Below are 225687 nucleotides of genomic sequence, written 5' to 3'. Positions count from 1 at the left end.
GGAAAAACGAAGCCCGGCGCGCCCGAGGGCGCCCTGCGCACAGCCACCATCAAGTGCGGGGATAGGGGAACCCGACTGGATGACGCTTGTGCACACCGTTTTTACCACCGGGCGACTAAACCCGATCGCTGGATATCAGCGACGCGAATCAAGTTACGGGGCAAGGCCAAGGCACACAAGCCGGCGGATTCTGGCGGATCTGTAGTCCGTTGCGCAAGGCACTGTAGTCAGCTGGAACTTTGCTGGCTCGCTGTAGGACCTAGGCGGTCCCGGCCTTTTTCCAGGCCAGGTATTGGGTCACCAGGTCCGCCCCCAACTCGCTGGGGCGCGAATCCAGGGTTGGCACACCATGGGCGGCCAACTGCTTATGCAGCTCGGCCCGGGCGTTCAAATAATCCACCGTCCCGCAATAGGCCAAGGCTTCAGGCAGGCTTTGCACCGGTGCCTGGCGCAAGCGGTCGAGGGCCTCTTCCCGCAGGCTGGCCACCAGCACCCGATGCTGTTGGCCCAGCCGTTTCACGGCCGCCAGCAGTTGCGCATCGTCTTCATCCCGCAGGTTGGTCACCAGCACCACCAGGGCCCGGCGTTTTTGCCGGGCCAACAGTTCGGTGACGGCGGCCTGGTAGTCGGCGGGGCGTTGGCTGCTGTCGAGGTCGTACACGGTGTTGAGCAACACGTTGAGCTGGCCGGTGCCTTTGACCGGGGCCAGGTAGCGGCTTTGTTCACTGGCGAACGTGCTCAGGCCCACGGCATCGCCCTGGCGCAGGGCGGTGTAGCTGAGCAGCAGGCACGCGTTGAGGGCGTGGTCGAAGTGCGCCAGCTCGCCGTCCTGGCTGCGCATGCGCCTGCCGCAGTCGAGCATGAAGATAATCTGCTGGTCGCGTTCGTCTTCGTATTCACGGGCAATCGGCGTGCGGTGGCGGGCGGTGGCTTTCCAGTCGATCTGGCGCAGGCTGTCGCCCTCGCGAAATTCCCGCAGTTGATGGAATTCCTGCCCCTGGCCACGACGTTGACGCTGGCGGATGCCGAGTTGGCTGAGCCAATTGTCCACCGCCAGCAGTTGCCCGTCGTAGAGCCGGGCGAAGTCCGGGTAGACACGGGTGTGGTCGACGGCCTCCAGCAGGCGTTTGTCGGTCCACAGGCCCAGCGGGCTTGGCAGGTTGGTTTCGCACTGGGCGAAGGTGAAGTGACCGCGCTTGAGCGGGCGCAGGCGGTAGCCGACCTGGCTGTGCTGGCCGGGTTGCAGCTCGACCGACAGGGGCAGGTTTTCGAAGTCCAGGCCGTCGGGTACATGATCGAAGAGCTGCACGTGCAGCGGCTGAGCAAAGTCATGGCTGATGTCCAACCGCACGTCACCCCAGCGACCCAGGGCCAGGCTCCCGGGCATTTGCCGTTGCAGCCGGGGCGAGGGCAGGCGTCGGACGCGCAGCGCGTCGAGCAGCGCCAGGGCCAGTACGGCCAACAGCAACCCCCAGTTGATCGACAGCAGCGTCGCCGGCACGGTCACGCCGAGTGCCCGCAGCGCGCCCAGCACAATGCCGAGGGCCAGCAGCAGCGCGAGCCAGATCAAGAGCAGGCGCGAGGGTTTCATGGGTGCATTCCCCTTGGAGACATGCAGAGCGCGCTTTTGTGGCGAGGGGATTTATCCCCGCTGGGGCGCGCAGCGGCCCCTTGCAGTGTGTCAGACAAAACCAGGGGGCCGCTTCGCAGCCCAGCGGGGATAAATCCCCTCGCCACAATGAGTCTCTCCATCACGAAATGCGCATTCACAACCGCGGCGCCGGCACTTGATCGAGCAACTGCCCCAGCACCTGGTCCACCGACAGCCCTTCGATGTCCAGTTCCGGCGCCAGTCGTACCCGATGGCGCAGTACGGCCAGGGCGCAGCCCTTGATGTCGTCCGGCACCACGAACTCGCCGCCGCGCAACAACGCCCGGGCCCGGGCGCACCGCACCAGCGCAATTGACGCACGGGGCCCGGCGCCGAGGGTCAAACCCGGCCAACTGCGGGTGGTGCGGGCCAGGCGCACGGCGTAGTCGAGCACCTGGTCGTCCATCGGCAGGTCGCTGGCGATGCGTTGCAACGCTTGCACGTCCTTGGCCTGCAGCACCATGCGCAGCGGTTGCACGTCGAGCATGTCGGCACGGGTCGAGCGGCTGACCTGGCGCACCATGTCCAGCTCCTGGTCGGCGTCCGGGTAGTCCATGCGCACCTTGAGCATGAAGCGGTCGAGCTCGGCTTCCGGCAGCGGGTAGGTGCCTTCCTGTTCGATGGGGTTCTGGGTGGCGAGTACCATGAACGGCTGGCTGATGGGCAGGGCGCGGCCTTCGAGGGTGACCTGGCGTTCCTGCATGGCTTCGAGCAGCGCGGCCTGGGTCTTGGCCGGTGCGCGGTTGATCTCGTCGGCCAGCAACAGGTTGGTGAACACCGGGCCCTTGCGCAGCTTGAACTGCTCGGTCTGCAAGTCATACACCGCGTGCCCGGTGACGTCGCTGGGCATCAGGTCGGGGGTGAACTGGATGCGCGCGAACTCGCCGTTGAAGCAGCGAGCCAAGGCGCGCACCAGCAACGTCTTGCCCAGCCCGGGAACGCCTTCGAGCAGCACGTGGCCGCCGGCGATCAGCGCCGTGAGCACATCGTCGATCACGCTGGCCTGGCCGACCACCGCCTTGCGCAGCTCGGTGCGGATCGCCTGGGCCAACTGAATGGCGCGCTGGCGCTGTTGGGCGGCGTGGGCCTGGCTGTCGATAGGTTCGTTCTGTTCAGTCATAAGGCATTCCTGAGGGTTTGCAAATGGGCGACCTGGCGGCAGAACTCTGCGCTGGACATACGCTGTTTCGGCCGTGGGCTCAAGGCCTGGCTGATGGCCCGCGTGGGCTGTCGGGTCAGGCGGGCGAGTACCTGCCATTGTTCGGCGACGGCCAGTTGTTCGAAGCCTGGGTGAAGATGGCGGGCCCGGCGCAGCACGTCTTGTTGCAAGGCATGCAACAGGTGCTGCTGGCCGTTGTGGCGCAGGTGGAAACCGGCGCTGGCCTGTACGTGTTCTTCCAGCTGGCGCCGGGCCTGGGAGGCCGGTGGTTGCAGCGGGCCGTGGCGCACCGCCGAATGCCAGAACCACAGGGCAACCAAGGCCAGCAGTGCCACCAGCGCCTGGGGGAAATAGCGCAGCAACAGGGTCAGCAAGGTGTCGTGATCGGTGTTGAACAGCAGGGTGACATCCGTGTCGGCGCTCAAATACCAGAGCAGCCAGGCGTTGTCGTACTGGTCGATGGCGTCGTTCTTCCACAGCTCGGCGTCGGTGATCACGGTGATCGAGCCGAGGCCGAGGTTCAATTGCATCATGTGGGTCGACACCGCGCTGTTGGCCCAGGCCTGGGCCAGGTTGTACGGGTCTTCGAGGTGGAAGTCGGTGTCGAAACCGGCATACGCCGGCGCCTCTTCGTCTTCCAGATAGAGCTTGGTCAGTTCCGGGTAACGGTCCTTGATCAGTTCGGGCGCGGGCTCCTTGAGGTCTTCGCTCAGCAGTTGACGCAGGCGCACGCGGTCGAGCAGCAGGTCGCCGCTGCTGCCGGTGCTCTTGTCCCACAAGGCTTCAGCCACAAAGACCAGGCGTCCGCCGGCCCGGGTCCAGTTCATCAACTGTTCGACTTCCCGTGGCGTCATGTGCGTGCGCTCGCCCAGCAACAGCAGGCTGTGCTGGCGTGGCTCCAGGGTGGGCAGCACCTCCAGGCTGTTGGCGTGCTCGACGTTGATCCCCCGCTGGCGCAGGAACAGTTCGGCGGCCAGGTAAGGGTTGGCCTGTACTTCCGGGGAGGGGCCGTGCTCGACGACCTCTTCATAGGGCACGGCCTGGGTGTAGAGATAAAAACCGAATGCGCACACCACGGCGGCCAGCACGGCGCCGATCAGCCACCCCGCGTGCCGGCTCATCGAGACGCTCCCGGCCCGAACAACCCGCGCCAGCCGTCACACAGTTCCTGTTGCAGGTGGGGCGGCGGCGGACGATGCCCATAGGCAATGTTCTGCCAATGCAGGGTCAGGCTTTTGCTGAAGCCCAGCAGGTTGTCCTGCTCGAGCTGTTCGACGCGTTGCAGCACCTGGCCTTCGGTGTCGGACGGTTTCAAGGGGATCTTGAAGTCATGATGCAACCGGCTGAGCAGTGCCCGGTACAGCAGGCCCAAGGCTTCACGGGGTTGCGTGGCCCACAGCTGTTCGACGCTGGCGGCGACGTCGGTCGGCAGGCTTTCTTCACGAATATCCAGGCCGAACATGTGTGCCGGTGCCGCTCGTTCCACGGGCAGACGTTGCGTTGGCCGCCGATTGACCAGGGCTTTGAGCCGTTTCCGGTAGTGCCAGGCCAGCCAGGCGATCGCACCTGCCAGGCAGGCCCACAGCGCGACCTGGATCAGCGCGGCGGCGATGTCGAAGCGTTGGCCGCCGAGCCATTTGAACAGGGCCTTGAGCCAGCTCGGTTTGGCCTCGGTCTCGTCAGTGGGTTCGGCGGTTTCTTCGCCGAAACGATAACGGGTGACGGTCTGCGGGTTCTTGAACGGCGGGGCCTCAAGGATCGCCTTGATGCCGGCCCGGGAGGCTTCGCTGGTCAGGGGCTGGTTGAGCAGCCGCGGGCTGTCGGGGGCATTGGGCTCCTCGTCGGCCCACACCGGGGGCGCCAGCGGCAGCATCACCAGGGCCAGCAGCAACAATGCCGGGGCCACGCCGCTCAGGCGCTGGCGCAGGCGCCGGAACACCAGTTCGATGTCCCATGCTTCGAGGATCGTGCGCCGGTTCAGGTAGAGGCTGAAGCCGCAGGCGACGTACACCGGCTCCCACAAGATCAGCAGCAGCGGGTAGAGGAAGTTGACCAGGTGTTCGAACCACAACCAGTCGTGCTCGGCTGCTGACACCAAGGTCTCCCAATCCCATTGCAGTTCGACTTGTTGCGGCACGAACAGATAGAACAGGGCCATCAGGCCGAACCACAGGGCGGTTTCCAGATGCATGCCGATGATGGTCAACCATTGCGCCGCGCCGCGGTTGCGTTGCAGCAATACCCGTTTGCGTTGCTCCCGTGCTTCACCGGTTAGTCCTTCGAGTTGCACCACCGGCAGCAGGAAGCTGCGGCTCAGGCTCAGTCGGCGCCAGGTCAGGCTGGCCAGCAACTGGGGCTTGAGCAGCGCCGGCCATTGGCGCAAGGCCTGTCGCAAGGTGGGGGTTTCGCCAAACAGCGCCTTGGACAGGATGTACAGCGGCAGACGGTCGAAGGCCGGTTTCAACCACCAGAACAGCATCACCACCAGGGACGGTGAGTCCCATAGCAGCAGGGTCAGCAACAGGTACACCGGCAGCGTGATGATCGCCCAGCTGGTCATCAGCAAGCGTCGATGCTGCTGGCTCATCAACACGCCAAGGTCCATGGCTTCCCAGGTGGTGCGTGGGCGGATGACGACGGTGGCATCACTCAGGCGCATGGCGGGCCCGTCCGGCAAGCGACAGATAGCTGATGACCAACAGCCACAACAAGCCGCCCACGGTGTATTTGGTGGCGGGCGTTACCGCGCTGGAAGACCAGTAGGCCTCGATGAACGCGGCGATGAGCAGGAACAGCATCACGCCGCCGACCATCAGCACGCTTTTACCCGCCGCGAGCCGCAAGGCCTCGCCACGGGTCAGGCGTCCCGGGGCGATCAACGCCCAGCCCAGTTGCAGGCCCGCGGCACCGGCCAGGGCGATGGCGGTGAGTTCGAAGGCGCCGTGGCCGATCACGAACGACCAGAACGTTCCACCGGAACCGATCTGGGTCAGGTGCCCGGCCACCGCGCCGATGGTCAGGCCATTGAAAAACAGGAAGAACGCGCTCCCCAGCCCAAAGATCAAGCCGCTGGCGAACGTCTGAAAGGCAATGCCGATGTTGTGCATGATGTAGTAGCCGAACATGACCCAGTCTTCGCTGGCGGCCCGTTCGACTGAGCGTCCCAGGTGCCCGGAGGCCGGGTCATACATGCTGCGGATCTGGCTGATTTCGTCGGCGCCCAGCACGCTGTAGACCAGTTCCGGAAACAGATAGACCAGCAGCCCGATGCCGACCAGGCTGCCCAGGAACATCAGGGCGGCGGCCAGCACGAAGCGCCATTGTTCACGCACCAGTCGAGGGAAACCGACCAGGATAAAGGCCGAAAGGCTGGCCGATGGTCGGCTGCGATCCCGGTAGAGTTGCTGGTGACCGCGCAGCGCCAGTTGCTGCAGGGTGTCGACCAGCAAGCTGCTGTAGCCCCGGGCCTGGGCCAATGCCAGGTGATGGCAAAGCCGTCGGTAGGCGGCAGGGAAGTCACCGCTCTGGGGCACGTTGCGGCTGCGCTCCAATTGATCGAGTAGCTGGGCCAGGTGCTCCCATTCTCCTTGGTGGCGGCTTTCGAACAGGCTCTGCTTCATGTCGGCCCCAGCAGGCCGCGAGCGATGCCATTGAGCTCGGCGGTGGCGTTCGGCACCTGGACGTTCAGTGGCGCGGCCAGGATCGCGGCCAGTTCGTTGACCCGCGCCTGGGACAGTTCGGCCTGGCGTTCGGCGAAGCCCAGCACGGCGCGTTGCTCATGCAGGTTCAGGGTGAAAGGCGCGCGTATCGGCGGGACCATGGGCAATGCGGGGCGTTTGACCGGTTGTTCGCGATAGACCACCAGCGTACCGGCCGCGAGATCGCCCAGGCGCTTGAACGCCGGATGCTGCAGGCAGCAGATGGCCCCGAAGGTGTAGCCGAAGGGCAGCATGTCGACGAAACGCAGCAGGTTACGGATCAACGACGCCGACCAGCCGATGGGCCGGCCATCGTCCTGCACCACGCGCAGCCCCATGATCTGCTTGCCGGGAGAACGCCCCTGGTTGAGTACTTCGAACAGCACCATGTACCACCAACTGACGACAAACAGCAGGATGGACCCCAGGCCGAGCCCCAGCTCGCCGAAAAACGCCAGGACCAGGAAAAAAACACCCAGGACCAAGCCGCGTATACCCAGATCGATGGTGAAGGCGATCGCACGCGGCATCAGCCCCGCCGGGCGCAGTGGCAGGTCGATGCCCTCCGGCGTTTCCACCTGATAACGCGTGTCCAGGGGCGCGGGCAGCGTCGCGTTCCTTTGCAGTGCTGGTGTCTCGAGCATGGGCAACCTGTGATGGGCCGATCCGAACATTCAATCTCGGCCCCGATGCTAGCAGTCTTCGTGCGGGCAAACGATAGAACTGTGCAGGTCATTTCATGGTTTGCAACAGGATTGAGAAGGCGAACACTGCCTGCATCATCCGGTGGGATTGAACATCGCAGCGATGAGCAGCGGAGTTCAACTGTGGGAGCGAGCTTGCTCGCGATGACGGCAGCCCATTCAACATTGATGCAAGCTGAACCACCGCGATCGCGAGCAAGCTCGCTCCCACACGGGGTGGAGGGAACCACACATTGGAATTCAAAAGTTACAGCACTGCTGGTCGCAGGCAGGCCCGAGCGCCTAGACTTCGCCAGTCTTCAGTTCAGGAACAGCCCGTGACTTCCATCTTCTGGTACGACTACGAAACCACCGGCATCAACCCGCGTTGCGACCGGCCCTTGCAGGTGGCGGGTATCCGTACCGATTTCGAGCTCAATGAAATCGACGAACCGGTGAATCTTTATTGCCGGCCCAGCGATGACATCCTGCCGCATCCGGCGGCCTGTGCGATTACCGGCATCACCCCGACATGCCTGGCCGAAAAAGGCTTGAGCGAAGCCGACTTCATGACCCGTATCCACGGGCAACTGGCCGCGCCCGGTACCTGTGGTGCCGGCTACAACACCCTGCGTTTCGACGATGAAATGACCCGCTACAGCCTCTATCGGAATTTCTTCGACCCGTACGCACGGGAATGGCAGGGCGGCAACAGTCGCTGGGACTTGATCGACCTGGTGCGCGCGGCCTATGCGCTACGCCCGCAAGGCATTGTCTGGCCGCAAGAGGACGGTCGCGTCAGCCTCAAGCTCGAACGCCTGACCGCCGCCAATGGCATCGATCATGGCCAGGCCCACGATGCGTTGTCGGACGTGCGCGCGACCATCGCCCTGGCCCGCCTGGTCCGTCAGCGGCAGCCGCGGCTCTACGACTGGCTGTTCCAGTTGCGCAGCAAGCAGAAAGTGATGGACCAGATCCGCCTGCTGCAGCCGATGGTGCATATTTCCGGTCGCTTCTCGGCGGCGCGCAACTACATCGGCGTGGTATTGCCGTTGGCCTGGCACCCGAAAAACCGCAATGCCCTGATTGTCTGCGACCTGCATCTGGACCCCCAGGGCCTGTTGGACCATGACGCCGAAAGCCTGCGCCAGCGTTTGTATACCCGCCGCGAAGAACTGCTCGAAGGCGAGTTGCCGGTGCCGCTCAAACTTATCCATATCAACAAATGCCCGGTGGTCGCGCCGTTGTCGGTGCTGCGCGTCGAGGACCAGCAGCGGCTGGAGCTGGACATGGAGGGCTATCGACAGCGCGCATTGCGGCTAACTGACGCACAGAAAGTTTGGCAGGATAAACTTCAGGCTATTTATGGCCGCGAGGACTTCACCGCCAGCGAGGATCCCGAGCAACAGTTATACGCGGGTTTCTTGGGCGATCGCGATCGGCGTTTATGTGAACAAGTGCGCATGGCGGACCCGGCGCAATTGGCGCAAGCGCAATGGCCTTTCGATGATGAGCGTCTACCGGAACTATTGTTCCGATATCGTGCACGCAACTTTCCAGACACCTTGAGTCCCGAAGAGCAGGAGCGCTGGACAATTTTCTGTCAACAACGTCTGTCCGCCCCGGAATGGGGAGCGCCTAATACCTTGCAAAGTTTTGACGAGGCGATGGGAGAGTGGCTGGCCCTGTCTACGCCGATGCAGCGAGAAGTACTCGTGGAGTGGCAGGGCTACAGCCAGCAATTGCGCAAACGTTTAAGCCTTGAATCGCAATGAAATGAAAAGATAACAGGCATAAAAAAACGCCAGTAATCACTGGCGTTTTTTTGTTCGCAAAGAAGCTTGCGCCGCGGTGAGGCTTAGCCCAGCAGGGTTGCCCAGCCTTCTACCACGTCACCGCCCCACTTGGCTTTCCACTCTTTCAGCGTCTTGTGGTTGCCACCTTTGGTTTCGATGACTTCACCGTTGTGCGGGTTCTTGTATTGCTTAACTTTGCGAGCGCGCTTGGTGCCGGTAGTTTTCACGGCGCCACGTGGGGCTTTGCTCGACTTGGCTTCTGGATCCAGCAGGGCAATGATGTCGCGCAGCGACTTGGAGTATTCGCCCATCAGCGTGCGCAGTTTGCCTTCGAATTCAAGCTCGGTTTGCAGTTTGTCGTCTTGCGACAGGTTTTTCAGGCGAGCTTGCAGTTCTTTGATGGCTTCTTCTGTGGCGCGGTATTCATTGATCAAGGACATGTGGACTACCTTATGTAGGACGCGGGTGACAAGGAGACAGTGCGACAATAGTAATCAGACAGTTTCATCAAGTAAACATTTAACCGGTGTTTTATTTAATTAATTAGTGCCACGCCACAAAAACGCCTGTTGCAGTTAAATACCGCGACAGTGTCTTCACATCCGTTCACATATAATCTGCCTTCCCGGGCCTCGCCGGCCATGGCCTGGGGCTGTCGCCCAGGATCCGGCGTGTCATCGATACTGCAGTTTTGCCGCGCAATGGCTAGAATGGCCGCCTTTGCGAAGTTCTGGAGTTTCCCTAATGCGCACTTTTCGTCTGGTGATTGCTTGCCCGGACCGCGTCGGCATCGTTGCTAAAGTCAGTAACTTTCTGGCGTCCCATAACGGCTGGATCACCGAAGCGAGCCATCACTCGGACAATCAAAGCGGTTGGTTTTTCATGCGTCACGAGATTCGTGCCGACTCGCTGCCCTTCGACATTGAAGCCTTTCGTGACGCGTTCGCCCCCATTGCCGAAGAGTTCTCGATGGACTGGCGTATCACCGACACCGCGCAGAAAAAACGCGTGGTGCTGATGGCCAGCCGCGAGTCTCATTGCCTGGCTGACCTGCTGCACCGCTGGCACAGCGATGAGCTCGATTGCGACATCGCCTGTGTGATTTCCAACCATGATGACTTGCGCAGCATGGTGGAATGGCACGGCATCCCGTACTACCACGTGCCGGTCGACCCGCAGGACAAGCATCCGGCGTTCGCCGAGGTCTCGCGACTGGTCAAGCAGCACGACGCCGAGGTGGTGGTGCTGGCTCGCTACATGCAGATCCTGCCGCCGGCCTTGTGCAGCGAATACGCCCACAAGGTCATCAACATCCACCACAGTTTCCTGCCGTCGTTCGTCGGGGCCAAGCCGTATCACCAGGCGTCGATGCGCGGTGTGAAGCTGATTGGCGCCACCTGTCACTACGTGACTGAAGAGCTGGATGCCGGCCCGATCATCGAGCAGGACGTGGTGCGCGTCAGCCACAGCGACAGCATCGAAGACATGGTGCGTTTCGGCCGTGACGTAGAGAAGATGGTATTGGCCCGGGGCCTGCGTTATCACCTGGAAGACCGGGTGCTGGTGCACGGCAACAAGACCGTGGTCTTCTGACTGGGTTTTGGGCGCTTGTAGGAGCTGCCGAAGGCTGCGATCCTTTGATTTTTCTCTTTCGCTTGAGACTCAAGCGGTAGGGGAAAGATCGCAGCCTCGCTTCGCTCGTCAGCTCCTACAGGCGCAGCCGAGCGGGAGCAATCTCTGGGCACAATGATTCGGGCAACCTTCTTACGAGAGCACGCGCCATGACCGATCCATTGGACAAAGCCACCTCCAAGGCGCCAGCCACCCTGGGCGAGGGCTGCCTCAGCCGCTATGACCCCGACGCGTTGAGCCCGGAGGATGGCACCGAGTTTCCCGACGCCGCGCAATTGTGGGAGCAATTGCATCCCCAGGACGAGCCCGAACAGACGCCGTGACCGGTCAGGCTTGCCTGAGCCTGATCAGCTTCTTGATCAACGGCCGCCCGACCATCAGGAAGAACACCGGCCCACCGGCCACCAGGTAAAAGTAATAGGTCACCGCCCGCCAGATCAGGATCGCCGCCGCTGCGGTGGACTTGCCCACCATGGGGGCCAGCAGCGCCGCCGACGTCAGCTCGGCCGCCCCGGCACCGCCCGGCAGCAGGCTGAACTGCCCCGCGCTCAAGGACAGCATCTGGATCAGGAAACTCCACGCCCACTGCAGGTCCGCGCCCAGCCCTTTCAATGCCAGGTACAACACGCTGTAGCGCAGCGCCCAATGCAGGCAGGTCAGGCCGAAGACCTGGAACAGCGTCTGTCGTGGCAATTTCAAGGTGTCGGTGAAGGCCGCGAGGAAGTTCAGGATCTTGCGGCCCCAGCGTCGGCGGGTGGCGGTTTTCACACGTAGGTGCCGCAGCACACGAGCGCCCAGCAGAATCAGCCGGCGGTGATAATGGGCCACCAGCACGCAGCCGAACAGCCCGCCAAACAATGAAATCGCGCTCAACGCCAGCATCCATTCCAGGCGCTGGCTGAGGTTTTGGAACAGCGCGTAGAACAGAATGCCCACCAGGGCGCAGAGGAAGAACAGCAAGTCGCTCAGTTGATCCATGGCGAACACCGCGCTGCCATGGGCCGGGCGCACACCGTTGCGCGCCAGCAGGGCCATCAGCGTCAGTGGGCCGCCGCTGCCTCCAGGCGTCGCGCACATGGCGAACTCGGTGGACATCACCACGCCCATGCTTTTCCACCCGCCGATGCGCCCACGGTATTCACCCAGCAACAGGCGCAGGCGCACGGAATTCAAGCCCCAGCACAGCACGATCATGCCGAGCATGGTCAGCAGCAGGGACAGGGGAAAGCGCTGCACCCGCGACCACATTTCCCCGCCGCCGACCAGCAGCGGCACCAACAGCGCCGTGAGTAGGGCGGCGCCCAGCCAGATCAGCCGTTTCATGCGGCGCTGCGGGCCCGCAGCCCCTGGGTTGCCAGCCAGCCGACCTTGGTCATCGGCACGCGACCGTCGTTGAGCAGGCGTTCGAGAGTGCGCAGCCAATAGTCCCGGGAAAACCCGTGGCGCATGTCCACCGGGTGCAGGCCCAGACGAATCACCGGAGCCTGGCGCCAGCGCTGTTCACGCTGGTCGCTGATGACTTTCGACAGGCCGCGGCGCCAGGCACTGCGGGCACTCCAGACCAGGCCCGGCGCGTCAATGGCGCTGAAGTCGGGCAGGCGATAGAGGTGTTGGGTGTCACTGGTGTAGCTCAGCGGTAACTGGCGCAGGGCCTGGCGCGTGCCTTCGCTCATCAGCCAGGCCGGGGCGACGAAACCTTCCAGCGGCCAATGGTAGCGCTCAAAGGTGTCGATCCCGGCGCGCAGGCGGGCCAGGGCGGCGGTCTCGGACAGGTTGTAGAACTCCCCCTCATGGGTATAGACCCGGCGCATGAACCACTCCTTGGGGTGGCGGGCGACAGGGCCGTCGTCGCAATGATAGTAGCCATGCAGCACCAACTCGTCGCCGCGCTCGACCCGGCGGTCGAGCAGGCGGCGAAAGTCGGGATGAGTCTCCAAGGCATTGGTACGGTGAAAGTCCGGCACCACCAGCCAGGTCATCGGCACTTGGCCGAGGGCATCCACGGCTTCGACGAAGGGCTGGTAGTCAGGCCAGGTCTGCGGTGCCACGTCGTGCAACACCAATAGCACGCTGGGCGAAGAGCTCATCGACACGCTCCTCGCCTCAACCATTGGCCAGCAACGGCATTTGTTCGCCGAGCACGGCGTAGTAGTGCCCCAGCAAGCTGTTGACCACGGTGTCCCAGGCGTAATGACGCTCCACATGCCGGCGCGCCAGCAGGCCACGGCGTTGGCAGCCTTCACTGAAAAGTTGCCGCACGGCATTGGCCATGGCCTGCGGATTGTTGGGCGTGCACAGCAGGCCGCAGTCCTCGTGGACGATTTCGGTGAAAGCCCCGGCCGCCACCGCCACCACGGGAATACCGCTGGCCATGGCTTCGAGGATCACCAGGCCGAAGGTCTCCTGGTCGCCGGCGTGCACCAGCGCATCGGCGCTGGCCATGAGCCGGGCGACTTGCGGCGCCGGGCAGAACTCGTCGACCACCGTGACGTTGTCCGGCACCACGGCGGGCATCGATGAGCCCACCAACAGCAGGTGATAGCGCTCGCCCAGGCGTTTCATGCACTTGAGCAGCACCGGCAGGTTTTTTTCCTTGGAGCCGCGACCGGCGAAAATCAGCAGGCGCGCGTCTTCGGCGATACCCAGCTCGGCCCGCAGTTCCGGGTCGCGGGCGGCAGGGGTGAAGGTTTGCAGGTCAACGCCCAAGGGTTGCACATAGACGTTCTTGACCCCCAGCCCGGTCAGCTTGTCGGCCATGACCTGGCTCGGCGCCAGGACCCGGTCGAAATTGCCATACAGCTTGCTGACATAGGCTTCGATATTGGGGGTGAACCAGTTGCCCATGCGGTTGCTCACCAACAGCGGCAGGTCGGAGTGATAGAAGCCGATGACGGGCACGTCGAGCTGACGGCGGGCATCCAGTGCGGCCCAGGCGGTGAGGTACGGATCGCCGACCTCGATCAGATCCGGTTGCAGATCGCGCAGGACATTGCGCCAGGGCGCCAGGCGAAGGGGGAAGCGATAGCCCTTGCCGAACGGCAGCGCAGGGGCTGGCACCTTGTAGATTCCGTCGTGCTCGCTCAAATGCGCGCCGGGGATCAACAGGCTGTGGCGAATACCGGGCCGATCGCCCAGGCGCCGGTGCTTGGCATCCAGATAAGTGCGCACGCCTCCACTGGCGGGGGCGTAGAACATGGTTATGTCCGCTATATGCACGATGAACGTCCCTCCGGTCTGTGTTCTCCTGTGTTGACCTTTATGAAGAATAGATGTTCGGTTGGGGTTGTGGGGCGGGTGCACCGCCAGTGGAGTATTGCTGGGTTTGACAGGGCCTCATCGCGAGCAGGCTCGCTCCCACATGAGATCTGTGCCCCGCCCCAAATCTCTGTGGGAGCGAGCTTGCTCGCGATAGGGCCGGCCCAGGTTCGCAGCTATTATTCCTGCTGCCAGGGCCTCAATGCGCCAGGCATGCTTTTATATAAGCGTGCAAAATGGCGTCATATCGCAAACACCACGGGTGACCACATGCCTGACTCATCGCAACTCGTTATCGGTGCCGACCTCAGCGGCCAGCCCATCGCCCAGGCCATGCGCCTGGCGAACCGTCATGGCCTGGTGGCCGGCGCCACCGGGACCGGCAAGACCGTCACCTTGCAGCGCCTGGCCGAAATGTTCAGCGATGCCGGCGTGGCGGTGTTCGCGGCGGATATCAAGGGTGACCTGTGCGGCCTGGGTGCTGCCGGCAACCCCCAGGGCAAGATCGCCGAGCGCATCGCCGGCATGCCCTGGCTCAACCACAAGCCCCAGGCTTATCCGGTGACCTTGTGGGATATCCACGGCCAGTCCGGGCATCCACTGCGCACCACCCTGAGTGAAATGGGCCCGTTGTTGATCGGCAGCCTGCTGGAACTCACGGACAGCCAGCAGTCGGCGCTCTACGCCGCGTTCAAGGTGGCCGACCGTGAAGGCCTGTTGTTGCTGGACCTCAAGGACCTGAAGGCGCTGCTCAATCATCTCAAGGACAACCCCGAGCTGCTGGGGGACGACGCGGCGCTGATGACCACCGGCTCCAGTCAGGCGCTGCTGCGGCGCCTGTCCACTTTGGAACAGCAGGGCGCGGACGCGTTGTTCGGCGAACCGGCGTTGCAGCTCGAAGACATCCTGCAACCGGCCAGCGATGGCCGTGGCCGCATCCACTTGCTCGACGCCAGCCGCCTGGTCCACGAAGCGCCGAAGGTCTACGCGACGTTCCTGCTGTGGCTTTTGGCCGAGCTGTTCGAACAGCTGCCCGAGCGCGGCGATGCGGACAAGCCGCTGCTGGCGCTGTTCTTCGATGAGGCGCACTTGCTCTTTGCCGGTACGCCCAAGGCTTTGCAGGAGCGCCTGGAGCAAGTGGTGCGCCTGATCCGATCCAAGGGCGTGGGGGTGTATTTCGTGACCCAGTCGCCGGGCGATTTGCCGGACGATGTGCTCGCCCAGTTAGGGTTGCGCATCCAGCACGGCTTGCGGGCCTTCACGGCCAAGGAGCAGAAATCCCTGCGGGCGGTGGCCGACGGTTTCCGGCCCAACCCGCAGTTCGATGCCCTGGCGGTGCTGACCGAGCTGGGCATCGGTGAAGCCCTGGTGGGCACCTTGCAGGAAAAGGGCACGCCGGAAATGGTCCAGCGCGTGCTGGTGGCACCTCCGCAATCGCGCATCGGGCCGCTGAGCGAGGCCGAGCGCGCCGGGTTGATCGCCAGTTCGTCACTGCAAGGGCGCTACGACAAGCCCATTGATCGCGAATCGGCCTACGAAGTGCTGATGGGACGCAAGGGGCTGGAGCCCCAGGCCGAAGTGACCCCGGGCAAACCGGCGGCGGAAGAACCGAGCTTCACCGAAAAGGCCGGCGAGTTCCTTGGCACGGCAGCCGGCCAGGCGCTCAAGTCGGCGATGCGCCAGGCGGCCAATCAACTGGGCCGGCAGCTGGTGCGCGGGTTGATGGGGTCGTTGCTGGGGGGCAGCAAGCGGCGCCGGTAGTCGAGACCGAGTTGCCCCCTTCGCGAGCAAGCTCGCTCCCACGCGGGATTGGTGTCGTACACAAAATAGGTGGTCGCTGCAGTTCCACTGTGGGAGCGAGCTTGCTCGCGAAGGCGTTTGGCAGGCGAAAAGTGTTCCGGCTGACCTGCCGCTATCGCGAGCAAGCTCGCTCCCACAAGGGGCTGGTGTTGTACACAAAAGAGGTGGTCGCTGCAGATCCACTGTGGGAGCGAGCTTGCTCGCGATCGCTATCTAGCCGGCGCCGAAAATCTCAATCCTTGGGCCGCGCATGTGCCGCCAACCGCTCCAGCGCCGCCCGCAGGTTGGGGTCGGTGATGCCGTCGGCGGTGGCCTGGATGGTCGCCGCGGCGTCGGTGGACAGGTCCAGTGTATGACCTTTGGCGCCGACCTGGACGGTGGGTGGCTGCACCTTGAACAGGATCCGCGTCAGGTTGGCGAATTCTTCGAACGCCTGGAGTTGGCGCAGCAGGCGTTTTTGCTGGTAGCGCAGGCGCGTGGCCCAGTGGCCGTCGGTGACGATCAACAGCAGGCTGCCTTCGCGCCAGGACGCCACGTGGCAATGCTCGCGGGCGGCCGGTTGCAACTGGCTGTCCAGCAGGCGCTGCAAGTGGCCCAGGCGTTTGGCGTGGCCGAAGATGGCTTTCAGCGGCTTGGCTTCGCGCAGCAGAACGGCGGGCGCCTTGGCTGGAAGAGGGCGAAAGGCCATGAATGAATACCGCAAGTGACAGAGGCGCCATGGTAGCAGAAAGCGCCGGACGCGCCTCGACCCTCTCGCCCAGCGGCTTTTGGCTACACAATCAGTGAGTAACTTCTGCGCTTTGTGGGTTGAAGTTCGCGCAAAAGCCCTTATTTTAGGGTGGCCCCGTCACAGCGCTGTGCCAGCATCGTGGAATAACGCCACTTTCCTCTCCATCGTTTCCGGGTAGAATGCTCGTTCGCATGCGGCCATGAGGGCTGCACGGGCGACTCATGGGGCCGCCCTCCATCCCTTTAGTGTGGAAGATCCTGCCGATATGTTTGCGCCTTTGTTAAAGAAACTTTTTGGAAGCAAGAACGAGCGTGAAGTCAAGCGCATGCTCAAGACGGTACAGACTGTCAATGCCTTCGAAGAGCAAATGGTGGCCCTTTCGGACGATCAGTTACGCGCCAAGACTGCCGAATTCAAGGACCGCATCGCCAAGGGGGAAACCCTTGACCAGCTCCTGCCCGAAGCCTTTGCGGTCGCCCGTGAAGCCGGCAAGCGGATCATGGGCATGCGCCACTTCGACGTTCAGTTGATCGGCGGCATGACCTTGCACGAAGGCAAGATCGCCGAAATGCGTACCGGTGAGGGCAAGACCCTCGTGGCGACCCTGGGCGTGTACCTCAACGCACTGTCCGGCAAGGGCGTGCACGTGGTGACGGTCAACGACTACCTGGCCCGCCGCGACGCCAACTGGATGCGCCCGCTCTACGAATTCCTCGGCCTGACCGTCGGCGTCGTCACGCCGTTCCAGCCACCGGAAGAGAAGCGTGCCGCCTACGCCGCCGACATCACCTACGGCACCAACAACGAATTCGGGTTCGACTACCTGCGCGACAACATGGCGTTCAGCATGGAAGAAAAATTCCAACGTGAACTCAACTTTGCCGTGATCGACGAAGTCGACTCCATCCTCATCGACGAAGCCCGTACCCCGCTGATCATTTCCGGCCAGGCCGAGGACAGCTCCAAGCTGTACATCGAGATCAACAAACTGATCCCGCAGCTCAAGTTGCATGTCGAGGAAGTCGAAGGCGAAGTGACCCAGCCCGGGCACTACACCATCGACGAGAAGACCCGCCAGGTCGAACTCAACGAAGCCGGTCACCAGTTCATCGAGGAAATGCTCACCCGCGTCGGCTTGCTGGCCGAAGGCGAGAGCCTCTACTCGGCCCATAACCTGGGCCTGCTGACCCACGTCTATGCCGGCCTGCGTGCCCACAAGCTGTTCCATCGCAACGTCGAATACATCGTCCAGGACGGCCAGGTCGTGCTGGTGGACGAACACACCGGCCGTACCATGCCGGGTCGTCGCCTGTCCGAAGGCCTGCACCAGGCCATCGAAGCCAAGGAAGGCCTGAACATCCAGGCCGAGAGCCAGACCCTGGCCTCGACTACCTTCCAGAACTACTTCCGCCTGTACAGCAAGTTGTCCGGCATGACCGGTACCGCCGACACCGAGGCGTTCGAATTCCACCAGATCTACGGCCTGCAAGTGGTGGTGATCCCGCCGAACAAACCACTGGCCCGCAAGGACTACAACGACCTGGTGTTCCTGACCGCCGAAGAGAAGTACGCGGCGATCATCAACGACATCAAGGAAGGCATGGCCCAGGGCCGTCCGATCCTGGTGGGTACCGCCACCATCGAGACCTCCGAGCACATGTCCGCCTTGCTCAACAAGGAAGGCATCGAGCACAAGGTCCTCAACGCCAAGTTCCACGAGAAGGAAGCCGAGATCATCGCCCAGGCCGGTCGCCCGGGTGCGTTGACCATCGCCACCAACATGGCCGGCCGTGGTACCGACATCCTGCTGGGCGGCAACTGGGAAGTGGAAGTCGCCAGCCTGGAAGACCCGACCCCCGAGCAGATCGCGCAGATCAAGGCCGACTGGCAGAAGCGTCACCAGCAGGTGCTGGAGTCCGGTGGTTTGCAGGTGATTGCCTCCGAGCGTCACGAATCCCGTCGTATCGACAACCAGTTGCGTGGCCGTGCCGGTCGCCAGGGCGATGCCGGCTCCAGCCGTTTCTACCTGTCCCTGGAAGACAGCCTGATGCGCATCTTCGCCTCCGACCGGGTGAAGAACTTCATGAAGGCCCTGGGCATGCAGCCCGGCGAGGCGATCGAGCACCGCATGGTGACCAACGCCATCGAGAAGGCCCAGCGCAAGGTCGAAGGCCGCAACTTCGATATCCGCAAGCAATTGCTCGAGTTCGACGACGTCAACAACGAACAGCGTAAAGTGATCTATCACATGCGTAACAGTTTGTTGGCCGCCGACAACATTGGCGAAACCATCGCCGATTTCCGCCAGGACGTGCTCAACGCCACTGTCAGCGCCCACATCCCGCCGCAGTCGCTGCCGGAACAGTGGGACGTCGCCGGCCTGGAAGCCGCCTTGCAGAGCGATTTCGGCGTGGCATTGCCGATCCAGCAATGGCTCGACGAAGACGATCACCTGTACGAAGAAACCCTGCGTGAAAAACTGCTGGCCGAACTGATCGCTGCCTACAACGAGAAGGAAGACCAGGCGGGCGCCGAGGCACTGCGTTCCTTCGAGAAGCAGATTGTGCTGCGGGTACTGGACGATTTGTGGAAAGACCACCTGTCGACCATGGACCACCTGCGCCACGGTATCCATTTGCGTGGTTACGCCCAGAAGAACCCGAAGCAGGAGTACAAGCGCGAGTCCTACACGCTGTTCTCCGAGTTGCTCGATTCGATCAAGCGCGACTCGATCCGCGTGCTGTCCCACGTACAGGTTCGCCGCGAAGACCCGGCCGAGGAAGAAGCCCGCCTGCGCCAGGAAGCCGAAGCCCTGGCTGCGCGCATGCAGTTCGAGCACGCCGAAGCCCCTGGCCTGGAAGTGGTCGCCGAAGAGGGCGTCGATGTGGATGTCGCCCTGGCGACCGCACCGGTGCGCAACGAGCAGAAGCTGGGCCGTAACGAACTGTGCTATTGCGGTTCGGGCAAGAAATACAAGCATTGCCACGGGCAGATCCAATAAACCCGTTTCAAGGCTGAACCACCCGCGCCGCGACCGGATGCTATCCGTCGCGGCGTTTTGCCATTTTGATTCGCCATCCCAATGAGGACGGCGTCGATAGACATCTAATTTAGGAGCGCATTCATGGCTGTTGGTCTTGGTCCGTTGCCCACGTTGCACCCGGTTGCCGGTTTTGAACTCGGTATTGCCTCGGCGGGCATCAAGCGCCCCGGGCGCAAGGACGTCGTGGTCATGCGTTGCGCCGAAGGCTCGACGGTGGCGGGTGTGTTCACCCTCAACGCCTTTTGCGCCGCCCCGGTCATCCTGGCCAAGCAACGCGTGCAGGGGCCGGTGCGTTACCTGTTGACCAACACCGGTAACGCCAACGCCGGCACCGGCGCGCCAGGCCTGGCCGCCGCCGAGCGCACCTGCGCCAAGCTGGCGGAATTGACCGGTGTCGACGCCAGCCAGGTGCTGCCGTACTCCACCGGCGTGATCGGCGAACCGCTGCCGGTCGAGAAGATCGAAGGCGCACTGCAAGCCGCCCTCGACGACCTGTCGGAAAACAACTGGGCCGCCGCCGCCACTGGCATCATGACCACCGATACCCTGCCCAAGGGGGCGAGCCGTCAGTTCCAGTATGACGGCGTGACCATCACCGTCACCGGCATCAGCAAAGGCGCTGGCATGATCCGGCCGAACATGGCGACTATGCTCGGCTACATCGCCACCGACGCCAAGGTCTCGCGCCAGGTGCTGCAAGACTTGATGCTCGACGGGGCCAACAAGTCATTCAATCGCATCACCATCGACGGCGACACCTCCACCAACGACTGCTGCATGCTGATCGCCACCGGCCAGGCCAACCTGCCGCAGATCACCGAGGCCAGCGGCCCGCTGTTCGCTGCCCTGAAGCAGGCGGTATTCGAAGTGTGCATGGACGTGGCCCAGGCCATCGTCCGTGACGGCGAAGGCGCGACCAAGTTCGTGACCGTGCAGGTCAATGGCGGAGGCAATCACCAGGAATGCCTGGATGTGGGCTATACCGTGGCGCACTCGCCGCTGATCAAGACCGCACTGTTCGCCTCCGACCCGAACTGGGGCCGCATCCTCGCCGCTGTCGGCCGGGCCGGCGTGCCTGAGCTGGACGTGAGCAAGATCGACGTGTTCCTCGGTGACGTCTGCATCGCTAGCCAAGGCGCTCGTGCTGCCACTTACACTGAAGCCCAGGGCGCGGCAGTGATGCAGCAGGAAGAAATCACCATCCGTATCGAGTTGGGACGGGGGGATTGCAGCGAAACCATCTGGACCACCGACCTGTCCCACGAGTACGTCAAGATCAACGCTGAGTATCGGACTTAACCGGTTCGGGACCGAGTTGCTGCCATCGCGAGCAAGCTCGCTCCCACAGGGATTTGCGGGCAATACCCTGTGGGAGCGAGCTTGCTCGCGATGGCGCCAGTACAGCCCCTAAAAAATCACAAGAAAGGAATCCAGACATGAGCCTGCACCTGATCATCGGCGACCAACGCATTTCTTCCTGGTCCCTGCGCGGCGCGCTCGCCCTGGCGCTGACCGGTGCGAAGTACACCGAAGAACTGGTCAGGCTCGACCGGCCCGACACCCGCGAAAAGCTGCTCAAGTACTCGGCCACGGCCAAGGTCCCGTTGCTCAAGACCGAATTCGGCGTGATCGCTGATTCCCTGGCGATTGCCGAATACCTGGCCGAACAGTTCCCGCAGGCCGGCCTCTGGCCCAAGGATGTGGCCGCCCGGGCCCAGGCACGCTCAGCCTGTGCGCAAATGCACAGCGGTTTTTTCGCCATCCGCAGCCATATGCCGTTTGACCTGCTGCGCGATGCACCGCTGTCGCCCATGCCGGCTGATGTCCAAGTGGAAATCGAGCGGATGCTGGCGCTGTGGGCTGAATGCCGTGCCGCGGCGACCGAGGCCGGTCCCTACCTGTTTGGCCGCGTCAGCCTGGCCGACGCGTTTTTTGCCCCTGTTGCCGTGCGCTTGCGCACTTATCAGGTGAAACTGTCCGAGGTCGATGAGGCCTACGTCGAAACCCTATATCAATGGCCAGCGTTCAAGGTGTGGCAACAGGCTGGCCTGGAGGACACTGCGCGGTGAAACGAGTCCATGTGGCGGCAGCGGTCATCCGCGATGCCGCCGGTAAAATCCTGATCGCCCGACGGGCCGACACCCAGCACCAGGGCGGCCTGTGGGAATTTCCTGGCGGCAAGGTCGAGGCCGATGAATCCGTCGAAACCGCCCTGGCCCGTGAACTTCACGAGGAGCTGGGCATTGTCGTCGACGCCGCCCGGCCGTTGATCAAGGTGCGTCACGATTACCCGGACAAGCAGGTGTTGCTGGATGTCTGGGAAGTCTCGGCGTTCACCGGCGAGCCCCATGGCGCCGAAGGGCAACCGTTGGCCTGGGTGACGGCCCGCGACCTGACGAATCATGAGTTCCCGGCGGCCAATCAGCCGATCGTCGCGGCGGCTCGTCTGCCGGGTGAGTACCTGATCACTCCCGAAGGCCTTGAGACGCCGGCCTTGCTGCGCGGCATGCAGAAGGCGATTGCCGGCGGGATCAAGTTGGTCCAGCTACGCGCCCCCAACGGCTACGATCCGCAATACCGCGACCTGGCGGTGGATGCGGCGGGGTTGTGTGCCGGCAAGGCCCAACTGATGCTCAAGGGGCCGTTCGAATGGCTGGGGGATTTTCCTTCCGCTGGCTGGCACATTACCGCCGCGCAACTGCGCAAGCATGCCGCGGCCGGTCGACCGTTCGGCAAGGACCGCTGGCTGGCGGCTTCCTGCCATAACGCCGAGGAGCTGTCCCTGGCGCAGCAAATGGACGTGGACTTCGTCACGCTTTCGCCGGTACAGCCGACCCAGACCCATCCCGATGCACAGCCGTTGGGGTGGGCAGAGGCGGCGCGGTTGATCGATGGCTTTGACCGGCCGGTCTATCTGTTGGGTGGGGTCGGGCCCGGTGAGCGGCAAAAAGCCTGGGAAGCCGGGGCCCAGGGTGTGGCGGGAATTCGGGCGTTTTGGCCAGCAGCTTGAGAATGTGGTGCAGCAGATGACGCTATCGCGAGCAAGCTCGCTCCCACAGGGATTCTGTGAACGACGAAGATCCCGTGTGGGAGCGAGCTTGCTCGCGATGGCGGCCTCAAGAACGATTCAGCCCCCAGGCTTGGCCGCCGCTTCCCACAGTACCTCCGCCACCCCTTGCCGCCGGGCAATGACCCGCGCCGCCACGAACAATAGGTCCGACAACCGATTGATATAGGCCAGCCCCGGCCCCGTCAGCGGCTCCACCGCGTTCAATTGCTGGCAACGCCGCTCGGCGCTGCGGGCCAGGCTGCGACAGACATGGGCCTGGGCGATCAGGGTCGAGCCACCGGGCAGGATGAAGTTTTCCAGCGGCCCCAATTCCTCGTTCCACACATCGATCGCCGCTTCCAGCCGCTCGATTTCCGCCACGTTCAAGGCTTGGTAGGCCGGCATCGCCAGCTCGCCGCCCAGGTCGAACAATCGATGCTGACAAGGTCCCAGCACCTCGCTGACTTCCTTCAGCGCCGGGCACCGGGCCGTTTCGGCGGCGAGCCCGGCCAGCAGCAAGCCCAACTGGCTGTTCAGTGTGTCCACTTCGCCGATGGCCTCGACGCGTGGGTGGTCCTTCGCCACGCGGCGACCATCGCCCAACCCGGTTTCACCTTTGTCGCCGGTGCGGGTGTAAATCTTCGACAAGCGGAAACCCATGCTCAACGCTCCAGTGGTTTGTCTTCCTGCGCCACCATCGAGGGGCCCGTCAGGGGCAGGCGCAAGGTGAAGCAGGTGCCTTGGCCCGGCGCCGACTGCACTTCCATCTGGCCCTTGTGGTTGTTGGTGATGATGAAATACGAGACCGACAGCCCAAGGCCGGTACCCTGGCCGATCTCCTTGGTGGTGAAGAAGGGTTCGAAGGTGCGCTTGCGCACGTTCTCGCTCATGCCGATGCCATTGTCCTCGACCTGGATTTCCGCCCATGGCGGATTCAACCGCGTACGCAGGATGATGCGCCCGGGTTCGCTGTCGTCCTGGCGTTGGTGGATGGCTTGGGCGGCGTTTTTCAGCAGGTTGAGCAGTACCTGTTCCAGTTCGTTGGCCGTGCCGGGCACCGGGCCCAGGTTCGGGTCGAACTGACGGATGATCGCCTGGCCCTTGAAGTCGAAGCCGATCGTCAGGTCGAAGTCATTACCGGCGATTTCCACCGCCTGGTCGATCAGCGCCGGCAGGTCGCAGGGCGCCATCTGCCGCGTGCTGCGCCGGCTGAAGCTGAGCATGTGGGTGACGATTTTCGCCGCCCGGGCGCCGGCCTGCTGGATGCCGTCGAGCAATTGTGGGATTTCCCGGCTTTCCAGGTAGCGGTTGACCACCGGCAATTCGATTCCCAGTTGCTCGGCCTGTTCGAGGTTCTTCGGCAATTCCGGCGACAAGCGTCGGCGGATGTTCTGCACATTGTGCAGGATGGCGCCCAGGGGGTTGTTGATCTCATGGGCCATGCCCGCCGCGAGGCCGCCGACCGAGAGCATTTTTTCCGATTGCACCATCATTTCCTCCAGCGACAGGCGCTGGGTGATGTCGTCGATGCGGATCACCACGCCCCGCCCGGCGCCGCCCATCAGCGGATAGAACGTCAGGGCGTAATGCCGGGCCTCGTCGTCCTTGGTCCAGGTGACGCGTTCGATCTTGGCCACCGTATGTTGCTCGACGGTCTGCTTGAGCTGGGGCAGGTACGGCTTGAGCGGTTCGAAGGCAAGGAAGATCGGTTGGTTCAGGGCCTCGTCCAGTCGCGTGCCGGAGAGGGCGCTGGCTTCCTGGTTCCATTGGGTGACGTAGAGTTGCTCGTCGAGGGCGATCAGGGCCGACGGCATGGAGTCGATGATGCTGTTGAGGTAATTCTGGAAGCCCGTGAGTTTTTTCTCGATCTTGCTGCGCACCTGGACTTCCAGCTCCAGCTTGCGATTGGTATGGCGGGTCTCTTCCGCCAGGCCCTGGGCCTGGTCGTAGGCGGCCTGGGAGTCGTCCCGCGCGCGCTTGAGTTGCTGCTCCCGGGCCTCGATCCGCGACAGCATGGTGTTGAACGCTTCGGCCAGGCTGCCGATCTCGTCGTGATTACCGCGGGCGGCGCGCAGGGAGTAGTTCTCTTCGCGGGTGACCTGGCGCGACAGTTCTTCGAGTTGATGGATCGGCTGGGTGATCAGGCGTTTGATTTGCTGGGCGATGACCAGCCAGAGCAATACGCTGAAAATCAGGATGCCGAGGCTGGCGGTCAGGGTGCCGGTGTAGAACGCCGTCGGCAATTCGCTGCTGGCCACCAGCAACAGGTGCCCCGGCGTCGTGCCGGGGCGGGGCAGGGTAATGACCTGGTTGCTGCGGAACTCGCTCGCTTGCCAGGCTTGTATGTTGCGGAAATGGTCCGGCAGCTTGAGCTTTTCGCCCTGTTGCAGCTGTGCCAGGCGGTCGCCCTGGCCGTCGTACAACGCCGCCGCCCGCAGCGGTGCGTAGCTGTTGAGCTCGTCGAGCAGGCGCTGGGCACTTTGTGGCGACTGCAGGGCGTCAGAGATCAGGCTCGGGTTGGCGACCAGTCGGCCAATGGTCTGCAGGGCCTGGGGCGCCATGCTTTCCTGGGAAATGTAGTAGGCGGCGCTGATAAAGGTCAGGTTGGCTACCAGCAGGACAGTGGTCAACAACACCAACAGGGCGGCCAGCAGTTTCTGGCCGACCGGAAGGTTTTCAAGGCGCTGGCGCAATGGCATCAGACTCGTCGCTAAGAAAGGAACACGAGGGCCAGCGTAGCCGCTGCTCAGTCGCTGGGCAATCCGAGGTTGTCCAAGTGGACAATCAGTCGCTGGCGCAGTTGTTCCAGGTGCGGCACGGTCAGCCCATGGCGCTGGGCAACCTTGCAGGCGTAGCCGAGCAAATAGCTGATTTCGGTACGACGCCGATTGGCCACATCCTGGTACATCGAGGAGTAATTGGCGGCCGTGGCCTGGATCACACGTTCGACTTCCGGCTGCAAATCCTCGGCCGCCGCGGGCTGGCCGCACCGTTCGAGCACCTCCGTGAGCTCCGCGCACAGGGTCGCCACTTCGCAGTGGTGTTCCAGCAGGCCGCCGTTCTTGCAGTGATGCAGCACGGTCAGTGGATTGATTGCACAGTTGAGTGCCAGCTTGCGCCAGAGACGGGTGAGGATGTCGGCGCTCCATTCGTGGGGAATGCCGGCGGCGGCCAGGTCGTCCAGCCAGAACGGCGCCACCGGGTGAGCCGGGTCGCCCAACCAGGTGTAGCCATGGCCGGCGAATACCACGCGCCAGTCACCGTCGCGGAACGCGCCTTCGGTGCTGGAGGCGCTGATGCAACGAGCCTGGGGCACGCAATTGGCCACTGCGTCCTGGCTGCCGAGGCCGTTCTGCAGCAAGATCAGTTCCGATTCTGCGTCCAGGCGATGGGCCACCGACGTCACCGCCGCTTGCGCGTCGTAAGCCTTGCAAGCCAGCAGCAGGCGCTTGATCGGCTCCGGGCTGTCCGCCGTTTCGCCCGGCACCGGGTAGCACTGCGCCTGGCCTTGTTCCACCAGCGTCAGGCCCGCGGCGCCGCGGTAGGCCTGCAAGCGCGCTTCGTTGCGCAGCACCAGCCGCACCGGTAATCCGGCCCGGGCCAGGCGCGTGGCCCACAACATGCCGAGACTGCCGGCCCCGAGGACATGCCAGGTGGTGGGCATCAGTTTTTTACTCGGATTGGCGCAGGCATCAGAGGGCTCGCAGTGTCGGCAGGAAAAGAGCCGTTATAATGAGCCCGATTTTAACCACAAGCCAAGCGCGCGCCGTTGATACTGGCGCGCCTTTTTATTTGGAGAACACTACATGCCGTCATTCGACGTGGTATCCGAACTGGACAAACACGAAGTCACCAACGCGGTTGAAAATGCCGTCAAGGAACTCGACCGTCGTTATGACCTCAAGGGCAAGGGCAGTTTCGAGTTCAAGGAAAAAGACCTGACCGTGAACCTGACCGCCGAGGCCGAGTTCCAGCTCGAGGCGATGATCGAGATCCTCAAGCTGTCGCTGGTCAAGCGCAAGATCGATGTGCAGTGCCTCGAGGTCAAGGACGCCTATGCCTCGGGCAAGCTGATGAAGCAGGAAGCCGTGCTCAAGGAAGGCATCGACAAGGAACTGGCGAAGAAAATCGTCGCTCATATCAAGGACGCCAAGCTCAAGGTGCAGGCCGCCATCCAGGGCGAGCAGGTGCGGGTTACCGGCAAGAAGCGTGACGACCTGCAGGAAGCCATTGCGGCATTGCGCGGCAAAGAATTCGGCATGCCCCTGCAATTCACTAACTTCCGCGACTGATACTTCAGTTGTATGAAGATCCTGTGACGAGGGAGCTTGCTCCCGCTTGGGTGCGAAGCGCCCACCTATAAGGGGCTGCTACGCAGCCAGCGGGAGCAAGCGGCCTCGCCACAATGCCGCGTGCAACAGGAATAAGGAGAGAGAGATGGACTTGAATGCTGAAGTGGACAACCTGGTCAAGGCTTCCCAGACCTGGATCCCCATGATCATGGAGTACGGCAGCCGCGTGCTGCTGGCGGTCATCACCCTGGCCATCGGCTGGTGGTTGATCAATAAAGTGACGCAGAAACTGGGTGCGCTGCTGGCCCTGCGTAACGCCGACCTGGCGCTGCAAGGGTTCATCAGTACCCTGGCCAACATCATTCTGAAGATATTGTTGATCGTCAGCGTCGCTTCGATGATTGGCGTGGAAACCACTTCGTTCGTCGCCGCCATCGGTGCCGCCGGCCTGGCGATCGGCCTGGCCCTGCAAGGCAGCTTGGCGAACTTCGCCGGTGGCGTGCTGATCCTGCTGTTCCGCCCGTTCCGCATCGGTGACTGGATCGAAGCCCAAGGTGTGGCCGGTACGGTCGATAGCATCCAGATCTTCCACACCGTGTTGCGCACCGGTGACAACAAGACCGTCATCGTGCCCAACGGCAACCTCTCCAACGGCATCATCACCAACACCAACCGTCAGCCGACCCGCAAGGTCGTGTTTGATGTCGGCGTGGATTACCAGGCTGACCTGCAAAAGGCCCGGGAAGTGTTGCTGGAGCTGGCCAAGGATGAGCGTGTGCTGGCGGATCCGGCGCCTGAAGCGGTGATTTCCACCTTGGGCGACAGTTCCATCACGGTGTCGCTGCGCATCTGGGTGAAGACCGCGGATTATTGGAGCGTGATGTTCATGCTCAATGAACAAGCGCGGGATCGCTTGAAGGACGCGGGCATTGATATTCCGTTTCCACAACGCGTGATTCGGGTCGTTCAGGAATCGACATCGGCGTAATGCCCGATCGATTATGGTCTGACCTTTAAGTCAGGCCTGCGTAATAAAGTTGATCCAATAAAAAAGGCCCATCCGAAGATGGGCCTTTTCTTGATTACCGCAAACAGACTTTCGGCAATTACAGGATCGAAATCGGGTAATCGGCGATCAGGCGGAACTCTTTGACATCGCCTTCACCTTCGTCAGCGTTAGCGTAGTGCCAGGCTTGACGAACGCGGAAGGAAAGATCTTTTGCCGGGCCAGACTGGACAACGTACTTGGCTTCGAAGTTGATTTCGTGGTGCTTGCCATCATCACCGTACAGACCAGCGTAAGGGCTGTCTGTTGCAGTGTTGGTGCCGTCGATGTCCCAACCTTTGACGTAACGGGTCATGAAGCTCAGGCCAGGAACGCCGTACTCAGCCATTTTCAGATCGTAACGGACCTGGGCAGATTTCTCGCCAGGAGCGTTGAAGTCAGAGTACTGGATGGAGTTGGCGAGGAAGATCGAGTCGCCACCGCGGTTGTTCGTGCCCACCCCGATGTAGTCGAAAGGTGTGTCGCCGTTGATTTTCTGGAACGCAACGGTGATGGTGTGCGCTTTCAGGAACGAGAAAGCGGCCGCCAGGGAGTACGCGGTGTTGCTGATATCGCCGGCCTTGGAGCTGCCGGTGTCGGTGGTGCGGTAGATGTTGCCGTCCAGGTTCAGCGACTGATCGCCACCCATTGGGATGGTGTAGTTCAGGTTGCCGTAGTACTGGTTCCAGATGTCTTCCAGCTGGGCGCCATAGACCGATGCGCTCAGGTTGTCGCTGAAGGCGTATTTGCCGCCAGCGTAGTCGATGGTGTTGGCTTCTACGCCAGCGTAGGTTGCAAACAGGCCGCCGTTACGGGCATTGCGGTCCTGGCTGGTGGCCGAGTAGAAGTGACCGGCTTCGAGGTCAAGGTCTTTGACTTCGCTGCTCTGCAGTTGGAAACCGCTGGCAGATTGAGGAAGGATACGGGAGCCACCAACCGCGAACACTGGAGCAGTGCTTGGTTGCATGTCACCGATTTTCAGCTCGGTCTTGGATACGCGGAACTTGATTGCCGCACCGGCTTTGCCTTGGCTGTCGTTGACGTGGCCATCGGTATCGTTATCACCGTCGAGGTCAGCATCGCGGCTCATGTTGCCGGTGCCGCCAGTGCCATCGCCGCCGTCCAGTTTGACCGCCAGGTAACCGAATGCATCGATACCGACGCCTACGGTGCCTTGGGTGTAACCGGAGTTGAAGTTACCCCAGATACCCTGGGTCCAGTCTTTCTGATCGTTGCGACGGTCTTTGTTGTCACGGTTGAAGTAGTAGTTGCGCAGCAGCAGTTTGGCGCTGGCATCTTCAACAAAGCCTTTGGCTTCAGACTGGTCACTTACGAAAGGTGCGGCCGAGGCCATTTGAGTACTGGCTGCTGCAGCAACGGCCAGTGCGATCATGCTCCACTTCATCACGCGCATCGTGATTTGCTCCTTTGGTTTTAAGAGTACTGCCGTCCCACCTGTTTTATTATCTGGGCGGCTCTTTCTTTTTGTGTCGGCGCAAACTTATATCACGCCGACATTCTTTGGCGATACTTGCCCATTCAACCTTTCAGCTTCTTTACGACCATGTCGCCAATGGCTCGATCCATGTCGTATTTGGGCTGATCCAATGCAATCGGATTCACAACTTAGGTGTTGTGTTTTTCTATTCCTGCATCGGTGTAAAGAGTCCGTCATTACTGCGCTTGAAGCTCCTTGGGGCAGCCTTGCCACTTTAATTTTGTAGTCCGCAGGTACTCGCTTCCGGCGTGGCCCTGTGGACGATGTGGGGATGAATGCAACAAGCATGCACAAACCCGGATTTCGTTTACATTTTTTTCACATCCTGGCGTCTGTCGCGGTGAAACCTCATGAAACCGGGCTCCAAAGGCCTTGTTTTAAATAGGGTTGACTGCGTACGGCCGCCGTGTTGGGCGATGATAAAAATGCCGCGACAACCAAAAACGTTACCGGTTCACCCTGCACAGTGAGTAAATCCCGGATGCTTTGTGCACTGAGCGTAGACGCACTGTGCTGTTTTGGTGCAAAAAATTTGTGCCTTGTACGAAAATCTTACAGCACCTAGGGAATCCCCTGACCTCTGGGGCGGCGATGTCAGGGCTTTGCCTAGTCGTTGCGCCGTGTTGGTGCGTGGGGTTGCACTTGTTCATGCCAGGTCGGGCCGTTGGGTCGAAAAAAATAGCCATCGAGGGTGAGCCGGGGGCGGTTCGCCGTGATCGATGCGACGTTCGCGGGTATGCTGCGGGTCTGTGCCCGATGCAGGCCTGCGGGCCGCTGCGCCGGGCAGAATTCATTAGCGAGGAGTACGCGCGGTGTTTGCCTTAGACCCACGACTGCAACAAGACACATTGCCCATCGGTGATTTCCCGCTGTGCCGGTTGCTCTTGTCCAACGATTCCAATTACCCGTGGTTCATCCTCGTACCGCGGCGGGAAAATATCAGTGAATTGTTTCAATTGGATGACATCGATCAATTGCAACTGTGGAAAGAAACCACCGCACTGGCCGAAACCCTCAAGGATTCGTTCGACGCCGATAAACTCAACGTTGCAACCTTGGGTAACGTCGTCAGTCAATTGCATATGCATGTCATCGTGCGCAAGCGTGATGATGCCGCCTGGCCGGCGCCGGTCTGGGGCAAGCATCCGGCCCAGCCTTATAATGAAGAACAGGTAACGGCCATTCGCGAACGCTTGCGCATGGCGCTGGCCGATGATTTCAAGTTTCTGGAGGGCTGAACCATGAACCTTGAAGAACGCGTAACCGACCTGGAAAGCCGCCTGGCTTTTCAGGATGACACCATCCAGGCGTTGAATGACGTACTGGTGGAGCAGCAACGAATCGTCGAACGTTTGCAGCTGCAAATGGCGGCGCTGCTCAAGCGCCAGGAAGAAATGGCCGGGCAGTTCGAATCCTTCGAAGAAGAAGCCCCGCCTCCTCATTACTGACCTGGCCGATTGGCAGGCAATAAAAAACCGCGAGCAGCCAGGGCTGCATCGCGGTTTTTTTACGCTTGGATCAGCGGCGCGGCAGCGCAGCGATCACGTCTTCGGCCTGCAGGCCCTTGTCGCGGTTCATCACGGAGAATTCCACGCGCTGGCCTTCCACCAGGACGCGATGGCCTTCGCCACGAATGGCCCGGAAATGCACGAAGATGTCATCGCCGGAGTCGCGGGAAATGAAGCCGAACCCTTTGGACGTGTTGAACCACTTCACCGTGCCGGTATCGCGGTTGGACATGTCGTAGTTCTGCGCAGCGGCGGTCGGCGACGACTTCTTGTAGAAGCTGACGGCCAGGTGCAGTGCTACGGCGAGCAGTGCCGCACCCAGGCTGAACAGAATGGCCGGTTGACCGCCAATTTCCGGCATGGGCGCCAGCAGGGCCAGGGTTTGCAGGGCAACGGCCAGCACCAGCAAGGCGCTGACAAGGTTTTGCAGTTGGTGGCGTGGACCTTTGTTCCAGTAAGGGATGACGGGGGCAAGGGTCAGGTTGAGCAGGCCGAAAAAGGCCAGGTACAGTGCATCGGGGTGTTGCAGGTAAGGTGTGGCTTCGGAACCCAGGCTAGGGATGAAGGACAGCAGCAGGGCAGCTGCGCCCATTAGCAAGTGGACGATTTTCAACATTTTGATTGGCTCACGGTTAAGACAGATCACAAGGAAGAGCGGGTCGGGCACGGTTCGCTTCGAAACAATGAGAGGCGTTGGACACGTACCCGAATCAGCCTATGCGTTACGCCCGGGAAAATTAGGCGTAGCGACACACTGCCTATTTAACAGCAAAGCTCGGGCCTTCTCAAACCCGTTACGGGCGCGCGCCGCGCTGTTCGTCGGCCAGAAAAGCCCCGCGGCTGCTTGAACGCGCCAGGCAAGCGGCGTTGAATTTCCCAGGTGTCGGAACCGTCGGCTGCCTTGGCTGGTCGGTTCTGGAGGGCTGGCAATCTGTCGCAGGCCGTAGGCGGCCAGAACCACTAGAGTGGTAGGGCCGTTGTCGAATTCATCACCCTAAGGAGATCTACCCCATGGCAATTGATATCGGTATCAGTGAAGAAGACCGCAAGTCCATCGTCGACGGGCTTTCGCGCCTGCTGTCGGATACCTACGTGCTGTATCTCAAGACCCACAATTTTCACTGGAACGTCACCGGGCCGATGTTTCGGACCCTGCACCTGATGTTCGAGGAGCAATACAACGAGCTGGCCCTGGCGGTGGACCTGATTGCCGAGCGAATCCGCGCCCTTGGCTTCCCGGCCCCGGGTGCCTACTCGGTGTATGCGCGCCTGTCCTCTATCAAGGAAGAGGAAGGCGTGCCGGCTGCCGAAGACATGATCCGGCAACTGGTCGAGGGCCAGGAAGCGGTGACGCGTACGGCCCGTGGCATCTTTCCTTTATTGGACAAGGTCAGCGACGAGCCCACGGCCGACCTGCTGACCCAGCGCATGCAGGTTCACGAAAAGACCGCGTGGATGCTGCGGGCGCTGTTGGAAAACTAATAAGGCGTCGTGGCGAGGGCGCTTGCTCCCGCTGGGTGTAGGACCGCGTAATTCGTCGCCGGCCTGCTGTTGGCTTGTCCTACGCCCATGGTCATAAAGTCGTCTGGAACTGGCGATGCCGTTGAGCTTCCATAGAGCCACAGATGGGTTGTTCCAACCCAGAGGCTCGTATGGCAAAGGAGTGTCAACGGTATGATTCAAGGAAAAGAACCCGGGGAAGGGCGGCTGGGGCGTTTTCAGCCCATCAGCGTCGACCCGTTCATCCGGGGGTTCGATATGCAACTGGCCCGGCCCTTGGCCCGATCCATTCGCCTGAACGGGTTCGCCACCTGTCTGCGGCTGGAACAGGTCTATTGGGATATCCTCGGTGACATGGCCGAGCTCAACCGCTGCTCCATCAGCACGTTGCTGTCCCATGTGGACAGGGAAGTGCACCTGCGCCATGGCGGGGTGCGCAATTTCAGCGGGTTGGTGCGGGTGGTCTGCGTGGTGCACAGTTTGAAGGAAGCCGGGATGGATCATGGTGCGGCGTAGGCGCTGCCGGGGGCTGCGATCTTTTGATCTTGATCTTGCGCTTGGGACTCAAGTGTCTGGGGCAAGATCGCAGCCTCGTTGCACTCGTCAGCTCCTGCATGGTGTTCACTCGGCAATGGCTGTGCGGTCTTACGGCTGCACAGGCCGCATTTAATGGATATAATCCCGCTCTTTGCCGCAAAGCCCCGCTTTTGCGCGTGTAACCTGATCGCCGAGACAACCCCATGCCGATGTACGACTATCAATGTGCTTCCTGTGGTCATCAGATGGAAGCCATTCAAAAGATCAGCGCGGCACCGCTGGTCGACTGCCCTGCCTGCCAGGCGCCGGAACTGAAAAAGATGCTCTCCATGCCTGGTTTCCGCCTCGGCGGCACGGGCTGGTATGAAACCGACTTCAAGACCGGCGCCAAGAAAAACCTGGCCGGTGGCGACAAAGCTGATTGAGTTGAATACGCGCGAGTTCTTGCACGGGCAGGGCCTCCAACCGAATGTCGAATTACGAGAAGTGAAACCACTACCATGATGCGCAGCCATTATTGCGGCCAACTGAACGAAAGCCTGGAAGGTCAGGAAGTTACTCTTTGCGGATGGGTCCATCGTCGCCGTGACCATGGCGGGGTGATTTTCCTCGATATCCGTGATCGTGAAGGCCTGGCCCAGGTGGTGTTCGATCCGGACCGCGCTGAAACCTTCGCCACCGCCGACCGCGTGCGCAGCGAATACGTCGTCAAGATCACCGGCAAGGTGCGCCTGCGCCCGGCCGGCGCCGGCAACGCCAACATGGCGTCGGGCATGATCGAAGTGCTGGGCTACGAGCTGGAAGTGCTCAACGAGTCGGAAACCCCGCCGTTCCCACTCAACGAATACTCCGACGTGGGCGAGGAAACCCGCCTGCGCTACCGCTTCATCGACCTGCGTCGTCCGGAAATGGCCGAGAAGCTGCGCCTGCGTTCGCGCATGACCACCAGCATCCGTCGTTACCTGGACGAAAACGGCTTCCTCGACGTCGAGACGCCGATCCTGACCCGTGCCACGCCGGAAGGCGCCCGCGACTACCTGGTGCCGAGCCGTACCCACCCCGGCAGCTTCTTCGCCCTGCCGCAGTCGCCACAGCTGTTCAAGCAACTGCTGATGGTGGCCGGGTTCGATCGCTACTACCAGATCGCCAAGTGCTTCCGCGACGAAGACCTGCGTGCCGACCGTCAGCCTGAGTTCACTCAGATCGACATCGAGACCAGCTTCCTCGACGAAAAAGACATCATGGGCCTGACCGAAGGCATGATCCGCAACCTGTTCAAGGAAGTGTTGGGTCTGGAGTTCGGCGAGTTCCCGCACATGACCTTCGAAGAGGCCATGCGCCGCTACGGTTCCGACAAGCCGGACCTGCGTAACCCGCTGGAGCTGGTGGATGTGGCCGATCAGCTCAAGGACGTCGAGTTCAAGGTGTTCAGCGGCCCGGCCAACGACCCGAAATGCCGTATCGCCGCCCTGCGTGTTCCAGGCGGCGCCAGCATGCCGCGCAAGCAGATCGACGACTACACCAAGTTCGTCGGTATCTACGGTGCCAAGGGCCTGGCGTACATCAAGGTCAACGAACGCGCCGCCGGTGTCGACGGCCTGCAATCGCCCATCGTGAAAAACATTCCGGAAGCCAACCTCAATGTGATCCTCGATCGCGTGGGTGCGGTTGACGGCGACATCGTGTTCTTCGGTGCCGACAAGGCCAAGATCGTCAGCGAAGCCCTGGGCGCGCTGCGTATCAAGCTGGGCCACGACCTGAATCTGCTGACCTGCGAGTGGGCACCGATGTGGGTCGTTGACTTCCCGATGTTCGAAGAAAACGACGACGGCAGCTTCTCCGCGCTGCACCACCCGTTCACCGCGCCGAAGTGCTCGCCGCAAGAGTTGGAGGCCAACCCGGCCACCGCCCTGTCCCGCGCCTACGACATGGTCCTGAACGGTACCGAGCTGGGTGGCGGTTCGATCCGTATCCATCGCAAGGAAATGCAACAGGCGGTGTTCCGCCTGCTGGGCATCGACGAAGCCGAGCAGGAAGAGAAGTTCGGCTTCCTGCTGGACGCGCTGAAATACGGTGCGCCGCCCCACGGTGGCCTGGCCTTCGGCCTGGACCGCCTGGTGATGCTGATGACCGGCGCCCAGTCGATCCGTGAAGTGATTGCGTTCCCGAAAACCCAGAGCGCGGCCGATGTCATGACCCAGGCGCCGGGCGTGGTGGACGCCAAGGCGTTGCGCGAGTTGCACATCCGTCTGCGTGAACAGCCAAAGGCTGAGTAAGGCTGGCACCTGAGAGGGCGCATCTTCGGATGCGCCTTTTCATTGGGGTCGATATTTCTGATTGCCGGCCGCTGCCCACGCGCAGGGCGGGCAATGTTCCAAAGAGAAACGGAGCGAGTTATGGCAGGTCATTCCAAGTGGGCGAACATCAAGCACCGCAAAGAACGTCAGGATGCCAAGAGAGGCAAGATCTTCACCAAGTGGATCCGTGAGCTGACGGTCGCGGCCCGCCAGGGCGGCGGCGATCCGGGCTCCAACCCGCGCCTGCGCCTGGCCCTGGACAAGGCCTTGGGTGCCAACATGAGCCGCGACATCATCGACCGGGCCATCGCCCGTGGCGCGGGTGCGACCGAGGCCGACAACGTCGAGGAACTGACCTACGAAGGGTATGGCCCGGGCGGCGTGGCCGTGATGGTCGAATGCATGACCGACAACCGCAACCGTACCGCTGCCGCCGTGCGTCACGCGTTCAGCAAGTGCGGTGGCAACCTGGGCACCGACGGCTCGGTGGCCTATCTGTTCGAGCGCAAGGGGCAAATCAGTTTCGCCCCGGGCCTCGATGAAGATGCCCTGACGGAAGCGGCCCTGGAGGCCGACGCCGATGACGTGGTCAGCCATGAAGACGGTTCGTTCGACGTGTTCACCTCGTTCGCCAGCTTCTATGCCGTGCGCAATGCCCTGGAGGCGGCCGGCTTCAAGCCCGCCGACGCGGAAATCGTCATGCAGCCGACCACCAGTGCCGAACTGGACCTGGAAGGCGCCGAGAAGGTGCTCAAGCTGATCGACATGCTGGAAGACCTGGATGACGTGCAGAACGTTTATTCCAACGCCGATATTCCGGAGTCGGTGGCTGAACAACTGGGCTGATGACGTCCACTTAACTGCACGAATGCCAATGTGGGAGCGAGCTTGCTCGCGATAGCGATACTTCAGTCAACACTGTGCTTGCTGACCCGACGCCATCGCGAGCAAGCTCGCTCCCACAGGTCTGGTCAAATCCTCTTCAAACCGCAGGCGTTATGACTTTAATCCTTGGTATCGACCCTGGTTCGCGCATCACCGGCTACGGTGTGGTTCGCGATACCGGGCGCGGCTGCGTGTACGTCGCCTCCGGTTGCATCCGCACCGGTGCGGGTGAGTTGCACGAGCGCTTGCAGATCGTTTATCGCGGCGTGCGCGAAGTCATCCAGACCTACGGCCCGGTGACCATGGGCATTGAACGGGTCTTCATGGCGCGCAACGCCGATTCGGCCCTGAAGCTGGGGCAGGCCCGGGGCGCGGCCATTGTGGCTGGTGCCGAGGAAAACCTGGAGATCGCCGAGTACACCGCGACCCAGGTCAAGCAGGCGGTCGTCGGCACAGGGGCGGCGAACAAGGAGCAGGTGCAAATGATGGTGATGCACCTGTTGAAACTGGTCAGCAAGCCGCAAATCGACGCCTCCGACGCCCTGGCCATCGCCATTTGCCATGCCCATACCCGTTCCAGCCTGTTGCCTCATGGCCTGGGGACTGCACGCAGTCGTGGCGGGCGCCTGCGTCTCTGATAGCATCAGCGCAATCTTCGTGAGCCCGAGCATCTTGCGCCTGTGTCGTCGGCCTTCCTGCCCGGGCTGTTATTCGCCAGCCCGCGGGCTGGCCAACACCCAAGGACCTGAAACGTGATTGGACGCTTGCGCGGCACCCTGGCTGAAAAACAGCCGCCGCACCTGATTCTGGATGTAAATGGCCTGGGTTATGAGCTGGAAGTGCCCATGACCACGCTGTATCGCTTGCCGTCGGTCGGCGAGCCGCTGACCCTGCACACCCATTTGGTTGTGCGCGAGGATGCGCAGTTACTCTATGGTTTCGTCGGCAAGCGCGAGCGGGATTTCTTCCGCGAGTTGATCCGTCTCAATGGCGTCGGCCCGAAACTGGCCCTGGCCTTGATGTCGAGCCTGGAAGTCGACGAACTGGTGCGCTGCGTGCAGTCCCAGGATACCTCGGCGCTGACCAAGGTGCCGGGGGTGGGCAAGAAAACCGCCGAGCGCCTGCTGGTCGAACTCAAGGACCGCTTCAAGGCCTGGGAGGCGGTGCCGGCGATGTTCGCCCTGGTGCCGAACCAGCCGGACGCGCCGGTGCCGGCGGTCAGCGCCGAAAACGATGCGGTCACCGCGTTGATCTCCCTGGGCTACAAGCCGCAGGAGGCCAGCAAGGCGATTTCCGCCATCAAGGAAAAAGGCCTGAGCACCGAAGACATGATTCGCCGTGCCCTGAAGGGAATGATTTAAGTGATTGAAGCTGACCGTCTGATCGCCGCCACGGGCGCACCCCGTGACCGCGAGGAAATCCAGGACCGCGCGATTCGTCCTGTCAGCCTGGCCGACTACATCGGCCAACCGACCGTGCGCGAGCAGATGGAGCTGTTCATCCAGGCGGCCCGTGGGCGCAGCGAGTCTTTGGACCACACCTTGATCTTCGGCCCGCCGGGCCTGGGCAAGACCACCCTGGCCAACATCATTGCCCAGGAAATGGGCGTCTCGATCAAGAGCACGTCGGGGCCGGTGCTTGAACGGCCGGGCGACCTGGCGGCGTTGCTGACTAACCTTGAGCCCCATGACGTACTCTTCATCGACGAAATCCATCGGTTGTCGCCGATCGTCGAGGAAGTGCTGTACCCGGCCATGGAAGATTTCCAGCTCGACATCATGATTGGCGAAGGGCCGGCGGCGCGCTCCATCAAGCTGGACCTGCCGCCCTTCACCCTGGTGGGCGCCACCACCCGCGCCGGCATGCTGACCAACCCGTTGCGGGACCGTTTCGGTATCGTCCAGCGCCTGGAGTTCTACAACAACGCCGACCTGGCGACGATTGTCAGCCGCTCGGCGGGCATTCTCGGCTTGCCACTGGACCCGGACGGTGCTTATGAGATCGCCCGGCGTGCCCGGGGGACGCCGCGGATCGCCAACCGCTTGCTGCGCCGGGTCCGGGATTTTGCCGAAGTCCGGGCCAAGGGCCACATCACCAAGCCGATTGCCGACCTGGCGCTGAACCTGCTGGACATCGACGAGCGTGGTTTCGACCACCAGGACCGGCGCCTGCTGTTGACCATGATCGAGAAGTTCGACGGTGGCCCGGTGGGCGTGGACAGCCTGGCGGCGGCCATCAGCGAAGAGCGCCACACCATTGAAGATGTGCTGGAACCGTACCTGATCCAGCAGGGCTATATCATGCGCACGCCTCGCGGGCGCGTGGTGACCCGCCATGCTTACCTGCACTTTGGCTTAAACATCCCGACACGAATGGGCGAGATGCCGGTGGTAGACGAATTCCTCGATGCCGTGGACGATTGAACGAGCTCTGTACGCCGACTTTTTTCCGGTTCGTGCTGTCCCAGACGAAGCCCGGAGCGTCAATGCGTTCGAGAATGAAAAAACAGTTGCCTGGCCGATTGGCAACCTGAGGAGTAAGCACTAGAGTATGCGCGCGCAAAACGGGCTGGAGTCGTTCGCACATCGCTGTCGCGTTTATTACGAGGACACCGATGCCGGCGGCATCGTCTACTACGTCAATTACCTCAAGTTTATGGAACGGGCTCGAACCGAACGGCTGCGGGAACTGGGTTTTGCCCAATCCGCGCTGGCAGGGGAGGACCTGTTATTCGTCGTGCATTCCAGCGAAGCGCGTTACCACGCGCCGGCGCGACTGGACGACGAACTGGTGGTAAGTGCCGATGTCATCGAATTGAACCGTGTCAGCCTGCGCTTCAAGCAGCAGGTCAGGCGGGCTACGGATAACGTGCTGCTCTGCGAAGGGCAGTTTTTGGTGGCCTGTGTGCGCACCCATAGTTTGAAACCCCGGGCCATTCCCGAAGCTCTACGTGCGGCCTTTGCCGGCGTGAGCGGCGCGGGTACACACTCAGAGCAGGAGATAAAGCGTGGAAGCTAACGTCGTCGACCATTCCTCCATGTGGAGCCTGGTCAGCAATGCCAGCGTCGTGGTGCAACTGGTAATGCTGACCCTGGTAGCCGCATCGGTGACCTCATGGATCATGATCTTTCAGCGCAGCAACATGCTGCGCGCCGGTCGTCGTGCCCTGGAGAGCTTCGAAGAGCGCTTCTGGTCCGGCATCGACCTGTCCAAGCTCTATCGCCAGGCCGGCAGCAACCCGGACCCGGACTCGGGCGTCGAGCAGATCTTCCGTGCCGGCTTCAAGGAGTTCTCTCGCCTGCGCCAGCAGCCGGGCGTCGACCCTGAGGCGGTGATGGAAGGTGTGGCCCGTGCCATGCGCGTCGCCATTTCCCGCGAGGAAGAAAAGCTCGAACAGGGCCTGTCGTTCCTGGCCACCGTTGGTTCGGTCAGCCCGTACATCGGTCTGTTCGGTACCGTGTGGGGGATCATGAACTCCTTCCGTGGCCTGGCTTCCGCCCAGCAAGCGACCCTCGCCACCGTGGCCCCGGGCATCGCCGAGGCACTGATCGCCACCGCCATCGGTCTGTTCGCGGCCATTCCGGCCGTGATCGCCTACAACCGCTTCGCTGCCCGCAGCGAAATGCTGACTGGCCGTTACTACACCTTCGCCGATGAATTCCAGGCGATCCTGCACCGTAAAGTGCACACCAGCGAAGAATAAGCAGGTATTTCCCAATGGCTTTAATCGCTCGAGCCCGAAAAAAGCGCAAGCCGGTCGCCGAGATGAACGTGGTGCCCTACATCGACGTGATGTTGGTGCTGCTGGTCATCTTCATGGTGACCGCGCCCATGCTCAATCAGGGCGTGAAGGTCGATCTGCCCAAGGTTTCCAGCGAAGCCTTGCCGCAGGACAACAACACCCAGGTACTGACCATTTCGATCAAGGCTGACAAGACCTACTACTGGAACCTTGGCAGTGAAGTGGACACCGAGAAACAGCAGGACCGGGCCATGACCTTGCCGCAGATGACCGATGCGGTGACCAAGATCATTCGTGTCGGCAACGATGCCGGCAAGCGCACGCAAGTCTTCATTCGCGGCGACAAGACCGTCGACTACGGTGCCGTGATGGGCGCCATGGGCGGCCTGCAGAAAGCCGGGGTCGGTAATGTTGGCTTGATCACCGAGGCCCCCTGATGCAGCAACAGCGAGAGCCGTCCGCCTCGGAAAGCTACTTCTGGCCCAGTGTCCTGGCCATCGGCCTGCATGTGCTGGTGTTCGGCATGCTGTTCGTCAGTTTTGCCATGACCCCGGAGTTGCCGCCGGCCAAGCCGATCGTGCAGGCGACGTTGTACCAGCTCAAGTCGAAAAGCCAGGCTACGACCCAGACGAACCAGAAGCTTGCCGGTGAGGCGAAGAAATCCGCCGCGCGCCAGACTGAAGTCGAGCAGATGGAACAGAAGAAGGTCGAGCAGGAAGCGATAAAGGCCGCGGAACAAAAGAAAGAGGAAGCGGCTCAAAAAGCCGAGGAAGCCAAGAAGGCCGATGAGGCGAAGAAAGCGGACGAGGCGAAAAAGGCTGACGAAGCCAAGAAAGCCGACGAAGCGAAGAAAACCGCCGAGGCCAAAAAGGCAGAAGAGAAACAATTGGCTGATATAGCCAAGAAGAAAGCCGAAGAAGAAGCCAAGAAAGCCGCTGAAGAAGAGGCCAAGAAAGCGGCCGCTGAAGAAGCGAAGAAAAAGATCGTCGAGGACGCCAAGAAGAAAGCGGCCGAAGACGCCAAGAAAAAAGCTGAAGCTGAAGAGGCGAAAAAGAAAGTCGCCGAAGACGCGAAGAAGAAAGCCGCCGCCGACGCCGCCAAGAAAAAGGCCCAGGACGCAGCGCGTAAGTCCGCCGAAGACAAGAAGGCCCAGGCCTTGGCAGATTTGCTTTCCGACACGCCGGAGCGCCAGCAGGCCTTGGCCGATGAGCAGGGTGATGAAGTTGCCGGTAGCTACGATGATCTGATTCGGGCCCGAGCGGCAGAAGGCTGGGCTCGTCCACCTTCGGCGCGCAAAGGCATGACGGTAGTATTGCAAATCGGCATGTTGCCCGACGGTACGGTTACCTCGGTCAGCGTCGCCAAGTCCAGTGGTGATGGCCCGTTCGACGCTTCGGCGGTCGCAGCGGTCAAGAACATTGGGCGTTTGACGGAAATGCAAGGAATGAAACCGAGCGACTTTGCTCCCTATCGTTCATTCAAGATGACATTCACACCTGAGGATCTAGCCTTGTGAGAAACCTTCTTCGAGGAATGCTTGTCGTTATCTGCTGCCTGGCAGGGATAGCGGTAGCAGAGGAAAAGAACATTCTGGTCACCAGCGGCAGCGACCGGGCCACCCCGATCGCCGTCGTACCGTTCGGCTGGCAGGGCGGTAACGTCCTGCCGGACGACATGGCGGAAATCATCGGCAACGACCTGCGCAACTCGGGTTACTACGCGCCGATTCCGAAACAGAACATGATCAGCCTGCCAACCCAGGCCAGCGAAGTCATCTACCGTGACTGGAAGGCCCTGGGCGCCCAGTACATCATGGTTGGCAGCATCGTTCCGGCCGGCGGTCGCCTGCAGGTGCAGTACGCTCTGTTCAATGTCGCCACCGAGCAGCAAGTGCTGACCGGCAGCGTGTCGGGCGGCGTCGATCAACTGCGCGACATGTCGCACTACATCGCCGACCAGTCGTTCGAGAAGCTCACCGGCATCAAGGGCGCGTTCTCCACTCGCATGCTCTACGTGACGGCCGAGCGTTTCTCCGAGAACAACACCCGCTACACCCTGCAGCGTTCCGACTATGACGGTGCGCGTGCGGTGACCCTGCTGCAATCGCGCGAGCCGATCCTGTCGCCGCGCTTCGCCCCCGATGGCAAGCGCATCGCCTATGTCTCGTTCGAGCAGAAGCGTCCGCGTATTTTCGTGCAGCACATCGACACCGGTCGTCGTGAGCAGATCACCAACTTCGAAGGCCTGAACGGCGCACCAGCCTGGTCGCCGGACGGTTCGCGCCTGGCGTTCGTGCTGTCCAAGGACGGTAACCCGGACATCTATGTGATGAACCTGGCTTCGCGCTCGATCTCCCGCGTCACCAACGGCCCGGGCATCAACACCGAACCGTTCTGGGGCAAGGATGGCTCGACCATCTACTTCACCTCCGACCGTGGCGGCAAGCCTCAGATCTACAAGACCAGCGCCGGTGGCGGTGGTGCCGAGCGCGTGACTTTCGTCGGTAACTACAACGCCAACCCTAAACTGTCGGCGGACGAAAAGACCCTGGTGATGATCCATCGCCAGGACGGTTTCACCAATTTCAAGGTGGCGGCCCAGGATTTGCAGCGCGGAAGTGTAAAAATCCTCACTGATAGCACTCTGGACGAGTCACCCACTGTTGCGCCCAACGGCACCATGGTAATCTACGCCACCCGCCAGCAGGGCCGGGGAGTCTTGATGCTCGTGTCCATTAATGGACGCGTGAGGCTCCCGCTTCCTACCGCACAAGGCGAAGTCAGAGAACCGTCCTGGTCCCCTTACCTGAACTGACGCGGCGCAATACGTTTTACTTAACACACTGGGGTTCATTAGGAGTTTCACGATGGAAATGCTGAAGTTTGGTAAATTTGCTGCGCTGGCTCTGGCCATGGCTGTAGCTGTAGGTTGCTCGTCCAAAGGCGGCGACAATGCCGGTGAAGGCGCTGTTGATCCAAACGCTGGTTACGGCGCTAACACTGGTGCCGTTGACGGCTCCCTGAGCGAAGAAGCTGCTCTGCGCGCAATCACCACCTTCTACTTCGAATACGACAGCTCGGACCTGAAGCCAGAAGCCATGCGCGCTCTGGACGTTCACGCCAAGGACCTGAAAGCGAACGGCGCTCGCGTTGTTCTGGAAGGCAACACCGACGAACGTGGTACTCGTGAGTACAACATGGCACTGGGCGAGCGTCGTGCGAAAGCCGTTCAGCGCTACCTGGTACTGCAAGGTGTTTCCCCAGCTCAGCTGGAACTGGTTTCCTACGGCGAAGAGCGTCCAGTTGCCACCGGCAACGACGAGCAGTCCTGGGCTCAAAACCGTCGCGTCGAACTGCGTAAGTAATTCGTCATGCGAACGTGCCGTCGTGCTGTAACTGTTCTGGCTCTCAGCCTCGCGCCGCTTGCGGCGTGGGCTGCGGTTCCTGTGGTCGATAACGATGCCGGCTATAACAATAGCGGGAGCAGTTATCCGCCTGCAGGTTACGGTACGAACGGCGCCTATGCCGGGGGAGGGGTTTCGGCCCCTGTCTCGGCACAGGGCCAGCTGTTCAACCAACTGCAGCAAATGCAGGATCAGATCTCGCGCCAACAGGGTGTGATCGAAGAACTGCAAAATGATATTTCGCGCATGAAGCAGGAAAACCTGGAGCGATACCAGGATCTTGATCGGCGCATAGGATCCGGCGTTGCACCTGCCGCGACTCCTGAGAATTCTCCAGCCGGTGGCGACTTGAATGCCCCCGGTGCAGCCGCAGGCGCGGGGGCAGCGGCTCCAGCAGCGCCTGCCGCCGGCGGCGAGCCGGCTGATCCGGCGAAGGAAAAGCTCTACTACGATGCTGCCTTCGACCTGATCAAGGCCAAGGATTTCGACAAGGCCAGCCAGGCCTTTGCCGCTTTCCTGCGCAAATACCCGAACAGCCAGTACGCGGGCAATGCCCAATACTGGCTGGGCGAAGTGAACCTGGCCAAGGGCGACCTGCAAGGTGCCGGCCAGGCGTTCGCCAAGGTTTCGCAACTGTATCCCAAGCACGCCAAGGTGCCGGATTCGCTGTACAAGCTGGCTGACGTGGAGCGCCGTCTCGGTCACGCCGACAAGGTGAAAGGCATTCTGCAGCAGGTGGTGGCCCAATATCCGGGTACATCCGCGGCTCAGTTGGCCCAGCGTGATCTGCAACGCATGTAAGCCGGTTTGACCTGTTTTGAAGAAACCCGCGCCTGTCGCGGGTTTTTTCGTTAGAATTCACGCCCTTTTTATGAAACACGCTTTTTGGGATCTGCGCGTTGGCGGGGTTCCTTGAAGTGCCTGACGGAGGCGGACAGCCTGTTTAGCTGTTACGCCCGTGGCGACTATGCAAGACACATTGAGAATCACCGAAGTTTTTTACTCGTTGCAGGGTGAAACGCGAACGGCTGGGCTGCCCACGGTATTCGTGCGCCTCACCGGTTGTCCGTTGCGTTGCCAATACTGTGACAGCGCCTACGCCTTCAGTGGCGGCACCGTGCGAACCCTCGACGATATCCTGGAGCAAGTGGCCAGTTATCGTCCGCGTTATGTCTGTGTCACGGGCGGCGAGCCCTTGGCGCAACCCAACGCCATCCCCTTGCTCAAGCAGTTGTGTGATGCCGGTTACGAGGTTTCGCTGGAAACCAGCGGCGCCCTGGATATCTCGGCCGTCGACCCGCGCGTCAGCCGCGTCGTGGACCTGAAAACCCCAGGCTCCAAGGAAGCGCACCGCAACCGCTATGAGAATATCGAACTGCTGACGCCCAACGATCAGGTCAAGTTCGTGATCTGTTCTCGGGAGGATTACGACTGGGCCGTGTCCAAGTTGATCCAGTACGGGCTCGAACAGCGGGCCGGCGAAGTGTTGTTGTCGCCGAGTCATCACGATTTGAGCGCGCGGGATCTGGCGGATTGGGTGGTGGCGGATAACTTGCCGGTGCGCCTGCAACTGCAGCTGCATAAATATCTTTGGAACGACGAGCCGGGGCGCTGAGATGACTGAACATTCGAACATGACTGAAAAACGTGCGGTCATCCTGTTGTCCGGGGGCCTGGATTCGGCCACGGTCGTGGCCATGGCCCGTGCCGAAGGCTACCGCTGCTACACCATGAGTTTCGACTATGGCCAGCGCCACCGCGCAGAGTTGCACGCCGCGGAACGGGTTGCCCGGGACTTGGGCGTGGTGGAACACAAGGTGATCGGCCTGAGCCTCAACGGCATCGGTGGCTCGGCCCTGACCGACAGTTCCATCGACGTGCCCGAGGCGCCCAGCGAGGGCATTCCGGTGACCTATGTGCCTGCGCGTAACACGGTGTTCCTGTCCCTGGCGTTGGGGTGGGCCGAAGTGCTGGGCGCCCGTGACATTTTCATTGGCGTCAATGCCGTGGATTATTCCGGCTACCCGGATTGCCGCCCGGAGTTCGTCGAAGCGTTCGAGCGCATGGCCAACCTGGCGACCAAGGCCGGCGTGGAAGGGCAGGGTTTTCGCATCCAGGCGCCGCTGCAGAATCTCAGCAAGGCCGACATCGTCAAGGCGGGCGTGAAGCTTGGCGTGGACTACGGGCTCACCGTTTCCTGCTATCAGGCCGACGATCAGGGTCGCGCTTGCGGCAAATGCGACAGTTGCCGCCTGCGTGCGGAAGGCTTCGCCGCAGCGGGTGTGAGCGATCCAACCCGTTATTTTTGATTTATTTCAAATTAAGTGTTGAATAGTCCTTAGAAATCAGTATTATACGCGCCACCACACAGCGGGTCGTTAGCTCAGTTGGTAGAGCAGTTGGCTTTTAACCAATTGGTCGTAGGTTCGAATCCCACACGACCCACCATTTTTAGCTGTTTTAAAAGTCTGGAAGGCCCACGAAAGTGAGGATTTCCGGATTTTTTTTGCCCGATGAAAAGTCAGAACCTGAACCGCTCGACGATTCGAGCGGTTCTCGGCGGATTAAAGCAGGCCGTCCTCGGCACAAACCTTGATGATCTGTTCGCGAAACCAGCTGTTGGCGCTGTCCTGGCTCGGTTTTTCGCTCCACATCATGTTCAGCGTGAAGTTCGGCAGACCTGCCGGCGGGCGACGATGGCTGAACGTGTTCTCGTCGCAGGTCAGCGCTTGAATGCGTCGAGGCAGGGTCAGGATGAAGTCGGTGCCGGCGATCATGTTCAATGCCGCTACGTAGCTGTTGGCTCGAGCGACAATCTGGCGGTTATAGCCTTGCCGGGCGAGCCATCCATCGATCATGTTGGTGTCGGATGTCCAAGGTGTCGGAAAAACATGCTGGCAGGCGACGAACGTTTCCAGGCTGAACGCCTCTTCCGGCAATGTGAAGTTCTTATCGACCACACAAACCAGTTCATCTTCCAGTAGTACTTGCGAGCGCAGTCCCTTGACGCCGCGATGGAAGTTCGGGCCGAAACAAATAACCAGATCGAAGCGCCCCTCCATCAACTCATCGGCCGGAATATCCCTGTGGAACTTGGTGATATTAATGATGACCGGGAAGCGGCTGCCAATAAAGCGCTTGACCAGTTTGGGCAGAATGAGGAGTTCAAAGTATTCCGGTGCGCAGACATTGAAGGTTATCTCTTTCTGGGTCGGATCGAATGCCGGAATACCAGAGTGACATGTATTTATTATCTTGAGGATACTAAGTATGTGAGGGTACATGGCTGTGGCTTTGCTTGTCGGCAACATGCCACTACGGGTATTAACAAAAAGTTCATCTTCGAAGCTCGTACGTAGCTTCTTCAGGCAATAGCTTACGGTTGACTGGCTGACACACAGGGCTTCGGACACCTCGGTGACGCTGCTCTGCTCGTACACCGCGACAAACACCATCAAGTCCTGCATATCCAGCTTTCTAAGCATATTACTATTGAGCATAAGATCCTTCTTTGGCGCATTCCGTTGGCTAGCATCCCCGGCTTTTATGACAGGAACGTTTATTTATATATTAGCGGAAGCAATTTATTTTTTAAATGGCCTGTAGGAAATTTCCCCAATATGCTCGCCTCGCTTTTTGTAGAAATCCTGTACATGGACGGAGGAGGACGATATGCAAATACGTGTCGCAGAAACTAAGACGCCTTTATGGGTGCAAGCCACAGAAGTTGTAAGGGATAAATTTCGCAGTTCTTATTCGGCCTCGGTTGAACCGAATCCGCAGTACTTTGCGGTTACTCAGGATCCGGCGGATCGTATTCTTGCCTGCGCCGGTATTACTTTTGCCGATCACCGGATACTGTTTTCCGAGCAATACCTGACGCAACCCATCGACGAGATTTTGTCTCAGCGTTTCGAGAAAACCATCGAGCGCTCGAACATTGTCGAAATCGGCAACCTGGTCTCCCATCACCTGACGGCCGGAATGATTCTGGTCAATATGATTCCGTTGTTGGCCTGGTGCATGGGCGGGCATTACCTGTTGTGCACCGTGACACCTCGCGTACGGCAAATGATGGAAAGTTGCCAGATCGATTTCGAGCCCCTGCTGACCGCAGACCCAACGCGCCTGGCCGACGACGGCGGCAAGAATTGGGGAAGCTATTACGCCAAGTTGCCCGTCACCGGTTTCATCCGGGTCGACCCGCAACGTTCACGTTTCGCCGCCATGACGCTCAATACTTCATTCACTCAACTGCCCGGCGATGTCATGGCGAGGGCGCAGCCATGAGCGGCGGGTTTATCACTCAGCTACAACAGGCGTTGCAAGACAATCGCCAGGCCATCTGTGCGGTGGACTGGTTGGAATCAGGCAAGGAATCGGTGACGCTGACCTACGGCGAGCTGGAGCACCGGGCCCTGAACCTGGCAGCCGAACTGCAGCGACGCTTCCCTGAGCCGGCCTATGGCGATCGCGTGGTGTTAGGGATCGCGACGCGCAACAGCAGCGATTGGCTGGTCGCCGACCTGGCCTGTCTGTTCGCCGGGATCACCGCGCTGCCGCTGCCGCTGGCGTTCAGCCAATCCCAGGCCGAACACCTGGCATCACGTTGCGATGGATTTCTGGTGGATGCGGCAGGGCAGCGAACGCTGGCGCAGCGCTGGAAGCTGAATTTTGCCGACAGTCGCCTGCGCCGCCTCAACGAGCCGGTGATCGAACAGCCTTTGCTGCGGATGCCGGACGGCGAGGGTGACTGGATCTGCAAGATCATTCACACCTCGGGCACCACCAGTCGGCCAAAGGGTGTGCGCCTGAGCAGCCAGGCGGTTGGCACGGTGCTCGCCTCGCTGCGCCAGAGCATGCCGGTCGGTGCTCATCGCCGTTACCTGTCGCTGGTGCCCCTGAGTCTGTTGCTTGAGCAAGTCACCGCCGCATACCTGCCACTGCTGGCGGGCGGTACCGTGCATTTCCTGCCGCCGGACGAACCGTTGCTCGGCGAGCCAGGGGCGTCGGCACAGCGGCTGGTCGACTGGATCCTGCGAGTCCAGCCAACGGCCCTGACGGTGCCGCCGGTCATGATCAACCGTTTCCTGGAGCAATTGAACGAAGGGGGCGAGCAGGGCGAGCGGTTGGCGCGTTACCTGCAATCGGGCGCGCATATCACCTGCGGCGGCGCGGCGGTGAGTATCGATGCCCTGCGCGGCCTGGCTGAGCAAGGCATCGAGGTGTATCAGGGCTACGGGCTTTCGGAGAACGCGTCGGTGGTCAGTGTGAACACCTTCGAACAGCAGCGTCTCGGCAGCGTTGGCAAGCCGTTGCCCCATGTCCAGGTGCGCATCGGCGCCGACCAGACCATCGAGGTCAAGAGCAGCTCGCTGTTCAGCGGTTACTCAGGCACGGACCCGAGTGCCTGCTCCATGTCGGACGACGGCTGGATGGACACCGGTGACCTGGGCGCGCTGGATGCCGATGGCTACCTCTATGTGCACGGGCGCAAGAAGAATGTGATCTGCCTGCCCAATGGCCGCAACGTCAGCCCCGAGCAGGTTGAACTGGAGTATCGCAAATACCCCGGCGTGAGCGACGCAGCGGTGTTCTTCGATGAGCAGCACGGTCTGGTGGCGTTGCTGTGCGTCGAGTCGACACCGGCGCGCGATGAACTGCTCGCCTGGTCGGCGGGGCGCTTTTCCGACATCGAGCGCCCGAACCGGCTCTGGTTGTTGACCCAGGACGATCCGTTGCTCGAGCAACTCTACACCGTTACGGGACGGCCGAAACGCGCCGATATCGCTACGACTTTTTCCACGCTGCAAAGGAATGCATCCAATGAGCACACCTGCCTTTCACTTTGAGAACCCGGACGTCTCCATCGTTGAGTCGCGCCACTTCGCCAGCCTGGGCAAGGCTGAGTTGTATGAGCTGCTGGGGCATTACGGTGTCGTACTGTTTCGCAACTGTATTCACAACGCCGAGGATTTCAGTGCCTACGTGAAGCAAAACAGTTCGCGGTTGAGCCTGGACCCAGCCCGGGTCATGGTCGGTGGCGCGGCGCAATTGGTGGACGCCGGGCGCCAGGCGGTTGGCCTGCACTGCGAAAATGGCAACTCGCCGTTCTGGCCGGACATGACCTGGTTCTATTGCCAGGAAGCGCCGCGCAAGGGCTCGCAAACCACCCTGTGTGACGGCGAACGGGTGCTGGAGAAACTGTCACCGGGCTGCCGCACGTTCTTTGAAGAAAACCCGATTCGCTACAGCCGCACCGTGGCGGGGGAGAAATGGCGCCGGCTGGTCTGTCATTACTCGCCGACGTTGTCGGATCCGGCGGCCGTCGCGATCGAGGATCTGTTGCAGATCATCGGTGACGACCCGCAAACCCTGATTTCCTTCAACCCGGCCGATGACTCGATCCATTACGCCTTCAGCACGTCGGCGATCCTGACGTCCCCCTTCAGCCGGCGTCCGGCCTTTGCCAACAGCATTCTGGGGCCTTCCTTCAATTACGAGGCGCCGGTCATCGACACGGTGGCCGGGCAGCCGATCCCTGCCGGGTTCCTGGCTGAAATCGCTGAGGTTTCCGCCCAATACACCTACCCGGTTGGCTGGCGTGACCACGACATGGTGATGATCGATAACCGTCGGGTCATGCACGGTCGGGAAACCATCGTCGACGAGCGTCGGCGCATTTTCAACGCCTTGAGCTATCGCTGAGAGCATTCATGAAAAACAACAAACAGATTATCGGCGGGCAGTACGAGACCTACCTCGACGGCGAGGGGCGGCAGATCATTGACCTGACCGGCGGGTTTGGCTTCCAGGTGCCGCCCGTGATCGAGGCGGTCACCCGCCAGGCAGAGATCATGGGCCTGTCCAATCGGGTGCTGATGTCCGAACCGCTGATTGCCTTGTGCCGACGCCTGGCCGAGCTGCTGCCCGCCCCGCTGGCCAGCTCCTATGTGTGCAGCTCCGGCGACGAAGCGTTCGAGGGCGCCCTGAAGTTGTGCAAAGGGCTCAAGCCCAAGGGCAACACCATCGTGTTCATCCAGGGCGGCGACTACGGCTCGCTGACGTACGGGCGCTGCCTCAATGCCGCGCAAGGTGACCTGGGTGTCCAGGCGTTCCTGGGGTTCAAGCGAGTGGCGATCCGTCACCTGGCTGACCTGGACACGGTGGACTGGAATGATTGTTTCGCGGTGTGCCACAGCAATACCCGCACGGATGCAAACGGCCGGTTGCAGTTGATCGATGCCGATTTGATCGAGCAATTGCATGCTCGCGCGGCAAAGGCGTCGGCCCCGGTCATCGCGGTCGATACCCACAGTTGCCTTGGCAGCCTGGGTTCGCTGTTCGGCTTCCAGCGTTATCGTCCGATTCCGGACATCGTTGTACTCGGCGGGCCCCTGGGCGGCAGTGCGATTCCCATCGGCACCTACACCTGCAGCGAACAGATGGCCTGGCAGGTCTATGGGCGCAGCAGCCCGGCCAAACACGGCAGCACCACTGCCGGTAATCCCATGGCCTGCGTGGCAGCCCTGGCCGCGCTGGATTACGTGCAGGCCCACGACTCGCCCCGGCATTGCCAGGAAAACGGCCAGTACCTGGCACAAGCCCTGGCGTCACTGGGGGCTGTGGCCGTCGGCGCCTGGGTCAGCTTGCCGCTGGCCGACGACCTGCAACCGGCCGTGCTGTGCGAGGCGCTTTATCAGCGGGGGGTCTATGTCAGTACGCCCCGTGGCCGCGAAGTGATTTTGCGCAGCCCGATCACTGCACGCCCCGAACAGATTCAACGTGCCGCACTCATCATCAAGGAGACGTTAAGCCATGTCCTTACTCAGGCCGCATGAACAATTGCTGGACGATTGCCAGCGCCACTGGAGTGCGTCGGCGGCCAAGCTGTATCGCCTTGGCAAGACCACTGTCGAACAGCGGACCGATGGCATCCACGTCACCGACCACACCGGCAAGCGCTTCATCGACTGCGCGTGCAGCTACGGGGTGTTTATCGTCGGGCATCGCAACCCGATGGTGCGTGAGCGGGTGCAGGCGCAACTGAATCAACTGGCCTGGGTGCCGGAAGGCCGGCGCCATCCGCTGCAGGACACCTTGTCCGAGCGACTGTGCCAGTTGGTGCCGGGGGAGTGGGGCGACGTGCAATTCATGGTCTCGGGCGCCGAGGCCGTCGAGCAGAGCCTGCGCTATGTGCTGCGGATCCAGCCTAAACGGCGTGGCATCGTGGTGATGAGCGGCTCCTACCATGGCAAGACCCTGGCGGCGATGAGCATCCTGGGCCAGCAGCAGAACCATGGCAGCTATGGTATCGATCCTCCCGAAGTGACCTGCGTGCCCTACGGTGATTTCGCCGCGTTGCAGAAGGCCGTGGGCGAAGGCGTGTGTGCGGTGTACGTCGAGCCGATTCTGGGCGGGGCTCATTTGCAGGTGCCGCCGGTGGGTTACATGGCCAACATCCGGGCCCTGTGCGACGCCACCGGCACCCTGTTGGTGGCCGACGAAATCCAGACCGGTTTCGGTCGCTGCGGCAAATGGTTCGCCGTGCAATACGATGACGTGGTACCCGACATCATGATCCTCTCCAAGGGCTTGACCGGCGGCTACACCTCGTTTGCCTGTGCCATGTACAGCCAGCGCCTGGCCACCCAGTACCCGCTCAGTGATATCGAGCCGGACACGCGCACCAACGGCGGACATCCGGTCGCATGCGCGTCGGCGCTCGCAGCCATCGATTACATCGAGCAAAACAACCTGGTGGAGCTGTCCCGGATCAACGGCGGCGTGTTGCGCCACGGCCTGCAACGGTTGGCCCTGCGCTATCCGCACATTGTCGAAGACGTGCCGGGCGTCGGCTTGATGACAGGCCTGCGCCTGCGTGGCTCGGTCTATGAAGCCTTGATGAGCATGGAGTTGGGCAAGCGTGGCGTGCATGCCGGGCATTCGATGAACGAGAAGGCCGAACGCCCGGTGCTGCGCTTCTATCCGCCGTTGAATATCGAACCCGAAGCGTTGCGGCATGTGCTGGCGATGATCGAAGAGGCCCTGGAGGCCATCGACCAACGTCCGGCCCTGGCGGTGAAAGCGTTTTCCCTGGTGGTGCGCAATATGTATCAGTTGCCCAACAAGTGGTTGCGCAGCAAGGAGGCGTCGTGAGTATGTTCAACCCCGACACGCTGACGTTGCGGGAAATGGCCGGCCTGCTGCGCCGTGGCGTGCTGACCAGCGTGACGTTGCTGGAGTTCTACTTGCAGCGCATCGCTGAGCGTAACCGGCAGATCAATGCATTGATCCAACTGGCGCCGGTCGAGGACCTGCGGCGCCAGGCCCGTGAGGCGGACGAGATGGCGCGCATCGGCCAGATCAGCGGTCCGCTGCATGGCATTCCCATCACTGTCAAAGACGTCCTCCATGTTCGCGGATTCAAGATGTCCCGCGGCGTGGGGGAGCTGATGGGGGATCTCAGCCAGGAGGACGCGACGGCTGTCGCCCGACTTCGGCAGGCCGGCGCGATCATTCTGGGCATCAGCAATGTGCCGGAACTGTGCATGGCCTTCGAGACCGAGAACCTGATCTACGGGCGCACCCTCAACCCCCACGATCTGCTCCGCTCGGCGGGCGGCAGCAGTGGCGGTGAAGCGGCCGCCATCGCCGCCGGGTGTTCACCCGCGGGGCTGGCGTCCGATGCCTGCGGCAGTGTGCGGATCCCGGCGCACTTCAATGGCATCTGCGGCCTGAAACTGACCCAGGGACGGGTGCCGTTGACCGGCCAGTTTCCCAATGACCGTTCCGGGCTGTTTCACCTGACCTCGGCCTTTGGCGTGATGGGGCGCTATGTCGATGACCTGGCGCTGCTCGGTCCGCTGATCAGCGGTGCCGACGGCCATGATCCAGACACCGTCGATGTGCCGTTCGCCGCCAGCGAGCCCCTGGCCGACCTGCGTATCGCGCTGTTCTCGGCGTCGAGCCGAACCCCCGTCAGCGCGGCGGTGAGCCAGGTGTTGCAGCAGGTCGAGCAGTGCTTGAGCCCCGTGGTGACGCAGGTCAGCGAGGTCGCGCCGCCGATGCTCGACGAAGCCTGCGATGTCCTGTGGCGGGTGTTCATCACGGGCGCCGATGCCGGACGCGGCTGGCGGCGTTTGTTCGAGTCCATGAACAAGCGCAGCTTTACCCCGGCGATCGCTCAGTTGCTGGACATGAGCGAGGCCGTGGAATTGAGCGTGGATGAAGTCAAGCGCGACTGGATCATGATCGATACCTTCCGCTATCAGTTGGCGAAGTTCTTCAAGCAGCATGATCTGTTCATCTGTCCGGTCTTCCCGGATGTCGCGTTCCGCCATGGTGCGTCCCTGGAGGACCGCGATCAGTATGCCTTCGTGTTCCCGTTCAGTCTCAGCGGCTCACCCGCGGTGGTGATCCGCGCCGGCGTCGACCCGTCCACCGGGATGCCCATCGGCATTCAGATTGTCGGGCCTCACTGGCAAGAGGAACGGTTGTTGGCGGTGGCTGCTTTCCTTGAGCGGGAACTGGAGCGCTGGAGCCCGGTTTCGCCTCGCCCGGTATCGACGTACTGAGGGGGCTCAAGCCGTAACGGTTCTGGCGTTACGGCTGCTGACCACCAGTGCCAGCATGCCGCCTCCCACCAGCGCGGCGCCGATGATCTCGATCATCATCGGTTGCTGCCTGAGCCAGAACCAATTCAGCAGGGTGACGAACAGGGTGTTGAGGTAAACGTAGGAAATCACCGTGGAGGGTGAGATCACCCCGATTGCCCGGTGCAGCAGCCAGAACGTGGCGAGGGTGCCGAACAAGGCCAGGTACACCAGCCAGCCGATGTCCAGCGTCGACAACTGCAGGCCGCTGCGCCACCCGCCGCTGGCCAGGCAGAACACCAGCAGGAACAGCGAACCGAACAGCATGTTCCAGAACGTCATCGCCACCGGATCGCGGCCCTGCAACGCTGTTGCCTTGAAGCGTTGGCTCAGCGGCGAATACAACGCCATCGCCAGGCAACCGGCACCGAACACCAGCACCGGATAGAGCGCCGGCATTTGCCCCGGGGCCGAGCCCTTGAGCGTCAGCAACACGGCGCCGACTGCCGCCACCAACATGGGCAGCAGACGGGTCTTGAGGCTGGGACTGGGCAGCAGGAATACCTCGAAAAACAAGGTCATCAAGGGTACCAGCGTGTACAGCGTCGCGGTGTTGACCGCCGAGGTGTAGCGCAGCGCTTCGAACAACGAACCAAAATAAGTCGCCAACAGCAGGCCGAGCACAGCGTGGGCCAGCAGGCCCCTGATGGAAATGGGCGAGGTGTTTTTCAGGAGCAGCGGCGGCAGGAACATCAGCGCGGAAAACAGCAGGCGCAGGCCCGTGAGCAGGATCGGGTCGATCGTCTGGCTGACCTGGGCCGCGGCAAAGAACGACGAGGCGATCAGCATTGCCCAAATGAGCATGCCCCAGTGAGCGGCGGCAAAACCGACGTTTTTCATCAAGGTCTTATTCCTGTGTTGCGGATCGGAACGTCATGATGGACAAAACGGTCTGCCGTCATGGGTGAACTGTCAAAACCGGGGCTGCATCGAATGCAGCCCCGGGCGCGAGCGGCCTGTCTTCGTTGACTAGCTGATATGCCGCGCGTACTGCTTGGGATTGAAGCGCAGCACCATCAGGAGCATCAACGCCATGACGGCGGTGAGCGACCACCAGGCCCATTCGAAGCTGCCCAACTGATCGCGGATCATCCCGGCAATCAATGGCGAGAGCCCCGCGATCAGGTAGCCGATGCCTTGCACGAACGCGGTCAGGCCGCCGGCCCGTCGCGGGTTGTCCAAGTGGTCTAGGGACACGATCAGGCTCATCGGGAACAGGCCGCCGATGCCCAGGCCCAGCAGGCAAGGCCACAACAGGCTGAAGCGTTCCGGGCTGAGGATCAGGCCGCAGAAGCCGCCCATGATCAGCACCAGTAACACGGCGAGGACCACGCGCTTGTCCTGGCTGCGGTTGGCGATCGCCGGAGTGACGAGGCCGGACAGCACTTCCATGGCCGTGAGGAACCCCAGCAGCAGGCCTGCGTGTTGTTCACTCCAGCCCTTTTCCACGTAGTACGGGGCCAGCCAGGCCAGTACACAGGTGTAGGAGGCGGTGCCCAGGCCGAAGAAAATCGCCAGCAGCCAAGCCCGGGAATTGCTGAAGAATGATTCTCGCTGCCGGACGGGGGCTTCGGGTAACGGGGTCACGGCTGAACGCTGGGCGTACCAGCAACCCAGGGCGACCAACGCCAACAGCGCCCAGATCGCCAGGCCGATGCGCCAGCTGCCGGTTTGCGCCAGGACAAACGGCGAAAACGACGCGGCAAGCGCCGCGCCGCCCATGATCGACGTGACATAAAGGCCCATGAACAGCGAGACGTTGTCGGCGTAGCGCGACTTGATCAGCGCTGGCATCACCGCCTGGATCAGCGCGATGCCGAGTCCGGCCAGCACCGCGCTGACGATCAGCTCGGCGGCGCTGTCCAGGTACAAACGCGATGCGGTGGCGATACCGATGATCAACAGCGACAGGACAATGGTGCGGTGCTCACCGATGCGCAGGGCGATGCGCATGCCCAGGAACATCGCCAGGCCCATGGCCATGACCGGCAACATGGTCAGCAGCGAGGCCGTGCTGAAGCTCAGGGGGACCTCGCCGCGAATGGCTGACAGCAACGGCCCGACCGCGGCCATCGAGGGCCGCAGGTTCAGCGCCACCAACACGATGCTGACCATCAGCCAGACGGCGTGGGTGCTTGAGGTTCGAACGTTTTCCATAACAGAGCCTTGGTTAAAACAAAGCATCATTTATGCGGCGGTACAGTGCTTTGGGCAAACTGAAAACTGGCGGGGCTTATTGAATAATTAAATGCCGAGCCCGGTGACCTTGTGGCGCGGAAGATACCGTTGGGCTGCGTGTAGGAGCTGTGTAGGAGCTGTCGAGTGCAACGAGGCTGCGATCTTTCCCCAGGCACTTGAGTCCCAAGCGAAAGGCAAAAGATCGCAGCCTTCGGCAGCTCCTACATGCTCCCTCGCCACGGATGAGTGAGGCGCTAGCCGATTATTCCATCGCCGGGCTCAGCGTGCCCAACCAGGCCACCAACCCCAGGATGACCACCGCCACGGCGAACTCCAGCACCATGCTGCGCCGCAGGGCCTTCACCGCAACTCCGTGCTCGCCGCTCTGTCGGGCTTGTTCCAGCAGCGGGCTCAGGTGAAAACGGTTCAATGCGGCGAACACCAGCATGGCCGCGAACAAGATGAGTTTGAGCGTCAGCAACTGACCATAGGTGCTGTCCAGCAGCCCTTCGACACTCGGGCCGACGATAAACAGATAGTTCACCACCCCCGTCACGCCGATGACCAGCACGATCACCGCACCGACGGTTTCGAACCCGGTCAATGTCCGGGCCAGTACCGCCAACGCAGGTTCGGCCTGGCGAAGCAGCAGGGCAAACGCGGCCAAGGCACCGACCCAGCCACCCGCCGCCCACAGGTGCAGGAAGTCGGTGATGAAGTGCCAGTTGCGACGGCTGCCTTCGTCCATGGCGCCGTGACCTGCCCAAGCCAGTGTCGCCAGCGCTACGGCCCCGGCCAGTGTGACCAGGCCGAGGCTGGCGCTCGGCCAACGGTGATTGAGCGGCACGGCGAAACCGGCCAGCAGCAGCGCCGCCATGCGCAGCGTCCAACTCAAGCCGACATCGGTTTGCACGACCATCATTTCAATGTGCGGCCACAGTTCGGCCCACGCCGAAACACCGCTCATGGCCCAGGCCATGCACGCCATGGCCGCCAGGGAAAGCAAGCCTCCCAGCACCGCCGTGATCAACAGCAGCGGCGCGAAAGGCAACTGCACCCCCGAGACCCGCTCTTGGCCTCGCAGGCTATAGAGGCCAAACGCGGCCAGGCCGAACAGCAACATCAAATCCAGGTACAAGGCAAAGCGCAGCGCGATGTTGATCGAGTCGCTCATCAACTCACTTCACCTTGAATGTGACGTTGCCGGTGATCGGGTGAGTGTCGGACGACACCGCGCGCCACTGGACTTGGTAAGTGCCGGTGGTAAGCGGGGCATTCGGGGTGATGACCATGGTTTTGGGATCATCGCTGCCGGACACCTTGGCCGGCATGGGCATCGGCGAATGCGCCGCCATGCCCGGCATCGCAGTCATCATCAGCTTGGCGCCGGAAAACTGGGTCATCAGGTTTTCGGAAAAGTGCAGCTCGATCTTCGCCGGCGCCGCTCCTTCGGCGCCTTCAGCCGGGGAGGAGGACAGCAGTTTCGGGTGGGCCTGGGCCAGGCCACTGAGCAACAGGCCGGCGGACAAGGCGACGGCGGTTTTGATGAATGACATGCAAGGACTCCTACAGCTCGGTTTTTAGTTTTAGTGAAACAGGTCAGAACCACAGGCGCAGGCCGAGCACCAGGCGCGCTTCGCTGCGGTCTTCGTCATCTTCCCGGGCGTAGTCGGCGGTGTTGCCGTAGACCCGATTCCAGGTGACGCCAATGTAGGGCGCGAATTCGCGGCGTATTTCGTAGCGCAGCCGCAGGCCGAGCTCGGTGTCCGACAGCCCCGAGCCGACGCCACGGGCGGGATCGTTCTTGCCATAGAAGTTGGCTTCGGCGGTGGGCTGCAGGATCAGGCGGTTGGTCAGCAAGATGTCATAGTCGCCCTCCAGGCGCGCCGCGCTCTGGCCACCTTCGCCGATGAACGCGGTGGCCTCGGCTTCGAAGTTGTAGAGCGCCATGCCTTGCACACCGAAGGCGGCCCAGGTTTGCGGATCGCCTGGCTTGAAGTCCTGGCGCACGCCGGCCACCAGGTCCCACCAGGGGCTGACGGCGTGACCCCATAGGGCCTGCAATTCGGCTTCTTCGGTCTTGCCGTTGAGGCGTTCACCTTCGGAGCGCAGCCACAAGCGGTCGATGTCGCCGCCGATCCAGCCCGATGCATCCCAGCTCAGGGCGCTGCCGTCATCGGCGTCCTGCCATTCCAGTTGGTCGATGAGGAAAAACGAATGGATGGCGCTGTCATGCACCGCGTGCCCGCCATGATCCTCGTAGACGGCGGCGCGGTCGGCGGCGGTCAGCGCCGGGATCGGCGTGCGGCTGCTGGTCGGCGCCGATTGCATGGGTTCCATGCCCTGCATTGAATCCATACCTTGCATCTGGCTGTGGTCCATTCCCGGCATCTGGCTGTGATCCATGCCGGGCATGTCGTTGCTGGCCGCCCAGGTCGGGGTGATGGTGCCGAGGGCCAGGCTGGCAATGAGTGCCGTGGAGTAGTGAAAAACAGTGGTCATGGTCGGCTCCTCATTCCTGCACCCGAACTTCACGGAACATGCCCATCTCCATGTGAAACAGCAGATGGCAGTGATACGCCCAGCGCCCGAGGGCATCGGCGGTGACCCGGTAGCTGCGCCTGGCACCCGGTGGCATGTCGATGGTGTGCTTGCGGACCATGAACTGGCCGTTCTCATCCTCCAGGTCGCTCCACATGCCGTGCAGGTGGATGGGGTGGGTCATCATGGTGTCGTTGATCAGCACGATGCGCAGTCGCTCGCCGTACTTGAGCAGCAGCGGCGCGGCGTCGGCGAACTTCACGCCGTTGAACGACCAGACGAATTTCTCCATGTGCCCGGTCAGGTGCAGCTCGATCGTGCGGCCCGGTTCGCGGCCGTCGGGGTCGGGAAAGGTGCTGCGCAGGTCGGAGTAGGTAAGCACTTTGCGGCCGTTGTCCCGCAGCCCCATGCCCGGGTCATCGAGCTTGGGCTTGACGCTCATGGCCTGCATGTCCACCAGGGGATTGTCTTTCTCGGTGTCGGGGTGCGCGAGCATGCTGTCCATGCCCTGCATGGCACCGTGATCCATACCGGCCATGTCGCCCATGCCCTGCATCTGGCTGTGATCCATGCCTTGCATCGAGCTGTCGTCCATTCCCGCCATGCCCTGCATCGAGCCGTGGTCCATGCCGTTCATTTGCCCCATGTCGCCGTGGTCCATGCCACCCATGCCCATGTCGTCCATGGTCACCAGGGGCCGAGGGTCCAGGGGCGGCACCGGTGCCGACAATCCGGCCCTGGTCGCGAGGGTGCCGCGGGCATAGCCGGTGCGGTCCATGGACTGGGCGAACAGGGTGTAGGCCTCTTGGGTGGGTTCGACGATGACGTCATAGGTTTCGGCCACGGCGATCCGGAACTCATCGACGCTCACCGGTTTGACGTATTGGCCGTCGGACGCCACCACTGTCATCTTCAAGCCGGGAATTCGCACGTCGAAATAGCTCATGGACGAGCCGTTGATAAAGCGCAGGCGAAGGCGCTCGCCGGGCTTGAACAGGCCGGTCCAGTTCATGTCCGGCGCCTGGCCGTTCATGAGGTAGGTGTAGGTGGCACCACTGACGTCGGCCAGGTCAGTGGGGTTCATCTTCATCTCGGCCCACATCTTGCGGTCGGCCACGGTATTGGCCCAGCCGTTCTTGCCCACGTCGTCGATGAAGTCGCCGACGGTGCGTTTGTTGTAGTTGTAGTAGTCCGATTGCTTCTTGAGCTTGCGCAGGACGTCGCCGGGATCCTCATCGGTCCAGTCGGTGAGCATCACCACATAGTCCCGTTCGTACTGGAAGGGCTCGGGCTCCCTGGCGTCAATCACCAGCGGACCATAGACCCCGGACTGTTCCTGGAAACCGGAGTGGCTGTGGTACCAGTAGGTGCCGTTCTGCCGGACCTTGAATTGATAAACGTACAGACCGCCAGGCTCGATGCCTTTGAAACTCAATCCCGGAACGCCGTCCATGTTGGCCGGCAGCAGGATCCCGTGCCAGTGGATGGAGGTGGTGTCCTGCAAGCGATTGCGCACCCGCAGGGTCACGGTGTCGCCTTCACGCCAGCGCAGCAGCGGGCCGGGGATGCCGCCATTGATGGTCTGGGCGGTGCGGGGGTTGCCGGTGAAATTGACCGGGCTTTCGCCGATGAACAGGTCGAACTCGGTGCCGCTCAGTACGTTGGGCTGGCCCGGGCCGGTGACTGCCCAGACGGGCGCGCGCCACAGACCCAGGCCGCCGAGGATGCCGCCGGCAGTCAGGCCCTTTACGAAGGTTCGCCGGGAAGTTTTTGTTTGCATGCGATGAGAGTCCGTCAGTCGATTCGCTGCGTGCATGGGAGGTGGTCTCCCTGTGCAGATTTGAGCGAAAGATGACACAGGCGGATCAGGCGAGTGATTACATTTCAGTCAGCTTGGCCGGGCGCGATGTCGCCTGGCGGGGCACAGGTCAGAATGATCTTTTGCATCGGCGGGATATTCTGTAGCCTTGCCGGCTTCACGCTGTCCCGTGCCTGATTGATACCCACTTTCCCGGCGGTACCCGAGTGGTCCGGAGCCGGGTGTATACTCGACTTTCGCGCTAAACGCGCTTGCAGGTCTTGCGAACATGACGCAAATTTCCGAACGCCTTCTGGTCCAGGCCCACCTCGACGCCAAGCAGCCCAAGCCGCTGACCGCCGAGCAAGAAGCCTGGTACCGCGCCGCCATCGCCGCCGAGCTCAAGGCTCAGGACGCGGTGCTGGTCGCGCATTTCTACTGCGACCCGATCATCCAGGCCCTGGCCGAAGAGACCGGTGGTTGCGTGTCCGATTCCTTGGAAATGGCCCGCTTCGGCAATGCCCACCCGGCCAAGACCGTGGTGGTGGCCGGGGTCAAGTTCATGGGCGAGACGGCCAAGATTCTCAACCCCGAAAAACGCGTGTTGATGCCCACCCTGGAAGCCACCTGCTCCCTGGACCTGGGTTGCCCGGTGGATGAGTTCTCGGCGTTCTGCGACCAGCATCCGGAGCGCACCGTGGTGGTTTATGCCAACACCTCGGCGGCGGTCAAGGCCCGGGCCGACTGGGTGGTGACATCCAGTTGCGCACTGGAAATCGTCGAGAGCCTGATGGACAACGGCGAGACGATCATCTGGGGGCCGGACAAGCACCTGGGCACTTACATCCAGCGCAAGACCGGCGCCGACATGTTGCTCTGGGACGGTGCCTGCATCGTCCACGAAGAGTTCAAGTCCAAGCAATTGGAGGACATGAAGGCGCTGTACCCGGACGCCGCGATCCTGGTGCACCCGGAGTCGCCGACATCGGTGATCGAGCTGGCGGACGCCGTGGGCTCCACCAGCCAGTTGATCGCCGCGGCCCAGACCCTGCCGAACAAGACGCTGATCGTCGCCACCGACCGGGGCATTTTCTACAAGATGCAGCAGCTGTGCCCGGACAAGGTCTTCATCGAGGCCCCTACCGCCGGTAACGGCGCGGCGTGCCGCAGTTGCGCACATTGCCCATGGATGGCCATGAACACCCTGGAGCGCACGCTCAAGAGCTTGCAGGAAGGTGCCAACGAGATCTTCGTCGACCCGGCGCTGATCCCCCAGGCGATTCGCCCGCTCAAGCGCATGCTGGACTTCACCCAGGCGGCGCGGATGAAGCTGGCGGGCAATGCCTGATCGTTGGGAGGCTGATGGTCTTTGAGCGTTAGGGGCTTGAGGCCTTAAAGCTTTTTGTGGCGAGGGAGCTTGCTTCCGCGGGACTGCGGTGTAGGAGCTGTCGAGTGCAACGAGGCTGCGATCTTGTCCCAGACACTTGAGTCTCAAGCGAAAGATCAAAAGATCGCAGCCTTCGACAGCTCCTACACCAGCCGAGCGGGAGCAAGCTCCCTCGCCACAAGGCTGTCTTGCAGTCGGGAATTACTTGCTCTTCTTGGGAATCCGCACCAGCTGCGTTTCCGAGTAGATGTCATGCCAGCTGCGCTGGCGCTTGTCGAACAGCGCCCAGATGAAACCCAACCCCACCAGCAGCAGTGACGCGATCGACACCACGAACCGCAGCAGCGCCTGCCACAGGCTGATGGCCGTGCCATCGGCGTTCTGTACGCGGATGCACCACACCTGCATGCCCAGGGTCTGGCCGTTGTGGGTCCAGAACTTGGCGAAGAAGCCGAACAGCGCGAACAGCAGCACGGTGGACAGCAATGGGTCGCCGTCCAGCGCACCGGCTTCGGTCAGGGCGCGCATCTTTTCTTCGCCGATGATCGCCATCTGGATCATCTTGTAGGCACCGCTGGTGACGATCAGCAGCGCGGTGCACAGCAAAAAGTCATAAAACATCGCCGCCAGGCGACGGCCCAGGCCGGCGGGGGGGAAGTCGCCCTGGGGCGTGAGCAGGTGTTTCGGCATGACGGCCTCGGCTGAAAAAAGAAGCCATTTTACGGATTTACGCCCATAAAAAAGCCCCTGATATCAATCAGGGGCTTTTTAGTGTGCGAAAGCCTCAGGCTTCGGCTTGAACCTCGTCAGCCTGCATGCCTTTCTGGCCTTGCACGGCAACGAAAGTGACTTTCTGGCCTTCTTTCAGGCTCTTGAAGCCGTTGCCCTGGATGGCGCGGAAATGCACGAACAGGTCCGGACCGCTTTCAGGCGTGATAAAACCAAAACCCTTTTCGTCGTTGAACCACTTGACGGTACCGCTCTGACGTTGAGACATTTTCTTATTTCCTTTGACGCTAAAATTGATGACAGCCTCTTTCGCATGAAAGAGTACTGGGCTGGGTTGCAGGAAAGTAAGAGACGTCGAACGGGATGTAGCGAACTTCATAAGCTACTGCCCAGGTCACGATTCCAAGCGACCCATGCAAACACAGTGACCAAACTCTACGCCAACTTCGAATAAAAAAACAACCCCCTCGGAAGGCCCCGTATTTGCTCAGCTTGCCCGCATTTACGCCGCTTGCGGAGCAGGGCTTATTCGATAGGCTAGTTCAATTGTTTACGATCGTTATAAGGTCGGTTGAATGTCTAAGATATGCACCTTTTTATGGCGGTTGCGTGACACATTAGTGCACGTATAACGCAACCGCGTTACTTATAGAAACAACCAATCAGCCGCGGTAGTAGCGCTGTGGAACGAATGGCATTTTGCTTACAAGCAAAGGCACCTTTTTCCCACGCACGATGGCCCAGACCGGCGTATCCAGCGCTACATAGGCGCTGTCCAGGTAACCCATCGCCAACGGCGCGCCCAAGGTCGGGCCGAAACCGCCGCTGCACACAGAGCCGATGGTCTCGCCGGCTTCGTTGACGATCTCCGCGCCTTCACGCACGGGTGTGCGTTCCTGGGGCAGCAGGCCGACGCGTTTGCGCTTCACGCCGCCCTGTTGTTGGGCGAACACGCTCTCGGCGCCGGGGAAACCACCGGCGCGGGCGCCATCGGCACGGCGCACTTTGGAAATGGCCCACAACAGGCTGGCTTCGATCGGCGTCGTCTCGGTGTTCATGTCGTGGCCATACAGGCACAGGCCGGCTTCCAGGCGCAGGGAGTCACGGGCGCCGAGGCCGATGGCCGCGACTTCCGGCTCGGCCAGCAAGGCACGGGCGAGTTTTTCCGCGTCGGCGGCGGGTACGGAGATTTCGAAACCGTCTTCACCGGTGTAGCCCGAACGGCTGACAAAGCAATCCACGCCCAGCAGCGTGACGCGCTGGAACTGCATGAAGGTCATCTTCGCCACGTCCGGCGCCAGGCGGGCGAGCACGGTGACGGCGGCCGGGCCTTGCAGGGCGAGCAGGGCGCGGGCCTCGAACAGCGGCTCGATCGTGCACTGATCGCCAATGTGCGCACGCAGGTGGGCCAGGTCCTGTTCCTTGCAGGCGGCGTTGACCACCAGGAACAGTTCGTCATTGCCCAGGTTGGCGACCATCAGGTCGTCGAGGATGCCGCCGTTGTCGTTGGTGAACATGGCGTAGCGCTGCATGCCTATCGGCAGGTCGATGATGTCCACCGGCACCAGGGTTTCCAGGGCCTTGGCGGCGCCTGCGCCGCTCAGGCGGATCTGGCCCATGTGGGACACGTCGAACAGCCCGGCCTGATCGCGGGTGTGCTGGTGTTCCTTCATCACGCCCAGTGGGTACTGCACCGGCATGTCGTAGCCGGCGAACGGCACCATGCGGGCGCCGAGTTCGAGGTGCAGGGCGTGCAGCGGGGTTTTCAACAGTTGTTCGGTGGACATATCAGCTCCTGGAAAATGAGAATGGCGCGCGTCAGCATTCGATGATGTTGACCGCCAGACCGCCGCGGGCGGTCTCCTTGTATTTGCTTTTCATGTCGGCGCCGGTCTGGCGCATGGTGCGGATGACTTTGTCGAGGGAGACGAAGTGATGCCCATCGCCGCGCATGGCCATGCGCACCGCGTTGATGGCCTTCACCGAGCCCATGGCGTTGCGTTCGATGCATGGCACCTGCACCAGCCCGCCGATCGGGTCGCAGGTCAGGCCGAGGTTGTGTTCCATGCCGATCTCGGCGGCGTTTTCCACTTGCTGCACGGTGCCGCCGAGTACTTCGCACAAGGCGCCGGCGGCCATGGAACAGGCCACGCCGACTTCACCCTGGCAACCGACTTCGGCGCCGGAAATGGAGGCGTTTTCCTTGTACAGGATGCCGATGGCGGCGGCGGTCAGCAGGAATCGCACCACGCCATCCTCGTTGGCTCCGGGGATGAAGCGCATGTAGTAATGCAGCACAGCCGGGACGATGCCCGCCGCCCCGTTGGTCGGGGCGGTGACGACGCGCCCGCCGTAGGCGTTTTCTTCGTTGACGGCCAAGGCGTACAGGTTGACCCAATCCAGCACCGACAGCGGGTCGCGCAGGGCGGCTTCGGGGTTCTTGCACAACTGGCGATGCAACGCCGCGGCCCGGCGCTTGACCTTCAGCCCGCCCGGCAGAATCCCTTCGTTGCGACAGCCGGCCGCCACGCAATCCTGCATCACCTGCCAGATTTTCAGCAGGCCGGCGCGGGTCTCGGCTTCGGGGCGCCAGGCGCTTTCGTTGGTCAGCATCACCTGGCTGATAGACAGGCCATAGGTGGTGCAATGACCCAGCAGGTCCTTGGCGCTCTTGAACGGGAAGGTCAGGGGCGTGGCGTCTTCGACGATGCGGTCGGCGCCGGCGGCGTCTTCATCCACGACAAAGCCGCCACCGACCGAGTAGTACTCGCGGCTGCGCACTTGCAGCCCGGCGGCATCAAAGGCGCGGAAGATCATGCCGTTGGGGTGAAAGGCCAGCGGCTTGCGGATCATCGCCAAGTGCAGTTTTTCGTTGAATTCGATGGCATGTTCGCCGAGCAGGTTCAGGCGACCGTTGCTGCGGATCTCCTGGAGCCGGGCGCTCACCGTTTCGGTGTCCACGGTGTCGGGATGCTCGCCCTCCAGGCCCAGCAGCACGGCCTTGTCACTGCCGTGGCCCTTGCCGGTGGCACCCAGGGAGCCGTAGAGCTCGACCTTGACGCTGGTAATGCTTTCAAGCAGGTCGTCACGGCGCAGCCCCTCGGCGAAACGGGCAGCGGCACGCATCGGGCCGACGGTATGGGAACTGGAAGGACCGATACCGATCTTGAACAGGTCGAACACGCTTAACGACATGGTGTTTCTCCGGTTTCTTTTTATGGGATCGACGGTTATGAAATGGGGCACAGGCTCCTTTGTGGGAGCGAGCTTGCTCGCGATAGCGGAGTGTCAGTCAACATTTCTGTCAGCTGTCACACCGCTATCGCGAGCAAGCTCGCTCCCACAGGGAGATGTGGTTTCCTTGAGAAAGTGACCTTCCACAAGGTTCGCGGTGTTGTTGAGAGGTGGCGAGCAAGCCCGCCCCTCCACAGGTCAAGCGTAGCTTTCGATCGACGGGCAGGCGCAGACCAGGTTGCGGTCGCCGAACACGTTGTCGACCCGGCCCACCGGCGGCCAGTACTTGCCATCGATCAACGACGCCACCGGGTACACCGCCTGTTCGCGGCTGTAGGGGTGGGTCCACTCGCCGACGAGCTCCGCCGCGGTGTGCGGGGCGTTCTTCAGCGGGTTGTCGTCTTTGTCCAGGCTGCCGTTTTCCACCGCACGAATTTCTTCGCGGATGCAGATCATGGCGTCGCAGAAGCGGTCCAGTTCTTCCTTGGATTCGCTTTCGGTCGGTTCGATCATCAACGTGCCGGCCACCGGGAACGACATGGTCGGCGCGTGGAAACCGAAGTCGATCAGGCGCTTGGCCACGTCATCGACACTGATGCCACTGCTGTCCTTGAGCGGACGCAAATCGAGAATGCACTCGTGGGCCACCAGGCCGTTGCTGCCGGAGTAGAGCACCGGGTAGTGCTCTTCCAGGCGACGGGCGATGTAGTTGGCATTGAGGATCGCCAGTTGCGAGGCGCGCTTGAGGCCCGCGCCGCCCATCATGCGGATGTACATCCAGGTGATCGGCAGGATGCTCGCGCTGCCGAACGGCGCCGCGCACACCGCGCCTTCCTTGCGCGCCATGTTGGCGTGGCCTGGGAGGAACGGCGCCAGGTGCGACTTGACGCCAATCGGGCCGACGCCCGGGCCGCCACCGCCGTGGGGGATGCAGAAGGTCTTGTGCAGGTTCAGGTGCGACACGTCGCCGCCGAACTTGCCCGGGGCGCAGAGGCCGACCATGGCGTTCATGTTGGCGCCGTCGATGTACACCTGGCCGCCGTTGTCATGAATGATGCCGCAGATTTCGCGGATGCCTTCTTCGAATACGCCGTGGGTGGACGGGTAGGTGATCATCAGCGCCGCGAGGTGTTCGCGGTGCTCGATGGCCTTGGCCCGCAGGTCTTCGATGTCGACGTTGCCACGGGCATCGCAGGCGGTCACGACCACGCGCATGCCGGCCATGTTGGCGGTGGCCGGGTTGGTGCCGTGGGCCGAGGACGGGATCAGGCAGATGTCGCGACGGTCTTCGCCACGGCTCTGGTGATAGGCGCGGATCGCCAGCAAGCCGGCGTATTCGCCCTGGGAACCGGCGTTGGGTTGCAGCGACACCGCGTCATAGCCGGTGGCGGCGCAGAGCATGGCTTCCAGTTCGTCGGTCAGTTGCTGGTAGCCAGCGCTTTGCTCGGCCGGGGCGAACGGGTGCAGGGCGCCGAATTCGGCCCAGGTCACCGGGATCATTTCGCTGGCGGCGTTGAGTTTCATGGTGCAGGAACCCAGCGGAATCATGGTGCGATCCAGGGCCAGGTCCTTGTCGGCGAGCTTGCGCAGGTAGCGCATCAGCTCGGTTTCGGAGTGGTAGCGGTTAAACACCGGGTGGCTGAGGATCGCCGATTGGCGCACCAGCTCGGCCGGGATGCGGCTTTGCACGGTGGCGGCCAGTGCCGCGAAGTCCGGCAGTGCCTTGCCGTCGGCCAGTAGGTTCCACAGGGCTTCGACGTCAGCTTGGCTGGTGGTCTCGTCCAGGGACAGGCCCAGGCGTTCCGTGTCCACCACGCGCAGGTTGATGCGTTGGGCGCGGGCCTTGTCGTGCAGGGCGGCGGTTTGCGCGCCGGTGTGCAGGGTCAGGGTGTCGAAGAAGCTCTCTTGCTCGACGCTCAGGCCCAGCTCGCCCAGGCCTTTGGCGAGGATCGCGGTCAGGTGATGGATGCGATTGGCAATTTGCACCAGGCCCTTGGGGCCGTGGTACACGGCGTACATGCTGGCGATGTTGGCCAGCAGCACCTGGGCGGTGCAGATGTTGCTCGTGGCTTTCTCGCGGCGGATGTGTTGCTCGCGGGTCTGCATCGCCAGGCGCAGGGCCGGCTTGCCGAAACGGTCCACGGAAACACCGACCAGGCGGCCCGGCATGTCACGCTTGAACGCGTCTTTGGTGGAGAAGTACGCCGCGTGTGGGCCGCCGAAACCCAGCGGCACGCCGAAGCGTTGGGCGCTGCCGATGGCGACGTCGGCACCGAATTCACCCGGTGGGGTCAACAGGGTCAGGGCCAGCAGGTCCGCGGCCACGGCCACCAGGGCGTTGGCGGCGTGGAAGCGTTCGGTCAGTTCGCGGTAGTCGAACAGGTCGCCGTTGCTGGCCGGGTACTGCAGCAGCGCGCCGAAGAAGCCGCTGACGTCGCTCAGTTCGCGCTCATCGCCCACCACCACGTCGATGCCCAGGGGCTCGGCACGGGTGCGCAGCACGTCGAGGGTTTGCGGGTGGCTGTGCACGGAGGCGAAGAAGGCCTTGCTGCCCTTGTTCTTGCTCAGGCGCTTGCAGAAGGTCATGGCTTCGGCGGCGGCGGTGGCTTCGTCGAGCAACGAGGCGTTGGCGATCGGCAGGCCGGTGAGGTCGCTGATCAGGGTCTGGAAGTTCAACAGCGCTTCGAGACGGCCCTGGGAAATTTCTGGCTGATACGGGGTGTAGGCGGTGTACCAGGCCGGGTTTTCCAGCAGGTTGCGCAGGATCGGTGCCGGCGTGTGGCAGTTGTAGTAGCCCTGGCCGATGTAGGTCTTGAACAGTTGGTTCTTGCTGGCGATGGCCTTGATCGAGGCCAGTGCGTCGGCTTCGCTCTGGCCGTCGCCCATGTCCAGCACGCTGGTGCCCTTGATGCTTTCCGGGATGACGCTGGCGCTCAACGCTTCCAGGGAGTCGTAGCCCAGGCGCTCGAGCATGGCTTGCTCGTCGCTGGAACGCGGGCCGATGTGGCGGGCGATGAATTCGTTGGCGGTGCCGAGATTAACGGTCATGGTGCGCTCCTCAGGCTTCGGCGTTAGCTTTGATCAGGCGATCGTAGGCGTCTTGATCCAACAGCTTAGCCACTGCGTCGGCGTCGGTCGGTTTAAAGCGGAAGAACCAGCCGTCGCCCATCGGATCTTCGTTGACCAGTTCCGGGCTGGCGTCGAGTTTGTCGTTCACTTCGAGCACTTCACCGTCCAGGGGCATGTACACACCGCTGGCGGCCTTGACCGATTCCACGGTAGAGGCCTCGGCGCCTTTGTCATAGGCCTGCAATTCAGGCAGTTGCACAAAAACCACGTCGCCCAATGCGTTCTGCGCGAAAGCGGTAATGCCTACGGTGACGCTGCCGTCGGCTTCGGTGCGCAGCCATTCGTGATCTTCAGTGAAACGCAACTCGCTCATGGAAACTCCTGGGGCCAGATTCGTCTGGTGGACGCGAAGAAAGGCGCGGGGCTTGGCCCGGCCGAATGGTTATATCCATAGCAAGAATACGGCCAATGTTTATAAGTGCTTATAAATCAACGGGTTGAATGCTTTTATCGAGACTCGAATCAATTCGACTGTAGCGAAATCGCTACAGTCGTACGCCTGGATAAAATCGTTGTGGGATCAAAGCCTTGTACAGTGCTGGTTAGCGGTAAGTGTATCGATATCGTTCCGCTGTAGCGCTTTCAGTACAGGTGGAGGTCGTTTTTGGCTTGATTCTGAACGCAACGCCGGCCCCATGTGGGAGCGAGCTTGCTCGCGATCGGGGACTGCCAGTCACCTCAGTGCAAACTGAACCACCGCTATCGCGAGCAAGCTCGCTCCCACAAGGGGCCTACGGCTTCCCGGAAATCCCGTATTTGCGCAACCGATGGGCAATCGCGGTATGGGAGGTCTGCAAGCGGCTGGCGAGCTGGCGGGTGGAGGGGTAGTTGACGTAGAGGCTTTCGAGCAGGTGCTTCTCGAAGGTTTCCACGGCCTGTTCCAGGCTTTCGACTTCCACATCGCTCTGGCGCGCTACGGAGGTGCCGGCGATGTCCAGGTCGCCGATGTCCACCAGGCTGCTTTCGCAGATGGCGGCGGCGCGGAAGATCACATTCTGCAATTGCCGCACGTTGCCCGGCCAGCGGTTGCCCAGTAGCGCCGGATACGTACCGGGAGCCAGGCGGCAGACCGGGCGCTGGATCTGCGCGCAGGCCTGCTGCATGAAGTAGCGCGCCAGCAGCAGGATGTCCTGGCCGCGTTCACGCAACGGCGGGACTTCGACGTTGAGCACGTTCAGGCGATAGAACAGGTCCTCGCGGAACGAGCCTTCGCTGACCATTTTCTCCAGGTTGCGGTGGGTGGCGCTGAGGATCCGCACGTTGACCTTGACTTCCCGGTCGCCGCCCACCCGGCGGAAGCTGCCATCGTTCAGGAAACGCAGGAGCTTGGCTTGCAGGTACGGTGACATCTCGCCGATTTCATCGAGGAATACCGTGCCCTGGTTCGCCAACTCCATCAGTCCTGGCTTGCCGCCCCGTTGCGCCCCGGTGAAGGCGCCGGGGGCGTAGCCGAACAGCTCGCTTTCCGCCAGGTTCTCCGGCAGCGCGGCGCAGTTCAGGGCCAGGAACGGCGCACTGTGACGGGCGCTGATGGCGTGACAGGCCCGGGCCACCAGTTCCTTGCCAGTGCCGGTTTCGCCCTGGATCAGCAGCGGTGCATCCAGGGCCGCGACCCGCTGGGCCCGGGCCTTGAGGGTGCGGATCGCCGGGGATTCGCCCAGCAGCGCGTCGAAACCTTCGGCGTGGTCGTGGTGCAGGGCGGACAGACGCTCGCCGATGCGATTGGGCTGATAGAGCGTCAGCAGCGCGCCGGCGTCGGTGATGGGCGTGGCGTCCAGCAGCAAGGTCTGGCCATTGAGGGTGACCTCCCGCAGCGGCAGGCGGAAACCGTTTTCCAGCAGGGCGCCGAGCAATGCCTCGTCACTGAACAGCTCGGCCACGCTTTCCCCGGCCGGTTCACGACCATACAGGGCGATCAACGCCGGGTTGGCCAGCAACACCTTGCCGACGCTGTCCAAGGCCAGCACGGGGTCGGTCATGGCGGCGAGCAAGGCATCGAGCTGCAAGTGCCGACGCTGGCCCGGCAAGATGTCCACCACGGTGACCGCCTGCACGCCGCGCACGCTGAACAGCGCCTCGCGCAGCTCGTCGAGCACTTGCGGGCTGAGGGTCGGGGCATCGATGTAGACGTTGGGCGGCACCATCTCCACCGCATCCAGATTGAGATTGCGCCCACCGAGCAAGGCCAGGACTTCCTGGGTGATGCCGACGCGGTCGATGAAACTGACGTGGATACGCATGGGGCGGTTTTGGGTTCTGGGTTGCGGAGGGTGGCCAGTATGCCTTGGGGCGGGCTGTTGGTGAAATCCTGGGACGGTACTTGAGAAAACTACCTTGGCCCTTGTGGGAGCGAGCTTGCTTGCGATAGCTGAATGTCAGTCAACATCTTTGCTGGCTGTCACACCGCTATCGCGAGCAAGCTCGCTCCCACAGGGGGACAGTGGTGAGGCGAATATTTCTACAGCCCCATATCCCACTCCGGCGTCTCGGGAAACTTCAGCACCAGAAAATCCAGCAGGCTGCGCAGCGCCGAGGGCATGTGCTTGCGTGAGGCATACACCGCGTACATGTTCATCCGGCGCGGTTCGGCATGGGGCAGCAGGCGGATCAGTTCGCCGTTCTTGAGGTGGGCACCGGCCTGGTAGCTGGGCAGCATCGCCACGCCTGCGCCGGCTATCGTGGCTTGAAGCAATGTGCTGGCTTCGTTGGCGCTGATGTTGCCTTGCACCGGCACCGAGACCTGCTCGCCGTCCTGCTCGAAATGCCACAGGCTCTTGCCGACGTAGGAGTGGGTGAGGCAGTTGTGCCGGCTCAGGTCTTCCACGCGCAGCGGTGTCGAATGCTCACGCAGATACCGCGGCGAAGCGCAGATCACCGAACGGCAGACCGTCAGGCGGCGGGCGATCAGGTTCGGGTCCAGGTCGTTGCTCATACGGATCGCCAGGTCGATGCGTTCGTCCACCAGGTTCACGGTGCGGTCGAGCATCTGCAGGTCGACGCTCACCCCTGGGTAGCGCTTGACGTAGTCGGCCATGGCGCTCGCCAGTTGGGCCTGGCCGAACGAGGTGCTGGCGCTGATGCGCAACAGGCCCCGTGGCGCGTCGTCCGGGGTGCCGACGGCGGCTTGCATGTCGCCGGACAGCTCCAGCATCTGCCGGCAGCGCGGCAGGATCTCGGAACCTGCGGCCGTCAGGCTCAGCTTGCGGGTGGTGCGGTGCATCAGCCGGGCGCCGACCCAATCTTCCAGCTCCGCCAGGTAGCGCGATACCACTGGCCGCGACAGGTCCAGATGCTCGGCCGCCGCCGACTGGCTGCCCAGGTCGACCACCGTGACGAACACCCGCATTGCTTGTAGACGATCCATGATTTGCCCGATTTCAGAAACAAACTATGTCCCAGCATCGCATTTTTTGTAACGAGTCAGGTAACTAAGCTCCGTCTCATTCCCCTGGCGGGTTTTTCGACAACGGAGCACACATGACCGGCTTTATCCCACTCAAGCGCCTGCTGCTGGCAACTGCCGCCCTGGCTTTCACTGCCCAGAGCTGGGCCGCCGACTTGACGCTGGAGGTCTACAACCCTGGCGCGGCGGCGGTTTTCCCGGTGACTTCGGTGTTGGTCAGCGGTGAAAAAGAGGCGATTCTGGTGGACGCCCAGTTTGGCAAATTCCAGGCCGCCGAGGTGGTGGAAAAAATCCGCGCCAGTGGCAAGCGATTGACCACGATCTACATCAGCCATGGCGATCCAGACTACTATTTTGGCCTGGAGACCCTCACCGCCGCGTTCCCTGAAGCCAAGGTGTTGGCGTCGGCGCCGACTGTCGAGCACATCAAGCAGACCATGGACGGCAAACTGAAATACTGGGGGCCGATCCTGAAGACCGATGCGCCGGCCAAAGCCATCGTGCCCCAGGTGCTCAAGGGCGACAGCCTGACCCTGGAAGGCCAGCGCTTGCAGGTTGTCGGCCTCGATGGTCCGCAGCCGGACCGCAGTTTCGTGTGGATTCCATCGATCAAGGCGGTGGTTGGCGGTGTCGTGGTGGCCGAGAACCTTCATGTGTGGATGGCCGATACCCAGACGCCGCGGTCTCACAAGGATTGGCTGGCGACGCTGGACGCTATCGAAAAGCTGCAACCGGCCACTGTGATTCCCGGCCATTACCTGGGCGAAAGCGCCCGTTCCCTGGCCCCGGTGCGCTTCACCGCCGGCTACATCAAGGCTTTCGACGAAGAAACCGCCAAGGCCAAGGATTCCGCCGCGCTGATCCGTGCCATGAAACTACGCTATCCGGACCTGGGTGAAGACAGCTCCCTGGAGCTCAGTGCCAAGGTGGCGAAGGGCGAGATGAAGTGGTGAATACCGATCTTTGATCAGAGCACCGTTGTGGCGAGGGGATTTATCCCCGCTGGGCCGCGAAGCGGTCCTAAGAAGGCTGGCCAAGTTATATCAGGCCTGTGGCATGTGATGCATTTAGGGGACTGCTTCGCAGTCCAGCGGGGATAAATCCCCTCGCCACAAGAGCATGTATTTCAATATCGCTAATCACTGGAGAACACCATGAGCAAAATCGCAATCATCGGCGCCACCGGGCGTGCGGGTAGCCAACTGTTGGAAGAGGCCCTGCGCCGTGGTCACAGCGTGACGGCCATTGCCCGCAACACCGCGAAAATCGGCGAAAGGGCCGGAGTGGTCAGCAAGCAGTTGGACGTATTGGACAGCGAGGCGCTGATCGCCGCCATCGCTGGGCATGACGTGGTGATCAGTGCCACGCACTTTGCCAGCGTGCCGGCCGACAAGGTCATCGCACCGGTGAAGGCCGCCGGGGTCAAGCGCTTGCTGGTGGTCGGCGGGGCCGGTTCGTTGCTGCTGCCGGATAACAGTCGGGTGATCGACAGCGACGGCTTCCCGGAGGAATACCTGGCCGAAGCCAGCGCCGGTGCATTGTTCCTGGATGTGCTGCGCAAGGAACAGGACCTGGACTGGACCTTCCTCTCGCCTTCGGCGGAGTTCGTGGAAACCGAGCGCACGGGCCAGTTCCGTGTCGGCAAGGATCATCTGCTGTTCGACGCCGATGGGCGTAGCTGGATCAGCTTCGCCGACTACGCCATTGCGATGATCGATGAAGTGGAAGCGCCGCAGTTTTCGCGGACGCGGTTTACCGTCGGTTATTGAGCCGTAGGTTTTGTAGGAGCTGTCGAGCAGCGCGAGGCTGCGATCTTTCCTTGGACACTTGAGTCTCTAGCGAACGATCAAGAGATCGCAGCCTCGCTTCGCTCGACAGCTCCTACAGGGATCAGCCGTGCACCCGCACCCAGACGGTGACCAGCACCGTCGCTGCCATCAGCCAGGCGACGGCTGCCACGGCCAATGAGGCTTCGAGGCGCAGGCGGTCGACCATGACGTACAGCGTTGCGAGATAGACGAAGTACGGAATGATCGACCACATGCCAAACACGATGGTGGTCTTCAGATCGTCCACCGAGCGGCCTTTGCCAACGATGTAGTGGGCGATCAGGGCGAAGGTGGGGAACAGCGGCACCAGCCCGGCGATGTAGTAATTCCGGGTCTTGGCCAGCATCGCCAGGATGACCACCACGGCTGCACCCAGCGCCGCCTTGAAAATCAGGTCCACACGTTCACCATTCGGTTAGTGGCTCAGGCCATATTTCTTGACTTTGTCGAACAGCGTGGTCTTGGCCATACCCAGTTCCTGACTGGCCTGGGTCAGGTTGCCGCCGCTGCGTTGCAGGGCGTCCACCAGCAGGTTGCGCTCGAACGCTTCCACCGCTTCGGCGAAGGCCAGGCCCTGGCCGCCGCTGCTGGCACCAGACCGCTTGAATGCCGGCAGGCCGAGGGCGTAGCGCTCGGCGACGTTGCGCAGTTCGCGCACATTGCCCGGCCAGTCGTGGCTCATCAGGTTCGACAGGGTCTGGTTGTCCAGCTCCGGCACCGTGCGGTCGAAGCGCAGGGACGACTGCTGAAGAAAGTGCTCGAACAATTGCAGGATGTCTTCGCGCCGCTCGCGCAGGGGCGGCAGTTCCAGGGTCACCACGTTGAGGCGGTAATACAGGTCGCTGCGAAATTGCCCGGACCGGCCCATTTCGTCCAGGTCGGACTTGGTGGCGGCGATCACCCGGCAATCCACCGCCACGCTCTGGTTCGAGCCCAGGCGTTCGAGGGTGCGTTCCTGCAACACGCGCAGCAACTTGATCTGCAAGGGCAGGGGCATGCTTTCCACTTCATCGAGAAACAGCGTGCCGCCATCGGCATGCTCGATCTTGCCGATCCGGCGTTTGCCGGCCCCGGTGAAGGCGTTGGCCTCGTGGCCGAAAATCTCGCTTTCGAACAGGTTCTCCGGCAGGCCGCCGCAGTTCAGCGCGACGAACTGCTTGTCGTGGCGTCGGCTGAAATCATGCAGGCAGCGGGCGACCAGTTCCTTGCCGGTGCCGGTTTCGCCTTCGATCAGGACGTTGGCCGAGGTGTCGGCGACGTTGGCGATCAGCGCGCGCAGATGCTGCATGGCCGGCGAGCGGCCAATGATCCGGCCTTCCAGGGAGTCGCGTTCGGCCAGTTGCCGACGCAGCGATGACACTTCCCGGGCCAGGCTGCGCTGTTCCAGGGCGCGGCGGGCGACGTCCACCAGGCGCTCAGGGGAGAAGGGTTTCTCCATGAAGTCATAGGCGCCTTTTTGCATGGCCCCGACGGCCATGGAAATGTCGCCGTGGCCGGTGATCAGCACCACCGGCAGGCTGCGGTCCCGCGCCTTGAGACGCGTCAGCAGTTCCAGGCCGTCGATGCCCGGCAGCCGAATATCGCTGATGACGATGCCGGCAAAGTCATCGTCGACTCGCTCCAGGGCCTCTTCGGCACTGCCCACGCCGATGCAGGGAATGTCTTCCAGGCTCAGGGCCTGCTGGCAGCCCAGCAGGACGTGGGGGTCGTCTTCGACGATCAGTACGCTCAGGTCGTGGTTCATAGCGGCTCGGCAGGTGAAAGGCTGACCAACGGTAGATTGAGGACAAACGTAGTGCCACGCTCGAGTGGGTACTCGACGCCCAGGTGCCCACCCGCGGCGGCGGCCAGGCTCGCCGAGAGCGTCAGGCCCAGGCCCAGGCCCTGTTCGCCAGGCTTGGTGGTGAAGAACGGTTCAAACAAATGCTTGCGGGCTTCAGGATCGATGCCGTGACCATTGTCCCGCACCCGAAGGCGATATTTGCCATCGGCGGCCTGGCCGTCGAGCCACAGTTTCGGCTCGGGTTGCGTTTGCATGGCGTCCAGGGCGTTGCCGATCAGGTTCACCAGGATCTGTTCGAGGCGGGTCTGGTCGATTTGCAATTGGACGTCATCGAAACCGCTGTGGATCTGGATGTCCAGGTTTTCCAGGCGCCCGCCCAGCAATTGCAATGCGGCCTCGACGGCCTTGCCCAGGCTCGCCCGGCCCTGGTCGTCGCCGCGCCGGGCGAAGGCACGCAGGCTGGCGGTGATCCGGCCCATGCGGTCGATCAATTCGTTGATGGTCTTGAGGTTGGTGCTGGCGATGTCCAGCTGGCCGCGCTCCAGGAAGCGCACGGTATTGCCGGACAAGGTGCGCAGTGCCGCCAGCGGCTGGTTGAGCTCATGAGCGATGCTGGTGGACATCTGGCCGATGGCCGCCAGTTTACCGGCCTGGACCAGTTCGTCCTGGGCCCGGCGCAAGGTCTCTTCGGCCTGGCGCCGCTCGCGGATCTGGCCCTTGAGTCGTTCGTTGCTGGCGCGCAGGTCGGTGGTGCGTTCGGTAATCCGACGCTCGAGCTGGTTGTTGGCTTCCTGCAAGGCTTCCCGGGCGGCAAGGCGGGTGGCGATGACCTTGCGTCGTTCATTCCAGGCGATCAGCAGGAACGCCACCAGGGCGAAGGCCACGGCCACCAGGATGCCTTGGTTGATCGCCTGGCGACGCAGGTCTTCAAGCGGCGTCAGCAGGGTGAAATTCCACGGGGTATCGCTCAAGGGCCGGGTCTGCGACAGGTAGCTGATGGCGCGTTCGTCGGATACCAGTTCGGTGTTGGCCGGGAAGGTCAGCTTCTCCATGCCTTCGGCCAGGCGTTCCCGGGCCAGGGGCACCAGTTCATTGAGCGGGAACCAATAATATTGCAGGCTGCGGGCCAGGCGCTCCTTGGTCTCGTCGCTCAGGGGGCGCACCGACTTGAGCCGTCGCGCCGGGTCGCTGGACAGGATGATGATGCCGTTCTCGTCACTGACGAACGCCTCCAGCCGCGCTCGCTGCCAGCGCTCTTCCATGGCTTCGAGGCGCACCTTGACCACCGCCACGCCAATGATCTTGCCCTGTTGCTCCAGGCCATGGGCCAGGTAGTAGCCGGGTTCGCCATTGGTGCTGCCGATGCCGTAGAACCGTCCTGGCTGGCCGCGCACGGCGTTCTGGAAATAGGCGCGGAAGGACAGGTCTTCGCCCAGGTAACTGTCGACATCGCGCCAGTTGCTGGTGGCCAGCACCCGACCGGTGGTGTCCATCACGTAGATGGCCCGGCTGCGGCTGCGGCGGTTCAGGCCTTCGAGGTATTCGTTGACGGTCTTGCGATGCTCGGGCGTGGGGTCGTCGAGCAGTTGCGAGACACTCGATTCAAGCTCCAGCAGGCTGGGCAGGTAGGTGTACTTGCTGATCTCGCTCTCGACCGCGCGGGCGTGCAGCTCCAACTGGCGCTCGCCATTCTCGGCGAGGCCACGTACGCCATAGTGCTCGCTGATCCAGAAGCCGAGGTAACCCAGGCCGATCATCAGCGCAATGACCAGCGGCGGCAGGAACAGATGGCGGATCAGGCGGGGTTTCACGGCGAGTGATGGCGGCGCGGCGCGATAAAGGGTGGGGTCGCATTTCATCACAGAAGCCTTGGGTCAACCACAACACAATCGACAAGCCAACACTGGATCCTTGTGGGAGCGAGCTTGCTCGCGATGACTGCTTATCGGCCGACAATAATGTTGACTGACAGTCTGTTATCGCGAGCAAGCTCGCTCCCACAGGATTGGAGCGGTGTTGTTTAGTGCTGCAGGATTTTCTCGAGGAAATGCTGCGCACGTTCGGAGCGGGCACTGATGTCGCCGAAGAACTCTTCTTTCTTGCAGTCTTCGATGATCTGGCCCTGGTCCATGAAAATCACCCGGTTCGCCACTTTGCGGGCGAAGCCCATTTCGTGGGTCACGCACATCATGGTCATGCCTTCATGGGCCAGTTGCACCATCACGTCGAGCACCTCGTTGACCATTTCCGGGTCAAGGGCCGAGGTCGGTTCGTCGAACAGCATCACCACCGGGTCCATCGCCAGGGCACGGGCAATCGCCACGCGTTGCTGCTGGCCGCCGGAGAGCTGGCCCGGGTGCTTGTGGGCGTGGGCCGAGAGGCCGACCCGCTCGAGCAGTTGCAGGCCTTTCTTGGTGGCTTCTTCCTTGCTGCGGCCCAGCACCTTGATCTGCGCGATGGTCAGGTTTTCGGTGATGGTCAGGTGCGGGAACAGTTCGAAATGCTGGAACACCATGCCCACCCGCGAACGCAGTTGCGGCAGGTTGGTCTTCGGGTCGGCGATGGAGGTGCCATCGACCACGATGTCGCCTTTCTGGAACGGCTCCAGGGCGTTCACGCATTTGATCAGCGTGGATTTGCCCGAACCCGATGGCCCGCACACCACCACAACCTCACCCTTGCTGACCTCGGTGCTGCAATTGGTCAGTACCTGGAAGTCCCCATACCACTTGTTGATGTTCTTGATAGAGATCATACGGCGAACCTTTTTTGCAGACGCTTGACCAGCAGCGAGGCGGCAAAGCTGATTGTGAAGTACACGAGACCTGCGATGATCAGGAACTCATTGGAGCGGCCGATGATGTCGCCATTGGCCCGCGAAGCATTGAGGAAGTCCACCAGGCCGACCGTGTAGACCAGCGAGGTGTCCTGAAACAGGATGATGCTCTGTTGCAGCAGCAGCGGGGTCATCTTGCGAAACGCCTGGGGCAGGATGATCAGGCGCATGGTCTGGCCATAGTTCATGCCCAGTGCCTGTGCCGCGCCCATCTGGCCCTTGGGGATCGACTGCACGCCGGCCCGCACGATTTCGCAGAAGTACGCCGCCTCGAACATCATGAACGCGACGACGCAGGAGCCGAACGCACCGATCGGCGTGTCTTCGCCGGTGATCCAGCGCAGCACGAACGGCACCGCCAGGTAGAACCAGGTGATGACCAGCAGCAGCGGAATCGAGCGGAAATAGTTGACGTAGGCGCCGGCGATATTGGACACCAGCTTGTTGTGGGACAGGCGCATCAGCGCCAGGATCGTCCCCAGGATGATCCCGCCAACCACGCCCATGGCCATCAGCTTGAGGGTCATGACCATGCCGTTCCACAAGCCGGGAATGGCCGGTATGACGCCAGTGAAATCGAATTCCATCATTTACCCCCCACGGAGATCAGGCCGGGCACCGCGACTTTCTTCTCGACCATGCGCATGAGCAGCATCAGGCTCATGTTCAGGGTGAAGTAGATCAGCGTCGCCAGGGTGAAGGCTTCGAACAGGTTGGCGGAGAACTCGGCGGTCTGCTTGGTCTGCGCAAGCAGCTCCATCAGCCCGATCAGCGACGCCACGGAGGAGTTCTTGAAGACGTTGAGAAATTCCGAAGTAAGCGGCGGAATGATGATCCGGTAGGCCTGGGGCAACAGCACGTTCCAGTAGATCTGCGGCAGCTTGAAGCCCATGGCCCGGGCAGCGGACTCCTGGCCACGCGGCAGTGCCTGGATGCCGGTGCGAACCTGTTCGCAGACCCGGGCGGCGGTGAACAGGCCCAGGCACACGACGACGCTCAGGTAGGCCGAGGTGGTCGGGTTCAGGTCCTGCTTGTACCACTCCTGCATATCGGCGGGCAGCAGGTCCGGCACGAGGAAGTACCAGATGAACAGTTGAACCAGCAGTGGCACATTACGGAAGAGTTCCACGTAGCAGGTGGCGATCCCCGACACCAGCCGGTTCGGTACGGTGCGCATCACGCCGAGTACCGAGCCCAGCAGCAGGGCGATGATCCAGGCCACGACGGCGATGGCGATGGTCCAGCCCAGGCCGGCCAGGTACCAGTCGAGATAAATCTCGCTGCCCACGCCGGTGGACTTGAAGAACACGCCCCAGTCCCAGTTGTAATTCATTAGGGTCTCCCCTCAGATCGTTCGAGATACAAGTGCCCGCCTGGGGAAGCTCCGTTCCCGCCTGGCTGGGTAGCCAGGCACACAAGATCGGCTCGATAGCCGCCGGTTCGAGTGTTTTCCAAATTTGCCAGCAGGGAGTGACCATCCCCTGAAAGGGCCGGGCCCCTTCAGGAGATAAGGTTAGTCAGAAATCAGGATTTCTTGTCGTCAGCCGCTTTATCGGTCGGATTGGCGATCAGTGCCTTGAGCTCGTCGCTCATCGGGAAGTTCAGGTTCAGGCCTTTTGGCGGGATAGGCTGCATGAACCATTTTTCGTAGATCTTGTTGATCTCGCCCGAAGCGTAGGTGGCCTTGATGGCGTCATCCACAGCCTTTTTGAACGGCTCGTCGCCCTTGCGCATCATGCAGCCGTAGATTTCGTAGGACTGTGGTGTACCGGTCACGGCCCAGTCGTCGGCTTTCTTGGCCTTGGCGGCTTCGCCGGCCAGCAGTGCATCGTCCATCATGAAAGCGACGGCACGGCCGCCTTCGAGCATCTGGAAGGACTCGCCATGGTCCTTGGCGGAGATGACGTTCATGCCCATTTGCTTGTCGGCGTTCATGGACTTGAGGAGGCGCTCGGACGTGGTGCCGGCGGTGGTCACGACGTTCTTGCCCTTGAGGTCGTCGAAATCCTTGTACTTGGAATCTTTCTTGGTCAGCAGCCGAGTGCCGATCTCGAAGATGCCAACGGAGAAGTCAACCTGCTGCTGACGCTCGACGTTGTTGGTGGTGGAGCCGCATTCCAGGTCCACGGTGCCGTTCTGCACCAGCGGGATACGGGTTTGCGAGGTGACCAGGTTGTACTTGACCTGCAGGTCGGGCAGGTCCAGGTCTTTCTTGATCGCTTCGACGACTTTCAGCTGGATGTCGTGGGAGTAGCCGACCGGCTTGCCGGAAGCGTCCGCGATGTAGGAGAACGGAATGGAAGCGTCGCGATGCCCAAGCGTAATGACGCCGGACTCTTTGATCTTTTTCAGTGTGCCGGTCAGTTCGGCTGCGAAAACCGGAGTGCTGATCAGAGCGGCAGCAATGGCTGCGCCCAGGAGATGGGGAACGATACGCATCGATGTTTCCTCGACATTGTTTTTTTTATTTCGGCCGGTTCGTCGGCCCTGAGTACTTCGAGATGCCTGGCAGCTCCTGGTGTGTTGGCGTGCAGGCATTCGTCTCCAGAAGTGTAGAGCATGACTCGTGCCAGGCCAGGCCAGTCTGTTTAACTTGTTGTTTTAAATGGTTATTGATGTGTTGTGTCAGGTTTTATGCCGGCTGCTTTATCCGGTTAGCCGAACTGACTGGCGGGTCGTGTTCGGAAAACCGAATGGCTTTGAGCTGTCCCCAATCCATTGTGGGAGCGAGCTTGCTCGCGATAGCGGTGTGTCAGTTCCATAGAGACTGAATGTGCTGGCCTCATCGCGAGCAAGCTCGCTCCCACAGGGGGCAGCGGTGGACGCCAGATAGCAAAAAAGCCCCTGAATCGCTGGATTCAGGGGCTTTGGGGGTTGCGGGGTATTGGTCAGGCCGCTTCGATCTTGCGACGGTTGTGCTCGACTTTATCCAGGTACTGCCGCAGCTTCTCCTGCTCGGCCGGGGTGGTGAACAAGCCCAGCTTGCTGCGGCGCCACAAGACGTCCTGGGCATCGACGGCCCATTCGTCGCTGCACAGATAATCGACTTCGCGGGTATAGAGGCCGGCGCCAAGGTGTTCGCCCAGGTCGCTCAGGTCATGCACGCCTTCGAGCATGCGCCAGGTACGGCTGCCATAAGTGGTGGCCCAGCGGCGGGCGATGTCGGTCGGCAGCCAGTCGAACTTGTCACGCAACGCCGAGCACAGCGCTTGCGGGGTGGTCATGTTTTCGCCGCCGGGAAGGGCCTCTACGGCGGTCCAGCTTCCGCGCATCTGCGTGAAGTAGGGCGCCAGTTGCGCCATGGCCGATTCGGCCAGTTTGCGATAAGTGGTCAGCTTGCCGCCGAACACCGACAGCAAGGGCGCTTCTTCGCCACCACCGGAAAGCGCCAGGGTGTAGTCCCGGGTGACGGCCGATGGGTTGTCGGATTCGTCATTGCACAGCGGACGTACGCCGGAATAGCTGTGCAGGATATCGTCGCGGTTGATCTGCTTCTTGAAGTGGGCGTTGACCACCTTCAGCAGGTAATCGGTTTCGCCTTCGGTAATCGCCACGTTGGCCGGATCGCCGCTGTATTCGCGATCCGTCGTACCGATCAGGGTGAACTGGTTCAGGTACGGAATGGTGAACACAATGCGCTGATCTTCGTTTTGCAGAATGTGCGCATGCTCGCCTTCGTAGAGTTTCGGCACGATCAGGTGGCTGCCCTGGATCAGGCGAATGCCGTAGGGCGATTCCAGCTTCAGGTCATCGCGAATGAATTTGGCGACCCATGGGCCGGCGGCATTGACCAGCGCCTTGGCGCGGATCGAAAACAGGCTGCCGTCGGCACGTTCCAGATGCAAGTGCCACAGGCCTTTGCTGCGGCGGGCGTTCACACAGCGGGTGCGGGTATGGACGTGAGCGCCTTTTTCCCGGGCGGCCATGGCGTTGAGCACCACCAGGCGCGCGTCATCGACCCAGCAGTCGGAGTATTCGAAGCCCTTGGTTATCTCACTTTTCAGCGCGCTGTCGGCACCGAACTTCAAACTTTTGGAGCCGGCGAGCTGTTCACGTTTGCCCAGGTGATCGTAGAGGAACAGGCCGGCGCGAATCATCCAGGCCGGACGCAGGTGCGGGCGGTGGGGCAGCACGAAGCGCATTTGCTTGACGATGTGCGGGGCCTTGGTCAGCAGCACTTCGCGTTCGGCCAGCGCTTCGCGCACCAGGCGGAATTCATAATGTTCAAGGTAGCGCAGGCCACCGTGGATCAGCTTGCTGCTGGCCGACGAGGTATGGCTGGCCAGGTCGTCCTTTTCGCAAAGGAACACCGAAAGACCGCGACCGGCAGCGTCCGCGGCAATCCCCACGCCATTGATACCGCCACCAATGACGGCGACGTCATAGATCTCGGCGAGAGGGGGCGTAGGCAAGGTAGAAGTGGGCATCGGCTGGCCTCGGGTTCTTTTCGCAATATTTGAATTCGAACATAAATGTTCATTTGCGAAAATACTAGCCCATAAAGACAGCAACAGCCAGCCGTCTTTGATTGAAAATACTGATCAAAAGAAGCTGAAAGGAAAATTTTCGAACACGAAGACAGCTTGAGGCAGATAGGAAGGCATCTGTGGCGAGGGGATTTATCCCCGTTGGGTTGCGAAGCAACCCTAGACTCCGGCGACTCGGTGTATCAGGCAAATTAAGTGACTGTGTTGGGGTTGCTGCGCAACCCAGCGGGATAAATCCCCTCGCCACAGAGGACCGGAAGGGCGTCAGACCACCTCCAGCCGAATCTTGTGCTGGCTCAACAGCTGCGCCAGGGTCGGCACCGGTTGCTGGTCGGTCACCAGGCAATCGATCAGACTGATGGGGCCCAGGCGGACCATGGCATTGCGTCCGAACTTGCTGGAGTCCGCCGCCAACAGCACTTGCCGGGCGTTGGCGATGATGGCTTGGGAAACCCGCACTTCCTGGTAGTCGAAGTCCAACAGGCTGCCGTCTTCGTCGATCCCGCTGATGCCCACCAGGGCGAAGTCGACCTTGAACTGGTTGATGAAGTCGACGCTGGCCTGGCCCACCACGCCGCCGTCACGCCGTACGTTGCCGCCGGCGATCAGGACTTCGAAGTCGTCCTTGGCGCTGAGGATCGAAGCCACGTGCAGGTTGTTGGTGATGACCTTCAGGTGGTTGTGATTGAGCAGGGCCCGGGCGATGGATTCGGTGGTGGTGCCGATGTTGATGAACAGCGAGGCGTGATCGGGGATCTGGGCGGCGATGGCTTCGGCGATGCGTTGCTTTTCGTCGCGCATCTGGTCGGCGCGCATGGCATAGGCAGTGTTTTCCACGCTTGAATCGTAGGCGGCGCCGCCGTGGTAGCGGCGCAGCAGGTTCACTTCCGCCAGTTGGTTGATGTCGCGGCGAATGGTTTGCGGGGTGACGACGAATAACTGCGCCATTTCCTCGATGCTGACATAGCCGCGTTCGCGGACCAGTTCGAGGATTTGCTGCTGGCGGGGAGGCAGATTCATGGGGCTTCCTTTGGGCTGCCGTACAAAATTTGCCCATGATGCCGCAGGAATCCGATCCCGACCAGTTTCAGAACCTTATCAGGCTTATTCAGCGTCTTCGTGGGGTTCCCAATCGCGGGTGCGGCTGACCGCTTTCTGCCAGCCGGCATAGAGTTTTTCTTTCGCCGCCTCGTCCAGTTGCGGTTCGAATTCGCGCTCGATCACCGCTTTGCCGCGCAGTTCTTCCAGGCTGCCCCAGAAGCCGCACGCCAGGCCGGCCAGGTACGCCGCACCCAGGGCCGTGGTTTCACGCATTTTCGGCCGCTCGACCTGGGTGCCGAGGATGTCGGCCTGGAACTGCATCAGGAAGTTGTTCGCCACCGCGCCACCGTCGACGCGCAGGGCCCTGAGGCGTTCACCCGAATCCTGTTGCATGGCGTCGAGCACGTCGCGGGTCTGGTAGGCAATCGACTCCAGTGCTGCGCGAATGATGTGATCGACCCGTACGCCGCGGGTCAGGCCAAACAGCGCACCACGGGCATAGGGGTCCCAATACGGCGCGCCCAGGCCGGTGAAGGCGGGCACCAGGTACACACCGTTGCTGTCCTTGACCTTGTTGGCAAAGTATTCGGTATCCAGGGCGTCGTTGATGATCTTCAGTTCATCGCGCAGCCACTGGACGGTGGAGCCGCCGTTGAATACAGCGCCTTCCAGGGCGTAGGCCACTTCGCCACGGGGGCCGCAGGCGATGGTGGTGAGCATGCCGTGATTGGATTTCACGGCCTTTTTCCCGGTGTTCATCAGCAGGAAGCAGCCGGTGCCGTAGGTGTTTTTCGCCTGCCCCGGCTCCACGCACATCTGCCCGAACAGAGCTGCCTGCTGGTCGCCAGCGATGCCGCCGATGGCGATACCGCTTTTGGTGCGGCCATAGATTTCCGAGGACGACTTCACTTCCGGGAGCATTTCCCGGGGGATGTCGAGGATCTCCAGCATCTTCGCGTCCCATTCCAACGAGTGAATGTTGAAGAGCAGGGTGCGCGAGGCGTTGGTGTAGTCGGTGACGTGGACCTTGCCACCGGTGAATTTCCAGATCAGCCAGCTATCGACCGTGCCGAACAGCAGCTCACCGTTACGCGCACGCTCGCGGCTGCCTTCGACGTTGTCCAGGATCCACTTGAGCTTGGTGCCGGAGAAGTACGGGTCGGTGACCAGGCCGGTGGTCTGGCTGATGTATTGCTCGTGGCCGTCGCGCTTGAGCTGTTGGCAGATCTCTGTGCTGCGGCGGCACTGCCAGACGATGGCGTTGTAGATCGGCCGGCCGGTGGTCTTGTCCCAGACCACGGTGGTCTCCCGCTGGTTGGTGATGCCGATGGCGGCCACCTGGTCATGGTGCAGGCCGGCCTGGGCCAGGGCTTCGACCATGACCGCGCTCTGGGTGGCGAAGATTTCCATCGGGTCGTGTTCGACCCAGCCGGCCTGCGGGTAGTGCTGGGCGAATTCGCGTTGGGCGGTGCAGACCACATTGGCATCACGGTCGAAGATGATCGCGCGCGAGCTGGTCGTACCCTGGTCGAGGGCAATGATGTAGTTCTTGTTCTGGATATCGGTCATGTCGATTGCCTCGGGTCTTTCATAAAGGGAGACGTAAAAAGAAGCCACGGCGCAGGCTTCGAATGGCAGGGCCTGCGCCGACTGTTTCAGGATGTTCTGGGCTTGCCGTCAATGGCCGGTTCTGCATCCTTTGTCGCTGTCATGGCGCTGGGCAGGTGGCGGGCAATCAACCCGCGATAGGCCGCGGCACCGAGGCACGCACCCACGATCGGCGCAAAAATCGGAACCAGGAAGTACGGGATGTCGCGTCCACCCGTGAGGGAAATTTCACCCCAGCCTGCGAAGAATGTCATCAGTTTAGGACCGAAGTCCCGCGCCGGGTTCATCGCAAAGCCTGTCAGCGGCCCCATGGAGCTGCCGATCACGGCAATCAGCAGGCCGATCAGCAACGGCGCCAGTGGGCCACGGGGCAAACCGTTGTTGTCATCGGTCAAGGACATGATCACCCCCATCAGGATGGCGGTGATGATCGCTTCCACGAGGAAGGCTTGGCCAGTGGAGAGTGCCGCGTGCGGGTAGGTGGAGAACACCGAAGCCAGTTCGAGGCTCATTTCGGTGCCGCGAACCATGTGCCGGGACTGTTCGAAATCGAAGAATAGATTGCTGTACAGCGTGTAGACCAGAAGAGCGCCGCAGAAAGCGCCGGTCACTTGGGACGCTATATAGAAAGGCAGCTTGCGCTTTTCGAAGTCGGTGAACATGCACAGGGCGATGCTGACGGCGGGGTTGAGGTGGGCGCCGGAAATGCCTGCGCTCAGATAGATCGCCATGCTGACGCCGACGCCCCAGATGAGGCTGATTTCCCACAAACCGAAGCTCGCACCCGCGACCTTGAGCGCCGCGACGCAACCAGTGCCGAAAAAAATCAGCAGGCCAGTTCCCAGGAATTCCGCCAGGCATTGGCTGGACAGGGACGGCTGTTGTAAAGCAGTTGTCATTCAAACCTCGGTTTTTTGTTGTTTTGCAGCGCGTTCAGTACAGCACGATTACGCGATTTCCACCGAGGCAGGATCCCCATCCTGAACTCGGGTTGCTGTTTGAGACATGTAATATGGCTTTCAGTTTCGAAAAAATATAGACAAGAAACGCTGGTGTCAAAGGTCGAAAGTGAACCGCTGGTCACATTTAAACTATTCGTGCTGTGAATGACTCTCCCGTTGGCGATGCGTCACCGATAGAGGCAGCGCAGCCGCAAAGCCTTTTCAGAGGCGATGGCTTAGAATCCGCTCACTCTTTTTTTATTTCCTTATCAGGAGCGGTCATGACACCCGCGTTGGATCTGCTTAAGAAAGTGCGCGCCGAACATCGCATCCACAGTTATGAACACGATCCCAAGGCAGCCTCCTATGGCTTGGAGGCGGCGGAAAAGCTCGGGCTGGATCCGGCGCAGGTGTTCAAGACGTTGTTGGCGGCCAGTGAAAAAGGTGAGCTGTTGGTGGCGGTAGTGCCCGTGGCCGGGAGCCTGGATTTGAAAGGCTTGGCCCACGCCGCCGGTGTGAAGAAGGTGGAGATGGCCGACCCGGCCGCCGCGCAGCGTTCGACCGGTTATTTGCTCGGCGGTATCAGCCCGCTGGGGCAGAAGAAGCGTTTGCGCACGTTTATCGACAATTCCGCACAGCCACTCGCCAGCATGTTCGTCAGTGCGGGGCGGCGTGGGTTGGAAGTCGAGTTGGCGCCTTCGGTATTGAAGGAGCACACCGGGGCAGTGTTTGCTGATATCGGGCGTGCCTGATAGAGCAGGGCGGCCGCTGCGCAGCCTGTAGGGTAAAAATTCTGCTGATCTGTCACTGGATAATCCGTACCGCTACACCCCATGCTGGGCATCAGAAAAATAAGGAGAAGTGCCATGCAGCTTGCGTTTCATCAGGTCGATGCGTTCAGTGACCGGCCGTTCGGCGGTAATCCGGCGATGGTCTATCGGCTCGACGGCTGGCTTGCCGACGAGCTGATGCAGAAGATCGCCGCCGAGCATAACCTGGCTGAAACCGCGTTCCTGGTGCGTGAAGGTCAGCGTTGGCATATCCGCTGGTTCACCCCCACCACCGAAGTCCCGCTGTGTGGCCACGCCACGTTGGCCAGCGCTTATGTGCTGTTCGAGGTCTATCACGAAACCGTCGAGCGCCTGGATTTCATCTGCCGGTCCGGTTCGTTGAGCGTGACGCGCGAGGGTGATCGGCTGTGGTTGGATTTTCCGGCCGTCGTGCCTGCCGAGCTGGGCGTGTCCCTGGCCGTGCAGAGTGCCTTGGGCGTCGAAGCGGTGGATGTGCTGAGTTCCAACGAGTTGTTCGTGGTGCTGGAGTCGGAGCAAGCGGTGCTCGATTGCAAGCCGGACATGGTGGCCCTGGCGAAACTGCCCTGGCCCGGCGCTATCGTCACCGCGCCGGGGAGCAAGCATGATTTTGTCTCGCGCTATTTTGCCCCGGCGATCGGCATCAACGAAGACCCGGTGACCGGCTCGACCCATTGCAGCCTGATTCCCTATTGGTCCAAGCGCCTGGGCAAGCACGGGCTGACGGCTTATCAGTGTTCGGCCAGGGGCGGGGCGTTGTTTTGCCGGTTGGAGGGTGAGCGGGTGAAGATCGGCGGGAACGCGACGTTGGTGGCCAGCGGGACGTTGATGCTGCACTCAAGCCAATGACATCAAATGTGGGAGGTTGCTCGCGATAGCGGTGGTTCAGCCTGCACTGATGCTGAATGTGGCTATGTCATCGCGAGCAAGCTCGCTCCCACAGGATTTGTGGATGCCAGTCGATTTTGCGCCTGCGGCAAATTCCCATGTGGGAGGTTGCTCGCGATGGCGGTGGTTCAGCCTGCATCGATGCTGAACGTGTTCACTCCCACAATGATTAGCGGGCCGCGCTGTAGCGTCGCACTCCGCTGTCCACGGGTGGGATATGCGCCGCGGTGCTGCCTGAGGCCTGGAACAGCACCAGGTGTTCAGCCGCCACGCGGATGCCGACAGCGGCGCCGACCTGATGGTCGGCATGGCTGGGGAAGATCGATTCCAGTTGCGCACCTGTGGGTAACTGCAGGCGGTACAAGGTTGAAGCTCCCAGGAAGGTCTTGCCAACGATTCTGGCAGTAAGCGGGCTGTCCGGGGCGTAGACGATATCGTCTGGCCGCAGCAGCACGTCCACCGCGCCGCCGATGGGCCAGGTGTAGGCCCGGTTGCCGCGCAGCAGGCCCAGCTCGGTCAGCACCGATTCCGGGCTGTCGAGCTGGCCGCGTATGAAGTAGCCTTGGCCGACGAAACTGGCGACGAATGGCGTCAGTGGTTCGTGATACAGGTTGTAGGGCGTGTCCCACTGTTCCAGGCGACCTTCCCTGAATACGCCGACATGGTCACTCACGGCGAAGGCTTCTTCCTGGTCGTGGGTGACCAGGATCGCGCTAGTGCCGCGGGCCTTGAGAATGTCCCGCACTTCATGGCTGAGCTTGCGGCGCAGCTCGCCATCGAGGTTGGAGAACGGTTCATCGAGCAACAGCAGCTGCGGTTCCGGCGCCAGCGCACGGGCCAGGGCCACGCGCTGCTGTTGTCCGCCGGACAGTTCATGGGGAAAACGGCTGCCCAGGTGTTTCAGGTTGACCAGTTCCAGCAATTCTTCGACGACGCGGTCCTTGTTCGGATGCTTGCGAATGCCAAAGGCAATGTTCTGGGCCACGCTCAGGTGGGGAAACAGGGCGTAGTCCTGGAACACCATGCCGATGCGGCGTTTTTCCGGGGCGAGGGTGAAGCCGGCGCGGGAGATGGTGTCCCCGGCCAACTGGATTTCACCCTCGTGCACCGGTTCGAAGCCGGCAATGGCGCGCAAGGTCGTGGTCTTGCCGCACCCGGACGAACCGAGCAGGCAACCGATATCACCGGCATTGAGGTGCAGGTTGAGGTTCTGCACGACCCGCTGGTCCTGATAACCGCAGGCCAGGTTGTGCAAGTTCAGCAGCAGGGCGTGGCTCATGCGTGGTGATACGCCGGCTCGACCAGGAACTCGAGCAAGGCCTTCTGCGCATGCAGGCGATTCTCGGCCTGGTCCCAGGCTACCGAACGCGGGTCATCCAGCAGGTCCATGCTGATCTCCTCGCCACGGTGGGCCGGCAGGCAGTGCATGAACAACACGTCGGTATCCGCCAGGTCGAGCAGGGCCCGGTTGACCTGCAGTGGCGCGAACAATTTCAGGCGCCTGGCGGTTTCTTCCTCCTGGCCCATGGAGGTCCAGACGTCGGTGCTCACCAGGTGCGCACCGGCCACGGCCTGTTTCGGGTCACGGACGATGGACACCCGCTCCCCGGCCTTGGCCAGCAACTCGGCATTGGGGTCAAAACCTTCGGGGCAGGCGATGCGCAATTGGAAGTCGAATTGCATCGCCGCTTCTATATAGCTGTTGCACATGTTGTTGCCATCGCCGATCCAGGCCACGCTCTTGCCCTGGATCGAGCCACGGTGCTCGAGGAAGGTCTGCATGTCGGCCAGCAACTGGCAGGGGTGCAGGTCGTCGGACAGGCCGTTGATCACCGGTACGCGGGAATGGGCCGCGAATTCGGTCAGGGTGCTGTGGGCAAAGGTACGGATCATCACCGCGTCCAGCATGCTCGACATGACGATGGCGCAATCGCCGATGGGTTCGCCACGGCCCAGTTGGGTGTCGCGGGGCGACAGGAAAATCGCCTGGCCGCCCAGTTGGATCATGCCGGCTTCGAAAGAGATGCGGGTGCGGGTCGATGACTTCTCGAAGATCATCCCCAGCACACGGTTTTTCAAGGGCTCGAACAGTACGCCGCGATTACGCAGGTCCTTGAGCTCCACGCCTCGACGGATCACGCCGAGCAACTCATCGGGCGTGAAATCCATCAGGGAGAGAAAGTGCCTTGCGCTCATGATTGACTACCTTTTTGTAACTGACCGCAGATGCTCAAAGCCTTGTTTAATGAAAAAACGGGCGAGACCTGCGGCAAAAGCCGCACGGGGCGACGAAATAGGGGAAGGCGCGATCTTATAATTAAATGTCGCGTCTTACCAATAGGGCTACGGTTTTTGGGGATTTCAGCGAAGCCATCACGCGAATGCGATGGCGTATTTGAGGCCGGTTTCCTGACTGCAGCGACCCATTTGTACACTGGCGCTGCTCGGCTTGGCAATCAAGCGCGGCGGGCGCGCCATGGATGGAGGGCGGTTTGTGCCACGTCCTCCGACTCTGCGCCTGTCTGCTGGTGGCTGTGAAACATTTCCTAATGCAAAGGCCTGGGTTATAAATGAGCCTCAGCGGCACAGGAGCCCGAAATGGATTCGAAAGAGCGACAATTGATGGAATTGCTGGGGCTGACCGCACGCTCGCTGACCCACCTGACGGCATCGGTGACGTCCATGTCATTCGAATTGCTGCGCAGCGATGATGAAGTGACCAAGGCCGCCGGCCGCCGGATGATCGATCGCATGGCCACGATCAGCAGCGGTCTTGACGAGCATTGGCGATTGATTGGCGAACTGACCGGCGTGCCCATCGCCCAGGAGGAAGTGGAAACCGTCGAGGAAATCCAGCTCCTGGCGCCCCCCGAGGGCCCTTGATGGCACTTCATCGGCGCGCCTGATGGCCGGCAATTCACAGGACGAACGTCGCTGGCGCTGCCGGGCATCACGCGCCATAGTTTTGTTCCCGCGGCCGAAAGTGCCCGCCACGAATAAAACAGAGACTGGCCATGACCAAGACTCTCCACCACCGTGCGTGCCATCTGTGTGAGGCCATCTGCGGCTTGACCCTCGAAACCACCGAAACCGACGGCCAGGGCCTGGCGATCACCTCGATCAAGGGCGATGCGCTGGACACCTTCAGTCGCGGTCACATCTGCCCCAAGGCAGTGGCCCTGCAAGATATCCAGAACGATCCGGACCGCCTGCGCCAACCCGTGCAACGCATCGGCAACGAATGGCACCCCATCGCCTGGGACGATGCCTTCGCGTTGGTGGCCGCGCGCCTGGCGGATATCCAGGCGCGCCATGGCCAGAACGCGGTGGCGGTCTACCAGGGCAACCCCAGCGTGCATAACTATGGGCTGATGACCCACAGCAACTATTTCCTGGGCCTGTTGAAGACCCGCAGCCGTTTCTCGGCAACCTCGGTGGACCAACTGCCCCATCACCTGACCAGCCACCTGATGTACGGCCACGGCTTGCTACTGCCGATTCCGGACATCGATCACACCGATTTCATGCTGATCCTGGGCGGCAACCCACTGGCCTCCAACGGCAGCATCATGACCGTGCCGGACGTGGAGAAGCGCCTCAAGGCGATCCAGGCCCGTGGCGGCAAAGTGGTGGTGGTCGATCCGCGCCGCAGCGAAACGGCGGCCATTGCCGACCAGCATGTCTTCGTGCGTCCCGGGGGCGATGCCGCGCTGCTGTTTGGCTTGCTCAATACCCTGTTCAGCGAAGGCCTGACCCGTGACAGCCACCTGCCGGTGGACGGCCTGGACGAGGTGCGCGCGGCCGTTGCTGCTTTCACGGCTGAAGCGATGAGCCCGCTCTGTGCGGTGCCGGCAGCGCAGATCCGGCAATTGGCCCGGGACTTCGCCGCCGCCCCGTCAGCGGTGTGCTACGGGCGGATGGGGGTGTCGACCCAGGCGTTTGGTACGCTGTGTCACTGGCTGATCCAGGTGATCAACCTGGTGACCGGCAATCTGGATCGGGTGGGCGGTGCGCTGTGTACCGAGCCGGCGGTGGACCTGGTGGCGACCACCTCGGGCGGGCATTTCAATCGTTGGCAGAGCCGGGTGTCCGGGCGTCCCGAATACGCAGGCGAGCTGCCAGTGTCGGCCCTGGCCGAGGAGATGCTGACCGAAGGCGAAGGCCAGATTCGGGCGCTGGTCACCGTGGCCGGCAACCCGGTGTTGTCTACACCCAACGGGCGGCAGTTGGAGCAGGCCCTGGATGGGTTGGAGTTCATGGTCAGCGTCGATCTGTACATCAACGAAACCACCCGTTACGCCGACCTGATCCTGCCCTCGACCTCGGCCCTGGAAAACGATCATTACGACACCACCTTCAACCTGTTCGCGGTGCGCAACGTGACCCGTTTCAACCGGGCGATCCTGCCTAAGCCCGAGGGGGCGCTGCACGACTGGGAAATCTTTGTCGGCCTGGCCAAGGCCTTCGCTGCCCGGACCGGCAAGGAACTCAAGCCGACCATGCCGCCGGCGCAGATGATCGATCTTGGCCTGCGCAGCGGGGCGTATGGCGACGCCTCGCCACACAAGTTGTCTCTGGCGACCTTGTTCGACCATCCCCATGGCATCGACCTCGGCGCACTCAAGCCCAACCTGGCCCCGCGCTTGAAAACCGAAAACCAACGGGTGCAGGCCGCGCCGGCGGTGATTCTCGCCGACCTTGCGCGCTTTGCCGCGTTGCAGGCGCCAGAACCGGACGAGTTGCTGATGATTGGCCGCCGCCATGTGCGCAGCAACAACTCCTGGATGCATAACTTCCATCGACTGGTGAAGGGCAAGCCGCGTCATCAATTGCTGATGCACCCGGATGACCTCGCCTCGCGCGGCCTTGCCGACGGGCAGCGTGTGACGGTCAGTTCGCGGGTGGGGGCCATCGAAGTCGAGGTCCTGGGCAGCCTGGACATGATGAAAGGCGTGGTCAGCCTGCCCCACGGCTGGGGTCATGCCCGGCCGGGCGTGCAGATGACCATTGCCAGTGGACAGCCGGGCTCCAGCGCCAATGACCTGACCGATGATTGCCAGCTCGATGAGTTGTCCGGCAACGCGGCGCTCAACGGTGTACCGGTGAAGGTGGCGGCTGCGTAGAATTGTCTCTGAGCAGCACGTTCTGCTTTCCGTTACAATGCGCCACCGTGTCGACAACTGACGTCGCAAAGTTTAAGCCGAGGTGCTCCGTGGATATCATCGAAACCATTAAAGACCAGATTGCCAACAACACCATCCTGCTTTACATGAAAGGCTCGCCGAACGCGCCACAGTGCGGCTTCTCGGCCAAGGCTGCTCAGGCGGTGATGGCGTGTGGCGAGAAGTTTGCCTACGTGGACATCCTGCAGAACCCGGAAATCCGCGCCAACCTGCCCAAGTACGCCAACTGGCCAACCTTCCCGCAGTTGTGGGTGGGCGGTGAGCTGATCGGTGGTAGCGACATCATGACCGAGATGGCCGCCGACGGTTCCTTGCAGGCCACGATCAAGGCAGCGGTAGAAAAAGCGACGGCGAACAAGACCGAAGCCTGATCCATGGAAGCCTGTTCACCACACCGGTTGTGGTGAACGGGAAACCTTGTGGGAGCGAGCTTGCTCGCGATAGCGGTGTGTCAGTCAGCATTTTTATATCTGATCCACCGCCATCGCGAGCAAGCTCGCTCCCACAGTGGTTTTGAGTAGGGCCTGGGAGAATCCAGGCAATAAAAAGCCCCGCCTCTCGAAAGAGGGCGGGGCTTTTTAGTGGCCTGCTGCCGGGGAAGTTTACTCTTCGCCCATCTGCGATTGCAGGTAGTTCTCAAGACCGACTTTGTCGATCAGGCCCAGTTGGGTTTCCAGCCAGTCGATGTGCTCTTCCTCGGATTCGAGGATGTCTTCCAGCAGTTCACGGCTACCGAAGTCGCCAACGCTTTCGCAATGGGCAATGGCGGCCTTCAGGTCAGCGTGGCCGGTGCGCTCGATGCGCAGGTCGCACTCGAGCATTTCCCGGGTGTGTTCGCCGATGTGCAGCTTGCCCAGGTCCTGGACGTTCGGCAGGCCTTCGAGAAACAGGATGCGCTTGATCAGTTTGTCCGCGTGTTTCATCTCGTCGATGGACTCGTGGTACTCGTGCTTGCCCAGCTTGTTCAGGCCCCAATCCTCGTACATGCGCGCATGCAGGAAGTATTGGTTGATCGCGACCAGCTCATTGGCAAGGATCTTGTTGAGATGCTGGATGACTGTAATGTCGCCTTTCATGATGAGGCCTGCCCTGTAATAGCTGTGTATAGGGCGGAGTTTGAGCCGCGTATTTATCAGTGTCAAACCTAAGTTATTGAATAATAAATGAAAATTAATCGGAATAAGAATGTTTGTGTTCCGCGTCTGGACGCTAAGCATTTGATTTACAGGCATAAAAAAACCGGACATCGAGTCCGGTTCCTTGAAAAGCTGTCCTTACGCGGCAGTAAATTCTACCGGGTAGGGGATCGAGGCCTGTGCCGTTTGCACCTTGGCGAGGGTTTCACGCACCACGTCCTTGGCCAGGCAGGCACATTTGCCGCATTGGCTGGCTACGCCGGTGGCCTGGCGGACTTCGCGATAGCTGCAGCAACCTTCATAGATCGCTTCGCGGATTTGTCCGTCGGTGACGCCAGTGCAGAGGCATACATACATAAGTGAGAACCGTCGCTGGTTGTGACTCAATTGAGACGGATCTTAATGTTAACGAGAATGATTGTCAAAGTGGTTTCTCAAGGACTTGCGCCAGAGCGGTGCCAGGCTGACGAACGGTTTTTTCCTTGGGCAACAAAGGCAGCACGCAGCGGGGCGGCGATTTTTCGATACCACCGAAAAACCCTTGAAGACAGTCCAAATGCGCGGTGTATGATGGTCGGCCCTTGCAAGCGGGTTCGTGTCACAGGGCTGTCGCCTGAGGGTGGCAGGCTGGCCCGGACTTTGTTTTCACGCTAATTACATCAGGAGATATCCAATGAGCGTACTCGTAGGCAAACAAGCCCCTGACTTCACCGTGCCAGCCGTGCTTGGCAACGGCGAAATCGTCGACAGCTTCACCCTGTCCTCGGCCATCAAAGGCAAATACGGCCTGGTGTTCTTCTATCCGCTGGACTTCACCTTCGTCTGCCCGTCCGAGCTGATCGCACTGGATCACCGCATGGACGACTTCAAGGCGCGCAACGTTGAAGTGATCGCTGTTTCGATCGACTCGCACTTCACTCACAACGCCTGGCGCAACACCCCGATCAACAATGGCGGTATCGGTCAGGTGAAATACACCATGGCTGCCGACATGAAGCACGAAATCGCCAAGGCCTACGACGTTGAGTCCGAAGGCGGTGTGGCCTTCCGTGGCGCCTTCCTGATCGACGACAAGGGCGTTGTCCGTTCGCAGATCGTCAACGACCTGCCGCTGGGCCGTAACATGGAAGAGCTGATCCGTCTGGTCGACGCCCTGCAATTCCACGAAGAGCACGGCGAAGTCTGCCCGGCCAACTGGAAAAAAGGCGACAAGGGCATGACCGCATCCCCTGAAGGCGTTGCCGCATACCTGGGCGAGCACGGCGACAAGCTGTAAGCGCATCCAGGCATAAAAAAACCGGCCCTCGATGGGCCGGTTTTTTTATGGGGATTTCAACCAAATCATCGGCTGAAACACAGCGCTCTGTGGCGAGGGGATTTATCCCCGCTGGGCCGCGAAGCGGCCCCAAGCCTGCCAATTGAGTTGCCTGGCTCACCTTTCCGGGACTGCTGCGCAGTCCAGCGGGGATAAATCCCCTCGCCACAAAAGAGCCAAGCCTGGCTCTATGTCAGTCGTCGAAATCCTGCCAGCCACCCATTTCTTTCCACCGGTTGACGATGCCGCAGAACAGCTCGGCGGTCTTCTCGGTGTCGTAGCGGGCCGAGTGCGCCTCACGGCCATCGAAATCGATGTCGGCGGCCTGGCAGGCCTTGGCCAGGACGGTCTGGCCATACGCCAGGCCTGCCAGGGTCGCGGTGTCGAAGCTGGAGAACGGGTGGAACGGGTTGCGCTTCATGTCCAGGCGCGCGACGGCGGCGTTGAGGAAGCCCAGATCGAAGCTGCTGTTGTGGCCCACCAGGATTGCGCGCTTGCAACCGTTGGCCTTGAGCGCCTTGCGCACACCACGGAAGATGTCGGTCAAGGCCGTTTCTTCGCTGACCGCCATGCGCAACGGGTGATCGAGCTTGATCCCGGTGAACTCCAGAGCCGCCGCTTCGACGTTGGCGCCTTCGAACGGTTCGACACGGAAGAAATAGGTGTGGTCAGGGAACACAAAGCCTTTTTCGTCCATGCCGATGGTAGTCGCGGCGATTTCCAGCAAGGCGTCGGTGGCGGAATTGAAACCACCGGTTTCTACATCGACGACGACCGGCAGATAACCACGGAACCGCGCGGCCATGGGGTGACGGGCGCCGCCCGAACCACCGTTGCCGTCCAGTTCGTCGTCGAAATGATCTTCACTCACGCGTTTTCCTCCAGCAGGCGCCAGCGCAGTTTTTCACCGGCGCGCAGCGGGATGACAGTCTGCTCGCCGAAGGGCAGGCTGACGGGGGCGGTCCATTCGTCACGGACCAGGGTAATACGGTCGGTGTTCACCGGCAGGCCATAGAAGCGCGGACCATGCAGGCTGGCGAAGCCTTCGAGTTTTTCCAGCGCATTGCGCTGTTCGAACGCCTCGGCGTACATCTCGATGGCGGCATAGGCGGTGTAGCAGCCGGCGCAACCGCAGGCCGCTTCCTTGGCGTGACGGGCGTGGGGCGCCGAGTCGGTGCCGAGGAAAAACTTGGCGCTGCCGCTGGTGGCGGCGTCCAGCAAGGCTTCCTGGTGGGTATTGCGCTTGAGGATCGGCAGGCAGTAGAAGTGCGGCCGGATCCCGCCTACCAGCATGTGGTTGCGGTTGTACAGCAGGTGGTGGGCGGTAATGGTCGCGCCGACGTTGGCCGGGGCCTCGTTGACGAACTGCACGGCATCGCCGGTGGTGATGTGTTCGAACACCACCTTGAGGGTCGGGAAACGCTCCACGACACGGCGCATGTGCTCGTCGATGAAGATCTTCTCGCGGTCGAACACATCGACGTCGCCCCGGGTAACCTCACCATGGATCAACAACGGCATGCCTACTTCGGCCATGGCCTCCAGCGCCGGGAAGATCTTGTCGATGCTGGTGACACCGGAATCGGAGTTGGTCGTCGCGCCGGCGGGATACAGCTTGGCGGCATGGACAAAACCGCTGGCCTTGGCGTCGCGAATCTCTTCGGGCTGGGTGCGGTCGGTGAGGTAAAGCACCATCAGCGGTTCGAAGCGGCTGCCAGCCGGGCGCGCGGCGAGGATACGCTGGCGATAGCCATCGGCCTCGGCGGCGTTGCGCACGGGCGGAACCAGGTTAGGCATGATGATCGCGCGCCCGAAGGTGCGCGCGACATCGGCGACGGTATGGGTCAACACAGCACCATCGCGAAGATGAATATGCCAGTCGTCGGGACGCAGCAGGGTCAGGCGGTCGGACATTGGGGGGCTTCCAGGCGGGTCAAACTCTGGGGAATGCTACCGGAAAAGACCGATTCAGGCACCCGCTATCAAGTTCTGCCACAACTTACCGATAGCTCCTACAGGTGTGCCACGAATCCGTGCAGTGCCCCGGACAGGTGTCATGCCCTCAAGCATGCGTCGATCTTTGTATAAAAGTCAGTGGAGCCTCCCGTGCGCCAGCGTTATCTAGCCTTGCTCAGTGTGTTTGCCAGCCTTCCCGCCATGGCGCTCACTTTCCAGACCCGTCTGGAGAGCATCGAGTGGACGGTCGAAGGCGACAAGTTCGAGTGCCGGCTGAGCCAGCCGATCACCGATTTCGGCACTGGCGAATTCGTGCGCCGGGCGGGCGAGCAGGCCACGTTCCGCCTCAAGAGCTATAACCCGATGCTGGGCGGCGGTTCGGCCACCTTGCTGGCGGCGGCCGCACCGTGGCAACCGGGGCGCGGCGATATCAACCTGGGCTCGGTCAGCATTGGCAGTGGCGATGTATTGTTCAACAGCTCCCAGGTCCAGGCCGGACGCTTGATCAGTGGGCTGATGGACGGTCGCAGCCCGGTGGTTCGGCGCAACACCGAGGACGGTCGAGTGTCGGAAGTCCGGTTGCTGCCGGTGCGTTTCAACAAAGCCTTCAGCGATTATCAGAGCTGTGTCGCCAAGTTGTTGCCGAAGAATTTCGAGCAGGTGAAGCAGACCCAGATCGGCTTCCCCGGCGAAGAAGTCGAACTCGATGCCCGGGCCAAGGCCCAGTTGCAGGTGATGCTCGACTTCATCAAGGCCGATCCGAGTGTCAATCATATCGAGCTTGACGGTCACTCCGACAACAGCGGCAATCGCCTGACCAACCGCGAGCTGTCGCGCCGCCGGGCCCTGGCGGTCCAGGACTTCTTCAAGGCCAATGGTTTCCAGGAGTCGCAGATCACCCTGCGCTTCCACGGCGAGCGTTATCCCCTGGTGCCCAACACCAACGCCGCCAACCGGGCCAAGAACCGTCGGGTGGCCGTGCGCCTCGAGCGCGTGGCGGCTAGCGAAGCACCGGCACCCCAGGCCCCCGCCGCGCAGCCTGCACCCGCTGCGGCCCCTGCCAAGGTGCCGGCGCCCACCGCGGCGCCGGCCAAGACCCCGACACCCACGCCCGCCGGGACGACCGCGCGGACCTCCTGATTCGATTTTGACCGTCGCGCGTTCGACATAATCTGTCGCTTCGTCGTCATAAGCTGTCGCGCCCCTGTAAATTATCCGCGCTGGACGTTAGACTTCACGGCTTTCCGTAGAACCCGTGGAGTGATGGCATGGCGGACGTAAACAAGGTCGTTCTGGCGTATTCCGGCGGCCTGGACACTTCGGTGATCCTCAAGTGGCTGCAGGACACTTATAACTGCGAAGTGGTGACCTTCACCGCTGACCTGGGGCAGGGCGAAGAGGTCGAGCCTGCACGCGCCAAGGCCCAGGCCATGGGCGTCAAAGAGATCTACATCGATGACCTGCGCGAAGAGTTCGTCCGCGACTTCGTGTTCCCGATGTTCCGCGCCAACACCGTTTACGAAGGCGAGTACCTGCTGGGTACGTCCATCGCCCGTCCGTTGATTGCCAAGCGCCTGATCGAAATCGCCAACGAAACCGGCGCCGATGCCATTTCCCACGGCGCGACCGGCAAAGGCAACGACCAGGTGCGTTTCGAGCTGGGCGCCTATGCCCTCAAGCCAGGCGTGAAAGTCATTGCCCCGTGGCGTGAATGGGACCTGCTGTCCCGTGAAAAACTGATGGACTACGCCGAGAAGCACGCGATTCCAATCGAGCGTCACGGCAAGAAGAAATCCCCGTACTCGATGGATGCCAACCTGCTGCACATCTCCTATGAAGGCGGCGTGCTGGAAGACACCTGGACCGAGCACGAAGAAGACATGTGGCGCTGGACCGTCTCTCCCGAGAAGGCCCCGGATACCCCGCAATACCTGGAGCTGACCTATCGCAATGGCGATATCGTCGCCCTGGACGGCGTGGAAATGAGCCCGGCCACCGTGCTGGCGACCCTGAACCGCATCGGCGGCGAACATGGCATCGGTCGTCTGGACATCGTCGAGAACCGCTATGTCGGCATGAAGTCCCGCGGCTGCTACGAAACCCCGGGCGGCACCATCATGCTGCGCGCTCACCGGGCGATCGAATCGATCACCCTGGACCGCGAAGTGGCTCACCTCAAGGACGAGCTGATGCCCAAGTACGCCAGCCTGATCTACACCGGCTACTGGTGGAGCCCTGAGCGTCTGATGCTGCAGCAGATGATCGACGCCTCCCAGGCTCACGTGAATGGCGTGGTACGCCTGAAGCTGTACAAGGGCAACGTGATTGTCACCGGGCGTAAGTCCGACGAGTCGCTGTTCGACGCCAACATCGCGACCTTCGAAGAAGACGGCGGTGCCTACAACCAGGCCGACGCGGCTGGCTTCATCAAGCTCAACGCCCTGCGCATGCGCATCGCGGCGAACAAGGGTCGCAAGCTGTTCTGACCCTGGCGATAAAAAAACGGCCTGCCTTGAGCAGGCCGTTTTTTTTGCCCTCTGTTTTGCGCGCGCAGCCTATGTGCTGCAGCGCTGTCTCCTGATAGCTCATTCATCCTGCCCGCGGGTCGCAAGGTCTGCGTGGTGGTAAATGACGTACACAACGATGCCGGCGTGTTTCAAATGCTCCGGTCGGCAAGGCTCGATCAGGCGGTGGGATTGGCGGCATAGGATGCAAAGCGGATCCGGCGGTTCATGTCTGTGGCGATGAAGGCTTATCAGTCGCCGCCGCTGGTCCTTGCCCGTCCGGCGTAGCATTCGTTTACGCCGACAGGCCGCGTCATCCATGGTCTTTATGAAGTGTTTGCTCTTGCGAAAATCCGAAGGTGAATACAAGGAACGATAATTGAAGTTGAGGGTGATGAAAAAAAGCAGCAATAAATAAAAGGGAAAGCTGATCAGGAACCAGAGGTAATACTCACGGTCCTGGTCATCCAGAAAAGGCAGGGAAACAGCCGCGGACGTTTCGGATAAAGTAGCGAATATGGCGATAAGGGTCATGGGGTTGGTAATGGTCTTCAAAGGTTTGTTCATGGTTAATGCTCATGGAATATTCATGCTCGTGAGTGGGTTGGAAAAATAATATCGGTGGTTAATAAAGTGTCGCTGAAACAATCAGGGGCGCCGATGTTTTATAACGGCTGCCTGAACGTCTCTTATATATGAATTTCCGCTGCTGAAGTGAGGGGTGCCTGTTTTAACAGTAAATAATTCAGTTACTCTTTATGAGTGAAGTGCTTTCCAATGACCGGTCCGCAGGCAGGCATGGTGGCGAAAGAGCGCATTATTCATAGGGGTACCGGATGCTCAAGGGCGGTCGGTCCTGCTCTGTAAAAAATTGAGGACACATTTTTCCCGGCGGGATTTGTAGGAGTTTTCTGTATAGCTTGTAGGATCTGTCTCTCGGTGCGAGCGGTCAGGGGGGGGCGGCATGCCAAGGTAGAAATGACTAGGCTATTGTGCGTGCTCTAAAAATTCGAACAGCGAAGTTGGATTTGCCCATGAATAAAGTGCTGATCGTGGATGATCATCCCGTCATTCGTCTTGCTGTACGTTTGCTGATGGAGCGTCATGGTTATGAGGTCGTTGCCGAAACCGACAACGGCGTCGATGCGTTACAACTTGCTCGTGAACTTATGCCCGATATCGTCATTCTCGATATCGGTATTCCGAAACTGGACGGGTTGGAGGTCATTGCCCGTTTGACGGCCATACCTTCGTCAATGAAGGTGTTGGTACTGACTTCCCAGGCGCCTGGGCATTTTTCAATGCGCTGCATGCAGACAGGGGCGGCCGGGTATGTCTGCAAGCAACAGGACCTTACTGAATTATTAAGTGCAATCAAGGCAGTGCTGTCCGGCTACAGTTACTTTCCCAACCAGGCATTGCATACGGTGCGATCGAGCCTGGGTAATGCCAGTGAGTCCGATATGGTCGATCGGTTATCTGGGCGGGAGATGATGGTCTTGCAGCAACTGGCGCGCGGCAAGACCAACAAGGAAATCGCCGATGGAATGTTCTTGAGCAACAAGACCGTCAGTACTTACAAGACCCGTCTGTTATTGAAGCTCAATGCCCGTTCGCTGGTCGACCTGATCGAGCTGGCGCAGCGCAATGGGTTGGTGTGAGGCTGCTGTCACGCGTACTCAGTAAAAAGCCTCCGTCAGGGAGGCTTTTACGTGTCAGAGGTCAAAGTCGTAATCGGCCAGTTGCTTCTGTAAACGACGCTCTTCCAGCAGGTTATCGATGGTGCGGCGCTTGCTCAGGTTGGTTTTCGCTACTTCCGGCACGACCGCAGGTTCACCGTCGTCGGCCTCAACGGCGATGAATTCGTCTTCTACATCCAGTTGTTCTTTGCCAGCACTCATGGGTTCGACTCCAGGCTAAGACTGCCATTGGCGCTCCTTATATCGATAAACCACGGGCTGGTAAAAAAGATTTTTTCAATCGATAGATCGATAAAAGCAATAGCGCCTCAATCGTCCGAGGTCTTGTGCTTGTATTCGCATAAATCTTCGATTCGGCAGCTGCCGCAGCGGGGCTTGCGCGCCAGGCAGACGTAGCGTCCATGGAGGATGAGCCAGTGATGGGAGTCCAGCAGGTATTCCTTGGGGACAAACTTCATCAGCTTCTTCTCCACCTCCACCACGTTTTTGCCGGGGGCCAGTCCGGTACGGTTGCTGACGCGGAAAATGTGGGTGTCCACCGCCATGGTCAACTGCCGAAACGCGGTATTGAGCACGACGTTGGCGGTTTTGCGGCCGACGCCTGGAAGGGCTTCCAGCGCTTCACGGGTCTGCGGGATTTCGCTGCCGTGGCGCTCGATCAGCAGGCGGCAGGTTTCGATCACGTTTTTGGCCTTGCTGTTGAACAGGCCGATGGTCTTGATGTACTCGGACAACCCTTCGACGCCCAGGGCGTAGATCGCCTCCGGGGTGTTGGCGACCGGGAACAATTTAGCCGTGGCCTTGTTGACGCCGACGTCGGTGGACTGGGCCGACAGGATGACCGCGATCAGCAATTCGAACGGCGAGGAATAGGCCAGTTCGGTTTTCGGTTCCGGGTTGTCCTCGTGAAAGCGACGGAATATTTCCAGGCGTTTTGCGGCGTTCATGGGCGCGGCGTTTCCTCGGTGGTTGAAGGGGATTTGGCTGCCGTCCAGGCCTGTCGGGCCGCCAGCAGCAGGCCGAGCAGAATGAACCCGCCCGGGGCGAGCAAGGCCAGGGGGAGGCCGCCGCCGATCAGCTCACGCAGGGTGCCCAGGCTGACCATCAAGAGACCGAACACCCCAGCCAGCCTGAAGCGTCCAGGCAAGCGAGACTCGACGAAGAAACCCGCATGCTCCAGCGCCACGCAGCTCAAGGCGATCCAGCCCAAGTAAAGACTCAGCGGTCGATACAGTTCCAATGCCCAGGCCTGGACGACAAAACCTATGCAGGTGGTCAAGGTAGCGGCCAGCACGATGGCGGCGAGCAGCTGTTGCGCGGTGGTCAGGCGTTGTCGGACAAACCCCATGGCCAAGCCCTGGCAGAAGAACATCAAGGCCCAGGCCAGCCATAGCACCAGCGCGGCCATCAGCGAATCGCTGGCGCCCACCAGCGGGACGAGCAGCAGGCCGTGTGTCAGGCCCCATGGCTTATTCATTGGCAGGCACTCCCAACCGAGCCTTGTGCTCGTCGAAGTAACGCAACGCGTCGTGAACCGCTTGGAGCACCGCCCGGGACGTCACGGTTGCGCCGGCCAGTTGATCGAACTGTCCCTGGTCCTTCTTCAGGGCCCAGCCGCTGTCATCAGGCGCCTGGCGTGATTTGCCGGTGAAGACCTGCATCCAGGCGTTCGGCCAGCCGGCAATCGCCGCGCCCAACCCGGGTGTTTCGGCTTGGCGCAGCGTCTTGACGCCCAGCAGCCGGCCCTGTGGATCGATGGCGACCAGCAATTCGATGCTGCCTTCATAGCCCGGCGCCAGGCTACGCAGCAGCACGGCGCTGGGCTGGCCATTGCGGGTCGCCAGATAACCGCCCAGCAGCGTGCTATGGGCCAAGGTCACCGAGGCGGTGAAAGCGGGGTGCGCCAATGGCTGATTGTCGTAGAGGTCAGTGGGCAGTACCTCAAGCAAGGTCCTGTTCGCCAACGCTTGCCGCTGGGCTTCGATGCGCCCAGCGGTGCCGAAGTGCGTGAGGTACGTGGCACCGCTACCGAGGCCGATCAACAGGATCAGGATTGCCACGCCGCGGGGATTCTTCATGTCAGTGGCCGCCGTTGTCGCGTCTCGGCAAACCGGTCCAGTGCCGGCACGCCGAGGTTCATCAGCAACACCGCGAACGCTACGCCATCCGGGTAGCCGCCCCAGGTGCGGATCAGGTAGACCAGCAGCCCCATGCCGGCCCCGAACAGCAGGCGGGCGAGAGGAGCCTTGGCGCCCGAGACCGGTTCGGTCGCGATAAAAAACGCGCCGAGCATGGTCGCGCCGCTGAACAGATGAAACAGCGGTGAGCCATGGGAATCGGAGCCCGACCCGTTCCAGCACAGCAGGCTGACGATAAACAGGCTCGCCAGCAGGCCCACCGGCGCATGCCAGCTGAACACCCGTTGTTGCAACAGAAACAGACCGCCCGCCAGGAAGGCCAGATTGACCCATTCGGCACCGCGGCCACCGAAACGCCCGAACGCCGGATCGCTGGCGAACAGTTCATCGATGGTCAGGCTCGTGTTGGTCCGCAGGCTGTCCAGCGCGGTGGCCCCGGCCCAGGCGTCGGGCGCCGGATGAGTGCCGAACACCTGTTGCAAGCCTTCAAGCAGGCCCAAACCGTGGGACGCGGGACTCATATAGGCGGGAAACGCCACCAGCACCAGGGCATACCCGAGCATCGCCGGGTTGAACGGGTTGCTGCCGACGCCGCCCCACAGGTGCTTGCCGAACAGCAAGGCGCAGGCGGCCGCGGTGACGGTCAGCCACCACGGGCAATACGCCGGCAAGGCCAGGGCCAGCAGCGTGGCACTGACCAGCGCGCTGCCATCGTTCAGCTCGGGTTTGAGCGGCCGGCGGCGCAAACGCAGCACCAACGCTTCGACTGCCAGCGCGGTGAGGCCGGACAACAGCAGGTTGAGCGCCACGCCCCAGCCCTGGAACCACAGCAACGCCAGCACGCCAGGCAGTGTCGCCAACAACACCCGCGTCATCGCTGGCCGCAGCCGTTCGTCCACGGGCTCAGGAAGCGGCATGGACGTCCACCTGGCGTTCGGCATCCTTCACCGCTTGCTCCAACGCCTGCAGTTGTTCATCCGATGCCGCTGCCGTACGGGCTTTGCTGAGTTCGGCGCGGCGCATCGCCAGTTGGATCTTGGCCCGCTTCAGTTCGGCGCTTTGTGCCGGAGCCGGGACTGGCGTGATCGCGGGTGCGGCGTTCTCCAGTTGGCTCAGGGCCTGCTCGGCCGCTTCGAACTGGCGTTGCAGCAGGATCAGTTGCGACTGCTGCTCGAAGGTTGGCGGATGGCCGAACGCTTTCAAGGACTTGTTCAACTGCGCCCGGCTCATGGCCAGGTCAACCTTGGCTTTTTTCAAGGCGGCATCGGCGGTGGCGGCTTTTTGCGCGCGCACGCGTTCCAGTGCGGCTTGTACGGGATCGAGCGGCTGTTCCTGTTCCTTGGCCTGGGCCGCGCGCTGGGTTCGAGCCAAGCGCTCCGCCTGGCGCTGTTCTTCTTCGCGGCGCAGGCGCGCATTGCGTTGTTCGAAGCGGCGCCGGGCGTGGTTGCGCTTGGCTGTTCGCGCCTGTTGCTCGGCGGCGCTGAAGGCCAGGCCGCCGACAATCGGCAACACGCTTGCCGTCGGCAGGGGCCGCATTTCGATGCAATCGACCGGGCAGGGCGCCACGCACAGGTCGCAGCCGGTGCATTCGTCGATGAGGACGGTGTGCATCAGCTTGGCCGCGCCGACAATCGCGTCCACCGGACAGGCCTGGATGCACTTGGTGCAACCGATGCATTCGGCTTCGCGGATAAAGGCGATTTGCGCTGGAGCCACGCCGCGACTGGTGTCCAGTTCCAGCACCGGTATTTTCATCAGCTCGGCCAGGGCCGCGATGGTTTCGCGCCCGCCGGGCGGGCATTTGTTGATCGGCTCGCCCTGGGCGATGCCTTCGGCGTAGGGCTTGCACCCGGGGTGGCCGCACTTGCCGCATTGGGTCTGCGGCAACAGGGCGTCGATACGTTGAATCAGGCTCATGTTTTGACCAGCCCGCGCAATCCGAGAAAGGCCACCGCCATCAGTCCGGCACTGATCAACTGAATCGGCAGTCCCCGAAAGGGCAAGGCAATAGCGTGATTGAAGGTGCGCTGGCGCAGGTCGTCGAACAGGCTCAGCACCAGCCAGAAGCCCAGCCCGGCACCCAGGCTCAGCGCCATGGCGTGGCCCAGGCCTCGGTCTTCCTGACCGTTGAGCAGCGTGACGCCCAGGATGCCGGCATTGCCGAGCAGCAGCGGCCACAATCCATCGAACGGCATTGCTGGCAGCCAGCGTGTCAGCAGGCGCAGCAAGGGCCCGATCAGCAAGATGCTCAAGGACAGCCAGACCAACAGGCGCAGGAATGTCAGATGGGTTGGCACGAGCACCCCATGGTCGACCAGATAACCCAGGGTGCCGACGATCAGCATCAGGCACGCCGTTGCCAGGCCCAGGGCGTGCACCTGCCTTCTGCCGCTGGCCGCCAGCAGCGGATCGACGCCCAGCGGCCAATGCAACACCAGGTTGTTGATCAGGGCGGCGCTGAACAGCGTGAGGACGATTTCGGTCATGGGCGTGTGGGCGACAAAGGGCCTGTTACAAGATTAGGCATTATCCGCCACGCCGGGAGTGCGGGCCAGATATGAAAATCCCACAGCCACCTGCAAGGCGACTGTGGGATCCGTGCAGCACGCGGTCGCGTTACTTGATCCGCTGGCCCGGCTTGGCGCCGCTGTCAGGGCTCAACAGGTAGATTTCCTCGCCACCGGGGCCCGCCGCCATCACCATGCCTTCGGAGATGCCGAAGCGCATTTTGCGCGGCTTGAGGTTGGCGATCATCATCGTCAACCGACCTTCGAGCTTGGCCGGGTCCGGGTAGGCACTCTTGATACCGGAGAACACGTTGCGTTGCTCGTCGCCGATGTCCAGGGTCAGGCGCAGCAGCTTGTCGGCCCCTTCGACGGCTTCGGCCTTGACGATCAGCGCCACGCGCAGGTCAACGGCGGCGAAAGCGTCGAAGTCGATTTCCGGCGACAACGGATCCTTGGTCAACTCACCGTTGCCGGTCGCGCCGCCGGTATCGGTCTGGCTGGCGGCCAGGTCTTCCTTGGAGGCGTCGATCATGGCTTGGACCTTGGTGGCATCGATACGGGTCATCAATGGCTTGAACGCATTCAGTTGATGGTTGCTCAGCAGTGTCTGGTGGTCGTTCCAGGTCAGCGGCGAGACGTTCAGGAACGCTTCGGCATCAGCGGCCAGCAACGGCAGCACTGGCTTGAGGAAGATCACCAACTGGCGGAACAGGTTGATGCCCAAGGCGCAGATGGCCTGGACTTCGTCTTGCTTGCCTTCCTGCTTGGCCAGCGACCACGGGGCCTTGTCGGCGATCCAGGCATTGGCGCGGTCGGCCAGGGCCATGATTTCGCGCATGGCGCGGGCAAAGTCGCGGCTCTCGTAGGCATCGGCGATGCTGGGCGCCGCCGCCAGGAAAGCGTCGGTCAGTTCCGGCGCGGCGTTACCGGCGACCAGGACCCCGGCGTTGCCCTTGTGGATGAACCCGGCGCAACGGCTGGCAATGTTGACGACCTTGCCCACCAGGTCGGAGTTGACCTTCTGCACGAAGTCTTCGAGGTTCAGGTCCAGGTCGTCGACGCCGCGGCCGAGCTTGGCCGCGTAGTAGTAGCGCAGGTATTCCGGCGACAGGTGGTCCAGGTAGGTCCGGGCCTTGATGAAGGTGCCGCGGGACTTGGACATCTTCTGGCCATTGACGGTCAGGTAGCCGTGGACGTTGATGCCGGTCGGCTTGCGGAAACCGGCGCCTTCGAGCATGGCGGGCCAGAACAGCGCGTGGAAGTTGACGATGTCCTTGCCGATGAAGTGATACACCTCGGCCGTGGAGTCCTTGCCCCAGAACGCGTCGAAGTCCAGCCCTGGCGTGCGGTCGCAAAGGTTCTTGAAGCTCGCCATGTAGCCGATGGGCGCATCCAGCCACACGTAGAAATACTTGCCGGGTTCGCCGGGGATTTCGAAGCCGAAGTACGGTGCATCGCGGGAAATGTCCCACTCCTGCAGGCCCGAGTCGAGCCATTCGGCGAGCTTGTTGGCCACCGCGTCGTGCAACGTGCCGCTGCGGGTCCAGGTTTGCAGCATCTCCTGGAAATCCGGGAGCTTGAAGAAGAAATGCTGGGAGTCCCTGAGCACCGGGGTGGCGCCGGAAATCGCCGATTTCGGGTCCTTCAGGTCGGTCGGTGCGTAGGTGGCGCCGCATTTTTCGCAGTTGTCGCCGTACTGGTCTTCGGTGCCGCATTTCGGGCAGGTGCCCTTGATGAAGCGGTCGGCCAGGAACATGTTCTTTTCCGGGTCGAAATACTGGGTGACCGAACGGGTGGCGATGTGCCCGGCGTCACGCAGCTTCAGGTAGATCTGGCTCGACAGCTCACGGTTCTCTTCGGCGTGAGTGGAGTGGAAGTTGTCGAAGTCCACCAGGAACTCGGCAAAGTCGGCGCTGTGTTCGGCCTGGACGTTGGCGATCAGTTGTTCCGGGGTGATGCCTTCCTTTTCCGCGCGCAGCATGATGGCCGAACCGTGGGCGTCGTCGGCGCAGACATAGATGCACTGGTTGCCGCGATGTTTCTGGAAGCGCGTCCACATATCGGTCTGGATGTACTCCAGCATATGGCCGAGGTGAATCGAACCATTGGCATAGGGCAGGGCGCTGGTGACGAGAATCTTGCGTGGCTCGGACATGGGGCTCGGCTACTTGATGAAACGGAGGTCGGCCACTATAAAGCGCCGGGAAATATATTTCACCCCACTGGCCTGTTTCCGCATGCATCGGTTGGGGGGGGCCTGGGCCAGGCACAATCTGTGGCGAGGGGATTTATCCCCGCTGGGTTGCGAAGCAACCCCAAAACCTGGCACCTCGGTGAGTCAGGCTGATCAGGTTCGAATGTTTTGGGACTGCTGCGCAGTCCAGCGGGGATAAATCCCCTCGCCACAAAGGTGTTCGCCCTGCTGTAATCGGGTCGCCACGCGGGAGCGCTCGGCGTAGGATAGCGGCCTGTTTTTCAAGTCTTGCTATCGGAGTTGCCCATGAGCGCCGTCAACCGCGCAGCGGTGGAAACCGTCCTTCGCCAGTACACCGACCCCTACCTGAACCAGGACCCGGTCAGCGCCGGATGCGTGCGCGCCATCGACATCCAGGGCGATCGCGTCAGTGTCCAGCTGGAAATCGGCTACGCCGCCGACCTGTTCAAGAGCGGCTGGGCGCAGATGCTGCAAATGGCGATCGAAGGCCTGGACGGCGTGAGCGCCGCGACGGTCCAGGTCACCAGCGTGATCGCTGCGCATAAGGCCCAGGCGCAGGTGCCGGGGCTGGCCAACGTCAAGAACGTGATCGCCGTGGCCTCGGGCAAGGGCGGCGTGGGCAAGTCCACCACCGCCGCCAACCTGGCCCTGGCCCTGGCCCGTGAAGGGGCGAAGGTCGGGATTCTCGACGCGGACATCTACGGTCCGAGCCAGGGCATCATGTTCGGGATCGCCGAGGGCACCCGGCCCCAGATCAAGGACCAGAAGTGGTTCGTGCCGCTGCAATCCCATGGGGTGGAAGTCATGTCCATGGCCTTCCTGACCGACGACAACACGCCGATGGTCTGGCGCGGACCGATGGTTTCCGGGGCCTTGCTGCAACTGGTCACGCAAACCGCGTGGGGCGACCTGGATTACCTGGTGATCGACATGCCGCCGGGCACCGGCGATATCCAGCTGACCCTGGCGCAGAAAGTCCCGGTGGCCGGTGCGGTGATCGTCACCACCCCCCAGGACCTGGCCCTGCTGGACGCGCGCAAGGGCGTGGAGATGTTCCGCAAGGTGAACATCCCTGTGCTGGGCGTGGTAGAGAATATGGCCGTGCACATCTGCTCCAATTGCGGACATGCCGAGCACCTGTTCGGCGAAGGTGGCGGGGAAAAACTGGCGACCCAGTACGGCGTCGAATTGCTGGCTTCGCTGCCGCTGTCGATGGTGATCCGCGAACAGGCCGACGGCGGCAAGCCGACGGTCATCGCCGAACCGGACAGCCAGATCGCCATGGTCTATCAGGAACTGGCCCGCCACGTGGGCGCGCGGATCGTGTTGCAGGAGGCCGCTTCACCGGCGATGCCGAACATCACTGTCAGCGACGATTGATCGACTGAAACCCTATCCACTGTGGGAGCGAGCTTGCTCGCGATAGCGGCGTATCAGTCGCATCAAGGCTGACTGAACTGACGCTATCGCGAGCAAGCTCGCTCCCACATTTGGTTTGCGGTGACCTTAGATCCGCAACCCGCCATCCATCTCCAAGATCCGACCGGTGTAGTAGTCGTTCTCGAAGATATACGCCGCCGAATGGGCGATCTCCTCGGGCTTGCCCATGCGCTTGAGCGGAATCCCCGAGGTCATTTTCTCCAGGGCTTCGGGTTTCATGCCCAGGGTCATCTCGGTTTCGATGAAGCCCGGGGCGATGCCGGCGACACGGATGCCGTAGCGCGCCAGTTCCTTCGCCCAGGTCACGGTGGCGGCGGCCACACCGGCCTTGGCGGCCGAATAGTTGGTCTGGCCGACATTGCCGGCGCGGGAAATCGACGAGATATTGATGATGGCGCCGCTGTTCTTCAGCTCGACCATTTTCGCCGCCACTTCACGGGTGCACAGGAATACGCCGGTGAGATTGACGTCGATCACGGCCTGCCATTGGGCCAGGCTCATCTTGGTCATTTCGCCGTCCTTGACCTTGAGCAGCAGGCCGTCGCGCAGGATCCCGGCGTTGTTGATCAAGCCGTGGATCGCGCCGAAGTCCTCGGCCACCCGGGCAACCATGTCGATGACCTGATCTTCATTGGCGACATTGCACAGGTAGGCACGGGCCTCGACGCCCTTGGCTGCGCAGGCGGCCACCGCCTGGTCGAGTTTTTCCTGGTTGAGGTCCACCAGCGCCAGCTTTGCGCCTTTACCGGCGAAATACTCGGCCATGGAACGACCCAGGCCCTGGCAACCGCCAGTGATAATGATTACTTTGTCAGTGAGTTGCATTCTCATGTCCAGGTGGCGCAGCGGTGGAGGGGACCTGTTGGGAGGCATCTCGATTCGCGACGGTGTAGCCCGATTGCACACGAGAACTGTCCCCTAGGTGTATCGGAACATTACTCCAGTCGCCTGACCGTTTTCTAGACGGATTTTATAGAAGGAGTCATAAATTGAGCGTTGAAGCTGCCAAGCATGCCCGGGAACTGCTGCTCAAGGAGTACCGTGGAATGCTCTCCACTCATTCCAGATCCATGCCCGGCTTTCCGTTCGGCTCCGTCGTCCCGTATTGCCTGGACGCACAGGGCTGGCCGCTGATCCTGATCAGCCGCATTGCCCAGCACACTCACAATCTGCAAAAAGACCCCAAGTGTTCGATGCTGGTGGGCGAGCGCGGTGCCGAGGATGTGCAGGCCGTGGGGCGCCTGACCTACCTGGCCGAAGCCCGGAAGCTCGAAGACAGCGCCGCCATCGAAGCGGCCGCCGAGCGTTATTACCGCTATTTCCCCGACTCGCAGAACTACCACAAGGCCCATGATTTCGATTTCTGGGTGCTCGAGCCGGTGCGTCATCGCTACATCGGCGGCTTTGGCGCCATTCACTGGATCGATCGGCTCACCCTGGCCAACCCCTTCGCCGGTAAAGCCGAAGCCAGCATGATCGAGCATATGAACGCCGATCACGCCAAAGCCATCGCCCATTACGTGGAGCTGGCCGGCCTGCCGAAAAGCGAGCCGGCGCAACTGGTGGGCATCGACAGCGAGGGCATGCACCTGCGCATTGGTCTGGGCCTGCACTGGCTAGCGTTTGCGACACCTTGCAACACCCCGACACAAGTGCGCGAAGCCTTGGTTTACTTGGCTCACGCCGAGCAATGGCCAAAAAATGCCGAGGCCGACGCTTGAATTCACGAAAGGGCGACGTCATTTAGGGTTTCATAGCAAGGCATTCTTGCGTTGAGGAACCATTTGATGCGCCCTTTTTTATTGCTCTTTCTGCTGTTTCCGGTGTTGGAGCTGTTCGTATTCGTCAAGGTCAGCGGTGCGATCGGGTTTTTCCCGGCGCTGTTGCTGGTCATTCTCGGCTCGATGCTCGGCGTGTTCGTGCTGCGCATCGCCGGCCTCGCCACGGCATTGCGTGCCCGTGAAAGCCTGAACCGTGGCGAGCTGCCTGCCCAGACCATGCTCGAAGGCCTGATGCTGGCATTGGGTGGCGGGCTGTTGATCCTGCCAGGTTTCATCAGCGACGTGCTGGGCCTGGTCATGCTGTTGCCGTTCACCCGCCGGCTGCTGGCCAATAAAATGCGCCAGCGCGCCGAAGAACAGGCAATGCGCCAGCGGGCCTTCGCCGATGACCTGCAGCCCCGTGGCGGGCCGGCTCCGCGAGAACCCCTGGGCCGTGAGCCCAATGTGATCGAGGGCGAATTCGAACATCGCGACCCCAAGTAAAAAACCACGACACGGCACCTTCGGGTGCCGTGTTCGTTTTTGGCTCCGAGAAGTAAAAAATTTCATACCGTGCCCTTGTAATCGCCTTGTGCGCCCTTATGTATGGGTCACCGCAAGGTTTCCGGTGGCAACACCGGACAGACTTCCGCGGTTCGCTTGACGAACCGCACCCGGCACAGCCGGATTCGTTAAACCCGCCGGGACTACACCGGCCGATGAAAACCACAATTAGGAGAGATCGACAATGAAGCTTCGTCCTCTGCATGACCGCGTCGTCGTCCGTCGCAGCGAAGAAGAAAAGAAAACCGCTGGCGGTATCGTCCTGCCAGGTTCGGCTGCTGAAAAGCCAAACCAGGGTGAAGTCCTCGCTGTAGGCCCAGGCAAGGCACTGGAAAACGGTGAAGTACGTGCGCTGTCCGTGAAAGTGGGTGACAAGGTTGTGTTCGGCCCTTACTCCGGTAGCAACACTGTGAAAGTTGATGGCGAAGACCTGCTGGTTATCGGCGAGAGCGAAATTCTCGCTGTTGTCGAAGGCTGATTTACCCGCTCATTTTCCCGCGACTACAAAGTATTTAAGGAATATCGATCATGGCTGCTAAAGAAGTTAAATTCGGCGATTCCGCCCGCAAGAAAATGCTCGCCGGTGTCAACGTCCTGGCTGACGCAGTAAAAGCGACCCTGGGCCCGAAAGGCCGTAACGTGATCATCGAGAAGAGCTTCGGCGCTCCGACCATCACCAAGGACGGCGTTTCCGTAGCCAAGGAAATCGAGCTGAAAGACCGCTTCGAAAACATGGGCGCGCAGCTGGTCAAAGACGTTGCCTCCCGTGCCAACGATGACGCCGGTGACGGCACCACCACCGCGACCGTACTGGCTCAGTCGATCGTCAACGAAGGCCTGAAAGCCGTCGCTGCCGGCATGAACCCGATGGACCTCAAGCGCGGCATCGACAAGGCGACCATCGCCATCGTCAAGGAACTGAAGGGTCTGGCCAAGCCTTGCGCTGACTCCAAGGCGATCGCCCAGGTCGGCACCATCTCCGCCAACTCCGACAGCTCCATCGGCGACATCATTGCCGAAGCCATGGAAAAAGTCGGTAAAGAAGGCGTGATCACCGTCGAAGAAGGCTCGGGCCTGGAAAACGAACTGTCGGTCGTAGAAGGCATGCAGTTCGACCGTGGCTACCTGTCCCCATACTTCGTCAACAAGCCAGACACCATGACCGCCGAGCTGGACAGCCCGCTGATCCTGCTGGTGGACAAGAAGATCTCCAACATCCGCGAAATGCTGCCCGTGCTGGAAGCCGTTGCCAAAGCCGGCCGCCCACTGCTGATCGTGGCTGAAGACGTTGAAGGCGAAGCCCTGGCGACCCTGGTTGTGAACAACATGCGTGGCATCGTTAAAGTCGCAGCCGTCAAGGCTCCAGGCTTCGGCGACCGTCGCAAGGCCATGCTGCAGGACATCGCCGTACTGACCGGCGGTACCGTGATCTCCGAAGAGATCGGCCTGAGCCTGGAAAGCACCACCCTGGAGCACCTGGGTAACGCCAAGCGCGTGATCCTGTCCAAGGAAAACACCACCGTGATCGACGGTGCAGGCGTCGAGGCTGACATCCAGGCTCGCGTGACCCAGATCCGCGCACAAGTGGCCGAGACTTCGTCCGACTACGACCGTGAAAAACTGCAAGAGCGCCTGGCCAAGCTGTCCGGCGGCGTTGCAGTGATCAAGGTCGGTGCGGGTTCCGAAGTTGAAATGAAAGAGAAGAAAGCCCGCGTTGAAGACGCCCTGCACGCTACCCGCGCAGCCGTCGAAGAAGGCGTGGTACCTGGCGGTGGCGTGGCACTGGTTCGTGCCCTGCAAGCCATCAGCGAACTCAAGGGCGACAACGATGACCAGAACGTGGGCATCCAGTTGCTGCGTCGCGCTGTAGAAGCACCGCTGCGCCAGATCGTTGCCAACTCCGGCGACGAACCAAGCGTTGTGGTCGACAAGGTCAAGCAGGGTTCGGGTAACTACGGTTACAACGCTGCTACCGGCGAATACGGCGACATGATCGAAATGGGTATCCTGGACCCGGCCAAAGTGACTCGTTCGGCTCTGCAAGCGGCTTCGTCGATTGCCAGCCTGATGATCACCACCGAGGCGATGATCGCTGAAATCAAGGAAGACGCTCCAGCTGGCGGCGGCATGCCAGACATGGGCGGCATGGGTGGCATGGGCGGCATGATGTAAGCCAGCCTTACCCCTGTAGCGAAAAACCCCGTCTGCGAAAGCAAGCGGGGTTTTTTATTGCCTTGTATTTATGAGCGACGCCAATCCCCCTGTGGGAGCGAGCTTGCTCGCGATTACGGTGTGTCAGCTCATATATCCGGCACTGACCCACCGCTATCGCGAGCAAGCTCGCTCCCACATTGGGATGCGGTTCAGTTCAGGCATTGGCGGGACGGGTTACAGCTACGCGATCAGCCGTGACGGCCGGTCGGTACAGGATGTAGTAGTAACACCCCAGGCAAATCAGCCAACAGAACACCGCCGTCCACACGTTATGGGAAAAGAAGTGTGCCCCTTGCATCATCCGCCCCAGGGAAAACACCGTGCCCAACGTCAAGGCCAGTACCAAGGCCCGGCGGGCCAGGCGCGGACGGCGGTCGCGCAGGACGAAGAACAGCGCAAACAATGTGAACCCGGTGGCGGCGTGACCGCCGGGCCAGCAGCGGCCGGGTTTGTCGGTGGCCGGGCGTGGGCTGAGCAGTTCACTGTAGGTTTCCTTGCCGCCGAATTCCTTCAGGCTCCAGGGGCATTGCACAGCCGTCACCGCTTTCATCGGGGTGACGAAAGACGTCGCCAGTGCCAGGGACAGCACCAGGCAACCCAGCTCGCGTTTGAATGGTTTGAGCCGGGTGATGAAGAACGAGCCGATGAATCCGATGATGGCAAGCACCGAAAAGGCAATCACCAGTTGTTTCGCCCGGTCGTGGAGGATGTCCTCTAGAAAAAAACTGTGGCGCCCGATGAAATTGCCAACGGTTGGGTCATAAAACAGCCGGGCCAGGACCATGTCCAGATCGGTCCACTCCAGCAAAACCAGAATGATCGCCGTAATGGCGGGAATCATGAGGCATAGCCAGAAGTTCAGTGGGCGAGGGGCAGGGCGTAGAACGCTTGATGACATGACAGATCCTGAACAAGGAAAGCGCCCCAGGACATCAGCCTGGGGCCGTTCGGTTAACGTTCGCTGATTTGCTCGGTACCCTCCTTGGGTACTCTCCAGCCAAGCAGCTGTTGCTTGAAGCCATAACTGGCGGTTTGGTAATACGTGATGGTACGGCTGACCAGGGGGTCTTCGCGGGTTGCCCGGGATTCACGACTCTCGGTCAATGCATCGTCATGCCGGCGCAGGCCCTGGCGCGGGCTTAGGATCGCCAGGTCCTTGCCGTCGAACAAGCCCAGATGCTGGTAATTACCTATGACGACACGGGGCGGCAATGGGTTGTTCTGCAGCAGATTGCGACCGAAGAACGTCGATTGGTAATCCATGTTCAGCAATCCGAGCAACGTCGGGGCCAGATCGATTTGACTGGCGAGTTGGTCACTTTCTCGCGGTTCGATCAACTGCGGCGCGTAGATGAACAGTGGGATTTGGTAGTTGCTGATCGGCAGGTCTTCCTTACCGGCGCTGCCGGCGGTGTGGTCGGCTACGAAAACGAAGAGTGTGTTATCGAACCACGGTTTTTGCCGCGCCTGCTCCAGAAACTGACCGATGGCGTAGTCGGTGTACTTTACCGCCCCATCGCGGCCACTGCCGGATTTGATGTCGATCCGGTTGTCCGGATAGGTGTAGGGACGATGGTTGGAGGTGGTCATCAACTGCAATAAAAAGGGTCGCTGCTTGGCGTAATTGGCATCGGCCAGTTTCAACGTCTGTGCGTACAGGTCTTCGTCGGCCATGCCCCAGGCATTCTTGAAATGGATTTCGGATTCATCGACGCTGCTTTGATCAACGACCCGATAGCCGTTACCGCTGAAGAACGCGTTCATGTTATCGAAGTAGCCCCGCCCGCCATAGACAAATATGCTGTCGTAGCCCACCGCACTCAATTGCTGGCCCAGGCTGGCGAACCCGCTTTCCCGGCCGATGCGTTTGACGATCGAACGTCCCGGGGTCGGTGGAATGGCCAGGGTGATGGCTTCCAGGCCGCGGTCGGTGCGGGTGCCCGTGGCATAGAAATTACTGAAATACAGACTCTGTTTGCGCAAGGCGTCCAGGTTGGGCGTGAGGTTGCGTTGGTCACCGTTGCTGCCCAGGTATTTGGCACTGAGACTTTCGATGGTAACCAGCACGATATTCGGTTTCCGGGCGGCACCGGGATTGTCGATCATACGGCGGATGTCCTGTGGGTCTTCGCCGATGAAGCGCGCGCCAGGTTCGTTCAGTTCGGCACGTATCTGTTGGGCGACGGTCGCCGGGGGTAAGTTGCCGTAGAATTGCCCATAGTCCAGTTCGTTGTTGCGAAACGCTGCGAAGAACTGATACGGGCCGTTGCTCGACAGTTCGTTCTGATAGGCATTGCCGCCTTGGGCGCGCGGCGTATCCTGGCTGAGCAGTTGCAGGCTCAGGCCGACGGCAACCAGCAGACCCAGGGCGCTGAGCAGGCGTGTGTGCAAGGGCGGTAAAGGCGCACGGAACGCGGCATTGAACGGTTTACTCAAAGCCAGGCTCAAGCCCACGGCCAACACCGCGAGAATCGTCAGCAGGGTGCCGATCGGGTAAGACTCCAGCACGTTGTTCAGCACTTCATCGGAATAGACCAGGTAATCGACAGCGATGAAGTTGAAGCGCACGCCGAACTCATCCCAGAACAGCCATTCGGCGACCGCGGTGAACAGCATGATGAAGACACTGATCGTCAGCAGCCCCCGAAGAAACCAGCGGTGACCGCGACGGTGCCATAGGGCCGCAGGACAAAGCAGCAGATACAGGCCCATCGGCAAGATCGCGTAGGCGAGGAAACCCAGGTCATACAGCAGGCCGATAGCAAACACGGAAAACGCGCCGCCTCCGGCCTCTTCCAGATGGGGCAGCAGCAAAACGGTTCGGGTCAGGAGAAACACCACCAGCCAGGCGCTGGCGATCAGCGACAGCAAGCGCAAAGGCGCTGTTTTGATAAAGTCCATTTACTACTTTCCTTATTTTTCAATCCGATAGTGCAAAGTGTTGCCCCCCCACTGTAGTCAGGTTGTGAACCTATGGTGAAAAAAGCATTGGAAAGCTGATGGGCGGAAGGCGTCTGTTTGCGCGGTGCCCAGCCCTAGCCCTGAGTCGGCATTGGCCGTAAGCTGCGCTGGCCAAGATGGCCGTTAACCGTGTACGCAGAGGTACCCATGCGAATTCTATTGGTCGAAGACAACCGTGACATCCTGGCCAACCTGGCCGATTACCTGGGGCTCAAGGGCTACACCGTCGATTGCGCCCAGGACGGTTTGTCGGGGTTGCACCTGGCGGCGACCGAACATTACGACCTGATCGTGCTCGATATCATGCTGCCAGGCATCGACGGCTACACCTTGTGCAAGCGCCTGCGCGAAGACGCCCGGCGCGATACGCCGGTCATCATGCTCACCGCACGGGACCAGTTGGACGATCGCTTGCAGGGCTTCAAGTCCGGTGCCGATGACTACCTGATCAAACCGTTCGCCTTGTCGGAACTGGCGGCGCGGATCGAAGCCGTCATGCGTCGTGCCCAGGGCGGTGGCCGGCGGGCCTTGCAGGTCGGCGACCTGAGCTACGACCTCGATACCCTCGAAGTGACGCGCGAAGGCAAGCTGCTCAAGCTCAACCCCGTCGGCCTGAAGCTGTTGGCGGTGCTGATGCAGAAAAGTCCCCATGTGCTGCGCCGCGAAATCCTCGAGGAAGCGTTGTGGGGTGACGATTGCCCGGACAGCGACAGCTTGCGCAGCCATGTCCATCAACTGCGCCAGGTGATCGACAAACCGTTCGAAAAGCCGTTGTTGCACACCGTGCACGGCGTCGGCTATCGCCTGGCCGAGGGCCGCGATGGAGTTTAAGCAAAGCCTTGCCCAACGGATCATCATCGCGTTTGCGCTGATGAGCGCATTGGTGGCCGGTGCGTTCGCCATGGGCATCGTGGCGACGGTCCATCTGGTTGAAGAGAAACTGATCTCCGCCGGGCTTGGCGGTGATCTGCAACGCCTGCTGTTGATGGACAGTGTCTCGGACTGGAACCATCGGCCGGAACCCGACCAGTTGTTTTATTTCAGTGGCGGCCCGGGGGATTTCGAGTTGCCCAAGGATCTGCGCCATCTGGAGCGCGGTTTCCACGAGGTGTTTCGTGAGCAGCTGTCCTATCACGCCATGGTCGAGATCGTTGACGGCCGACACTACGTGTTGCTGCAAGACCAGAGCGACTTCGAAGAGCGCGAACGGGTACTGTTCGCCGTGGTGCTGGTGGGGTTCGTGCTCAGTCTGGCGCTGGCGGTATTTCTGGGCTGGGTCCTGGCACGGCGGGTGATGGCGCCCGTGGTTCGCCTGGCCCGGCAAGTGCGTCATCGCGATCAGCTCTTGGGGCTCGCGCCGCCGCTGGCCCCGGATTATGCCGCCGATGAGGTGGGAGAGCTGGCGGTGGCGTTCGACGCCACACTGGGACGTTTGCGCCAGGCCTTGACCCGCGAGCGCTTGTTTACCAGCGACGTGAGCCACGAGTTGCGCACACCGTTGATGGTCCTGGCGACCTCTTGTGAGTTGCTGTTGGAAAACCCGGCGCTGGACCCGCGCGGTCGTACCCAGGTCGAGCGTATCAATCGGGCCAGTGAAGAGATGCGCGAGCTGGTGCAGACCTTCCTGATGCTCGCCAGGGCCGAGCGTGAAGACAACGGCATGTCGCCTCGGCTGACCCTGGGGCAGGTGGCCGAGAACCTCCTTGGCGTATGGCGTGCCCCCATCGAATCCAAAGGCCTGACGCTGATCTTCGAACCCGGGCAAACTGTCGACACCCTGTATAACGCCACGTTCCTGACGGCCGTGATGGGCAATCTGTTGCGTAATGCCCTGCACTACACCGACCATGGATTCATCCGCCTTTCGCTGACCACCACCGGATTCGTGGTCGAGGACAGCGGCGTGGGAATTCCCGAGGAGAAGCGCGAAGCGATGTTCGAGCCGTTCGTGCGCGGTAACGAAAAACGCGGCGAGGGCTTGGGATTGGGCTTGTCCCTGGTACAGCGCATTTGCGAAAACCAGGGCTGGACAGTCAGCCTCAGTACGATGGAGCCCAACGGTTGCCATTTCGAAGTGGAATTGAATCCAAAGGGCTAAGCCCCTATGCTGAAAAGTCTTGTAAACATTGGAGCGTTTACCTGACTTTATTTTCACAAAGGCATGACATTCCGATTCATAAGGTGGGGTCGATCAGTCATCGAGGCCCGCCTAATGTCCAAACCCATCAAGCTGGAATTTTCTGAAAAATACGACGAGCTGCATGCCAGGGAATATTTTCATAAGCATCGCCGTGGCTTGAGTCGCCGTCTTTCCAACCAGCGAGACCAACAACTGGCCCGGCGTGCATTGGCCCTCGTCGGAGACCCCGGCCTGGTCCTGGACCTGCCTTGCGGTGCGGGGCGCTTCTGGCCTTTGCTGGCCGAAAAACCGAACCGAGTCATTATCGGCGCGGACAATTCCGCGGCCATGCTCAGTACGGCATTGGAGGCTCAACCGAGCGATGTCGTAAAACGGGTACGGCCCTTGCACACTTCTGCGTTCGACATTGCCTTGCCTGATAACGCCGTCGACAGTATTTTTTGTATGCGTTTGTTGCATCACATTGGTGAACCCGCGCATCGACTGGCGATTCTCAAGGAATTCGAGCGTGTCAGCCGTGACAGCGTGATCGTTTCATTGTGGGTCGATGGCAATTTCAAGGCCTGGAAACGCAAGCGTCTGGAGCGCACTCGTGGGCAGAAAGACTACCAGAATCGATTTGTGTTACCGACAGATACAGTAGAAGAAGAGTTTCGACAGGCTGGGTTTCGTATTCAGGAACGGCTGGATTTCCTACCGCTCTATGCCATGTGGCGAGTTTATGTATTACGCAAGAGGTAAGGGCATGGGTGTACAGGCAGCAGAGACGTCAACAATTCTCCTCGACGACTTCGAGCATTTCTGGCGTCAGCAGGGTGAGTGGGTGGAAGAGCCCAATGTGCGTCGCGGCGGTGAAAGCGGTGTGCAACGGATCAGGGACCAAGACGGCAAGCTGCTTTATGCCAAGCGTCAGACCGGACACATTTATCGCAGTTGGCTGCACCCGTTCGGTCGGCCGACCGTGCTGCGTGAACAGGATGCACTGCTGGCGTTGACTCGGCTTGATGTCCGCGTCCCCCAGTTGATTTTCTGTGGCGCCCAGCGGGACCCGGTTCATAAGTGGCGTGCGCTGCTGGTGACCCAGGCGCTGGAAGGTTTTGAAGAGATCGAGCACTGGTATGCCGGCGGTGGGCGCGAGCGTCATGGCGAAGCGGTGCATGATCAAATCCTCCTGGCGCTGGCTGAAAACCTGGCCCGCATGCACAAGGGACGCTGGCAGCATGGCTGCATCTATATCAAGCATGTTTTTGTGCGTGTGACCGGGGAGGGCGAGGCGGCTAAGGCCGAAGTAGCCCTGCTGGATTTCGAGAAGTGCCGTCAGCGTCTGACCGCCCGGCGTGCGGCTTCCCATGACCTGAAGCAACTGCGGCGCCATTCGTCGTTCAGCGATGCCGACTGGAAAAAACTCGTCTACTTTTATGAGACGGCGTTTGGCAGCGCTATCAAAGGTTTATAGCGATGAAACTAGAAATTGCTAGAGGTTTGTTTTTAGTCGGAGCCCTGGCAGTTACGTCGATGGCGGTGGCTGTATGGGAACAGCCACGCTCGCAGATCCTCAGTGCCTCCAGTGCGGGTGCGCATTGTCCCCTGCCGCGTGTGGCAAAGGCGAGCGAGGCGATCCGACCGGACGATGATCTGCTGCTGTTCATGTTCAGCCTGTCCCAAGGGATGAGGCCTCAGAGTTGAACATCACGAAGCCAAAAAGGCCTCGCCTGTGCGAGGCCTTTTTTTTCCTGTCGCAATCTCCGGTCGAGCACTAAAACCTGTGCGAGGGAGCTTGCTCCCTCGCCGCAAAAAACATCCAGTTCCCTTCTGGCCGCCTTCAGTGTTTGTCCGGCCTGGCCAGCAGTGTGTAGACGCAGGGCAGCACAAACAGGGTGAACAAGGTACCAATCGACATGCCCGTGGCGATCACCGTGCCGATGTCGAAGCGGCTCACTGCCCCGGCGCCGGTGGCGAAGATGAGCGGCACCATGCCGAACACCATCGCCGCAGTGGTCATCAGCACCGGTCGCAGACGAATCGACGCGGCTTGTTCCACGGCTTCGCGCGGCGACAGGTTCTGTTCCCTGCGCAACTGGTTGGCGAACTCGACAATCAGGATCCCGTGCTTGCTGATCAGGCCGATCAGCGTCACCAGGCCCACCTGGGTATAGATGTTCATGCTCGACCAGCCGAGGAACAGCGGAATCAGGGCACCGCAGATGGACAACGGCACGGTCACCAGGATCACCAGCGGGTCCCGGAAGCTTTCGAACTGCGCGGCCAGCACCAGGAAGATAATCGCCAGGGCCAAGGCAAAGGTCACCCACAACGCGCTGCCTTCCTGTACGAACTGACGTGAAGCCCCGGCGTAATCGAAGGCGAACCCCACCGGCGCTTCCTCCCGGGCGATCTGGCGGACGGTCTCGATGGCCTCGCCCATGCTCACGATGGGAAAGCCTGAAATCGTCACCGCATTGAGCTGCTGGAACTGGTTCAGTTGCCGCGGTCGCGCCCGGTCGCTGACCTTGATCAGGGTCGATAGCGGTAGCGATTCACCCTTGGCATTTTTCACGTAGTAATTGTTCAGCCATTCCGGGTTGTCCCGGAACGGTCGTTCGACCTGGGCGATGACCTTGTAGCTGCGGCCTTCGAGGGTGAAGCGATTGATCTCCGATTCCCCCAGCAGAGTCGCCAGGGTACCGCCCAGGTCCTGCATGGAAACACCCATCTGGGCGGCCTTGGCGCGATCGATATCCACCACGACTTCTGGCTTGTCGAACGCAAGGTCGATGTCCATGAACGCGAACTTGCCGGAATCCAATGCGCGCTTTTTGACCCGGTCGGCAACCTCCAGCAGCGTTGCGTAGTCCTTCGGGGAGTTGATGACGAACGCGAACGGCAAGCCTTCGCCGGTGCCCGGCAGCGAGGGCAGGTTGAAGCCGAAGATCTGCAAGCCAGGCACGCTTTCCAGCTTGGCCTGGACCTCGGGCAGGATCTCCATCTGGGTGCGGTCGCGTTCGTTCCAGGGCTTGAGCAGGAAGCCACCGATGCCCGACTGCACGCCGTTGTAGCCATTGATCTGGAACGAGGAGTAGTACTCCGGGAACTCCTTGAAAATGGTAATGAAGTGATCGGTATAGGTGTTCAGGTAGTCGAGGTTGGTGGGCTGCGGGGCGTTGGCCATCATGAAGATGATGCCCTGGTCCTCGTCGGGAGCCAGTTCGGATTTGCTGAACATGACCAGCACCGGGATCAGCAGCAGCACGATCACCGCGAACACCAGTACCACCGGCCGGGTGTTGAGCGTGCCATGGAGCATGCGCTGGTAACGGCTCTTCAAGCGTTCGAAGAGCATGTCCAGCCGATGGGCCAGCCCCGAGGGGTTTTCATTGTGGCGCAGGAGCAGGGCGCACATCATGGGCGACAGGGTCAGGGCGACGATCCCGGAGATCACCACCGCCCCGGCCAGGGTCAAGGCGAACTCCTTGAACAAGGCGCCCGTCAGGCCCTCGAGCAGGCCGATCGGTGCATACACCGCCGCCAGGGTGATGGTCATCGAGACCACCGGCATGGCGATTTCCCGGGCACCTTCTATCGCGGCGTCGAACGGGGTCTTGCCTTCCTCGATGTGCCGGTGAATGTTCTCCACCACCACAATGGCGTCGTCCACCACCAGGCCGATGGCGAGCACCATGGCCAGCAGCGTCAGCAGGTTCATCGAGTAGCCCATCAACTGCATGAAGAACATCACGCCGATCATCGACAGCGGGATGGTCACCACCGGGATGATCACCGAACGCAGGGCGCCGAGGAACAGGAACACCACGACGATGACGATCAGCACCGCTTCGAACAGGGTTTTCACCACCTCGTCGAGGGACGCCTGGATGAACAGGGTGGCGTCGTAGGCGATCTCGGCCTTGAGGTTGGTCGGCAGTTGCGCCTCCATCTCCGGCATGATCTTGCGCACTTCCTTGATCACATCCAGCGGGTTCGCGCCCGGCGTGGCCTTGATCCCGATGTACACCGAAGGCGTGCCACCAAAGGAACTGATGGTGTCGTAGTTCTCGGCGCCCATTTCCACGCGGGCCACGTCCCGCAGCAACACGCGGCTGTCGCCGTCGGTCTTGAGCGGGATCGCGGCGAAGGCCTCGGCGGACTTGAGTTCGGTGTTGGCGTTGATGCTGGTGACGACGTATTCGCCTTTCACTTCACCGGCGGCGGAGAGGAAGTTGTGCTGGCGCACGGCATTGGTCACGTCGGCGGCGGTCAGGCCGAAGCCGGCGAGCTTGACCGGGTCCAGCCACAGGCGCATGGCGAAGACCTGGTTGCCGAGGATCTCCGCCTCGGCCATGCCGGGCAGTGTCGCCAGCTTGGGCTGGATCACCCGCGACAGGTAGTCGGTGATCTGCGGGTTGTTCAGTTCCTTGCTGAAGAAGCTGATGTACATCAGCGCCGAGGCATCGGCGGCCTCGCGGCTGAGGACCGGGTCCTCGGCATCCTGGGGCAACTGGTTCTTGACCTCGTTGGCCTTGGCCAGCAGTTCGGTAAAGAGCCGGTCGCTGTTGGAACCGATGCGGGCATAGACAGAAATCACCGAGAAATTCTGGCGACTGACCGAGGTCATGTAGTCGATGCCCTCGGCACTGGCCAGGCTCTGCTGCATCGGTTGGGTGATGTAGCCCTGGATGGTCTCGGCGTTGGCCCCGGGGTAGGCGGTGGTCACCGTGATCAGGGCGTTTTCCATTTGTGGATACTGACGCAGGGGCAGCTTGCTCCAGGCCTGGAAGCCCAGCAGTACGATCGACAGGCTGACCACGGTGGCGAGCACCGGGCGACGGATGAACGGATCGGTAAAAGCCATGGGGGTTCCTTGATCAGTCCGCCCGCGGCGAGCTGTTCTGTTCGGTCAGGGTCTTGTCGTCGCTGATGGCGATCGGCGTACCGTTATCGAGCTTGAGCTGGCCGGCGATCACGACTTGTTCGCCGCTCTGCACGCCTTTGGAAACCAGCACCTGCCCGTCGCGTCGCTCGCCGGTTTCAACGAAGCGCCGTTCGGCGATCAGGACCGGCTGCCCCTTGCCGTCTTTCTCGACTGTGCCGTCGGCGGCTTTCTTTTGCGTCACCACGTACATGGAGTTGCCGTAGAGGGTGTAGGTCACGGCGCTTTCCGGCACGACGATTCCGGCGACCACGTCCGGCAGGATCACCTGCAGGTTGGCGAACATGCCGGGCAGCAGCTTGCCGTCGGGGTTGGCCAGGGTGGCGCGCACCAGGACGTTGCGGGTGCTGTCCTCGACCTTGGGGTTGATCGCACTGATGGTGCCGACGAAGGTCTGCCCGGGATAGGCCGAGACGCTGACGTTGACCGATTGGGCAACAGCGAGCCGGGGCACGTTTTGCTCGGGCACGTAGAAGTCCACGTACAGGCTGCTGAGGTCTTGCAGGGTGGCGATCACCGTGCCGCTGGCCAGGTAGTCGCCGACATCCACCTGGCGAATGCCGATGGTGCCGCTGAACGGCGCCAGGATGTGTTTCTTGGCCAGCGACGCCTTGAGCTGGTTGACCGTGGCCTGGTTCTTCTTCAGTTGCGCCGAGAGCCGGTCGAATTCGCCCTTGGAGATCGCCTGGCTGCCCACCAGTTGTCGGCCGCGACCGAAATCCACTTGCGACAGGCCCAGGTCGGCCTCGGCGGTTTCCAGCAGGGCGCTTTCGACTTCGCTGTCCAGTTGCAGGAGCGGCTGGCCGGCCTTGACCTTTTGCCCGGACTGGAACTGCACCTTCTGCACGGTCCCGGCGATTTCCAGGCTCAGGTCCACCCCTTGCAGCGCCTTCAGGCTGCCGACGGTGGGCAGGCGAGCCTGCCAGGGTTGCTGGGTGGCCGTGGCCACGGCGACGCTGACCGGAGGTTTCGGCTTGGAGAACGACTGGATCTGCTGGTAAACGGAGAAGGCCTTGTAACCGGCGAGCAATAGCACTACCAGCAGGACAACACCCAACATGATCAGCATGCGGCGTCGCAGCATGTTCCACTTCCTTGGAAAGAGCTGAGAGAAAATACAGATAGGCGGGCACATTACTCTGAGTGTGCGGGCTATTCCAGATGCTGACGGGCCGGTGATGCGTGGGATTTTTCCGAAAAATCAGGGAGCTCGGCACCGATGGGCTTCGCTCCCTTGTTCAGGCCAGATGCAAATGGTTGTCCCAGAGCCCTGCCGGCAGATCCAGGGGTTTTGCAACCAGTTGTGTCTGGCGGCAATCGTAATAGCGGCAACGTCCTTGGCCCGACGTCACGACAAAACCGTCGGTTACCGCGCCCACACCGGCACAGTCCGGCAAGGGGGCATCCAGGCGGACCTCGCCACTGTCCAGGTCCCAGATGAAGAAGCGGTTGCCGCGTGGGGCGGTCAGGGCCACCAGGCGCAGGTCGCTGTGCACAGCGACGCTGGCGGTGTAGTGCCCCATGGCCTGCAATTGTTCTTCGGGCACCGGGAATGCCTGGAACGGCTGCCCTGGCCGCTTGATTGCCACCAGTTCCGACGATTCGTGGGCAGCGCCCATGAACTGCTGGCCGGAAACGATGGTGCCGTCACTGGCGATGCCGAGGTGGCGCACGCTGTTCATCGATTGGGCGAGAGTTTCCTTGCTCAGCAGGGTGCCATCGCGTTGCATCAGCACCAGGCTTGGCTCCATGGCGTCGAGGTTCATTTCGACCCGGCTTTCGGCCTCGGTGCGAATGCCGCCGTTGGCCACCACCAGCGTCTCGCCATCGGGCATCCAGGACACCTGGTGAGGACCGATGCCATGGGTGGACATCTCGCCGCTGTGCACCAGCCGCTCGCCTTCGAAACGGTACACGCCCAATAGGCCGCGTCCCGGGTCGGTGGTGTCGTTCTCGGTGGCGTACAGCCATTCGCCGCTGTTATGGATGACCGCGTGGCCGTAGAAATGCCGGTTCGGCAACGAGGCGATGGTTTGCAGCAGGGCCCCGTCACGCAGGTCGATCAAGTAGCTTTCGGTGCCTGGACGACGGGCGACGAACAGCGCAATCGGTTGCGTCGGGTGATGGATGATGTCATGGCAGCGTTGGCCGACCTGGGTGGCGAACACCCGCGTGCCGTCCAGTCGATAACCGACGGCGTAATGCTTGCCGTCGCCATCGTCCCGTGCCGAAAGCAAGAGTGGGTGCTTGTCCTTTTGCTTGAACAGCGTCCAGCCGCCCAGGGTGACGGCGCCGAGCAGCAAGCTGCCCAGTGCCAGGACCTGACGTCGAAACATGATCAGTCACCGTCGTTGGCATTGAAGCCCAGTTGGATGCCCAGCGCCTTGGCCAGTTCGCCTTCGTGCAGGCGATGGACGACGTTGAGGCTGTCGTACAAATCGTTGAGTTGCTGGCGCCCGGCATCGTCGTTGAGCATTTCGGTCAACGAGCGCTGGCTGCTGGCGAACAGTTTCAAGGAGGCATCGTAGGCGGCGTCGATCTTGTCCGCCAACGGTTTCTGCTCGCTTGGCAGCAGGCCGCGCAGGCCTTTGTTGTCCACGCCGGCCCAGACGGTCCTGGCCGCGCTCAGGCTGGCTTCCAGCCCTTGCAACGACGACTGGCTGCGCCAGGCGTCGGCCTGGAAAGGCTGAGGTACGCCCTTGCTCTGGCGGCCCATCGGCGTGCCGAGTTTTTTCTTCAGCGTGTCCAGGGCCGTGACCTGCACGCGCAGCAGATCGGCGATGGCCTCGTGGGAGTCGGCGTAGCGCTGGTTGGGGAACTTGCTCATCTGGGCGAGCATGCCGTCGTTGGCGTTCCACCCCGACAGGATCTCTTCGGCCAGTTGTTTCTGGCGTTCGCCGATTGCAGTGAGCAGCGGGCAGTACTTGGCTTTCTGGGCACTGTCGGCCATGTCGATTTTTGCGTCGAACAGCAGGTATTCGTAGGCCGAGAGCCCTTGTACGACAACGCTGGACTTGGCCAGGCCGGCGGCGTCGATCTGTGGCTGGCTGTTGACCAGTTGCTCGACCTGACGGCCTACCAGGTTTTTCTTGTCCGGCCAGAACTGCACCTGCCAGGCGCGGTTGCCCTCGGCCAGCGGGCCGATCAACAGGGGTTGCAACTCGGCCCAGGCTTTTTGCGCCTTGAGGAAGTCGGCGCGGGCGGTGTCCAGGGTTTCCTTGCCTTGGCAGAACGCCAGGGCGCTGGTCGCCAGTTGCCGGTCGGCCTCGACCCAGCGGCTGTAGGTCGGCAGGATCACTTGCTTGGCGATGGCGGCCGAGGTGACGGCTTGTGGGTCCTGGGGCGAGCAGGCACCGAGGGCGAGGGCGGCGAGGCTGGTGAACAACAGCTTGGGACGGAACATGTCAGGCTCCCATTTCTGGAAAAGGCATTTAAAGGGAATTCAGAAAGGCCAGCAACGCAGCGCGTTGCTCGGCATTGAACGCTAAAACCTGGCGTTGCGCCGCTTGTGCTTCGCCGCCATGCCACAGCACGGCTTCGAGCAGGTTGCGGGCACGACCGTCATGCAGGAACTGGGTGTGGCCGTTAACGGTTTCGGTCAGGCCGATGCCCCACAGCGGCGGGGTTCGCCAATCACGGCCGCTGGCCTTGAATTCGCTGCGGTTGTCGGCCAGGCCTTCGCCCATGTCGTGCAGCAGCAGGTCGGTGTAGGGGCGGATGACCTGGTTCGCCAGCTCCGGTTCGGCAGCATGGGCGGACGTGGTGTATTTCGGTGTGTGGCAAGACTGGCAGCCGGCCTGGAAAAACAGATTCTTGCCCGCCAGTACCTGAGGAGAATTCACCTCGCGACGGGCCGGCACGGCGAGGTTGCGGCTGTAGAACAGCACCAGTCGCAGGATGTTGTCGCTGACTTCCGGCTCGCCGTCCGGGCCGTTGCCGCTGGGGGCGCGCTTGCAATCGACCTGGGTTTCGGTGCAGTCGTCGAAGGGCCGCAGGCTCGTCGTCAGGCCCATGTCACCGGAGAACGCATGGACGTTCTGTTGGTTGAGGTTGGGCTGCCCAGCCTTCCAGCCAAACCGTCCAAGTACGGTTTTCTGTTGGGCATCGTCCCAGACCTGGTTGGGACGACCGGCGATGCCGTTGTTTTCCCGCGCCTGGGCTTTGGCGTTGGCGAGGATGGATTCGTCAGGGATCGCCTCCAGCAACCCCAGGCCGATCATGGGCGGAGCGACACGGGCGGAAAAACGCGTGTCCGGGTGCATCGGCCCATAGGCCAATTGGGTGATTTGCAGGTTTGGCTTGCGCAGCTCCACGACGGTGCCGTCCTTGAAGCGCACCGGGACGGGGCTGTAATCGACCCGGACTTTACCTTCGGGAGCGACACCGGGGACAGACATGTCCTGCAACTGCCCACCGTAAACCGGCTCCGGCACCACCCCCAGTTGTTCGATGACCTTGGCGTAGGGCGGCGCATCGGGAATCGACAGGCGTACCAGCATCGACACCGCGCTGGCGGCGTCCGGTGCCGGCGGATGACCGCGACCGTCCTTGATGTGGCAGTTCTGGCAGGCGTTGGTGTTGAACAACGGGCCGAGGCCGTCCCGGGCGGTGGTGGTCGAGGGGGCGATCACCCAGGGGCTGCGGAAGAAACTGTTGCCGACGCTGAAATCCACGCGCCGCGAAGGTGGCAGGTTGGCCGAGGGCAGGGAAAAGGCGTTCTGATCGCTCTTGCGAACCGTCGCGGCACCACCGGAACGGGCTTCACCCGGTTCAGCCTGGGTAAAACGCGGGGCGTCATCGCAGGCACTCAGGCCCAGGGCCATGAACAGTGCACATAAACGAAGAGGCAACGACGGCATCGGGTGACCTGGGAGAGAGGTTAAAAGAGGGCGCAAAGTCTAACAGGGCCGGGGAGTTTGAATAAGAGGAATTATCGTTTGGTTTGTGAAGCCTGCGTGGTTCTGGAGCTACGTAGGAGCTGTCGAGTGCAACGAGGCTGCGATCTTGTCCCAGACAATTGAATCTGGAGTGAAAGATCAAAAGATCGCAGCCTTCGGCAGCTCCTACAGAACTCAGCGGGAGCTTAAGGCTGGACAACAGCCCCCGGCACCAGCGGCAGTTCCAGTGTTGCAATGAAACCGCCTTCGGGATGGTTGCCCAACACCAGCGCACCGCCATGGCGCTCGGCGGCACGACGCGCAATCGCCAGGCCCAGGCCATGGCCGGCGGCGGTCTGGCCGGGCGCGCGGTAGAACGGTTCGCCCAATTGCCCCAAGTGTTCGGCCTCCACGCCAGGCCCGTGGTCGCGCACGCTGATCAGGATCCGTTCGCCCTGGCGTGCCGCGCGCATCTCGATGGGTTGCCCGGTCGGATTGAATCGCTGGGCGTTACGCAGCAGGTTGTCCACCGCTCGCTCGATCATGGTCGGCCAGCCCTTGAGGGTCAGGCCTGCCTCGGTTTCAAGCTGCACGGTTTGCTCCGGTGACGCCAGTTGTGCATCTTTTTGCAGGGTGAACAGCAAACCGTTGAGGTCCACCTCTTCGGCGCCGGCGTTGTCGGCGTCGACCCGGGCCAGGACCAGGATTTCGCTGATCAACGCTTCCAGGCGATCACATTCGCGGGTCAGGCGTGGCCAGAGTTTTTCACGTTCCTCGGGGCTGGCCCGTTCAGCCAATGCCAGGGCAATGCGCAGGCGGGCCAGGGGCGAGCGCAGTTCGTGGGATACGTCGCGCAGCAGTTGGCGCTGGCTGGCGATCAAGCTTTGCAGGCGCGCGCCCATGCGGTTGAAGTCGGTGGCCAGCACGCCGAACTCGTCTCGTCGGTTGGCCAGCTTGGCGAGGCTGTTCTGCTGGTAGGCGGCCTGGCCCAGGTCATGCACCGCGCCGCGCAGTCGATTCAGCGGACGGGTGATGGAAAGCGTCACCAACAGGCTGAACAAGGTCAGCACCACCAGCGCGATGCCCAGTGCACTGAGGGGCCAGAGCAGGCTGCCGCGGTGCCAGGCGTCCAGTTCGGGATGGGGAATGCGGTAGATGAACAGGTACGTGTCGCCACTTTTGGCGCTGGTGAACTCGTCGGTCAGCCGCCGCCAGGGCAGGCGTCGGTCGTCGTTGTTCTGCCTGGCCTCGAAGGCCGCGGCACGATGGGGGAAGGTGCCGCGTACCACCGGGTCGCCGCTTTCGTTGAACACCTGGACGTCGATGTGATACTGGCGCTTGCGCTGTTGCAGGATCTCCTGGGCGGCATCCTCGCCCTGGGTTTCGTAGGTTTGCGTCCACTCTTCGGGCAGGGTATTGAGGCCCGGGTGACGGCTGAGGATCCAGGCGTCCTGGTTCAGCATATGGCCCATCAGGATCGAAAGTCCTGCAACCAGGGCGATGGCCAGCCAGAAACTGGCCAGGATGCGCCAGAACAATGAACGCACGATAAATCCTCGGAAACAAAGAAAGCCCAACGGCGATTGGCCGTTGGGCTGGGCAAGCGTCAGTGCATTATTGCGCTTTTTGCGGTTGTTGCGCTTTCCAGGCTTTGAACTCAGCCCACTCGGCGCGGCGTTCGGCCTGTTTCTTCTGGATCGCGTCGAATTCCTTTTGCTGCTCAGGCTTCAGCAAGCCACGGATCTGGGCATCGACTTTCTCGTGCCGGGCCTGCATTTCGTCCTGCATGGCTTTCTGGTCGGCTGGCGACAGCTTGGCCAGGTACTTGTCGACCAGTTCCCGTTGTTCGTGGCGCTGCTCGCCCATGATCCGGCGAATCTGCTGGCGTTGTTCGCGGCTCAGGTCCAGTTGACTGTAGGGGCCTTTGTCGTGCATCTGGCCGCCGTGGCGCGGGCCGTCCATCGGGCCCATCGGGCCGGGGCCTTCGGGCATGGCCATGGCGACGGTCGGCAGGGCGGCAGCGAACATCAGAGCGATAAGGGTCTTGCGCATGGTGTGTCTCCTTGTCTCATTCCCGGTCAGTTCCGGATGTGTGCAGATTACGGAGATCAAGGTCAGCGGCGGTCAGGGGGGCGTAAAGCTTGGGTAAAGACGGTTTGGTTCGGACCTGACAAACACCGGCAATTCAACGTCAGGCCTATCACCTGTAGGAGCTGTCGAGTGCAACGAGGCTGCGATCTTTTTCCAGACAATTGAGTCGCAAGTGAACGCCTGCAAATCAGGATCAAAAGATCGCAGCCTTCGGCAGCTCCTACAGGCTGTAGTAATAACCCCGGCTACGCAGCGCCACGATGCGCGGGCGACCGTCGGGGTGAGGGCCGATTTTCTTGCGCAGGTTGCTCACGTGCATGTCGAGGCTGCGGTCGTACAGGGTCAGCTTGCGGCCCAGGGCGATCTGCGCCAGTTCCTGCTTGTCCAGCGGCTCGCCCGGTTGCTTGAGCAGTGCTTCGAGCAGGCGGCTTTCGGAAACGGTGAGGGTCTGTTCCTGTTCGTCGATGCTGACGACGCCACGCACCGGACTGAAGGTCAGGTCACCCAGCTCGATCTGGCTGGACACCGCCGCCGGATGGCTGCGGCGCAGCACGGCGCGCAGGCGGGCGGTCAGTTCCCGTGGGTCGCAGGGCTTGGCCAGGTAGTCATCGGCGCCCAGTTCCAGGCCAAGGATACGGTCCAGCGGCTCACCCCGGGCCGACAGCATCAGCACCGGCAACTCCGGGTGATCGTTGCGCAGTTGCTTGAGCAGTTCCAGGCCGCTGCCGTCGGGCAGCATCACGTCCAGGACCACGGCAGCCGGGGCGGTTTCGGCCAAGGCCTTGCGGGCACTCTGGCCATCGTGACAGGCGCGGACCTGAAACCCTTCCTGGCTCAGCCAACTCACGAGGAGCTCACACAGCTCCTGGTCATCATCTATCAGTAACAGCTCGCTCATGACTCACTCAATTTAGCCATTGCCGACGTTGTCTACGTCCACCGCTGGCAAAGATACCGCAGAGCAAGGCCAATAGCGCTACCCCGGCACCAATGACGAACCATTGCTGTTGATCGGTCAACAGCCGTGGCAGCGGGCTGGCCTGGGCTTCCTTGAGTTGCAGCTTCAGGCGCTGGTTCTCCTGGCGCAGCCGGGCCAGCACAGCGCTTTCGCGCTCGCTGTCGGCATTTTGCAGCTGTTTGCTCAGCTCTTCACGCTGGCGTTCGCTGTCTTTCAAGCGTTGCTGCAATTCGGCGATCTGGCCGCCGGCGCTCAGGGACAAGGGCGCCGAATGACTGCCCTCGGTGCTTTCCTCGCCATGGGCGGGCGCTCCGATCGCCAACGAGACCAACAACAGGCACAACGGACCTTTGCGCATTGCAACTCCTGAATTCCAATCGAGATTAGACAGGTTGTCGGCCAGCGAACGATAAAGATGAGCAACGGCGGCAATGAGCCGTGAAGGCCCATCGCGCCAGGGGGGATTTACGGCAGGACTTGCTTGAACGGCTTGACCACGACATTGGCGTAGACGCCGGCCGCCACGAACGGATCGGCCTCGGCCCAGGCCTGGGCGGCGACCAGGGAGTCGAACTCGGCCACGATCAGGCTGCCGCTAAAACCGGCGGCGCCCGGGTCATTGCTGTCCACCGCCGGATGCGGGCCGGCCAGCACGATGCGGCCTTCGGACTTGAGCTGTTGCAGGCGCTCCAGGTGTGCCGGGCGCACGGCCAGGCGTTTTTCCAGGGAGTCGGCGACGTCGGTGGCAATGATTGCGTAGAGCATGTCAGTCCTCGGTTTTAGGCGTGGTGGGGTCGGCATCGTGCAGGTGACGGGACAGGTAGATGCCCTGGCCAATCAGGAACAGCAGCGTCATGCCCAGGCTGCCGAAGACCTTGAAGTCGACCCAGTACTCCTGGAACGTGAACGCAACGAACAGGTTGGCGGCGCCGCAGAACAGGAAAAACGCGATCCAGGCGATGTTCAACCGGGTCCAGATCAGTTCCGGCAGGTTGATGGCATGGCCCATGATGCGCTTGATCAGCAGTCGGTCACCGATGAAGTGGCTGCCGATGAACGCGAGGGCAAACAGCCAGTTGACCACCGGGGCCTTCCACTTGAGGAAGGTTTCGCTGTGGAACGCCAGGGTCAGGCTGCCGAATACAAGGCAGGCGATCAGGGTCAGCCACTGGCTCTTCTCCAGCTTGCGCTGGGACACGAACAGCGCGCCGTAGACCACCAGGGAGCTGATGATCAGCACTGCGGTGGCGCTGTAAATACCGCCTACAGTCAAGGAGTGACCGGCGAAATCGACGGCCCGGGGATCAAGTTTGTAGACGATGAAAAACAGCAGGAGCGGGATGAAGTCGATGAATTGTTTCACAGTGGCAGCCAGAAGCAGGATGTGGCGGCATAATAACAAACATCCTTGGCCGCGATAGGGCCAGCTGATTTGAGGTCACAAACTCTCGTGAATGTTGATTTGCACTGCCATAGCACGGCCTCCGATGGCGCCCTGGCGCCTGCGGTTCTGGTGGCGCGGGCGTTCGAGCACGGCGTGCGAGTCCTGGCCCTGACCGATCACGACACCCTCGAAGGCCTCGACGAGGCCCGCAGCGCCGCCACGGCGCTGGGCATGCGGCTGGTCAACGGGGTCGAGTTGTCGTGTACCTGGGGCGGGGCGACCATCCATGTGCTGGGCTATGGTTTCGATGTGAAGGCGCCGGCGCTGGTCCAGGCCATCGCACACCTGCGCGACGGGCGCTGGCTGCGCTCCGAAGAGATCAGCCGCAAGCTGGCCCTCAAGGGCATGCCCGGTGCGCTGGACGGCGCCCGGCAGATCCAGCAGGAACTGGGCGACAGCGGCAACGCACCGGCCCGGCCACACTTTGCCGACTGGATGGTGCGCGAAGGGTTCGTCAAGGATCGCGCCGAAGCGTTCCGCAAATGGTTGGGGGCCGGCAAGCTGGGGGACGTCAAGCAGCACTGGCCGACCCTGGAAGAAACCGTCCAGACCCTGCGGGCCGCTGGCGCCTGGGTCAGCCTGGCGCATCCATGGCACTATGATTTCACCCGCAGCAAGCGCCGCCGCCTGGTCGCCGACTATATTCAAGCGGGGGGCCATGCCATCGAGGTGGTCAACGGCCATCAGCCTGCCGAGCAAGTGGGCAGCCTGGCGATCCTGGCCCGTGAGTTCGGCCTGCTGGTCACCGCCGGCAGTGATTTCCATGGCCCTGGGGGCTGGTCCGAGATCGGCGAATACCGCCCGTTGCCGGAAGATCTGCCACCACTATGGTGTAGATTCAAACATGATCCCGTTACCGCCGCCGTCTGAACAGGTAGAACACGTGAGTCAATTTTTCCAGATTCATCCGGAAAACCCGCAAGCGCGCCTGATCAAACAGGCCGTGGAAATCATTCGTGGTGGTGGCGTGGTGGTCTATCCCACCGATTCGTCCTACGCCATCGGTTGCCAGATCGGCGACAAGAATGCCGTGGAGCGTGTCAGACGCCTGCGTCAACTGGACGACAAGCACAATTTCGCGCTCATCTGCAGCGACCTTTCGCAGTTGGGCCTGTTCGCCAAGATCGACACCGGCACCTTCCGCTTGCTCAAGGCGCATTTGCCGGGGCCCTACACGTTCATTCTCAATGCCACCCGGGAAGTCCCGCGGCTGTTGCTGCACCCGAAAAAGCGCACCATCGGCCTGCGGGTGCCGAGCCATCCCATCGCCCTGGCGCTGCTGGCGGAACTGGGTGAGCCGTTGATGAGCGTGACGCTGATCATGCCCGGCGAGACCGAGCCGTTGACCGATCCCTATGAGATGCGCCAGATACTCGAGCATCAGGTTGACCTGATCATCGACGGCGGTTTCGGCGGCATGTCGGCGTCCACGGTGATCAACCTGGCCGATGGCGAGCCCCAAGTGGTGCGCGTCGGGTGCGGCGATCCGACGCCGTTCATGGTCGAGGCCTGAATGTCCGCCGTGGAAACCGCCGTGGACAATGCCGATAGCCAGGCCGGCGCGCAGCAGGAGTTGCCGTTCGCCATGGTCTATGGCCAGGCGGTCATGGAAATGCCTCTGGACCTTTACATTCCGCCGGATGCGCTGGAAGTGTTCCTCGAAGCCTTCGAGGGACCGCTTGACCTGCTGCTGTACCTGATCCGCAAACAGAACATCAACATCCTCGACATCCCCGTGGCGGAAATCACCCGCCAGTACATGGGCTACGTCGAGTTGATGCAGTCGGTACGCCTGGAACTGGCGGCCGAGTACCTGGTGATGGCGGCCATGCTGGCCGAGATCAAGTCGCGGATGCTGCTGCCGCGCTCGGCGGAGGTCGAAGCGGAAGAGGACGACCCGCGGGCGGAGTTGATCCGGCGCTTGCAGGAGTACGAACGCTTCAAGGTCGCCGCCGAAGGCCTCGATGGCTTGAACCGGGTGGGGCGCGATGTGGTGGTGCCCAAGCTCGATGCGCCCGAAGCGCGGGCGCGCAAGTTGCTGCCGGATGTGAGCCTGGAAGAGCTGCTGATGTCCATGGCCGAGGTCCTGCGCCGGGGCGATATGTTTGAAAGTCATCAGGTCAGCCGCGAAGCGCTGTCCACCCGCGAGCGCATGAGCGATGTGCTGGAGCGGCTCAAGGGCGGCGGCTTCGTGCCGTTCGTCGAGCTGTTCACCGCCGAGGAAGGGCGTTTGGGGGTGGTGGTGACGTTTATGGCGGTCCTGGAATTGGTCAAGGAATCCTTGGTCGAGCTGGTGCAGAATGAGCCGTTCGCAGCGATCCACGTGCGGGCACGAGCCGAATAACGAGCAAATCAATGAATCTGACTGAACCCCGCGAGCTGGCCCCCTTGCTTGAAGCTTTCCTGTTGGCCTCGGGAAAGCCGCAATCGATGGAGCGCCTGTTCGAACTCTTCGAAGAAGGCGAGCGACCCGAGCCGGCCGTATTCAAGAAAGCCCTGACGCTGCTGGGCAAGTCCTGCGAGGGACGGGCTTTCGAACTCAAGGAAGTGGCGTCCGGTTATCGCCTGCAGATCCGCGAGAAGTTCGCGCCCTGGGTCGGGCGCCTGTGGGAGGAGCGGCCGCAACGCTATTCCCGCGCCATGCTCGAAACCATGGCGTTGATCGCCTATCGCCAACCGATCACCCGGGGCGAGATCGAGGATGTACGGGGCGTGGCGGTCAACAGCCATATCGTCAAGACGTTGCTGGAGCGCGAGTGGATCCGCGTCGTCGGCTATCGCGATGTGCCGGGCAAACCGGCGATGTTCGCCACCACCAAGGCCTTTCTCGATCATTTCAACCTGAAAAACCTGGACGACCTGCCGCCCCTGGCCGAATTGCGGGAGCTGGAACCCGAACCGGTACTGGAGTTCGACGACGTGCCGGTGCCCCAGGGCTTGCAGGAACTGGCGGATGCCAGCGCCGAGCCTGAGGAGCCGAAGGAAGAGACCAGTTTCCACTCGTTGTTGCTGGAACTGGACACTATGGAAGAAGGCCTCAAGACCGATTTCGACGACCTGCTGCGTGAGGGGCCTGGTCCTGGGGATGAGTCGGATGAGCCACCCGAGGCCGACCGCGAAGTTGAACGGCAGGCCGAGCCTGAACCCGAAGAAGACATCCTCGGCGTTGCCGAGGCTCGAGAAAAACTGCTGGCCGCCGTTGCCGCCCTCGAACCGCGCGAGCCCGAGCCTGAATTGAGCGACGAAGAAGCCGAAGCCCGTGCCCTGGCCGAGGCGATCGAGAACGAACGGCGCCAGTTTGACGACTGATCCCGCGTGCTGGAAAAACAATTCTGAAACCCCACTATCCTGTGGGAGCGAGCTTGCTCGCGATAGCGGTCTGACAGCCAACGTCATCGTTGAAAGTTAAACCTCTATCGCGAGCAAGCTCGCTCCCACAGGGGAATGCGGTGCATCATGAACTCCACCAAGAGCCGCTGCATTGCGCCACCGGTCGGCGGAAAAAGCGTTGAGCCTGGGTTGATCAGCTAGTCTCAGATGCGCAATCGCTTCAACAGGCGTATGATTCGCGACCCTTTGGCGATCCCTTCGTCCAAGACTCGTTTTCAAAGCGTCAGGCCAAGCCTGACCCGACCACACCGGGAGGTGCCCAGAATGAAAGACCAAGACCAGAACGACAGCCAGGAAATCGGCCCAGCAGGCGAGAAGCTGCAAAAAGTCCTCGCCCGTATCGGCGTCGGTTCGCGCCGTGACGTGGAAGCCTGGATCACCCAGGGCCGGATCAAGGTCAATGGTAAAGATGCCACCTTGGGCCTGCGTGTCGACATGCACGACGCCATCACCATCGATGGCAAGGTGATCAAGCGCGAAGAGGCCGCCGAAACGGTGCGCCGCGTGATCATGTACAACAAGCCCGACGGCGAGATCTGCACCCGTGACGACCCGGAAGGCCGTCCGACCGTGTTCGACAAGATGCCGCGTCCGAAAGAAGGCCGCTGGATCAACATCGGTCGCCTGGACATCAACACCACCGGTTTGTTGATGTTCACCACCGACGGTGAGCTGGCCAACCGTTTGATGCACCCGTCCTACGAGATGGACCGCGAATACGCCGTGCGTGTGCGTGGCGAAGTCGACGACGAGATGATCGAGCGCCTCAAGGCCGGCGTCGTGCTGGAAGACGGCCCGGCGCGTTTCACCGACATCAAGCAGGCGCCCGGCGGCGAAGGCTTCAACCACTGGTATCACTGCGTGGTGATGGAAGGCCGGAACCGTGAAGTGCGGCGTTTGTGGGAATCCCAGGGGCTGGTGGTCAGCCGCCTCAAGCGCGTGCGTTTCGGCCCGGTGTTCCTCAACTCCGACCTGCCGATGGGCCGCTGGCGCGAAATGAGCCAGTACGAAGTCGACATCCTGGCCGCCGAAGTGGGTCTCAAACCGGTGGCGATGCCGCAGATGACCGCCAAGAGCAAGGACAAGCTGGAGCGGATGCAGCGTAAATCCTCGCGCCCTATGGGCAAGACCGAGCGCGTGCGTACGCTGCGTCCGGCTGTTGAAGGTGTGGCGACCGGCCCGCGTCCTTCGCGCGAGCCGCAGATCGAAGGCGAACGCCCGGCCCGCAAGCCTGCTCCTCGCCAGGACGGTGAGCGTGGCCCACGTGCGCCGCGTCCGGCCAATGGTCGGACCGAGCGCGGTGAAGGTCGCGGTGCTCCGGCGGGTCGCGGTACGCCAGTCGCCGATCGCCCGGCCGACACCAAGCGTCCGGCCAAGCCAGCGCCGAAAAAGCGCCCGGGTATCGTCCTGGCCGACCGCGACGCGCCATCGGGCAAGCGCCGTGGTGCACCGGCAGGTTCGGGACAGCGTCCGGGGTTCGGGCGTCGTAAGCCGGAGTGATCGGCGAGCACCCATGAAAAACGCCAACCTTAGGGTTGGCGTTTTTTTTGGCCTGGCTTTCATGATGTGGTGCAGATGAGTCCGCCATCGCGAGCAGGCTCGCTCCCACAGTTGATTTTCAGTGAATGGGAGATATGTGTTCGGCACCGCTCCATCGTGGGAGCGAGCCTGCTCGCGATGGCGGACTCAGCCTTCTGGAAATCCGACCTAAAGCACAAACCGCCCATCGAACATCGGCTCGTTATCCAGCGCCAATACGCCGCTCTCGAAAATCAGATCCAGGTGATGGCTGCCCTTGGCCCCACCGCCAAGCCCCAGATGCAAGCCGCAGTGGCGCTCCTCGAAACCGGCATTGCGGGCGTACAGGCTCTTGACCCCTTCATTGGTGCCGATTCCCAGTTCTTCGATGCGGCGATTGGACGGGTTGGCGTCCAGGTATTTGTTGAAGTCGTGCTCCAGGCCAGGTACATCGGTGGCGATTTTCTGGATGGTGGAGTCTTCGATCCACAGCTCCAGCGGCGATTGCAACACGCCGTATTTACGTGCGAACGGGATGGTGCTCAGGAATGTGCCGAGGAAATTCACCCGGCCATTGATGGTGTCGCTGTGGGTGGCGATTTCGCCGGGAGCCAGGTCGTAGTTGCCGACCCCGTTGATGTCGGTCCATTTCTTCACGCCACCCAGGGCAGTGTCGAAATATGAACCGTGGTCATCCTGGAAGCTCAGGGTCGTCGCCTGGGACATGCGCCGGATCAGGTGACTGTTGAGCCCGGCGATGCGCTGGGGAATCACGCTGAAGGTGTCGTAGAAATAATCGCCATAGTCCTTGAACAGCAGCGATTTCTTCCAGTTGTCGGCCATCACGCCTTGCAGCGCACGGACAAAGTCCGGGCCATCGGGACGTGGGTTGGGCAGGGTGGAAGAGTCGTAGAAGAAAATATACAGATCGCTGTCGGCAATGGCCTTGGACAGGCGCTCCGTGGATTCGAGGTCCAGGCGCATGGCGCTGAACCGGAAGGGCGAGCCGCTGTCCGCCTGCTCGGCAATGGCGCCGGTCAGCACTTCGTAGTCAGCGGTATGACCCAGCAACACCTTGGCGGGCTGAATGCCGGCCAGGGCGGGATGGTGTTCGAGGTAGTAAAGGAAATGTGAGATGGCTCGTTGTGTGTCCATGCTTATTCTTCCCTGACAAGTTCATTTGACTTCCCTGACAACCGGCAAAAAGTGGCGGAGTCGACCGGCCGGATCGCCTCCGCCGGGCGGTGCCTACAGAGGCCACATCGCCGTGCCGAACGGAACGACGGCGTCGGCTTGCATCATTTCAACAGCGGCTTCATGGGTCGGTGCTTCAAACCATTCGTCCAGTTGCAGTTCGGTTTCCAAGTCTTTGTCCAGTGTTTGCATAGTGAATCTCCTAGATGACTTTTACGGAAATCAGCGGACCGATGCGGCGAGTGGAAACAGGCCGGCGACGGCACCACAGAACTTGTCGGCACGATGCCTTGGCAAGTCGCTGAAAACCTAGTCGAGGGTTTTTTGGATTGCAAAAAAATAATTTTATTTTTTTCGTTTGAACTTTTTGTTCCATTTTCAACGACAACATTACTCATTCAAAAACAGCCGCCTGGGTGTTTTTTTAAATAGGTAACTACCTACCGTCAATTTGCAGTCAGCCTACGGAAATTTCCTACTTGGAAAGTTTGCGTGACGGGTTGTAAAGAAGTACTGACAAAAAAGGGCCTCCGAGAGGGCCCAAAACGGTGTTCTGCCGGATCGTAAGAAAAAACTTCCGCACGCCTTGCCTTATTGGGTTTCCCAGGGCTCTGGCCCGCTTGTTTCCAAACGATGGGCAGGGTGAGATGCGCCCCATGCCTGTCGTGCAGGTGAATAACAAGAAGGAGGCGCAATGAACGCCGCAGCTCGAGTGCATCTCTCCCGTCGTGGCGTTTTTCGCGCTACACCCTTCAGGGGCTCGCAAGGGCCTGGACACTTTTTTGCAGCCGCCCGGCACGTTCGAGGCGGACCCATGCAATCCCGGCAAACGACACGCTGATCCGGTGGTGTCTGGCAGCAGGGGGTCAGCGGTGTACAATGCGCCGCGTTTTACTGTGACCCTGCGCGTACCCACGCACTTTCAAGGTTATCCACCTTGTTCACTCCGCCACGCCACAAGCGTGTCGGGTTCGATTTCGTCACAGATAAAAACAAACAGGTGACGCATGACCGTTGTAAAAACGCTGAAGTCCTGGTGCCTGCGCTGGGGTTTGATCGGCGCTGCTTGAGATCCGATTCGAGCGGCAACGTCTAACGAACATCATCAAACCTTGCGTGAGACCCTTTTCATGAGTGGACAAAACTCGCATTCGGGCGAGCTGAAACGCGGCCTGAAAAATCGCCACATTCAACTGATCGCCCTCGGTGGCGCGATCGGCACCGGCCTGTTCCTCGGCTCGGCAGGGGTGCTGAAATCAGCCGGCCCGTCGATGATCCTCGGCTACGCCATCTGCGGCTTCATCGCCTTCATGATCATGCGCCAGTTGGGCGAAATGATCGTCGAAGAGCCCGTCGCCGGGTCCTTCAGCCACTTCGCCCACAAGTACTGGGGCGGTTTCGCCGGGTTCCTGTCGGGTTGGAACTGCTGGATTCTCTACATCCTGGTGGGCATGTCCGAGCTGACCGCGGTCGGCAAGTACATCCATTACTGGGCCCCGGACATCCCGACCTGGGTGTCGGCGGCGGCGTTTTTCATCCTGATCAATGCGATCAACCTGGCCAATGTCAAAGTCTTCGGCGAGGCCGAGTTCTGGTTCGCGATCATCAAGGTCGTGGCGATTGTCGGCATGATTGCCTTGGGCAGCTATTTGCTGGTCAGCGGTCATGGTGGCCCGCAGGCGTCGGTGACCAACCTGTGGTCCCATGGTGGGTTCTTCCCCAACGGCGTGAGCGGCCTGGTGATGGCCATGGCGATCATCATGTTCTCCTTCGGTGGCCTGGAAATGCTCGGTTTCACCGCCGCTGAGGCCGACAAACCGAAAACCGTGATCCCCAAGGCCATCAACCAGGTGATCTACCGGATTCTGATTTTCTACATCGGCGCGCTCGTGGTGCTGTTGTCCCTGACCCCTTGGGACAGCCTGCTGGCCACCCTTAACGCTTCCGGCGATGCCTACAGCGGCAGCCCGTTCGTGCAGGTGTTCTCGATGCTGGGTAGCAACACCGCTGCGCATATCCTCAATTTCGTGGTGCTGACCGCCGCGCTGTCGGTGTACAACAGCGGCACCTACTGCAACAGCCGCATGTTGCTGGGCATGGCCGAGCAGGGCGATGCGCCCAAGGCCTTGTCCAGGATCGACAAGCGCGGCGTGCCGGTACGTTCGATCCTTGCGTCGGCGGCGGTCACGCTGGTGGCGGTGCTGTTGAACTACCTGATCCCGCAGCATGCGTTGGAGTTGCTGATGTCGCTGGTGGTCGCGACCCTGGTGATCAACTGGGCGATGATCAGCTACTCGCACTTCAAGTTCCGCCAGCACATGAATCAGGCCGGCCAGACGCCACTGTTCAAAGCGCTGTGGTATCCGTACGGCAACTACATCTGCCTGGCGTTCGTGGTGTTCATCCTGGGCGTGATGTTGCTGATCCCCGGCATCCAGATCTCGGTGTATGCGATTCCGGTGTGGGTGGTGTTCATGTGGGTGTGCTACGTGATCAAGAACAAGCGCAGTGCCCGCCAGGAATTGGCTGTGGCGGCTGCCAAGTAAGCACTGGACCCTGTGGGAGCGAGCTTGCTCGCGATGGTGATGGGTCAGCAATATCAAGGGTGACTGACACACTGCAATCGCGAGCAAGCTCGCTCCCACAGGGTTAGGCGTTGTCTGGGGTATTCGGGGTATTCTGTGGGGCCTGATTGCGGACCCTTTCCCATGCTGGCGATTTCCAACACCGTGCACATCCCGGACGCCGAGATCGAGCTGACGGCCATCCGCGCCCAAGGGGCCGGGGGGCAGAACGTCAACAAGGTCTCCAGCGCCGTGCATTTGCGCTTCGACATTCCGGCCTCGTCGCTGCCCGAGTTCTACAAGGAGCGGTTGCTGGCCCTGCGCGACAGTCGCATTACCAGCGACGGTGTGCTGATCATCAAGGCCCAACAGTACCGCACGCAGGAACAGAACCGGGCCGACGCGCTGGAGCACCTGTCCGAACTGATCCTCAGCGCCACCAAGGTCGAAAAGAAGCGCCGCCCGACCAAGCCGACCCTGGGTTCGAAAAAGCGTCGCCTGGAATCCAAGACCAAGCGCGGCTCGATCAAGGCCGGGCGCGGCAAGGTGGATTTCTAGTCCTTCTCCCGCGCTTCACGGTACCGCGGCGCCTGCCGGTACAGGTAGACACTCAGTGCCAACCCGCCCAGGGCCGCCAGGGCGGCGAACAGAAAGATCGAGGCAAAGCCGAAGCCTGCGGCAATGGCACCGGCCAGTGGCCCGGTGATCCCCAACGACAAATCGATGAACAGCGAATAGGCGCCCACCGCTGCCCCACGACTGGAGGCCGGCACCAGGTTGACCGCTTCCACGCCCAGCGCCGGGAACACCAGGGAAAAGCCGAAACCGCTCAACGCCGCGCCCGCCAGGGCCCAGTGGGCATCCGGTGCGAGCCACAACAGCAACAGTCCGAGGGTTTCCACCGACAGGCAGGCAATCGCTACGCGAAAGCCGCCCAGACGGTTGATCAGGTTACCGAACAACAGGCGCGCGCCGATGAAGCTGGCGCCGAACAGGCTCAGGCACAGTACGGCGTTGTCCCAGTGCTGCGTGGCGTAGTACAGGGTGATGAAGGTCGCGATCGTGCCAAACCCGATGGAGCCCAGGGCCAGGCCGCAGCCGTGTGGCAGCACACGTCCCAGCACATGCATGAACGGCAGGCGTTCGCCAGCGACGATGGGCGCCGCGGTTTTGCGCCAGGCCAATGCCAGCCCCAGCAAACCCAGCAAGATAATGCTGACGCCCATGCTCCACAGCCCCAACGCATTGACCAGCCATACCCCCAGCGGCGCACCGATCGCCAGCGCGCCGTAACTGGCGATGCCGTTCCAGGAGATCACCTTGGCGGTATTCGCCGCACCGACCCGGCCAATGCCCCAGCCAATCGAACCCGAGCCCACCAGGCTTTCGGCACTGCCCAGCACCAGGCGACCGATCAACAGGCTGATCAGGCTGAGTGTCGGCAGGTGGGGCGTCCAGGCCGACACGAGCATGAACACACCGCTCAGCCCACAGCCGGCGAGGCCGAACATCACCGCGCGCTTGCTCCCCAGGTTGTCGATGATTCGTCCTGCGTAAGGGCGACTGAGCAGGGTGGCCAGGTACTGCACGCTGATCACCAGCCCGGCGATCACCGCGCCGAAGCCCAGTTCGCCATGGACGAAACCGGGCAGCACGGCGAGGGGAATGCCGATATTCAGGTAGCCGATGAAGGTGAACAGGACGATGGAAACGACTTGCAGCGTGACCGCCAGGGGGCGCTGGGAATCTGACATGGGAAAGAGGTCCACGGAGCAGCGGGGATAGATAGGCGGCTTATGATAACGGCGAGCGCGGCGTCCGGGCGTGGAAAAGTAAAACTATTTGCCCAATGGCGGTTCAGCTGTCGTGCTGTCCGCTGACCAGGCGCGTGGTGACCAGCGCGGCGATGGCGTTTTCTTCGCTGCCGAAACGGGCCAGCAGGGCCGCTTGTTTCTCGGCGGGAAGGCGGGTCCAGATCTCGACCATTCTCTCGGCGGTGCCGATCAGGACGCTGGCCTGGGTTTCGCTGAAGGGAGGGGTGTCATCGGTCATGGGGCACTCGGGTTCAGGCAGTGTGGAAAGCGCATCTTAGCGCTTTCCACACGGTCTGGTGGTGCGGGTCAATCAGTCTTCGCTGTCGGCCTGGCGGCGTTCAGTGGTTTCCTTGGGCTCGGGTTGCTGGGCATCAGGTTGCCCCCCGGCTTGTAGCGTGGTCGTCTGCTCAGTGTCGTGCAGGCTTGGGAAGGGGAGATTAGGGATCTCGTGCATATCGCGCTCCTCGCAAAGTCTGTGGATAGATCTGGTAGATCCGCGCTTTTACAAAGCGTGGGCAGGATACCCCAGGAGAAATGACAAAAAGACTTTTAAATCCCGTTGTGCCGACAAAAGGGATTGTCTGGACAAGTCATGACCAATCTCACTTTACGGTGGCTTGGACGAGCTTTCCTGGCGGCCGACACCAGGGATTACCGATAGTCGGCAAGGTTCAAGAATGCGCCCGCAGGGCCGATGGCGTGTGTATATCCCGCTGCATTCGGTCGTGACACCGGACATGGAGGTCGGGGCATGTCGCTCCGTGAGTTCGGCTCTTTTACTTCCATGAGACTCCACCATGTTTCTACAAAAATCCTTGAGAGCCCAGATCCTTGCTCTGCTCAGTGGCAGTTTGCTGGCGATGCTGTTGATCGCCCTGGCGTCCTTTCATTTCCTGTCCGAGGGTGTCCAGAATTATCGCCACCTGATTGATGGCCCGTTGCGCGCCTCGCAGTTGATCGACGAGGCCAACCTGCAATTCAAGGTGCAGGTCCAGGAGTGGAAAAACGTCCTGTTGCGCGGCAAGCAGCCAGCGGACCTGGATAAGTACTGGAAGCAATTCGAAGAGCGCCAGCACGATGTCCAGGGCATTCTGGGTGAGTTGATCGGACACAAGGACCTCCCAGAGCCAATCAAGGTGCGCATTGAGCGCCTGAGGGACGAACACCGTCAGTTGGGGTCGGCATACCAGAAGGGCCGGGACGCGTTTGTGGCGGCCGGTGCGGACGCGGCGGCCGGTGATGCGGCGGTCAAGGGCGTCGACCGTGCTGCCAGCGAGCAGATGAGTGCGTTGGTGGCTGAGTTGCACCAGATGGGCAGCGAGCAATCGGTGTCGATCAGTGCCGGGGCGAATCGCACGATTATGCTGGGCACCGTAGTGATGCTGGCTTCGGGCCTGCTGATCGGGTTGTTCAGCCTGTGGCTGGTCAACCGCAATCTGGTGCAGCCCATCCGCAACCTGATCGAATACGTGACCCAATTGAGTCGCGGCCGTTTCGCCGAGCGGGTCGTCAGCAATCGCCAGGACGAACTGGGCGATCTCGCCCTGGCGGCCAACACCTTGCGCGATTTTCTCGCCGAAACCTTCACGCGCCTGCAACGCAGTGCCACGGAATTGGACAGTGCCAGCGGTGAGCTCAATGCCATCGCCAGCCTGATGAGCCAAGGCACCAGCGAACAATTCGAACGCACCGATCAGGTGGCAACGGCCATGAACGAGATGTCCGCTACCGCCCAGGAAGTTGCCCGCCATGCCGCCGATGCGGCGCGGGCTGCCGATGATGCCGATCATTCGGCGCAGCAGGGCGAGAAAGTGATGCAGGGCACTATCCACACCATCACCCAGATGCGTGGCGAAATCGCCAACACGGCCACGGTGATCCGTCGCCTGGAAACCGACAGCGGGCGCATCGGTAAAGTGCTTGAAGTGATTCGCGGGATCGCCGAGCAGACTAACCTGCTGGCACTCAACGCAGCCATCGAAGCGGCACGGGCGGGTGAGGCCGGTCGCGGTTTCGCGGTGGTCGCCGATGAGGTTCGCAACCTGGCCCAGCGCACGGCGTCATCGATCATCGAAATCAATCAGATCATCCAGACCGTGCAGACTGGCGCAGTGGACGCGGCCCAGGCCATCGAAAGCGGGCAGTCGCGCAGTGAAGAAAGTGTCGAGCAGGTGACCCAGGCCGGCGCGATGCTGGAGCGCATCACCCAGGCGGTGGAAGCGATTCGCGACATGAACCGCCAGATCGCCACCGCCGCGGAGGAGCAGACCTCCGTGGCCGAAGACATCTCGCGCAACCTCACTGAAATCACCTGCATCGCCAGCACCAACCTCGACAATGTGCAGCGCACCGAAGCGGCCAGTCGGGATTTGCATGGGTTATCCGGGCAGTTGAATGAAGTGACGGCGCGGTTGAGTGCTTGACGGCTTGTGGTGAGGGAGCAAGCTGCCTCGCCACAGAAGCTTATGCGAACCTGAGGTGGATCAATTTCAATAATCGCGTCGCTTGCGAAACGCCCATCGGCCTGCAATCACGGTAAAGGTCGCCACCAGCGCCACCAGGATCCAGAAGCCCTCGGGGTCACCGGCCAGCGGTACGCCGCCGACGTTCATGCCGAAGAAACCGGCAATGATGTTGATGGGCAGCGCCAGGACCGTGACCACGGTCAGGGTGAACAGCGTACGGTTGCTTTGTTCGTTGAGGTTGGCAGCGATCTCTTCCTGCAGCAGCTTGATCCGCTCGCCCAGGGCGGTGAGGTCGTTGATGATCAGGGCAAACTCCTCGGTGGACTTGCGCAACTCCTTGACGTCCTCCTTCTGCAACCATTGCGGTGGACGGTTGAGCAAGCGCAGCAACGAGCCTGGCTCCAGGGCCAGCAGGCGTTGCAGGCGCACCAGCACGCGACGTTGGGCGCCCAACTCGGAGCGGTTGGTGGACAGTCGCGAAGAGAGCAATTGGTCTTCGATCTGGTCGACGCTGAGGCTGGTCTTGCGCACGATCTGAGTCAGCACTTCGCCTTGGTCGCGTAGCAGGTGCACGAGCAGTTCCAGCGGTGAGCGAAAGCACTCGCCGGCCTTGACCGATGAGCGCAGCTTGTCGACCGAATGCAAAGGTTGCAGGCGCGCGCTGATGATCAACCGACTGTGCACGCAAACCCACAACGTGGAGACATCCGAGGACACCAGGTTGCTGAGGTTGAACACCACATCGTTGACCACGGCCAGCAATGCCGAGTCGACATGTTCGATCCGGGTCGAGCGTGAACCCTCGTGCAGGGCTTCGAAAAATTCCTCAGGCAGGGCCAGGTGGCTTTTCATCCAGCGTTCGCACGCTGCGTGAGCCAGGTTCAGGTGCAGCCAGAGAAACTCATCCGGGTCTTGCGGTTGTTGCAGGCTTCGCAGGGCCTGGGCCGAATCGATCTCCCTGCCACGCTCGCCGGGGCGGAAACGAAATCCGTAGAGCAGGCCGAACAGGTCAGGATCGCGATGGCTTTGGTCGATGCTGTGGTTCATGAGGGCTCGCTGGCGGGGAGTGCCTGTCGCGGCGACAACAGGTTCACTTGAGCGGCATCATTGCAAGCTTTCTTGAAGGTTTTGTGACAGTTGCGCGGTATCGTCAGATCGGTGGCGGTTTACACACGACGTACGCAAAAAAGCCGCGCAACTTGAAAGTTGCGCGGCGCCTTTAATCGATGGATCAAGTGTCTTGCTTGTTGGACAGGACTTTACCCGTTGTGGCATCGAAGTCCACGTCAAACTCTTTGCCGTCGGCAGTTTTCAGTTCCACTTCATACTCATAACCGTTGAAGTGGTTATCCAAGTCGGTGTCGGTGATGGTGGCACCTGGGTGCAACTTCAGGGCTTCTTCGTTCATCGATTCCAGGGATTTGATCTTGCCTTCCTTGACCAGTTGCGGAACCTGGTCGATTCGAACGTCAGCCTGGGCCAGGCCAGCGGTGAGGGTCAGAGCGGCAGCGGTGAACAGGGCAGTCAAAGTTTTCATATGTCTTTCCTTGGTGTCGTTAAAGGGTGAGTCGTTTAAGTGGGTTCAGATTATCTGTGGCAACTTAATTCACCCTTAATTCGAAAAAACTTGAAGCACGTTTCCTGGAAACGTCTTTCGACTCAGTAGCCGTTCTTCTCCAACAGTTGCGTCACACTGCCTGTTTCGGGACGCTTGAAGTACTTGAGCAATTCACTGGCACGGTTGGTGAAGATGCCATCGACGCCAGCATCCATCACTTTCTTGAAGTCCACCGGCTCATCCACTGTGTAGACATGCACCAGCAAACCCTGGGCATGGGTGTACTGGTTCATCCACGGCTTCACGAGATCCGAGTAACTCTGGCTGCCGCCATGGGTCAAGGCAGCGGACGGACCGGTGCCCACTGCGCCCTGGGCCTTGGCGTACTGGACCCATTTCTCGAATTCCGCCCTGTCCTTGGGTTCCTGCTTGGCATAGTAGACCGCCTTGTCCGTTTCACCGGATTCGGCAAACGGCACCTTGGACTTGGGTTCGATGTTGCCCTCGCCGACCCACAGCAAGAGGATCTTCGGCACTTTCGGCATCTCTTTGTGCAGCAGTTCCAGGCTGCTCTTCTCGAAGGTCTGCAAGACCACCTTGCCCTTGCCTTGACCGACCCCGGTGGCGCTTTTGGCGAGCTTGGAGCCGGAGGGGCTCAACCAGCCACGGTCCTGCAGTTTGTCCTTGAGGTCACGTTCGATGCCGGGAAACAACTTCGGCTCCTTGGTTTCGATGTACAGCCCCGGTTTGTGCTGTGGGTTGCCCTCGGCAATGTCGATCACTTCATCGAGGGTGAGGATTTTCAGGCCGGCGAACGAAGGACGGGCGCGGTCCGGGTAGGCGGTGTTGAACCAGCTGCCGGCATCGAGGGTTTTGAGTTCCGCCATGGTGAACTCGTTGGCGGTGCTGTCCTTGCGTTCGGGAAACTTGGTGGCGACATCAGTGGTGCGCAGCAGGCTGTCGTCATGCAGGACGAACAACACCCCATCCTTGCTGCGTTGCAGGTCCAGTTCCAGATAGTCGGCACCCAGGTCGCGAGCCAGCTTGTAGGCGGCGGCGGTGGATTCCGGCGCATCGAACGAGGCACCGCGGTGGGCAATGACCGCCGGATGCGGAATGCCTTGATGGGTTGCCAGGGCCTTGGGGCTCGGGGCTTCGGAGGCTTGTGTCTGACCAAAGCCGAGCAACAGGCTCAGCACCAAGGCGCTGCGGGTGAAGGTGACAGGCATGCTCGAGATCCTTTCGCAGGGGGCAAAAACCTATCTTTTAACAATTGAGCGCGGTTGGCGCTATCGCTACACCGACATAAACCTGTGTAAAGCAGATTTTTCCCACGCATTTCAAGGCCGCTTTGCAGTACCCTTGGCCGCACCAGTTTCCCCGGCAGAGGGAAACCTTAACTCCAACATTCGTTTGCCCTGCGTGTAAACCATCGATCAGACGTCCCGAGGGACGCATCCATGAGGTTTACCATGCGCACCACTTCGACATTCATCTGCCAGGCCGCCGACCAGCTCAAGGGTTTTGTCGGCCTGAACCGCAAGACCGGCCAGTACATCGTACGGTTCAGCGAAGACGCCTTCGGCATGGACGTGGCCGACGACGGCATCATTCCCACCAGCGAATTTGTCTGGGTTGCGGTGGCAGACGGCACCATGGCCCTCAAGCGTGAGCGAGTCCAGCTGCTGCTGGACCAGAACATCGACGACCGCATCAACCTCACCGAACCGTTGCGGGTGTACATGGCTCGCAGCGATCTGCCGGAAATCGTGGCGGTGCGGCAGTTGGTGGAAGGCTGAGCTTGGTCCTGAGCTGAACAGAAAACCTGTGGGAGCTTGCTCTCACAGGGATTTGCGCTGAACAATGAATAGGAAAACACCCGGAAAAAATGTGGGAGCGAGCTTGCTCGCGATAGCGGTGGATCAGCCAACATCACCGTGACTGACATACCGCCATCGCGAGCAAGCTCGCTCCCACAAGGATTTGTGTCCTGGCATTAGTCAGTTTGGGCGTTGGAACGCATAGTCCCGTTCGACCTTGCACACCCTCGTATGGCAATGGGTGTACCAGGTTGAGCGACCGCGCTCGCGGATCGCGCAGTGTTCGGGGTGCTGCTTCCAGGCCAGGATCGCGGCTTCATCGCTCCAATACGACACAGTAATCCCCAGACCATCGTCGCCACGGGCCGATTCGACACCTAAAAATCCGGGCTGCTTCCGGACAAGGGCCAGCATGCGCTCGGCGGCTTCGGCGTAGCCTTGGTCCCCCTCGGTACGCTGGGAGGTGAAAATCACTGCGTAACAGTGGGCGCTCATGACGTTTTCCTCGCGCAGGCTTCGACAAACGCACGGGCCAGCGGCGGCACCCGGCCTTCCAACGCAGCTCGTTCAGGCTGGAACAGCGTGGCGACAAAGAACGGATGGTCCTGCAGTTCTACCGCTCGCAGGCCGCCGGTCGAGTCCCGGGCGACGGCGTGCAGGCGCTGGCTCAGCAAGTCTTTTTCAAAATCCGGATTGACCCCGAAGCGGCAATGGTAGCCCTCGAACGCTGTCTGTCGGCCATAGGCCTTGGCGATCAACGAGCCCGCCTCGAGTTGAAGGCTGTCGATGGTTTCCACCAGGGCGCAGCTCAGCGGCGTCAACAGTGCCCGTTCAGCCTCGGGAGAGGTTTCACCGTGGACGGCGTCGACCCAGCCCATCACGTGACGGGCATATTCCAGCACGGCATGCTGAAAACCACCGCAGGTGCCCAGGAAAGGGCGACGCTGTTCGCGGGCAAAACGAATGGCTTGCAAGGCGCCGGCTTCGTTTTGGTAGGGGCTGCCGGGCACGCACCAGACACCGTCGAAATCCTCCAGCACTGCGTGGTCGGTAATGAGCGGCGTTGCCAGCCATTGCAAGCGAATGGCATGGCCGGTTTGTTTGCCTGCCAGCTCAAGTGCGAGGGGGATCGCCCGGTGAGCGGTGATGTGTGGGTCGTGGTCGCCGACCAGGGCGATGTTTAACGGATGCTGTTTTTCCATGGGAGGCTCGCCACTTGTTGATTCCTGGTGGCCACTATAGATTGGCGTTCACGCAATCAATATTGGCGTTTACCCAAGTGATCAATGCAGCAACGCACTATCGTCTGGACTATCCCGATCTGTCCCTGATCCTGGCGCTGGTTCGTGGCGGCTCGCTGGCCCGGGCCGCTCGGCTGCTGCAGGTGGACGTGTCCACGGTGTTTCGTTCGGTACGTCGGCTGGAGGCAGCCCTGGGCCAGCCCTTGTTCGAGAAAAGCCGTTCCGGGTACTTGCCCACGAGCCTGGCCCAGGCATTGGCCGAACAAGCCGAACGCGCCGAGCAGGCTTTGGAGGCGGCGCGGGTGGGGGTGGAGCAGGGCGGCGAGGTCATCAGCGGGACGGTGCGCCTGACGTGCAGTGATTCGGTCCTGCAAGCGTTGTTGCTGCCGGCGCTGGCGCGTTTCATGCCTGCTTATCCGGCGCTGAGCCTCGAGTTGAGCACCTCGAATGACTTCGCCAACCTCAGCCGCCGCGATGCCGACATTGCGTTGCGACTGACCCGTACGCCGCCGGAGCACTTGGTTGGTCGCAACCTCGGCAATGTGACGTTCCGGGTATGTGCCGGTGCCACGTACCTGCGTCCGGCGAATGTGGATGACCTGGCCGGCATGACCTGGATCGCGCCGGACGATTTTCTCCCCGATCACCCCACCGTGGCCTGGCGTCGTCAGCAACTACCTGGCGTAGTGCCCGCCTATCGCTGCAACAGCATGCTTTCGGTCACCGAACTGGTGCGGGCTGGTTTGGGGGTGGCGGCGCTGCCGGACTTTCTGATCGACGAAAACCAGGGCCTGATGCCATTCGGTGAACCGTTGCAGGGATATGACACGGCTCTGTGGCTTCTGACCCGTCCGGACTGCCGGGCCCTGCGTTCGGTGGTGACCTTGTTCGACGAGTTGGGGCGCAATCTGCGGTTGCGCTGACTTTTAACGTGCAGGCTGTGCATGACTCAATGGATGATGATCCCCTAACGGTTATAGTGCTCTGAGCACCAGCCCCTGGCAGAGAACATCACGATGACGAAGTCTTCCCAAACCACGCCCACCGCACCTGTTGACCACTTGCGTTTTCATCGCCCTCACGCTCATCTGGCGCCGACTTTTGGCAATGACCGCTTTGCGCTGAGGGCGGAGGCGTTCGCACGTTTTTTCGGGACGCCGATGCTCCTCGGTGCGCAGACTTTGATCGTGCTGCTATGGGTCAGCCTGAATCTGATGGGGGTCTTTCACTTCGATGCTTACCCGTTCATCTTGCTGAACCTGGCGTTCAGCCTGCAGTCGGCCTATGCCGCCCCGCTGATTTTGCTGGCGCAAACCCGGCAGGCCGCTCGGGACAAGGCCCAGGCGGAAGCCGATGCGCAACATCGCGAAGCCTTGGCCGTCGCCAACAGCGAGCGCCAGGCCCAGGCCGCGCAGAACACGGCGCAGTTGCTCCAATTGTTGGAGCAGAACACCCGCCTGACGGAAATGACCAAGGCGTTGACCGAGCGTATCGACAGCTTGACCACCGAAATGCACCAGAAGGTTGTGCACAACCCATCGCTGCAATAGCCCCTCATCCAGCGGGATGTGCTGGCCAATCAGGCCTGGTAACGACTCAGGAACATGTCGAGGGCCGATTCGATCACCCGGGCCTGCTCCTCCTGGGTCAGGCTCGGTTGCCCCATCGAAACCTGCGGCCAGAAGGCGAACGTCTTGAGTAGCCCATGCATTTGCTGGGCGGCAAATGCCGGCTCCACGGGCTTCAACCGAGCATCGGCCTGGGCCTGGCGAATCCAGGCCGTCAGGCCTTCTTCACGTTGGCCCATGCGCGACACCATGTCCTGGGCCCGCTCCGGGGAGTGAATCGTTGTGGCGATGGCGATGCGCGCCAAGTCGAGGAAATTCTCGTCCGCCAGCAGGTGCAGCTTGGCTTGCAGCAACGTTTGAAGCTGCTCCCGCAGCGGCGTTTGCGAGCTGTAGGGCATGTCTTGTTCTGCGGTAACGCTGTTCCATAACCGATTCAGAATGTCGGCAAACAGTTCTTCCTTGCTCGGGAAATGGTTATACACCGTGCGCTTCGATACGCCGGCAGTCGCCGCGATCTTGTCCATGCTGGTGATCTCGAAACCGCTGCTACGGAATTCAGCAATCGCGGCCTGGAGAATGGCTTCGCGTTTTCGCTCGGTAAGGCGCTGCGGTACGGTCATGGGCATTCGTCGGTTGAGAGGAGAGAAATTACACTCGGCAGTTTACTTGCTTCCGGCATTCATGCAATCTAGAAACTACACCGAATGGTGTAGTTTATCTGTCGAACGGCTGAGCGTGCATGCAACGGCCTTCCAGCGTCCCACAACGGCGAAGCGCAATTGCGACGACGTCCTTGGAGTTATCGCACCATGACCATTCCCTCTTTTTCGACCGATAGCCCGGCCGCCCAACATTTATCCCGGCACGAACAGGGCAAGTATCGCAATCACGCCTTCACTCCGCGGCAAGGGTTCGGCACGACCCTGCGCATCATCTGGAACATGACCTTCCACAAGCCGCGTGCTACCCGGCCTGCGGGCGCCATCGAGGTTCAGCCGCTGACGCGCGCCGCGTTGCTGGCCGCGCCCAATCACAGCGTCTTCCGTCTCGGCCACTCCACCGTGTTGCTCAAGCTGCGGGACAAGTTCTGGCTGACCGACCCGGTGTTCTCCGAACGTGCTTCACCGGTGCAATGGGTCGGCCCCAAGCGTTTCCATCAGCCGCCCATCAGCCTGGAAGAGTTGCCGCCGATTGAAGCGGTGATCCTTTCCCACGATCATTACGACCACCTCGATCATCAGGCCATCCTCAAGCTTGCGGCCAAGACTCGTCACTTCCTGGCCCCCCTTGGCGTGGGCGATACCCTGATCAAATGGGGTGTCGATGCCAGCAAGGTGCGTCAGTTGGACTGGTGGCAAGGCACCGAGGTGGACGGCATCGAGTTCATCGCCACGCCCTCCCAGCATTTTTCCGGTCGCGGTCTGTTCGACAGCAACAGCACCTTATGGGCCTCGTGGGTGATGATCGATGGCGCCACGCGGATTTTCTTCAGCGGCGATACCGGCTACTTCGAGGGTTTCAAACGCATCGGCGAACAATACGGTCCCTTCGACCTGACGCTGATGGAAACCGGCGCCTATAACGTCGATTGGCCCCATGTCCATATGCAGCCGGAGCAGACCCTGCAGGCTCATATCGACCTGAAGGGTCGCTGGCTGCTGCCGATCCACAACGGCACGTTCGACCTGGCGATGCATGCCTGGTATGAACCCTTCGATCGCATCCTGGCCTTGGCCTGGGAGCGCAACGTGTGCATCACCACTCCGCAAATGGGCGAAGCGTTCACCCTGGCGCAGCCGCAACGTGGCCGCGCCTGGTGGCTGGACGTAGAAACCTCGGCGTACCCGGACCGGGCCGGTATTGCCTAGCACCTGCGCAGTGGGTGTTATTCGATCATCGCGTAATCGGAGCGCCCCATCGGGTCCGGCGTCGCGCCCTTGATGTTCATGCCGCGCCCCGGTGCAAACCCGGGGAAGAACACCAGGCCCTCGGCCTCCAGGCGAAATGCCAGGGCCAAGCGGGTGACATCGAGCAACTCGCCGCCGGCCTCGAAGCGGCGGATGGCCTGGACCGAGACGCCGGATTGCCGGGACAGCTCCTCGACACTCCAGCCCAGCATGGCTCGGGCCTGCGCACTGTGAGCAGGGGTGAATTGATAGACAGCGATGCGTTCCAGGGTGGTTTTGATTGCGAGAGAGGCCATGGGGTGCTCCAAAGCGATGGGATTCAAAAAAGTACTGTGTTTTTGTACAGTTGTTTTGGCTCCTGATCAATCTCATTTTTTGATCAATGACCGGTGGTCTTCTCCAGCCAGGCGCTCGGTGCGTGACCCAGTACCCGACGGAACATGGTGGAAAACGCAGCGGGGCTGTCGTAGCCCAGATCCAGGGCTATGCGCGTCACCGAATCCCCTTCGGCCAAACGGGCCAGCGCCGCCATGACACACGCCTGCTGTCGCCACTGGCTGAAACTCAGCGTGGTCTGCCGGCTGAACAGGCGATTGAACGAGCGCAGGCTGATATGCAATTGCGCCGCCCATTGCACGGGCGAGGCATGAGTGTCGGGGTGTTTCAGGAACGCCTGGCACAGGCCGAGCAGGCGCGGATCCTGGGGCAGTGGGAGGTGCAGTGGCAGATGGGTACTGCGCAGCAGTTCGTGGAGCAGCAGATCGATCAGCGCGCCATCGCGTCCGGCCTCGTCGTAGTCCGGCGCAAGCTCTACGGCTTCCATCAGCAACTGGCGCATCAAGGGCGACACGCCGATGACCTGGCACCGCGTGTCCATGGCCGTTACCGCAGCCGGTTCGATGTACAGGCTGCGGGTGCTCACGCCCAGCATCAGTACTTCATGGTCGATCGCCGGCGGAATCCAGACTGCTCGTTGCGGCGGCACCACCCAATTGCCATCTGCCGTACTGACCTGCATCACCCCGGTGGCACCGTAGAGCAACTGTGCCCGGCGATGGCGGTGCAACGGTAGCAAATGCCCGTGGGGATAATCGGTACCAATGGCGACGACCGCCCTGGGTGTCGCATCCAACAAATCGATCGAAGTGTTGCGCATCGAAGGGTGACTCGCGATTGGCGTAAACGCGAACATTATTGGCTGGTTTGCTACAGCGGGCCAGCCTTCGTTTACCTATCGTGGACGCCTCCCCATTCCACGGACTTCCCTGGATGTTCTACGTATTGCTCGCCTGTTTCGGCTGCTTGAGTGGCGTGACCGCCGTGCTGTTTGGGTTCGGCGGTGGTTTTGTCGTGGTGCCGTTGATCTACCGCCTGCTGATGGCTCGCCACGCAGGTGACGTTATCGGTGAATCGGCGATGCACATCGCCGTGGCCACTTCCACCTGCGTCATGATCGTCAACGCCTTGGTTGCCACTGGAAAACATCACCGCGCCGGTCAGCTGCTTCGTCATTACCTGTGGCCGTTCGGCGGCTTCATCGCCCTGGGCGCGACCCTCGGCGCAACGGCTGCCAGCTGGATGAGCGGCGAGATTATCCGCTACGCCTTCATTGCCTACTTGGGCCTGACCATCCTGGATTGCCTGTTGCGCCGAGGTTTTCTGACACGCGGCAGCGATGCCGACCCACGACCTCTGTCGGCGATGGAGACGACGTTGGGTGGTACGGCTGTCGGAATCATTGCCACGTTCCTGGGGGTCGGCGGAAGTGTCATGACCGTGCCGCTGCTGCGCCGATGTGGTTTGAACATGTCCCAGGCGACGTCCATGGCCAATCCGCTGAGCCTGCCTGTCGCTCTGGCCGGCACTGTGACCTACATGGCCTTGGCCGCTTTCACCGGAACAGACTTGGGGCCGTGGTTCGTCGGTTATGTCGACTTGCTGGCCTTCGTTGTACTCACGCTCGGGGCGCTAGTGGGCATCCGCCTGGCAACGCCGTGGATCGGGCGGATACCGGATCGGCTGCATGCGCGGGTGTATGTGGGGTTACTGGTGGTGGTGATGGGTGGGATGTTGCTGGGGTAGGGAGTTATTGATCCGCCAACCCCGGCGCTTCCCGAATAATGAAGTGGTCCAGGTTCTCGATATTGGCACTGAACACCCCGAACGTCTGGTCGGGGTTTTTCTTGCTCGGCACCTGCTTGAACTCCGGCGTCACGCCATAAAAGAAGCAATACAACGACTCGTCACTGTCGATGGCGTGCTTGATTTCTTCCAGGAACGCTTTGCGCTTGCGGTAGTTGTCGATCAGCTTCTTGCTCAGGTAAACATTGACTGAGTAAGGCTTCTTCTTTGCCTCGTCCGCTTGCTTGAACCAGACCTTTGCTTCGAAATCGATGCGAAAGCTCAGCGTATAATCCTTGATCTCCTTGATCTTGCCCCAGTAAATCAAGCCCTTGTTGTCCTGCAAGTACTCGATCTTCTTGAAGAACGATCCATAGGGCGCCGTGTGCTCGCCGATCTTCAGCGGCATGCGCTTGAGCAGATCCTTGTTATCGAAATTCGAGACGAAACATTCCACCGGGTGGGCGAAGACACTGGTCTTGTCCGGCGTCGAGTCCTGGGCGGAGTGAGTGTCATCACCGTGGGACGATGCAGAGAGGGGGGGAGGGCGAGTCGCTTCAAAATCCTTCGGCAGATCGGACGGTTTACGCACGTACTGACGCCGAGTCAGTAACAGCTCCGACGGAAAATGCTCTTCGCGGTCGTCATCCGTTTCCGCCTCGCCACTCTGCGCACCCAACCCCGGCGTTTTCGGACTGACATAAGGGCAACCCTCGATATGCTGGGTCGTTGGTTGGTTCTTGAAATGTGGCGTGCGAATGTAATTGACACTCTTGGCATTGAGCGTCGTCAGCCGATTCTCCTCATCAAACGCCGTCCGACAGGCATCGTTGGGGCACTGGAACTGTTCTTTCGCGGAATCGAACGCCACCGTCTCGTCGAAATTCAGATCGCGCACGTCATAGATCGACAGCTTGTCGTCGAGGCTGCGGCAGTAAGCGAGGTCGAATTTCATTGCGGACTCGGGTCCTTGAGGGGGAAAGGATATTAATAGCGGGAGACGGGGTGGGTTGCACTGACTGTTTTCAGCTCAGTGCAAAATCTGCAGCAATACCCCGGCCATGGACAGCACCCGAGACTTTATTGATATCCCCAGCTCGACACCAACCCTGTGGCGAGGGAGCTTGCTCCCGCTGGGCTGCGCAGCAGCCCCCAATCAAGGCAGCGAGCGGGTCGTTCCAGCGTCAAAGCACGCAGTCATAGGTGCGGATGTTCTGCCTCAGCGCCGCCAGAAACGAGAAGGCGTTTTCCACCCGCTCGCCCTGGAACCCGTGGTAATAGTTTTCCGGTGTCAGCACAGTGCCGGCGCCGCGTTTGTTGTCGGGGTGCAGGCAGTAGGGGATCGACAGAAAACCACTGTCAAAGGCACCGAGCAGGGCTTCGGACAAGTTACCGTCGTGGGCCAGCGTGCCTTCGATCAGGCGTTTCGCGCTACGCAGGACGCGTCCGTGTTCCTGGGAATCGAACGGAATCTGCGGTAGAACGCCGTCGGTGTTCAGGCAGTAGTCACAGTACTCCAGCGCCGCGATATTTTCCTCTACCCGGGGAATGCGCCTTGATTCCACCGGTGTCTTGATGATCACACGCTGCACACCCGTGGCGCGGATCATCGCCAGCGCATCGCCAGTGATTCGGCAAAAACCGCCAAGCGAGCGCGGGAAGAACCCCATGAACACATAACCGACAAAGTGATAGCTGCCCGGCGCAAAATATTCGGCCGCGAGTTGCTGGAGGGCTGTCACCGCGGCACGATCCTGCACCGGCGAGGTGCCTTGAGCGTAGGAGAACGACAGCGTCTTGATGCCATGGGAGCGCAAGAACAACCCTTCAAGAATATTCAGCGCCACCAGAATCACCGGATCGCACATCTGTCCCATCATGCAACCGGCGAAGCTCTCGATGTGACTGTTGTCGACGCCGCTGGACAGCACCTGACAGGCTTTCTCCCAATGCCCGAACGCCTCGCGCAACGGCGTGCGACTGTACGGCAGGCAATAGGAAATCGGTCCGCCCTCGGTGGTGGGCAGACCGACTTCGACCATGCGCTCGAAAATGTGCAACGGGTCGGGCGAACCATGACGAACCTGCACTGGCAGGCGGTAGCGCGCATCGATCTGGTCGATCATGGCACGGGTCTGCGCTGGCGGATGGTTGACGATCGGATAACCGTTGAGCATCGATTCGCTGTCGATGGCCCGTTGCGCTGCTTCAAGATTGTTTACCCGGGTGAACGCATCAAGGGTGATGGTGCACACAGTGTTCGCCCGGCTCGCTGCCGTGGCTTCCAGGCCGGCTTGCATCCGGGCCGGGTCACTGAAGCCCATTCGCGGCTGGAGCACCGGGCCATGCGCGTTGAAGCGCTCAAGAACATGGGTGTTGAAATCGATCATCCTGATCTGCCTTTTTCTGCGAATCGGTAAGGGTGCAACGGGTCAGCGAGCGATCCGTTTCTCCAGGTAATGCTCTGGATACAACTGGGCGGACACCAACTCCTGAAAGGTATCGAAGCTGTTGGCCACGCTGTCGTCGAACACCTCATCGAAACCGGCGGCGCGCAGTGTGTCGCTATGTCGGGCAATGGTCTGAGGATCGTTTTCGGTGCAGATCTTGCCGCCGATATACACCCCGTCGGTGTGTTTGGTTTCGCTACGAATACGCCGCGCGAGTTCAGCGCCTTCGATGTAGCCATGGCCATTGACCGTGCTGACGACAACCATGGCGCTGGCGTGGCGGTTGAGCCGCGCGATCACTTCATCCATGGGCGTGTTCGGCCCCAGATTCTCGACGTTGTAGCCCATGTCCGTGAGCAGGAACTCCATGAACACCAGATTCCAGCTATGGGAGTCCGAAGGCACGGTGGTGAGCAGAGCGGTTTTGCTGAAAGTCATCGTTAAAGTCCCTTTTAAGTTGCTGTCCTGGTTGCGTAGTACGGGAGCGCCCGCTGAAAGTTGCGAAAGTTGGTGGTCACCGAGTTGATATAGCCCCAGGTCTCGGCGTAGTTCGTGGGAAAGGGTTTGGAACCTTCGATCCTGTCGCGTTCGCGGGCAGTGATGTAGTTCGGCCAGTCTTTGGATCGTGGGCGCCGGTGATGAAAGTCGTGACACGGTGTATCGCCGACCATCACAAACACTCGGACAAACAAGTGGAACGCCAGCATCTTGATCAGCCAAACGCTGATATGGGCGAAGCGTCGAACAGTTCCCGCCCCTTCGGGTATGCGCAGTTCTTCGCCGATGAATACGCCGGTGGTGCTCTCGCAAATGAAGTCGATGCCGCGCCGTTCCAGTACGTCCACGCTGGGCCAGGTGTGCTCGGCCGCCAGGCGAAATGTGGTGCTGATGTGGTAGCCGGCGAAGATCGGAATCACCCACGCCACGATGAACAGATCGAAATGGCCCAAGGCTGCCGACAGCAGTGCAAGGCCCGCCCAGAAGACCAGGGTCAATACTGCGACGCGGCGGTTTTCAGTCGTGGCGGTGCCTTTCAATCGGCCCCAGCACGAACGCAGCACGGCCAGTGGCGACAGCGCGGTCGAGACCAGTTTGGTCCACATGCTGGCGATGCTGTCGGACGGTTTCAACCCCACCACACTTTGCAGGTAGGAGAGGGTGTCATCATCGTCGGTCAGCAGCGTTTTCGAACTGTGATGCAGCGCGTGTTCGCGCTTGTAGGTATCGAAGGGCTTGAGCATCAGGACGCCGGAAATGATTCGGCCGATGGTCATATTGGTCTCGCGCGATTCGAAGACCATGTCATGGGCGCAGTTGTGGCAGATCATCACTTGCATCTGCTTGATGCCACCGGTGGCCAGGACAAAGCCCAACAGCCACAGCGCAATGCTGGCCTGCGAATAACCGATACCGGCCAACAGCGCGCCGCCGGCTATTAATCCCGCCGACACAACGATATGGTGGAACGGCTTCAGAGGTCGGACTTTATCGAGGTCTTCGGGCAGAGGCTTGGCTGTCAGCCAACTCAGAAACGGCTGCATGAACCCTGGAAGGGCGCGCATTGAGTTACGTATCATCCATGTTTCCTCTAGGGTTTTGCTCCATGCAAAAACTGTAACGTGGCCTCTGGATATTTCGAATAGAAATAGGTGGGGATCGATTTTCCATTTTTGGGTATGTCATCGACATGGATTGGGATGATCTGAAGGTTTTTATCTTCGTGGCTAAATCGAACAACGTGACCGAGGCCGGAATCTCGCTCAAGGTGTCGGCCTCGACGGTGTCGCGCAAGATCGCGGCGCTTGAGGAATCGCTCGGTACGGTATTGTTTTCGAAGAAGACCAACGGTTACTTCCTGACCGAAGCGGGAAGAGCGTTGCTGCCATTGGCACTGGAAACGGAAGAGCGTTTCAAACTGATCGAGCGGCAGATGTCGCAACCGGGTGATCGGATGGCGGGACAGGTGCGCATCGATTGTCCGGAACTGATGGGCACGCACTTGATCATTCCGCAACTCGCGGTATTCCAGGCTCAGCATCCCGAGATCAGCTTCGACTTCATTAACTCGGCGGTGTCGTCGAAACTCACGCAGAGCCACAGCGACATCATTATCCGCTTGCGCAGACCGGAGAACGGTAACTTCACCATGCGCCGGGTCGGGACCCTGATGCAGGGGCTTTTCTGCTCCCGGGCTTATGCCGATGCCAACGGTCTGCCGGCCGAACCCGCCGACCTCAAGCACCACAGCCTGATCGGCTGGACCGAAGAAATGTCGTATATGCCGCTCGCCCAATGGTTGAGCGAAATGACCGGAGACCAGAAGCTGTGGATGCGCGTTTCAAACCTGAATGCGCAGCTCAAGGCAGTCGAAGCGGATCTGGGGATTGCCGCGCTTCCCGTCTATGTCGGACACCAGTCCGGTCTGTGCCAGGTGTTGGCCAGTCACCCTGCTCGCCGCTCGGAAATCTGGTTGCTGCGCAATCAGGCGACCCAGGGTGTGAGCCGCGTTGATCGAGTGGTGGAATATCTGACGGAGCTGTTTCACGGCAAAGCGGTCGGTATGCACTGACGACCGTCTTACCGCGAGGTCATGGCACCAGAATCAATGAACCCTGGGTTTGGCGGTATTGCATGACGCAGTGGGCCTGGGCCGCCAGCGCGAGGGGGAAGTGCGCGATTGCCGGCAAACGAATCGCGCCACTGGCCACTGCTTGCAGCACCCGTTCGGCCGCGTGGGTCAATTCAGTGTCGCCGCCGATGTAGTGCTTCAACGACGGCCGCGTCACATGCAGCGAGCCCATTTGCCCGAGCCGGGACAGGTTGAAATCCGTCACGTCGCCCGAAGCATTGCCAAACAGCACGAGGTGGCCGCGCGGACGCAAACTCGCCAATGACAGCTCTACGGTATCTTTGCCGATAGAGTCGAACACGACATGGGCGCCTTTGCCATCGGTCAACTCACGGATCGACCCCAGTGTGTCTGGCGCTTCGGCATTGAGGGCCGCGATGCACCCCACATCCAGAACCTGACGGCGCTTGGCTTCGGTCGAAGCCAGACCTATCACGTGTACACCGCGAGCGACCAGCCAGCTTGTGGCAATGCTGCCCACGCCGCCCGCTGCCGCGTGCCACACCACAAAATCACCAGGCGCCAGCGGCACGCAGCGATGCGTCAGGTATTCGGCCGTCAGCCCTTTGAACATGACGCCTGCCGCGACTTCGCTCGGCACGCCATCGGGCAGGCGTATCGCCCGCGAAGCGCGAACGACCGCGTGACCAGCGTAGCTGCCGGTCGAGCTGTCGACGAAGGCCACTCGATCGCCAATGGCCAGGTTTTTCACCTGCGATCCACATTCGACGACACGCCCAGCACCTTCCATGCCCAAGCCCCGGGGGAAGGCTGAACCATCGTCCAGCGCGCCGGAGCGCCGATGCAGGTCGATGAAGTTCACGCCGGCGGCTTCGATGGCTACAGTGATTTCTTCAGGGCCGGTGGTACGCAACGGGTAGTTGCGCAATTCCATGACGTTGGGTGCCCCGGGGGCGGCGAAGACAATTCCGTGGGTCTGGGTCATGTGAGCCTCCTTAAAGCGGGCCGATGCGCAGGAAAATCCATACGGCAACCGCTATCAGCATCAGGCCGAACGCAGCGTTCTGAAACATCAGCAATTTGGGGCGGGACTGGATCAGTTTCTGCACAGTCGAACCCATCGACACCCAGATGACATGGGAGAAGAAGTTCAGCGAAATCAGTGCCGCACTGAGGATCAACACGACCGTGCTGCTGGTCTCGCCGGAAGGCATGAAGGTGGAAAACATCACCAGCAACATCACGATCCCTTGCACGTTGCCCAGTTGTATAACAATGCCGTCCCGAAATTGCAGGTGCATGGCCTTGTCGGTGGGCGCTTTCAGTGGACGACGCAACATGCGTACACCCAGCCACAGGATGTAGAAACTGCCCACCACTTGCAGCGCCCATACCAGCGTCGGATTGTTCATCAGCGTGTGATAAAGGCCTAAGCCGACCAGCACGGCGATCAGGAAGTAAGTAATGTCGAGCCCAACGATAAACCGCACCGAACGACGTACACCGCTTTGCGCACCCGACGTCGCCACCATCAAGTTGCCGGGACCCGCACTCAGGGTCAGCGGAACCATGGTCGATAGCCAAAGCAACCAGTTGATGCTGAAAATTTCTTGCATGTTGTCTTCCTTAAACACAACGCGGACTTAACTCCGGCAAGTCTAATTCGCAGTTGCTTCTAAGGTTATAGCGAAGAGCGCAAGGCGGTTTCCCATAAATGGGGGAAGCGTGGTGGGAAGGAGGGCGGTCGCCGTTGCCTTTAGGTGAGCCGAGGTTTCGAGAGGGCCAGGGTGAGGGGCAATTGAGGCGATATGCCGTTAATAAGCAATGATGCTGAGCTTTCGTAGGGTAAAGGGAGCGCGCCTGTCTGGAGTTAAGCGCGGTTTTGGTTCTGTAGAATACAAAAAACCCGTTTTCACGGGTTTTTTGTTAAGTCGCTGGCGGTTTAGCTCAGGATGTTTCTTTTTGAAATCAATCCCAGCTCAAAGCCCCACCCGTCTGATACTCAATCACTCGCGTCTCAAAGAAGTTCTTCTCTTTCTTCAAGTCCATGATCTCGCTCATCCAAGGGAACGGGTTAGTCGTGCCTGGATATTCTTCTTTCAGGCCAATCTGCGACAAGCGACGGTTGGCGATGAACTTGAGGTAGTCCTCCATCATCGCCGCGTTCATGCCCAGCACGCCGCGAGGCATGGTGTCGCGGGCGTATTCGATCTCCAGTTGCGTACCCTGCAGGATCATCTGGGTCGCTTCTTCCTTCATTTCGGCATCCCACAGGTGCGGGTTTTCGATCTTGATCTGGTTGATCACGTCGATGCCGAAGTTCAGGTGCATGGATTCGTCGCGCAGGATGTATTGGAACTGCTCGGCGACGCCGGTCATTTTGTTGCGGCGGCCCATGGAGAGGATCTGGGTGAAGCCGCAGTAGAAGAAGATGCCTTCCAGGACGCAGTAGTAGGCGATCAGGTTGCGCAGCAGCTCTTTGTCGGTTTCCGGGGTGCCGGTTTCGAACTTCGGATCGGAGATCGAACGGGTGTACTTCAGGCCCCAGGCGGCTTTTTTCGCGACCGATGGGATCTCGTGGTACATGTTGAAGATTTCACCTTCGTCCATGGCCAGCGATTCGATGCAGTACTGGTAGGCGTGGGTGTGGATCGCCTCTTCGAACGCCTGGCGCAGGATGTACTGGCGGCATTCCGGGTTGGTGATCAGGCGGTACACGGCCAGGACCAGGTTGTTGGCAACCAGGGAGTCAGCGGTGGAGAAGAAGCCCAGGTTGCGCATCACGATGCGGCGTTCGTCGTCGGTCAGGCCTTCCGGGTTTTTCCAGAGGGCGATGTCGGCGGTCATGTTGACTTCTTGCGGCATCCAGTGGTTTGCGCAGCCGTCCAGGTACTTCTGCCAGGCCCAGTCGTATTTGAAAGGTACGAGCTGGTTGAGGTCGGCGCGGCAGTTGATCATGCGCTTTTCATCGACGGCGACACGGGCTGAGGCGCCTTCGAGTTCGGCGAGGCCTTCGGCGACGTCGAGTTTGTCGAGGGCGGCCTTGGCGCGAATGATCGCGGCCGAGTCGCTGGCCGTCACGGCCCGGGCTTCGAGGGCGGCGGCACCGCCGGCGCTGTCGAGGCGGTCCATGTTGGCTTCAGAAGCGTGGCCGGCGTTGGCGCCTTTTACAGCAACTTCGCCGTCTTCTTTGTCGAATTCGTCCCAGCTCAGCATGACGTGTCGTCTCCTGCGTGAGGGCCAGATGCCCGATGAAGGCCTACTGGCCGCGATGGATCTTGAAAAATCGTTTGTTGCAGCAGCTGACGCAGGCAATAAACAGAAAAATGTACGGGTCGTTCCGAAGCGGCGCAGAACGCCGGGAGGCATTTGGCGCTGGCGTGGGCTTCAGGCAGCCTTGATCCCCTGTAAGGGAATATTGCAGGCCCGTTTGAGGCGGCATTATAAGGACTTTTTTGCCTACGTGCTGCGGCGAAATGGCTCACAGAAGGCATCGCGAAGGGCATATCCGCGTGGGAGCGAGTATTTACAAGGCTTTGGCCGCCGAAGATTTTTTTTGCCTGGGGCGAACGACGGTTGGTTTTGATCAAAAAACGAGCGTTTTTTGCGGTTTTGCACTACATGTTGTGTTTTGGGAGGGTTTTCAGCGGTTCCAGACACAACCAGGCCCGATCGAAACCGGGCCGTGGAAAATGCCAGTAATGATCAATCGGTACGGGCCGAACCGGTGCGGTCGTTGCCATCGGCTGCGACCGTGGTCGGGTCGGTGTGGTCGTGACCGTCGGTGGCGACCGTGGCAGCATCCGTGAGGTTGTAGCGGTCGATGGCGGCGGCGGAACCGGTGCGATCGAACCCGTCGGTGGCGAAGCTATTGGCGGCCAGTACGGACAGGGCCAAGGCGAAGAACAGTTTGCTTTTCATGGTGGTTGCTCCTGGTTCGTTCGAAGTCGATCAGCCGTTGGAGCAACCGGTCCCCATGACGCTGTAACGCAGGATATGGCGCTGGCCCTTGGAGTCGTCGTACTCCATCTTCGCCGGGACCACTTCGCAGACATTGGGGATGTCGCTCATGGAGATGACTTTGGCGATGTCCAGGTGAGTGGAGTAGGTGTACTCCTCAATGGCCGGTTTTTGCTGTGCGACATCGGTCGGGGCCTCATCCGCCATCGCGGTGGCGCACAGGCTGCCGAGGACCAGAACCCATAAAGCTTTCATCTGATTCACCTTTCTTGAGGTCGAGTGGGGTCACGCAACCTTTTTGGGGTTGCGTGTGGAGCAAGTATTGGAAGTTGGATTAACGGCCTTCGTGGGGGCTGTGTTGCGTTAATCGTGTTTGCCGGTTGGCGAGATGAATTTTAGGGAGTGGGGCTGGGCACAAAAAGCCTTGGTTTTGATAAACACTGTTGGTTGATCTGGTAATAATCGCTGCAGGTGGTGGGGTTGTCTGTGGCATCTATGTTGGAGGTGCTGCCGTCATCGCGAGCAAGCTCGCTCCCACTAGTACCGACATTTTGTAGGGACTTGTTACTACCATCGTCGAATGGTTCTATAGGCCCGCCCCGGGCTACAACGGGACCATACAAAAACAACTATGTCTCCGAGGTAAGAAAGATGAGTGCGGCTTCTCTGTATCCCGTTCGCCCCGAGGTTGCGGCCAGTACGTTGACTGACGAGGCGACCTACAAGGCGATGTATCAGCAGTCGGTCGTCAACCCGGATGGCTTCTGGCGCGAGCAGGCCAAGCGCCTCGACTGGATCAAACCGTTCACCACGGTGAAACAGACCTCCTTCGACGATCACCATGTCGACATCAAGTGGTTCGCCGACGGTACCTTGAACGTGTCCTACAACTGCCTCGACCGTCACCTGGCTGAGCGCGGCGATCAAATTGCGATTATCTGGGAGGGCGATGACCCGTCCGAGAGCCGCAACATCACCTATCGCGAACTGCACGAAGAAGTCTGCAAGTTCGCCAACGCCCTGCGTGGCCAGGATGTGCATCGCGGCGATGTGGTGACCATCTACATGCCGATGATCCCTGAGGCTGTGGTCGCGATGCTGGCCTGTACCCGGATCGGTGCGATTCACTCGGTGGTGTTCGGCGGCTTCTCCCCTGAAGCGCTGGCCGGGCGGATCATCGACTGCAAATCCAAAGTGGTGATCACCGCCGACGAAGGCGTTCGCGCCGGCAAGAAGATCCCGCTCAAGGCCAACGTCGATGACGCGCTGACCAACCCGGAAACCAGCAGCATCCAGAAAGTCATCGTGTGCAAGCGCACGGCTGGCAACATCAAGTGGAACCAGCACCGCGACATCTGGTACGAAGACCTGATGAAGGTGGCCGGTACCGTTTGCGCACCGAAGGAAATGGGCGCCGAAGAAGCGCTGTTCATCCTCTACACCTCTGGCTCCACCGGTAAGCCCAAGGGCGTGCAGCACACCACGGCCGGTTACCTGCTGTACGCGGCGCTGACCCATGAGCGCGTGTTCGACTACAAGCCAGGCGAGGTCTACTGGTGCACCGCCGACGTGGGCTGGGTCACCGGCCACAGCTATATCGTCTACGGCCCGCTGGCCAACGGTGCGACCACACTGCTGTTCGAAGGCGTGCCGAACTACCCGGACATCACCCGGGTGGCCAAGGTCATCGACAAGCACAAGGTCAATATCCTCTACACCGCCCCGACGGCTATTCGCGCGATGATGGCCTCGGGCACCGCCGCCGTCGAAGGCGCCGATGGCAGCAGCCTGCGCCTGTTGGGTTCGGTGGGCGAGCCGATCAACCCGGAAGCCTGGGACTGGTACTACAAGAATGTCGGCAAGGAGCGTTGCCCGATTGTCGACACCTGGTGGCAGACCGAGACCGGTGGCGTGCTGATCAGCCCGTTGCCAGGCGCCACGGCGTTGAAGCCAGGTTCGGCCACTCGCCCGTTCTTCGGCGTGGTGCCGGCGCTGGTGGACAACCTCGGCAACCTGATCGAAGGCGCCGCCGAAGGCAACCTGGTGATCCTCGATTCGTGGCCAGGCCAGGCCCGTACGCTGTACGGCGACCACGACCGCTTCGTCGACACCTACTTCAAGACCTTCAGTGGCATGTACTTCACCGGTGACGGCGCTCGTCGCGACGAGGACGGTTACTACTGGATCACCGGTCGAGTGGATGACGTGCTCAACGTGTCCGGCCACCGCATGGGAACGGCCGAGATCGAAAGCGCCATGGTCGCCCACCCGAAAGTCGCCGAAGCGGCGGTGGTGGGTGTGCCGCACGACATCAAGGGGCAGGGCATCTATGTCTACGTCACCCTCAATGCCGGCGAAGAAACCAGCGAGGCCCTGCGCCTGGAACTGAAGAACTGGGTGCGCAAGGAGATCGGTCCGATTGCGTCGCCGGATGTGATCCAGTGGGCACCAGGGCTGCCGAAGACCCGTTCCGGCAAGATCATGCGCCGCATCCTGCGCAAGATCGCCACGGCGGAATACGACGGGTTGGGTGATATCTCCACCCTGGCCGACCCGGGTGTGGTGGCGCACTTGATCGAGACGCACAAGACCATGAACGTTGCCTGACGGCGGTTTGTGACCTCAAGAAGCCCCGCCTGGCATTTGCCTGGCGGGGCTTTTTTGTGTGCGTCATATAGCCCTTGTGGCGAGGGTGTTCGAACGACCGCGGTGCCTGGCTTTGGGGCTGCTTCGCAGCCCAGCGGGAGCAAGCTCCCTCGCCACAGGTTCGGCGGATGAATAAATATCGAGGTTTGAAGTAGGAGGTGTCTGAGCGTTACCGGTGTTTCGAAATGTGTAACCAAAGGCGCCACAACGGGGCGATGTGAAACGCGAAGCCCCGTTACAGGGCGGCTCCGGACGTTCCGGAAAATAAGCCGACACGCTGTGCTTGCCGGATTAGAAGGGTTTGCGAATAATGGGCCCGCTATTTGCAGCATAGATCGGTTTCCCTTCTTTTGCTCTTGCATGAATTTGCGGGGCTGTCAATGTGCTCGGACCGCTTTCTCGGTGCTTCTGTAATTTGTTGTCGCATTGAAGAAATATCGGCTTCGGGCCTGTCGTTAGAATGCCGATCACTCGCTCGTCGTGGCTCGCGTCGGATAAACCGTGAGCTTCCCAGGACGCAGCACCCACGTTCGTTCCACCCATTCGCATATTGGGCTGTTGCTCACTCTGCCGTTTTTGCCCTTTACCGATGGAGTCCCAAGATGAAGAAACTTGTGCTGCTTGGCGCCCTGGCACTGTCCGTGCTGTCCCTGCCGACCTTCGCTGATGAGAAACCCCTGAAGATTGGTATCGAAGCGGCTTACCCTCCGTTCGCCTCGAAAGCCCCGGATGGCAGCATCGTCGGTTTCGACTACGACATCGGCAATGCGCTGTGCGAAGAAATGAAGGTCAAGTGCGTATGGGTCGAGCAAGAATTCGACGGCCTGATACCAGCGCTGAAGGTGCGCAAGATCGACGCGATCCTGTCGTCCATGTCGATCACTGAAGATCGCAAGAAGTCCGTTGATTTCACCAACAAGTACTACAACACCCCGGCCCGTCTGGTGATGAAGGCCGGTACCCAGGTCAGCGACAGCCTCGCCGAGCTCAAGGGCAAGAACATCGGCGTGCAGCGCGGTTCGATCCACGAGCGTTTCGCCCGTGAAGTCCTGGCCCCGCTGGGTGCCGAGATCAAGCCGTACGGTTCGCAGAATGAAATCTACCTGGACGTCGCCGCCGGCCGTCTCGATGGCACCGTGGCAGACGCTACCCTGTTGGATGACGGTTTCCTCAAGACCGATGCCGGCAAGGGCTTCGCATTTGTAGGCCCGGCCTTCACCGACGAGAAATACTTCGGCGACGGCATCGGTATCGCGGTTCGCAAGGGCGATGCGCTGAAAGACAAGATCAATGGTGCGATCACCGCCATTCGCGAGAGCGGCAAATACAAGCAAATCCAGGACAAGTACTTCGCTTTCGACATCTACGGCAAGTAACGACGTCCCGCCACTCGTGCGAAATGGCGCAAGCAACAGGATCTCTGCGGTTTGCGCCATTTTTTCATCCCACTTTCGAGGACCTGAATCATGTTGAAAGGCTACGGGGCTGTCATCCTCGATGGCGCATGGTTGACGCTTGAGCTCGCCTTGTCGTCCATGGCCCTGGCCATCGTCCTGGGTCTGATCGGCGTTGCGTTGCGCCTTTCTCCGGTGCGCTGGCTGGCGTGGCTGGGCGACCTGTATTCCACGGTCATTCGCGGCATTCCCGACCTGGTGCTGATCCTGCTGATTTTCTACGGTGGCCAGGACCTGCTCAATCGCGTGGCGCCGATGCTCGGCTATGACGACTACATCGACCTGAACCCGCTGGCGGCCGGTATCGGCACCCTGGGTTTCATCTTCGGTGCGTACCTGTCGGAGACCTTTCGCGGTGCATTCATGGCGATCCCCAAGGGTCAGGCCGAGGCGGGCATGGCGTACGGCATGAACGGCTTTCAAGTGTTCTTCCGGGTGCTGGTGCCGCAGATGATTCGCCTGGCGATTCCGGGCTTCACCAACAACTGGCTGGTATTGACCAAGGCCACCGCGCTGATTTCCGTGGTGGGCCTGCAAGACATGATGTTCAAGGCCAAGCAGGCGGCGGATGCCACTCGCGAGCCTTTCACCTTCTTCCTCGCAGTGGCGGCGATGTACCTGGTGATCACCAGTGTCTCGTTGCTGGCGTTGCGTCACCTTGAGAAGCGCTACTCGGTAGGCGTAAGGGCGGCTGATCTATGATCTTCGACTACAACGTCATCTATGAAGCCTTGCCGCTGTATTTCAGCGGCTTGCTGACCACCCTCAAATTGTTGGCCCTGTCGCTGTTCTTCGGCCTGCTGGCGGCGTTGCCCCTGGGGCTGATGCGGGTGTCCAAGCAGCCGATCGTCAACATGACGGCCTGGCTCTACACCTACGTGATCCGCGGCACGCCGATGCTGGTGCAGCTGTTCCTGATCTACTACGGGCTGGCGCAGTTCGCGATCGTGCGCGAAAGCTTCCTCTGGCCGTGGCTGTCCAGTGCGACCTTCTGCGCGTGCCTGGCGTTCGCCATCAATACCAGCGCCTACACCGCCGAAATCATCGCCGGTAGCCTGCGGGCCACGCCTAACGGTGAGATCGAAGCGGCCAAGGCCATGGGCATGTCGCGCTACAAGCTGTATCGCCGGATCCTGCTGCCGTCGGCCTTGCGTCGGGCGCTGCCGCAATACAGCAACGAAGTGATCATGATGTTGCAGACCACCAGCCTGGCCTCCATCGTGACCCTGATCGACATCACCGGCGCGGCGCGCACGGTGAATGCGCAGTATTACTTGCCATTCGAGGCTTACATCACGGCCGGTGCTTTCTACCTGTGCCTGACCTTCATCCTGGTGCGCCTGTTCAAACTGGCCGAGCGCCGCTGGCTGGGTTACCTGGCCCCGCGCAAGCACTGATAACGCATCGATCCGATCGACTGCTCAACGACTGACGTTTTGTGAGAACCGACCGCATGTACAAGCTTGAAGTCCAAGACCTGCATAAACGCTATGGCAGTCACGAAGTGCTCAAGGGTGTGTCCCTGAAGGCCGCCGCTGGCGATGTGATCAGCATCATCGGCTCCAGTGGCTCCGGCAAGAGTACCTTCCTGCGTTGCATCAACCTGCTCGAGCAACCCCATGCCGGCAAGATTCTGCTCAACAACGAAGAGCTGAAACTGGTCGCCGGCAAGGATGGCGCCATGAAGGCCGCGGACCCCAAGCAACTGCAGCGCATGCGTTCGCGGCTGTCGATGGTGTTCCAGCATTTCAACCTGTGGTCCCACATGACCGCGCTGGAAAACATCATGGAGGCGCCCGTGCATGTACTGGGTGTGGCCAAGGCTGAAGCGCGGGAGAAGGCCGAGCACTACCTGAACAAGGTCGGCGTGGCCCATCGCAAGGATGCCTACCCGGGCCACATGTCCGGCGGCGAGCAGCAGCGCGTGGCGATTGCCCGTGCGCTGGCGATGGAGCCTGAGGTGATGCTGTTCGACGAACCGACTTCGGCGCTGGACCCGGAGCTGGTGGGCGACGTGCTCAAGGTGATGCAGGCCCTGGCCCTGGAAGGTCGGACCATGGTGGTGGTGACCCACGAAATGGGCTTTGCCCGCGAGGTCTCGAACCAGCTGGTGTTCCTGCACAAGGGCATCGTCGAAGAAAGCGGCAACCCGCGTGAAGTGCTGGTCAACCCGCAATCGGAGCGCCTGCAACAATTTCTTTCGGGCAGCCTCAAGTAATCGCTCCCGTTACGCACCTGATTTGGGTCATGCTGCGCACCGCGCACCAGATGGTCTAATTTGGTTGCAGCCGCTTTTGGCTTTAACACTGTTTTCGCTTCGGATCGCCCGCCATGACTGCCCATCGAATAGGTTTCCTGATTTGGCCCAGCACTAAAGCCTTGACGCTGGCGCTGGCCGAGGAGGCCTTGCGTGTCGCTCAGCGGGTGCATCCGGATGTGGTCTACGAGCTGTCGTTCTTGCAGGCCGAGCCACCGGCTGCCGGCGCCTGGCAATTGCCGGGCGAGCCTTGGGCCGGCAAGCTCGAGGGGTTCCAGAAGCTGTTCCTGCTGGCCGATGAGCCGCCGACCGCACTGGCCTCGCCCCTGAGCAGCGCCCTCAAGCAACTGGTGCGTGCCGGTTGCGTGATCGGTGGTTTGTCGGCGGGTGTCTATCCCTTGGCCCAGCTGGGTTTGCTCGACGGTTACCGTGCCGCCGTGCATTGGCGCTGGCAGGACGACTTCTCCGAACGTTTCCCCAAGGTCATCGCCACCAGTCATCTGTTCGACTGGGATCGCGATCGCCTGAGCGCTTGCGGCGGCATGTCGGTGCTGGACCTGTTGCTGGCGGTCCTGGCCCGGGATCATGGTGCGGAGTTGGCCGGCGCGGTGTCGGAGGAGTTGGTGGTCGAGCGCATTCGTGAGGGCGGCGAGCGCCAGCGCATCCCGCTGCAGAACCGCCTCGGCTCCAGCCATCCAAAGCTCACCCAGGCAGTGCTGCTGATGGAAGCCAACATCGAAGAGCCGCTGACCACCGACGAAATCGCCCAGCATGTGTGTGTATCCCGTCGGCAACTGGAACGGATCTTCAAGCAATACCTCAATCGCGTGCCCAGCCAGTATTACCTGGAGCTGCGCCTGAACAAGGCCCGGCAGATGTTGATGCAGACCAGCAAATCCATCATCCAGATCGGCCTGTCCTGCGGTTTCTCCTCGGGGCCACACTTCTCCAGTGCCTACCGCAACTTCTTCGGCGCCACGCCGCGGGAAGACCGCAACCAGCGACGCAGCAGCAGCCCGTTCGAATTGTCCTCGGTGCCGTCCGAACGGGGCTAGGCGGCAAGGCTGCGGATAGGGCGGTCGACACAAAAAATTGTGGGAGCGAGCTTGCTCGCGATGGCGTCGGACCAGCCAGCATCGATGTTGACTGATACGCCGCTATCGCGAGCAAGCTCGCTCCCACAGGTGTTTTGTGTCTGGCAGCGGAAATGTGGAGGCGGGCGCCTCAAATCCACTGGCAACGTTTAAACTGCGCCTTTGCGACGCTATTTGTCGCATTGCCGTAAACCCGCGCAAAACGTGGGTTGGCGCTATAAGAAGTTGTCGCTTGGCGGCAAGGCCGGGCTGAAAACTGTCCTTACAATCCTTACCAAGCCCGCCAGTTCCAGGCGGGTGTTCCTCATCAGGAGACTCCGATGTCCGTTGAGCAAGCCGCGGTACAACGCGCCGATTTCGACCAGGTTATGGTTCCCAACTATGCACCTGCTGCCTTCATACCTGTGCGTGGTGCCGGTTCCCGCGTATGGGACCAATCCGGTCGTGAGTTGATCGACTTTGCTGGCGGCATTGCAGTCAACGTGCTGGGCCACGCCCACCCGGCGCTGGTCGGCGCCCTGACCGAACAGGCCAACAAGCTGTGGCACGTCTCCAACGTCTTCACCAATGAGCCGGCCCTGCGCCTGGCCCACAAGCTGGTCAACGCGACGTTTGCCGAGCGCGCGTTTTTCTGCAACTCCGGCGCCGAAGCCAACGAGGCCGCCTTCAAGCTGGCCCGTCGCGTTGCGTTCGATCGTTTCGGCAGCGAAAAATACGAAATCATCGCCGCGCTCAATAGCTTCCACGGTCGCACCCTGTTTACCGTCAACGTCGGTGGGCAGTCGAAGTACTCCGACGGTTTCGGGCCTAAAATCACTGGTATCACCCACGTTCCTTACAACGACCTGGCCGCGTTGAAAGCCGCTGTCTCGGACAAGACCTGCGCCGTGGTGCTGGAGCCGATCCAGGGCGAGGGCGGCGTGCTGCCGGCCGAGCAGGCCTACCTGCAAGGCGCCCGTGACTTGTGCGATGCCCACGACGCGCTGCTGGTGTTCGATGAGGTGCAGACCGGCATGGGGCGCAGCGGTCATCTGTTCGCCTACATGCATTACGGCGTGGTCCCGGACATCCTCACCAGCGCCAAGAGCCTGGGCGGTGGTTTCCCGATCGCGGCGATGCTCACCACCGAAGCCCTGGCCAAGCACCTGGTGGTCGGCACCCACGGCACCACCTATGGCGGCAACCCGCTGGCCTGCGCGGTGGCCGAAGCGGTGATCGATGTGGTCAATACGCCTGAGGTGCTCGGTGGTGTCAAAACCAAGCACGCCAAGTTCAAGGCGCGCCTGGAGCAGATCGGCGAGAAGTACGGCCTGTTCACCCAGGTGCGTGGCCTGGGCCTGCTGATCGGTTGCGTGCTGAACGATGCCTGGAAAGGCAAGGCCAAGGACATCTTCAACGCCGCCGAACAGGAAGGCTTGATGATCCTGCAAGCCGGCCCGGACGTGATTCGCTTCGCCCCGAGCCTGGTAGTGGAAGACGCCGACATCGACGCCGGCCTGGACCGCTTCGAGCGGGCCGCGGCGAAGCTGACCCAGGCCTGACGCTGAAGCTGGACCCCCTTGTGGGAGCGAGCTTGCTCGCGATGGCGTCGGACCAGCCAGTATCGATGTTGACTGGCACACCGCTATCGCGAGCAAGCTCGCTCCCATAGGGGGCTTGCTGCGGCTGAAAATCGAATACCGCGGCAGATGCAATGCGGACCCGCGTGTTCGTTTAGTTTTTTTCTGTGTGTCGACCTGAGGGTCGAACCCTTTATTTCAAGTTAAGGAGTGACACCATGCTGGTGATGCGCCCCGCGCAAATGGCGGATCTGGGCGAGGTACAGCGTCTGGCTGCGGACAGTCCGATCGGTGTCACTTCCTTGCCGGATGACGTGGAACGCCTGAGCGACAAGATCGCCGCAAGCGAAGCCTCGTTTGCCGCCGAAGTCAGCTTCAACGGTGAAGAGAGCTATTTCTTCGTCCTCGAAGACACCGCGACCGGCAAGCTGGCGGGCTGTTCGGCCATCGTCGCGTCGGCCGGTTATTCCGAACCGTTCTACAGCTTTCGCAACGAGACCTTCGTCCATGCCTCCCGTGAGCTGAAGATCCACAACAAGATCCACGTGCTCTCTCAATGCCACGACCTGACCGGCAACAGCCTGCTGACCAGTTTCTACGTGGTGCCGGAGCTGGTGGGCTCGCCATGGTCGGAACTCAACTCACGGGGGCGGCTGCTGTTCGTCGCCAGCCATCCGGAGCGGTTCGCCGATTCGGTGGTGACCGAGATCGTCGGCTACAGCGATGAGAATGGCGACTCGCCATTCTGGGACGCCATCGGTCGCAACTTCTTCGACCTCAACTACGCCGCCGCCGAGCGCCTGTGCGGGCTGAAGAGCCGTACCTTCCTCGCCGAGCTGATGCCCCATTACCCGATCTACGTGCCGCTGTTGCCGGATGCCGCCCAGGAAGCCATGGGCCAGGTGCATCCGCGGGCGCAGATCACCTTCGACATCCTGATGCGCGAGGGTTTCGAGACCGATCACTACATCGACATCTTCGACGGTGGCCCGACCCTGCATGCCCGCGTCTCGGGCATCCGCTCGATCGCCCAGAGCCGCGTGGTGCCGGTCAAGATCGGCGAACCGGTCAAGGGCGTCGGTCGCCAATACCTGGTGGCCAATGCCCAGTTGCAGGATTACCGCGCCGTGCTGCTCGAACTCGACTACGCGCCGGGCAAGCCGGTGACCCTGGATATGGAAGCGGCCGAAGCCTTGGGCGTTGGCGAAGGTGCCAGCGTGCGCCTGGTGGCGGTTTAATGAGTTTCGCGGGTGGCGCAAGCGGCCCGTTTGAGGAGATAGCATGATCGTTCGTCCCGTACGCAGCAGCGATTTACCCGCTCTGATCGCCCTGGCCCGCAGCACGGGCACCGGCCTGACCACCTTGCCGGCCAATGAAGAGCGCCTGGCCCATCGGGTCGGTTGGGCCGAGAAGACCTTTCGCGGCGAAGCCGGGCGCGGTGACGCGGACTACCTGTTCGTGCTCGAAGACGATGACGGTCGCGTGGTGGGCATTTCCGCCATCGCCGGTGCCGTGGGGCTGCGTGAGCCCTGGTATAACTTTCGGGTCGGCCTGACGGTCAGCGCTTCCCAGGAATTGAACATCTATCGGGAAATCCCGACCCTGTTCCTGGCCAACGACCTGACCGGCAATTCCGAGCTGTGCTCGCTGTTCCTGCACGCCGACTACCGCAATGGCCTCAATGGCCGGATGCTGGCCAAGGCGCGGCTGTTGTTCATCGCCGAGTTCCCGCAATTGTTCGGCAACAAGATCATTGCCGAGATGCGCGGCATGTCCGACGACAACGGCCGTTCGCCGTTCTGGGAAAGCCTGGGCCGGCATTTCTTCAAAATGGAGTTCAGCCAGGCCGATTACCTCACCGGCGTGGGCAACAAGGCGTTCATCGCTGAACTGATGCCCAAGTTCCCGCTGTACACCTGTTTCCTGTCCGAAGATGCCCGGGCCGTGATTGGCCAGGTTCATCCGGACACTGAACCGGCCTTGTCGATGCTCAAGAGCGAAGGTTTCAGCTATCAGGGTTACGTCGACATCTTCGACGCCGGCCCGGCGGTGGAGTGCGAAACCGGCAAGATCCGCGCGATTCGCGACAGCCAGGCGCTGGTGTTGGCCATCGGCACGCCGGGCGACGACGCCACGCCTTTCCTCATCCATAACCGCAAGCGCGAAGACTGCCGCATCACCGCTGCACCAGCGCGCTTCGCCGCAGGCACCCTGGTGGTCGATCCGCTGACCGCCAAACGTCTTCAACTCAATGCCGGCGACCAGGTGCGTGCCGTTGCGTTGTCCGCTGCCCGGGAGTCGAAATGATGAATTCGTTGTACATCGCAGGTAGCTGGCTGGAAGGCCAGGGCGACCTCTTTGAGTCGTTGAACCCCGTGACCCAGCAAGTGTTGTGGTCGGGCAACGGCGCCACGGCGGCGCAAGTGGAATCGGCGGTGCAGGCCGCGCGCCAGGCGTTCCCGGACTGGGCGCGGCGCTCGCTGGATGAACGCATCCAGGTGCTGGAAGCTTTTGCCGCGGCCCTGAAAAGCCACGCTGACGAACTGGCCCAGTGCATCGGTGAAGAAACCGGCAAGCCGTTGTGGGAAGCGGCGACCGAAGTGACCAGCATGGTCAACAAGGTCGCCATTTCGGTGCAGAGCTACCGCGAGCGGACCGGCGAGAAGAGCGGCCCCCTGGGCGACGCCACCGCCGTGCTGCGCCACAAGCCCCACGGCGTGGTCGCGGTCTTCGGCCCCTACAACTTCCCCGGTCACTTGCCCAACGGGCATATCGTGCCCGCGCTGCTGGCTGGCAACAGCGTGTTGTTCAAGCCGAGTGAGCTGACACCGAAAGTCGCCGAGCTGACGGTCAAGTGCTGGGTCGAGGCCGGTCTGCCGGCGGGTGTGCTGAACCTGCTGCAAGGCGCGCGGGAAACCGGTATCGCCCTGGCAGCGAACCCAGGTATCGACGGGCTGTTCTTCACCGGCTCCAGCCGCACCGGCAATCTGCTGCATCAACAATTTTCCGGGCGTCCGGACAAGATCCTCGCGCTGGAAATGGGCGGTAACAACCCGCTGGTGGTGGATGAGGTAGCGGACGTCGATGCGGCGGTCTACACCATTATCCAGTCCGCCTTCATTTCCGCCGGACAGCGCTGCACCTGTGCGCGCCGCCTGCTGGTGCCGGAAGGCGCCTGGGGCGATGCCTTGCTGGCGCGCCTGGTGGCGGTCAGCTCGACCCTTGAAGTCGGTGCTTTCGACCAGCAACCGGCGCCGTTCATGGGCTCGGTGATTTCCCTGGGCGCGGCGAAGGCGCTGATGGACGCGCAAAACCATTTGCTGGGCAAGGGCGCCGTGCCGCTGTTGGCCATGACCCAGCCGCAGCCCCAGGCGGCATTGCTGACGCCGGGTATCCTGGATGTGACGGCGGTGGCCGAGCGTCCTGATGAAGAGCTGTTCGGGCCGTTGCTGCAAGTGATCCGCTACACGGACTTCGCCGCGGCCATCGCCGAGGCCAACAATACGCAATATGGCCTGGCCGCCGGGTTGCTGTCCGATTCCCTGGCGCGTTACCAGCAATTCTGGCTGCAGAGCCGCGCCGGTATCGTCAACTGGAACAAACAGCTGACCGGCGCCGCCAGCAGCGCCCCGTTCGGCGGTGTCGGTGCCTCGGGCAACCATCGCGCCAGTGCTTATTACGCGGCCGATTATTGCGCGTACCCGGTGGCTTCCCTGGAGACGCCAAGCCTTGTCATGCCGGCTGCCCTGACCCCCGGTGTGAGAATGGTGTGAACCCCGATCGCGAGCAAGCTCGCTCCCACAGGGTCTTGCGCAATCCATGTGGGAGCGAGCTTGCTCGCGAAGGCCGCGATGCGGTTGTTATTTGATGCCTATAAAAAACAGATTCTCGTGGAGCCTCGCTGATGAAATCCTATGAAGTCAACTTTGACGGTCTAGTGGGGCCGACCCATAACTACGGCGGGCTCTCGTACGGCAACGTCGCGTCCCAGAGCAACAGCCAGCAGTCCTCCAACCCCAAGGAAGCGGCGTTGCAGGGCCTGGCGAAAATGAAAGCGCTGATGGACATGGGGTTCCAGCAAGGTGTGCTGGCACCGCAGGAGCGTCCGGACGTGGCGGCCCTGCGCCGGTTGGGCTTTGCCGGCAGCGATGCCCAGGTGATCCAGCAGGCCGCGAAAGAGGCGATGCCGCTGTTGGTCGCCAGTTGCTCGGCCTCCAGCATGTGGGTGGCCAACGCCGCCACCGTCAGCCCGAGTGCCGACACCGCCGATGGACGCGTGCATTTCACCGCCGCCAACCTGAACTGCAAGTACCACCGCAGCATCGAGCATCCGACCACCAGTCGTGTGCTGGGGGCCATGTTTGCCGACCAGCAGCACTTCGCCCACCACGCCGCGTTGCCGGCGGTGGCGCAGTTCGGCGATGAAGGCGCGGCTAACCACACCCGTTTCTGCCGCGCCTACGGCGAGGCCGGCGTGGAGTTCTTCGTCTTCGGTCGTAGCGCCTTCGACACCCGTTATCCCGCACCGCAGAAGTACCCGGCGCGCCAGACCCTGGAAGCCTCCCAGGCCGTTGCCCGCCTGCATGGGCTGCGGGAGGAGGGCGTGGTGTACGCCCAACAGAATCCGTCGGTGATCGACCAGGGTGTGTTCCACAACGACGTGATCGCGGTGGGCAATGGCGAAGTGCTGTTCTATCACGAGGACGCGTTTCTCGAGACCGACAGGATGTTGGCCGAGTTGAGCAGCAAACTCGCCAAGGTCGGTGGGAAGTTTCAGTCGGTGTGCGTGCCGCGTTCGGCGGTTACTGTCGATGACGCGGTACGTTCCTACCTGTTCAATAGCCAGTTGCTGTCGCGTCCCGACGGCTCCATGCTCTTGATCGTGCCGGAAGAATGCCGCAGCAACGAACGCGTCTGGCAATACCTGCAAGGCCTGACGGGCGCTGGCGGGATCATTCGCGAAGTGAAGGTCTTCGACCTCAAGCAAAGCATGCAGAACGGTGGCGGCCCGGCTTGCCTGAGGTTGCGCGTGGCCCTTAATGAAACCGAGCTGGCGGCCGTCAACCCAGGGGTTATCATGACCGCGCCGCTGTACGATTCGCTGACCCAATGGGTCGAGCGGCACTACCGCGACCGCATGACCGAAAATGACCTGGCAGACCCGCAGTTGCTGCTCGAATGCCGTGGGGCACTGGATGAACTGACACAAATCCTTAAACTTGGCGCGGTTTATCCTTTCCAGATCAATTGAAAGCGCGCGCGACCTGACTACAGTCAAAGCAGGGCGCGTTGCCTTATCCCCAGACGAGAACGTAAAGACATGAGCGATACCCTGCAGCTGATCCTTGAAGACACCGACGGCACCCAACTGGAAACCTCCTGCACCCGTGTCGCGGTGATGTGGCAAGGCAAGGAGTTGTGGATCCAGCAGGATGGCCGCGGTCAGTTGCTGATCGGCGTCGATGTCGAGGAAGGGGACGAGGAATACGCCAACCTGTTGTTGCGTCCATTGGCGACCAACCTGGTCAGCCTGCAACTGGAAATGGAACCGGCGGACGTCGGCGACGATGACCATGTCCATGGCCCGGATTGCGGCCACGACCACTAAGGAAACCGCGCTATGCTCGCCCTCGGCAAACTGCTTGAACTGACCCTCGCCGGCCGTGAACCGGCGGAGAAGACTCAACTGACTGTCGAAGGCGTACGGATGCGCTGGTTGAGCGAGGGCGCGCTGGAGGTCAAGCCACCCGAAGCCCGGGATAACGGCCTGGACCTGCTGCTGTCGGCTGGTATCCACGGCAATGAAACCGCGCCGATCGAATTGCTCGACCGCCTGCTGCACGACATTGCCCGTGGCGACCTGAAGCCGCGGGCACGCATTCTGTTCCTGTTCGGCAACCCCGAGGCCATCCGGCGCGGTGAGCGTTTCGTCGAGCAGGACGTCAACCGGCTGTTCAATGGTCGCCATGAGCTCAGTGGTGGTCCTGAAGCGCTGCGGGCCTGCGAGCTGGAGCGGCTGGCCGCCAGTTTCTTCAGTCGGCCGGAGCGCAGCCGCTTGCATTACGACCTGCACACCGCCATCCGCGGCTCGAAGATCGAGCAATTTGCCCTGTACCCATGGAAGGAAGGCCGCGCGCATTCACGCCGTGAGCTGGCACGCCTGCGTGCCGCGGGCATGGAGGCGGTGTTGCTGCAGAACAAGCCGTCCATTGTCTTCAGTGCCTACACCTACGATCAGCTCGGCGCCGAGTCCTTCACCCTGGAGCTGGGCAAGGCCCGGCCCTTCGGGCAGAACGAGGGGGTCAACGTCAACCTGCTGGAAACCCGCCTGCAACAGATCATCGAAGGCAACGAGCCTGAGCTGGACGAAGGGTTGGATGGCCTGCAGCTGTTCAGCGTGGCGCGGGAAATCATCAAGCACAGCGACGGCTTCCGCCTGAACCTGCCGGCGGATATCGAGAACTTCTCCGAGCTTGAAAAAGGTTATGTGCTGGCCGAGGACATCGCCCAGACCCGCTGGGTGATCGAAGAGGAGGGTGCCCGGATCATCTTCCCGAACCCCAAGGTCAAGAATGGCTTGCGGGCCGGGATCCTGATCGTACCGGCGACTGACGAAAACCTGGCCTGAAACCTACACCGAACCATTGTGGGAGCGAGCTTGCTCGCGATGGCGGTGTTCCAGTCAATGTTGCAGGTGGCTGGTACTCCGTCATCGCGAGCAAGCTCGCTCCCACAGGTTTTTTAGTGGTTTTAGACCGCTACCGCCCGCTGTTCACTGCGACGCAACGCCCGGGTCTTGTGCAAGGTATCGGCGCAAGTCTTCGCCGCTTCCTGGCCCTTGTGCACGAAATGCTCGAAGAAGAATTTCTGATGTTCTTCCCCGGCATGGAAATGATGCGGCGTGAGCACCACCGAGAACACCGGCACTTCGGTTTCCAACTGCACCTGCATCAGGCCGCTGATCACCGATTGGGCGACGAACTCGTGACGGTAGATGCCCCCGTCCACCACCAGGCCGGCGGCGACGATGCCGGCGTAGCGGCCTGACTTGGCCAGCAGCTTGGCGTGCAGCGGAATCTCGAAGGCGCCGCCGACTTCGAAGAAGTCGATGTCGCTTTCCTGGTAACCCTGGATGATCATTTCGGCGACGAAGCCTTTACGGCTCTGGTCGACGATTTCCTTGTGCCAGCAGGCCTGGATGAACGCGACGCGCTCGCCCGGATGACTTTTGCTTTTGCTGTCGATTGCAGTGGGTTGCATGTTCTGGTTCCTGTTTGTGTGAAAAACAGGGCGTCATGAATCGAAGGGGATTCGAGGGTACGCCGCGCACTGACAGTCGCAGTCGGCCCTTGGGTGCCAATCCCGTTCTCTCTTCATCCGGACTATGACCGTCGGCCCCGGGATCACACCGGGTCTGCTGACCTTGCCGCTACACCCCAAAAAAAGCGGTGTACCACCAAGCGCTCGCGGGCTATGCACGTTGCGTGCAATTACCGCCGGTGGGGAGTTACACCCCGCCCTGAGAACGTTTTGCCGTCATGGTTTTTGGCAGCGGGGGGATTTTTAACACATAACCTACTGTGGGAGCGAGCTTGCTCGCGATAGCGGTGGTTCAGCTTGCGTTGATGCTGGATGCGCTGCCGCCATCGCGAGCAAGCTCGCTCCCACAGGCGTTCTGGATAATCTTCAGGCTTTCCGTCGATCAGTCTTGATTATTCTTCACCATGCCCGCAGTAATTGCCCTTCGAAAGGGAATTCCCCCACCAGCACCAGAGGCCAGATTCATGAGTGTTATCGATCTTCGTAGCGACACGGTCACCCAACCTACCGCCGGCATGCTGGATGCCATGGCCAGCGCGCCGACCGGCGATGATGTGTATGGCGAAGACCCGACCGTCAATCGCCTCGAAGCCGAACTGGCTGCGCGCCTGGGCTTTGCCGCGGCGATGTTCGTGCCCACGGGCACGATGAGCAACCTGTTGGGGTTGATGGCCCACTGCGAGCGCGGCGATGAGTACATCGTCGGCCAGCAGGCCCACACCTACAAATACGAGGGCGGCGGTGCGGCGGTGCTCGGTTCGATCCAGCCCCAGCCTCTGGAGGTGCAGGCGGATGGATCCCTGGACCTGGCGCACGTCGCCGCGGCGATCAAGCCCGATGACTTTCACTTTGCCCGCACTCGCCTGCTGGCCCTGGAAAACACCATGCAGGGCAAGGTGCTACCCTTGGAATATCTGGCCCGGGCCCGGCGTTTCACCCAGGAACATGGCCTCGCCCTGCACCTGGACGGGGCGCGGTTGTACAACGCCGCGGTCAAGTTGAATGTCGATGCCCGGCAAATCACGCAACATTTCGATTCGGTGTCGGTGTGCCTGTCCAAGGGCCTTGGCGCTCCGGTGGGCTCGGTCCTGTGCGGCAGCGTCGAGTTGATCGGCAAGGCTCGCCGGCTGCGCAAGATGGTCGGTGGCGGCATGCGCCAGGCCGGGATCCTCGCGGCAGCCGGGCTGTATGCCCTGGAGCATCAGGTCCAGCGCCTGGCCGATGACCACGCCAACGCCCAGCGGCTTGCCGAGGGCCTGCGCGGGGCGGGTTACGAGGTCGAGCCGGTGCAGACCAACATGGTCTACGTACAAATGGGTGAGCGGGCCGAGGCGATCAAGGCGTTTGCCGATGAGCGGGGCGTCAAGCTCAGCGCGGCGCCACGCCTGCGAATGGTGACGCACATGGACGTGAGCGCGGCGCAAATCGACCAGGTGGTCGCCACTTTCGTCGAATTTTCTCGCCAATGACCCGCTAACCGGGGCAATTGACAGTTTCTATCGTATAAACACGCTGTACCCCACGCGCAGGGCCGATATAATGCGGCCCTTTGCCGTTGCTTCGTCTGTTGACGTTTTGCACAGGCCTTTGGCCGCAGCCTCCGTGGAAGAACCTAATGAAAAGCGCAGAAATCCGTGAAGCCTTCCTTCGCTTCTTCGAAGAGCAAGGCCACACCCGAGTAGCCTCCAGCTCTTTGATTCCGGGCAACGACCCGACCCTGCTGTTCACCAACGCGGGGATGAACCAGTTCAAGGACTGCTTCCTGGGCCAGGAAAAACGTGCCTACACCCGTGCGGTAAGCAGCCAGAAGTGCGTGCGTGCCGGCGGCAAGCACAACGACCTGGAAAACGTCGGCTATACCGCACGTCACCACACGTTCTTCGAAATGCTGGGTAACTTCAGCTTCGGTGACTATTTCAAGCGTGACGCCATCACTTTCGCCTGGACCTTCCTGACCTCCGACAAGTGGCTGAACCTGCCCAAGGAAAAGCTTTGGGTAACGGTCTACGCCAGCGACGACGAAGCCTATGACATCTGGACCAAAGAGGTCGGTGTCCCGGCAGAGCGCATGGTGCGCATTGGCGACAACAAAGGCGCGCCTTACGCCTCCGATAACTTCTGGACCATGGGCGACACCGGCCCATGCGGCCCTTGCACCGAGATCTTCTACGATCACGGCGCCGACATCTGGGGCGGCCCACCCGGCTCGCCGGAAGAAGACGGCGACCGCTACATCGAGATCTGGAACAACGTATTCATGCAGTTCAACCGCACCGCCGATGGCGTGTTGCATCCGCTGCCAGCGCCGTCGGTGGACACCGGCATGGGCCTGGAACGGATCAGTGCGGTGCTGCAGCACGTTCATTCCAACTACGAAATCGACCTGTTCCAGAGCCTGCTGAGCGCGTCGGCCAAGGCCATCGGCTGCACCAACGACAACCAGGCCTCGCTGAAAGTGGTCGCCGACCACATCCGTTCCTGCGGCTTCCTGATTGCCGACGGCGTGCTGCCTTCCAACGAAGGTCGTGGCTATGTGCTGCGCCGGATCATTCGTCGCGCCTGCCGTCACGGCAACAAGCTGGGCGCCAAGGGCAGCTTCTTCTATCAGATCGTCGCGGCATTGGTGGCCGAGATGGGCGACGCCTTCCCGGAACTCAAGTCCCAGCAGGCGCATATCGAACGCGTACTCAAGGCTGAAGAAGAGCAATTCGCCAAGACCCTGGAGCAAGGCTTGAAGATCCTTGAGCAGGACCTGGCCGAACTCAAGGGCAACGTGGTCCCGGGCGACGTGGTGTTCAAGCTGTACGACACCTACGGCTTCCCGATGGACCTGACCGGCGACATCGCCCGCGAACGCAACCTGACCCTCGACGAGGAAGGGTTCGAGCGCGAGATGGAAGCCCAGCGGGTGCGTGCGCGTTCCGCCAGCTCCTTCGGCATGGACTACAACAGCCTGGTCAAGGTAGATGTGGCCACCGAGTTCACCGGTTATGCCGGCACCACCGGCTCGGCCAAGATCGTTGCCATCTATAAGGACGGGCAATCGGTCGACATCCTGAGCGAAGGCCAGGAAGGCGTGATCGTGCTGGACAAGACCCCGTTCTACGCCGAGTCCGGCGGCCAGATCGGCGACAGCGGTTACCTGCAGGCGGGCAGCTCGCGTTTCGACGTGCGTGACACCACCAAGACCGGCGGCGCGTTCCTGCACCACGGCGTGCTGGCCTCGGGCAGCCTGATGATCGCCGCCCCGGTGGCCGCCCATGTCGACGCCGAGGTGCGCCATGCCACGTCGCTGAACCACTCCGCCACGCACTTGCTGCACGCGGCGTTGCGCCAGGTGCTGGGCGAGCATGTCCAGCAGAAGGGTTCGTTGGTGGACAGTCAGCGCCTGCGCTTTGACTTCAGCCATTTCGAAGCCATCAAGCCTGAGCAACTCAAGGCGCTGGAAGAGATCGTCAACGCCGAGATTCGCAAGAACTCCCCGGTGGAAACCGAAGAGACCGACATCGAGACCGCCAAGCGCAAGGGCGCGATGGCGTTGTTCGGCGAGAAGTACGGCGACAGCGTGCGCGTGCTGAGCATGGGCGACTTCTCCGTTGAACTGTGCGGTGGTATCCACGCCAACCGGACCGGCGACATCGGCCTGATGAAAATCATCAGCGAAGGTGGCGTAGCATCCGGTGTGCGCCGGATCGAAGCGGTCACCGGCGCCGCGGCCCTGGCGTACCTCAACGCGGCCGAAGAACAACTCAAGGAAGCGGCAACCCTGATCAAGGGCAGTCGCGACAACCTGATCGACAAGCTGTCGGCTGTGCTGGAGCGCAACCGCCTGCTGGAGAAGCAACTCGAGCAGTTGCAGGCCAAGGCCGCCAGCGCCGCGGGCGACGATCTGTCGGCCCAGGCGGTGGACGTCAAGGGCGTGAAGGTGCTGGCCGTGCGTCTGGACGGCCAGGATGGCAAGGCGCTGCTGGCGCTGGTCGATCAACTGAAGAATAAACTCGGCCGCGCAGTGATCCTGCTCGGCAGTGTCCATGAGGAAAAGGTCGTTCTCGTCGCAGGCGTGACCAAAGACCTGACTGGCCAACTCAAGGCCGGTGATTTGATGAAGCAGGCCGCTGCGGCAGTGGGCGGCAAGGGCGGTGGTCGTCCGGACATGGCGCAAGGCGGTGGTACCGACGTCGGCGCCCTGGACGCGGCACTGGCCCAGACCGTTGCATTCGTAGAGCAGGGTATTTAAGGCAGCGTCGCCGGGCTCGTGGTCTAGTGACGAGCCCGGCCGTTGTTTGAGTGATTTATTGGGCGCCCTTCATGGGCAGAGGCGGCTTTGAAATGGCTTTGATCGTACAGAAATTTGGAGGCACCTCGGTCGGCACTGTCGAGAGAATCGAACAAGTCGCCGACAAGGTTAAGAAATTCCGTGAAGCGGGCGATGACCTGGTGGTTGTGCTGTCGGCAATGAGCGGCGAGACCAACCGTCTGATCGATCTGGCCAAGCAAATCAGCGGCGACCAGCAACCGGTTCCCCGTGAGCTCGACGTGATTGTTTCCACCGGCGAGCAGGTGACCATCGCCTTGCTGGCCATGGCGCTGATCAAGCGTGGCGTGCCGGCGGTGTCCTACACCGGCAACCAGGTGCGTATCCTGACGGACAGCGCGCACAACAAAGCGCGTATCCTGCAGATCGACGACCAGAAGATTCGCGGCGACCTGAAGGCTGGCCGTGTCGTGGTTGTCGCCGGTTTCCAGGGCGTGGACGAGCAGGGCAATATCACCACCCTCGGCCGTGGCGGTTCCGACACCACGGGCGTAGCACTGGCGGCGGCTCTCAAGGCTGACGAATGCCAGATCTACACCGATGTGGACGGTGTCTACACCACCGACCCACGGGTGGTGCCTGTGGCCCAGCGCCTGGACAAGATCACGTTCGAAGAAATGCTGGAAATGGCCAGTCTCGGCTCGAAGGTGTTGCAGATCCGGGCGGTCGAATTCGCCGGCAAGTACAACGTTCCGCTGCGCGTCCTGCACAGCTTCAAAGAGGGTCCGGGCACCCTCATTACTATTGATGAAGAGGAATCCATGGAACAGCCGATCATTTCCGGCATCGCTTTCAACCGCGATGAGGCCAAGCTGACCATCCGTGGCGTGCCAGACACCCCCGGCGTGGCGTTCAAGATTCTCGGCCCGATCAGTGCCGCGAACATCGAAGTCGACATGATCGTGCAGAACGTCTCGCACGATAACACCACTGACTTCACCTTCACCGTGCACCGCAACGACTACCAGTCTGCCGAAGCGATCCTGAAAAAGACCGCTGGCGAGATCGGTGCCCGGGAAGTGGTGGGCGACACCAAGATCGCCAAGGTCTCGATCGTCGGTGTCGGCATGCGTTCCCACGCAGGCGTGGCCAGCCGCATGTTCGAATCCCTGGCCAAGGAAAGCATCAACATCCAGATGATCTCTACTTCGGAAATCAAGGTTTCCGTGGTGATCGAAGAGAAATACCTGGAACTGGCCGTGCGCGCCCTGCACACGGCTTTCGAGCTCGACGCTGCTGCCCAGCAGGGCGAGTAAAGCGTTATCCAGAGGGCGCGGTTGGACCGCGCCCTTTGTTTTTCTGAATGGCGCGTCCCAAAACTGTTCTTTTGCCCGCGCTGGTCAATACTAGGCCTGTAGGCTTCGACCGTTTCGGTTGTAGGTCCAATGCCTTTTTTTTGCAGACTGTTGTCCCTTAAGTGAATTGCGTGAGGAGAAAGGTATGCTGATTCTGACTCGTCGGTGTGCAGAAAGCCTGATTATTGGCGATGGCGAAATCACCGTGACCGTGCTCGGCGTCAAAGGAAACCAAGTGCGTATCGGCGTCAACGCCCCGAAAGAGGTTGCTGTACACCGGGAGGAAATCTACCTGCGTATCAAGAAAGAGAAGGACGACGAACCAAGCCATTAATTTTTATCGATTTTTATGTTTGCAAACGGGGATGAAGGTGGTTAATATACGCCCCGTGTTGCGGAGAGCTGGCCGAGTGGCCGAAGGCGCTCCCCTGCTAAGGGAGTACACCTCAAAAGGGTGTCGGGGGTTCGAATCCCCCGTTCTCCGCCATTATTCGTTTAGTGCGTCAGAACCTGGCTTGATCAGTAAGTGTTTGAAATTACTGAAAAAAGCGCTTTACAAAAGGATTTGACGACCTATAATTTTTTTCACCACTTGCACTCGTAGCTCAGCTGGATAGAGTACTCGGCTACGAACCGAGCGGTCACAGGTTCGAATCCTGTCGAGTGCACCAAACACCAAAAAGCCCGCGTTTAATGCGGGCTTTTTGCTGTCTATGATTTGCCTTTCACGCACCCCCTTTCATCGAACACGACCTCTGCGCTGCGACCTTTCTTCGCCTTGTAGGTATACCGTGTGTTCGAATTCCGAATCTTGATTGAGTCTGGCTTGCCCAGGGCGCTCTCGACGTCCTGTTGGCTCATGCCAACGACGATTCGTCGCTCCAGAATGGCATCGCGGCGTTGCCTGGCATCGATGAGGTTCCCGCAGCGGTCCTGGAACTGGCCGACCACGGTCGGCTCCTTGCGGGTGGTTGTGTTGCCGGATGTTTGCCAGCGCTCCGCTTCGGGCAGCATCGCCTCGGTCGTCGGCTCGATCGAACCTGGGCTGTAGGGATGGATCTGCTGGAGTGACAGGGCTTCACCCGGGCCACAACTCAAGGTGGTGAATGTCACGTGCCCCGCGATGCTTTCGCAGCGATGCACGGTTTGCCCGGCGGCCCACAAAGGCAGGCAGGGCAGGCTGGCGAGCAGGATCAGGTAGTGGTTGATGGGCATCCGGTCGTCCTCCTTGACGGTGCAGAAGAACAGGGTAGACGCCGCATTCCTGTCGAGGCGTGTGTTTTCTTTTCCGGATAAGTCGTCGTAAAGCGCAAGGTTCAGCCTGCGTTCAGGTTTGTCTCGCAAGCGCTTGTTCTTGCCATGATTTTTTAGCGTTTTAAAGCGTCAAGCGGTGTATGATTGCGCCCGTCAGCCCCGCCGGGGCTTTGGAATATCTCCATGGACTTACCCAGTAGTTACTCAATATTTAGTTTTGCCAATCATGAATTAACTGATTGATCCTTCCGGCGTGCTCCACTGCTGGGAGTGGAGTTCGCCTATGACCCAAGTAGAAGTAAAAAAAACGCAGGAAAGCCTTCAGGATCGTCTCGCTCAAGTCGTTGAGCTGCTGCAGCGCCAACGGGTCGTCGAAGACCTGACGCATCGCCAGGAAGGCCCGAATCATGACCGGGTCGAGAACCTGGTCCACCGGCAGAATCTCGTCGAGCTGCAACGCAAGCTCGATGACCTGCACTCCGCCGACGTCGCCTACATTCTTGAAGCCTTGCCCCTGGAAGAGCGTCTGACGGTCTGGCAGTTGGTCAAGGCTGATCGAGACGGTGACATCCTGCTCGAAGTGTCGGACTCGGTTCGCGAAACCCTGATCGCCGACATGGATGATCATGAGTTGCTGGCGGCGGCCAAGGAAATGGACGCCGACGAACTCGCCGACCTTGCGCCCGAACTGCCACGGGACGTTGTCCACGAACTGATGGAAGCCCTCGACGGCCAGCAACGTGAGCGTGTGCGCTCGGCGTTGTCCTATGACGAGGAGCAGGTCGGTGCGTTGATGGACTTCGAGATGGTGACGATCCGCGAGGATGTCAGCCTTGAAGTGGTCTTGCGTTACCTGCGTCGTCTCAAGGAGCTGCCAGGCCATACCGACAAGCTTTTCGTGGTCGACTACGACGGTGTGCTCAAGGGCGTGCTGCCCATCAAGCGTTTGCTCGTCAACGACCCGGAAAAGCAGGTGGCCGAGGTCATGGCCAGCGATCCGGTGAGCTTTCATCCGGACGAAGACGCCTACGATGCGGCCCAGGCATTCGAACGTTATGACTTGATTTCCGCACCGGTGGTCGACAAGAACGGCAAGCTGATCGGCCGTCTGACCATCGATGAAATGGTCGACTTGATTCGTGAGGAAAGCGAAAGCGAAGTCCTCAACATGGCCGGTCTGCGCGAAGAAGAAGACATCTTCGCCTCGGTCTGGAAGTCCCTGCGTAACCGCTGGGCCTGGCTGGCGATCAACCTGATCACGGCGTTTGTCGCCTCCCGGGTCATCGGCCTGTTCGAAGGCTCCATCGAGAAGCTGGTGGCGCTCGCGGCGCTGATGCCCATCGTCGCCGGTATCGGTGGCAACTCCGGTAACCAGACCATCACCATGATCGTCCGTGCCATGGCGCTGGACCAGGTCAGTACCGGCAATACATCGCGATTGATGCGCAAGGAACTGGCGGTCTCCTTGATCAACGGCGTGATTTGGGGAGGGGTGATTGGTGTGGTGGCTTATCTGCTTTATGGCAGCTGGTCGCTGGGGGTGGTCATGACGGCCGCAATGACGCTCAACCTGCTGCTGGCGGCATTGATGGGGGTCTTGATCCCCATGACCCTGGCCCGTATGGGGCGCGATCCTGCCATGGGTGCCAGTGTCATGATTACCGCGGTGACCGACAGCGGCGGGTTCTTCATTTTCCTGGGGTTGGCGACGATTTTCCTGCTCTGAGTCGCTCATCGAGAAACCCGCCTGTTGGCGTAGAACTGTTCGCTTGAAAAAAAACGGCGCTTCTTTCAGAAATGAGAAGCGCCGTTTTTTTTGAGCTTTTTTCGATTGGTGGGGCGCCGAGATCGAGCGTCCAAAGCAAGAGCAACCGGCGGGTCCAGCCGCTATGCAATGGCACTAACGCTATCGCGAGCAAGCTCGCTCCCACATGGGGTTGCGGGTGATTGACCGATATGAGGTCACCAGCAATTGCTTCTATCGGGCCTGGGCAAACGCCAGGCACAAAAAAGCCAGCACGAGGCTGGCTTGAGTGTTTTGGCTGTGATCAGGTCGGTTCTGCGGCCATCTCTACGTCATGGGCAATCAGCGAAACGAGGGCGTTCTGCTGACGGTGGGAGAGTTGTCGGAAGCGTTGAAGCAGCTCGCGCTCATGCAAAGACAGCTCCGGGCTGTCCAGGCGCATGCTCAGCTCTTCACCCAGTGCACCTTCCTGAATCAGACTTTGCTCCAGGCGCGCAATGATTTCAGAGTTCATGCTGCGATGATGATTACGAGCCACCTCGGCAATGCGTTCCCGCATTCCGTCTGGCAGACGTACGACGAACTTGTCAGCCGTACGGCTGGAATAAATTGCCTTTGTCATTGGGCGCATATTTATTTAACCGGTTAGTTCAGGGGAGCGGTTCTCGGGATTGGCCGCAGGATGTCGATAGGACAAGCTCCACTGCCAAATGTTCAACCTGAATTGTTAAGAGGCCCGCATCATGCCTCAAAATTGCCAGATCATTGGCGCCAATTCTGTGACAAATTCTGATCCGGGTAAAGGCGTTATGCCAGCACCTTTCATCAAAAAATGCGGACTGGTTGGAAAAAAACAACAGGTTCGCATTTTGTGACCGTCGAATTGTGTCGTTGTGCCATACCGTCTGGCGGATAACGGAAATGGACAAAAGCACCTGCCGTCCCTGTCTTGTACAGGATAGTGGCAAATGGCCGATTTACTAGGATAAACGAGCCTGGGACAGATGAATGGTGGTCATCCTCGGCCGCTAAGGCCTTGTCTGTCTTCCAGGCGGTACCATTTGCCTACACTTAAAAAACAGCGACGACATGACAAACGCAGGGCAGGTCGTTACCATGCACGCCGTCCCGCGCACCGCGTTTCTCGTGGTCGACTCGTGTCTCAGTAGCTCAATTGGATAGAGCATCCCCCTCCTAAGGGGAAGGTTGGCAGTTCGAACCTGCCCTGGGACACCATTATAAACAGTGGGTTAGCGCAATTGCCGCTGACTTTTCCTGCTTGAATCCCACATCCCCCGTACGATCCAACCTCGGCTTGGGCTTGCCGTTCATGCCTCGCACAGCGCCTCATTCCCCCCAAGCTGTGACCAACTGCCCATTTTTACCCATTCGTATCGAACATATTTCGGTCACGGGAAACTTTCTCCCCTCTCTGCCATCAGACCGTCTCGGTACGTTGTAGGACTTTTCCTTCGTTTCCGATGGATTACGTACCTCGTTATTTATCAGTGTCAGTGCCAATGCCGCTTCCGGCGGTCCTGACTTACCGTGTCTTCGATTCAGGCCACAAGGATGTGACATGCAGCCAGCCGCACCCTGCCGAACGCGTAAACCGAGCAGCCCTCGCCGTTGTGCTGGCGGAACCCGTTCATCCGCACAGAACGCCAAGCGTCTCGCCTTGCTGCTGATGGCGGCGTGGATGACGGGCGCGTGGAGCGCTGCGCAGGCGGCCGGACCTGAAGAAGAACTGTTGCGCCAGCAAGAGCGTGAACGGGTTTTGCGCGATCAGTTGGAGTCCCGGCCCGACGTGCGTCTGCAGTCGGCACCCGTGGATGAAGGTGCCGGGCGCTTGCCCGTCAAGGAAACTCCCTGCTTTGCCATCAATGACATCCGCCTGATCGGCGAGGCGTCGGAAAAATTCCAGTGGGCGTTGCGCGCCGCCAATCCCAAGGATGATCCCGCCATCGGTCGTTGCCTCGGCGGTGGCGGGATCAACCTGACGATGAAGCGCATGCAGAATGCGATCATCGAGGCCGGCTACGTCACCACTCGCGTACTCGCCGAAGCCCAGGACTTGAACAGCGGGGTGCTGGTGTTGACCCTGGTGCCAGGGCGCATTCGCGAGATTCGTTTCGAGGAGGGTACCAGCGCCCGCGCCAATGCCTGGAACGCGATGCCGGCCAATCCTGGCGATCTGCTCAACTTGCGCGACATCGAACAGGCGCTGGAGAACTTCAAGCGCGTGCCGACCGCAGAGGCCGACATCAAGATCGCGCCAGCCCGTGCCGCCGACGCCAGGCCCGGTGAGAGCGATGTGGTGATCGCCTGGAGCCAGCGGTTCCCCGCCCGGGTGAGCCTGTCGGTGGACAATTCCGGCAGCAAGAGCACGGGCAAATACCAGGGCAACGTATCGCTGTCCTTGGACAACCTGCTGTCGCTCAACGATTTGTTCTACGCCAGCGTCAACCATGACTTGGGCGGCGGCGAGTCCGGGCACCGCGGTTCCGATGGCAACACGCTGCATTATTCGCTGCCGTTCGGCTACTGGCAGTTGGGGTTCACCAGCAGCGAATACAACTACGAACAGTCTGTCGCCGGCGCTAACCAGTCCTATCAATACCGAGGCGAGAGTCGTAACAACGAGTTGCGCCTGTCACGCCTGCTGTACCGCGACGCCGTTCGCAAGACCACCGCTTGGGGCAGCCTGTGGACGCGCTCGTCGGAGAACTTCATCGACGACACCGAAATCGGCAACCAGAAACGCCGCATGGCCGGCTGGCAGTTGGGGCTGGACCATCGGGAATTCATTGGCGCTTCGATTCTTGACCTGGGCGTTGCCTATCGTCGTGGCACCGGTGCCCACGACGCGCTCAGGGCACCTGAGGAAGATTTCGACGCCGGTACGTCACGCTCGCAGATCATCACCGCCGATGCCCAATTGCAGGTACCGTTCCAGGTCGGCGATCAGCGCCTGCGCTACATCGGTGGCTGGCGCGCGCAATGGAACCGTACGCCGTTGGTGCCCCAGGACCGCTTCTCCATCGGCGGGCGCTACAGCGTGCGCGGCTTCGATGGTGAAAACATTCTTTCCGCCGACCGTGGCTGGACCCTGCGCAACGAAATCGGCCTGTCCCTGGGCCAGACCGGCCAGGAGCTCTACACCGGCATCGACTATGGCGAAGTCAGCGGCCAGTCCAGTGAGTTCCTGATCGGCCAGCGCCTGGCGGGGGCCGTGGTGGGTATACGCGGCGGTTACAAGGGGCTGTCCTATGACTGGTCGGTAGGTACGCCGTTGAAGAAACCCGATGGTTTCGAGACGGCCAACGTGACCAGCGCGTTCACCGTCATCTGGTCATTCTGAGGTGATCCCATGCAGTTCGAGACGCTAGACATTATCGCTCCTGGCCTGATCGACGAACCCTGGAGCGAAGCTGCGGTGTTCGGCTCCGCCACTTGGTTGTGGATGCATTCCAAGGCCCATCGCGATGCGCCGTTGCACACCTTGCCGACATTGCTGTTGCCGGCGCTCAAGCATCGCCAGTTCGTGCTCGGCTCTGAACACGGCAAGCCGGTGTTCTACCTGTCCTGGCTCAACCTCGACGAGGCGGCAGAGCAACGTTACCTGCGCCAGTCGCCGCTGGCGCTGAGCCAAGAGGACTGGAACAGCGGCGAACGTCTCTGGCTCAACGACTGGGTCGCCCCCTTTGGCCACACGGCGGTGTTGAGCCGCTTGTTGCAACGTCACCTTTTCATCGATCGCTGCGCTCGAGCCCTCTATCACCGAGGCGACGAGCGTGGCCTGCGGGTCAAGACATTCCAAGGGATCGGGGTCATCCCCGAACAGGCCCAGGCCTGGTTTGCCGCCCACCCGCTGGCAGTCAAAGCGTAACTCCAACCACTGGTCGTGCGGGCAGGCTCCGCAAATGGAATTGCTATGAACAAGCATCTGTACCGAATCGTTTTCAACAAGGCCCGCGGCCTGTTGATGGTCGTAGCCGAGAACGTCACCAGCCAGGTCAAGGCGCCGGGGACCCGCTCCGGGCCGACGACGGGCGCAGCGGCTTGCACGGCGACATTGAGGGCGTTGCGCTTTGCCGTGATGACCGCGATCGGCCTGGTGTCCTTGAGCGTCGCACCGACCTGGGCCGGCACCATCGTCGCCGATCCAGGCGCTCCGGCTGGCCAACAACCGACGGTGATACAAAGCGCCAACGGCACGCCGCAGGTGAATATCCGCGCGCCCAGTGCCGGCGGGGTCTCGCGCAACACCTACAACCAATTCGATGTCGACAGCCGGGGGGTGATTCTCAACAACGGCACAGGCAACAGCCAGACGAAACTGGGCGGTTGGATCGAAGGCAACCCGATGTTGGGCAATGGCAGCGCGCGGGTCATCCTCAACGAAGTCAATTCCAGCAACCCCAGCCAATTGCGCGGTTACGTCGAAGTCGCCGGCCAGCGTGCCGAAGTGGTCATCGCCAACCCCTCCGGTATCACTTGCAACGGTTGCGGCTTCATCAACGCCGACCGGGCCACCCTCAGCACCGGCCGCGCGCAGTTGGAGAACGGTCGCATCACGGGCTACACCGTGCAGGGCGGCGCGATCAACATCGAAGGCAAAGGCCTGGATGCCCGCGAGGCCGACTACACGGACCTGATTGCCCGCTCGGTGCAGGTCAACGCCGGGGTGTGGGCCAACGACTTGAAGGTCACCGCCGGACGTAATCAGGTCAATGCCGACAACACCCAGGCCACGCCGCTGCCGGGCACCGAGGGAGAAAAACCCACCGTTGCCATCGACGTCGCCAAGCTCGGCGGCATGTATGCCGGGAAGATCATGCTGGTGGGCACGGAGTCCGGCGTGGGGGTGCGCAATGCCGGGCAGATCGGCGCCATGGCTGGCGAGGTGGTGATCAGCGCCGACGGCAAATTGCAAAACCAGGGGGCGATCAGCAGCGCAACGGCGACGCAAATCACCGCCGCCAGCGTTGACAACAGCGGCACGCTCTACGCCAAGGGCGACCTGAAGCTCGACAGCGTCGGTGACATCGACAACAGTGGCACCGTTGCCAGCCAGAACCACACCACGCTCACCGCCAAGACCATTCGCAGCACCAAGGCCTCGAGCCTGGCAGCGGGCGTTGGTACGGACGGCAAGCTGGGCAAGAGTGGCAACCTCGCGCTACGGGCCACCACGATCAAGGCGCAAGGCCAGAACCTTGCCGGCGGCGATGTCGGCGTCGAGGCCGCTGACCTGGACCTGAGTGGCAGCCAGACCCTGGGCAGCAACGTCACTCTGACGGCCAGTTCCGGCGATGCCAACCTCAGTGGCAGCCAAGTCGATGCGACCCAGGTGCTGACCGCCAAAGCGGCCAAGACCCTGCGTACCGATGCGGCCAAAGTCAGCGCTGGCAACCTGCAATTGAGTGCGCGGGATGTGTCCAATGCCGGCGGTGAACTGGTGCAGACGGGGACCGCCGACACGTCGATCACCGCCGCCGCCACGCTCGACAACAGCGGTGGCCGTATAGCCTCCAACGCCGGCAACCTGAAGCTTGGCGCTAATCGCCTCGACAACGGCAACGGCAAGGTCGAGCACGCCGGCCAAGGCACCCTGGATATCCAGGCCAGCCAGTTGGCCGGTAGCAAAGGCACCTTGGCGAGCAATGGCAAGTTGAGCGTCAAGGCCAGTGAGGTGGTGGTCGATGACGGCCTGACCCAAGGCCAACAGATCACGCTCGACACCACGACCCTGTCCAACCAGCGTGGACGCATTCTCCAGACCGGCGCGCAACCGTTGCAGGTCACCGCCCGTGAACACTTCGACAATCAGGCCGGGCAAGTCAGCGGTCCCGCGGCGGTGGTCTTGAAGGTCGGCACGTTGAACAACCAGGGCGGCAAAGTCCTCGCCACCGATAATGGTGCGTTGACCGTCACGGCCGACAAAGAGATCAATAACGGCGGCGGGACGCTGGCCGCCAGCGGTACGACAAAGGTCAGCGGCGAGGCGCTGGATAACACCCAAGGCACGGTGAGTGCCGGCGGTGAGCTGGAAGCGACGTTCGATTGCTTGAACAACATCGGTGGCACGCTGGCCGCGACCCAGCGCATGCAGATCATCGCCGGGCAGTTGAACAACACCAACGGCGTGCTGGGCTCGGTGAAGTCCGGGTTGCTGGTCAGTGTCTCGGCGGATGCGCTGAACAACAGCGGCGGGCGCCTTGAAGCACTGGGCGATATCACGCTGTCGGCCCAAGGTTTGAATAACCAGGGCGGGGTGATCAGTGGCCAGGCCCTGGACCTGAACAGCCACGGCCTGCTGATGGACAACAGCCAGGGCACGTTGAATGCCGGCGCGACCCTCGACCTGCGCAGCGGTGAGTTGCGCAACGCGGCGGGCCTGATCCAGGCCAAGGGCAGGCTGTTCATCGACACCGGCAGCCAGGCGCTGAACAACCTTCAGTCCGGCACCACCCAGGGCATCAGCGGCCAGGACGCGGTGGAAATCCACAGCGCCCATTTCAACAACAGCGCCGGTTTCCTCGGGGCCAAGGGCGCGCTGGTACTCAAGGCCACCGACCTGACCAACGGCAGCGGCGGCCAGATCATTGGCCAGAAGAGCGTTCAGGTCGAAGGCGCCCGGGTGGATAACCGCGGCGGGCAGTTGCAGGGCCTCGGCGATGTCCAGTTGGTGCTGGGTGAGACGCTCAACAACCAGGGCGGACTGGTGCGCAGCGCGGGCACCCTGGGCGTGACTGCCGACGTGCTCGACAACAGCGCCACCCAAGGTGCCAACCAGGGGCTCGAAGGCCGCACCATGAGCCTGGCGCTCAACACCTTCGGCAACCAGGCCGGTGCCGTGCGCGCCGACCAAGGGTTGTCCATCGGCGTCAGCCAGGCGTTGGATAACCAGGCCGGCCTGATTTCCTCGGGAGCGGGCCTGACCATCACCGACCGCGATCCGGCGCAACGTCGCCAGTCGGTGCACAACCTCGACGGGACCTTGCTCGCCGGCAGCCTGTTGTCCCTCAACGCCGCCTATTACGCGGGCACCGGTCGGGCCCTGAGCCTGGGCGACCTGACGTTCAGCCTGCAAAGTGGCCTGGACCTGAGTGGACAGATCCAGGCCAATAACAAGGTTGACCTGAGCACCGATGGGGCTTTCAACAACAGCGGAAAACTGCTGGCGGGCAATCTCCTGCTGGTGCACTCGCAAACGCTGGACAACACCGCCAACGGTGAGATCAGCGCCGGCCAGGTTCGCTTGAACATCAACGACAGCCTGACCAACCGTGGCCTGATCGACGGCCAGCAAGTGCGTGTGCAAGCGCTGTCGCTGAATAATCTGGGCACCGGGCGCCTGTACGGTGATCGATTGGCGATCGCCACCTCGACACTGAGCAACCGCGATGAGAACGGTATCGCCGCGACCATCGCCGCCCGCGAGTCGCTGGACATTGGCACCGGCACCCTGGACAACCGCGAACGGGCGCTGATCTTCAGTGCCGGGGACCTCGCCATCGGCGGTGCGCTGAGCGCCACTGACAAGGCCCAGGAGCGGGCCCAACTGCTGACCAACGCCAGCGCGACCATCGAGGCCCTCGGCAACCTGTCGCTCGATGTGCAAAGCGTGCGCAACACCAACGAACACTTCAGCACCCAACAGGTGGAAGTCAGCCGCACGGCCTTGCAGGAGTTCCAGCTCAGCGGTTCGCCGAACCGCTACCAGGGTGACCAGATTTCCCTGCGTGACGATGAGGTCCTTTACCTCTACACGCCTGAGGGGCGCAAAGACAACTGGAACCGCTACGACTACACCCGCGTGGTCCAGGAAACCCAGATCGCCACCTCGGCGCCGGCGCAGATCCTCTCTGGCGGGACGATGCAGATCAACGCAGGCGATGTGCTCAACGACAAGAGCCGCATCATTGCCGGTGGGTTGTTGCAGGCCAACATTGCCAGCCTGACCAACACCGAATTGACCGGCCAGCGCACCACCACCGACAGTGGCACCGCTACGAATTTCTATCGCATCCAGCGCAAGGGCCGGGACCGCCAAGGAACAGCCGTCACGGCCTACACGCCTGCCCCTTTGATCCAGGACATCACCCTGCAACCGACCGTGTTCGCCCAGAACGCCGCTGGCAACGGGACCGGCACCCAGATCAGCGCCCGTGCCACACAGGGCCTCAGCGAGCAGGTAGCCGCCGCAGGCACGGTCAGCGCCCCGGTCGACAGGACCTATCAAGTGGCACCCATCGTTCAGGTCGCGGCCCAGACCACCCTGAACGGCAAGGGCGTCGCCGAGCAGATCCGCAGCGGCGGGCCATCCCTGGCATTGCCGAACAACAGCCTGTTCAGCACCAACCCCCAGAGCACCAGCAGCTACCTGATCGAAACCGATCCGCGTTTTGCCAGCTATCGCACCTGGCTGTCGTCGGACTACATGTTGCAGCGCCTGCAAGTCGACCCGGCACTGACGCAACAACGTCTGGGCGACGGTTTCTACGAGCAGAAGCTGATTCGCGAGCAAGTGGCGCAACTCACCGGCCGACGTTTCCTCGACGGCTACGCCAATGACGAAGTGCAATACCGTGCCCTGATCGACAACGCCGTGACCGTCGCCAGCCAGTGGCAACTGGTGCCCGGCGTGGCCCTGACCTCCGCGCAGATGGCCCAGTTGACCAGCGACATTGTCTGGCTGGTGCAGAAACAGGTGACCCTGGCCAACGGTGACACCCGCAACGTGCTGGTGCCGCAAGTGTACGTACGGGTCCAGGAAGGCGACCTCAACGGCTCCGGCGCCCTGATTGCCGGGCAGCAGTTGAACCTGAACATCGCCGGCGACCTGGTCAACAGTGGCAGCCTCGCCGGGCGCAGCGTCATGGCGATCACCGCGCAGAACATCGAGAACCTCGGTGGGCGTATCCAGGCCGACAAGGCGTCGCTCACCGCGCGGGAAAACCTCAACAACCTCGGCGGCCTGATCGGTGCCGTGGACAGCCTGTCGGTCAAGGCCGGGCAGGACATCAACGTCATCTCCAGCAGCCGGGACAGCAGCAGTGCCCAAGGCACCCGCACCAACCTGTCGCGGGTCGCCGGGCTGTTCGTCAGCGGCGCCCAGGGCACGATGGGCGTGAGCGCCGGCAACGACCTCAACCTCACCGGGGCCCAGGTGGTCAATGCCGGCAAGGGCGGCAGTACGTTGCTGGAGGCGGGCAAGAACATCAACCTGGCCACCGTCGGCGAAGCGCACGAGCAAGGGCTGACCTGGAACGGCAGCAACTGGCGCAAGGACGCCAGCCGGACCGAAGTCGGCTCCTTGGTCCAAGGGCAGGGCGACGTGCGCTTGAGCGCGGGCCAGGACCTCAACGCCCGCGCCGCCCGTGTCACCAGCGAGCAAGGCGCGGTATTCGCCGAGGCCAAGCGCGACGTCAACCTGACCGCCGGCCAGAACTACCAGTTCGCCGATGAAGCGCACAAGGTCAAAGGCAGCAACGGGATGTTCTCCAGCAAGACCACCACCACCCGTGACACGATCAGCCAGACCTCGGTCGAAGGTTCCACCCTGAGCGGCGAGCAGACCTATGTGCAGGCCGGTCGCGACATCAACCTCAAGGGCAGCAACGTGGTGTCCACGACCCAGACGGTTCTGGTGGCGGACAACAACGTCAACATCGAAGCCGACACCGCCAGCAGCAGTGAGCGCCACGACAAGTCCGTGAAGAAAAGCGGCCTGTTCAGCGGCGGTGGCATCGCCGTCACCCTGGGGACCCAGCAACAGAGCGTCAAGGACCTCACCACCGAGCACACGGCTGCGGCCAGCACCGTCGGCTCGACCGCCGGCGATGTGTTGATCGAGGCGGGCAAGGGCTATCGCCAGGTGGGCAGCCAGGTGTCGGCGCCCCAAGGCAACATCGACGTCACGGCGCAGACCATCGACGTCGTCGAGGCGCGCAACACCCGCGAACGCGAGCGTGAAACCCTGTTCAAGCAGACCGGGTTCACCCTCACCGTGACCAACCCGGTGATCAGCGCGATCCAGACGTCCCAGCAAATGAAACATGCGTCGGAGAAAACCGACGACGGGCGCATGAAGGCCCTGGCCGCCTCCACCGCCGTGCTGGCCGCCAACAACGCGGCGACCGCCGTGGCGATGGACCCGGGTTCGGCGGGCGGGATCAACATCAGCTTGTCGCTGGGCACCAAGAAAAACCAAAGCACCACCACCTACACCAGCGACAGCGCGGCCGGCTCGACCATGACCGCCGGCAATGACATCCGTCTGCGCGCCACGGGCGCCGGGGCCGCCAGCGACATCACCGTGCAAGGCAGCGAGATCAAGGCCGGGCGCAACGCCAGCCTGCTGGCGGACGGTGACATCAACCTGCTCGCCGCGCGCAATACCGACAAGCAGGAAACCGACAGCAAAGGCACCAGCGCGAGCATCGGCATCGGCTTTTCCCTGGGCGGCACCCGCAACGGTTTCACCCTGGACCTGGGGGCATCCGGCAGTCGCGGCCAGGCGGATGGCGATGGACTCACCCACACCAATACCCATGTCCAGGCGGGCAACCAGTTGCTGCTGGCCTCCGGCGGCGACACCAACCTCAAAGGCGCGGTGGCCAGCGGCAAACAGGTCCTGGCCGACATCGGCGGCGACCTGAACATCGAAAGCCTGCAAGACACCAACACCTATGTGGTCGATGAGAAGAGCCTGGGCGTTGGCATCAGCCTGTGCATTCCGCCGTTCTGCTACGGCATGAGTTCGGTCAGCGGTGCCAGTGGCAGCTTCGGTGCCACGGATATCGATTCCAACTACGCCAGCGTGACCGAGCAATCGGGCATCAAGGCCGGGGACGACGGCTTCGACATTCGCGTGGGCGGCAACACCGACCTGGTTGGCGGCATCATCGCCAGCAGCGACAAGGCGGTGCAGGACGGCAAGAACCGCTTGGTCACCGCCAGCCTTACCAGCCGCGACATCAAGAACAAGGCCGAGTACGACGCCAGCACCGTCAGCGTCGGTGGCGGCTATCGCGAAGTCGGCAAGGACCAGCAGGGCAACGCCACCAGCGGCGGCACGAAAACTCCTGGCACCGACTTGCCGAAGAACGATAACGACCTCAGCGCCACCATGCCGATTGCCATCAGTGCCAGCGACGACGCCAGCAGCGTCACCCGCAGTGGCATCAGCGGCGGCACCATCGTCATCAGCAACGACGCCGAGCAACAGAAGCGCACCGGCAAGAATGGCGAGCAAACCGTCGCCAGCCTCAACCGCGATGTCTCCAGCGACCGCGACACCACCAACACGCTCAAGCCGATCTTCGACGAAGACGAAATCCGTGCCGGTTTCGAGATCGTCGGAGCGTTCGCCAACGAGGCCAGCACCTTGCTCGCCAACAAGGCCAAGGAAGTCGACCTCAAGCGCAAACAGGCCGAGGCGGCTCAGGCAGCGGCCCTGGACCCCAACGCCCAACTCACCGACACCGAACGCCTGGCGCTGCTCGGCAACGCTCAGCGCCTCAATGCCGAAGCCAGCGGCATTGCCGACAAGTGGGGCGCGGGCGGTACCTACCGGCAGATCACCACCGCCCTGGTAGGCGCGGCCAGCGGCAATATCAGTGGCGGCAACAGTGCGTTCGTCCAAGGGCTGGTGGTCAATTACGTGCAACAGCAGGGCGCCGGCTACATCGGCGACCTGGTGGCGGACGGCAAGCTCACCGAAGGCTCGCCGCTGCACGCCGCCCTGCACGGCATCGTCGCCTGCGCGGGGGCCGCCGCCAGCAGCCAGAGCTGTGGCAGCGGCGCCGCGGGCGCGGCGGCATCGAGCCTGCTCACCGGCCTGTTCTCCGAAGCCAGCCCCGATGAAAGCGAAGCCCAGCGCGAAGCCAAGCGTAACCTGATTGTCAGCATCGTCACTGGGCTGGCGGCCACCAGCTCCTCGCTGGACCCGGCCACCGCCACCAGCGCGGCCGGCGCCGCCGTGGACAACAACTGGCTGGCGACCCAGCAATTGGTCCAGGCCGAGAAGGAATACAGCGAGGCCGATGGGCTGCTGGCGAAGGCGCAAGTGATCGCCAAATGGGGGTACATCAACCAGAAGCAAGACGTACTGACCCGCTTCGGCGTGGGCAAAGGCCTGGTACAGGCGGGCTGGAGCGACGTCGAGGGCCTGGCGCAATTCCTCCTCCATCCGGTTGACGGAATCAACGGCCTCAAAGCCCTGATCAACGACCCCGAGGCCCGCAAGCAGTTCGGCGATGGCGTGGTCAACGAACTCAACGCCAAACTCGACCGCGTGAAAGACGCTCTGGAAAACGGCGGCGACGACCGCGCCGTGCAACTGGGCCAGGATATTGGCGAGCTCGTCTGGCAGGTTGGCAGTATTGCCACGGGGGTTGGCGGGGCGGCGAAAGGTGGCGTGGCGCTGGCGAAAGCCGGAATCAAAGTGGGGGCGGAAGGGCTTGAGGCGATGGCCGGCCTGGCCAAGTTCGATAAGCTGGTGGCCCGTGGCGGGCAGTTCAACCCTAACGGTACCCCTCTGATGGATTTCCGGGCTCTTACCAACGCACAAAAGAGCATCGTGGGCGATGTCATGGGCGGCGAGCGGATCAAGTCACTGGTGCCGGGCGCCGAGAAAGTTGGTCGGGCGCCGGATATTGGTCAAACCGGTATTGATGATTTGTACAAGGTCGACAAGCCGGGTGTTGATTACCTTGTCGTGGAATACAAGTTTGGCTCGTCTACGTTGAAACCGACCAAGGATGGTTTGCAGATGAGCGATAGCTGGTTACAGGGGACTGCCACAAATTATGATCGTATTTTGGAGTCGGTCAGTGGCAACCGGAAAATGGCTGACAGCATTAGGGATGCATTACAGACCGGCCGGGTTGAAAAGTGGCTGGTTCATACGGACCCCTTCGGAAACGTTACTGTAGGTGTTCTGGATAAAGGTGGGAAGTTCACGGCCGATCCGGTTGCTGCATCCAAACTGTTGGGAGGGATTAAATGATTCGAGCGCCACTGGGAGATTCCCGCTATTGGTCGGAATGGGTTGCGTATGGTGACGAACGTATTGCCAAAACGTTGGAGACCGCGCGTTCCCCTGGGGGCGATCCCGACTACGCGCCACAGTACGTCTACACCATCGCCCAGGACCACTGGCACCAGATGCTAAGTCGCTACTCTGCCGGATGCCCTGTCGCTGAACTGCCGCGTTATTTCCCTGGGCTACTGGATGCCTGGGAAGAGGCAGAACGCTTGGGCGCGCCGGTCTGGACCCCGGAGCAACAACTCACCCGTCACAGCTGGCGCGTCAACTACGATCATTACATCGTCTGCTTCTGGCTGGTCGGCTTGGGGTTGGCTCTGGAGATACCAGATGATCAATGGCGAAGGCTGTTGGCCCTTATCGGCAACGAAGGCGAGGACGTGCTGCTCGACCGGATCATCGCGAGTCGCAGTCCCGAGCGTAAAGTGGGAGCCGTTCTCCTTTACCCCAAACCCTATGGCCGATTGCTGGCGGCAGTGGATGCGTCGGTGGATACGCAAGCTTCAAAGCTGGAGGCTTTTGTCAGTCACTGGTATCAGGAAATACGCACCGGGGCGAAGTCCGGTTCCGATCCCCAGGCGGTCAGTTATAAGCATCCCTACTGGTACACCTACGGTGACGTGAACTTTGAAGGCGGCGCGTATTTCGGTCGCTGGTGCGTGGAAGCCGTGGCGGCGGTAAAGGCTTTTGGGTTGGATGATTCTCAGTGCCTGGGGCTTGAACATTATCCAGGGGATTTATTGAGGCCCGACGGCCCGAGTACGCACCCGCTCAGGCAGGACGCTGAAGCGCCTACTGCGGTGGTTGTTGAGAATAAGGCTGGTTTTTGGTCGAAGTTGTTGGGGCGTCGTTAGCGTTTTTGAGCAGGTTTACAGGCCCCTTTTTTCAGTTAAACAATGACAGGCGGAAGGAGGCCGGGGGCAGATGCCTGGCCTCAGGCCGGATAGATTCAACTGTTAGATACTCGATTGATGGTGGACGTCCTGTGATTGTTGATTTTATAAATTCACCTAAAAATGGGAACTGATGAGTGAGCAGGGGCTGTATCAAAAAGTTGGCCGGCTTTTATTGGATGCTGGTCCCTCGGAGGCTCAGAAAATAGTTGTTAGAGCTAGACTTTTTGCCGAGGGCGATGGAGGAAGTTATGAGTTTGATTATTTCGATAAGACAAACCGCTCAAGCTGGTTTGATCCAGACAGCAGGGCTGTGGGAGATTTGACAGAGCTATTGGTTGAGCTTCGGCGCTATTATGTTGAAAATGGATTGTGCCAAAATGGAAAGGCTTGGTCTTCGTGTGCAGTTACGCTAGATGTAGAGAAGATGAAAATTAGTATTTATTATAATTATGATGATAAGGTTCTTTTTGCGGAGTAGGGTGCGAGGGGAAAGGTGACAGATTTATTTGGTTGTCCTGGTCTTAGATGAATCTGGCCCTTTTTCTGTTTAGGAAAATTCTACAGGTGAGGTTGTTGCGCCTCGGAGTACTTCGTAGTGAAGTTGAAAATTGAATTTCCCAAGAATTTGGTTACGGATGAGTTGCTTCGGCAGAAGCGGATTCCCTGTGTATGCAAGATAGCCAGCGAGTTTGAGGTTTTTTTTGCGGAAACTATTCCTGAATCGTCTGGAGTGGTGTTGGGATGGGATCGGAAAGAATTGGAGTTAAGAGCTGTTGCAGGGGCGGGTGGTCAGTATACGCATCATGCTTCTGGTCTGATTACGCTGAAGGATATCGGGGGTGGGGTTTATGAAATAATTGATCTTGAGATGTTTTATAGGAGTTTTGGTTGGTGCGCTATCTTGAGGGACGGTGAATATGCACCACCAGGGGAGTTCTGGGACGAAGAGTAATGGTTGCGAAGATATATTGCCGCCTTTACCAAAAACTGGCGAGAACTAAACATGAATTCTTTGTTGTCGGACTGGTGTGCCTTCTGTGAAGATAGGGCGATTTTTGATAAGTCCCACTTTTTGGGATTGTTGAAGGCGCACAGTGGCTCCGAGGAGATTCGACGTATATTTAGTTATTTTCCATCCTCGGAAGCGTTGGTTGATAGAACTGAGCGCGTTCTTGCCTCTGGAGATATGGACTCCTCTCTGTATCTCTTGCCAAGACTTAAAGTTGGAAGTGATGAGTTAATTCAGCTAGGTCGGGAGTGGCTCAAGGAGCAAGAAAGAGTATGTGGGGTTCTCGGTGATTCCGAAATCCTCAGTGTTTGTGAAGATGCCCGAGTGCTTTTTGTTAATAGTCACGATATGGATCGCTGGCTTCAAAAAGACATTCCTCATTATTGGTTTTTTGATGAGGTCGGGGATGCGATCAGAGGAAGCCGGATTTCTGATACTGAGCAAATTTATGCGCTGTTTGAGGCGCTTTATGGATTGGCTGCGGATTATTATCTTGCTTGGTATATTGGGCGGCCGTTGTTTAAGTTCGATATTGATTTGGAACCCTATTTTAGATTCTGGCGGGCCGGAGGAAGATGTGCTCTCGCCGAGAGTGGGTTCTTTATAACTAACTAGGGCTAGTATGATTAAGGTAAAGGGGTGGATTTATTTAATTGCTCTGTTCTTAAATAAAATATACCCCTTGCTTTCATATTTCCTTTCTTTCTTTTTTACGAGCGAAGCACCACCTTGCCCAGCACTGGCTAGGATACGCACCCGACGGTTTCGATAGAACGAAATATCTTGTATTGGGACGTTTCCCATTGACTTGCAGGACATTTCCTAGAAAATCCCAAGCCCTTGCGCCTGCCGATTCCGGTGCCTAGTCTTTGTTCGCCGCTGCCAATCCAGCGGTCGGGTTTAGCAGCTCGGAATCACGTTAGGCGCATGGTGACTGCCATTCAGTGCGGGCATTTTATTGCTCGAAGTTTAATGGCTGCTGTGCGCAGGGCATCTTCGGGTGCGCCGGTCTCCTAACGTACCGGTCTGCTAACCTGCGCATGGCTGCCACCCATTCGTTTAGCAGCGAACGTGGCGGCTCCCATTTACGTTAGGGGTATTCCATGGACAAGCTCATACCAGACCCACCCGTTCCCCCGCTGCATCTGGACATCGCGGCCGACGCCAACGCCGAACGTGTCATCGATTCCTATCTGAACCCCAAACCAGCCCAGCCTGACAAGAAGTCATCTCCCGACCAGCTATTCACTGTCGTGGAGGGCATTGATGCTGAGAGCCTGCTGGCCAACCTCAGCGAAACCCTGGCTTCTGCCAATGTCATGGCCAATGACTTGGCGTTTGAACTGGAAGGTTCTCGACGGCATTTTGCCTTGGGACTGCAACAGCTGATTGAACTGGGGCAGATGTTGGCAAACCGGGCGCTGGATGTCGTAGACCCCAGATAGGTGCTGAGAGAAGCGGATTTGATCAATGTTGACCGATCAAATCCGTTTTTGGGTAGGCGCGTGCGAGCGAAGCGAGGCTGCGATCTGAACCTGAAAGTTGACTTTCAGGCGACGATCAAAGGATCGCAGCCTCGCTTCGCTCGACAGCTCCTACAGTCCCTAGCCCAAGTTTTATTAAAGGCTGAACCGCCCAACCTTGCTGTTCAAGTTCACGACCAGGTACAGGTTAACCATGTCCCCGGTTCAACTGTTCTATGCCCGGCAGGTAGCTGATAGGTCTCGGAGCCTGCCCGCACAATCTCTTAACGGAACGCCATTTTCTGCCGATACCCTGATGAGCCCTGGTTTTTCCAGCGTTTCGGCGTGCGGAAACGGCTCGCAATGTGCGTCACGACACAGCCAGACCAAGCGATTACTGAAATCCCTTGAACGTTGCTGGCTGGTGGCTATCATCTGCGCGCCTCGGGGTTGTGACACGGCGTTTCGTTGTTATGCCATTGGGTTATTTTCTTACTTGCCTGGACATCCTCGATGCTGGCGTACCACCAAAAAAGTTTTCTGATCGTCGATGATTTCTCGGATTTCCGCAGTTCGATCCGGTCCATGCTGCGTGAACTGGGCGTCAAGGACGTGGACACCGCCGACACCGGTGAAGTGGCGCTGCGCATGTGCTCGCAGAAGCGTTATGACTTCATCTTGCAGGACTATCACCTGGGCGATGGGCGCAAGAATGGCCAGCAGGTGCTGGAAGACCTGATGGTCGAGAAGCTGATCAGCCATGAAAGTGTGTTTCTCATGGTGACCGCCGAGACCAGCCAGGCGATGGTGCTCAGTGCCCTGGAGCATGAGCCGGATGCGTACCTGACCAAGCCGTTCAACCGCTCCGGCCTGGCCCAGCGGCTGGAGCGGCTCGAGCAGCGCAAGACCCTGCTCAAGCCGATCCTGCAGGCCCTCGATCGTGGCAAGCCGATGGAAGTGCTCAATGCCTGCATCGCCTTGTGCAAGCAGGACCCGCGCTACGGGCCGTTGTGCCTGCGTTATCGGGCCGATGCGTTGCGTGACCTGAATCAGAACGAGGCCCTGGAGCGGCTGTACAACTCCATCCTGGCGGATCGCCCGTTGCCGTGGGCCTACGCGGGGCTGGGCAAGTTGATGTTCAAGCGCGGCCAGGTGGGGCAGGCCAAGGCGGTTTATGAAAAAGCCCTGAAAGTCTTTCCGATGATGCCGGCGTTGTACGACGGCATGGCCGAAGTGTTGATGGCCGAAGGTGACACCAAGCAGGCGCAGCATGTGCTGGAAGAGGCGGTGCGCCTGTCGCCGCTGGCCGTGCGTCGCCAGTCGTTGCTGGGCAAGTTGGCGATGACCAACGAAGACTACGACACGGCTTCCCGGGCTTATCGCCAGGCGGTCGGGCAGGGCGCGCAGTCGCGCTTCAAGGATCCGGAAAGCAACCTCGGCCTGGCCCACGCGCTGATCAGCAAGGGCAGCGAAAAAGGCCTCGATACCCGCACCCGGCTGGAGATCAACACCACCCTCAGTGCCGTGGCGAAGGAGAACCTCAACGACCCGGGGTTGCAGGTCCGGGCGCGGCTGATGAAGGCCACCAGCCTGTTGCTCAACGATGCCGAAACCGCCGAGAAGCTCACCGAGCAGGCCTTGCAGCGCCTCGATGGCATGGAGCAGTTCATGAGCGCCGAGGCCGCGTTGCTGGTGGCCAAGCAGTTGCAAATGCTTGGCCAGACCAGCGCCGGGGAGTCGATGCTCAAGAACTGCGCGGAAATCTACGGTGATGACCCGGCGGTGATGCAAGGCATTGCCAAGCTCACCGACGACCCGAACATCCTCAATCAGGGCAATGCCGCCGCGGAGTTGAACCGCGAAGGTGTGCGGGTCTACAAGACTGGCGCATTGCCGGAGGCGCGGGAGCTGTTCCGCCGTGCGCTGAAGATGCAACCGAAGAACATCAGTATTGCCCTGAACATGGCGCAATCGCTGCTGCATGGCACCGACACCAGCGTGGAGTCGGAACTGCTGCAGGAGTGCCGCGACTGCCTGAAACTGGTGGGCATGATGCCCGACTCCGATGCGCGTTTTGCGCGTTATCAAAAACTGCGAAGCAAGGCATTTGGCGATGAATGACAGCGAACAGGCCCTCGATTTTTCCACGGTGATCGCGTCGACCGTGCACGACATGAAAAACTCCCTGACCTTGCTCATGCAGGCACATGGGCAATGGCTCGAACGCCTGCCCGAATCCGAGCGACAGACCTCGGAGCAGGGTGTCATCGAGTTCGAGTTCGCCCACCTCAATGGCCTCATGGTGCAGTTGCTGGGGCTGTACAAGCTCGGCGTCAACCAGTTGCCGTTGCACCCGGCCTACCACGAGCTGGACGATTTCATCGAGGCGCAACTGGCCGGCCATCAGGATGTGTTCCGCAGCCGCGGAATCATGGCCACCTACGATGTCGATCCCCTCAGCCCCTTGGGCTTTTTCGACCGCGAGCTGGTGGCTTCGGTGCTCGACAACTGCATCAACAACGCCATTCGTCATGCGCGCCAGGCGCTGCTGATCAGTGTGAGTGACGAAGCCGGGCAACTGGTGCTGACCATCAATGACGACGGCGACGGTTACCCGCCAGAGATGATCGAGCGTCAGGCCGAGTATGTGCAGGGCATCAACCACAGCAGCGGCAGCACCGGGCTGGGCCTGTACTTCGCCGCGCGAATCGCCGGGCTGCACCAGCGTGGCGGCGTGAGCGGGCGGACCGAGATTGCCAATGGCGGTGTGTTGGGCGGTGGAGTGTTCCGGCTTTACTTGCCCTGAACAGGCCCTCCATGAGTGTCCCTGGCAACACAAATCCCCTGTGGGAGCGAGCCTGCTCGCGATAGCGGTGTATCAGCCAACTCAATATTGGCTGGGCCGACGCTATCGCGAGCAAGCTCGCTCCCACAGTCGTATTGCATAAGATTTTAATTGCCTCCGGGCGCTTGATATTCCGAACAGCCGGAGCCTATTTTGTACGGGTTGCCGTTCGCGGCTCGCACATAACAAGGATTGCGTCATGACGACCGATGGCCAGCGTTCACTCGCGCAGCGACTGACGGGCATTGATGAGATTGAATGTGTCACGCCGGATTTGAATGGCGTGCCGCGAGGCAAGGTGATGACCGCCGAAGGGTTCCTCGAAGGCCGGCGGTTGCAATTGGCGCGGGGTGTGCTGCTGCAATGCATCATGGGCGGTTATCCGCCGTCGCGTTTCTACGGCAGTGATGATGGCGACCTGGCGCTGGTGGCCGACCCGAAACAGATCCACCGCCTGCCCTGGAGCCAACAGCCCCGGGCCCTGGCCATCTGCGACGCCGACGAACTGACCGGTGAAAGCTCTCGGCTCTCGACGCGCGGCCAGCTCAAGGCCGTTGTCGCGCGCTATGCCGCCCTTGGCCTGGCGCCAGTGGTGGCGACCGAGCTGGAGTTCTTCGTGTTCGCCCCCAACCCGGACCCGACCCAGCCGTTCCAGCCGCCGATGGGCCTGGATGGACGTCGCGAAGACGGCCACTCGGCGTTCAGCGTCAGCTCCAACAATGGCCTGCGCCCGTTCTTCAGCGAAGTCTATGCCTGCATGGCGGCGCTGGGCTTGCCGCGCGACACCTTCATGCATGAAATGGGCGTGAGCCAGTTCGAGATCAATCTGCTGCACGGCGACCCGTTGCTGCTGGCCGACCAGACTTTCCTGTTCAAGCACCTGCTCAAGGAAGTGGCCCTCAAGCACGGCCTGACCGTGGTCTGCATGGCCAAGCCCCTGGCCCACACGCCGGGCAGTTCGATGCATATCCACCAGAGTGTCGTCGAGGCGGACAGCGGCCGCAACGTCTTCAGCGACGAAGCGGGTGAACCGACGGCCGCGTTCCGGCACTTCATCGGAGGGCAACAGGCTTGCCTGGCGGACTTCACCGCGTTGTTCGCGCCGAACGTGAATTCCTACCAGCGGCTGTGCCACCCGTTCGCTTCACCGAACAATGCCTGTTGGTCCCACGACAATCGTTCGGCCGGGCTGCGGATTCCCGCCAGTTCGCCAGTGGCCCGCCGGGTCGAGAACCGCTTGCCCGGGGCCGATGCCAACCCCTACCTGGCGATTGCCGCCAGTCTGGCCGCCGGGTTGTACGGGATCGAGTATCGCCTGGAGCCGAGCGCGGCGATCCAGGGCGAATTCGAAGTGCCGGATAATCTTTCGCTACCCTGTACCTTGCATGCCGCCCTGGAGCGTCTGAAGCGTAGTCATCTGGCGAAGGAACTGTTCGGCACGGAGTTCATCGAAGGCTACATCGCTTCCAAGACCCTGGAGCTGACCAGCTTCTTCGATGAAATCACCCCCTGGGAGCGACGTGTCCTGGCGGCCCAGGCATAAAGAACCGCTGCATTCGGGCTATCTTCAATGGATAGCCCTTACTCACCTCAAGGAGCCGCTCGGAACGCCGATGCGCCAAATCTGGAAACCTTTTCGAGCGCTTTATTTCGCCTCGCTGATGATGTTGATCGGCTCTGGCCTCTTGAGTACTTACCTGGCCTTGCGCCTGGCCGCCGACCATGTGGACAGCCTCTGGGTCGGTGCGCTGATGGCCGCCAACTATTTCGGCCTCGTGCTGGGGGGCAAGATCGGCCACCGGCTGATCGCCCGCGTCGGGCACATCCGCGCCTATTCGGCCTGTGCCGGGATCGTCGGGGCAGCGGTGCTGGGCCATGGCCTGGTGGACTGGCTGCCGGCGTGGGTCGTGCTGCGGATGATTGTTGGCCTGGGCATGATGTGCCAGTACATGGTCATCGAAAGCTGGCTCAATGAGCAGGCCGATGCCAAGCAGCGCGGGGTGGTGTTCAGCGGCTACATGATCGCCTCGTACCTGGGGCTGGTGCTGGGGCAGTTGATCCTGGTCATGCACCCGGCCTTGGGCCTGGAGCTGCTGATGCTGGTGGCGCTGTGCTTCGCCCTGTGTCTGGTGCCGGTAACGCTGACCCGGCGAATTCACCCGGCGGCGCTGCATCCGGCGCCCATGGAACCACGTTTCTTCATCAAGCGTGTGCCGCAGTCGTTGAGCACGGTGTTGGGTTCGGGGCTGATCGTCGGCTCGTTCTATGGCTTGGCACCGCTGTACGCCTCCCAGCAGGGTCTGTCGACCGAGCAGGTCGGTCTGTTCATGGGGAGCTGCATCTTTGCCGGATTGTTGGTGCAGTGGCCACTGGGCTGGCTCTCTGACCGCTACGACCGGGCGCTGCTGATCCGCTGCTTTGCGCTGGTCCTGGCGATTTGTGCGCTGCCGTTGGCGATCCTTCCGGCGGTGCCGCTGGAGGTGCTGTTCGTCGCCGGGTTCTTCTGTTCGTTGGTGCAGTTCTGTCTGTATCCGCTGGCGGTGGCGTTTTCCAACGACCACGTCGAAGCGGATCGAAGGGTGTCCCTGACCGCGATGCTATTGGTGACCTATGGCGTTGGCGCCAGTATCGGGCCGCTGGTGGCGGGTGTGCTGATGAAGATGTTCGGTAGCCAGATGCTCTACGGCTTTTTCGCCTTCTTCGCCCTGGTGCTGGTGTGGCGGATCCGGCCGAAAGCGGTGACCAACCTGCATCAGGTCGATGACGCACCGCTGCATCACGTGGCGATGCCGGACAGCATGTCGAGTTCGCCCCTGGTGGCGTGCCTCGATCCGCGGGTGGATGAGCAAGTGGTGCAGGAGCAGATGCAGGCACCGACCAGCCCGGAGGCGGAGCCCGAGCCCGCCCCTGAGACCGTGGCTGAAGCTGACGCCGAGGCGCCTGAGCCCCCCAGCTTTACCCAGGCCAGGCCTTGAAACGGGCATGAAAAAACGGGCAGTCACCGCAAGGGACTGCCCGTTTTTTCATGGCTCGACGATCAGAGGTCGTCTTTATCGAAGCGTCGGGCTTCACGCTGGAGCTGGTAGACGAACCGCTCGACCTGCCGCTGCACCAAGCCGCTGATGTTGTGGAAGCGTACGCCAGCGAAGGTGGTGTTGATCCTTTCTTCGAAATGCAGGTAGCGCAACTCGACTGGCGCGGTCATGTTGCCAAACGGCAGGGCCGCGATGAAACGCTCATACACCTGGCCCAATTGCAGGCGTTCGGTGATGTCGCCGTCAAAGCGCAGCTTGCAACCGGTGGCGGAGATGTCCAGCAGCTTGCCGTCCACGGGGGACTTGAGCTTTTCGCCGCCCAGTTCAACGCTCACCAGTTGGGCCAGTTTCAGGGCGGCGCGGAAGGCATTGCGACGCTGGTGGTAGACCACTTCGTCGGGCAGGGCGCCGCGATAGCAGCGACCGTCGCTGGATTCATCGATGGTCAGTGGGCCCTTGCCATCCCAGGCGATGCGCACGCCGTCATGGAAACCTTCGACGCGAAACGGCTCGCCGGCCAGCAGGAAACGCTCGCCGTCCCGGGGAATCATTTCATCCAGGGCGATGGAGTTGGTCTCGCGATCGACATTGACCAGATAGCTCTGGAAGCGCTGGGTACGTTCATGGAAGGTAATGATCAGCGGGTCATGGCTATCTTGCAGCATCCGCAGGTTGCCAGAAATTTCCAGGGGCGTGGTGAGGACCTTGGGGGGCTGCGGAGCGTCATCCGCGTTTGAGGCATTGAACACGGTGGGTCAATCTCCAGGCAAAATACGACTACGAATGGCCGGCATTTTGCCAGCATGTATCGCGCGTTGATAGAGCGAAGGCATTGTTCGTTTCATGCCTGGCTGAGCGGGCGGTGCTTGACCATTCTAGCCGTCGAACCGCTAGCGTCATACAGCGTCGGGATCTCGCCACCGTTGAGAATGCGTAACTGGTTGGCGGTGGCGGCCTGCTGCATCAGGATGGACTGACCGTTGCGGGCGTTGGTCGCCTGGCATTGGGCGAGCAGGTCGTTGAGCACCTTGCTCTGGGACCGCAGCTGATCGCCGAGGGTCGACTGGGCGGCCAACTGCTCAAGGCCGTCATGACTGGCGGGCAGGTTGAGGCTGGCGAGGATCTCGCTGCGCTTGCGGCCATGCTGGTCGAGCAAGATGATCAATGCCTGTTTCTGCGCCAGGATGGTTTCCAGCAAAGGCATGTCACGACCGTGCAGTGCCACGGATTCGGCCTGCAATAGCTCCAGCAGTTGTTGCGCTGGAACGAAGTCGTCGATGATCAGTTGCAATAAATGAGTGTCGTGCATGGCTGGCCTTGGGTCTTAGCGTCCAAAAGCCTGGCGCAGGCGGCGGCCTAGCGCTGGGCTTCGAAGTTGAGCAGTTTGCTGGCTACGCGGTTGCTGTCGACTTTGTAGCTGCCATCGGCGATGGCTGCTTTCAACTCGGCCACGCGGGCGTTGTCCACGACAGGTTGATCGCGCAGCTTGTCAGTGATCTTCTGCAACTGCTGAGCCTCATTGCTGAGGTGTACCGACTCCCCGTTGCTGACCTTTTCGGCTGGCGTGGACACCGGCGCGGATTTGTCGGATTCGACGGTTTCCTTGGCGGCGCTGGTACGCGTAGTGCCTGTCAACGGTGAAGAGCTGTTTAAACGATTGAAATCGATGACCATGGTAAAAAACCTCTGGGTATTTGGACGCTTGCCATGTTTTCGGCCATTCCCAAAAAAACTTTAGGCTCATTTATTCAATGAACGTGCGCACGTCTGCGCTTGCCTTTGCGTAAGGCACAGTCTAGGGAACACCGGGATCAAGCGCCAGCTTTCTACCTCCTCTACCGGGTCATTACATCGCCACTTCCACTTGGCCTGGAGCCATCACTTGCGCCTTGATGACGCGCTGGGAATTGAGGTTTTTTACCCGTATCTGTTCACGCATGCCGCCGTTGGACAGGGCCTCGCCGGGCATCCGCACGGCCAGTGAGCCGCTGCGGGCGGTGATGACCACCTGGTCGCCCTTGCGGACCACCTCGGCCTGTTCCAGGTGCACCAGCGTCACGACCTGATCGGCGACCATTGGTCGGACAAGTTTCTGCCCGATGGCCTGATCGACAGAGGTCAGGAAGCCCTGGGTGATCTGGCTGATGTCCCGTTCGCGCAACATCACGTCCTGGGGCTCGACGATCCCGGCTCGCTTGAGCGGACGCGTGGTGGTGACGATTTCCCGGAACAGGCGCACTTGAGCGGGCACGAACACCGTCCAGGGCGCGGCGCTGTCGCAACGAACCTTCACCGTGACACGGCCCAGGGGCCGGGCCGGGCTCTCCAGGGAAGCAGTCAATTCCTTGTCACACATGGGCATGCGCAAGCGCGGGTCGAGCTGGTTGACTTCGATTTCGTAACGACCTTCGGTTTGACTGGTTGCCAGGTAGTCTTCTACGGTGAATTCAAGAAAGCCCTGAGTGACGCCGATAAGGAGATCAGGCAAGGTAACCGGAGCCGCCGCAAGGGCAGGGCCGCCCGAAGCGAACAGGCAGGCGGCCAGCAGTGCACCGAGCCAGTGGCGGCAGTGAGTGGTCAGGCGTCGAGAAAATGTCGTTTGTGCGTTCATGCCGGTTCAAAAGCAAGCCCCGTGCCGTTTAGTGATGAATGCGCGTCGGACACATTAGCGTTAGGTAGGAGTCAGGGCATGGCGGGAGTAATGGATTCGGTGAACCAGCGCACTCAGCTGGTCGGTCAGAATCGCCTGGAGCTGTTGTTGTTCCGTCTCGACGGCCAACAAATGTACGGGATCAACGTATTCAAGGTCCGCGAGGTGCTGCAATGCCCCAAGCTGACCCTGATGCCCAAGTCCAGCCCCGTCGTGTGCGGTGTGGCCAATATCCGGGGTGCGACCATCCCGATTCTCGATCTGGCGATGGCGACCGGTTCCGGTCGGTTGCTGGACCAGAGCAATCCGTTCGTGATCATCACCGAGTACAACACCAAGACCCAGGGGTTCCTGGTGCGCTCGGTGGAGCGCATCGTCAACATGAACTGGGAGGAGATCCATCCGCCGCCCAAGGGCACCGGCCGCGATCACTACCTGACGGCTGTGACCCGGGTCGACAACCAGTTGGTGGAAATCATCGACGTGGAGAAGATCCTCGCCGAAGTGGCGCCCACGCCGGAGGCGATTTCCGCGGGTGTGGTAGACGCCGAGACCCAGCACAAGGCGATTTCGCTGCGGGTGCTGACTGTCGATGATTCGTCGGTGGCGCGTAAGCAGGTGACCCGTTGCCTGCAAACGGTCGGTGTGGAAGTGGTGGCGTTGAACGATGGGCGGCAGGCGCTGGATTACCTGCGTGCGCTGGTCGACGAGGGCAAGAAGCCCGAGGAGGAGTTCCTGATGATGATCTCCGACATCGAGATGCCGGAGATGGACGGGTACACCCTGACCTCGGAAATCCGCAGCGATCCGCGCATGCAAAAGCTGCACATCATCTTGCATACTTCGCTGTCCGGGGTTTTCAACCAGGCGATGGTCAAGAAGGTCGGTGCCGACGATTTCCTGGCGAAATTCCGTCCCGACGACCTGGCGTCCCGGGTCGTCGATCGGATCAAGTCAGCAGAATAAAGTAAAGGTCGGGCGCGTTGTGCGCCCGGCAAGTCAACACGATGAAAGAGGCGGTATCTTGTCTACGGGTAATTTGGATTTCGAACAGTTCCGGGTCTTCCTGGAAAAAGCCTGTGGCATCTTGCTTGGTGAAAACAAGCAATACCTGGTGTCGAGCCGTCTCAATAAATTGATGGAGCAACAGGGCCTCAAGTCATTGGGCGAGCTTGTGCAGCGTATCCAGACCCAACCGCGCAGCGGCTTGCGCGAGATGGTGGTGGACGCCATGACCACCAACGAAACCCTGTGGTTTCGTGATACCTATCCGTTCGAAGTGCTGAAGAACAAAGTGCTGCCGGCCGCTATCAAGGCCAGCCCGGGCCAGCGCCTGCGGATCTGGTCGGCGGCCTGTTCGTCGGGGCAGGAACCCTATTCGCTGTCGATGTCCATCGATGAGTTCGAGCGTTCCAACCTGGGCCAGTTGAAAGGCGGTGTGCAGATCGTCGCCACCGACCTGTCCGGGACCATGCTCAATAACTGCAAGACTGGCGAGTACGACAGCCTGGCCATCGGCCGGGGTTTGTCGCCGGACCGGCTGCAACGCTACTTCGACCCGAAAGGGCCGGGCAAGTGGGTGGTCAAGGCACCGATCAAGAGCCGGGTGGAGTTTCGCTCGTTCAACCTGCTGGACAGCTACGCCAGCCTGGGCAAGTTCGACATCGTGTTTTGCCGCAATGTGCTGATCTACTTCTCCGCCGAAGTGAAGAAAGACATCCTGCTGCGCATCCACGGCACGCTCAAGCCAGGCGGCTACCTGTTCCTTGGCGCCTCCGAGGCGTTGAACGGTTTGCCGGATCATTACCAGATGGTCCAGTGCAGCCCGGGGATCATCTACCAGGCGAAGTGATTCGCGGGTGTTGTCAAAAAAAACGGGAGCCCCAAGGGGCTCCTTTTTTTGCCTGCCGCCGGCACCATCCCCTGTGGGAGCGAGCTTGCTCGCGATAGCGGCGGCCCATCCAAAATCCATGTCACTGACAGACCGCTATCGCGAGCAAGCTCGCTCCCACATTTTGACTCGCGTCGCCTGATGAAAGCGGCAGAAAAGCGGCAGGTAAGCGGAAACCCGTTGCCGCTTTTCTGGCATTGCCGCTTTGCCGGTGCCCGCAAAGCCCCAGTTTATGGGGTTTTTGGAAATGGCACGGCGCTTGCTTTAGCCGTCGTACGTACATTCTGGTCACCCAAAGGTTTCCGACATGAGCATCAGCTTCGATAAAGCGCTCGGTATCCACGAACAGGCCCTGAGCTTCCGCGCCCAGCGTGCCGAAGTCCTGGCCAACAACATCGCCAACGCCGACACCCCAAACTACAAGGCGCGGGACCTGGACTTTTCCAAGGTGCTCGCCGAACAGAACGATAAGGCCAAGAACGGTCACTTCGCCTTGAACATGACCAACAGCCGTCATATCGAAGCCGAAGGCCTGGGTAATGGCGACGAGTCGCTGATGTATCGCACGCCGATGCAGCCGTCGATCGACCAGAACACCGTGGACGCTCAACTGGAACAGTCCAACTATGCGGAAAACTCCGTGAACTTCCAGGCCAGCTTCACCCTGCTCAACAGTAAGTTCAAAGGGCTGGTATCGGCCCTGCGCGGAGAGTAAGCCATGTCGATTGCTAGCGTATTCAACATTGCCGGCAGTGCCATGAGTGCCCAGACCACTCGCCTGAACACCGTCGCCAGTAACATCGCCAACGCCGAGACCGTTTCGTCGAGCATCGACCAGACCTACCGCGCCCGCCACCCGGTGTTCGCCACCATGTTCCAGGGCGGCCAGTCCGGCGGCAGCGACTCGCTGTTCCAGGACCAGGAAGCGGCCGGGCAGGGCGTACAGGTGCTTGGCGTGGTCGAGGACCAGAGCAACCTCGAAGCACGTTATGAGCCAAACCATCCGGCCGCGGACGCCAAGGGTTATGTCTACTACCCGAACGTCAACGTCGTCGAAGAAATGGCCGACATGATTTCCGCCAGTCGTTCGTTCCAGACCAACGCCGAAATGATGAACACCGCCAAAGCCATGATGCAGAAGGTCCTGACCCTCGGTCAGTGATAAGGGGCGAGTCACATGAGCGTTACCAACACTACAAGCGGTTTGAGCCTCAACGAGATTCTGGCCAACTCCTCGGTCAAGACCAACAACACCTCCGATGCCCTCGGGGCAATGACAGGTGCGGCGACCGGCAAGAAGGAACTGGGCAAGGATGCGTTCCTGCAACTGCTCGTTACCCAACTGAAGAACCAGAACCCGTTGGAGCCCCAGGACAACGGCGAATTCGTTGCCCAGTTGGCGCAGTTCAGCAGCCTGGAAGGCATCACCACCCTCAACGAGACGGTGAGCGGCATCGCCGGCAACTACAACTCGTCCCAGGCCTTGCAGGCCTCGTCGCTGGTGGGCCGCTCGGTCATCGCCCCGGGTGACAAGGCTGTGGTCGATACCTCCAAGAGCCTCAACGGTACGGTGGTGGTACCGGCATCGGTGTCCTCCGTCGCCGTCAAGATCGTGGACAAGGACGGCAAGACCGTTCGCACCATCGACCTGGGCAGCCAGAACGCCGGCAACTCGGCATTCATCTGGGATGGCAAGAACGACGCGGGCACGGTCGTTGAGTCGGGCACTTACACCTTCGCCGCCTCGACCACCATCGACGGCAAGGCCACGTCGCTGATCACCAACCTGCCGGCCACGGTCAGCAGCGTGACCATCAGCCAGACGGGCGGTGAGCTGATGCTCAACCTGGCCGGGCTGGGCAGCATTGCCCTGTCCAAAGTACAAACTATTGGTATGTAGAGCCGACTAACCGGCAAAAGGAGTCAACATGTCTTTTAACATCGGCCTTAGCGGTCTCTATGCAGCCAACAAACAGCTGGACGTGACCGGCAACAACATCGCCAACGTGGCGACCACCGGTTTCAAATCGTCCCGCGCGGAATTCGAAGACGTCTACTCGGCCACCAGGCTGGGCTCGGGCAGCAAGACCGTCGGCAACGGTGTGCGCCTGGCCAACGTCTCCCAGCAGTTCGGCCAGGGTGACGTGAACAACACCGGCAACGTGCTGGACATGGGCATCCAGGGCCAGGGCTTCTTTGTCCTGAGCAACGACGGTTCCCTGAGCTACACCCGTGCCGGTACGTTCAAGACCGACAAGGAAGGCTTCATCACCAACACTGACGGTACTTCGCGCCTTCAGGGCTACGGTGTGGACGCCAACGGCAAGATCCAGAACGGTATCCTGACCGACCTGCGCATCGACACCTCCAACCTGCCGCCGACTGCCACCAGCCTGGTGTCCTCGACGATTAACCTGAACTCGACAGCGCCGGCGATCACTGCGGCGTTCAATCCGAACGACACCGCTACGTTCACCAAGCAGTTCACCACCCCGGTCTACGACACCCAGGGCAACCAGCATTCCATGGACCAGTACATGGTCAAGACTGCCGGCAACACCTGGAACGTCTATACCTTGATCGACGGTCGTAACCTCAACGGCACCTTGCCGACCACGACCGGTGCGACCGCGCCGATTCCTTCGACCATGAACTTCGATTCGAGCGGCAAGTTGACCACGGTCACCACTCCGCCAGCGACGGTCAATAGTGATCTGGTACTGACCGGTTGGGTTCCCGGCACCGTGACCAACGGCGTATGGGCCGCCAACGGCGCCGCCAGTGCGCCAACCATCACGATTTCCATGGGCAATACCACTCAATTCAACGCCGACACCGCGCGGTCGATCCCTACCCAGAACGGTTACGCCACCGGTCAGATCACTAACCTGACCATCGACGGTAGCGGTGTATTGCTGGCCAACTTCAGCAACAACCAGACCAAGCCGATCGGCCAGCTCGCCCTCGCCAGCTTCACCAACGAGCAAGGCCTGCAGCCAGTAGGCGGCACCAGTTGGAAGGAAACCTTCGCCTCGGGTATCCCGGGCTACGACGCCCCCACCACTGGTACCCTGGGTTCGATCGTCTCCAACTCCCTGGAAGAGTCCAACGTCAACCTGACCAACGAACTGGTCGAGCTGATCAAGGCCCAGAGCAACTACCAGGCGAACGCCAAGACCATCTCCACCCAGAGCACCATCATGCAGACCATCATTCAGATGACCTGATAGCTGGCTGTTGCAAAAAAAAACCGACGTCTTGGGCGTCGGTTTTTTTATGGGTGAATTTTGAACGGATGACCGTTTGTCGGGTAGCTGGTGCGGAATTTGCACTTCAGTCCAAATCGCTCAAAGAGCGTCAAGTTTCCATACGACTGTCATCAAGCCTGTATTGACTGACGACAGGGATGTCACGAAAACCAAGGGACGGATACCAGTTGAAACCTCATAACGCGGTCAGCGCGCCTGTCGTCGCGCCTTCATTGAAATCGCTACTGCGTCGGGGGCTGCTCGGCGCTGCCCTGTTTTCCGGTGTGATCAATATTCTGGCGCTGATCGGCCCCGTATTCATGTTGGAAGTGTATGACCGGGTGATTCCCAGCCAGAGCGTGCCGACATTGGTGGCGCTGGGCTTGCTGGCGCTGGGGGTCTATGCGCTTTCGGGCCTGCTGGATGTCATTCGTTCCCGGGTCATGGTGCGAATCGCTTCTTCCCTGGATCTGGCACTGTCCACCAAGGTCTTCAATGTGATCGCCGGTGTGTCGCTGAAAACGCCCATTACTGGCGATGCCCTGAAACCGGCCCAGGAACTGGACCAGATCCGGAACTTCATAGGTGGTCCGGGCCTGGTGGCCTTTTTCGATTTGCCCTGGATGCCGGTTTACCTCGCGGTCTGCTTTTACATTCACCCGCTGTTCGGTCTTTTGGCCGCCGGCCTGATGGCCATCCTCATCGCGCTGACCGTCACCACTGACCGGCAAACCCGCAAATTGATGCAGGCGTCAGCCGAGGCGTTGAACAGGCGCAATCATCTGGGCCAGCAAGCCCACCAGAACGCCGAAGCCCTCAAGGCCATGGGCATGGTGGCTGACACGTCGAACATCTGGCAGAAGAATCACAGCACCTTCATCACCCTGCAACGACGTTCGATCGACATCGGCGGCTTTTACGGTGGCATTTCCAAAACCCTGCGCCAGGTCGTTCAATCGGCCGCCCTGGCCCTGGGCGCGTGGCTGGTGATCAAAGGCGACTTGAGCGGCGGCACGATGATTGCGGCCTCGATTATTGTGGCGCGAACCCTGGCACCGGCGGAGCAGGTCATTGCCACGTGGCGCAGCCTGTTGGGTGCCCAGATCGCCTGGAGGAAGCTGCTGGAAGTGTTCTCTCTGTTCCCGGATACCCAGAGCAAGACTGAACTGCCCGCTGCCCATCGCCATTTGCAGGTGGAAAGTGTTTTTGCCGCGCCGCCCGGCGCGCAGCGCCTGACATTGCAAAATATCAACTTCATGGTCGCCGCAGGCACCGCTGTCGGTGTGGTGGGGCCGAGTGCATCGGGCAAGTCGTCATTGGCGCGTGTGTTGGTCAACGCATGGGCACCGGCGCGGGGGCATGTCCGGCTCGATGGGGCGCCGTTGGACCTGCTGGCTGAGCAGGCTCGAGGCAAGTTGATCGGTTATCTGCCGCAAAGCGTTGGCCTGTTTGCCGGAACCGTCGCCCAGAACATCGCACGATTGGACGCTTCAGCACAGGACGGTGCGATTGTCAGTGCCGCGCAATCGGCCGGGGTTCATGAGCTGATTCTGCAACTACCCCAGGGTTACGAAACCCAAGTGGGCGAGGGTGGGGTCAACCTTTCGGCGGGGCAACGGCAGCGAGTGGCATTGGCCAGGGCGCTGTTTGGTGATCCGTTCCTGGTGGTGTTGGACGAGCCGAATTCAAACCTCGACGCCGACGGCGAGCAAGCGCTGGCCAAGGCGATCCTGGCGCTCAAGGCTCGCGGCGCAATCGTGGTGGTGATTGCCCATCGCACCAGCATTTTGGCGGTGATCGATCAGGTACTGATTCTCGAGAACGGTGTGCAGGCGGCTTTCGGCCCCAGGGATGTCGTCCTTAAACGACCGCCTGCAGCGACCTCCCGTCCCTCCAGCAATGTCGTGGAATTGGGAGTATCCAACTGATGCACACCGATCAAGAAGCCAGCCTGACCCATTCCTTGTCCCGTCATTTGCGTTGGGGGAGCCTCTCGTTGGTGGTGCTGCTCGGCGGCAGCCTGACGTGGGCGTTGTGCACCCAACTGTCCGGCGCTGTCGTCGCCACGGGCGTGGTGGCCGTGGAGGGTAGCGTCAAGACCATCCAGCATCCCACTGGCGGCGTGGTAGCCGAATTGCTGATCAAGGAAGGGCAGACCGTTGCGGCAGGAGATGTGCTGCTGCGCCTGGACGCAACCTTGCCGGCCGCCAGCCAAGCCATTGTGAGTAAGTCCTTGAATCAGGCCTGGGCCCGTCTGGCTCGCCTGGAGGCCGAGCGGGACAACGCCAGCGAAGTCCCGCTGCCCAAAGAGTTGCTGGCTCGCATGAGTGTGGATGAGGCCAAGGCTGTGATGGCTATCGAGCAGCAATTGTTTTTCGACCGACGCGCCTCCCGAGACGGCCAGAAGAAACAGCTGCGCGAGCGCATCCAGCAACTCAACGAAACCATTGCCGGCCACGACATTCAGCAGAAAACCAAGCAAGAAGAGATCGAGCTGATCGACAGTGAATACCAGGCCGTCAAGAAACTGTTCGACAAAGGCATGATGACCCTCGATCGGGTCAATGCCCTGGCCCGGGGCATTGCCCGGTTGCGTGGAGAACGGGGCCAGCTCATGGCATCGATTGCCGAGGCGCGGGGCAAGATCGCCGAAACCGAGTTGCAACGACTCCAGGTTGACCAGACCTTCCGCAGTGAAGTGTCCCAGGAACTGCGGGATCTGCTGGCCCGGCAAGGTGAACTGATCGAGCGGGAAATCACTGCCAGCGACCAGCTTAAACGCATCGACATCACCTCTCCCATCGCCGGTCGCGTGCAGCAATTGGCGGTGCATACCATTGGCGGCGTGATTTCCCCCGCCGAAGGACTGATGCAAATCGTACCGGCCGATGATGAGTTGCTGGTGGAGGCGAAGATCAGTGCCCAGGACATCGACCAACTGACGGTCGGGCAGTCGGCGATCTTGCGCTTGAGCGCCTTCAACCGCAGCACCACCCCGGAACTGACCGGCACCGTGGTGCGCCTGTCAGCGGATTTGATTCAGGATGAGCGTACCGGGATTGGGTTTTACCGGGCGGGTATCAGGATTCCTCAGAGCGAATTGGCAAAGCTTCAGGGGCTCGCCCTGGTGCCGGGGATGCCCGTGGAGTCGATGATCCAGACCGGCTCCCGGAACGTCATGTCTTATTTGCTTAAACCGATCAGCGACCACGCCCAGCGGGCCTTCCGGGAAGGATGAGGCTTTGCTGTTCCACTGACGCACAACCGATTCATCAACAGGGCAAGGAAGAAAAAATGGCAGTGATTAATGGGACATCGGGTGCGGACACGCTGGTGGGTACCACGAGTGCGGATCAGCTGTACGGGTTGGAAGGGAATGACTCGTTGAGTGGCGGAGATGGCAATGATTGGCTGGAGGGTGGCGCGGGTGCGGACACCCTCAATGGTGGGACAGGTATCGATACGGCGTCCTACGCGAATTCGACCGCTGGGGTGACAGTCAGCCTGATCACGGGGACTGGCCTGGGAGGGGATGCGCAGGGCGATACTTTGACGGCTATAGAAACCGTGGTGGGCTCGTCCTTCAACGACACGCTGACCGCCCAGACCAGTGGGCATTCCCTTCAGGGTGGGGCTGGTGATGATGTGTATATCGTCGGCGGAACGGGCGTGACAGTCTCCGAGTTGGTTGACGGAGGCAACGATGAAGTACGCACGACGCTGGGCGACCTGACGTTGGCAGCCAACGTTGAGCGCCTGACCTACACCGGTGCGGGCAACTTCGTCGGTCGTGGCAACGCCTTGGACAACATCATCACCGGCGGCGTCGGTAACGATGTTCTGATCGGCGGCAATGGCGCGGACCAATTGATTGGCGGTGCCGGTGTGGACATCGTCAGTTACGAGGACGCCAGCAGCGTCACCCTGAACCTGAAGACCGGCGTACATACAGGCTTCGCCGCGGGGGATACATTCAGCGGCATCGA

212 protein-coding genes, 4 tRNA genes and 1 riboswitch are annotated in these 225687 nt (G+C 61.1%); of the genes, 116 read left to right on the top strand and 100 right to left on the bottom strand.

Going from position 1 to position 225687, the window contains the following annotated elements:
• Positions 1-259: 259 nt before the first annotated feature.
• The 6 genes from BLU85_RS11150 to BLU85_RS11125 all read right to left on the bottom strand — a co-directional run bounded on the left by BLU85_RS11150 (position 260) and on the right by BLU85_RS11125 (position 7152).
• Entirely contained in the window at positions 260-1591 is a 1332-nt protein-coding gene (locus BLU85_RS11150; RefSeq protein ID WP_092201423.1) for a DUF58 domain-containing protein, read from the bottom strand.
• Positions 1592-1766: 175 nt separating this feature from the next.
• On the bottom strand, positions 1767-2771 hold the full coding sequence (locus BLU85_RS11145) for an AAA family ATPase (RefSeq protein WP_092201425.1): 1005 nt from the start codon (positions 2769-2771) through the stop codon (positions 1767-1769).
• A complete protein-coding gene (locus BLU85_RS11140; RefSeq protein ID WP_092201427.1) occupies positions 2768-3931 on the bottom strand; it encodes a DUF4350 domain-containing protein in 1164 nt (387 codons plus the stop codon). The genes BLU85_RS11145 and BLU85_RS11140 overlap by 4 nt, the downstream gene beginning before the upstream one ends.
• Positions 3928-5469 carry a DUF4129 domain-containing protein gene (locus BLU85_RS11135; protein ID WP_092201429.1) on the bottom strand — a complete coding sequence of 514 codons (1542 nt, stop codon included), beginning with the start codon at positions 5467-5469 and terminating at the stop codon, positions 3928-3930. The genes BLU85_RS11140 and BLU85_RS11135 overlap by 4 nt, the downstream gene beginning before the upstream one ends.
• A complete protein-coding gene (locus BLU85_RS11130; RefSeq protein WP_092201431.1) occupies positions 5456-6430 on the bottom strand; it encodes a stage II sporulation protein M in 975 nt (324 codons plus the stop codon). The genes BLU85_RS11135 and BLU85_RS11130 overlap by 14 nt, the downstream gene beginning before the upstream one ends.
• The gene (locus BLU85_RS11125; RefSeq protein WP_092201433.1) at positions 6427-7152 is read right to left on the bottom strand and encodes an RDD family protein; all 726 of its coding nucleotides are present in this window, start codon (positions 7150-7152) and stop codon (positions 6427-6429) included. Before BLU85_RS11125 ends, BLU85_RS11130 begins: the two co-directional genes overlap by 4 nt.
• A 377-nt stretch (positions 7153-7529) precedes the next feature.
• On the opposite strand from BLU85_RS11125, the gene sbcB reads away from it, so the two are divergent.
• Complete coding sequence (gene sbcB / locus BLU85_RS11120) at positions 7530-8966, top strand: exodeoxyribonuclease I (RefSeq protein ID WP_092201435.1); 1437 nt, start codon at positions 7530-7532, stop codon at positions 8964-8966.
• Between the two features lie 83 nt (positions 8967-9049).
• On the opposite strand, the gene mvaT is transcribed toward sbcB, so the two are convergent.
• Positions 9050-9427, bottom strand: coding sequence for a histone-like nucleoid-structuring protein MvaT (mvaT, locus tag BLU85_RS11115; protein ID WP_003205091.1), 378 nt, complete (start codon positions 9425-9427; stop codon positions 9050-9052).
• 304 nt (positions 9428-9731) lie between these two features.
• Here mvaT and purU point away from each other — a divergent pair, with 304 nt between their 5' ends.
• Both purU and BLU85_RS31140 read left to right on the top strand, forming a co-directional pair.
• On the top strand, positions 9732-10580 hold the full coding sequence (gene purU / locus BLU85_RS11110) for a formyltetrahydrofolate deformylase (RefSeq protein WP_092201437.1): 849 nt from the start codon (positions 9732-9734) through the stop codon (positions 10578-10580).
• Positions 10581-10768: 188 nt separating this feature from the next.
• The gene (locus BLU85_RS31140) at positions 10769-10942 is read left to right on the top strand and encodes a hypothetical protein (protein WP_170842278.1); all 174 of its coding nucleotides are present in this window, start codon (positions 10769-10771) and stop codon (positions 10940-10942) included.
• A gap of 4 nt (positions 10943-10946) precedes the next feature.
• On the opposite strand, the gene BLU85_RS11105 is transcribed toward BLU85_RS31140, so the two are convergent.
• Genes BLU85_RS11105 through BLU85_RS11095 form a run of 3 tightly spaced genes read right to left on the bottom strand, consistent with a single transcriptional unit; the run spans position 10947 to position 13814 of the window.
• Positions 10947-11942 carry a glucosaminyl phosphatidylglycerol flippase gene (locus BLU85_RS11105; protein ID WP_092201439.1) on the bottom strand — a complete coding sequence of 332 codons (996 nt, stop codon included), beginning with the start codon at positions 11940-11942 and terminating at the stop codon, positions 10947-10949.
• Positions 11939-12706, bottom strand: a complete 768-nt coding sequence (locus tag BLU85_RS11100) for an N-acetylglucosaminyl phosphatidylglycerol deacetylase (RefSeq protein ID WP_092201441.1) — start codon at positions 12704-12706, stop codon at positions 11939-11941. Before BLU85_RS11100 ends, BLU85_RS11105 begins: the two co-directional genes overlap by 4 nt.
• Positions 12707-12722: 16 nt before the next feature.
• Complete coding sequence (locus BLU85_RS11095) at positions 12723-13814, bottom strand: N-acetylglucosaminyl phosphatidylglycerol synthase (protein ID WP_092201443.1); 1092 nt, start codon at positions 13812-13814, stop codon at positions 12723-12725.
• Positions 13815-14144: 330 nt separating this feature from the next.
• On the opposite strand from BLU85_RS11095, the gene BLU85_RS11090 reads away from it, so the two are divergent.
• Positions 14145-15635 carry a helicase HerA-like domain-containing protein gene (locus BLU85_RS11090; RefSeq protein ID WP_092201445.1) on the top strand — a complete coding sequence of 497 codons (1491 nt, stop codon included), beginning with the start codon at positions 14145-14147 and terminating at the stop codon, positions 15633-15635.
• Positions 15636-15906: 271 nt separating this feature from the next.
• On the opposite strand, the gene BLU85_RS11085 is transcribed toward BLU85_RS11090, so the two are convergent.
• The gene (locus tag BLU85_RS11085) at positions 15907-16362 is read right to left on the bottom strand and encodes a DUF721 domain-containing protein (RefSeq protein ID WP_003205074.1); all 456 of its coding nucleotides are present in this window, start codon (positions 16360-16362) and stop codon (positions 15907-15909) included.
• 307 nt (positions 16363-16669) lie between these two features.
• On the opposite strand from BLU85_RS11085, the gene secA reads away from it, so the two are divergent.
• The 4 genes from secA to BLU85_RS11065 all read left to right on the top strand — a co-directional run bounded on the left by secA (position 16670) and on the right by BLU85_RS11065 (position 22457).
• Positions 16670-19405, top strand: a complete 2736-nt coding sequence (secA, locus tag BLU85_RS11080; protein WP_092201447.1) for a preprotein translocase subunit SecA — start codon at positions 16670-16672, stop codon at positions 19403-19405.
• A gap of 123 nt (positions 19406-19528) precedes the next feature.
• On the top strand, positions 19529-20746 hold the full coding sequence (gene argJ, locus BLU85_RS11075; protein WP_092201449.1) for a bifunctional glutamate N-acetyltransferase/amino-acid acetyltransferase ArgJ: 1218 nt from the start codon (positions 19529-19531) through the stop codon (positions 20744-20746).
• 137 nt (positions 20747-20883) lie between these two features.
• Entirely contained in the window at positions 20884-21516 is a 633-nt protein-coding gene (locus BLU85_RS11070; protein WP_092201451.1) for a glutathione S-transferase family protein, read from the top strand.
• Complete coding sequence (locus BLU85_RS11065) at positions 21513-22457, top strand: Nudix family hydrolase (protein WP_092201453.1); 945 nt, start codon at positions 21513-21515, stop codon at positions 22455-22457. The genes BLU85_RS11070 and BLU85_RS11065 overlap by 4 nt, the downstream gene beginning before the upstream one ends.
• Before the next feature lie 117 nt (positions 22458-22574).
• Here BLU85_RS11065 and BLU85_RS11060 read toward each other — a convergent pair whose 3' ends face one another.
• From BLU85_RS11060 to BLU85_RS11050, 3 genes are read right to left on the bottom strand one after another with little or no spacing between them, the layout of a single operon-like run.
• On the bottom strand, positions 22575-23156 hold the full coding sequence (locus tag BLU85_RS11060; RefSeq protein ID WP_092201455.1) for a cob(I)yrinic acid a,c-diamide adenosyltransferase: 582 nt from the start codon (positions 23154-23156) through the stop codon (positions 22575-22577).
• A 2-nt stretch (positions 23157-23158) separates the two neighbouring features.
• Positions 23159-25195 carry a sensor histidine kinase gene (locus tag BLU85_RS11055; protein ID WP_092201457.1) on the bottom strand — a complete coding sequence of 679 codons (2037 nt, stop codon included), beginning with the start codon at positions 25193-25195 and terminating at the stop codon, positions 23159-23161.
• Between the two features lie 47 nt (positions 25196-25242).
• Positions 25243-26160 carry a putative 2-dehydropantoate 2-reductase gene (locus BLU85_RS11050; RefSeq protein ID WP_092201459.1) on the bottom strand — a complete coding sequence of 306 codons (918 nt, stop codon included), beginning with the start codon at positions 26158-26160 and terminating at the stop codon, positions 25243-25245.
• Positions 26161-26302: 142 nt separating this feature from the next.
• On the opposite strand from BLU85_RS11050, the gene BLU85_RS11045 reads away from it, so the two are divergent.
• A complete protein-coding gene (locus BLU85_RS11045; RefSeq protein ID WP_092201461.1) occupies positions 26303-26788 on the top strand; it encodes a YajQ family cyclic di-GMP-binding protein in 486 nt (161 codons plus the stop codon).
• Between the two features lie 145 nt (positions 26789-26933).
• The gene (locus tag BLU85_RS11040; protein WP_072348934.1) at positions 26934-27776 is read left to right on the top strand and encodes a mechanosensitive ion channel family protein; all 843 of its coding nucleotides are present in this window, start codon (positions 26934-26936) and stop codon (positions 27774-27776) included.
• Positions 27777-27894: 118 nt separating this feature from the next.
• On the opposite strand, the gene BLU85_RS11035 is transcribed toward BLU85_RS11040, so the two are convergent.
• On the bottom strand, positions 27895-29247 hold the full coding sequence (locus BLU85_RS11035) for an OprD family porin (protein ID WP_092201463.1): 1353 nt from the start codon (positions 29245-29247) through the stop codon (positions 27895-27897).
• A gap of 896 nt (positions 29248-30143) precedes the next feature.
• On the opposite strand from BLU85_RS11035, the gene BLU85_RS11030 reads away from it, so the two are divergent.
• Together BLU85_RS11030 and BLU85_RS11025 are read left to right on the top strand one after the other, a co-directional pair.
• Positions 30144-30569 carry an HIT domain-containing protein gene (locus tag BLU85_RS11030; protein ID WP_092201466.1) on the top strand — a complete coding sequence of 142 codons (426 nt, stop codon included), beginning with the start codon at positions 30144-30146 and terminating at the stop codon, positions 30567-30569.
• 3 nt (positions 30570-30572) lie between these two features.
• Positions 30573-30779, top strand: coding sequence for a SlyX family protein (locus tag BLU85_RS11025; RefSeq protein ID WP_030140808.1), 207 nt, complete (start codon positions 30573-30575; stop codon positions 30777-30779).
• A 70-nt stretch (positions 30780-30849) separates the two neighbouring features.
• Here the strand turns inward: BLU85_RS11025 and BLU85_RS31555 are convergent, their stop codons facing one another.
• Complete coding sequence (locus BLU85_RS31555) at positions 30850-31455, bottom strand: cold-shock protein (protein WP_092201468.1); 606 nt, start codon at positions 31453-31455, stop codon at positions 30850-30852.
• 395 nt (positions 31456-31850) lie between these two features.
• Between BLU85_RS31555 and BLU85_RS11015 the strand changes: the two genes are divergently transcribed.
• From BLU85_RS11015 to BLU85_RS10930, 18 genes are all read left to right on the top strand, one after another.
• Entirely contained in the window at positions 31851-32321 is a 471-nt protein-coding gene (locus BLU85_RS11015) for a Dps family protein (protein WP_060740897.1), read from the top strand.
• 192 nt (positions 32322-32513) lie between these two features.
• A complete protein-coding gene (locus BLU85_RS11010) occupies positions 32514-32855 on the top strand; it encodes a ribbon-helix-helix domain-containing protein (protein WP_092201470.1) in 342 nt (113 codons plus the stop codon).
• Between the two features lie 224 nt (positions 32856-33079).
• Positions 33080-33301, top strand: coding sequence for an FmdB family zinc ribbon protein (locus BLU85_RS11005; RefSeq protein ID WP_003178589.1), 222 nt, complete (start codon positions 33080-33082; stop codon positions 33299-33301).
• A gap of 75 nt (positions 33302-33376) precedes the next feature.
• Entirely contained in the window at positions 33377-35152 is a 1776-nt protein-coding gene (aspS, locus tag BLU85_RS11000; RefSeq protein ID WP_092166408.1) for an aspartate--tRNA ligase, read from the top strand.
• Between the two features lie 120 nt (positions 35153-35272).
• Positions 35273-36019 (top strand): YebC/PmpR family DNA-binding transcriptional regulator, encoded by a 747-nt coding sequence (locus BLU85_RS10995; protein ID WP_018614256.1) that lies wholly within the window; start codon positions 35273-35275, stop codon positions 36017-36019.
• A 152-nt stretch (positions 36020-36171) separates the two neighbouring features.
• Positions 36172-36696, top strand: coding sequence for a crossover junction endodeoxyribonuclease RuvC (gene ruvC, locus BLU85_RS10990; protein ID WP_014339919.1), 525 nt, complete (start codon positions 36172-36174; stop codon positions 36694-36696).
• Positions 36697-36810: 114 nt separating this feature from the next.
• Positions 36811-37419, top strand: a complete 609-nt coding sequence (gene ruvA, locus BLU85_RS10985) for a Holliday junction branch migration protein RuvA (protein ID WP_053124616.1) — start codon at positions 36811-36813, stop codon at positions 37417-37419.
• Positions 37420-38481 (top strand): Holliday junction branch migration DNA helicase RuvB, encoded by a 1062-nt coding sequence (gene ruvB / locus BLU85_RS10980; protein ID WP_003178599.1) that lies wholly within the window; start codon positions 37420-37422, stop codon positions 38479-38481. It begins immediately after the preceding gene.
• A gap of 127 nt (positions 38482-38608) precedes the next feature.
• Complete coding sequence (gene ybgC, locus BLU85_RS10975) at positions 38609-39076, top strand: tol-pal system-associated acyl-CoA thioesterase (protein WP_003205037.1); 468 nt, start codon at positions 38609-38611, stop codon at positions 39074-39076.
• Positions 39066-39761: a protein TolQ gene (tolQ, locus tag BLU85_RS10970; protein WP_014339916.1), complete on the top strand. Its 696-nt coding sequence runs from the start codon at positions 39066-39068 to the stop codon at positions 39759-39761. The genes ybgC and tolQ overlap by 11 nt, the downstream gene beginning before the upstream one ends.
• A 23-nt stretch (positions 39762-39784) precedes the next feature.
• Entirely contained in the window at positions 39785-40237 is a 453-nt protein-coding gene (tolR, locus tag BLU85_RS10965) for a protein TolR (RefSeq protein WP_161798348.1), read from the top strand.
• Positions 40237-41316: a cell envelope integrity protein TolA gene (gene tolA / locus BLU85_RS10960; protein ID WP_003205033.1), complete on the top strand. Its 1080-nt coding sequence runs from the start codon at positions 40237-40239 to the stop codon at positions 41314-41316. Before tolR ends, tolA begins: the two co-directional genes overlap by 1 nt.
• Positions 41313-42614, top strand: coding sequence for a Tol-Pal system beta propeller repeat protein TolB (tolB, locus tag BLU85_RS10955; protein ID WP_092201472.1), 1302 nt, complete (start codon positions 41313-41315; stop codon positions 42612-42614). Before tolA ends, tolB begins: the two co-directional genes overlap by 4 nt.
• 52 nt (positions 42615-42666) lie before the next feature.
• On the top strand, positions 42667-43164 hold the full coding sequence (gene pal, locus BLU85_RS10950) for a peptidoglycan-associated lipoprotein Pal (protein ID WP_003178634.1): 498 nt from the start codon (positions 42667-42669) through the stop codon (positions 43162-43164).
• A 6-nt stretch (positions 43165-43170) separates the two neighbouring features.
• On the top strand, positions 43171-44004 hold the full coding sequence (gene ybgF, locus BLU85_RS10945) for a tol-pal system protein YbgF (RefSeq protein ID WP_092201474.1): 834 nt from the start codon (positions 43171-43173) through the stop codon (positions 44002-44004).
• A 166-nt stretch (positions 44005-44170) separates the two neighbouring features.
• Positions 44171-44818, top strand: coding sequence for a 7-carboxy-7-deazaguanine synthase QueE (gene queE, locus BLU85_RS10940; RefSeq protein ID WP_092201476.1), 648 nt, complete (start codon positions 44171-44173; stop codon positions 44816-44818).
• A 19-nt stretch (positions 44819-44837) separates the two neighbouring features.
• Positions 44838-45512, top strand: coding sequence for a 7-cyano-7-deazaguanine synthase QueC (gene queC, locus BLU85_RS10935; RefSeq protein WP_170847593.1), 675 nt, complete (start codon positions 44838-44840; stop codon positions 45510-45512).
• 63 nt (positions 45513-45575) lie between these two features.
• Positions 45576-45651: transfer RNA gene (locus tag BLU85_RS10930), tRNA-Lys, on the top strand.
• A gap of 116 nt (positions 45652-45767) precedes the next feature.
• Here the strand turns inward: BLU85_RS10930 and BLU85_RS10925 are convergent.
• Positions 45768-46703: a LysR family transcriptional regulator gene (locus tag BLU85_RS10925; protein WP_092201480.1), complete on the bottom strand. Its 936-nt coding sequence runs from the start codon at positions 46701-46703 to the stop codon at positions 45768-45770.
• A gap of 172 nt (positions 46704-46875) precedes the next feature.
• Here BLU85_RS10925 and BLU85_RS10920 point away from each other — a divergent pair, with 172 nt between their 5' ends.
• Genes BLU85_RS10920 through BLU85_RS10895 form a run of 6 tightly spaced genes read left to right on the top strand, consistent with a single transcriptional unit; the run spans position 46876 to position 53780 of the window.
• Positions 46876-47493: a thermostable hemolysin gene (locus BLU85_RS10920; RefSeq protein WP_060740904.1), complete on the top strand. Its 618-nt coding sequence runs from the start codon at positions 46876-46878 to the stop codon at positions 47491-47493.
• Positions 47490-49055 carry an AMP-binding protein gene (locus BLU85_RS10915; protein WP_092201482.1) on the top strand — a complete coding sequence of 522 codons (1566 nt, stop codon included), beginning with the start codon at positions 47490-47492 and terminating at the stop codon, positions 49053-49055. The genes BLU85_RS10920 and BLU85_RS10915 overlap by 4 nt, the downstream gene beginning before the upstream one ends.
• Complete coding sequence (locus BLU85_RS10910; protein ID WP_092201484.1) at positions 49030-49911, top strand: TauD/TfdA family dioxygenase; 882 nt, start codon at positions 49030-49032, stop codon at positions 49909-49911. The genes BLU85_RS10915 and BLU85_RS10910 overlap by 26 nt, the downstream gene beginning before the upstream one ends.
• An 8-nt stretch (positions 49912-49919) precedes the next feature.
• Complete coding sequence (locus BLU85_RS10905; RefSeq protein ID WP_092201485.1) at positions 49920-51044, top strand: aminotransferase class III-fold pyridoxal phosphate-dependent enzyme; 1125 nt, start codon at positions 49920-49922, stop codon at positions 51042-51044.
• A complete protein-coding gene (locus BLU85_RS10900; RefSeq protein WP_092201487.1) occupies positions 51022-52362 on the top strand; it encodes an aspartate aminotransferase family protein in 1341 nt (446 codons plus the stop codon). The genes BLU85_RS10905 and BLU85_RS10900 overlap by 23 nt, the downstream gene beginning before the upstream one ends.
• A gap of 2 nt (positions 52363-52364) precedes the next feature.
• Positions 52365-53780: an amidase gene (locus BLU85_RS10895; protein WP_092201489.1), complete on the top strand. Its 1416-nt coding sequence runs from the start codon at positions 52365-52367 to the stop codon at positions 53778-53780.
• 6 nt (positions 53781-53786) lie between these two features.
• Here BLU85_RS10895 and BLU85_RS10890 read toward each other — a convergent pair whose 3' ends face one another.
• From BLU85_RS10890 to BLU85_RS10865, 6 genes are all read right to left on the bottom strand, one after another.
• Positions 53787-54698, bottom strand: coding sequence for a DMT family transporter (locus BLU85_RS10890; protein ID WP_092201491.1), 912 nt, complete (start codon positions 54696-54698; stop codon positions 53787-53789).
• 129 nt (positions 54699-54827) lie between these two features.
• Positions 54828-56015 (bottom strand): cyanate transporter, encoded by a 1188-nt coding sequence (locus BLU85_RS10885; RefSeq protein ID WP_092201493.1) that lies wholly within the window; start codon positions 56013-56015, stop codon positions 54828-54830.
• A gap of 283 nt (positions 56016-56298) precedes the next feature.
• Positions 56299-57210 carry a copper homeostasis membrane protein CopD gene (gene copD, locus BLU85_RS10880; protein WP_092201495.1) on the bottom strand — a complete coding sequence of 304 codons (912 nt, stop codon included), beginning with the start codon at positions 57208-57210 and terminating at the stop codon, positions 56299-56301.
• Positions 57211-57214: 4 nt separating this feature from the next.
• Positions 57215-57592: a copper homeostasis periplasmic binding protein CopC gene (gene copC / locus BLU85_RS10875; protein WP_092166436.1), complete on the bottom strand. Its 378-nt coding sequence runs from the start codon at positions 57590-57592 to the stop codon at positions 57215-57217.
• A gap of 43 nt (positions 57593-57635) precedes the next feature.
• Positions 57636-58538, bottom strand: coding sequence for a copper resistance protein B (locus BLU85_RS10870; RefSeq protein ID WP_092201498.1), 903 nt, complete (start codon positions 58536-58538; stop codon positions 57636-57638).
• A gap of 10 nt (positions 58539-58548) precedes the next feature.
• Complete coding sequence (locus tag BLU85_RS10865; RefSeq protein ID WP_092201500.1) at positions 58549-60357, bottom strand: copper resistance system multicopper oxidase; 1809 nt, start codon at positions 60355-60357, stop codon at positions 58549-58551.
• Between the two features lie 307 nt (positions 60358-60664).
• Here BLU85_RS10865 and nadA point away from each other — a divergent pair, with 307 nt between their 5' ends.
• A complete protein-coding gene (nadA, locus tag BLU85_RS10860; RefSeq protein ID WP_003205010.1) occupies positions 60665-61723 on the top strand; it encodes a quinolinate synthase NadA in 1059 nt (352 codons plus the stop codon).
• 240 nt (positions 61724-61963) lie between these two features.
• Here the strand turns inward: nadA and BLU85_RS10855 are convergent, their stop codons facing one another.
• The 8 genes from BLU85_RS10855 to BLU85_RS10820 all read right to left on the bottom strand — a co-directional run bounded on the left by BLU85_RS10855 (position 61964) and on the right by BLU85_RS10820 (position 72218).
• A complete protein-coding gene (locus tag BLU85_RS10855; RefSeq protein WP_092201502.1) occupies positions 61964-62452 on the bottom strand; it encodes an RDD family protein in 489 nt (162 codons plus the stop codon).
• A 94-nt stretch (positions 62453-62546) separates the two neighbouring features.
• A complete protein-coding gene (locus BLU85_RS10850) occupies positions 62547-62759 on the bottom strand; it encodes a cold-shock protein (RefSeq protein ID WP_003175786.1) in 213 nt (70 codons plus the stop codon).
• 394 nt (positions 62760-63153) lie between these two features.
• Positions 63154-64278, bottom strand: coding sequence for a glycine cleavage system aminomethyltransferase GcvT (gcvT, locus tag BLU85_RS10845; protein WP_092201504.1), 1125 nt, complete (start codon positions 64276-64278; stop codon positions 63154-63156).
• 31 nt (positions 64279-64309) lie between these two features.
• Positions 64310-65686 carry an L-serine ammonia-lyase gene (locus BLU85_RS10840; protein ID WP_092201506.1) on the bottom strand — a complete coding sequence of 459 codons (1377 nt, stop codon included), beginning with the start codon at positions 65684-65686 and terminating at the stop codon, positions 64310-64312.
• Between the two features lie 237 nt (positions 65687-65923).
• The gene (gcvP, locus tag BLU85_RS10835) at positions 65924-68773 is read right to left on the bottom strand and encodes an aminomethyl-transferring glycine dehydrogenase (RefSeq protein WP_092201508.1); all 2850 of its coding nucleotides are present in this window, start codon (positions 68771-68773) and stop codon (positions 65924-65926) included.
• 10 nt (positions 68774-68783) lie between these two features.
• A complete protein-coding gene (gcvH, locus tag BLU85_RS10830; protein WP_092201510.1) occupies positions 68784-69167 on the bottom strand; it encodes a glycine cleavage system protein GcvH in 384 nt (127 codons plus the stop codon).
• A gap of 418 nt (positions 69168-69585) precedes the next feature.
• Positions 69586-71094 (bottom strand): sigma-54-dependent transcriptional regulator, encoded by a 1509-nt coding sequence (locus BLU85_RS10825; protein ID WP_092201512.1) that lies wholly within the window; start codon positions 71092-71094, stop codon positions 69586-69588.
• Positions 71095-71312: 218 nt separating this feature from the next.
• Positions 71313-72218: a LysR family transcriptional regulator gene (locus tag BLU85_RS10820; protein ID WP_092201514.1), complete on the bottom strand. Its 906-nt coding sequence runs from the start codon at positions 72216-72218 to the stop codon at positions 71313-71315.
• A 113-nt stretch (positions 72219-72331) separates the two neighbouring features.
• Here BLU85_RS10820 and BLU85_RS10815 point away from each other — a divergent pair, with 113 nt between their 5' ends.
• Together BLU85_RS10815 and BLU85_RS10810 are read left to right on the top strand one after the other, a co-directional pair.
• Positions 72332-73210, top strand: coding sequence for an MBL fold metallo-hydrolase (locus tag BLU85_RS10815; protein WP_092201516.1), 879 nt, complete (start codon positions 72332-72334; stop codon positions 73208-73210).
• A 201-nt stretch (positions 73211-73411) separates the two neighbouring features.
• Positions 73412-74026 carry an NAD(P)-dependent oxidoreductase gene (locus tag BLU85_RS10810; RefSeq protein WP_092201518.1) on the top strand — a complete coding sequence of 205 codons (615 nt, stop codon included), beginning with the start codon at positions 73412-73414 and terminating at the stop codon, positions 74024-74026.
• Positions 74027-74147: 121 nt separating this feature from the next.
• On the opposite strand, the gene BLU85_RS10805 is transcribed toward BLU85_RS10810, so the two are convergent.
• The 11 genes from BLU85_RS10805 to BLU85_RS10755 all read right to left on the bottom strand — a co-directional run bounded on the left by BLU85_RS10805 (position 74148) and on the right by BLU85_RS10755 (position 86740).
• On the bottom strand, positions 74148-74477 hold the full coding sequence (locus tag BLU85_RS10805; RefSeq protein ID WP_170842284.1) for a GlpM family protein: 330 nt from the start codon (positions 74475-74477) through the stop codon (positions 74148-74150).
• Between the two features lie 24 nt (positions 74478-74501).
• The gene (locus tag BLU85_RS10800) at positions 74502-75830 is read right to left on the bottom strand and encodes a two-component response regulator AauR (protein ID WP_092201520.1); all 1329 of its coding nucleotides are present in this window, start codon (positions 75828-75830) and stop codon (positions 74502-74504) included.
• Entirely contained in the window at positions 75827-77728 is a 1902-nt protein-coding gene (locus tag BLU85_RS10795; protein ID WP_092201522.1) for a two-component sensor histidine kinase AauS, read from the bottom strand. Before BLU85_RS10795 ends, BLU85_RS10800 begins: the two co-directional genes overlap by 4 nt.
• A gap of 161 nt (positions 77729-77889) precedes the next feature.
• Positions 77890-78624 carry an amino acid ABC transporter ATP-binding protein gene (locus tag BLU85_RS10790; RefSeq protein ID WP_092201524.1) on the bottom strand — a complete coding sequence of 245 codons (735 nt, stop codon included), beginning with the start codon at positions 78622-78624 and terminating at the stop codon, positions 77890-77892.
• Entirely contained in the window at positions 78621-79292 is a 672-nt protein-coding gene (locus BLU85_RS10785; RefSeq protein ID WP_092201526.1) for an amino acid ABC transporter permease, read from the bottom strand. Before BLU85_RS10785 ends, BLU85_RS10790 begins: the two co-directional genes overlap by 4 nt.
• Positions 79292-80038, bottom strand: coding sequence for an amino acid ABC transporter permease (locus BLU85_RS10780; RefSeq protein ID WP_092201528.1), 747 nt, complete (start codon positions 80036-80038; stop codon positions 79292-79294). Before BLU85_RS10780 ends, BLU85_RS10785 begins: the two co-directional genes overlap by 1 nt.
• 191 nt (positions 80039-80229) lie before the next feature.
• Complete coding sequence (locus BLU85_RS10775; RefSeq protein WP_092201530.1) at positions 80230-81144, bottom strand: glutamate/aspartate ABC transporter substrate-binding protein; 915 nt, start codon at positions 81142-81144, stop codon at positions 80230-80232.
• A 449-nt stretch (positions 81145-81593) separates the two neighbouring features.
• The gene (glpD, locus tag BLU85_RS10770) at positions 81594-83132 is read right to left on the bottom strand and encodes a glycerol-3-phosphate dehydrogenase (RefSeq protein ID WP_092201532.1); all 1539 of its coding nucleotides are present in this window, start codon (positions 83130-83132) and stop codon (positions 81594-81596) included.
• A 324-nt stretch (positions 83133-83456) separates the two neighbouring features.
• Positions 83457-84212 carry a DeoR/GlpR family transcriptional regulator gene (locus BLU85_RS10765; RefSeq protein WP_092201533.1) on the bottom strand — a complete coding sequence of 252 codons (756 nt, stop codon included), beginning with the start codon at positions 84210-84212 and terminating at the stop codon, positions 83457-83459.
• A gap of 84 nt (positions 84213-84296) precedes the next feature.
• A complete protein-coding gene (gene glpK / locus BLU85_RS10760; protein ID WP_060740931.1) occupies positions 84297-85802 on the bottom strand; it encodes a glycerol kinase GlpK in 1506 nt (501 codons plus the stop codon).
• Between the two features lie 86 nt (positions 85803-85888).
• The gene (locus tag BLU85_RS10755; protein ID WP_092201535.1) at positions 85889-86740 is read right to left on the bottom strand and encodes an MIP/aquaporin family protein; all 852 of its coding nucleotides are present in this window, start codon (positions 86738-86740) and stop codon (positions 85889-85891) included.
• A 323-nt stretch (positions 86741-87063) separates the two neighbouring features.
• On the opposite strand from BLU85_RS10755, the gene ybaK reads away from it, so the two are divergent.
• Positions 87064-87534, top strand: coding sequence for a Cys-tRNA(Pro) deacylase (gene ybaK / locus BLU85_RS10750; RefSeq protein ID WP_092201538.1), 471 nt, complete (start codon positions 87064-87066; stop codon positions 87532-87534).
• A gap of 114 nt (positions 87535-87648) precedes the next feature.
• Positions 87649-88440 (top strand): PhzF family phenazine biosynthesis protein, encoded by a 792-nt coding sequence (locus BLU85_RS10745; protein WP_092201540.1) that lies wholly within the window; start codon positions 87649-87651, stop codon positions 88438-88440.
• Between the two features lie 208 nt (positions 88441-88648).
• Here the strand turns inward: BLU85_RS10745 and BLU85_RS10740 are convergent, their stop codons facing one another.
• Both BLU85_RS10740 and argF read right to left on the bottom strand, forming a co-directional pair.
• A complete protein-coding gene (locus BLU85_RS10740; protein WP_092201542.1) occupies positions 88649-89758 on the bottom strand; it encodes an ABC transporter ATP-binding protein in 1110 nt (369 codons plus the stop codon).
• Positions 89755-90675, bottom strand: a complete 921-nt coding sequence (argF, locus tag BLU85_RS10735; RefSeq protein ID WP_092201544.1) for an ornithine carbamoyltransferase — start codon at positions 90673-90675, stop codon at positions 89755-89757. Before argF ends, BLU85_RS10740 begins: the two co-directional genes overlap by 4 nt.
• A gap of 402 nt (positions 90676-91077) precedes the next feature.
• On the opposite strand from argF, the gene BLU85_RS10730 reads away from it, so the two are divergent.
• The 3 genes from BLU85_RS10730 to grxD all read left to right on the top strand — a co-directional run bounded on the left by BLU85_RS10730 (position 91078) and on the right by grxD (position 94033).
• Positions 91078-91362 (top strand): hypothetical protein, encoded by a 285-nt coding sequence (locus tag BLU85_RS10730; protein WP_092201546.1) that lies wholly within the window; start codon positions 91078-91080, stop codon positions 91360-91362.
• 131 nt (positions 91363-91493) lie between these two features.
• Positions 91494-93602, top strand: a complete 2109-nt coding sequence (locus BLU85_RS10725; RefSeq protein ID WP_092201548.1) for a molybdopterin oxidoreductase family protein — start codon at positions 91494-91496, stop codon at positions 93600-93602.
• 89 nt (positions 93603-93691) lie between these two features.
• Entirely contained in the window at positions 93692-94033 is a 342-nt protein-coding gene (gene grxD / locus BLU85_RS10720; RefSeq protein ID WP_092201550.1) for a Grx4 family monothiol glutaredoxin, read from the top strand.
• Positions 94034-94264: 231 nt separating this feature from the next.
• Here grxD and bfr read toward each other — a convergent pair whose 3' ends face one another.
• Together bfr and BLU85_RS10710 are read right to left on the bottom strand one after the other, a co-directional pair.
• Entirely contained in the window at positions 94265-94738 is a 474-nt protein-coding gene (bfr, locus tag BLU85_RS10715) for a bacterioferritin (RefSeq protein WP_003178701.1), read from the bottom strand.
• Positions 94739-94936: 198 nt separating this feature from the next.
• On the bottom strand, positions 94937-95155 hold the full coding sequence (locus BLU85_RS10710) for a bacterioferritin-associated ferredoxin (protein ID WP_092201551.1): 219 nt from the start codon (positions 95153-95155) through the stop codon (positions 94937-94939).
• Between the two features lie 316 nt (positions 95156-95471).
• On the opposite strand from BLU85_RS10710, the gene BLU85_RS10705 reads away from it, so the two are divergent.
• On the top strand, positions 95472-96074 hold the full coding sequence (locus BLU85_RS10705; RefSeq protein WP_092201553.1) for a peroxiredoxin: 603 nt from the start codon (positions 95472-95474) through the stop codon (positions 96072-96074).
• A gap of 232 nt (positions 96075-96306) precedes the next feature.
• On the opposite strand, the gene rnt is transcribed toward BLU85_RS10705, so the two are convergent.
• Positions 96307-96984, bottom strand: coding sequence for a ribonuclease T (gene rnt / locus BLU85_RS10700; protein ID WP_003204947.1), 678 nt, complete (start codon positions 96982-96984; stop codon positions 96307-96309).
• On the bottom strand, positions 96981-98027 hold the full coding sequence (pyrC, locus tag BLU85_RS10695) for a dihydroorotase (protein ID WP_060740940.1): 1047 nt from the start codon (positions 98025-98027) through the stop codon (positions 96981-96983). Before pyrC ends, rnt begins: the two co-directional genes overlap by 4 nt.
• Before the next feature lie 192 nt (positions 98028-98219).
• Between pyrC and BLU85_RS10690 the strand changes: the two genes are divergently transcribed.
• The gene (locus BLU85_RS10690) at positions 98220-99209 is read left to right on the top strand and encodes a flagellar protein MotY (protein ID WP_092201555.1); all 990 of its coding nucleotides are present in this window, start codon (positions 98220-98222) and stop codon (positions 99207-99209) included.
• 128 nt (positions 99210-99337) lie between these two features.
• Positions 99338-100555 carry an argininosuccinate synthase gene (locus tag BLU85_RS10685; RefSeq protein ID WP_003204943.1) on the top strand — a complete coding sequence of 406 codons (1218 nt, stop codon included), beginning with the start codon at positions 99338-99340 and terminating at the stop codon, positions 100553-100555.
• 99 nt (positions 100556-100654) lie between these two features.
• Here the strand turns inward: BLU85_RS10685 and BLU85_RS31675 are convergent, their stop codons facing one another.
• Positions 100655-101140: a hypothetical protein gene (locus BLU85_RS31675; protein WP_092201557.1), complete on the bottom strand. Its 486-nt coding sequence runs from the start codon at positions 101138-101140 to the stop codon at positions 100655-100657.
• Between the two features lie 467 nt (positions 101141-101607).
• On the opposite strand from BLU85_RS31675, the gene BLU85_RS10675 reads away from it, so the two are divergent.
• Positions 101608-102234: a response regulator transcription factor gene (locus BLU85_RS10675; protein ID WP_053124532.1), complete on the top strand. Its 627-nt coding sequence runs from the start codon at positions 101608-101610 to the stop codon at positions 102232-102234.
• A 54-nt stretch (positions 102235-102288) separates the two neighbouring features.
• On the opposite strand, the gene BLU85_RS10670 is transcribed toward BLU85_RS10675, so the two are convergent.
• From BLU85_RS10670 to metG, 8 genes are all read right to left on the bottom strand, one after another.
• Positions 102289-102474 (bottom strand): PA3496 family putative envelope integrity protein, encoded by a 186-nt coding sequence (locus tag BLU85_RS10670; protein ID WP_072408699.1) that lies wholly within the window; start codon positions 102472-102474, stop codon positions 102289-102291.
• Between the two features lie 107 nt (positions 102475-102581).
• Positions 102582-103220 carry an endonuclease III gene (gene nth, locus BLU85_RS10665; protein ID WP_053124528.1) on the bottom strand — a complete coding sequence of 213 codons (639 nt, stop codon included), beginning with the start codon at positions 103218-103220 and terminating at the stop codon, positions 102582-102584.
• On the bottom strand, positions 103217-103750 hold the full coding sequence (locus tag BLU85_RS10660) for an Rnf-Nqr domain containing protein (protein WP_092201559.1): 534 nt from the start codon (positions 103748-103750) through the stop codon (positions 103217-103219). Before BLU85_RS10660 ends, nth begins: the two co-directional genes overlap by 4 nt.
• Positions 103743-104351 (bottom strand): RnfABCDGE type electron transport complex subunit G, encoded by a 609-nt coding sequence (locus tag BLU85_RS10655; RefSeq protein ID WP_092201561.1) that lies wholly within the window; start codon positions 104349-104351, stop codon positions 103743-103745. Before BLU85_RS10655 ends, BLU85_RS10660 begins: the two co-directional genes overlap by 8 nt.
• Positions 104348-105328: an RnfABCDGE type electron transport complex subunit D gene (locus BLU85_RS10650; RefSeq protein ID WP_092201563.1), complete on the bottom strand. Its 981-nt coding sequence runs from the start codon at positions 105326-105328 to the stop codon at positions 104348-104350. The genes BLU85_RS10655 and BLU85_RS10650 overlap by 4 nt, the downstream gene beginning before the upstream one ends.
• Entirely contained in the window at positions 105315-106328 is a 1014-nt protein-coding gene (gene rsxB / locus BLU85_RS10645; protein ID WP_092201565.1) for an electron transport complex subunit RsxB, read from the bottom strand. The genes BLU85_RS10650 and rsxB overlap by 14 nt, the downstream gene beginning before the upstream one ends.
• Entirely contained in the window at positions 106325-106897 is a 573-nt protein-coding gene (locus BLU85_RS10640) for an Rnf-Nqr domain containing protein (RefSeq protein ID WP_092201567.1), read from the bottom strand. The genes rsxB and BLU85_RS10640 overlap by 4 nt, the downstream gene beginning before the upstream one ends.
• 130 nt (positions 106898-107027) lie before the next feature.
• Positions 107028-109073, bottom strand: a complete 2046-nt coding sequence (metG, locus tag BLU85_RS10635; protein WP_092201569.1) for a methionine--tRNA ligase — start codon at positions 109071-109073, stop codon at positions 107028-107030.
• 345 nt (positions 109074-109418) lie between these two features.
• Here metG and apbC point away from each other — a divergent pair, with 345 nt between their 5' ends.
• On the top strand, positions 109419-110513 hold the full coding sequence (gene apbC / locus BLU85_RS10630) for an iron-sulfur cluster carrier protein ApbC (RefSeq protein ID WP_092201571.1): 1095 nt from the start codon (positions 109419-109421) through the stop codon (positions 110511-110513).
• A 126-nt stretch (positions 110514-110639) separates the two neighbouring features.
• Here apbC and BLU85_RS10625 read toward each other — a convergent pair whose 3' ends face one another.
• Positions 110640-111398: an SDR family oxidoreductase gene (locus BLU85_RS10625; RefSeq protein ID WP_092201573.1), complete on the bottom strand. Its 759-nt coding sequence runs from the start codon at positions 111396-111398 to the stop codon at positions 110640-110642.
• 164 nt (positions 111399-111562) lie between these two features.
• Here BLU85_RS10625 and BLU85_RS10620 point away from each other — a divergent pair, with 164 nt between their 5' ends.
• The 4 genes from BLU85_RS10620 (at position 111563) to groL (ending at position 115069) form a co-directional block, all read left to right on the top strand.
• Positions 111563-112294 (top strand): HugZ family pyridoxamine 5'-phosphate oxidase, encoded by a 732-nt coding sequence (locus BLU85_RS10620; protein WP_092201575.1) that lies wholly within the window; start codon positions 111563-111565, stop codon positions 112292-112294.
• A gap of 66 nt (positions 112295-112360) precedes the next feature.
• On the top strand, positions 112361-112837 hold the full coding sequence (locus BLU85_RS10615) for an FxsA family protein (RefSeq protein WP_060740954.1): 477 nt from the start codon (positions 112361-112363) through the stop codon (positions 112835-112837).
• Positions 112838-113081: 244 nt separating this feature from the next.
• Positions 113082-113375 carry a co-chaperone GroES gene (locus tag BLU85_RS10610; protein ID WP_024619193.1) on the top strand — a complete coding sequence of 98 codons (294 nt, stop codon included), beginning with the start codon at positions 113082-113084 and terminating at the stop codon, positions 113373-113375.
• A gap of 50 nt (positions 113376-113425) precedes the next feature.
• Positions 113426-115069: a chaperonin GroEL gene (gene groL, locus BLU85_RS10605; protein ID WP_092201577.1), complete on the top strand. Its 1644-nt coding sequence runs from the start codon at positions 113426-113428 to the stop codon at positions 115067-115069.
• 196 nt (positions 115070-115265) lie between these two features.
• On the opposite strand, the gene BLU85_RS10600 is transcribed toward groL, so the two are convergent.
• Positions 115266-116009: a phosphatase PAP2 family protein gene (locus tag BLU85_RS10600; RefSeq protein WP_092201579.1), complete on the bottom strand. Its 744-nt coding sequence runs from the start codon at positions 116007-116009 to the stop codon at positions 115266-115268.
• 53 nt (positions 116010-116062) lie between these two features.
• On the bottom strand, positions 116063-118012 hold the full coding sequence (locus BLU85_RS10595) for an LTA synthase family protein (RefSeq protein WP_092201581.1): 1950 nt from the start codon (positions 118010-118012) through the stop codon (positions 116063-116065).
• A 207-nt stretch (positions 118013-118219) separates the two neighbouring features.
• On the opposite strand from BLU85_RS10595, the gene colR reads away from it, so the two are divergent.
• The 5 genes from colR (at position 118220) to BLU85_RS31365 (ending at position 121898) form a co-directional block, all read left to right on the top strand.
• Positions 118220-118903 carry a two-component system response regulator ColR gene (colR, locus tag BLU85_RS10590; RefSeq protein WP_024779529.1) on the top strand — a complete coding sequence of 228 codons (684 nt, stop codon included), beginning with the start codon at positions 118220-118222 and terminating at the stop codon, positions 118901-118903.
• Complete coding sequence (locus tag BLU85_RS10585) at positions 118893-120170, top strand: sensor histidine kinase (protein WP_092201583.1); 1278 nt, start codon at positions 118893-118895, stop codon at positions 120168-120170. The genes colR and BLU85_RS10585 overlap by 11 nt, the downstream gene beginning before the upstream one ends.
• Before the next feature lie 114 nt (positions 120171-120284).
• Positions 120285-120953, top strand: coding sequence for a class I SAM-dependent methyltransferase (locus BLU85_RS10580; protein ID WP_092201585.1), 669 nt, complete (start codon positions 120285-120287; stop codon positions 120951-120953).
• A gap of 4 nt (positions 120954-120957) precedes the next feature.
• Positions 120958-121668 carry a lipopolysaccharide kinase InaA family protein gene (locus BLU85_RS10575; protein WP_092201587.1) on the top strand — a complete coding sequence of 237 codons (711 nt, stop codon included), beginning with the start codon at positions 120958-120960 and terminating at the stop codon, positions 121666-121668.
• A 2-nt stretch (positions 121669-121670) separates the two neighbouring features.
• On the top strand, positions 121671-121898 hold the full coding sequence (locus tag BLU85_RS31365; RefSeq protein ID WP_092201589.1) for a hypothetical protein: 228 nt from the start codon (positions 121671-121673) through the stop codon (positions 121896-121898).
• A 136-nt stretch (positions 121899-122034) separates the two neighbouring features.
• Here BLU85_RS31365 and BLU85_RS10565 read toward each other — a convergent pair whose 3' ends face one another.
• From BLU85_RS10565 to BLU85_RS10515, 11 genes are all read right to left on the bottom strand, one after another.
• Positions 122035-125061 (bottom strand): multidrug efflux RND transporter permease subunit, encoded by a 3027-nt coding sequence (locus tag BLU85_RS10565; protein ID WP_092201591.1) that lies wholly within the window; start codon positions 125059-125061, stop codon positions 122035-122037.
• A gap of 13 nt (positions 125062-125074) precedes the next feature.
• Positions 125075-126223 carry an efflux RND transporter periplasmic adaptor subunit gene (locus BLU85_RS10560; RefSeq protein WP_092201593.1) on the bottom strand — a complete coding sequence of 383 codons (1149 nt, stop codon included), beginning with the start codon at positions 126221-126223 and terminating at the stop codon, positions 125075-125077.
• A gap of 154 nt (positions 126224-126377) precedes the next feature.
• Positions 126378-127475: a DUF1513 domain-containing protein gene (locus tag BLU85_RS10555; RefSeq protein ID WP_092201595.1), complete on the bottom strand. Its 1098-nt coding sequence runs from the start codon at positions 127473-127475 to the stop codon at positions 126378-126380.
• A 2-nt stretch (positions 127476-127477) separates the two neighbouring features.
• The gene (locus BLU85_RS10550; RefSeq protein ID WP_092201597.1) at positions 127478-128542 is read right to left on the bottom strand and encodes an imelysin family protein; all 1065 of its coding nucleotides are present in this window, start codon (positions 128540-128542) and stop codon (positions 127478-127480) included.
• 28 nt (positions 128543-128570) lie between these two features.
• A complete protein-coding gene (locus tag BLU85_RS10545) occupies positions 128571-129998 on the bottom strand; it encodes a di-heme oxidoreductase family protein (RefSeq protein WP_092201598.1) in 1428 nt (475 codons plus the stop codon).
• A gap of 224 nt (positions 129999-130222) precedes the next feature.
• Entirely contained in the window at positions 130223-131563 is a 1341-nt protein-coding gene (locus BLU85_RS10540) for a sensor histidine kinase (protein WP_092201600.1), read from the bottom strand.
• Positions 131564-131630: 67 nt separating this feature from the next.
• Positions 131631-132068, bottom strand: coding sequence for a Spy/CpxP family protein refolding chaperone (locus BLU85_RS10535; protein WP_072408657.1), 438 nt, complete (start codon positions 132066-132068; stop codon positions 131631-131633).
• A gap of 259 nt (positions 132069-132327) precedes the next feature.
• The gene (locus tag BLU85_RS10530; RefSeq protein ID WP_003178772.1) at positions 132328-133005 is read right to left on the bottom strand and encodes a response regulator transcription factor; all 678 of its coding nucleotides are present in this window, start codon (positions 133003-133005) and stop codon (positions 132328-132330) included.
• A 7-nt stretch (positions 133006-133012) separates the two neighbouring features.
• Positions 133013-133423 carry an SH3 domain-containing protein gene (locus BLU85_RS10525; RefSeq protein WP_060740967.1) on the bottom strand — a complete coding sequence of 137 codons (411 nt, stop codon included), beginning with the start codon at positions 133421-133423 and terminating at the stop codon, positions 133013-133015.
• 107 nt (positions 133424-133530) lie between these two features.
• On the bottom strand, positions 133531-133830 hold the full coding sequence (locus BLU85_RS10520; protein WP_060740968.1) for a YciI family protein: 300 nt from the start codon (positions 133828-133830) through the stop codon (positions 133531-133533).
• Between the two features lies 1 nt (position 133831).
• Positions 133832-134428 (bottom strand): septation protein A, encoded by a 597-nt coding sequence (locus tag BLU85_RS10515; RefSeq protein ID WP_003204874.1) that lies wholly within the window; start codon positions 134426-134428, stop codon positions 133832-133834.
• Positions 134429-134515: 87 nt separating this feature from the next.
• Between BLU85_RS10515 and BLU85_RS10510 the strand changes: the two genes are divergently transcribed.
• The 5 genes from BLU85_RS10510 to rluB all read left to right on the top strand — a co-directional run bounded on the left by BLU85_RS10510 (position 134516) and on the right by rluB (position 139399).
• The gene (locus BLU85_RS10510; protein ID WP_092201602.1) at positions 134516-135379 is read left to right on the top strand and encodes a PHP domain-containing protein; all 864 of its coding nucleotides are present in this window, start codon (positions 134516-134518) and stop codon (positions 135377-135379) included.
• 13 nt (positions 135380-135392) lie between these two features.
• Positions 135393-136022 carry an L-threonylcarbamoyladenylate synthase gene (locus BLU85_RS10505; protein ID WP_053124883.1) on the top strand — a complete coding sequence of 210 codons (630 nt, stop codon included), beginning with the start codon at positions 135393-135395 and terminating at the stop codon, positions 136020-136022.
• A gap of 132 nt (positions 136023-136154) precedes the next feature.
• Positions 136155-136853, top strand: coding sequence for a segregation and condensation protein A (locus tag BLU85_RS10500; protein ID WP_165826070.1), 699 nt, complete (start codon positions 136155-136157; stop codon positions 136851-136853).
• Positions 136854-136864: 11 nt separating this feature from the next.
• On the top strand, positions 136865-137818 hold the full coding sequence (gene scpB, locus BLU85_RS10495) for an SMC-Scp complex subunit ScpB (RefSeq protein WP_092201604.1): 954 nt from the start codon (positions 136865-136867) through the stop codon (positions 137816-137818).
• Between the two features lie 345 nt (positions 137819-138163).
• Complete coding sequence (gene rluB, locus BLU85_RS10490; RefSeq protein WP_092201606.1) at positions 138164-139399, top strand: 23S rRNA pseudouridine(2605) synthase RluB; 1236 nt, start codon at positions 138164-138166, stop codon at positions 139397-139399.
• A 207-nt stretch (positions 139400-139606) separates the two neighbouring features.
• Here rluB and BLU85_RS10485 read toward each other — a convergent pair whose 3' ends face one another.
• Positions 139607-140572 (bottom strand): M29 family metallopeptidase, encoded by a 966-nt coding sequence (locus BLU85_RS10485; protein ID WP_092201608.1) that lies wholly within the window; start codon positions 140570-140572, stop codon positions 139607-139609.
• Positions 140573-140665: 93 nt separating this feature from the next.
• Positions 140666-140803 (bottom strand): hypothetical protein, encoded by a 138-nt coding sequence (locus tag BLU85_RS31130; protein WP_042729498.1) that lies wholly within the window; start codon positions 140801-140803, stop codon positions 140666-140668.
• Between the two features lie 938 nt (positions 140804-141741).
• On the opposite strand from BLU85_RS31130, the gene BLU85_RS10480 reads away from it, so the two are divergent.
• Together BLU85_RS10480 and arfB are read left to right on the top strand one after the other, a co-directional pair.
• Entirely contained in the window at positions 141742-143157 is a 1416-nt protein-coding gene (locus tag BLU85_RS10480; protein WP_092201610.1) for an amino acid permease, read from the top strand.
• 162 nt (positions 143158-143319) lie between these two features.
• A complete protein-coding gene (arfB, locus tag BLU85_RS10475; RefSeq protein ID WP_092201612.1) occupies positions 143320-143733 on the top strand; it encodes an alternative ribosome rescue aminoacyl-tRNA hydrolase ArfB in 414 nt (137 codons plus the stop codon).
• On the opposite strand, the gene BLU85_RS10470 is transcribed toward arfB, so the two are convergent.
• The 3 genes from BLU85_RS10470 to BLU85_RS31125 all read right to left on the bottom strand — a co-directional run bounded on the left by BLU85_RS10470 (position 143730) and on the right by BLU85_RS31125 (position 145443).
• Complete coding sequence (locus BLU85_RS10470) at positions 143730-144929, bottom strand: MFS transporter (protein ID WP_060740977.1); 1200 nt, start codon at positions 144927-144929, stop codon at positions 143730-143732. The genes arfB and BLU85_RS10470 overlap by 4 nt on opposite strands.
• A 103-nt stretch (positions 144930-145032) precedes the next feature.
• A complete protein-coding gene (locus tag BLU85_RS10465; RefSeq protein ID WP_092201615.1) occupies positions 145033-145227 on the bottom strand; it encodes a hypothetical protein in 195 nt (64 codons plus the stop codon).
• 72 nt (positions 145228-145299) lie between these two features.
• On the bottom strand, positions 145300-145443 hold the full coding sequence (locus BLU85_RS31125; protein ID WP_170847594.1) for a hypothetical protein: 144 nt from the start codon (positions 145441-145443) through the stop codon (positions 145300-145302).
• Positions 145444-145786: 343 nt separating this feature from the next.
• On the opposite strand from BLU85_RS31125, the gene BLU85_RS10460 reads away from it, so the two are divergent.
• A complete protein-coding gene (locus BLU85_RS10460; RefSeq protein ID WP_092201617.1) occupies positions 145787-147412 on the top strand; it encodes a methyl-accepting chemotaxis protein in 1626 nt (541 codons plus the stop codon).
• Between the two features lie 66 nt (positions 147413-147478).
• Here the strand turns inward: BLU85_RS10460 and BLU85_RS10455 are convergent, their stop codons facing one another.
• The 3 genes from BLU85_RS10455 to BLU85_RS10445 all read right to left on the bottom strand — a co-directional run bounded on the left by BLU85_RS10455 (position 147479) and on the right by BLU85_RS10445 (position 150241).
• Positions 147479-148501, bottom strand: a complete 1023-nt coding sequence (locus tag BLU85_RS10455; RefSeq protein WP_072408633.1) for a transporter — start codon at positions 148499-148501, stop codon at positions 147479-147481.
• A 184-nt stretch (positions 148502-148685) separates the two neighbouring features.
• Positions 148686-148991 carry a PepSY domain-containing protein gene (locus BLU85_RS10450; RefSeq protein WP_072408632.1) on the bottom strand — a complete coding sequence of 102 codons (306 nt, stop codon included), beginning with the start codon at positions 148989-148991 and terminating at the stop codon, positions 148686-148688.
• 122 nt (positions 148992-149113) lie between these two features.
• Positions 149114-150241 carry a glycerophosphodiester phosphodiesterase gene (locus tag BLU85_RS10445; protein WP_092201620.1) on the bottom strand — a complete coding sequence of 376 codons (1128 nt, stop codon included), beginning with the start codon at positions 150239-150241 and terminating at the stop codon, positions 149114-149116.
• Here BLU85_RS10445 and BLU85_RS30475 point away from each other — a divergent pair.
• Both BLU85_RS30475 and BLU85_RS10440 read left to right on the top strand, forming a co-directional pair.
• Positions 150240-150440 carry a hypothetical protein gene (locus BLU85_RS30475; RefSeq protein WP_139207955.1) on the top strand — a complete coding sequence of 67 codons (201 nt, stop codon included), beginning with the start codon at positions 150240-150242 and terminating at the stop codon, positions 150438-150440. The two genes, BLU85_RS10445 and BLU85_RS30475, sit on opposite strands and share 2 nt — an antisense overlap.
• Before the next feature lie 44 nt (positions 150441-150484).
• Positions 150485-150811 carry a DUF2025 family protein gene (locus BLU85_RS10440; RefSeq protein WP_092201622.1) on the top strand — a complete coding sequence of 109 codons (327 nt, stop codon included), beginning with the start codon at positions 150485-150487 and terminating at the stop codon, positions 150809-150811.
• A gap of 201 nt (positions 150812-151012) precedes the next feature.
• On the opposite strand, the gene BLU85_RS10435 is transcribed toward BLU85_RS10440, so the two are convergent.
• Together BLU85_RS10435 and BLU85_RS10430 are read right to left on the bottom strand one after the other, a co-directional pair.
• Positions 151013-151327, bottom strand: a complete 315-nt coding sequence (locus BLU85_RS10435; protein WP_092201624.1) for an antibiotic biosynthesis monooxygenase family protein — start codon at positions 151325-151327, stop codon at positions 151013-151015.
• Positions 151324-152034 (bottom strand): CTP synthase C-terminal region-related (seleno)protein, encoded by a 711-nt coding sequence (locus tag BLU85_RS10430; RefSeq protein ID WP_092201626.1) that lies wholly within the window; start codon positions 152032-152034, stop codon positions 151324-151326. The genes BLU85_RS10435 and BLU85_RS10430 overlap by 4 nt, the downstream gene beginning before the upstream one ends.
• A 14-nt stretch (positions 152035-152048) precedes the next feature.
• On the opposite strand from BLU85_RS10430, the gene BLU85_RS10425 reads away from it, so the two are divergent.
• The gene (locus tag BLU85_RS10425) at positions 152049-152996 is read left to right on the top strand and encodes a LysR family transcriptional regulator (protein ID WP_092201628.1); all 948 of its coding nucleotides are present in this window, start codon (positions 152049-152051) and stop codon (positions 152994-152996) included.
• A gap of 93 nt (positions 152997-153089) precedes the next feature.
• On the top strand, positions 153090-153623 hold the full coding sequence (locus BLU85_RS10420) for a DUF1003 domain-containing protein (protein WP_092201630.1): 534 nt from the start codon (positions 153090-153092) through the stop codon (positions 153621-153623).
• A 29-nt stretch (positions 153624-153652) separates the two neighbouring features.
• Here the strand turns inward: BLU85_RS10420 and BLU85_RS10415 are convergent, their stop codons facing one another.
• Entirely contained in the window at positions 153653-154261 is a 609-nt protein-coding gene (locus BLU85_RS10415; RefSeq protein WP_092201632.1) for a TetR/AcrR family transcriptional regulator, read from the bottom strand.
• A gap of 189 nt (positions 154262-154450) precedes the next feature.
• Here BLU85_RS10415 and BLU85_RS10410 point away from each other — a divergent pair, with 189 nt between their 5' ends.
• Positions 154451-155509 carry an MBL fold metallo-hydrolase gene (locus BLU85_RS10410; protein ID WP_092201634.1) on the top strand — a complete coding sequence of 353 codons (1059 nt, stop codon included), beginning with the start codon at positions 154451-154453 and terminating at the stop codon, positions 155507-155509.
• A gap of 17 nt (positions 155510-155526) precedes the next feature.
• On the opposite strand, the gene BLU85_RS10405 is transcribed toward BLU85_RS10410, so the two are convergent.
• Both BLU85_RS10405 and BLU85_RS10400 read right to left on the bottom strand, forming a co-directional pair.
• Positions 155527-155844, bottom strand: coding sequence for a helix-turn-helix domain-containing protein (locus BLU85_RS10405; protein WP_003204826.1), 318 nt, complete (start codon positions 155842-155844; stop codon positions 155527-155529).
• A gap of 83 nt (positions 155845-155927) precedes the next feature.
• On the bottom strand, positions 155928-156704 hold the full coding sequence (locus BLU85_RS10400; protein WP_092201636.1) for an AraC family transcriptional regulator: 777 nt from the start codon (positions 156702-156704) through the stop codon (positions 155928-155930).
• 113 nt (positions 156705-156817) lie between these two features.
• On the opposite strand from BLU85_RS10400, the gene BLU85_RS10395 reads away from it, so the two are divergent.
• Positions 156818-157630: a sulfite exporter TauE/SafE family protein gene (locus tag BLU85_RS10395; protein WP_092201638.1), complete on the top strand. Its 813-nt coding sequence runs from the start codon at positions 156818-156820 to the stop codon at positions 157628-157630.
• 4 nt (positions 157631-157634) lie between these two features.
• Here BLU85_RS10395 and BLU85_RS10390 read toward each other — a convergent pair whose 3' ends face one another.
• The 4 genes from BLU85_RS10390 to BLU85_RS10375 form a co-directional block, all read right to left on the bottom strand.
• Positions 157635-158624, bottom strand: coding sequence for a hypothetical protein (locus BLU85_RS10390; RefSeq protein WP_092201640.1), 990 nt, complete (start codon positions 158622-158624; stop codon positions 157635-157637).
• A 229-nt stretch (positions 158625-158853) separates the two neighbouring features.
• Positions 158854-160059, bottom strand: a complete 1206-nt coding sequence (locus BLU85_RS10385; protein ID WP_092201642.1) for a methylaspartate mutase — start codon at positions 160057-160059, stop codon at positions 158854-158856.
• 42 nt (positions 160060-160101) lie between these two features.
• Positions 160102-160557 (bottom strand): cobalamin B12-binding domain-containing protein, encoded by a 456-nt coding sequence (locus BLU85_RS10380; RefSeq protein WP_092201644.1) that lies wholly within the window; start codon positions 160555-160557, stop codon positions 160102-160104.
• Between the two features lie 14 nt (positions 160558-160571).
• Positions 160572-161696, bottom strand: a complete 1125-nt coding sequence (locus BLU85_RS10375) for a fatty acid desaturase (RefSeq protein WP_170847595.1) — start codon at positions 161694-161696, stop codon at positions 160572-160574.
• 110 nt (positions 161697-161806) lie between these two features.
• On the opposite strand from BLU85_RS10375, the gene BLU85_RS10370 reads away from it, so the two are divergent.
• A complete protein-coding gene (locus tag BLU85_RS10370) occupies positions 161807-162688 on the top strand; it encodes a LysR family transcriptional regulator (protein ID WP_092201648.1) in 882 nt (293 codons plus the stop codon).
• 19 nt (positions 162689-162707) lie between these two features.
• On the opposite strand, the gene BLU85_RS10365 is transcribed toward BLU85_RS10370, so the two are convergent.
• From BLU85_RS10365 to BLU85_RS10355, 3 genes are all read right to left on the bottom strand, one after another.
• The gene (locus tag BLU85_RS10365; protein ID WP_256572861.1) at positions 162708-163694 is read right to left on the bottom strand and encodes a quinone oxidoreductase family protein; all 987 of its coding nucleotides are present in this window, start codon (positions 163692-163694) and stop codon (positions 162708-162710) included.
• A 10-nt stretch (positions 163695-163704) separates the two neighbouring features.
• The gene (locus tag BLU85_RS10360) at positions 163705-164325 is read right to left on the bottom strand and encodes a LysE family translocator (RefSeq protein ID WP_092201650.1); all 621 of its coding nucleotides are present in this window, start codon (positions 164323-164325) and stop codon (positions 163705-163707) included.
• A gap of 352 nt (positions 164326-164677) precedes the next feature.
• Positions 164678-165925, bottom strand: coding sequence for a ribonucleotide-diphosphate reductase subunit beta (locus tag BLU85_RS10355; protein ID WP_024776511.1), 1248 nt, complete (start codon positions 165923-165925; stop codon positions 164678-164680).
• A 28-nt stretch (positions 165926-165953) separates the two neighbouring features.
• Here BLU85_RS10355 and BLU85_RS30470 point away from each other — a divergent pair, with 28 nt between their 5' ends.
• Entirely contained in the window at positions 165954-166295 is a 342-nt protein-coding gene (locus BLU85_RS30470) for a hypothetical protein (protein ID WP_139207957.1), read from the top strand.
• Positions 166296-166414: 119 nt separating this feature from the next.
• On the opposite strand, the gene BLU85_RS10350 is transcribed toward BLU85_RS30470, so the two are convergent.
• Positions 166415-166630, bottom strand: coding sequence for a hypothetical protein (locus tag BLU85_RS10350; RefSeq protein WP_092201652.1), 216 nt, complete (start codon positions 166628-166630; stop codon positions 166415-166417).
• Positions 166631-166660: 30 nt separating this feature from the next.
• Positions 166661-166924 (bottom strand): DUF2790 domain-containing protein, encoded by a 264-nt coding sequence (locus BLU85_RS10345; RefSeq protein ID WP_092201654.1) that lies wholly within the window; start codon positions 166922-166924, stop codon positions 166661-166663.
• Between the two features lie 396 nt (positions 166925-167320).
• On the opposite strand from BLU85_RS10345, the gene acs reads away from it, so the two are divergent.
• The 13 genes from acs to astE all read left to right on the top strand — a co-directional run bounded on the left by acs (position 167321) and on the right by astE (position 182307).
• Positions 167321-169276: an acetate--CoA ligase gene (acs, locus tag BLU85_RS10340; protein WP_092201656.1), complete on the top strand. Its 1956-nt coding sequence runs from the start codon at positions 167321-167323 to the stop codon at positions 169274-169276.
• A gap of 641 nt (positions 169277-169917) precedes the next feature.
• Positions 169918-170691, top strand: a complete 774-nt coding sequence (locus BLU85_RS10335; RefSeq protein ID WP_092201658.1) for an ABC transporter substrate-binding protein — start codon at positions 169918-169920, stop codon at positions 170689-170691.
• 90 nt (positions 170692-170781) lie between these two features.
• Positions 170782-171471 (top strand): ABC transporter permease, encoded by a 690-nt coding sequence (locus tag BLU85_RS10330; protein WP_014339811.1) that lies wholly within the window; start codon positions 170782-170784, stop codon positions 171469-171471.
• Entirely contained in the window at positions 171468-172166 is a 699-nt protein-coding gene (locus BLU85_RS10325; protein ID WP_060741005.1) for an ABC transporter permease, read from the top strand. The genes BLU85_RS10330 and BLU85_RS10325 overlap by 4 nt, the downstream gene beginning before the upstream one ends.
• 56 nt (positions 172167-172222) lie before the next feature.
• Entirely contained in the window at positions 172223-172987 is a 765-nt protein-coding gene (locus BLU85_RS10320) for an ABC transporter ATP-binding protein (RefSeq protein ID WP_053124413.1), read from the top strand.
• A 113-nt stretch (positions 172988-173100) separates the two neighbouring features.
• A complete protein-coding gene (locus tag BLU85_RS10315) occupies positions 173101-174081 on the top strand; it encodes a GlxA family transcriptional regulator (RefSeq protein WP_060741007.1) in 981 nt (326 codons plus the stop codon).
• A gap of 359 nt (positions 174082-174440) precedes the next feature.
• On the top strand, positions 174441-175661 hold the full coding sequence (locus tag BLU85_RS10310; protein WP_060741008.1) for an aspartate aminotransferase family protein: 1221 nt from the start codon (positions 174441-174443) through the stop codon (positions 175659-175661).
• A 236-nt stretch (positions 175662-175897) separates the two neighbouring features.
• Positions 175898-176917 (top strand): arginine/ornithine succinyltransferase subunit alpha, encoded by a 1020-nt coding sequence (gene aruF / locus BLU85_RS10305; RefSeq protein WP_092201660.1) that lies wholly within the window; start codon positions 175898-175900, stop codon positions 176915-176917.
• A 43-nt stretch (positions 176918-176960) separates the two neighbouring features.
• Positions 176961-177986 carry an arginine N-succinyltransferase gene (gene astA, locus BLU85_RS10300; RefSeq protein WP_092201662.1) on the top strand — a complete coding sequence of 342 codons (1026 nt, stop codon included), beginning with the start codon at positions 176961-176963 and terminating at the stop codon, positions 177984-177986.
• The gene (gene astD, locus BLU85_RS10295; protein WP_170847596.1) at positions 177983-179452 is read left to right on the top strand and encodes a succinylglutamate-semialdehyde dehydrogenase; all 1470 of its coding nucleotides are present in this window, start codon (positions 177983-177985) and stop codon (positions 179450-179452) included. The genes astA and astD overlap by 4 nt, the downstream gene beginning before the upstream one ends.
• Before the next feature lie 131 nt (positions 179453-179583).
• Complete coding sequence (astB, locus tag BLU85_RS10290; protein ID WP_092201666.1) at positions 179584-180930, top strand: N-succinylarginine dihydrolase; 1347 nt, start codon at positions 179584-179586, stop codon at positions 180928-180930.
• Positions 180931-180999: 69 nt separating this feature from the next.
• Positions 181000-181287, top strand: a complete 288-nt coding sequence (locus BLU85_RS10285) for a hypothetical protein (protein ID WP_003178862.1) — start codon at positions 181000-181002, stop codon at positions 181285-181287.
• Positions 181288-181299: 12 nt separating this feature from the next.
• Positions 181300-182307 (top strand): succinylglutamate desuccinylase, encoded by a 1008-nt coding sequence (astE, locus tag BLU85_RS10280; protein ID WP_092201668.1) that lies wholly within the window; start codon positions 181300-181302, stop codon positions 182305-182307.
• 122 nt (positions 182308-182429) lie between these two features.
• On the opposite strand, the gene BLU85_RS10275 is transcribed toward astE, so the two are convergent.
• Positions 182430-182939, bottom strand: a complete 510-nt coding sequence (locus tag BLU85_RS10275) for a 6,7-dimethyl-8-ribityllumazine synthase (protein ID WP_024618891.1) — start codon at positions 182937-182939, stop codon at positions 182430-182432.
• 100 nt (positions 182940-183039) lie between these two features.
• Positions 183040-183210, bottom strand: a riboswitch (FMN riboswitch).
• Positions 183211-183463: 253 nt separating this feature from the next.
• Here BLU85_RS10275 and ltaE point away from each other — a divergent pair.
• The 6 genes from ltaE (at position 183464) to BLU85_RS10245 (ending at position 189280) form a co-directional block, all read left to right on the top strand.
• Complete coding sequence (ltaE, locus tag BLU85_RS10270; RefSeq protein ID WP_092201670.1) at positions 183464-184468, top strand: low-specificity L-threonine aldolase; 1005 nt, start codon at positions 183464-183466, stop codon at positions 184466-184468.
• A 146-nt stretch (positions 184469-184614) separates the two neighbouring features.
• A complete protein-coding gene (alaS, locus tag BLU85_RS10265; protein ID WP_092201673.1) occupies positions 184615-187236 on the top strand; it encodes an alanine--tRNA ligase in 2622 nt (873 codons plus the stop codon).
• A 92-nt stretch (positions 187237-187328) separates the two neighbouring features.
• A complete protein-coding gene (locus BLU85_RS10260; RefSeq protein WP_060741016.1) occupies positions 187329-188570 on the top strand; it encodes an aspartate kinase in 1242 nt (413 codons plus the stop codon).
• Between the two features lie 184 nt (positions 188571-188754).
• Positions 188755-188943: a carbon storage regulator CsrA gene (gene csrA, locus BLU85_RS10255; protein WP_003178872.1), complete on the top strand. Its 189-nt coding sequence runs from the start codon at positions 188755-188757 to the stop codon at positions 188941-188943.
• A gap of 62 nt (positions 188944-189005) precedes the next feature.
• A tRNA-Ser gene (locus BLU85_RS10250) sits at positions 189006-189096 on the top strand.
• 107 nt (positions 189097-189203) lie between these two features.
• Positions 189204-189280 (top strand) — tRNA-Arg (locus BLU85_RS10245).
• A gap of 40 nt (positions 189281-189320) precedes the next feature.
• Here BLU85_RS10245 and BLU85_RS10240 read toward each other — a convergent pair.
• Positions 189321-189824, bottom strand: coding sequence for a cell envelope protein SmpA (locus tag BLU85_RS10240; RefSeq protein WP_092205386.1), 504 nt, complete (start codon positions 189822-189824; stop codon positions 189321-189323).
• 322 nt (positions 189825-190146) lie between these two features.
• On the opposite strand from BLU85_RS10240, the gene mgtE reads away from it, so the two are divergent.
• A complete protein-coding gene (gene mgtE / locus BLU85_RS10235) occupies positions 190147-191589 on the top strand; it encodes a magnesium transporter (RefSeq protein WP_060741018.1) in 1443 nt (480 codons plus the stop codon).
• 322 nt (positions 191590-191911) lie between these two features.
• Here the strand turns inward: mgtE and BLU85_RS10230 are convergent, their stop codons facing one another.
• Positions 191912-192238, bottom strand: coding sequence for an Arc family DNA-binding protein (locus tag BLU85_RS10230; protein WP_092205387.1), 327 nt, complete (start codon positions 192236-192238; stop codon positions 191912-191914).
• 528 nt (positions 192239-192766) lie between these two features.
• Here BLU85_RS10230 and BLU85_RS10225 point away from each other — a divergent pair.
• The 13 genes from BLU85_RS10225 to BLU85_RS10165 all read left to right on the top strand — a co-directional run bounded on the left by BLU85_RS10225 (position 192767) and on the right by BLU85_RS10165 (position 213852).
• Positions 192767-192843, top strand: a tRNA-Arg gene (locus BLU85_RS10225).
• Positions 192844-193306: 463 nt separating this feature from the next.
• On the top strand, positions 193307-194968 hold the full coding sequence (locus BLU85_RS10220) for a ShlB/FhaC/HecB family hemolysin secretion/activation protein (RefSeq protein ID WP_092205407.1): 1662 nt from the start codon (positions 193307-193309) through the stop codon (positions 194966-194968).
• Positions 194969-194977: 9 nt separating this feature from the next.
• Positions 194978-195496, top strand: a complete 519-nt coding sequence (locus BLU85_RS10215; RefSeq protein WP_092205388.1) for a toxin-activating lysine-acyltransferase — start codon at positions 194978-194980, stop codon at positions 195494-195496.
• Positions 195497-195541: 45 nt separating this feature from the next.
• Positions 195542-204625, top strand: a complete 9084-nt coding sequence (locus BLU85_RS10210; RefSeq protein ID WP_092205389.1) for a two-partner secretion domain-containing protein — start codon at positions 195542-195544, stop codon at positions 204623-204625.
• The gene (locus BLU85_RS10205; RefSeq protein WP_092205390.1) at positions 204622-205518 is read left to right on the top strand and encodes a PoNi-like cognate immunity protein; all 897 of its coding nucleotides are present in this window, start codon (positions 204622-204624) and stop codon (positions 205516-205518) included. Before BLU85_RS10210 ends, BLU85_RS10205 begins: the two co-directional genes overlap by 4 nt.
• A gap of 172 nt (positions 205519-205690) precedes the next feature.
• Positions 205691-206038: a hypothetical protein gene (locus tag BLU85_RS10200; RefSeq protein WP_170847676.1), complete on the top strand. Its 348-nt coding sequence runs from the start codon at positions 205691-205693 to the stop codon at positions 206036-206038.
• Positions 206039-206155: 117 nt separating this feature from the next.
• Entirely contained in the window at positions 206156-206512 is a 357-nt protein-coding gene (locus BLU85_RS10195; RefSeq protein WP_092205392.1) for a hypothetical protein, read from the top strand.
• 51 nt (positions 206513-206563) lie between these two features.
• Positions 206564-207184, top strand: coding sequence for a hypothetical protein (locus tag BLU85_RS10190; RefSeq protein ID WP_139208066.1), 621 nt, complete (start codon positions 206564-206566; stop codon positions 207182-207184).
• 488 nt (positions 207185-207672) lie between these two features.
• Positions 207673-208014, top strand: a complete 342-nt coding sequence (locus BLU85_RS10185) for a DUF6124 family protein (RefSeq protein WP_092205394.1) — start codon at positions 207673-207675, stop codon at positions 208012-208014.
• Between the two features lie 531 nt (positions 208015-208545).
• Positions 208546-210153: a tetratricopeptide repeat-containing response regulator gene (locus BLU85_RS10180; RefSeq protein ID WP_072412240.1), complete on the top strand. Its 1608-nt coding sequence runs from the start codon at positions 208546-208548 to the stop codon at positions 210151-210153.
• On the top strand, positions 210146-210838 hold the full coding sequence (locus tag BLU85_RS10175; protein ID WP_092205395.1) for a sensor histidine kinase: 693 nt from the start codon (positions 210146-210148) through the stop codon (positions 210836-210838). The genes BLU85_RS10180 and BLU85_RS10175 overlap by 8 nt, the downstream gene beginning before the upstream one ends.
• Positions 210839-211178: 340 nt before the next feature.
• Positions 211179-212420, top strand: coding sequence for a glutamine synthetase family protein (locus BLU85_RS10170; RefSeq protein ID WP_170847677.1), 1242 nt, complete (start codon positions 211179-211181; stop codon positions 212418-212420).
• Between the two features lie 70 nt (positions 212421-212490).
• Positions 212491-213852 (top strand): MFS transporter, encoded by a 1362-nt coding sequence (locus BLU85_RS10165; RefSeq protein ID WP_092205397.1) that lies wholly within the window; start codon positions 212491-212493, stop codon positions 213850-213852.
• Positions 213853-213914: 62 nt separating this feature from the next.
• Here BLU85_RS10165 and BLU85_RS10160 read toward each other — a convergent pair whose 3' ends face one another.
• The 4 genes from BLU85_RS10160 to flgA form a co-directional block, all read right to left on the bottom strand.
• Positions 213915-214661, bottom strand: a complete 747-nt coding sequence (locus tag BLU85_RS10160; protein ID WP_092205398.1) for a flagellar brake protein — start codon at positions 214659-214661, stop codon at positions 213915-213917.
• Between the two features lie 92 nt (positions 214662-214753).
• A complete protein-coding gene (locus BLU85_RS10155; protein WP_092169919.1) occupies positions 214754-215221 on the bottom strand; it encodes a flagella synthesis protein FlgN in 468 nt (155 codons plus the stop codon).
• Positions 215222-215268: 47 nt separating this feature from the next.
• Positions 215269-215586 carry a flagellar biosynthesis anti-sigma factor FlgM gene (flgM, locus tag BLU85_RS10150; protein WP_092205399.1) on the bottom strand — a complete coding sequence of 106 codons (318 nt, stop codon included), beginning with the start codon at positions 215584-215586 and terminating at the stop codon, positions 215269-215271.
• 172 nt (positions 215587-215758) lie between these two features.
• Complete coding sequence (gene flgA / locus BLU85_RS10145) at positions 215759-216523, bottom strand: flagellar basal body P-ring formation chaperone FlgA (protein WP_092205400.1); 765 nt, start codon at positions 216521-216523, stop codon at positions 215759-215761.
• Between the two features lie 78 nt (positions 216524-216601).
• Here flgA and BLU85_RS10140 point away from each other — a divergent pair, with 78 nt between their 5' ends.
• From BLU85_RS10140 to BLU85_RS10100, 9 genes are all read left to right on the top strand, one after another.
• Positions 216602-217528 carry a chemotaxis protein CheV gene (locus tag BLU85_RS10140; RefSeq protein ID WP_092205401.1) on the top strand — a complete coding sequence of 309 codons (927 nt, stop codon included), beginning with the start codon at positions 216602-216604 and terminating at the stop codon, positions 217526-217528.
• Between the two features lie 58 nt (positions 217529-217586).
• Complete coding sequence (gene cheR, locus BLU85_RS10135; protein ID WP_063324730.1) at positions 217587-218414, top strand: protein-glutamate O-methyltransferase CheR; 828 nt, start codon at positions 217587-217589, stop codon at positions 218412-218414.
• A gap of 346 nt (positions 218415-218760) precedes the next feature.
• Positions 218761-219168 carry a flagellar basal body rod protein FlgB gene (flgB, locus tag BLU85_RS10130; RefSeq protein WP_092205402.1) on the top strand — a complete coding sequence of 136 codons (408 nt, stop codon included), beginning with the start codon at positions 218761-218763 and terminating at the stop codon, positions 219166-219168.
• 3 nt (positions 219169-219171) lie between these two features.
• Positions 219172-219615, top strand: coding sequence for a flagellar basal body rod protein FlgC (gene flgC, locus BLU85_RS10125; protein ID WP_060741038.1), 444 nt, complete (start codon positions 219172-219174; stop codon positions 219613-219615).
• 15 nt (positions 219616-219630) lie between these two features.
• Entirely contained in the window at positions 219631-220353 is a 723-nt protein-coding gene (flgD, locus tag BLU85_RS10120) for a flagellar hook assembly protein FlgD (protein ID WP_092205403.1), read from the top strand.
• A 28-nt stretch (positions 220354-220381) separates the two neighbouring features.
• Positions 220382-221680, top strand: a complete 1299-nt coding sequence (gene flgE, locus BLU85_RS10115; RefSeq protein ID WP_092205404.1) for a flagellar hook protein FlgE — start codon at positions 220382-220384, stop codon at positions 221678-221680.
• Positions 221681-221889: 209 nt separating this feature from the next.
• Complete coding sequence (locus BLU85_RS10110) at positions 221890-223629, top strand: type I secretion system permease/ATPase (RefSeq protein ID WP_092205405.1); 1740 nt, start codon at positions 221890-221892, stop codon at positions 223627-223629.
• On the top strand, positions 223629-224939 hold the full coding sequence (locus BLU85_RS10105; RefSeq protein ID WP_092205406.1) for an HlyD family type I secretion periplasmic adaptor subunit: 1311 nt from the start codon (positions 223629-223631) through the stop codon (positions 224937-224939). The genes BLU85_RS10110 and BLU85_RS10105 overlap by 1 nt, the downstream gene beginning before the upstream one ends.
• A 95-nt stretch (positions 224940-225034) precedes the next feature.
• Positions 225035-225687: calcium-binding protein (locus BLU85_RS10100; RefSeq protein WP_305882155.1), on the top strand; the 653-nt coding region annotated here is incomplete at its 3' end.

This window comes from Pseudomonas sp. NFACC14 (genome assembly GCF_900106885.1).
Taxonomy (GTDB): Bacteria; Pseudomonadota; Gammaproteobacteria; order Pseudomonadales; family Pseudomonadaceae; genus Aquipseudomonas; species Aquipseudomonas fluorescens_AA.
Note: the sequence above shows the minus strand (reverse complement) of the source record. Positions and strands in the feature narration are given on the sequence as shown.

Excerpts from the sequence above, each read along its gene's own strand:
- BLU85_RS10685 (WP_003204943.1), top strand. The coding sequence starts at position 99,338 with ATGGCGGACGTAAACAAGGTCGTTCTGGCGTATTCCGGCGGCCTGGAC.
- BLU85_RS31555 (WP_092201468.1), bottom strand. The coding sequence starts at position 31,455 with ATGTTGAAAATCGTCCACTTGCTAATGGGCGCAGCTGCCCTGCTGCTG.
- BLU85_RS11095 (WP_092201443.1), bottom strand. The coding sequence starts at position 13,814 with ATGTTCTACGCCCCCGCCAGTGGAGGCGTGCGCACTTATCTGGATGCC.
- BLU85_RS10485 (WP_092201608.1), bottom strand. The coding sequence starts at position 140,572 with ATGGACACACAACGAGCCATCTCACATTTCCTTTACTACCTCGAACAC.
- alaS (WP_092201673.1), top strand. The coding sequence starts at position 184,615 with ATGAAAAGCGCAGAAATCCGTGAAGCCTTCCTTCGCTTCTTCGAAGAG.
- BLU85_RS10820 (WP_092201514.1), bottom strand. The coding sequence starts at position 72,218 with ATGGATCGTCTACAAGCAATGCGGGTGTTCGTCACGGTGGTCGACCTG.
- BLU85_RS10470 (WP_060740977.1), bottom strand. The coding sequence starts at position 144,929 with ATGTCAGATTCCCAGCGCCCCCTGGCGGTCACGCTGCAAGTCGTTTCC.
- BLU85_RS10355 (WP_024776511.1), bottom strand. The coding sequence starts at position 165,925 with ATGCTGAGCTGGGACGAATTCGACAAAGAAGACGGCGAAGTTGCTGTA.
- flgB (WP_092205402.1), top strand. The coding sequence starts at position 218,761 with ATGAGCATCAGCTTCGATAAAGCGCTCGGTATCCACGAACAGGCCCTG.
- BLU85_RS10200 (WP_170847676.1), top strand. The coding sequence starts at position 205,691 with ATGAGTGAGCAGGGGCTGTATCAAAAAGTTGGCCGGCTTTTATTGGAT.
- BLU85_RS10650 (WP_092201563.1), bottom strand. The coding sequence starts at position 105,328 with ATGCCGCTTCCTGAGCCCGTGGACGAACGGCTGCGGCCAGCGATGACG.
- ltaE (WP_092201670.1), top strand. The coding sequence starts at position 183,464 with ATGAGTGTTATCGATCTTCGTAGCGACACGGTCACCCAACCTACCGCC.
- queE (WP_092201476.1), top strand. The coding sequence starts at position 44,171 with ATGCAAGACACATTGAGAATCACCGAAGTTTTTTACTCGTTGCAGGGT.
- BLU85_RS10600 (WP_092201579.1), bottom strand. The coding sequence starts at position 116,009 with ATGTCATCAAGCGTTCTACGCCCTGCCCCTCGCCCACTGAACTTCTGG.
- BLU85_RS11140 (WP_092201427.1), bottom strand. The coding sequence starts at position 3,931 with ATGAGCCGGCACGCGGGGTGGCTGATCGGCGCCGTGCTGGCCGCCGTG.
- BLU85_RS11050 (WP_092201459.1), bottom strand. The coding sequence starts at position 26,160 with ATGCCCACCACCTGGCATGTCCTCGGGGCCGGCAGTCTCGGCATGTTG.
- BLU85_RS10535 (WP_072408657.1), bottom strand. The coding sequence starts at position 132,068 with ATGCGCAAGACCCTTATCGCTCTGATGTTCGCTGCCGCCCTGCCGACC.
- BLU85_RS11040 (WP_072348934.1), top strand. The coding sequence starts at position 26,934 with ATGGACTTGAATGCTGAAGTGGACAACCTGGTCAAGGCTTCCCAGACC.
- BLU85_RS10365 (WP_256572861.1), bottom strand. The coding sequence starts at position 163,694 with ATGACCCAGACCCACGGAATTGTCTTCGCCGCCCCCGGGGCACCCAAC.
- aspS (WP_092166408.1), top strand. The coding sequence starts at position 33,377 with ATGATGCGCAGCCATTATTGCGGCCAACTGAACGAAAGCCTGGAAGGT.
- astB (WP_092201666.1), top strand. The coding sequence starts at position 179,584 with ATGAAATCCTATGAAGTCAACTTTGACGGTCTAGTGGGGCCGACCCAT.
- BLU85_RS10405 (WP_003204826.1), bottom strand. The coding sequence starts at position 155,844 with ATGGCCTCTCTCGCAATCAAAACCACCCTGGAACGCATCGCTGTCTAT.
- BLU85_RS10870 (WP_092201498.1), bottom strand. The coding sequence starts at position 58,538 with ATGACCACTGTTTTTCACTACTCCACGGCACTCATTGCCAGCCTGGCC.
- BLU85_RS10205 (WP_092205390.1), top strand. The coding sequence starts at position 204,622 with ATGATTCGAGCGCCACTGGGAGATTCCCGCTATTGGTCGGAATGGGTT.
- BLU85_RS10335 (WP_092201658.1), top strand. The coding sequence starts at position 169,918 with ATGAAGAAACTTGTGCTGCTTGGCGCCCTGGCACTGTCCGTGCTGTCC.
- pyrC (WP_060740940.1), bottom strand. The coding sequence starts at position 98,027 with ATGTCCGACCGCCTGACCCTGCTGCGTCCCGACGACTGGCATATTCAT.
- BLU85_RS10775 (WP_092201530.1), bottom strand. The coding sequence starts at position 81,144 with ATGCGTATCGTTCCCCATCTCCTGGGCGCAGCCATTGCTGCCGCTCTG.
- metG (WP_092201569.1), bottom strand. The coding sequence starts at position 109,073 with ATGTCCGAGCCACGCAAGATTCTCGTCACCAGCGCCCTGCCCTATGCC.
- BLU85_RS10800 (WP_092201520.1), bottom strand. The coding sequence starts at position 75,830 with ATGAACCACGACCTGAGCGTACTGATCGTCGAAGACGACCCCCACGTC.
- flgE (WP_092205404.1), top strand. The coding sequence starts at position 220,382 with ATGTCTTTTAACATCGGCCTTAGCGGTCTCTATGCAGCCAACAAACAG.
- BLU85_RS10995 (WP_018614256.1), top strand. The coding sequence starts at position 35,273 with ATGGCAGGTCATTCCAAGTGGGCGAACATCAAGCACCGCAAAGAACGT.
- BLU85_RS31125 (WP_170847594.1), bottom strand. The coding sequence starts at position 145,443 with ATGCACGAGATCCCTAATCTCCCCTTCCCAAGCCTGCACGACACTGAG.
- BLU85_RS10905 (WP_092201485.1), top strand. The coding sequence starts at position 49,920 with ATGAAAAACAACAAACAGATTATCGGCGGGCAGTACGAGACCTACCTC.
- argF (WP_092201544.1), bottom strand. The coding sequence starts at position 90,675 with ATGAGCGCAAGGCACTTTCTCTCCCTGATGGATTTCACGCCCGATGAG.
- BLU85_RS10745 (WP_092201540.1), top strand. The coding sequence starts at position 87,649 with ATGCAGCTTGCGTTTCATCAGGTCGATGCGTTCAGTGACCGGCCGTTC.
- BLU85_RS10105 (WP_092205406.1), top strand. The coding sequence starts at position 223,629 with ATGCACACCGATCAAGAAGCCAGCCTGACCCATTCCTTGTCCCGTCAT.
- BLU85_RS10445 (WP_092201620.1), bottom strand. The coding sequence starts at position 150,241 with ATGCCTGTCACCTTCACCCGCAGCGCCTTGGTGCTGAGCCTGTTGCTC.
- BLU85_RS10350 (WP_092201652.1), bottom strand. The coding sequence starts at position 166,630 with ATGAAAAGCAAACTGTTCTTCGCCTTGGCCCTGTCCGTACTGGCCGCC.
- scpB (WP_092201604.1), top strand. The coding sequence starts at position 136,865 with ATGAATCTGACTGAACCCCGCGAGCTGGCCCCCTTGCTTGAAGCTTTC.
- BLU85_RS10430 (WP_092201626.1), bottom strand. The coding sequence starts at position 152,034 with ATGGAAAAACAGCATCCGTTAAACATCGCCCTGGTCGGCGACCACGAC.
- BLU85_RS11045 (WP_092201461.1), top strand. The coding sequence starts at position 26,303 with ATGCCGTCATTCGACGTGGTATCCGAACTGGACAAACACGAAGTCACC.
- nadA (WP_003205010.1), top strand. The coding sequence starts at position 60,665 with ATGACGCAAATTTCCGAACGCCTTCTGGTCCAGGCCCACCTCGACGCC.
- rsxB (WP_092201565.1), bottom strand. The coding sequence starts at position 106,328 with ATGAGCCTGATTCAACGTATCGACGCCCTGTTGCCGCAGACCCAATGC.
- BLU85_RS10595 (WP_092201581.1), bottom strand. The coding sequence starts at position 118,012 with ATGGACTTTATCAAAACAGCGCCTTTGCGCTTGCTGTCGCTGATCGCC.
- bfr (WP_003178701.1), bottom strand. The coding sequence starts at position 94,738 with ATGAAAGGCGACATTACAGTCATCCAGCATCTCAACAAGATCCTTGCC.
- BLU85_RS10185 (WP_092205394.1), top strand. The coding sequence starts at position 207,673 with ATGGACAAGCTCATACCAGACCCACCCGTTCCCCCGCTGCATCTGGAC.
- BLU85_RS10670 (WP_072408699.1), bottom strand. The coding sequence starts at position 102,474 with ATGAGTGCTGGCAAAGAACAACTGGATGTAGAAGACGAATTCATCGCC.
- BLU85_RS11130 (WP_092201431.1), bottom strand. The coding sequence starts at position 6,430 with ATGAAGCAGAGCCTGTTCGAAAGCCGCCACCAAGGAGAATGGGAGCAC.
- BLU85_RS10900 (WP_092201487.1), top strand. The coding sequence starts at position 51,022 with ATGTCCTTACTCAGGCCGCATGAACAATTGCTGGACGATTGCCAGCGC.
- BLU85_RS10725 (WP_092201548.1), top strand. The coding sequence starts at position 91,494 with ATGACCAAGACTCTCCACCACCGTGCGTGCCATCTGTGTGAGGCCATC.
- BLU85_RS11015 (WP_060740897.1), top strand. The coding sequence starts at position 31,851 with ATGGCAATTGATATCGGTATCAGTGAAGAAGACCGCAAGTCCATCGTC.
- astD (WP_170847596.1), top strand. The coding sequence starts at position 177,983 with ATGATGAATTCGTTGTACATCGCAGGTAGCTGGCTGGAAGGCCAGGGC.
- gcvH (WP_092201510.1), bottom strand. The coding sequence starts at position 69,167 with ATGAGCGAGTTGCGTTTCACTGAAGATCACGAATGGCTGCGCACCGAA.
- BLU85_RS10215 (WP_092205388.1), top strand. The coding sequence starts at position 194,978 with ATGCAGTTCGAGACGCTAGACATTATCGCTCCTGGCCTGATCGACGAA.
- aruF (WP_092201660.1), top strand. The coding sequence starts at position 175,898 with ATGCTGGTGATGCGCCCCGCGCAAATGGCGGATCTGGGCGAGGTACAG.
- BLU85_RS10210 (WP_092205389.1), top strand. The coding sequence starts at position 195,542 with ATGAACAAGCATCTGTACCGAATCGTTTTCAACAAGGCCCGCGGCCTG.
- BLU85_RS11090 (WP_092201445.1), top strand. The coding sequence starts at position 14,145 with ATGCCTGACTCATCGCAACTCGTTATCGGTGCCGACCTCAGCGGCCAG.
- BLU85_RS10840 (WP_092201506.1), bottom strand. The coding sequence starts at position 65,686 with ATGTCGTTAAGCGTGTTCGACCTGTTCAAGATCGGTATCGGTCCTTCC.
- BLU85_RS10395 (WP_092201638.1), top strand. The coding sequence starts at position 156,818 with ATGTTCTACGTATTGCTCGCCTGTTTCGGCTGCTTGAGTGGCGTGACC.
- gcvT (WP_092201504.1), bottom strand. The coding sequence starts at position 64,278 with ATGTCCACCGAACAACTGTTGAAAACCCCGCTGCACGCCCTGCACCTC.
- BLU85_RS10780 (WP_092201528.1), bottom strand. The coding sequence starts at position 80,038 with ATGAATTACAACTGGGACTGGGGCGTGTTCTTCAAGTCCACCGGCGTG.
- queC (WP_170847593.1), top strand. The coding sequence starts at position 44,838 with ATGACTGAAAAACGTGCGGTCATCCTGTTGTCCGGGGGCCTGGATTCG.
- ruvC (WP_014339919.1), top strand. The coding sequence starts at position 36,172 with ATGACTTTAATCCTTGGTATCGACCCTGGTTCGCGCATCACCGGCTAC.
- acs (WP_092201656.1), top strand. The coding sequence starts at position 167,321 with ATGAGTGCGGCTTCTCTGTATCCCGTTCGCCCCGAGGTTGCGGCCAGT.
- ybaK (WP_092201538.1), top strand. The coding sequence starts at position 87,064 with ATGACACCCGCGTTGGATCTGCTTAAGAAAGTGCGCGCCGAACATCGC.
- BLU85_RS10560 (WP_092201593.1), bottom strand. The coding sequence starts at position 126,223 with ATGCTGCGACGCCGCATGCTGATCATGTTGGGTGTTGTCCTGCTGGTA.
- BLU85_RS10790 (WP_092201524.1), bottom strand. The coding sequence starts at position 78,624 with ATGATCTCTATCAAGAACATCAACAAGTGGTATGGGGACTTCCAGGTA.
- BLU85_RS10325 (WP_060741005.1), top strand. The coding sequence starts at position 171,468 with ATGATCTTCGACTACAACGTCATCTATGAAGCCTTGCCGCTGTATTTC.
- mgtE (WP_060741018.1), top strand. The coding sequence starts at position 190,147 with ATGACCCAAGTAGAAGTAAAAAAAACGCAGGAAAGCCTTCAGGATCGT.
- BLU85_RS10705 (WP_092201553.1), top strand. The coding sequence starts at position 95,472 with ATGAGCGTACTCGTAGGCAAACAAGCCCCTGACTTCACCGTGCCAGCC.
- BLU85_RS10170 (WP_170847677.1), top strand. The coding sequence starts at position 211,179 with ATGACCGCCGAAGGGTTCCTCGAAGGCCGGCGGTTGCAATTGGCGCGG.
- BLU85_RS31130 (WP_042729498.1), bottom strand. The coding sequence starts at position 140,803 with ATGCAAACACTGGACAAAGACTTGGAAACCGAACTGCAACTGGACGAA.
- BLU85_RS10545 (WP_092201598.1), bottom strand. The coding sequence starts at position 129,998 with ATGCCGTCGTTGCCTCTTCGTTTATGTGCACTGTTCATGGCCCTGGGC.
- colR (WP_024779529.1), top strand. The coding sequence starts at position 118,220 with ATGCGAATTCTATTGGTCGAAGACAACCGTGACATCCTGGCCAACCTG.
- BLU85_RS10465 (WP_092201615.1), bottom strand. The coding sequence starts at position 145,227 with ATGACCGATGACACCCCTCCCTTCAGCGAAACCCAGGCCAGCGTCCTG.
- BLU85_RS10785 (WP_092201526.1), bottom strand. The coding sequence starts at position 79,292 with ATGGAATTCGATTTCACTGGCGTCATACCGGCCATTCCCGGCTTGTGG.
- BLU85_RS11035 (WP_092201463.1), bottom strand. The coding sequence starts at position 29,247 with ATGCGCGTGATGAAGTGGAGCATGATCGCACTGGCCGTTGCTGCAGCA.
- BLU85_RS30475 (WP_139207955.1), top strand. The coding sequence starts at position 150,240 with ATGCTCGAGATCCTTTCGCAGGGGGCAAAAACCTATCTTTTAACAATT.
- glpK (WP_060740931.1), bottom strand. The coding sequence starts at position 85,802 with ATGACCGATATCCAGAACAAGAACTACATCATTGCCCTCGACCAGGGT.
- BLU85_RS10675 (WP_053124532.1), top strand. The coding sequence starts at position 101,608 with ATGAATAAAGTGCTGATCGTGGATGATCATCCCGTCATTCGTCTTGCT.
- BLU85_RS10920 (WP_060740904.1), top strand. The coding sequence starts at position 46,876 with ATGCAAATACGTGTCGCAGAAACTAAGACGCCTTTATGGGTGCAAGCC.
- BLU85_RS11085 (WP_003205074.1), bottom strand. The coding sequence starts at position 16,362 with ATGGCCTTTCGCCCTCTTCCAGCCAAGGCGCCCGCCGTTCTGCTGCGC.
- BLU85_RS10610 (WP_024619193.1), top strand. The coding sequence starts at position 113,082 with ATGAAGCTTCGTCCTCTGCATGACCGCGTCGTCGTCCGTCGCAGCGAA.
- BLU85_RS10310 (WP_060741008.1), top strand. The coding sequence starts at position 174,441 with ATGTCCGTTGAGCAAGCCGCGGTACAACGCGCCGATTTCGACCAGGTT.
- arfB (WP_092201612.1), top strand. The coding sequence starts at position 143,320 with ATGCTGGCGATTTCCAACACCGTGCACATCCCGGACGCCGAGATCGAG.
- purU (WP_092201437.1), top strand. The coding sequence starts at position 9,732 with ATGCGCACTTTTCGTCTGGTGATTGCTTGCCCGGACCGCGTCGGCATC.
- BLU85_RS10615 (WP_060740954.1), top strand. The coding sequence starts at position 112,361 with ATGCGCCCTTTTTTATTGCTCTTTCTGCTGTTTCCGGTGTTGGAGCTG.
- glpD (WP_092201532.1), bottom strand. The coding sequence starts at position 83,132 with ATGCCCACTTCTACCTTGCCTACGCCCCCTCTCGCCGAGATCTATGAC.
- BLU85_RS10315 (WP_060741007.1), top strand. The coding sequence starts at position 173,101 with ATGACTGCCCATCGAATAGGTTTCCTGATTTGGCCCAGCACTAAAGCC.
- BLU85_RS11100 (WP_092201441.1), bottom strand. The coding sequence starts at position 12,706 with ATGAGCTCTTCGCCCAGCGTGCTATTGGTGTTGCACGACGTGGCACCG.
- BLU85_RS31675 (WP_092201557.1), bottom strand. The coding sequence starts at position 101,140 with ATGAACAAACCTTTGAAGACCATTACCAACCCCATGACCCTTATCGCC.
- BLU85_RS10220 (WP_092205407.1), top strand. The coding sequence starts at position 193,307 with ATGACGGGCGCGTGGAGCGCTGCGCAGGCGGCCGGACCTGAAGAAGAA.
- BLU85_RS10190 (WP_139208066.1), top strand. The coding sequence starts at position 206,564 with ATGAATTCTTTGTTGTCGGACTGGTGTGCCTTCTGTGAAGATAGGGCG.
- argJ (WP_092201449.1), top strand. The coding sequence starts at position 19,529 with ATGGCTGTTGGTCTTGGTCCGTTGCCCACGTTGCACCCGGTTGCCGGT.
- BLU85_RS10890 (WP_092201491.1), bottom strand. The coding sequence starts at position 54,698 with ATGAAAAACGTCGGTTTTGCCGCCGCTCACTGGGGCATGCTCATTTGG.
- BLU85_RS10455 (WP_072408633.1), bottom strand. The coding sequence starts at position 148,501 with ATGAACCACAGCATCGACCAAAGCCATCGCGATCCTGACCTGTTCGGC.
- ybgF (WP_092201474.1), top strand. The coding sequence starts at position 43,171 with ATGCGAACGTGCCGTCGTGCTGTAACTGTTCTGGCTCTCAGCCTCGCG.
- BLU85_RS10815 (WP_092201516.1), top strand. The coding sequence starts at position 72,332 with ATGACCGGCTTTATCCCACTCAAGCGCCTGCTGCTGGCAACTGCCGCC.
- BLU85_RS11055 (WP_092201457.1), bottom strand. The coding sequence starts at position 25,195 with ATGCCATTGCGCCAGCGCCTTGAAAACCTTCCGGTCGGCCAGAAACTG.
- BLU85_RS10275 (WP_024618891.1), bottom strand. The coding sequence starts at position 182,939 with ATGCAACCCACTGCAATCGACAGCAAAAGCAAAAGTCATCCGGGCGAG.
- nth (WP_053124528.1), bottom strand. The coding sequence starts at position 103,220 with ATGAACGCCGCAAAACGCCTGGAAATATTCCGTCGCTTTCACGAGGAC.
- BLU85_RS10240 (WP_092205386.1), bottom strand. The coding sequence starts at position 189,824 with ATGCCCATCAACCACTACCTGATCCTGCTCGCCAGCCTGCCCTGCCTG.
- BLU85_RS10885 (WP_092201493.1), bottom strand. The coding sequence starts at position 56,015 with ATGGAAAACGTTCGAACCTCAAGCACCCACGCCGTCTGGCTGATGGTC.
- flgD (WP_092205403.1), top strand. The coding sequence starts at position 219,631 with ATGAGCGTTACCAACACTACAAGCGGTTTGAGCCTCAACGAGATTCTG.
- BLU85_RS11025 (WP_030140808.1), top strand. The coding sequence starts at position 30,573 with ATGAACCTTGAAGAACGCGTAACCGACCTGGAAAGCCGCCTGGCTTTT.
- secA (WP_092201447.1), top strand. The coding sequence starts at position 16,670 with ATGTTTGCGCCTTTGTTAAAGAAACTTTTTGGAAGCAAGAACGAGCGT.
- gcvP (WP_092201508.1), bottom strand. The coding sequence starts at position 68,773 with ATGACCGTTAATCTCGGCACCGCCAACGAATTCATCGCCCGCCACATC.
- BLU85_RS10580 (WP_092201585.1), top strand. The coding sequence starts at position 120,285 with ATGTCCAAACCCATCAAGCTGGAATTTTCTGAAAAATACGACGAGCTG.
- tolA (WP_003205033.1), top strand. The coding sequence starts at position 40,237 with ATGCAGCAACAGCGAGAGCCGTCCGCCTCGGAAAGCTACTTCTGGCCC.
- BLU85_RS10710 (WP_092201551.1), bottom strand. The coding sequence starts at position 95,155 with ATGTATGTATGCCTCTGCACTGGCGTCACCGACGGACAAATCCGCGAA.
- BLU85_RS10565 (WP_092201591.1), bottom strand. The coding sequence starts at position 125,061 with ATGGCTTTTACCGATCCGTTCATCCGTCGCCCGGTGCTCGCCACCGTG.
- BLU85_RS10330 (WP_014339811.1), top strand. The coding sequence starts at position 170,782 with ATGTTGAAAGGCTACGGGGCTGTCATCCTCGATGGCGCATGGTTGACG.
- BLU85_RS10810 (WP_092201518.1), top strand. The coding sequence starts at position 73,412 with ATGAGCAAAATCGCAATCATCGGCGCCACCGGGCGTGCGGGTAGCCAA.
- BLU85_RS10385 (WP_092201642.1), bottom strand. The coding sequence starts at position 160,059 with ATGATCGATTTCAACACCCATGTTCTTGAGCGCTTCAACGCGCATGGC.
- ybgC (WP_003205037.1), top strand. The coding sequence starts at position 38,609 with ATGCGCGCGCAAAACGGGCTGGAGTCGTTCGCACATCGCTGTCGCGTT.
- BLU85_RS11145 (WP_092201425.1), bottom strand. The coding sequence starts at position 2,771 with ATGACTGAACAGAACGAACCTATCGACAGCCAGGCCCACGCCGCCCAA.
- copC (WP_092166436.1), bottom strand. The coding sequence starts at position 57,592 with ATGTCATTCATCAAAACCGCCGTCGCCTTGTCCGCCGGCCTGTTGCTC.
- BLU85_RS10530 (WP_003178772.1), bottom strand. The coding sequence starts at position 133,005 with ATGAGCGAGCTGTTACTGATAGATGATGACCAGGAGCTGTGTGAGCTC.
- BLU85_RS11005 (WP_003178589.1), top strand. The coding sequence starts at position 33,080 with ATGCCGATGTACGACTATCAATGTGCTTCCTGTGGTCATCAGATGGAA.
- BLU85_RS10520 (WP_060740968.1), bottom strand. The coding sequence starts at position 133,830 with ATGCTCTACGCAATCATTGCCACCGACGTCGCCGACTCCCTGGAAAAA.
- BLU85_RS10375 (WP_170847595.1), bottom strand. The coding sequence starts at position 161,696 with ATGATACGTAACTCAATGCGCGCCCTTCCAGGGTTCATGCAGCCGTTT.
- BLU85_RS10435 (WP_092201624.1), bottom strand. The coding sequence starts at position 151,327 with ATGAGCGCCCACTGTTACGCAGTGATTTTCACCTCCCAGCGTACCGAG.
- BLU85_RS10410 (WP_092201634.1), top strand. The coding sequence starts at position 154,451 with ATGACCATTCCCTCTTTTTCGACCGATAGCCCGGCCGCCCAACATTTA.
- BLU85_RS11060 (WP_092201455.1), bottom strand. The coding sequence starts at position 23,156 with ATGGGTTTCCGCTTGTCGAAGATTTACACCCGCACCGGCGACAAAGGT.
- BLU85_RS11150 (WP_092201423.1), bottom strand. The coding sequence starts at position 1,591 with ATGAAACCCTCGCGCCTGCTCTTGATCTGGCTCGCGCTGCTGCTGGCC.
- BLU85_RS30470 (WP_139207957.1), top strand. The coding sequence starts at position 165,954 with ATGCCCGATGAAGGCCTACTGGCCGCGATGGATCTTGAAAAATCGTTT.
- BLU85_RS10925 (WP_092201480.1), bottom strand. The coding sequence starts at position 46,703 with ATGCTCAATAGTAATATGCTTAGAAAGCTGGATATGCAGGACTTGATG.
- BLU85_RS10915 (WP_092201482.1), top strand. The coding sequence starts at position 47,490 with ATGAGCGGCGGGTTTATCACTCAGCTACAACAGGCGTTGCAAGACAAT.
- BLU85_RS11135 (WP_092201429.1), bottom strand. The coding sequence starts at position 5,469 with ATGCGCCTGAGTGATGCCACCGTCGTCATCCGCCCACGCACCACCTGG.
- BLU85_RS11105 (WP_092201439.1), bottom strand. The coding sequence starts at position 11,942 with ATGAAACGGCTGATCTGGCTGGGCGCCGCCCTACTCACGGCGCTGTTG.
- BLU85_RS10450 (WP_072408632.1), bottom strand. The coding sequence starts at position 148,991 with ATGAAAACTTTGACTGCCCTGTTCACCGCTGCCGCTCTGACCCTCACC.
- flgC (WP_060741038.1), top strand. The coding sequence starts at position 219,172 with ATGTCGATTGCTAGCGTATTCAACATTGCCGGCAGTGCCATGAGTGCC.
- BLU85_RS10285 (WP_003178862.1), top strand. The coding sequence starts at position 181,000 with ATGAGCGATACCCTGCAGCTGATCCTTGAAGACACCGACGGCACCCAA.
- BLU85_RS10260 (WP_060741016.1), top strand. The coding sequence starts at position 187,329 with ATGGCTTTGATCGTACAGAAATTTGGAGGCACCTCGGTCGGCACTGTC.
- BLU85_RS10180 (WP_072412240.1), top strand. The coding sequence starts at position 208,546 with ATGCTGGCGTACCACCAAAAAAGTTTTCTGATCGTCGATGATTTCTCG.
- BLU85_RS10855 (WP_092201502.1), bottom strand. The coding sequence starts at position 62,452 with ATGCCGAAACACCTGCTCACGCCCCAGGGCGACTTCCCCCCCGCCGGC.
- BLU85_RS10765 (WP_092201533.1), bottom strand. The coding sequence starts at position 84,212 with ATGAATCTGCCTCCCCGCCAGCAGCAAATCCTCGAACTGGTCCGCGAA.
- BLU85_RS10360 (WP_092201650.1), bottom strand. The coding sequence starts at position 164,325 with ATGCAAGAAATTTTCAGCATCAACTGGTTGCTTTGGCTATCGACCATG.
- BLU85_RS31140 (WP_170842278.1), top strand. The coding sequence starts at position 10,769 with ATGACCGATCCATTGGACAAAGCCACCTCCAAGGCGCCAGCCACCCTG.
- BLU85_RS10390 (WP_092201640.1), bottom strand. The coding sequence starts at position 158,624 with ATGAAATTCGACCTCGCTTACTGCCGCAGCCTCGACGACAAGCTGTCG.
- BLU85_RS10640 (WP_092201567.1), bottom strand. The coding sequence starts at position 106,897 with ATGACCGAAATCGTCCTCACGCTGTTCAGCGCCGCCCTGATCAACAAC.
- BLU85_RS11010 (WP_092201470.1), top strand. The coding sequence starts at position 32,514 with ATGATTCAAGGAAAAGAACCCGGGGAAGGGCGGCTGGGGCGTTTTCAG.
- BLU85_RS10480 (WP_092201610.1), top strand. The coding sequence starts at position 141,742 with ATGAGTGGACAAAACTCGCATTCGGGCGAGCTGAAACGCGGCCTGAAA.
- BLU85_RS10555 (WP_092201595.1), bottom strand. The coding sequence starts at position 127,475 with ATGTTTCGACGTCAGGTCCTGGCACTGGGCAGCTTGCTGCTCGGCGCC.
- astA (WP_092201662.1), top strand. The coding sequence starts at position 176,961 with ATGATCGTTCGTCCCGTACGCAGCAGCGATTTACCCGCTCTGATCGCC.
- BLU85_RS10415 (WP_092201632.1), bottom strand. The coding sequence starts at position 154,261 with ATGACCGTACCGCAGCGCCTTACCGAGCGAAAACGCGAAGCCATTCTC.
- BLU85_RS10140 (WP_092205401.1), top strand. The coding sequence starts at position 216,602 with ATGGCGGGAGTAATGGATTCGGTGAACCAGCGCACTCAGCTGGTCGGT.
- flgM (WP_092205399.1), bottom strand. The coding sequence starts at position 215,586 with ATGGTCATCGATTTCAATCGTTTAAACAGCTCTTCACCGTTGACAGGC.
- astE (WP_092201668.1), top strand. The coding sequence starts at position 181,300 with ATGCTCGCCCTCGGCAAACTGCTTGAACTGACCCTCGCCGGCCGTGAA.
- BLU85_RS10230 (WP_092205387.1), bottom strand. The coding sequence starts at position 192,238 with ATGCGCCCAATGACAAAGGCAATTTATTCCAGCCGTACGGCTGACAAG.
- BLU85_RS10420 (WP_092201630.1), top strand. The coding sequence starts at position 153,090 with ATGACGAAGTCTTCCCAAACCACGCCCACCGCACCTGTTGACCACTTG.
- BLU85_RS10165 (WP_092205397.1), top strand. The coding sequence starts at position 212,491 with ATGCGCCAAATCTGGAAACCTTTTCGAGCGCTTTATTTCGCCTCGCTG.
- flgA (WP_092205400.1), bottom strand. The coding sequence starts at position 216,523 with ATGAACGCACAAACGACATTTTCTCGACGCCTGACCACTCACTGCCGC.
- BLU85_RS10850 (WP_003175786.1), bottom strand. The coding sequence starts at position 62,759 with ATGTCTCAACGTCAGAGCGGTACCGTCAAGTGGTTCAACGACGAAAAG.
- BLU85_RS10825 (WP_092201512.1), bottom strand. The coding sequence starts at position 71,094 with ATGCGTATCCACGTCAGTTTCATCGACCGCGTCGGCATCACCCAGGAA.
- BLU85_RS10730 (WP_092201546.1), top strand. The coding sequence starts at position 91,078 with ATGGATTCGAAAGAGCGACAATTGATGGAATTGCTGGGGCTGACCGCA.
- groL (WP_092201577.1), top strand. The coding sequence starts at position 113,426 with ATGGCTGCTAAAGAAGTTAAATTCGGCGATTCCGCCCGCAAGAAAATG.
- csrA (WP_003178872.1), top strand. The coding sequence starts at position 188,755 with ATGCTGATTCTGACTCGTCGGTGTGCAGAAAGCCTGATTATTGGCGAT.
- BLU85_RS10460 (WP_092201617.1), top strand. The coding sequence starts at position 145,787 with ATGTTTCTACAAAAATCCTTGAGAGCCCAGATCCTTGCTCTGCTCAGT.
- BLU85_RS10320 (WP_053124413.1), top strand. The coding sequence starts at position 172,223 with ATGTACAAGCTTGAAGTCCAAGACCTGCATAAACGCTATGGCAGTCAC.
- BLU85_RS10795 (WP_092201522.1), bottom strand. The coding sequence starts at position 77,728 with ATGAAATGCGACCCCACCCTTTATCGCGCCGCGCCGCCATCACTCGCC.
- BLU85_RS10755 (WP_092201535.1), bottom strand. The coding sequence starts at position 86,740 with ATGACAACTGCTTTACAACAGCCGTCCCTGTCCAGCCAATGCCTGGCG.
- BLU85_RS10175 (WP_092205395.1), top strand. The coding sequence starts at position 210,146 with ATGAATGACAGCGAACAGGCCCTCGATTTTTCCACGGTGATCGCGTCG.
- BLU85_RS10625 (WP_092201573.1), bottom strand. The coding sequence starts at position 111,398 with ATGCAACTCACTGACAAAGTAATCATTATCACTGGCGGTTGCCAGGGC.
- BLU85_RS10585 (WP_092201583.1), top strand. The coding sequence starts at position 118,893 with ATGGAGTTTAAGCAAAGCCTTGCCCAACGGATCATCATCGCGTTTGCG.
- BLU85_RS10370 (WP_092201648.1), top strand. The coding sequence starts at position 161,807 with ATGGATTGGGATGATCTGAAGGTTTTTATCTTCGTGGCTAAATCGAAC.
- BLU85_RS10380 (WP_092201644.1), bottom strand. The coding sequence starts at position 160,557 with ATGACTTTCAGCAAAACCGCTCTGCTCACCACCGTGCCTTCGGACTCC.
- BLU85_RS10575 (WP_092201587.1), top strand. The coding sequence starts at position 120,958 with ATGGGTGTACAGGCAGCAGAGACGTCAACAATTCTCCTCGACGACTTC.
- apbC (WP_092201571.1), top strand. The coding sequence starts at position 109,419 with ATGAGCGCCGTCAACCGCGCAGCGGTGGAAACCGTCCTTCGCCAGTAC.
- BLU85_RS10550 (WP_092201597.1), bottom strand. The coding sequence starts at position 128,542 with ATGTTCCGTCCCAAGCTGTTGTTCACCAGCCTCGCCGCCCTCGCCCTC.
- BLU85_RS10910 (WP_092201484.1), top strand. The coding sequence starts at position 49,030 with ATGAGCACACCTGCCTTTCACTTTGAGAACCCGGACGTCTCCATCGTT.
- BLU85_RS11125 (WP_092201433.1), bottom strand. The coding sequence starts at position 7,152 with ATGCTCGAGACACCAGCACTGCAAAGGAACGCGACGCTGCCCGCGCCC.
- BLU85_RS31365 (WP_092201589.1), top strand. The coding sequence starts at position 121,671 with ATGAAACTAGAAATTGCTAGAGGTTTGTTTTTAGTCGGAGCCCTGGCA.
- BLU85_RS10440 (WP_092201622.1), top strand. The coding sequence starts at position 150,485 with ATGCGCACCACTTCGACATTCATCTGCCAGGCCGCCGACCAGCTCAAG.
- BLU85_RS10525 (WP_060740967.1), bottom strand. The coding sequence starts at position 133,423 with ATGCGCAAAGGTCCGTTGTGCCTGTTGTTGGTCTCGTTGGCGATCGGA.
- mvaT (WP_003205091.1), bottom strand. The coding sequence starts at position 9,427 with ATGTCCTTGATCAATGAATACCGCGCCACAGAAGAAGCCATCAAAGAA.
- BLU85_RS10400 (WP_092201636.1), bottom strand. The coding sequence starts at position 156,704 with ATGCGCAACACTTCGATCGATTTGTTGGATGCGACACCCAGGGCGGTC.
- pal (WP_003178634.1), top strand. The coding sequence starts at position 42,667 with ATGGAAATGCTGAAGTTTGGTAAATTTGCTGCGCTGGCTCTGGCCATG.
- BLU85_RS10345 (WP_092201654.1), bottom strand. The coding sequence starts at position 166,924 with ATGAAAGCTTTATGGGTTCTGGTCCTCGGCAGCCTGTGCGCCACCGCG.
- BLU85_RS10660 (WP_092201559.1), bottom strand. The coding sequence starts at position 103,750 with ATGAATAAGCCATGGGGCCTGACACACGGCCTGCTGCTCGTCCCGCTG.
- BLU85_RS10655 (WP_092201561.1), bottom strand. The coding sequence starts at position 104,351 with ATGAAGAATCCCCGCGGCGTGGCAATCCTGATCCTGTTGATCGGCCTC.
- BLU85_RS10740 (WP_092201542.1), bottom strand. The coding sequence starts at position 89,758 with ATGAGCCACGCCCTGCTGCTGAACTTGCACAACCTGGCCTGCGGTTAT.
- copD (WP_092201495.1), bottom strand. The coding sequence starts at position 57,210 with ATGAGCGACTCGATCAACATCGCGCTGCGCTTTGCCTTGTACCTGGAT.
- BLU85_RS11070 (WP_092201451.1), top strand. The coding sequence starts at position 20,884 with ATGAGCCTGCACCTGATCATCGGCGACCAACGCATTTCTTCCTGGTCC.
- BLU85_RS10155 (WP_092169919.1), bottom strand. The coding sequence starts at position 215,221 with ATGCACGACACTCATTTATTGCAACTGATCATCGACGACTTCGTTCCA.
- BLU85_RS10865 (WP_092201500.1), bottom strand. The coding sequence starts at position 60,357 with ATGCAAACAAAAACTTCCCGGCGAACCTTCGTAAAGGGCCTGACTGCC.
- rluB (WP_092201606.1), top strand. The coding sequence starts at position 138,164 with ATGAAAGACCAAGACCAGAACGACAGCCAGGAAATCGGCCCAGCAGGC.
- BLU85_RS10895 (WP_092201489.1), top strand. The coding sequence starts at position 52,365 with ATGTTCAACCCCGACACGCTGACGTTGCGGGAAATGGCCGGCCTGCTG.